The 173,395-nt window shown below is 37.7% G+C and carries 169 protein-coding genes, 1 tRNA gene, 1 rRNA gene and 2 riboswitches (1 of these 173 only partly in view); of the genes, 29 read left to right on the top strand and 142 right to left on the bottom strand.

Going from position 1 to position 173,395, the window contains the following annotated elements; all coding sequences use genetic code 11:
* From BCR25_RS02995 to BCR25_RS02970, 6 genes are all read right to left on the bottom strand, one after another.
* Positions 1–83, bottom strand: a 16S ribosomal RNA gene (locus BCR25_RS02995); the annotation flags it as partial.
* 629 nt (positions 84–712) lie between these two features.
* Positions 713–2,230 carry a HAMP domain-containing sensor histidine kinase gene (locus BCR25_RS02990; protein ID WP_069662101.1) on the bottom strand — a complete coding sequence of 506 codons (1,518 nt, stop codon included), beginning with the start codon at positions 2,228–2,230 and terminating at the stop codon, positions 713–715.
* Positions 2,227–2,913: a response regulator transcription factor gene (locus tag BCR25_RS02985; protein WP_069662100.1), complete on the bottom strand. Its 687-nt coding sequence runs from the start codon at positions 2,911–2,913 to the stop codon at positions 2,227–2,229. The genes BCR25_RS02990 and BCR25_RS02985 overlap by 4 nt, the downstream gene beginning before the upstream one ends.
* A gap of 149 nt (positions 2,914–3,062) precedes the next feature.
* Entirely contained in the window at positions 3,063–4,484 is a 1,422-nt protein-coding gene (gene gndA, locus BCR25_RS02980) for an NADP-dependent phosphogluconate dehydrogenase (protein ID WP_069662099.1), read from the bottom strand.
* Between the two features lie 237 nt (positions 4,485–4,721).
* The gene (rpmF, locus tag BCR25_RS02975) at positions 4,722–4,901 is read right to left on the bottom strand and encodes a 50S ribosomal protein L32 (RefSeq protein ID WP_069634653.1); all 180 of its coding nucleotides are present in this window, start codon (positions 4,899–4,901) and stop codon (positions 4,722–4,724) included.
* A 59-nt stretch (positions 4,902–4,960) separates the two neighbouring features.
* Positions 4,961–5,527 carry a YceD family protein gene (locus BCR25_RS02970; protein ID WP_069662098.1) on the bottom strand — a complete coding sequence of 189 codons (567 nt, stop codon included), beginning with the start codon at positions 5,525–5,527 and terminating at the stop codon, positions 4,961–4,963.
* A gap of 158 nt (positions 5,528–5,685) precedes the next feature.
* Here BCR25_RS02970 and BCR25_RS02965 point away from each other — a divergent pair, with 158 nt between their 5' ends.
* Entirely contained in the window at positions 5,686–6,465 is a 780-nt protein-coding gene (locus tag BCR25_RS02965; protein ID WP_069662097.1) for an ABC transporter ATP-binding protein, read from the top strand.
* A 211-nt stretch (positions 6,466–6,676) separates the two neighbouring features.
* Here the strand turns inward: BCR25_RS02965 and recQ are convergent, their stop codons facing one another.
* The 5 genes from recQ to BCR25_RS02940 form a co-directional block, all read right to left on the bottom strand.
* Positions 6,677–8,449, bottom strand: a complete 1,773-nt coding sequence (gene recQ / locus BCR25_RS02960; protein WP_069662096.1) for a DNA helicase RecQ — start codon at positions 8,447–8,449, stop codon at positions 6,677–6,679.
* A gap of 357 nt (positions 8,450–8,806) precedes the next feature.
* Positions 8,807–10,642 carry a translational GTPase TypA gene (gene typA / locus BCR25_RS02955; protein ID WP_069662095.1) on the bottom strand — a complete coding sequence of 612 codons (1,836 nt, stop codon included), beginning with the start codon at positions 10,640–10,642 and terminating at the stop codon, positions 8,807–8,809.
* 178 nt (positions 10,643–10,820) lie between these two features.
* Positions 10,821–11,597 carry an inositol monophosphatase family protein gene (locus tag BCR25_RS02950; RefSeq protein ID WP_069662094.1) on the bottom strand — a complete coding sequence of 259 codons (777 nt, stop codon included), beginning with the start codon at positions 11,595–11,597 and terminating at the stop codon, positions 10,821–10,823.
* Positions 11,594–11,878, bottom strand: a complete 285-nt coding sequence (locus BCR25_RS02945) for a UPF0223 family protein (RefSeq protein ID WP_069662093.1) — start codon at positions 11,876–11,878, stop codon at positions 11,594–11,596. The genes BCR25_RS02950 and BCR25_RS02945 overlap by 4 nt, the downstream gene beginning before the upstream one ends.
* 42 nt (positions 11,879–11,920) lie before the next feature.
* Entirely contained in the window at positions 11,921–13,171 is a 1,251-nt protein-coding gene (locus BCR25_RS02940) for a voltage-gated chloride channel family protein (protein WP_379975141.1), read from the bottom strand.
* Positions 13,172–13,465: 294 nt separating this feature from the next.
* On the opposite strand from BCR25_RS02940, the gene BCR25_RS02935 reads away from it, so the two are divergent.
* Positions 13,466–14,818, top strand: coding sequence for an MATE family efflux transporter (locus BCR25_RS02935; protein ID WP_069662091.1), 1,353 nt, complete (start codon positions 13,466–13,468; stop codon positions 14,816–14,818).
* Between the two features lie 41 nt (positions 14,819–14,859).
* Here BCR25_RS02935 and BCR25_RS02930 read toward each other — a convergent pair whose 3' ends face one another.
* Positions 14,860–15,366 carry an HD domain-containing protein gene (locus BCR25_RS02930; RefSeq protein ID WP_069662090.1) on the bottom strand — a complete coding sequence of 169 codons (507 nt, stop codon included), beginning with the start codon at positions 15,364–15,366 and terminating at the stop codon, positions 14,860–14,862.
* A 246-nt stretch (positions 15,367–15,612) separates the two neighbouring features.
* Positions 15,613–16,578 carry an aromatic acid exporter family protein gene (locus BCR25_RS02925; RefSeq protein WP_069662089.1) on the bottom strand — a complete coding sequence of 322 codons (966 nt, stop codon included), beginning with the start codon at positions 16,576–16,578 and terminating at the stop codon, positions 15,613–15,615.
* A gap of 118 nt (positions 16,579–16,696) precedes the next feature.
* Between BCR25_RS02925 and BCR25_RS02920 the strand changes: the two genes are divergently transcribed.
* A complete protein-coding gene (locus BCR25_RS02920) occupies positions 16,697–17,296 on the top strand; it encodes an FUSC family protein (RefSeq protein WP_069662088.1) in 600 nt (199 codons plus the stop codon).
* Positions 17,297–17,339: 43 nt separating this feature from the next.
* Here BCR25_RS02920 and floT read toward each other — a convergent pair whose 3' ends face one another.
* The 4 genes from floT to BCR25_RS02900 form a co-directional block, all read right to left on the bottom strand.
* A complete protein-coding gene (gene floT / locus BCR25_RS02915; RefSeq protein ID WP_069662087.1) occupies positions 17,340–18,818 on the bottom strand; it encodes a flotillin lipid rafts scaffold protein FloT in 1,479 nt (492 codons plus the stop codon).
* A gap of 17 nt (positions 18,819–18,835) precedes the next feature.
* Positions 18,836–19,360 carry an NfeD family membrane protein gene (locus BCR25_RS02910; protein ID WP_069662086.1) on the bottom strand — a complete coding sequence of 175 codons (525 nt, stop codon included), beginning with the start codon at positions 19,358–19,360 and terminating at the stop codon, positions 18,836–18,838.
* Positions 19,361–19,665: 305 nt separating this feature from the next.
* Complete coding sequence (locus BCR25_RS02905) at positions 19,666–23,088, bottom strand: FtsX-like permease family protein (RefSeq protein ID WP_069662085.1); 3,423 nt, start codon at positions 23,086–23,088, stop codon at positions 19,666–19,668.
* 9 nt (positions 23,089–23,097) lie between these two features.
* A complete protein-coding gene (locus BCR25_RS02900; protein ID WP_069662084.1) occupies positions 23,098–23,799 on the bottom strand; it encodes an ABC transporter ATP-binding protein in 702 nt (233 codons plus the stop codon).
* A gap of 187 nt (positions 23,800–23,986) precedes the next feature.
* Here BCR25_RS02900 and BCR25_RS02895 point away from each other — a divergent pair, with 187 nt between their 5' ends.
* Entirely contained in the window at positions 23,987–24,655 is a 669-nt protein-coding gene (locus BCR25_RS02895) for a DNA/RNA non-specific endonuclease (protein WP_069662083.1), read from the top strand.
* Between the two features lie 83 nt (positions 24,656–24,738).
* Positions 24,739–25,125 carry a hypothetical protein gene (locus tag BCR25_RS02890; protein WP_069662082.1) on the top strand — a complete coding sequence of 129 codons (387 nt, stop codon included), beginning with the start codon at positions 24,739–24,741 and terminating at the stop codon, positions 25,123–25,125.
* 109 nt (positions 25,126–25,234) lie between these two features.
* Here the strand turns inward: BCR25_RS02890 and BCR25_RS02885 are convergent, their stop codons facing one another.
* The 7 genes from BCR25_RS02885 to BCR25_RS02855 form a co-directional block, all read right to left on the bottom strand.
* Positions 25,235–26,737 (bottom strand): AcpB/EbpR/MafR family transcriptional regulator, encoded by a 1,503-nt coding sequence (locus BCR25_RS02885; RefSeq protein ID WP_069662081.1) that lies wholly within the window; start codon positions 26,735–26,737, stop codon positions 25,235–25,237.
* 507 nt (positions 26,738–27,244) lie between these two features.
* Positions 27,245–28,315, bottom strand: a complete 1,071-nt coding sequence (locus BCR25_RS02880) for a WxLIP family cell surface protein (RefSeq protein WP_069662080.1) — start codon at positions 28,313–28,315, stop codon at positions 27,245–27,247.
* 82 nt (positions 28,316–28,397) lie between these two features.
* A complete protein-coding gene (locus tag BCR25_RS02875; protein ID WP_069662079.1) occupies positions 28,398–29,156 on the bottom strand; it encodes a WxL domain-containing protein in 759 nt (252 codons plus the stop codon).
* Positions 29,157–29,174: 18 nt separating this feature from the next.
* Positions 29,175–30,215 carry a WxL domain-containing protein gene (locus BCR25_RS02870; RefSeq protein WP_169818978.1) on the bottom strand — a complete coding sequence of 347 codons (1,041 nt, stop codon included), beginning with the start codon at positions 30,213–30,215 and terminating at the stop codon, positions 29,175–29,177.
* Between the two features lies 1 nt (position 30,216).
* A complete protein-coding gene (locus tag BCR25_RS02865) occupies positions 30,217–33,753 on the bottom strand; it encodes an isopeptide-forming domain-containing fimbrial protein (protein WP_069662078.1) in 3,537 nt (1,178 codons plus the stop codon).
* 190 nt (positions 33,754–33,943) lie between these two features.
* Positions 33,944–35,095, bottom strand: coding sequence for an N-acetylglucosamine-6-phosphate deacetylase (nagA, locus tag BCR25_RS02860; protein WP_069662077.1), 1,152 nt, complete (start codon positions 35,093–35,095; stop codon positions 33,944–33,946).
* Between the two features lie 104 nt (positions 35,096–35,199).
* Positions 35,200–36,027: a helix-turn-helix domain-containing protein gene (locus BCR25_RS02855; RefSeq protein ID WP_069662076.1), complete on the bottom strand. Its 828-nt coding sequence runs from the start codon at positions 36,025–36,027 to the stop codon at positions 35,200–35,202.
* A 192-nt stretch (positions 36,028–36,219) separates the two neighbouring features.
* On the opposite strand from BCR25_RS02855, the gene BCR25_RS20275 reads away from it, so the two are divergent.
* The gene (locus tag BCR25_RS20275) at positions 36,220–36,396 is read left to right on the top strand and encodes a hypothetical protein (protein ID WP_169818977.1); all 177 of its coding nucleotides are present in this window, start codon (positions 36,220–36,222) and stop codon (positions 36,394–36,396) included.
* Positions 36,397–36,484: 88 nt separating this feature from the next.
* Here the strand turns inward: BCR25_RS20275 and BCR25_RS02850 are convergent, their stop codons facing one another.
* The 22 genes from BCR25_RS02850 to BCR25_RS02745 form a co-directional block, all read right to left on the bottom strand.
* Entirely contained in the window at positions 36,485–37,702 is a 1,218-nt protein-coding gene (locus tag BCR25_RS02850; protein ID WP_069662075.1) for a pyridoxal phosphate-dependent aminotransferase, read from the bottom strand.
* A 236-nt stretch (positions 37,703–37,938) separates the two neighbouring features.
* Positions 37,939–39,594, bottom strand: a complete 1,656-nt coding sequence (locus tag BCR25_RS02845; protein ID WP_069662074.1) for a glycoside hydrolase family 13 protein — start codon at positions 39,592–39,594, stop codon at positions 37,939–37,941.
* A 623-nt stretch (positions 39,595–40,217) separates the two neighbouring features.
* Entirely contained in the window at positions 40,218–40,445 is a 228-nt protein-coding gene (locus BCR25_RS02840) for a hypothetical protein (protein WP_139124503.1), read from the bottom strand.
* A 68-nt stretch (positions 40,446–40,513) separates the two neighbouring features.
* Positions 40,514–40,822, bottom strand: a complete 309-nt coding sequence (locus BCR25_RS02835; protein ID WP_069662072.1) for a hypothetical protein — start codon at positions 40,820–40,822, stop codon at positions 40,514–40,516.
* A 3-nt stretch (positions 40,823–40,825) separates the two neighbouring features.
* Positions 40,826–41,068: a hypothetical protein gene (locus BCR25_RS02830; RefSeq protein ID WP_139124502.1), complete on the bottom strand. Its 243-nt coding sequence runs from the start codon at positions 41,066–41,068 to the stop codon at positions 40,826–40,828.
* Positions 41,069–41,446: 378 nt separating this feature from the next.
* Positions 41,447–41,986, bottom strand: coding sequence for a hypothetical protein (locus BCR25_RS02825; RefSeq protein WP_069662070.1), 540 nt, complete (start codon positions 41,984–41,986; stop codon positions 41,447–41,449).
* A gap of 107 nt (positions 41,987–42,093) precedes the next feature.
* On the bottom strand, positions 42,094–42,633 hold the full coding sequence (locus tag BCR25_RS02820) for a hypothetical protein (protein WP_069662069.1): 540 nt from the start codon (positions 42,631–42,633) through the stop codon (positions 42,094–42,096).
* A 12-nt stretch (positions 42,634–42,645) separates the two neighbouring features.
* A complete protein-coding gene (locus BCR25_RS02815) occupies positions 42,646–43,122 on the bottom strand; it encodes a hypothetical protein (protein WP_069662068.1) in 477 nt (158 codons plus the stop codon).
* A complete protein-coding gene (locus BCR25_RS02810) occupies positions 43,115–43,654 on the bottom strand; it encodes a hypothetical protein (protein ID WP_069662067.1) in 540 nt (179 codons plus the stop codon). Before BCR25_RS02810 ends, BCR25_RS02815 begins: the two co-directional genes overlap by 8 nt.
* Before the next feature lie 107 nt (positions 43,655–43,761).
* Positions 43,762–44,301 (bottom strand): hypothetical protein, encoded by a 540-nt coding sequence (locus BCR25_RS02805; RefSeq protein WP_069662066.1) that lies wholly within the window; start codon positions 44,299–44,301, stop codon positions 43,762–43,764.
* A gap of 107 nt (positions 44,302–44,408) precedes the next feature.
* Entirely contained in the window at positions 44,409–44,948 is a 540-nt protein-coding gene (locus tag BCR25_RS02800; RefSeq protein WP_069662065.1) for a hypothetical protein, read from the bottom strand.
* Positions 44,935–45,618 carry a hypothetical protein gene (locus BCR25_RS02795; RefSeq protein ID WP_169818976.1) on the bottom strand — a complete coding sequence of 228 codons (684 nt, stop codon included), beginning with the start codon at positions 45,616–45,618 and terminating at the stop codon, positions 44,935–44,937. The genes BCR25_RS02800 and BCR25_RS02795 overlap by 14 nt, the downstream gene beginning before the upstream one ends.
* 265 nt (positions 45,619–45,883) lie before the next feature.
* Positions 45,884–46,261 carry a hypothetical protein gene (locus BCR25_RS02790; RefSeq protein ID WP_083242562.1) on the bottom strand — a complete coding sequence of 126 codons (378 nt, stop codon included), beginning with the start codon at positions 46,259–46,261 and terminating at the stop codon, positions 45,884–45,886.
* A 2-nt stretch (positions 46,262–46,263) separates the two neighbouring features.
* Positions 46,264–47,562 carry a T7SS effector LXG polymorphic toxin gene (locus BCR25_RS02785; RefSeq protein ID WP_069662063.1) on the bottom strand — a complete coding sequence of 433 codons (1,299 nt, stop codon included), beginning with the start codon at positions 47,560–47,562 and terminating at the stop codon, positions 46,264–46,266.
* Position 47,563: 1 nt separating this feature from the next.
* Complete coding sequence (locus tag BCR25_RS02780; RefSeq protein WP_069662062.1) at positions 47,564–47,902, bottom strand: DUF3958 family protein; 339 nt, start codon at positions 47,900–47,902, stop codon at positions 47,564–47,566.
* Positions 47,902–48,198 carry a TIGR04197 family type VII secretion effector gene (locus tag BCR25_RS02775; protein ID WP_069662061.1) on the bottom strand — a complete coding sequence of 99 codons (297 nt, stop codon included), beginning with the start codon at positions 48,196–48,198 and terminating at the stop codon, positions 47,902–47,904. Before BCR25_RS02775 ends, BCR25_RS02780 begins: the two co-directional genes overlap by 1 nt.
* Positions 48,199–48,680: 482 nt before the next feature.
* Positions 48,681–48,763, bottom strand: a tRNA-Leu gene (locus BCR25_RS02770).
* A 318-nt stretch (positions 48,764–49,081) separates the two neighbouring features.
* The gene (locus BCR25_RS02765) at positions 49,082–49,807 is read right to left on the bottom strand and encodes a YdcF family protein (RefSeq protein ID WP_069662060.1); all 726 of its coding nucleotides are present in this window, start codon (positions 49,805–49,807) and stop codon (positions 49,082–49,084) included.
* A 184-nt stretch (positions 49,808–49,991) separates the two neighbouring features.
* Positions 49,992–50,444 (bottom strand): SprT family protein, encoded by a 453-nt coding sequence (locus BCR25_RS02760; RefSeq protein WP_069662136.1) that lies wholly within the window; start codon positions 50,442–50,444, stop codon positions 49,992–49,994.
* 32 nt (positions 50,445–50,476) lie between these two features.
* Entirely contained in the window at positions 50,477–52,666 is a 2,190-nt protein-coding gene (locus BCR25_RS02755; protein ID WP_069662059.1) for a Tex family protein, read from the bottom strand.
* A gap of 185 nt (positions 52,667–52,851) precedes the next feature.
* Complete coding sequence (locus tag BCR25_RS02750; RefSeq protein ID WP_069662058.1) at positions 52,852–55,263, bottom strand: glycosyl hydrolase family 18 protein; 2,412 nt, start codon at positions 55,261–55,263, stop codon at positions 52,852–52,854.
* A gap of 151 nt (positions 55,264–55,414) precedes the next feature.
* A complete protein-coding gene (locus tag BCR25_RS02745; RefSeq protein ID WP_069662057.1) occupies positions 55,415–56,149 on the bottom strand; it encodes a metallophosphoesterase in 735 nt (244 codons plus the stop codon).
* Positions 56,150–56,317: 168 nt separating this feature from the next.
* On the opposite strand from BCR25_RS02745, the gene BCR25_RS02740 reads away from it, so the two are divergent.
* Genes BCR25_RS02740 through BCR25_RS02730 form a run of 3 tightly spaced genes read left to right on the top strand, consistent with a single transcriptional unit; the run spans position 56,318 to position 59,121 of the window.
* A complete protein-coding gene (locus BCR25_RS02740; protein WP_069662135.1) occupies positions 56,318–57,178 on the top strand; it encodes an efflux RND transporter periplasmic adaptor subunit in 861 nt (286 codons plus the stop codon).
* 11 nt (positions 57,179–57,189) lie between these two features.
* Entirely contained in the window at positions 57,190–57,882 is a 693-nt protein-coding gene (locus tag BCR25_RS02735) for an ABC transporter ATP-binding protein (protein WP_069662056.1), read from the top strand.
* 15 nt (positions 57,883–57,897) lie between these two features.
* On the top strand, positions 57,898–59,121 hold the full coding sequence (locus BCR25_RS02730) for an ABC transporter permease (RefSeq protein ID WP_069662055.1): 1,224 nt from the start codon (positions 57,898–57,900) through the stop codon (positions 59,119–59,121).
* Between the two features lie 247 nt (positions 59,122–59,368).
* On the opposite strand, the gene BCR25_RS02725 is transcribed toward BCR25_RS02730, so the two are convergent.
* The 24 genes from BCR25_RS02725 to BCR25_RS02610 all read right to left on the bottom strand — a co-directional run bounded on the left by BCR25_RS02725 (position 59,369) and on the right by BCR25_RS02610 (position 79,032).
* A complete protein-coding gene (locus BCR25_RS02725; protein WP_069662054.1) occupies positions 59,369–59,779 on the bottom strand; it encodes an EVE domain-containing protein in 411 nt (136 codons plus the stop codon).
* A 16-nt stretch (positions 59,780–59,795) separates the two neighbouring features.
* The gene (locus BCR25_RS02720) at positions 59,796–60,215 is read right to left on the bottom strand and encodes a pyridoxamine 5'-phosphate oxidase family protein (RefSeq protein WP_069662053.1); all 420 of its coding nucleotides are present in this window, start codon (positions 60,213–60,215) and stop codon (positions 59,796–59,798) included.
* A gap of 99 nt (positions 60,216–60,314) precedes the next feature.
* Positions 60,315–60,872, bottom strand: a complete 558-nt coding sequence (locus BCR25_RS02715) for a cob(I)yrinic acid a,c-diamide adenosyltransferase (protein WP_069662052.1) — start codon at positions 60,870–60,872, stop codon at positions 60,315–60,317.
* Entirely contained in the window at positions 60,869–61,315 is a 447-nt protein-coding gene (locus BCR25_RS02710; RefSeq protein WP_069662051.1) for a EutP/PduV family microcompartment system protein, read from the bottom strand. The genes BCR25_RS02715 and BCR25_RS02710 overlap by 4 nt, the downstream gene beginning before the upstream one ends.
* 33 nt (positions 61,316–61,348) lie before the next feature.
* Positions 61,349–61,732, bottom strand: a complete 384-nt coding sequence (locus BCR25_RS02705; RefSeq protein ID WP_069662050.1) for a DUF4430 domain-containing protein — start codon at positions 61,730–61,732, stop codon at positions 61,349–61,351.
* A 21-nt stretch (positions 61,733–61,753) separates the two neighbouring features.
* Entirely contained in the window at positions 61,754–62,443 is a 690-nt protein-coding gene (locus tag BCR25_RS02700; protein WP_083242561.1) for an ECF transporter S component, read from the bottom strand.
* Positions 62,433–64,109: an ABC transporter ATP-binding protein gene (locus tag BCR25_RS02695; protein WP_069662049.1), complete on the bottom strand. Its 1,677-nt coding sequence runs from the start codon at positions 64,107–64,109 to the stop codon at positions 62,433–62,435. Before BCR25_RS02695 ends, BCR25_RS02700 begins: the two co-directional genes overlap by 11 nt.
* Positions 64,082–64,969 (bottom strand): energy-coupling factor transporter transmembrane component T, encoded by an 888-nt coding sequence (locus BCR25_RS02690; protein WP_069662048.1) that lies wholly within the window; start codon positions 64,967–64,969, stop codon positions 64,082–64,084. The genes BCR25_RS02695 and BCR25_RS02690 overlap by 28 nt, the downstream gene beginning before the upstream one ends.
* Before the next feature lie 427 nt (positions 64,970–65,396).
* Positions 65,397–65,852 carry a cupin domain-containing protein gene (locus BCR25_RS02685; protein ID WP_069662133.1) on the bottom strand — a complete coding sequence of 152 codons (456 nt, stop codon included), beginning with the start codon at positions 65,850–65,852 and terminating at the stop codon, positions 65,397–65,399.
* 9 nt (positions 65,853–65,861) lie between these two features.
* Complete coding sequence (eutH, locus tag BCR25_RS02680) at positions 65,862–66,953, bottom strand: ethanolamine utilization protein EutH (protein ID WP_069662047.1); 1,092 nt, start codon at positions 66,951–66,953, stop codon at positions 65,862–65,864.
* A 21-nt stretch (positions 66,954–66,974) separates the two neighbouring features.
* Entirely contained in the window at positions 66,975–67,238 is a 264-nt protein-coding gene (locus tag BCR25_RS02675; RefSeq protein ID WP_069662046.1) for a EutN/CcmL family microcompartment protein, read from the bottom strand.
* A gap of 9 nt (positions 67,239–67,247) precedes the next feature.
* Positions 67,248–67,868: a hypothetical protein gene (locus BCR25_RS02670; protein WP_069662045.1), complete on the bottom strand. Its 621-nt coding sequence runs from the start codon at positions 67,866–67,868 to the stop codon at positions 67,248–67,250.
* A gap of 9 nt (positions 67,869–67,877) precedes the next feature.
* On the bottom strand, positions 67,878–68,507 hold the full coding sequence (eutD, locus tag BCR25_RS02665; RefSeq protein ID WP_069662044.1) for an ethanolamine utilization phosphate acetyltransferase EutD: 630 nt from the start codon (positions 68,505–68,507) through the stop codon (positions 67,878–67,880).
* 145 nt (positions 68,508–68,652) lie between these two features.
* Positions 68,653–68,931, bottom strand: a complete 279-nt coding sequence (locus BCR25_RS02660; protein ID WP_211272478.1) for a BMC domain-containing protein — start codon at positions 68,929–68,931, stop codon at positions 68,653–68,655.
* Positions 68,932–69,020: 89 nt separating this feature from the next.
* Complete coding sequence (locus tag BCR25_RS02655) at positions 69,021–70,484, bottom strand: acetaldehyde dehydrogenase (acetylating) (RefSeq protein WP_069662042.1); 1,464 nt, start codon at positions 70,482–70,484, stop codon at positions 69,021–69,023.
* Positions 70,485–70,495: 11 nt separating this feature from the next.
* A complete protein-coding gene (locus BCR25_RS02650) occupies positions 70,496–70,915 on the bottom strand; it encodes a BMC domain-containing protein (RefSeq protein WP_069662041.1) in 420 nt (139 codons plus the stop codon).
* A gap of 16 nt (positions 70,916–70,931) precedes the next feature.
* Entirely contained in the window at positions 70,932–71,585 is a 654-nt protein-coding gene (gene eutL / locus BCR25_RS02645; protein WP_069662040.1) for an ethanolamine utilization microcompartment protein EutL, read from the bottom strand.
* 11 nt (positions 71,586–71,596) lie between these two features.
* A complete protein-coding gene (gene eutC, locus BCR25_RS02640) occupies positions 71,597–72,505 on the bottom strand; it encodes an ethanolamine ammonia-lyase subunit EutC (protein ID WP_139124501.1) in 909 nt (302 codons plus the stop codon).
* A gap of 17 nt (positions 72,506–72,522) precedes the next feature.
* Complete coding sequence (locus BCR25_RS02635) at positions 72,523–73,890, bottom strand: ethanolamine ammonia-lyase subunit EutB (protein ID WP_069662039.1); 1,368 nt, start codon at positions 73,888–73,890, stop codon at positions 72,523–72,525.
* 47 nt (positions 73,891–73,937) lie between these two features.
* Entirely contained in the window at positions 73,938–75,365 is a 1,428-nt protein-coding gene (gene eutA / locus BCR25_RS02630) for an ethanolamine ammonia-lyase reactivating factor EutA (protein WP_069662038.1), read from the bottom strand.
* 107 nt (positions 75,366–75,472) lie between these two features.
* Entirely contained in the window at positions 75,473–76,882 is a 1,410-nt protein-coding gene (locus BCR25_RS02625; RefSeq protein WP_069662037.1) for a sensor histidine kinase, read from the bottom strand.
* A 1-nt stretch (position 76,883) separates the two neighbouring features.
* A complete protein-coding gene (locus tag BCR25_RS02620) occupies positions 76,884–77,456 on the bottom strand; it encodes an ANTAR domain-containing response regulator (RefSeq protein WP_069662036.1) in 573 nt (190 codons plus the stop codon).
* A 20-nt stretch (positions 77,457–77,476) separates the two neighbouring features.
* Positions 77,477–77,821, bottom strand: a complete 345-nt coding sequence (locus tag BCR25_RS02615; RefSeq protein WP_069662131.1) for a BMC domain-containing protein — start codon at positions 77,819–77,821, stop codon at positions 77,477–77,479.
* A gap of 77 nt (positions 77,822–77,898) precedes the next feature.
* On the bottom strand, positions 77,899–79,032 hold the full coding sequence (locus BCR25_RS02610) for a 1-propanol dehydrogenase PduQ (RefSeq protein WP_069662035.1): 1,134 nt from the start codon (positions 79,030–79,032) through the stop codon (positions 77,899–77,901).
* Between the two features lie 212 nt (positions 79,033–79,244).
* Positions 79,245–79,391: riboswitch (adenosylcobalamin (AdoCbl) riboswitch) on the bottom strand.
* Positions 79,392–79,510: 119 nt separating this feature from the next.
* Between BCR25_RS02610 and BCR25_RS02605 the strand changes: the two genes are divergently transcribed.
* Positions 79,511–80,446: a helix-turn-helix transcriptional regulator gene (locus tag BCR25_RS02605; protein ID WP_069662034.1), complete on the top strand. Its 936-nt coding sequence runs from the start codon at positions 79,511–79,513 to the stop codon at positions 80,444–80,446.
* A gap of 47 nt (positions 80,447–80,493) precedes the next feature.
* On the opposite strand, the gene dnaJ is transcribed toward BCR25_RS02605, so the two are convergent.
* From dnaJ to BCR25_RS02520, 16 genes are all read right to left on the bottom strand, one after another.
* Positions 80,494–81,654: a molecular chaperone DnaJ gene (gene dnaJ / locus BCR25_RS02600; RefSeq protein WP_069662033.1), complete on the bottom strand. Its 1,161-nt coding sequence runs from the start codon at positions 81,652–81,654 to the stop codon at positions 80,494–80,496.
* A 201-nt stretch (positions 81,655–81,855) separates the two neighbouring features.
* The gene (gene dnaK / locus BCR25_RS02595; RefSeq protein ID WP_069662032.1) at positions 81,856–83,685 is read right to left on the bottom strand and encodes a molecular chaperone DnaK; all 1,830 of its coding nucleotides are present in this window, start codon (positions 83,683–83,685) and stop codon (positions 81,856–81,858) included.
* 67 nt (positions 83,686–83,752) lie between these two features.
* Positions 83,753–84,304, bottom strand: coding sequence for a nucleotide exchange factor GrpE (gene grpE, locus BCR25_RS02590; protein ID WP_069662031.1), 552 nt, complete (start codon positions 84,302–84,304; stop codon positions 83,753–83,755).
* Positions 84,305–84,362: 58 nt separating this feature from the next.
* Positions 84,363–85,406 carry a heat-inducible transcriptional repressor HrcA gene (hrcA, locus tag BCR25_RS02585; protein WP_069662030.1) on the bottom strand — a complete coding sequence of 348 codons (1,044 nt, stop codon included), beginning with the start codon at positions 85,404–85,406 and terminating at the stop codon, positions 84,363–84,365.
* A 256-nt stretch (positions 85,407–85,662) separates the two neighbouring features.
* Positions 85,663–86,832 carry a radical SAM family heme chaperone HemW gene (hemW, locus tag BCR25_RS02580; RefSeq protein ID WP_069662029.1) on the bottom strand — a complete coding sequence of 390 codons (1,170 nt, stop codon included), beginning with the start codon at positions 86,830–86,832 and terminating at the stop codon, positions 85,663–85,665.
* Positions 86,833–86,935: 103 nt separating this feature from the next.
* The gene (locus BCR25_RS02575) at positions 86,936–88,789 is read right to left on the bottom strand and encodes a glycerophosphodiester phosphodiesterase family protein (protein ID WP_069662028.1); all 1,854 of its coding nucleotides are present in this window, start codon (positions 88,787–88,789) and stop codon (positions 86,936–86,938) included.
* A gap of 193 nt (positions 88,790–88,982) precedes the next feature.
* Positions 88,983–89,930, bottom strand: coding sequence for a riboflavin biosynthesis protein RibF (gene ribF, locus BCR25_RS02570; protein ID WP_069662027.1), 948 nt, complete (start codon positions 89,928–89,930; stop codon positions 88,983–88,985).
* A 17-nt stretch (positions 89,931–89,947) separates the two neighbouring features.
* Positions 89,948–90,868 (bottom strand): tRNA pseudouridine(55) synthase TruB, encoded by a 921-nt coding sequence (truB, locus tag BCR25_RS02565; RefSeq protein WP_069662026.1) that lies wholly within the window; start codon positions 90,866–90,868, stop codon positions 89,948–89,950.
* Between the two features lie 279 nt (positions 90,869–91,147).
* Entirely contained in the window at positions 91,148–92,410 is a 1,263-nt protein-coding gene (locus tag BCR25_RS02560; protein ID WP_069662025.1) for a PcsB-like coiled-coil domain-containing protein, read from the bottom strand.
* A gap of 434 nt (positions 92,411–92,844) precedes the next feature.
* Positions 92,845–93,195: a 30S ribosome-binding factor RbfA gene (gene rbfA, locus BCR25_RS02550; RefSeq protein WP_069662023.1), complete on the bottom strand. Its 351-nt coding sequence runs from the start codon at positions 93,193–93,195 to the stop codon at positions 92,845–92,847.
* Between the two features lie 33 nt (positions 93,196–93,228).
* Positions 93,229–95,742, bottom strand: coding sequence for a translation initiation factor IF-2 (gene infB, locus BCR25_RS02545; protein WP_069662022.1), 2,514 nt, complete (start codon positions 95,740–95,742; stop codon positions 93,229–93,231).
* 12 nt (positions 95,743–95,754) lie between these two features.
* Positions 95,755–96,057 carry a YlxQ-related RNA-binding protein gene (locus tag BCR25_RS02540; protein WP_069662021.1) on the bottom strand — a complete coding sequence of 101 codons (303 nt, stop codon included), beginning with the start codon at positions 96,055–96,057 and terminating at the stop codon, positions 95,755–95,757.
* A complete protein-coding gene (gene rnpM / locus BCR25_RS02535; RefSeq protein ID WP_069662020.1) occupies positions 96,050–96,346 on the bottom strand; it encodes an RNase P modulator RnpM in 297 nt (98 codons plus the stop codon). Before rnpM ends, BCR25_RS02540 begins: the two co-directional genes overlap by 8 nt.
* Before the next feature lie 18 nt (positions 96,347–96,364).
* Positions 96,365–97,540 carry a transcription termination factor NusA gene (nusA, locus tag BCR25_RS02530; RefSeq protein WP_069662019.1) on the bottom strand — a complete coding sequence of 392 codons (1,176 nt, stop codon included), beginning with the start codon at positions 97,538–97,540 and terminating at the stop codon, positions 96,365–96,367.
* A gap of 118 nt (positions 97,541–97,658) precedes the next feature.
* Positions 97,659–98,132, bottom strand: coding sequence for a ribosome maturation factor RimP (gene rimP / locus BCR25_RS02525; protein ID WP_069662018.1), 474 nt, complete (start codon positions 98,130–98,132; stop codon positions 97,659–97,661).
* A gap of 290 nt (positions 98,133–98,422) precedes the next feature.
* Entirely contained in the window at positions 98,423–99,253 is an 831-nt protein-coding gene (locus BCR25_RS02520) for a CPBP family intramembrane glutamic endopeptidase (RefSeq protein ID WP_069662017.1), read from the bottom strand.
* Positions 99,254–99,535: 282 nt separating this feature from the next.
* On the opposite strand from BCR25_RS02520, the gene rnhC reads away from it, so the two are divergent.
* Positions 99,536–100,465, top strand: coding sequence for a ribonuclease HIII (rnhC, locus tag BCR25_RS02515; RefSeq protein ID WP_069662016.1), 930 nt, complete (start codon positions 99,536–99,538; stop codon positions 100,463–100,465).
* 52 nt (positions 100,466–100,517) lie between these two features.
* Here rnhC and BCR25_RS02510 read toward each other — a convergent pair whose 3' ends face one another.
* The gene (locus tag BCR25_RS02510) at positions 100,518–102,743 is read right to left on the bottom strand and encodes a glycoside hydrolase family 3 protein (protein ID WP_069662015.1); all 2,226 of its coding nucleotides are present in this window, start codon (positions 102,741–102,743) and stop codon (positions 100,518–100,520) included.
* Between the two features lie 337 nt (positions 102,744–103,080).
* Positions 103,081–103,250, top strand: a riboswitch (M-box (ykoK) riboswitch).
* Between the two features lie 203 nt (positions 103,251–103,453).
* Between BCR25_RS02510 and BCR25_RS02505 the strand changes: the two genes are divergently transcribed.
* Genes BCR25_RS02505 through BCR25_RS02495 form a run of 3 tightly spaced genes read left to right on the top strand, consistent with a single transcriptional unit; the run spans position 103,454 to position 106,724 of the window.
* Entirely contained in the window at positions 103,454–104,380 is a 927-nt protein-coding gene (locus BCR25_RS02505) for an LCP family protein (protein WP_069662014.1), read from the top strand.
* Positions 104,377–105,558, top strand: a complete 1,182-nt coding sequence (locus tag BCR25_RS02500; RefSeq protein WP_069662013.1) for an FtsW/RodA/SpoVE family cell cycle protein — start codon at positions 104,377–104,379, stop codon at positions 105,556–105,558. Before BCR25_RS02505 ends, BCR25_RS02500 begins: the two co-directional genes overlap by 4 nt.
* Positions 105,555–106,724 carry an FtsW/RodA/SpoVE family cell cycle protein gene (locus tag BCR25_RS02495; protein ID WP_069662012.1) on the top strand — a complete coding sequence of 390 codons (1,170 nt, stop codon included), beginning with the start codon at positions 105,555–105,557 and terminating at the stop codon, positions 106,722–106,724. Before BCR25_RS02500 ends, BCR25_RS02495 begins: the two co-directional genes overlap by 4 nt.
* A 467-nt stretch (positions 106,725–107,191) precedes the next feature.
* Here the strand turns inward: BCR25_RS02495 and BCR25_RS02490 are convergent, their stop codons facing one another.
* The 4 genes from BCR25_RS02490 to BCR25_RS02475 form a co-directional block, all read right to left on the bottom strand.
* On the bottom strand, positions 107,192–108,916 hold the full coding sequence (locus BCR25_RS02490; RefSeq protein WP_245792074.1) for a carboxylesterase family protein: 1,725 nt from the start codon (positions 108,914–108,916) through the stop codon (positions 107,192–107,194).
* A gap of 827 nt (positions 108,917–109,743) precedes the next feature.
* A complete protein-coding gene (locus tag BCR25_RS02485; protein ID WP_069662011.1) occupies positions 109,744–110,052 on the bottom strand; it encodes a DUF1292 domain-containing protein in 309 nt (102 codons plus the stop codon).
* Between the two features lie 43 nt (positions 110,053–110,095).
* Positions 110,096–110,524, bottom strand: coding sequence for a Holliday junction resolvase RuvX (gene ruvX / locus BCR25_RS02480; protein ID WP_069662010.1), 429 nt, complete (start codon positions 110,522–110,524; stop codon positions 110,096–110,098).
* Positions 110,521–110,790: an IreB family regulatory phosphoprotein gene (locus BCR25_RS02475; protein ID WP_069662009.1), complete on the bottom strand. Its 270-nt coding sequence runs from the start codon at positions 110,788–110,790 to the stop codon at positions 110,521–110,523. Before BCR25_RS02475 ends, ruvX begins: the two co-directional genes overlap by 4 nt.
* A gap of 286 nt (positions 110,791–111,076) precedes the next feature.
* Here BCR25_RS02475 and BCR25_RS19755 point away from each other — a divergent pair, with 286 nt between their 5' ends.
* Complete coding sequence (locus BCR25_RS19755; protein ID WP_083242559.1) at positions 111,077–111,406, top strand: methyltransferase domain-containing protein; 330 nt, start codon at positions 111,077–111,079, stop codon at positions 111,404–111,406.
* On the top strand, positions 111,406–111,714 hold the full coding sequence (locus tag BCR25_RS19750; protein WP_083242558.1) for a class I SAM-dependent methyltransferase: 309 nt from the start codon (positions 111,406–111,408) through the stop codon (positions 111,712–111,714). Before BCR25_RS19755 ends, BCR25_RS19750 begins: the two co-directional genes overlap by 1 nt.
* 40 nt (positions 111,715–111,754) lie before the next feature.
* Here BCR25_RS19750 and argF read toward each other — a convergent pair whose 3' ends face one another.
* The 6 genes from argF to BCR25_RS02440 form a co-directional block, all read right to left on the bottom strand.
* The gene (argF, locus tag BCR25_RS02465; protein WP_069662008.1) at positions 111,755–112,687 is read right to left on the bottom strand and encodes an ornithine carbamoyltransferase; all 933 of its coding nucleotides are present in this window, start codon (positions 112,685–112,687) and stop codon (positions 111,755–111,757) included.
* A complete protein-coding gene (argD, locus tag BCR25_RS02460; RefSeq protein ID WP_069662007.1) occupies positions 112,680–113,837 on the bottom strand; it encodes an acetylornithine transaminase in 1,158 nt (385 codons plus the stop codon). The genes argF and argD overlap by 8 nt, the downstream gene beginning before the upstream one ends.
* Positions 113,834–114,586, bottom strand: a complete 753-nt coding sequence (gene argB, locus BCR25_RS02455) for an acetylglutamate kinase (RefSeq protein WP_069662006.1) — start codon at positions 114,584–114,586, stop codon at positions 113,834–113,836. The genes argD and argB overlap by 4 nt, the downstream gene beginning before the upstream one ends.
* Positions 114,587–114,632: 46 nt before the next feature.
* Positions 114,633–115,664, bottom strand: a complete 1,032-nt coding sequence (argC, locus tag BCR25_RS02450) for an N-acetyl-gamma-glutamyl-phosphate reductase (protein ID WP_069662005.1) — start codon at positions 115,662–115,664, stop codon at positions 114,633–114,635.
* Positions 115,665–115,902: 238 nt separating this feature from the next.
* A complete protein-coding gene (locus BCR25_RS02445; RefSeq protein WP_069662004.1) occupies positions 115,903–116,292 on the bottom strand; it encodes a GyrI-like domain-containing protein in 390 nt (129 codons plus the stop codon).
* Between the two features lie 82 nt (positions 116,293–116,374).
* Positions 116,375–117,073 (bottom strand): DUF554 domain-containing protein, encoded by a 699-nt coding sequence (locus tag BCR25_RS02440; protein WP_069662003.1) that lies wholly within the window; start codon positions 117,071–117,073, stop codon positions 116,375–116,377.
* Between the two features lie 266 nt (positions 117,074–117,339).
* Between BCR25_RS02440 and BCR25_RS02435 the strand changes: the two genes are divergently transcribed.
* The 3 genes from BCR25_RS02435 (at position 117,340) to BCR25_RS02425 (ending at position 119,182) form a co-directional block, all read left to right on the top strand.
* Positions 117,340–118,092: a threonine/serine exporter family protein gene (locus BCR25_RS02435; protein ID WP_069662002.1), complete on the top strand. Its 753-nt coding sequence runs from the start codon at positions 117,340–117,342 to the stop codon at positions 118,090–118,092.
* 101 nt (positions 118,093–118,193) lie between these two features.
* Positions 118,194–118,682, top strand: a complete 489-nt coding sequence (locus tag BCR25_RS02430; RefSeq protein ID WP_069662001.1) for a threonine/serine exporter family protein — start codon at positions 118,194–118,196, stop codon at positions 118,680–118,682.
* Between the two features lie 71 nt (positions 118,683–118,753).
* Positions 118,754–119,182: a GNAT family N-acetyltransferase gene (locus tag BCR25_RS02425; RefSeq protein WP_069662000.1), complete on the top strand. Its 429-nt coding sequence runs from the start codon at positions 118,754–118,756 to the stop codon at positions 119,180–119,182.
* Between the two features lie 189 nt (positions 119,183–119,371).
* Here the strand turns inward: BCR25_RS02425 and BCR25_RS02420 are convergent, their stop codons facing one another.
* The 7 genes from BCR25_RS02420 to yycF all read right to left on the bottom strand — a co-directional run bounded on the left by BCR25_RS02420 (position 119,372) and on the right by yycF (position 126,965).
* Complete coding sequence (locus tag BCR25_RS02420) at positions 119,372–120,214, bottom strand: TIGR03943 family putative permease subunit (protein ID WP_069661999.1); 843 nt, start codon at positions 120,212–120,214, stop codon at positions 119,372–119,374.
* Positions 120,215–120,258: 44 nt separating this feature from the next.
* Positions 120,259–121,164: a permease gene (locus BCR25_RS02415; protein WP_069661998.1), complete on the bottom strand. Its 906-nt coding sequence runs from the start codon at positions 121,162–121,164 to the stop codon at positions 120,259–120,261.
* A gap of 218 nt (positions 121,165–121,382) precedes the next feature.
* Positions 121,383–122,189: an MBL fold metallo-hydrolase gene (locus BCR25_RS02410; protein ID WP_069661997.1), complete on the bottom strand. Its 807-nt coding sequence runs from the start codon at positions 122,187–122,189 to the stop codon at positions 121,383–121,385.
* A gap of 53 nt (positions 122,190–122,242) precedes the next feature.
* Positions 122,243–123,124, bottom strand: a complete 882-nt coding sequence (locus BCR25_RS02405) for a two-component system regulatory protein YycI (RefSeq protein WP_069661996.1) — start codon at positions 123,122–123,124, stop codon at positions 122,243–122,245.
* Entirely contained in the window at positions 123,124–124,434 is a 1,311-nt protein-coding gene (locus BCR25_RS02400) for a YycH family regulatory protein (RefSeq protein ID WP_069661995.1), read from the bottom strand. The genes BCR25_RS02405 and BCR25_RS02400 overlap by 1 nt, the downstream gene beginning before the upstream one ends.
* Positions 124,431–126,254: a cell wall metabolism sensor histidine kinase WalK gene (gene walK / locus BCR25_RS02395; RefSeq protein ID WP_069661994.1), complete on the bottom strand. Its 1,824-nt coding sequence runs from the start codon at positions 126,252–126,254 to the stop codon at positions 124,431–124,433. The genes BCR25_RS02400 and walK overlap by 4 nt, the downstream gene beginning before the upstream one ends.
* A 6-nt stretch (positions 126,255–126,260) precedes the next feature.
* The gene (yycF, locus tag BCR25_RS02390; RefSeq protein ID WP_069662129.1) at positions 126,261–126,965 is read right to left on the bottom strand and encodes a response regulator YycF; all 705 of its coding nucleotides are present in this window, start codon (positions 126,963–126,965) and stop codon (positions 126,261–126,263) included.
* Positions 126,966–127,156: 191 nt separating this feature from the next.
* On the opposite strand from yycF, the gene BCR25_RS02385 reads away from it, so the two are divergent.
* Positions 127,157–128,116: a S66 family peptidase gene (locus tag BCR25_RS02385; protein ID WP_069661993.1), complete on the top strand. Its 960-nt coding sequence runs from the start codon at positions 127,157–127,159 to the stop codon at positions 128,114–128,116.
* Positions 128,117–128,257: 141 nt separating this feature from the next.
* On the opposite strand, the gene BCR25_RS02380 is transcribed toward BCR25_RS02385, so the two are convergent.
* On the bottom strand, positions 128,258–128,632 hold the full coding sequence (locus tag BCR25_RS02380; protein ID WP_069661992.1) for a MerR family transcriptional regulator: 375 nt from the start codon (positions 128,630–128,632) through the stop codon (positions 128,258–128,260).
* Positions 128,633–128,719: 87 nt separating this feature from the next.
* On the opposite strand from BCR25_RS02380, the gene BCR25_RS02375 reads away from it, so the two are divergent.
* A complete protein-coding gene (locus BCR25_RS02375) occupies positions 128,720–129,487 on the top strand; it encodes an SDR family NAD(P)-dependent oxidoreductase (protein ID WP_069661991.1) in 768 nt (255 codons plus the stop codon).
* A gap of 53 nt (positions 129,488–129,540) precedes the next feature.
* Here the strand turns inward: BCR25_RS02375 and BCR25_RS02370 are convergent, their stop codons facing one another.
* From BCR25_RS02370 to BCR25_RS02335, 8 genes are all read right to left on the bottom strand, one after another.
* Positions 129,541–130,206: an MIP family channel protein gene (locus BCR25_RS02370; RefSeq protein WP_069661990.1), complete on the bottom strand. Its 666-nt coding sequence runs from the start codon at positions 130,204–130,206 to the stop codon at positions 129,541–129,543.
* A gap of 193 nt (positions 130,207–130,399) precedes the next feature.
* Positions 130,400–131,257: a DegV family protein gene (locus BCR25_RS02365; protein WP_069661989.1), complete on the bottom strand. Its 858-nt coding sequence runs from the start codon at positions 131,255–131,257 to the stop codon at positions 130,400–130,402.
* Positions 131,250–131,819 (bottom strand): DUF1836 domain-containing protein, encoded by a 570-nt coding sequence (locus BCR25_RS02360; protein WP_069661988.1) that lies wholly within the window; start codon positions 131,817–131,819, stop codon positions 131,250–131,252. Before BCR25_RS02360 ends, BCR25_RS02365 begins: the two co-directional genes overlap by 8 nt.
* A gap of 302 nt (positions 131,820–132,121) precedes the next feature.
* Positions 132,122–132,751, bottom strand: a complete 630-nt coding sequence (locus BCR25_RS02355) for a MarR family winged helix-turn-helix transcriptional regulator (protein ID WP_069661987.1) — start codon at positions 132,749–132,751, stop codon at positions 132,122–132,124.
* Positions 132,752–132,924: 173 nt separating this feature from the next.
* Complete coding sequence (locus BCR25_RS02350) at positions 132,925–133,572, bottom strand: TIGR01906 family membrane protein (protein ID WP_281247161.1); 648 nt, start codon at positions 133,570–133,572, stop codon at positions 132,925–132,927.
* Between the two features lies 1 nt (position 133,573).
* Complete coding sequence (locus tag BCR25_RS02345) at positions 133,574–134,344, bottom strand: TIGR01457 family HAD-type hydrolase (protein WP_069661985.1); 771 nt, start codon at positions 134,342–134,344, stop codon at positions 133,574–133,576.
* Positions 134,345–134,350: 6 nt separating this feature from the next.
* Entirely contained in the window at positions 134,351–135,004 is a 654-nt protein-coding gene (locus tag BCR25_RS02340) for a YutD family protein (RefSeq protein WP_069661984.1), read from the bottom strand.
* A gap of 34 nt (positions 135,005–135,038) precedes the next feature.
* On the bottom strand, positions 135,039–136,418 hold the full coding sequence (locus BCR25_RS02335) for a bifunctional metallophosphatase/5'-nucleotidase (RefSeq protein WP_069661983.1): 1,380 nt from the start codon (positions 136,416–136,418) through the stop codon (positions 135,039–135,041).
* Between the two features lie 94 nt (positions 136,419–136,512).
* On the opposite strand from BCR25_RS02335, the gene BCR25_RS02330 reads away from it, so the two are divergent.
* Positions 136,513–136,971, top strand: a complete 459-nt coding sequence (locus BCR25_RS02330; RefSeq protein WP_069661982.1) for a methylated-DNA--[protein]-cysteine S-methyltransferase — start codon at positions 136,513–136,515, stop codon at positions 136,969–136,971.
* A 72-nt stretch (positions 136,972–137,043) separates the two neighbouring features.
* Here BCR25_RS02330 and BCR25_RS02325 read toward each other — a convergent pair whose 3' ends face one another.
* From BCR25_RS02325 to BCR25_RS02295, 7 genes are all read right to left on the bottom strand, one after another.
* Positions 137,044–137,469 carry an Asp23/Gls24 family envelope stress response protein gene (locus BCR25_RS02325; RefSeq protein ID WP_069661981.1) on the bottom strand — a complete coding sequence of 142 codons (426 nt, stop codon included), beginning with the start codon at positions 137,467–137,469 and terminating at the stop codon, positions 137,044–137,046.
* 26 nt (positions 137,470–137,495) lie between these two features.
* The gene (locus tag BCR25_RS02320) at positions 137,496–137,729 is read right to left on the bottom strand and encodes a DUF2273 domain-containing protein (protein ID WP_069661980.1); all 234 of its coding nucleotides are present in this window, start codon (positions 137,727–137,729) and stop codon (positions 137,496–137,498) included.
* Positions 137,730–137,741: 12 nt separating this feature from the next.
* On the bottom strand, positions 137,742–138,305 hold the full coding sequence (gene amaP, locus BCR25_RS02315) for an alkaline shock response membrane anchor protein AmaP (RefSeq protein ID WP_069661979.1): 564 nt from the start codon (positions 138,303–138,305) through the stop codon (positions 137,742–137,744).
* 155 nt (positions 138,306–138,460) lie between these two features.
* Positions 138,461–139,642 carry an AI-2E family transporter gene (locus BCR25_RS02310; RefSeq protein ID WP_069661978.1) on the bottom strand — a complete coding sequence of 394 codons (1,182 nt, stop codon included), beginning with the start codon at positions 139,640–139,642 and terminating at the stop codon, positions 138,461–138,463.
* A 132-nt stretch (positions 139,643–139,774) separates the two neighbouring features.
* Entirely contained in the window at positions 139,775–141,463 is a 1,689-nt protein-coding gene (locus tag BCR25_RS02305; protein WP_069661977.1) for a ribonuclease J, read from the bottom strand.
* Between the two features lie 31 nt (positions 141,464–141,494).
* Positions 141,495–142,367 carry a 4-hydroxy-tetrahydrodipicolinate synthase gene (gene dapA, locus BCR25_RS02300; RefSeq protein ID WP_069661976.1) on the bottom strand — a complete coding sequence of 291 codons (873 nt, stop codon included), beginning with the start codon at positions 142,365–142,367 and terminating at the stop codon, positions 141,495–141,497.
* A gap of 131 nt (positions 142,368–142,498) precedes the next feature.
* A complete protein-coding gene (locus BCR25_RS02295; protein ID WP_069661975.1) occupies positions 142,499–143,554 on the bottom strand; it encodes an aspartate-semialdehyde dehydrogenase in 1,056 nt (351 codons plus the stop codon).
* A gap of 257 nt (positions 143,555–143,811) precedes the next feature.
* Between BCR25_RS02295 and BCR25_RS02290 the strand changes: the two genes are divergently transcribed.
* Both BCR25_RS02290 and BCR25_RS02285 read left to right on the top strand, forming a co-directional pair.
* Complete coding sequence (locus BCR25_RS02290) at positions 143,812–145,452, top strand: alpha-keto acid decarboxylase family protein (protein WP_069661974.1); 1,641 nt, start codon at positions 143,812–143,814, stop codon at positions 145,450–145,452.
* Between the two features lie 102 nt (positions 145,453–145,554).
* Positions 145,555–146,013: an S-ribosylhomocysteine lyase gene (locus BCR25_RS02285; RefSeq protein WP_010760946.1), complete on the top strand. Its 459-nt coding sequence runs from the start codon at positions 145,555–145,557 to the stop codon at positions 146,011–146,013.
* A gap of 73 nt (positions 146,014–146,086) precedes the next feature.
* Here the strand turns inward: BCR25_RS02285 and BCR25_RS02280 are convergent, their stop codons facing one another.
* From BCR25_RS02280 to BCR25_RS02240, 9 genes are all read right to left on the bottom strand, one after another.
* Positions 146,087–146,905: a ZIP family metal transporter gene (locus BCR25_RS02280; protein WP_069662128.1), complete on the bottom strand. Its 819-nt coding sequence runs from the start codon at positions 146,903–146,905 to the stop codon at positions 146,087–146,089.
* Positions 146,906–147,089: 184 nt separating this feature from the next.
* The gene (locus tag BCR25_RS02275) at positions 147,090–148,073 is read right to left on the bottom strand and encodes an aldo/keto reductase (RefSeq protein WP_069661973.1); all 984 of its coding nucleotides are present in this window, start codon (positions 148,071–148,073) and stop codon (positions 147,090–147,092) included.
* Between the two features lie 288 nt (positions 148,074–148,361).
* The gene (locus BCR25_RS02270; RefSeq protein ID WP_069661972.1) at positions 148,362–148,616 is read right to left on the bottom strand and encodes a CsbD family protein; all 255 of its coding nucleotides are present in this window, start codon (positions 148,614–148,616) and stop codon (positions 148,362–148,364) included.
* 98 nt (positions 148,617–148,714) lie between these two features.
* Positions 148,715–149,323, bottom strand: a complete 609-nt coding sequence (locus BCR25_RS02265) for an alpha/beta hydrolase (RefSeq protein WP_069661971.1) — start codon at positions 149,321–149,323, stop codon at positions 148,715–148,717.
* 140 nt (positions 149,324–149,463) lie between these two features.
* Positions 149,464–150,294 carry a class I SAM-dependent methyltransferase gene (locus BCR25_RS02260; protein WP_069661970.1) on the bottom strand — a complete coding sequence of 277 codons (831 nt, stop codon included), beginning with the start codon at positions 150,292–150,294 and terminating at the stop codon, positions 149,464–149,466.
* Positions 150,295–150,596: 302 nt separating this feature from the next.
* The gene (scrK, locus tag BCR25_RS02255) at positions 150,597–151,472 is read right to left on the bottom strand and encodes a fructokinase ScrK (protein WP_069661969.1); all 876 of its coding nucleotides are present in this window, start codon (positions 151,470–151,472) and stop codon (positions 150,597–150,599) included.
* Between the two features lie 41 nt (positions 151,473–151,513).
* Positions 151,514–152,560, bottom strand: coding sequence for an aldose epimerase family protein (locus BCR25_RS02250; RefSeq protein ID WP_211272475.1), 1,047 nt, complete (start codon positions 152,558–152,560; stop codon positions 151,514–151,516).
* Between the two features lie 217 nt (positions 152,561–152,777).
* The gene (locus BCR25_RS02245) at positions 152,778–154,202 is read right to left on the bottom strand and encodes a 6-phospho-beta-glucosidase (protein ID WP_069661967.1); all 1,425 of its coding nucleotides are present in this window, start codon (positions 154,200–154,202) and stop codon (positions 152,778–152,780) included.
* A gap of 12 nt (positions 154,203–154,214) precedes the next feature.
* A complete protein-coding gene (locus BCR25_RS02240; RefSeq protein ID WP_069661966.1) occupies positions 154,215–156,074 on the bottom strand; it encodes a beta-glucoside-specific PTS transporter subunit IIABC in 1,860 nt (619 codons plus the stop codon).
* 237 nt (positions 156,075–156,311) lie between these two features.
* On the opposite strand from BCR25_RS02240, the gene BCR25_RS02235 reads away from it, so the two are divergent.
* Positions 156,312–156,905, top strand: coding sequence for a histidine phosphatase family protein (locus BCR25_RS02235; RefSeq protein ID WP_069661965.1), 594 nt, complete (start codon positions 156,312–156,314; stop codon positions 156,903–156,905).
* A 5-nt stretch (positions 156,906–156,910) separates the two neighbouring features.
* The gene (locus BCR25_RS02230; protein WP_069661964.1) at positions 156,911–157,714 is read left to right on the top strand and encodes an MBL fold metallo-hydrolase; all 804 of its coding nucleotides are present in this window, start codon (positions 156,911–156,913) and stop codon (positions 157,712–157,714) included.
* 75 nt (positions 157,715–157,789) lie between these two features.
* Here BCR25_RS02230 and BCR25_RS02225 read toward each other — a convergent pair whose 3' ends face one another.
* The 9 genes from BCR25_RS02225 to BCR25_RS02185 all read right to left on the bottom strand — a co-directional run bounded on the left by BCR25_RS02225 (position 157,790) and on the right by BCR25_RS02185 (position 167,356).
* On the bottom strand, positions 157,790–158,680 hold the full coding sequence (locus tag BCR25_RS02225; RefSeq protein ID WP_069661963.1) for a MurR/RpiR family transcriptional regulator: 891 nt from the start codon (positions 158,678–158,680) through the stop codon (positions 157,790–157,792).
* 117 nt (positions 158,681–158,797) lie between these two features.
* Positions 158,798–159,061 carry a type B 50S ribosomal protein L31 gene (locus BCR25_RS02220; RefSeq protein ID WP_069661962.1) on the bottom strand — a complete coding sequence of 88 codons (264 nt, stop codon included), beginning with the start codon at positions 159,059–159,061 and terminating at the stop codon, positions 158,798–158,800.
* A 98-nt stretch (positions 159,062–159,159) separates the two neighbouring features.
* A complete protein-coding gene (gene rho, locus BCR25_RS02215; protein ID WP_069661961.1) occupies positions 159,160–160,452 on the bottom strand; it encodes a transcription termination factor Rho in 1,293 nt (430 codons plus the stop codon).
* The gene (murA, locus tag BCR25_RS02210) at positions 160,449–161,726 is read right to left on the bottom strand and encodes a UDP-N-acetylglucosamine 1-carboxyvinyltransferase (protein WP_069661960.1); all 1,278 of its coding nucleotides are present in this window, start codon (positions 161,724–161,726) and stop codon (positions 160,449–160,451) included. Before murA ends, rho begins: the two co-directional genes overlap by 4 nt.
* Positions 161,727–161,963: 237 nt before the next feature.
* Positions 161,964–162,830: a class II fructose-bisphosphate aldolase gene (locus BCR25_RS02205; protein WP_069661959.1), complete on the bottom strand. Its 867-nt coding sequence runs from the start codon at positions 162,828–162,830 to the stop codon at positions 161,964–161,966.
* A 215-nt stretch (positions 162,831–163,045) separates the two neighbouring features.
* A complete protein-coding gene (locus BCR25_RS02200) occupies positions 163,046–163,495 on the bottom strand; it encodes a hypothetical protein (RefSeq protein ID WP_069661958.1) in 450 nt (149 codons plus the stop codon).
* Positions 163,489–164,268, bottom strand: a complete 780-nt coding sequence (locus tag BCR25_RS02195; RefSeq protein WP_069661957.1) for a MurR/RpiR family transcriptional regulator — start codon at positions 164,266–164,268, stop codon at positions 163,489–163,491. The genes BCR25_RS02200 and BCR25_RS02195 overlap by 7 nt, the downstream gene beginning before the upstream one ends.
* A 118-nt stretch (positions 164,269–164,386) precedes the next feature.
* Entirely contained in the window at positions 164,387–165,718 is a 1,332-nt protein-coding gene (locus BCR25_RS02190) for a 6-phospho-alpha-glucosidase (protein ID WP_069661956.1), read from the bottom strand.
* A gap of 21 nt (positions 165,719–165,739) precedes the next feature.
* A complete protein-coding gene (locus BCR25_RS02185; RefSeq protein WP_069661955.1) occupies positions 165,740–167,356 on the bottom strand; it encodes an alpha-glucoside-specific PTS transporter subunit IIBC in 1,617 nt (538 codons plus the stop codon).
* Between the two features lie 262 nt (positions 167,357–167,618).
* On the opposite strand from BCR25_RS02185, the gene BCR25_RS02180 reads away from it, so the two are divergent.
* Positions 167,619–168,524, top strand: a complete 906-nt coding sequence (locus BCR25_RS02180; RefSeq protein WP_346218077.1) for an IS3 family transposase — start codon at positions 167,619–167,621, stop codon at positions 168,522–168,524.
* A gap of 117 nt (positions 168,525–168,641) precedes the next feature.
* On the opposite strand, the gene BCR25_RS02175 is transcribed toward BCR25_RS02180, so the two are convergent.
* A complete protein-coding gene (locus tag BCR25_RS02175) occupies positions 168,642–169,232 on the bottom strand; it encodes a hypothetical protein (protein ID WP_069662126.1) in 591 nt (196 codons plus the stop codon).
* Between the two features lie 490 nt (positions 169,233–169,722).
* Here BCR25_RS02175 and BCR25_RS02170 point away from each other — a divergent pair, with 490 nt between their 5' ends.
* Complete coding sequence (locus BCR25_RS02170; protein ID WP_025871009.1) at positions 169,723–170,037, top strand: MerR family transcriptional regulator; 315 nt, start codon at positions 169,723–169,725, stop codon at positions 170,035–170,037.
* Between the two features lie 65 nt (positions 170,038–170,102).
* On the opposite strand, the gene BCR25_RS02165 is transcribed toward BCR25_RS02170, so the two are convergent.
* Positions 170,103–171,032 (bottom strand): YitT family protein, encoded by a 930-nt coding sequence (locus tag BCR25_RS02165; protein WP_069661954.1) that lies wholly within the window; start codon positions 171,030–171,032, stop codon positions 170,103–170,105.
* 258 nt (positions 171,033–171,290) lie between these two features.
* On the opposite strand from BCR25_RS02165, the gene BCR25_RS02160 reads away from it, so the two are divergent.
* Positions 171,291–171,785 carry a YajQ family cyclic di-GMP-binding protein gene (locus tag BCR25_RS02160; protein WP_069661953.1) on the top strand — a complete coding sequence of 165 codons (495 nt, stop codon included), beginning with the start codon at positions 171,291–171,293 and terminating at the stop codon, positions 171,783–171,785.
* Positions 171,786–171,850: 65 nt separating this feature from the next.
* Here BCR25_RS02160 and BCR25_RS02155 read toward each other — a convergent pair whose 3' ends face one another.
* On the bottom strand, positions 171,851–172,816 hold the full coding sequence (locus BCR25_RS02155; RefSeq protein ID WP_069661952.1) for an asparaginase: 966 nt from the start codon (positions 172,814–172,816) through the stop codon (positions 171,851–171,853).
* Positions 172,817–172,946: 130 nt separating this feature from the next.
* On the bottom strand, positions 172,947–173,395 hold the end of the coding sequence (locus tag BCR25_RS02150; RefSeq protein ID WP_069661951.1) for an ATP-dependent DNA helicase. Its footprint extends 1,915 nt past the window's final position; only the last 449 of its 2,364 coding nucleotides appear in the window; the start codon falls outside the window, past its right edge; it ends in the stop codon at positions 172,947–172,949.

Below are 173,395 nucleotides of genomic sequence, written 5' to 3'. Positions count from 1 at the left end.
TCGGTAGAAAAGAAGCGTTCGACTTGCATGTATTAGGCACGCCGCCAGCGTTCGTCCTGAGCCAGGATCAAACTCTCATAATAAAAGTTGAACACGATCTTGCGATCGTTAAGCTCATTTGTTTGCTAGCATATTGCTTCGCTTGTTAAAAATTGTTGTTTGTTTTTACCGTTGTAAAAACAACCTACACATTTGGTTCGTCTTACTTTGTTCAGTTTTCAAAGGTCTACGTTGTTACCTCGCAGCAACTTTTATATTATATCAAATCTTCGATTTGATGTCAACACTTTTTTTAAAAAGTTTCAAAGTTTTTTTCTGCTTAGCGTTGTCGTTTGTTTCAGCGACAACTTCATTAGTTTACCAGATTGATTGTTATTTGTCAACAATTTTCTTCCTGATTTTTCAATGTTTTTGCCGTTTATTCATGCAACAACTTTGTTATTCTATCATGAATGTCTTTCTTTCGTCAAGAATAAAAATAATCTTTTTTTCTCAACTCTTTTTTGTAAAAAACATCAATCAGAACATTTATAAATATAACAATACTTATCGTAAAATGCAACTAGAAAATGGCGATTTTCTCTTCTTTTTTTTCTTAACGAACAAATTTCAACATCTTTAAAACAGTATTCGTATTTCCTGTCACATTCACTTTGATCTCACTTCGATTATTCGTTTAATTTTGAAAAAAAAGAGTAAATGATTTTCTCATCTACTCTTCTACTTCTCTTTTTTCTACAATGGGAATATGGATTCTAAAAATCGTCCCTTGATGAATGACACTTTCTGCATCTATTCTTCCTTTGTAGTTTTCTACTAATTGTTTAGCAATCGACAATCCTAATCCATTTCCACCTTTGTTTCTAGCTCTTGCTTTATCTACTCTATAAAAACGATTAAATATTTTATCTAGCTCATCTTCAGAAATTCCTTCTCCAAAATCTTGAATCGCTATTTCAAATTCATTGAATGTTCTAGAAATAGAAATATGCACTTCTTTACGTGTCGTAGAATATTTTACGGCATTGTCCAAGATAATGATCAGTAATTGTTCAAAATGATTGCGGTACATCCCCAATGTCACTTCTTGCAGCAAATCATCATCTAATGTAATCACAAAATCTGGATATAGGATTTTAAAATTGTTAAACACCTGATATACGACTTGTTTAGCATTTGTTGTATGATTTGGGTATTGAATATCCACTTGCTCGGCACGGGACAAATCAAGCATTTCTTGTACAAGACTTTTCATTCGAGTGATTTCTTGTAGACTTGCCTCTAAGGATTCATCTAATACATCTGGGTCTTCCTTCCCCCAGCGATTCAATAAATTCAAATGCCCTTCAATGATTGCTACAGGAGTCCGTAGTTCATGAGAGACGTCTTCTACAAATTGTTCTTGCTGTTCAATATAGCGGCGCATTCTATCAAGCATTTCGTTAAAAATTTCAGCAAGATCTGCTAATTCATCATTTGAATGAATATCAGGCATATGAACATTTGACTGCGGATTTTTACGAATCGTATCCATTGTATCTCTCAATACCTTCAATGGTTTTAAAAAGTAGGAAGATAAAATAAATCCTAATACACTACTCAAAATCAATGAAATGACTTCTAAAACAATCAGAGTCAATAGTAAATGATTTTTGATTGCATAAAAAGAAGATAGTTCATAAAAAGCTTGTATATACCCAATTTTTTCCCTTGTAATTTTTGAATAGACCGGCTGAATGATTAAGTACCCTGTTTTATCGTTTAAGGTTTTGATTTCAGCTTTTTGTTTGCCTTTTTTTACTAGTTGATAGTTTGATTTCTGTGTTTCAAAGATAAGCGTCCCTTCTAAGTCATGTACGGATAAAAACAAAGAGGGCTGTCCCAATTCTGAAAGCATACTATCCATCTCCATCAAGGAGCCTTCAACCGCTATTCTTTTGTTGTTCAGGTCATTTGTGTCGATGCTTGGTGTCTTTAGCTTTTCATATACTTCTGATACTGTTAGATCATCTTCAGCATTTGCTAGACGATTAGCCACCTCAGCTACTGTTCTTTCAGCATTTTCACGCTCTTTTTGCACAATCAGATTCACAGACGTTTTATATGTAATCACGGCAAAGATTGTAAAAACAACGAATATGAAGAAAGAACTTGCAAAGGCCCACTTAATTGTTAAAGAAGGCCCCTTCAGTTCTTTTCTTTCTGTTTTTCTCTTTTTTAAATTTTTCACGACCGCATCACGTATCCAGTTCCACGCACAGTTTGAATATAGCTTTCTTCGCCTGGAACATCAATTTTATTACGCAAGTAACGAATATATACATCGACTACGTTTGTTTCAACTTCTGTTTCATAGCCCCACACTTTATTTAATAGTACATCACGTGCTAAGACAACATTGACGTTTTCCATCAAAGTCAATAATAATTCATACTCACGTTTTGTTAACTCAATCATTTCAGAGTTACGACGTACAACCCGGTTTTCTTTTTCGATTGTTAGATCACGATAAGTGATTGTCGTTTGTTTCGCTACATTTTTGTCTCCTTCAATATCGATACGACGAAGTAAAGCGCGTAAACGTGCCAACAATTCTTCAATAGCAAAAGGTTTTACTATATAATCATCTGCTCCATGATCTAAACCTGATACTCGATCAATCACTGAATCTCGTGCAGTCATCATGATGATTGGTGTATTTTTCACTTGACGAATGCGGCGGCAAACTTCCAGTCCATTAAGTTCTGGTAACATCAAATCTAACAGGATCGCATCCCAGTCATTATTTAGTGCTGCTTCTAAGCCTGTACGTCCGTTATAATGAACTTCTGTTGTGTAGCCCTCGTGTTTTAATTCAAGCTCTACAAAACGTGCTAAGTTTTTTTCATCTTCAATAATAAGAATATTACTCATTGGTTATTTTTCCTCTCTCTTTAAAAGCTATCTCAAAGCCTATTTATTATACCCACTTTTATCATAAAAAGCTAGCAACAACCTATTTTTCACTTCGCAACAGAGAGAAAACCATGAGAAATTTATTGATCCCATGGTTTTCGAACGTATTATTCTTCGTTATACCAGCTATAGTGGTATGTGCCTTCTTTATCAACACGTTGATACGTATGAGCCCCAAAATAATCTCTTTGTGCTTGAATAATATTTGCAGGCAAGCGTTCTGAGCGATAAGAGTCATAGTATGCAATCGCTGAAGCAAATGTTGGAACTGGTACTCCAGCTTGAACAGCAATCGAAACAACATCACGAACAGATTGCTGATATTTTTTCGTAATATCGATAAAGTAGTCATCTAATAGTAAGTTCTCAATCGTTGGGTTTTTATCATAAGCATCTGTGATTTTTTGTAAAAATTGAGCACGGATGATACAACCTGCACGCCAGATTTTTGCAATGTCACCAAACGGCAAGTCCCAATTATAATCTTCAGAAGCCACTCGTAATTGAGCAAAACCTTGAGCATAGCTCATAATTTTACTGAAGTATAACGCTTCGCGGATTTTTTCGATCAATTCTTTTTTATCTCCTGAATAAGCTGGTTTTTCAGGTTTTGCTAATACTTTGCTAGCTTTCACACGTTCCTCTTTATAAGCAGAGATAAAACGAGCGAAAACAGATTCAGTGATCAATGGCAGAGGAACACCCAAATCTAATGCACTTTGGCTAGTCCATTTACCAGTCCCTTTGTTGCCAGCTGCATCTAAAATGACATCAACGATTGGCTGCCCCGTTCCTTCGTCATCTTTGCGTGTTAGGATATCTGCTGTAATCTCAACTAGGTAGCTATCAAGCTCACCTTGGTTCCAGTCTTTAAAAATCTCAGCCATTTCTTCTACAGAAACGTCAAGAATATTCTTCATTAAATCATAGGATTCAGCAATCAACTGCATGTCCCCGTATTCGATACCATTATGAACCATCTTCACATAGTGACCTGCACCATTTGGACCAATATAGGTCACACATGGTTCTCCGTCTTCCGCTTTAGCAGAAATTTTTTCTAAGATTGGAGCAACTAGTTCATATGCTTCTTTTTGTCCGCCTGGCATGATTGACGGTCCTTTTAATGCTCCTTCTTCTCCACCGGAAACACCTGTTCCAATGAAATTGATGCCAGAGTTAGCTAACTCTTCATTTCTACGAATCGTATCTTTAAAGAAGGTATTCCCACCGTCGATCAAAATATCGCCTTTGTCTAAGTGAGGCAATAATTCTTGAATCGTTGCATCCGTTGCAAAACCAGCTTGGACCATTAACATGATACGACGTGGTTTTTCAATAGAGTCTACAAACTCTTCAATAGTATAGGTTGCTTTAAAGTTCTTGTCAGGGTGTTCTTCAACAACATCCGTTGTTTTTGATCCTGTACGATTAAATAATGCAACTGAATAGCCTCTGCTTTCAATATTCAATGCTAGGTTTTTGCCCATCACGGCCATTCCGACTACGCCAAACTGTTGTTTTGTCATTTTGTATCCTCCCACTGTCTTTGAAAAAAAATTCATTAGAATTTTCTTATAATCTCCATTATTATAACGTAGAATGTTTGATATGAAAACAAAAATAGTTCAAATAACTACATCTTTTATCGTTTTCAAGGAAAACAAGACCTCTATATAAGTTAGTTGCAATTTTTCGGTTCAAAATAAATCCCCTAGGCTCCATGGTTAGCCTAGGGGATTCGTAACATTTTTCAAAAAAATGTTTTATGCTTCTTTAGAGACTACGTCTTTTCCATCGTAATGACCACATGCTGGACATACGTGATGGCTTTTTCTCATTTCACCACAGTTTGAACATGCATTCAAACCTTTGATTGTTAATTTGTAGTGAGTACGGCGTTTGCCCTTTTTAGCTTTTGAAGTTCTTCTAGCTGGTACTGCCATTGGTGTTCCACCTCCTTGTAAAGATGTGTGCATCAAGTGCACGATATATTCCAATCTTACTAGTTATCTTCGTTATCTGTTGTTTCATTAAATAGCTCAGATAATTTGGCAAGACGAGGATCCGTTGTTTGTTGTGCTTCTGTTTCCCTTTGCTGTAAGTATGCTTCTTCAGATAAAACTTCCCAGTCATCACCTTTTGGCATATCACTGTTTGTCTTCTCTTCTTCAGTCAACACTTGAATCGGAATCGCCAAAAGAATGTTATCTTCAACAGATTCATCCAAATCAATCGTTGGGTTGTCCAACAAAATGATTTCTTCATCAGCTAGACGGTCATCCTTACTTTGATATTGTTCTTGAGTCATAAAGACTTCATCAACATCAAGGGTCATCGTAAGCGGAACAGGAGTTAAAGAACGTGAAGAAGGTACTGTTACAATAACATCGATTCGATAGTGAATCAAATACTCATCTTTTCCAACCGTTAGCATTCCAGTTGTTTTCACAGGGCTAACATCCAAAATTAAGTTATCTCGATTCATTAGTGACTCTTTTAAATCCAGTGTCTCTGAAAATTCTAATGGGTTGTCTTTGTATTTGTTTAGTTCTAGTAAAGACCATTTCATATTCATCACCTCATAACGCAACAAAAGCAATTATACAGGGGGATGAAAGCTTTGTCAATGAAATTTTCTTGACAGTGTTTTCTTCTTTCACTATTTTTCAAATGAAGCTGTTCGATTCCTTATTATTAATGGTAAAATAAGGCAAAGGAGGAGTTAGTATGAACGCTTTTGATTTTAAAGATGTCTCTTTTATTCGGGATAAAAAGACTTTGTTAAATAACGTAAATTGGACGGTTTCTTCATCTGAAAATTGGGCTATTCTTGGTTTAAACGGGGCAGGTAAAACACTGCTTTTGCAGTTGATCTGCGGATATCTTTGGCCCTCAGCCGGACGTTTAGAAGTTTTGGGCGAGGTATTTGGACACACCTCGATCCCTGAGCTTCAGCGTAGAATCGGCTGGGTCAGCACAGCTTTACAGTACCGTATGAAGAATTGGGAAACGGCCGAACGCATCGTTTTATCAGGAAAGTTTGCTAGTATCGGGATCTATCAAACCTATACCAACGAAGACTTAGAACAAGCTAAAATGATTCTAATCAATGCTGGCGGCGCTTCGCTGATCGGTAAAAAATATGAAGTACTGTCACAAGGAGAACGACAGCTTGTTTTGATTTCCAGAGCTTTGATGGCCAGTCCGGAATTATTGATCTTAGATGAACCGTGTAATGGCTTGGATTTGTTTGCTAGAGAAAAATTACTGACACAAATTCAGCAAATCGCTACTCAAAAAAATCACCCTACCTTACTCTACGTAACTCATCATACTGAGGAAATTCTTCCTTGTTTTGAACACTTGATGCTGTTAAAAGATGGCGAAATTTTTGCTAAAGGTGCGCGCGATACGCTTTTTAATGAAAAAAACTTTACCGCGTTTTATAGTGAACCCATTCAAATCGTTTCATTGCAGGAAGATCGCTTTGCCGTCTACCCCAAATGATCAAACTTACTGGAATTCACGAAAATCGCCAAGTGTTAAAGTGAATTTACGAACGGATGATAATTGGCATCTACCTGTGTGGTATTGTGCAACATCCGTTCATTACATTCGCTATGTTTTCTTATTTCCGCAGGAGTTGCCTTTTATCTCCATTTATTCTGTTTTTACGAGGTTAAAATATAACCCAAAGAATGAGTCCTAACCTTTAGCTTTACTTCGCCTCTACTTTATTGAAGGCAGCAATCGCTTCAATAAACTGCTCACCGTATTTATCCAACTTATTCTGTCCAACTCCTTTTATTTGCAGCAGCTGAATCGAATTTTTAGGCAATTTTTCGCACATTTCTTTTAGCGTGCTATCGGAAAAAATCAAGTAAGGTGGAACCCCTGCTTCTTGGGCTAAATCCATTCGCAGCGCCCGCAAGGTTTCGAAAAGACCGTCATTTACAGCAACTTTACGGACTCGTTGGTCTTCTTTTCTAAAAACCGTTTGCTTTCCTAAAAGTACTTGTACTCCTGTCGAAGAAACAGACAATAATGGATATTGCCCATCAGATGGAGTCAAATAGCGTTCAGCTGTGAGATAATCAATCAGCTGTGTCACCTCTTTTTGTGTCCGATCTTTCATCAAACCATAGGTTGGTAAACGGTCAAAATGCCATTGATCGATTTTTTGATCTTTAGACCCAGTTAAGACTTTTCCGACCAAGCCTTTACCAAATTTTTCCCCCATGCGTTTAACACAAGACAATACCTTTTGAACATCGACAGTGATATCAACTAGTTCTCTTTCGTCCAAACAATTTGAACAACGTGTACAATCTGCCCCTTGTTCACCAAAATACCGCAAAATGAATTTTTGTAGGCACATTTGAGCATTGGCATATTGAGACATTTCTCTTAATTTCATATATTCCTTTTGTTTGTAATCGATCGTCATCTCGGATTGATCAATAAAATATTGCTGGATTTGTAAATCCTGAGGCGCATAGAGTAAAATCGCGTCACTTGGTAATCCATCCCGACCTGCTCGACCCGCTTCTTGATAATAGGATTCGATGTTCCCAGGTATTTGAGCATGGATCACAAAGCGAACATTACTCTTATTGATCCCCATACCAAATGCATTAGTTGCAACCATAACCTGTAATTGATCAAAGAGAAACGCTTCTTGATTTTGATTACGCTCTTGTTCTTTCATACCACCATGATACATTCCCACAGAAATTTTCTTACTCTTAAGCAGATGATAAATGCGCTCCACTTCTTTTCTAGTACTAGCATAAACGATTCCAGACTGATCTTTATTCATCTTTAAATATTCTAGTAAAAATACATCACGGTTTTGATCCTTGACCACTTGAAACGAGAGATTTTCACGCGCAAATCCTGTTTGAACTTGATTTTCTTTTGGAATATGCAGCTGTTGTAAAATATCTTCTGCTACCTGAGGTGTAGCAGTCGCCGTCAAGGCAATTACTGCTGGTTGTTGTTGAAATTGTTTGATAATTTCAGCTAACCGTAGATAACTAGGACGAAAATCATGTCCCCATTGCGAAATACAATGAGCTTCATCTACTGCTAATAAATCGATCGGTACATGTAATAATAATTGTTGAAAATCAAATGATTCTAAACGTTCTGGTGCTACATACAGCAACTTGACTTTACGATCTACAGCAAGCTGCACCCGTTTATTCATTTCTTGCTGAGAAATCGTACTATTAATAAAGGTGGCAGGAATGCCCATCATATTCAGTGCATCAACTTGATCTTTCATCAATGAAATCAAGGGAGAGATAACTAAAGTCAAATTTTCTAAAATCAGCGCTGGCAATTGATAACAGATTGATTTTCCGCCACCTGTAGGCATAATCCCCAAGACATTTTCTTTTTCTAAAACATGATTGATGATCTCTTCTTGACCTTGACGAAATGCATCATAGCCAAATTTTTCTTTTAATAACGCTTTTGTGTCAATCATGAATTCCGCTCCATTCTTTGTGTCTGGTTGTTATTCTAGCATGCACTATATAGTAATTCAACCAACAATCCATTCGTATCGTGAAACATTTTGCTCCGTGTGAAACAAGATGTGTGACAACTATCTAATCAAAATCCCCATTTTAAAGCATTCTATCATTAAGATACGCAAATTTTATTTGTTTTTATTCTTAGTTATCCACAAAAAGAATATATTTTTTACTTTTTTACCAATCAAGTAATTATTTACCCATTCAATTTTTCATATGTAACCAAAAAAACCGCCTTTAAAAATTAGACTGTAATGCTAACTTTTAGAGACGGTCTTTTATTTATATCCGTTTGACTTATGGCAAATCTATTCCGCTACTTTTTTCTTTTTGCTTGCTTTTTCACGTTCGTTTTTATTTAAGATTTGTTTTCTTAAGCGGATGCTTTCAGGTGTTACTTCACAATATTCATCCTCATTCAAGAATTCTAATGATTCTTCTAATGTCAGTTTTTTCGGTTTTTTAATGACAGACGTTTGATCTTTTGTTGCAGAACGGACGTTAGTCATTTGTTTTGCTTTAGTGATGTTTACTGTCAAGTCATTGTCACGGTTGTTTTCACCGATGATCATACCTTCATACACTTCTGTTGTTGGTTCAACAAAGACTGTTCCACGTTCTTCAATACTCATGATACTGTATGTCGTTGCTTTACCAGTGTCAATAGAAACAAGCGCGCCTTGATGACGTCCGCCGATTGTTCCTTGGATCATTGGTAAGTATTGATCGAATGTGTGGTGCATGATGCCATATCCACGTGTCATTGATAAGAACTCAGTTGTATAACCAATCAAACCACGAGCTGGCGCTAGGAAAATCAAACGAATTTGACCATTTCCTGTATGGATCATGTCTTGCATTTCACCTTTACGTAAGCTTAATGATTCAATCACACTACCCATATATTCTTCAGGTGTATCAATTTGAACACGCTCAAATGGTTCACATTTTACGCCTTCAATTTCGCGTTCGATCACTTCTGGACGTGATACTTGTAACTCATATCCTTCACGACGCATATTTTCAATCAAGATTGACAAATGCAGTTCACCACGACCAGAAACCGTCCAAGCATCTGGAGCAATTGGTTCTACACGTAATGATACGTCTGTTTGCAATTCTGCCATTAAACGTTCTTCAATTTTACGAGCTGTGACAAATTTACCTTCACGGCCAGCAAACGGTGAGTTATTTACTAAGAATGTCATTTGTAACGTTGGCTCATCGATATGCAAGATTGGTAAAGCTTCTTGATTTGCCACGTCAGCAACTGTTTCACCAACGAAAATGTCTTCCATACCAGAAACGGCAATCAAATCACCTGCTTTTGCTTCAGTGATTTCAACACGTTGCAAACCAAAGAAACCAAAGATTTTCGTTACACGGAAATTTTTCACACTGCCGTCTAATTTCATTAAGGCAACTTGGTCTCCAACTTTCATTGTTCCACGGAAAACACGTCCGATACCGATACGTCCAACATAGTCATTATAGTCTAATAATGATACTTGGAATTGTAGAGGCTCATCTGAGTTATCGACTGGTGCTGGTACATGTTCAATGATTTGGTCAAAAATCGGTGCCATTGTCGGCTCTTGATCTTCTGGATTATCTGAGTCACTTGATGTTCCATTTAATGCGGATGCATAAACAACAGGGAAATCCAATTGATCATCGTCTGCGCCTAATTCGATAAATAATTCTAAGACTTCATCAACAACGTGCTCAGGACGTGCTGATGGTTTGTCAATTTTATTTACAACAACGATTGGCGTTACTTTTTGTTCCAATGCTTTCTTCAACACAAAACGTGTTTGAGGCATTGTTCCTTCATAGGCATCAACAACTAAAACAACACCGTCGACCATTTTCATGATACGCTCTACTTCACCACCGAAGTCCGCGTGTCCAGGTGTGTCCAAAATATTAATGCGGGTACCGTTGTAATCAACTGCTGTATTTTTCGCTAAAATCGTGATTCCACGTTCGCTTTCAATCGCATTTGAATCCATTGCACGCTCTTGCAGCTGTGTATGTCCATCCAATGTTTGCGATTGTTTCAATAATTCATCAACCAATGTTGTTTTACCATGGTCAACGTGGGCAATAATTGCCACGTTTCTAATATCATCTCTGTATTTCAATGTGATTGCTCCTTATCCTTTTGCCTTACGTCACTTGTTCATTAAATCCGACTGTTTATTATAGCAAATTTTTTTCATGAAATATAGTCCTAAGCTTTCAAAAGTTATGAAAACTTCATGTTTTTCTTACTTTTTTTTGAAAAACACTGCATTTTTACTAAAAAACGTGCATCTGGACCTATTCATTCATCAAAAAACGTGCTTGAATTTCTTGATATGCTTTTGGTGCTGCAGCTAAAAAGTACTCTCTTCCAGAAAAAGCCAGTGCTGTTCCTTTTATATTAGAGTAGGTAAAATCGAATTCCTCTAGTAGCACCAAACCTGCTGCGTAATCCCACGGACTTAGATTGGAAATATATCCAATATGATTGCCTTTTAGCATCTCAATCAATTCAATCCCCGCACAGCCGCTAACTCTTACGCCCATTGAAGCATGTCCAATCTCTCTAGCAGAATGAATATTCTCACCAAACATATAAGCGTTCATACCAAGTAAGCCTTCTGCCAAACCTAAATCTTTTGGCTTCGTCAGCTGTTGATCTCCCAAAAATACGCCTAAGGATTTCCCGCCCCAGTACAATTCATCTTTCATTACATCATAAATGAAGCCAAGCTTTCCAATGCCCTCTTCAAACACCGCGATCATAATACAAAAATTTTCCTGCTCCATGACAAAATTCATCGTACCATCAATTGGATCGATGATCCACACACGACCAGACAGCGAATCTAGACTATCATAGCCTTTTTCTTCAGCCAAAATCTGATCATCAGGATAATTCTCTTTTATTCTTTTAATAAGCAGACTCTGAGTTTCCTCATCAATGTTCGTGACCAAATCTGTTCTGCCTGATTTTTGCGAAACAGATAATTCACTAGATAAACTGCTTCGAATAAAATCTGCCGCTTCTTTCAGCCATCCTTTAATGTCAATAACTAATTTTTCAGTCGTCATTTTTGACCAGCTCCTATTTTTAGTCTACCAGAACCTTGTTTTTTTGCTTCTTGAACGGTTCGATATAATGAGTAACCGGACACTTTTTGAAATTCATTGCCTAAACGCTTTTCTTCTCCGATACTTTTCACTACCGTTTTAAATGCTTGATACTTCGACAAAAACACTGATATCTCAATACTTGTTTCGTTTGCCTGCTCGACGGCCGTCCACATATTTGTGACGACCACCATCTCATCTGTCGTCCAATCTAAATCTAAAGGGTATTGATAATCCTTCATATTCCCACCTCTTCATTCAAGTATAGCATAGCTGATAATAAATCACTTTTGTTGATGTTCTTTCCAACGAGTCCAAAGCGGTAAAAAGAGAACACCTTTTTCGGTTCCCACTCGTTGAGCAGCATAAATTCCGGTATTTCCAGAGCACATATAGCTAACGAGACAAATCATAAAAAAGAAAACTGCCGCTTCGCTACCGAATAGTTCGATCCCCATAATAAAACAGGCAATCGGTGTATTCGTCGCTCCAGAAAAAACACCTATGAAACCTAGCCCAGCTAAAAATGGAACAGACAGATGAAACACTACAGCTAAACTACTACCTAGCGTTGCACCAATTTCAAATAAAGGCGTTACTTCTCCACCTTGATACCCTGCCCCCAATGATAAGACGGTGAAAAATAGTTTACCTATAGAATCAAACCAATAACTGTCACCATTGAAGGCGTCCTTTAACAAGGGTAAACTCAAACCTAGATAACGTTGTGTCTGTAAAATAAACACAGCAATCACCACAACTATACCACCGATAAAGTTACGCAAAACAACGTTCTGCAAATGCGCTGCATAAAATTTTTTGATCCATACGATCGACCGACTAAAGAGCCAGCCGGCAAAACCAAAACAGATACCTGCCGCAAAGACTTTAACAAACAAAGCAACTGTCCAAGCCGGGATTTGCCCCATGTCATAATGTGTATGGGTGACACCAAAGGATTCTGTAACTAAATTTGCAAAAAAGGCCGCAAAAAAACTTGGAAAAATGGCTTCCGATCGTATCCGGCCGATCATTAAAACTTCCAGCCCAAACAGCGTACCCGCAAGTGGTGTTCCGAAAACGGAACTAAAGCCAGCGCTGATTCCGCTGATAATAACGATTTCCCGTTCCAGCTTTTCTAAATGAAACACACGACCTACAGCATTTGCGACTGTACCGCCCATTTGTACTGCTGTTCCTTCACGACCAACTGAACCGCCAAATAAATGGGTTGTCAGCGTACCAAACAACGTTAAGGGTATCAACCGTAGTGGGATATTCTCCTGTTCTCCATTCGCTTGATCAATCACTAGATTGTTTCCTCTGATCGCATTTCCGCCATATCGTTGATATAAAAAAGCAAAAATAGCGCCACTGACCGGCAACAGAAACAGCAGCCAACTATGTTCTAGCCTAATGGTCGTAACGATTTCTAAACTTTTCAAAAAAAATGCAGATAATGCGCCCATAATACTTCCTATCAAAGCGGATATAATTAACCATTTTACCATGTGGATACTCATTTTTATCGGCATTTTTAACTCACTTTTCACAGCCTCAACTCCTCAATCCTATTTAGCTATTCTTTATCATACTACTGCTTAGCTGCATTTGGGTCAATTATAGCAAAAATTTTTTCAAAAAGAGTCGTTTCATTTAGATTTTATGTTCATTTTTTCCTTATTAAACTACTTGCAAAACCAAGAGATTATGCTACTATGAATAAGAAATTTTTAATAATGCCTATTTTTTGATTTGATCCATTTGGTGTTTCTTTAGAACAGAGTGTTTATCGTTTTGATTTCCTTATAAATGAAAGGGTGTTTTCATTGAAAGAATTGACACATGGCAATCCTGCAAAGCTGATTTTCTTTTTCACGATTCCGTTATTGATCGGCAATATTTTTCAGCAGTTTTATAATATGGCGGATATGATCATTGTCGGGCAAACATTAGGAAAAGATGCATTGGCAGCAGTTGGTTCCACAGGCAGTATTACATTTTTGATTATTGGTTTTGCTCAAGGGTTGACAGCAGGTCTTTCGATCATGACCTCTCAGCGCTTTGGGGCGCAGGATTATCGCGGTGTAAAAAAGAGTTTTGCTACCGGGATCATGATCAGCGGAGTTGTTACGATCGTTTTAACAGGACTTAGTTTGATCTTCGTTCGTCCTATGTTAGTTTTGATGCAGACGCCCAAAGAAATCATTCAAGATGCTCAACTTTTTATTTCAATTATCTTTGCCGGTATTTTTGCAGCAATGGCCTTTAATTTATTATCCAATGTGATACGGGCGCTTGGTGATAGTAGAACACCGCTTTTATTTTTGATCATTGCAAGTATTATCAATGTCGTCTTGGATTTGATTTTGATTATCAATTTTCATATGGGCGTTGCCGGAGCAGGGATTGCGACTGTTACTGCTCAAATCATTTCCAGCCTTTTATGTGTGGTCTATATTCGATGGAAAATTCCTAATCTGCAGTTAAGAAAAAGAGATTTTATAATTGACAAAAAAGACTTTCGCGCTCATTTGAACATTGCTTTGCCAATGGCATTTCAATCTTCGATCATTGCAATCGGTGCAATCATTCTGCAAGCTGCGTTGAACAGTCTAGGTACGGATGTTGTCGCAGCTCAGGCTGCTTCTGGAAAAATTGAACAGTTTGCAACACAGCCTATGATGTCTTTTGGTATTGCAATGGCTACTTTTACCGCTCAAAATTATGGAGCAAAGAAATATAAACGAATTCTTCAAGGCGTTACACAATGCTTGGTGATGAGTATTGGTTTCAGCTTATTAGCAGGAGCAATTGTTGTGCTTTTCGGTCAAAATTTAGTTACTCTGTTTGTCAGTGCTAAAGAAACAGCTGTTCTTGATTTATCTCAAATTTATTTTAATGTAAACGGCAGTATGTACTGGCTTTTAGCTATTTTATTTATTCTACGCTATACCTTACAAGGGCTTGGACAAAGTGTTGTTCCAACCATTGCAGGAATTATGGAGCTGATCATGCGTTCATTTGCAGCAATTTTCTTAACAGCCTCTTTCGGCTTTGTAGGTGCAGCATTTGCTTCTCCACTCGCTTGGGCAGGTTCAGTGGTTGTACTGCTTGCTTCTTATCTGAAAGCTATAAAACGCTTAAAGAATTTAGACCAAACTCAGCAACTAGAACAATAAAAAAAACGGCTAGTTTTCCTAAAGAAAACCAGTCGTTTTTTTTATTGTACAGATTGTTTTTTTCCAAAATATTGACGCCATTTCGATTTCACTGAATTCGTCATCGGCTCCGAAGCCTCTTTGACCGCGCAATATTTGTCGACCATCGTAACAATATAACTTTCTTTGTATTTAGGTGGAGCAATCGTTGCTCCCCACATATGCTTGATGATGATATCACGTTCTAAATCCGAAAGTTCTGTTAATTTCTCAGCATTTTTCACTGCAATTCTAGGATGCATATATGCATGAGAGCCTTCATCGAATTTTGTTGTCCGCCAATCATAATAAAACAAATCATGCAAAAGCCCTGCACGAGCAGTCGCTCTAGCATCACCGTTCCACTTCTTAGCTAACTTATAGCTGTTATATGATACGCTGATAGAGTGATCTAAACGAGTTGAGTGAACATGTTGTGTATAGTTACTTAAACGTTGGACTTCTTCTTTTTCTAATAAATCTTCTACATAAGACATATATTCTTGATCTTCACGCCATTTTTCAGTCATTAATTCGGGTTCCACCTTTTTAATATAATTGAATGAAGTATTTTCCCTACCAAAACACGTTCCCAAAACGAAACGATTTTAAAGACTTGGCTTCTCTATCGCCAGTAAATGTGTCTTTTAACTTGATGAAAGTATAGCACCTTGATTTTAGAAATACTAGGTTTTTAGAAATCCGTAACTAAACTTTAATAATTGCTTTAGAAATGTAACGATTTCCTCATTGGCTGAAAGGCATATATCTAGAAACTATACTGTTTTTTCACTCTGATGTCTGGCAAACTCTGCTTTGATTTCTATAAATGAATGGAAGACTTGTAATAACTGAAAAACCTTCGCTCTATTTTCAAACTCTTCTCTTGTTTTTGGCAATTCTTTTTTGCGATAAACCTCATAGACTTGTGAGATTTTATCTAAAATATCCTGTCCGTCATTCGTTTCAGCAAATGTCTCAGCTGTATATTGTAATAACTTTTGAATGCTTTCAACCTGTTCCGGTTCAACCGTGATTGCTTCTAATATCCGCAGCATATCCTTCAAACTATTACTCTGCATTCGGCGCATTGTGAAATACTCTAAGTAATAATCATCAGAAGATAATAGATGGTTTTCTGCATGGTTTTTTGCCCAGTTTTCACCCGTACGGATAAATGCTTTGAGATCATCACATTTTTCGAATAGATTTCGCTCTTTTCCTGGCTGATTCAAGTATGCAGCCATATTATTCAAGATTTTTCGAAACATGGTCTCGATTACTTCCTGATCTTCTTTCAAGCGTTTTTCTGCATCTGGCATGTAGGAATTCATCAGTAAAGCAAAGCCCACACCGATCGTCATCAATAAAAATTCATTGCCAATGATCGACCACGATAAATCGTTTTCTACTAAATATTGTGTGACTAAAACTGAGCTTACAACGATTCCATCGGATAATTTGAAATACACCGCTGCAGGAATAAATAGAAGTAAAAAGATACCAAATGCTATAGCGTTAAAGCCTAAAATAGAAAAACAAACATACGCAATCGCAGTTGCTAAAGCTAATGACAACAGGCGATAAAGCCCGGTCAGTAATGATGTTTTCTTGGTATTAGTCACGCTCAACACGGAAATAATCCCTGCAGAGGCTGGGTATAATAAGCCTAAACTTTCAGCAACGATCATTGCCAAGGCTGCACTCACAGCAGTTTTGACTGTTCGTAATCCAATTTTCATTCGATTGCTCCTTAATGATTTTAGTTAATCTTTTATATTAATACTAGTAATTTTACCTCTATTTCGGTTATGATGAAATAGTAAAGTGATTAAATGTTGATTATAGGAGAGAACGCTCATGGAAATCGGTCCTTTTCGCTTAGGTATGCGAACATTGAAAACTGCCCTTGCAGTTATGTTGTGTATTATTTTGTTTAAAGTGCTTGATCGCGGCGCACCAATGATCGCAGCTTTAGCAGCGGTATTTTCCTTGCGGCAAGATTTAACAACGAGTTTGACTTTCGGTAAATCTAGAATTCTCGGGAATACCTTAGGCGGCGGTCTAGCTATTGTGTATTTCTTAGTGAAAGATCTTTTTTCCAGTGATTTTCTAGTAGAATTGTTTTTGCTTCCTTTTTTAGTAATTGTGGTGATCGTCCTCTCTGACGGGATGAATAATAATTCTGGAATTATATCTGCAATCGCAACACTGCTCTTGATTTCACTTAGTATTCCTCAAGGTGAATCGTTCTACTTTGCTTTAGATCGAGTGATCGACACGTTTATCGGCACATTTATCGGTATCGGTTTGAATTTTTTCATTAAGCCAAAACCAGTTGAAGAATCTCATGAAATCGAAGAAGACCTTGCTGAATTAGCCAAGAAGGAAGAAGAATTAGAAATACTTAGAAAAAAGGTGCAAGCGCGGGCGGATGCTGAAAAAAATAATAAAGAGTAAAAAAAGCTGTCAAAATCTAATTGATTTTGACAGCTTTTATCGTTTATTTTACGTCATTGGTCTCATCTTCACTGTAAAAGTTCACATTACTGTTTGTGCCCTTTTTTGAAAAGTTTTCGATCAATTCTTTTACGTCTAAGCCAGTTGTTTCTTTTAATGTTTCTTGGGTTCCAGCTAGTAAGTTCGTTGCATAGTTTGTAATACGATTTGCGCCTGCGTTTTCGCCGCCACCGCCTGTATCGACAACAGAGATTTTATCAATATTGCCAAGTGGTTGTGCTGCTTCTTTCATTAATTGCGGCAACATTTCCATAACCATACTTAATACTGCTGCTTCGCCATATTCCTTGAAGGCATCGGCGATTTTTTGTTTTGCTTCGGCTTCAGCAGCACCACGAGCAAGAATAGATTCTGCTTCGGCTTGTCCAGCAAGACGTGTTTGGTTTGCTTCGGCTTCAGCTAAAGATTCCACACGGAAACGCTCTGCTTCTGCTTCGGCAACTTCACGAGCTTTTTGAGCAAGAGCTTCTTGTTCTCTTGCATAACGATCTGCATCCGCTTTTTTCTTCACTTCTGAATCGTATTGTTTCTCACGACGAACGATTTCTTTTTCTTCCAGCTCAATTTGTTTTTGACGTTCGATGACTTTAACTTCCATCTCTTGAGCAATAACTTCTTGTTGTGCTTTGGCTGTTTCCAAATTGTAGGCTTGGTCAGCTTTGGCTTTTGCAATGTCTTGAGCTTCTTTATACGTTGCTAATTTTAATTCTTTTTCTTTTGATGCTTCGGCAATCTCTGTTTGGCGTTGTAATTCTGCTTGTTGAGATTCTTTTTCAGCTTCGGCTTTTTTAATTCTTGTTTCTTTCAATGCTTCTGCTTCGGCGATATCGGCATCACGTTTTACTTGAGCGATTCTTGGTTTCCCTAAAGAATCAAGATAGCCGTTTTTATCGCGGACTTCTTTGATTGTAAATGACACGATGATCAAACCCATTTTGGCTAAATCCACACTTGCGACTTCCTGTACGCTTTGACTAAATTTATCACGGTTTTGGTAGATTTCTTCTACCGTCATTGATCCTAAGATCGAACGAAGGTGACCTTCTAGTACTTCGCGCGCTTCGTTTTCAAGCTCTTCTCGTGTTTTACCTAAAAATTGTTCGGCAGCCGTTGCAATTTCTTCAACAGATGAACCGATCTTGATGATCGAGGTCCCATCACACATTACTGGAACACCTTGTTCCGTGTAGACTTCTGGTGTTGATACGTCTAGTTTACTTGATAATAAACTGATTCGGTTTGAACGTTGGAAGACTGGTAATACAAAAGCACCACCGCCTCGAACGATCTTGATTTTATTGCCTCGCTCATCCGCATGAACATTTTTACTGCCTAAATAACTACCACTGATGATCAGTGCTTCGTCTGGTTTTGCTGTTTGATATTTTGAAACAAACACAATCAGCATCATCAATAAGATGAAAACCACCAAAACGATTGGTCCCAATAATCCTAATCCCATTCTCTTCTACTCCTTTTTTATAATTGTAAACTGCCTTTGTAAGGCACTACATAACAAACACGTTCTTTGACTTCGATAATCAGGACTTGCTCCCCGCGATTGATCGGTTTTTCCTGGGGTGCATATAATGCCGCTGGCCGACTCATCGAACCAGTCACACTTTTCAACTGAATTTCTCCCATTCCACTAACAGGGATAGGGGTAATGACAGTTGCTTGAGTGCCTTCCATGTCTTTTTCTGATATTGAAATGGTTGATTCCGCATTTTTCATCGGCATCAGCACATAAAAATTAAGAAAAAAGACCAAAATTGCTGCAATCGCGCCACTGACGATAAACAAAAAGAGATGTCCCCAGTCAAGAAGCTGTTCGCCTAAATAGCCAAACAATGAAGTGAATGCCAGCCACGGAATGATCAGCATGGGATCGATGGGTCCGTCAAAATCAAATACATCCCCAAAAATCACTAATAAAACAGCAATCCCTGCACATGCAATCAACACATATAGATAAATTGTTTCAATCGGAATTCCTTGAACCATGTTCTCACTCCTTTCCTAAATAGGTCTACGAACCACTGATTTTTCGTACCAGTAATCAACGTTTTCTATTTATGCTCCTTTTCCGATGATAATTATATTTTACCAATACTTTGCTAAAAATAACAGCAAATCTTTGAAAATCATACTAAGGATGTAGCCTCGTCAAAAAAAGAGTACATCACAAACTAAAAATCAGGTTTGTTTTGTACTCTACAATTTAATAAAAGGTGGCCAAAAGTCAGATTCTGCGGCAATTCGTGTAAAAATCGAACCTAATCGACTTTTGACTCAACTAGTCTTTTATTCTATTCGTTTGATTTCAATGCTTCGATCATATCTACTTTCTTTAATTTTATATGCATGAAGACCATAACTAACAGTGTAAAGAATAAAGTAATCAAAGCAGAATACAAGTAACTGATCCAGTGAATCGTTGGTGAAAACATCAGCATATCCACCTCGACGGTTGTCAAGACGTAGCTATGGACTACTTTACCAAAGAGACAACCAATGACGATTCCAATCAGCGTCAAAACAATATTTTCACGATAAACATACATCGTGACTTCATTATCATAAAATCCTAACACCTTGATCGTTGATAATTCTCTGATTCGTTCTGAAATGTTGATGTTCGTCAAATTGTATAAAACGATAAAAGCCAATATTCCAGAAACCGTGATCAATACCCAGACAACGATATTCAAACTATGGATCGTATCGTCTAAAGCATCACTAGAAACAGACAAGAAAGAAACATTCAAGACTTTTTTATGTTCCATTAATGTCTTACCAATAGACGCTTCCGTTTTTTCACCTAATTTTTTATCAAAGAGTAAAAATTCAGTGTTGTAATCTGGCGTCTCACTAAAGATCTTTTCATAGTATTGAGGTGACATATACGCGAAATGCCCTGTATAGTTCTCAACGATTGCAGTGATTTTCACCTTATATTCTTGATTATCACTATTTTTTAAAGCTAGTTCATCACCTATTTTATAATTGAAAAGATTTGCTAATTTTTCATTGATGATCACACCATCATCTGTTAATTGATATTTTTTCCCTGTTTTCCGATCATTGAAAAGAATGAACGGATCGATATCTTTTGGTCTCTCTGGAACATAGATAGAGACATCTTGTTTGGCATTTGTTTTTTTCGTTGTTTTTAATGTCTCCACGTGCAGCGGCATTGTCTCTTTCAACCCAGCTGTTTTTTCGACGGCTTTCTGATAGTCCTCAGATTCTTTTTCGGACGCATCTTCTTTGAACGTCACAACCGCCTGATAATGCCAAATTTTATTAAACTGGACATTGACGATATCCGAAATCGAATCTTTCAATCCAAAGCCAGTGATGATCAACGCCATACAACCTGCAATCCCTAAAACTGTCATCAGCATTCGCTGTTTATATCGGAATAAGTTACGAGCTGTGACCTTTTGAATAAAGCTCAGACGGTTCCAGATCGGTTTGATCCGTTCCAATAAAATTCTTTGACCTGCCTTCGGTGCTTTAGGACGTAATAATGTTGCTGGTGTACTAAAGAGGTCAATACGTAAAACAACCATGGCTGCACCAGCTGTACATAAAACGGCGACTAAAATGCCAATCAAACTATAACTGAAATACCACGGCGTGATGAAATCAGGAATATTATACAGTTGACCATATGCATCAAAAATAATCGTAGGGAATAAGTAATACCCAACAAATAAGCCTAAAATAGCACCACACAAACTTGCAATCGATGCATAGACTAAAAATTTAAAAGCAATTTCACCATTTCGATACCCCAAAGCTTTCATACTACCAATTTCCATACGCTTTTCTTCGACCATGCGTGTCATTGTCGTTAAACTAACCAATGCTGCAATCAGGAAAAAGAAAATTGGAAACACAGTGGATAAAGAAGAGATTCGGTTTGCGTTATCTTTATATTCTGAATAACCAGGATTATCTGCTCGCGTAAAATAATAATAATCTGCTGCCTTTAAGGTATCCAGTTCTTTTCGTTTTTCTTCTAATTCTTTTTTTGCATCATTTAATTTCGGCAGTGTTTCTGATTTCTTCTTCTCAAATTCAGCCACTCCATCATCATAAGCTTTCTGTCCCTCATCTATTTTAGCTTGGGCGGCGTCCAGCTGTACTTGTCCGTCAACTCTCGCCTGCTCTAATTGTGCTTGTCCCGCTGCCAACTGTTCTTTTCCAGCAGCCAGCTGTGCTTGAGCTTGATTCAGTTGAGCTTCTCCTGAAGCAAGTTGCTGTTGTCCATCTGCATATTGGGCAATTGCTTGATTGATCGTTGAAATTGTTTGATCAAGTGTTTGTAATCCTTGTGTCACTTGATTTTGTTGGGCATTTATTTCGGTAGTAGCCCCATTGATCGCATTCATCACGACTGCAATATTATCTCTGACTGGCTGAGCAATCAGCTGATTAACTGCAGCTGAAATTCCTGCTGGAGCGCCTAGTGCAGCTACTGCTCCTTGCAGCTGTGGTGCGGCTTCAGCAATACTGTCGGCTAAAGATTCGTCAGGCACTCGATCTAATAACGCTACTGAAGCTCCTAAACTTTGATAGCCATTTGCTAGTTGATTCAACGAATCAGCTGAAGCAGCTAGTTCGTTTCGTTGCTGCTGCAAACCTGGCAACGTATTTTGTCCTTGACTAACTTGAGATTCTGCTTGTGCTAATTCATTTTTCTTTGCTTCCAGTAAATTGCGTTGCGCAACTAGCTCATTTTCGCCATTTGCGATTTGTGCTTGGCTCGCATTTAATTCGTTTTCTGAAGCACTGATTTGTTGTAAATAGCTTTCTCTAGCGTTAGCCAGTTCTTGTCGGCCGGCTTCCAGTTCTTGCTTACTTGTTTGTAACTGTTTTTCTGCATCTTTTAACGCATTTTCTCCATCAGAGATTTCTTTTTGCGCTTTTTCAAGTGATTCTTTTGAGTCCGCTCGAATTTCTTTTACTCGTTGTTCTGGACGGTCTTTCATCACTTTTTTTACAGACTCAACTTCGCGATCTCGTTGCTGTTCATATGCAGATGAGTAGCTATCTTTCGCCAAGCCTTTAAAAGAAATCAACAATTCTGTATACGTTGATAGGTCCAAATCTTCTTTGGGCACTACAGCAAAGAAATCCAGTGAGCCTTTACCGACAGTCGTATTTCCTCGGCTTGTATTTTCTATATATTCGGGCGAACGAACAAAACCAACGACCTTGAATTGATTCTTTTTCAACGCCTGATCTTTATTATCCTCTTTTGACAGTGTCAGTGTATCCCCTAATTTATAACGACCGTGCAGACTGGCTAATTCATCTAGAACAACTTCTCCACTTTTTTTCGGCATACGACCTTCAACAACCAGATAATCTAATATAGGCTGCTGTTTAGCTAGGTCGTAGCTGACAAATTTAACAGCAACATTTTTCTCGCTGATTACGATGTCTTTCGTATATCTTGGTAAAACTGCCTCAACATTTTTCTCTTCTTCAATCAATTGGATATCTTTATCCACTAAACCTAAAGAAGAAACGATTCGGGCATCAGGCAGCTTTTGTTTTTGATAATAAGTAGAAGCAGTCCGAGTCATATCCGGACCAGTAGCTTTCAGTCCTACGAACACCATGACACCTAGAAAAATAATGCCCATAATTGAGATGAATCGTGTTTTTGACTGCTTTATTTCACGAAAGCTTGTTTTAAGCAACGCCGTCTTTTTCATTACGATCACCTACCATTCTATCTCTGCTACAGGTTTAGGTTCATCATTGATGGTCATACTACGGACTTTGGCATCGTTGATACGAATCACTCGATCAGCCATCGGAGCAATAGCAGAGTTATGCGTGATAATGATCACAGTCGTACCTGTATTGCGAGCTGTTTCTTGTAAAATCGTCAAAATCTGTTTTCCTGTTTCATAGTCAAGCGCGCCAGTCGGCTCATCGCATAATAATAATTTCGGACGTTTCGCGATAGCACGTGCAATCGTTACACGCTGCTGTTCTCCACCAGATAATTGTGCAGGAAAATTATCCAAACGCGCCCCAAGACCAACAGAAGTCAATACCTCTTTAGGATCTAGTGCGTCAGTAACGATTTGTGAAGCAAGCTCCACATTTTCTTTCGTTGTTAAATTAGGCACCAAATTATAAAACTGAAACACAAAACCCACGTCATTACGTCGATAGGTCGTTAGTTGCTTTTCGTTGTATTTTGCGATATCCACTCCATCAATAATGATTTGTCCTTCATCACAAGAATCCATACCGCCTAAAATGTTCAATACTGTAGACTTGCCAGCACCACTAGGTCCTAAAATCACTGCCACTTCTCCTTTTTCTACTGAAAAAGTGATGCCGTCATTTGCCGCAATCGTCGTATCTCCCATATGGTATCGTTTATATTCATTTACTACATCAATATATGCCATGTTATTCCAATCCCCTCTCAAAGAAATTTTATCATAACTAATCGAACAAGTCCTCTGACAGGTCAAAACTCTTTTTGATTTTTTTCTTTTTTTTCGTATAATAGGGAAATGGAATCAAATTGAAATCAACGGAAGAACGTCGTTTTTTCGGTCTTCTTCCATTTTAGATATTCGTTAGGAGAGAAATATGGCAAGAAAAAAACAAAAACCACCGTTTAGTCCTGCAATTATGTTACTGGCAGTTTTAATTATTTTAGTTCTAGGTGTATTCGGTGTCCAAGTTCCCGACAGCATTCAGGAGATTTTTGGTATACAAACACAACAGGAAACAAAACCAAGTACACCAAGCGTTTCAACCTCAACAAATCCAGGTCCAAAAGAATTGGGAGCAGCCACTTTTTCCGCTGCTGAAATGACTGATAGCAAAAAAGGCTGGATCGATTATCATAAATTAGATTCACTAGGACGCGCCACTGGTGCTGATGCGCTATTAAAACCGGCTATGGTCAATACAGGAACTGCTGCAAATAAAGATATTCGTCCCCCAGGATTTATTTCTGGTCTGGATCCTTATAATCATTCAAGAGGACATTTGATTGGGCGGCAGATGGGCGGCTCGGGTGATGATGCTAGAAATCTTACAACGCTGTATCAAACACCGGTCAATACTCCTTATATGACAAAATATGAAAATCAGATCCGTCAAGCGCTTGATAGTGGCGAGACGGTTCGTTATCGAGTGACTCCAATTTATGACGGTACAGAATTATTATGTAAGGAGATCGAATTGGAAGCAAAAGGCTTGAGTAAAAGCACAACCGTTGATTTTCGTGTAACGATTTTGAATGAAAAATAACACTGAAAGAGACTTGAACTTCGCTTCAAACGTCATTAAATACTTAAATATATTCCGTTTTTTTATTAAGGAGGTACGTACTTATGGATTTTCAACAGATCAAAGCGCAACTAACAGAAAAGACACCTCAATCTTTTTTGACTGCTGTTTTAAGAAATGAACAGGATGAAGATAGTCTGTTCGTCTTTAGTGAACAAATAGAAGCACAATTTGAACAAAACCTAGCGTTTTTGGCATCTGCTGAAACGATCTCACCTGCAGATGTTGACGTGTGGAAGCAACAAGATTTTCGTGTAGTCGCACAAACGATCGATGGTGATTACATTGCCGGTACACTGGATCAAACGTTCATTATTCCCACTTCATTATACAAATCTGATATAGAAATTCACCCCTTGTTTCTATCTGATTTTTTCGTGGATTATGCAAATCATTCACTTGAATCAGCTCTGTTGCCTAAAAATAATTAGTAACAATCTGTTCCTTAATTCTTAAGGATTTACCGTCAAAAAAACAAGAAAGTCCTGTTCAACAAATGTTTGCTGAACAGGACTTTCTTGTTTTTCATTAGCGGTTATTTTAATCTTGAAGAATCCGATCGAATACGTATTCAATTTTTCGAATATCTGCTTTCTTCAGTTCTCGATTGATAGCGACTATATTCTTTTCTGTTAAAACGCTTTTAGTTTCTCTTAATGGTACCGTTGTCAATATAACATCCGCTTTTTCTTTCGCGTCAGCTTTATTGGGGCTATCAAGATAAATATTGTATTTTCGTGAAAACATGCCATATACTTGATCGTAAAGCAATTCACTTAGCATATTCGGTAATTCTGTTTCGATCGTAACGTGGATCGTTCGCTCATATTCATTGATTCTTTTTAGGTGACTGAACAGCATACTATAGTGAGTGACTAAAAAGTTTTTTTCTAAAAATAGGCTATAACCTGACTGTTCATATAAAACATCAATAAAATGTTCTAAACGTAATTTTAATTTAGGGTAATATTTTTGAATTCTTCTATAGTAATAATAACCATTGATGTCTGATTTGAATTTTTTAAAATTAAAGCACAACGTATGGATGCAAAAAATAAATTCAGTTGCACTTTCCTTCTCTGCTTCTGTCATCTCAAAAAAGTGTTCTTTAAAATAATCAAAGAAAAGGATTGACGCTTTTGCCGGCTCACTTCCATTATTTTTTTCAACATCGAAGGCTGCTTTCACATTGGGTACCCACGAACAACTCTTCCAAATTTCGTAATGTAAGGAAATTTCTGCTGGCTTCGTACAAAGGCTTCCGTTAAAACTGCTGAATAGCTGGCTAAATTCTTGAAAAAAATCATTATTTATTTTTGCTTTTTCCCAGGCAGGTAACATGCTCATTGTATTTTTCTTTCTAATTCTAATCTTTACAATTGCTATATAATACATCATACGTCGTTTTTCTAAACGAGTGATTTCATTATTGTACTTGTTATTGAGCGTGATCAATTCATTAACTATCTGCTCCACTTCTGATTCATCGATATACTGAAATGGCCAAGAGATACCAGAATAGAGGCGCCAAAAAAAAAGTAGCATAAAATAGCGGATCTGCTGTTCATCCCCTTCAAAAACAACCGTTTCTCTTGCAAGATCAATGTCAAATTGGTTTAAAAATCGTTTTATTTTTTTTAAGCGTCTTCGAATTGTTGCCTCACTGAAAAAATATCTTTCTGCATAGTCTCTGACAGAACCAAAATCATTTAAGCAAATTTTTTCTAGCATCTTTATTAGTGGACTTTTTTGGGTAATAAATGCTAAAAAATGCTTTAAATCGTCGTCAATTGGTACTTTCAACAGAATGCCTTTGCTTTTGCAGATTGAAAAAGTAAACCCGTGATGATTGTATTCCAAAATATCTTCTTGCAGCAATCGAACGACTCTCCGAATTTTTTTAACAGAAACATCAAATTTCATTGCTAGTTCCTCAATGCTCAGATACCGTTCTTCTAAATCCAAAAATAGCGCGATTTTTCTTTCTAAAAGTAAATCTGATGTTAACAATTCAATATAAGTAAAATTAGAATCAGAATACATCAAAAATTTCTCCTTTCAGTAAGGTGCCGATTACTTGTCTTAAGGTTGATTCATTGATGAATATATTTTTCTCGACAGCTTATCATCTATCAACAACGTATCGATTTATATCAAATACAGCACCTTTATTCATATATACCATTTTAAAAAAGGCAAAGATGATCATCTACTTGCAACTATCAAAAAGAATACCTACACTCACTAATCACTAGTATTTAACCAGCATTTACAAATATATTCCACTACTTTATTACATATTTTTTATTTTAAATTTCTATATATAACTAGTATACCATTTTTATATTTCGATTATTTTTTAATTTAATTATAAATATTTCTTTATTTTGAAAAATACGAATAGATTTAGTAGCAAAAAAGGTAACCTTCCCTATAACGGGTAGCGGCTACCTATTTTCTTACAATCGAATACACTTTTTTATTAATGATTTAACTGATTGTTGCAGAAAATCATCTTATTCATTCCTTTTTCATTTTTATTCATTTTTTTTACTTTTTAGTTTTCTTCTTTGGTCTGCGCCGTGCTTTCTTACTCTTTTTGTTCCTCCACATTCGAAAGAGGATAAGCAGCATCAACATGCTTATGACGATCAACAAGAAGATGATCAGCATGAATTTCCAATCAAAAATGTTCTGTTCTTGTAGATCGACATCTTCCCCATTAAACGTATCTGCTTCTGTCTTGGAAATAACAAAATCTTCAGACCATGACCATTGTTTTTGATGTTGGCTAACGGAGATATCAGCGGTATACTCCCCAGCAACCATCCTTTCTCCCGTCATGCTGACTGGAAATTGCAGCAATGAATTAGGCGCCATCCGCATTTTTTCTTTCTCTTCACTAAAAAGTACGTCTTTCTTCCCCTTTTGTCTAATTTGAACATTGATTGATACATCTTCCAAAAACATTTTTTCAACATTAGAAAGTGTCACAAAAATCGTATTCCGAAAATTACTTTGTCCGGCATAGACATTTCTAAACACTATATTCGGCTCTATTTTTTTATCCGTTTCTGTCAATAACATACCAATGATATATGCAAAGCGGTTGCGAATCGCGCCTTGTGTCACCGTTGTGTCATCTTCTCTTGCTTGGAGCTGAATTCCGCCTGCAATAACGCCATCAAATGATTGTTCCGGCATGTCTATATTGATCGACAACTCTTTTGAACTTTTTGCTGGAACCTCAATGGTGTCTACACTTTTGACGATATCTGTAAAATCGATATCAACTGATTCATCTTTCGGTAGTTCATTTGGTCCATAATCGATCACTCCGTTCGAGCTGCTTTTAGCACCATTCAATCGAACATCTATTGCAATCGATTCTTCCCCAGTATTGACCAAATTGATTTTCACCGTCTGTTTTTGATTCGGTTTCATCAGCAAATCGAAATACCCCACATCATTTCGTTGATTTTCTGGTTGGAGTACTTCATAGTAGAAAGCCATTGAGGCAGGTTGTGATTCCTCCGCATATCCATCAACAAACGCAACTAGATGATTTAAGATGATCGGCCCTAAAAATAGCAGCAATAAGAAGGCTTTTTTTACTTTCATTTTCTTATTCTTCCTTTCATACATGTTAGGGCAAATCAGAAGTTATTTTTCTTTTTACCGTATACAAAATAGATTGATTCTTTTAAAATGTATCTGTAATACTCCATGTCATCTCACTGACATATTGTCCTTTCAAGATCGGTAGATTCGCTGGAACATTCAGTTTTACTGAGTCTTTGGAATTATTTCCATACTCCCCAAAAGTAATGTCATAAATTCCGAAGCCTTTTTCTACTGAATTATTTTCATAAACTAGCTGTGGATCACCGGCAGAAGTACCATCAACACCTGGCGTTAATTTAATAGTAGACGCTAACGTTCTATCTTCTAGTGCTGGCATATTGTCTTGATTCGATGAGGTGGTCAGTAATCTCAGATTGGAATAATTTAGCTCTGCTCCTTTTAATATAGATGTGTCTTTTGTGAATTGTTTGGTCATTTGCACATAAATCTTATACTCTCGTGAGTCAGTGGCACGAATATCACGAAACTTCACAAAATTTTCCATTGTTAGTTTGTCATCGTTCCCCGTTTTAGCTGTCGTTTCAAAGTCTTTTGCATAGTACGTTTGTGCCGTTGTTGTGTTTTCTTGTTGCCCAAAATCAATCGGCGTTGCTGCGATAATCATCAGCGGACTGACTTCTGGATTAACATCTGGTTCCTTGATTTCCGGACCTTCCGTTCCTGGCGGTGTGACAATTGGCGGTTTATTTCCTTGCTCGTAAGTTATCACTCCTTCTGTGTCATAAGAATTTTCTTGTGCTTGTGCAGCTAAAGGTAAAACGCCTGCTGAAAACAGTAATGCACATGTACAAGCTTGAATTGATCTACACTTTTTCATCTCTTTTCCCCCTAATATTTATGGCAACTCAGATAAAATCCAAGTTACATCCGTTTGGTATACAGCATTTTGCTTTTTAGTTTTTCCAGGTACATTTAATGTAACTGCTTTATTAAGATAGACATTTTTTTGATAGATCGTATCTATCTCCATTTGTCCACGATCGTCGTATTTAGGGATGAGAGAATTTTTTTGTCCGTTCTCATTCCCGCTGGAAGCACCAAATGAAAGTAGCCATGTCCCCACTCCTTCTCCTGCTGAAGCATGAACTAGTTGATTAAGTTGTCCAGGTACTAATTCAATTTCTGAATCATTGACTCTTGGCGAGTGTTCTAAAATCGTACTATTGATCCATGGTTGTTTTAATGTAATTTTCGCTCCATCTAACATTACTGGATGCTCTTCTTTACTTGAAAATTGGGTTTCTTGTTTCACATACAAGCCCCAGCCCCAATTATGCTCTCGTAAATCAGAAACTTGAATAAAATTTCCTCTAGCAGGTGTCGAGCCATAAAACAGTTGACCTTTTGAATAATAGGTTTCATTTTTATCTGACTGTTCATTTATTCCAAAATCAAGACGAGAAGCGAATTCCATACGTAAATAGCGACCGACTGCTTCGCTTGTTCCCGGATCAACAATTTCAGTCGGGAACTCTGGATCATAAATATAGTTGTCTACTTTTTTATCAAATTCAATGACACTTGATTCAGAGAATCCATTTGCCTCAGTAGAATTCCCAAAGATACAACTGATACTCAACAAAAACAGTAACCAAAAGGATTGGTGTTTTCCTTTTAAAGGATACCTACTTAAAAGAACGAGTAGCAAAAACAGTACCAGCAAGCCTAAATATGAAAGACTGCTTATTCCTTTTTCTCCAGCTTTGGGTAGCGAACCTGACTCTTTCGGCTTAGGCGTTTTCTCTACAAAAGTCACGACGCCCTCTGATTTAATCGCACCGCCGTCTTCTATCGCTTCGTAACTTGGTGCTTTAACAATGATTGCTAGGCAGATCATGGATAAAATAATGAATCCTGTACTGATTTTTTTAGCCATTTTAATCGTCTCCCTGATAAGCATCTGTTAAATGCCAAGTTAAAGTCGCATGATAATCTCCTACTTTTTTTACTTTTCCAGATTTCACCCTTAATACAAATCCATCACCTTCTTCAGACCATTCAGATTCAGTAATATTATATTCAGAAGAATCCGAACTTTTGCCTTTAAAAATCAATTCTGAAACATTGGTGATTGGTGTTTCAACCCCATCTTTTCTAAACCGAATCGCCTCTTCTAAATAATACTTTTTCAAATTTTCTTGCAGCATCATTTCTTCTGCTAAGGCAACCGTTAAGTACCACTCGTTTTTTTGGATTCTTCGATCTCGTACGATTAAGTCACTGGAATAGTCTGGATCATTCACAAAGGTTTCTTTTTCATCTACTTCGAATTTTCCAAAATCCATTTTTTCTGGAAATGAAACAATTTCTAACGGACCATCGATCACACCGTTAGGGTATTTAGCGACATTTGATATGCCAGTATAGATTTCTCTTTCTGCAGTAGGATCTTCTGGTCCCATGACAAACTGTTTTTCTCTAGGTGATTCTCCTTTTGCACTAGCAACGTTTTCAATTATTTGTCCTAATGCCTGTTCGTTTACTACCACTTTAAAGGATAACTCTACTGATTCCTGGCTGCTTAAATCACCTAAGCTTGCTGTAAGTGTATGCGTTTTGGCGTCATAGTCATACTCATCTTTTGTTAATGATTTGTCATTTAATTTTACATCTGCCTTTTCACTATCGAAATTCACATAAGCAGATAATTCATCCGTGAATTGTATATTTTTCCAATTTGTTTCATTTTTTTCAACTTGGTTATTTTTCACCAAGATAGAATAGCGTAATTCATCATCAATATGAACCTGTTGATCTCCGTTAACCGATTCTACTTTTTTTTCAAGATAGGGCTGATCCGGAAGCACGTCCTCCACTTCATATTTTGCTGCAGGTGGGAAATGTGTATCTCTATAATCGAAGCCTTCTTTAGGATTTTTATTTCCAGTTTCGCTATTTGTTGGCGGTGGATAGAGTACCTCTTTTGGAATCAGACCTGCATTATCCTCTAAGTAAATCACAACGACTTCGTCTTGATCTAAATATCGAGGCAAGTCTGCCACAAAAGTCCCGTCATTTTCTACTACACCACTGATCGATGCTTGGATTGTTTCAGATTCATCATAGATTTCTATGAAATATTTTGCGTTTGGCTCATTATCCATTCCCTTGATCTGTTTCATCGCATTTGTAATTTTTCCTGATTCGACTTTTGCTGGCTCTGGCGGCGTAACATCGATCACTTTTTTCTCACTCTCAGATGTCCACGGTCCATGCTTAATTTCAGCTGAAATAGTTTGATTTGTTTGATTTAAACGTCGGTCTGAATTGGTTACTTTTACATCACCGAACTCATCTGTCTCTATGTCTTCAACTGTTTCCCCATATGAATTAACAAAGGTTGCTTGAGCTTGTCCTTTTCCTGCATAAATCGGTGAAGTGATAATTTTTCCTGTTTCATCATCTATTCCGTCAAAACTCGTCCCGATTTTCACCCGCAACCCATAGTCCATATCCGCATCTGTAAATGGAATCCATTCGGCTTCTGGAGCTGCGTTCATTCCAGTGATTCTTCTAATATTATTTGGTCTAAATGAAGCTGCTAGTTCTGAATCTGAAGAAGTAATCTGAGCACTCTCTCGTCCATTGACCTTCAGCTCGTCCACTCGTAAATAATCATAATCTGGTGTTACATCTGGTGAAGTTGTCGTTTTCCATAATGAAATATCAGAATCTATAACTTGAAATTGACAGCCGGCATTATTAGGAATCTCCATTACCCGCGCTTGAATACCAGAAGTATTTCCTAACGCATTTTTGAAATCAAATGCTTTAGGTTCCTTTAAAATAAGCCTGCGATTACTGTTGGTTTTATCGATATCTTTGTATTTTCTGTAAGCATCTGCACCATAATTTCGTCCCCGAAAATCGATCAGTCCATAAATCGTACCATTCCCATCGTTGCCTGCTGTTGATGAATTAGGTGTCACACCTGAAATAAAGAGACTTCCTCCCGGATTTACAATAACTGCTGTATTGTTATTACAATATGAGAGTACAGCATGAGCCTTTCTTGTTACTAAGTTCACAACTGCATTTTTATTGATTACTAAACATGATTCGGGATAATACAAGGCGAAGGCATTCCCATTTATATCTGCAGAAAAGCTTGCTCCTTCATCAACTGTAAATGTTTTAAAGTTGGAATAGACAGCTGGATAATTAACATGGTTATTTGTTTTATCTTTATAATAGACTGTGGCATTTTTTTGAATAGTATGTTCCATGCTTTCTCCGGTATAGCCTTTGCCAGAAGGAGTTTCCATGACGTGCCAAATAATCGAATAATTATAGTACGTAATTTCTCCTCGATATTGTGTATCTTCTTCATAGATCATACTTCCTACATAAAAATTTTCAGCTGATGTAGACACATCAATTGTTCCATAAACTGTAATTTCCGCATAATACCCTCTTGCCACTCTCGCCACACCATAAATACCACTTTTTCCTTTTACGTTAGAAAGATTACCAAATCTAAAATACCAATTTCTGGTTCGGGCTGTATCATAGGCTCCACTACCACCCACAAAGGAGTAGGAGGTTGCACTCTCGATATTTTGATCAATGATAACGTCGTGCAAATGGAAAATAGCTTTGTCTTGAAGAGGTCCTGAGGCATGGAGAGACAAAGAATAGTTCCCTAGATAAAGCAGATGCCCATTTCCGTCGATCTCAATCGACGTTCGTCTATTCGCCAACGAAGTGTTACCGGAAATATCTGCATCTAAAATGATTTTTGTTACCGCAGCATCAGCGTAAGCACTTTTGAATTCATTGTATGTGCGTACGACCTGTACATTTAAAAGAGGATCAAAATTAGCTTTTGCATTTGCTTTATCATTGGCTACTTGTTGCTTTTCTGTTAATTGAGAGCCTTGTTTGTTGTAAAAAATGCCATCTTCAACTGTATTTTCCTGAATAAATTCTGGTTGCATTGTACTAGAAAGGCTAGGTTCTAATACGTTGGTATTACATTCTCTTATGAGAAAAACGTCCTTATCAGGAGCAGATAAAGTTATTCGCGCCTTTTTGCTTGGATCCATCTGTTGAATGTCCCATGATAGAGATAATGGCTCTTCACTTTTTTCTGTGCGTAACATTAGTTCATTGGGAACATCTGTATCAATAAAGTAGGTCGTATCTTTATTACGTTTATGCACAATTTGTAACTGTTCATTCATTTTTTCAATACTAGGAAACTCAAAATTTTCATAATGAATGATTATTTCTTCATCTTCTGGTTGTACGATTGTCAAATTTACTGTTTTTTCATTTGTTATCATTTCATCTAAGATTTCAAGTTGATAATTTTCCTGCTCTTCCTTTCCAAGAATAGCAGAAGCGTTCACCATTGAAAAAATTAGAAAAGAGAATAGCAATAAAATAACAAATGTGCTTTTTTTGACTTTCACTCTGCTCACACCTCCTTTGCCTATAGTTTAACAGTAAAAAGAGCAAGAAATTTTAATTTTTGGGCAACTAATATGACTTTTATTGATTAAATTAGTCATATAGCAATGTTAAAATACGACAAGATTTTAATCATTTTTATGCATAAAAAAACACTACTGCTTTTTGCAGTAGTGCTTTTCTTCTTATATATTATGCTTGACGATATCTTTCGACTCCGTCTAAATAAGTCGCTGCTAATTCCATATCTGGATTTAATACGATAAAATCTGCATCTCTTCCATTTGCGATCATACCGCACTTGTCATCGATTTTACAACTAACCGCTGGGACTAAGGTTGCCATCATGATTGCTTGTTCTGGTGTTGCAATCTCCCAGTCAACAACATTTTTGATCGCTTCTTTCAATTTCAAAATACTACCAGCTAGATTTCCTGATTCCAAACGAGCCGTTCCTTCTTTTACGACAACTGGAAATTCACCCAAATTGTAATTACCATCAGGCATACCGCCGGCCATCATACAATCTGTGATCAAGGCTACATGGTCATGTCCTGCTTTTTCCATCAAAATATCTGCTGCATTCGGATGTACATGGTGTCCATCACAAATCAATTCAGAGAATACATGGTTCAATGACATTAACGCTCCTACCATTCCCGGCTCGCGGTGGTTTAACCCTCTCATACCATTGTAGGCATGAACGAAAACACTTGCGCCAGACTCGACTGCTTCGGTAGCTTGTTCCAGAGTCGCATCGCTATGCCCTAATGCAACGACGACTCCTTCATCTGTTACAGCTTTAACAAATTCTTTGACGCCTTTACGTTCAGGTGCTAATGCGATTTTTTTGATCAGCCCACCTGATGCTTCCTGCCATTCATTGAATGTATTTAAATCAGGATCACCAAAGTAGCTTGGGTTTTGTGCCCCTTTATGTTCTTCTGTGAAGAATGGACCTTCAAAATAAATCCCTTGTACCTTTGCACCTGGAACTTCTTGATAAACCTCTCCGATTGTTTGCGCAACATCTTTCAGACGCTCTTTACTAGATGTTAACGTTGTTGGTAAAAATGATGTGACGCCACAAGACAACAGCCCTTCTGACATGACTTTCAAACCTTCAGCGTCATTGTCCATAACATCATGATTCATATATCCGTGGATATGTGTGTCTACTAATCCCGGAGCAATCCATTTTCCTTCTTCTTTGATCACTTTTGCTTCTGTTTCAGGAAGCTCTTTATAAAAATCTCCGAAAATACCATCAGTGATTTCTAAATAGCCTGGTCCTTTTACATCACTTTTCAAAAAGAACTTTTCAGCAAAGATAAACGTTCTCATCTTCATCCTTCTTTCTTTAATTTTTCTACTTTAAACGTACTCTTAAAACCAGCAGAAGTCAAGAATGGTGTAGACCTTTTCTAAAAAAGTTCACTACACTTCCATTAGATCTTAATCGTCTCAATATGTCGGATCTCTTCCGATAGTGCTTGGTATTCTTTGGCTTTGTCCACAATCCCTTTTGCCAGCATCAGTTGACTCTTTAACTGGAACAATTCACTTAAATAATAGTAACTATTGCGATAGCGGGACCAAACGATGCCTTGATCAATATATATTTGTGCCTCATCTAGACGACCTTGATCTTTTAAAAATTTTGAATAATTATAAAATATTTTCGTCAGTTCAGCATTCACACGCTCATTCGGTAACTTATGAAAATAGTGAATACTCAATTTTAAGTATTTTTCTGCTTCATTTATTTTTCCAATACTGCCATACGTGCTGCCGATACAACTAATGACTTGAATTTCAAAGTCAGACAAATTGTCTTTATTTGACTGATACGTATAGGAAAGTCCCTTTTTAAGATCAAATATCGCTTGTTCATAATTATTGAAAAGATAAAATTTACAACTACCTAGATAATAATAATAGCGTTGCCAATCCGTATCTAGATGAAGACGGTCTTCGATTTTTGTGGCTTCCATATAATCCATGATCTTTTTATATTCTTTATGCCGAAAATAATCTGCAATTTTCTCAAACATCTGCGTGAGCAGTCGGACTTCATCAGATTTAAACTGCATGATTTGGTCGATTGTGACACCCAGACGCTGACAGAGCTGCTGCATCACCACGACATTGGGCAGTTCTTCATTATTTTCTATTCTGCTTAATACGCTTTGTGAGCAAATATCTTCTGATAACATTTTTTGAGTTAATTTTCTATTCTTACGAATTTCTTTAATCACTGCCCCAAAAGAATCCATATCTTCACTCCTATACCGATTTCAATTATCAATAACAAATAAAAAATGCATTATTTGACGAAAAAAAGTAAAATATGCGAATTCGCATTATGTATTTATTGTACTTTATTGCATAATATACTGCAAGAACATTACCTAACACTAGACCAAAACGATTTATCATTTTTACTTTGCAAATAAGGAGTGTTACTCATGGAACAGGAGAAACGGATTAGCTTTAGCTGGGAAAAAAATAGTTATATGGGCTATGTCGAAAAAGAATATGAAAATGCATATCTTGTTGTTGTTTCGGATCCAAGTCCAGACATGGAAGAAAAGTATACAAATCGAATGGTGATTAGTAAAAAGGATTGTCAATCGACAGACTAACTTCACTGCCTGTCACAAACATTAAAAAAAGCAGTTCAAAACGTTTGATCAGTTTTGAGCCGCTTTTTTTATTGCTAAAACAATCCGTTTATTTTTGTTTATAGGTACTTAAGAAGCGCTGCATTTTCTCTGCAGTCAGTTTTAAGTCTTCCATTTTTGGCAGGTACACAATTCTAAAATGATCCGGTTGTGTCCAGTTGAATCCACCACCATGAACCAATAAAATATGGTGCTCATGAAGGAAATCAAGAACAAATTTTTCATCGTCATAGATATCGAACCGCGCTGTATCGATTTTTGGAAAAATATAGAATGCTGCTTTAGGTTTCACTGCAGAAAGACCTGGTATCTCATTGATTGCATTATAGATAAATTCTCTTTGCTCGTACACACGGCCGCCTGGCAACAATAGTTCATCAACACTCTGATAACCACCTAAGGCAGTCTGAATAATTTGCTGTGATAACACATTTGAACATAGACGCATAGACGCTAACATATTCAAACCTTCAATATATCCTTTAACGTGCTTTTTATTGCCGCTCAAGACCATCCAGCCGCATCGGAAACCAGCAACACGATGTGATTTAGATAACCCATTCAGCGTAACCACAAATAAGTCAGGTGCTAATGTCGCAATCGGAATATGAGTCAAGCCATCCATTACAAGGCGATCATAGATTTCATCTGAGAAAATGATCAAATCATTTTGTCTCGCAATTTCCACGATCTGCTCTAAAATTTCCTTTGGATATAATGCTCCTGTCGGATTATTTGGATTGATCAAAACGATTGCTTTTGTATTTGAGGTAACTTTTGACTTGATATCATCAATATCTGGATTCCACTCGGCTTGTTCATCACAAATATAATGAACTGGATTTCCGCCAGCCAATGAAACAGATGCTGTCCACAAAGGATAGTCCGGCATAGGGACCAATACTTCATCCCCGTTATTCAATAAGCCCTGCATACACATCGTGATCAATTCACTAACACCATTTCCAGTGTAAATATCATTGATCGTTACATTAGGAAACCCTTTGACCTGACAGTACTGCTCGATCGCTTTTCGTGCAGAGAAAATTCCCTTGGAATCAGAATAGCCTTCTGAATTACGTACATTGGTGATCATATCACGTACAACTTCGTTCGGCGCATCAAAACCAAAAGGAGCGGGATTACCAGTATTAAGCTTTAAAATGCGGATGCCTTCTTCCTGCATTCTGTCCGCTTCTTCTAAAACCGGACCACGTACATCGTAGCTAACACCATCTAGTTTATTGGACTTCTCGAAATTTCTCATACTGTATCCCTCATTTTCAAAAAATTTATATCTTTAAAGTTACGCCAGTCACACCAAAAAAGCAATCAAAAATTGGAAATTTTCTAAAAAAACTTTTTTTGGCTTGTTCTGATACAAAAAAAGGCTAAAACATAACTCATCGAGTCATACCTTAGCCTTTTAAAATCCAAATAAACAGCGATAAAAATAACTTCTTCGAAGCTAAGCGCTTTTGGTCGAACGCTCTTTTCTTGTGGTCAATTCTTTTTATGCTTATAGACTCTTGCTTCATAAGGTGCAAAAATCGTATGCTGATGAATAGCATGACTGTCTAAATTACAAAGTACCAATTCCCATTCTTCAATTCGAACATTTTCCGGTAAATCAGCTGATGCAAATTCTTTTGATAGATTGATAATGATGACATAGCGTTCTTGCTCTAAGCGACGTCCATATACAAATAGCTGCGGATGCTCTGGTAAATAAAGGGTATAGCTACCATAAATCAACGCGTCATTTTGGTTTCTAAGTTGGATCACTTCTTTATAAAAGTTTAAGATGGAATCTGGATCATGTGTTTCATCTAGCACATTGATTTCCTGTTTATTCGGGTTGATCCTCAACCAAGGTTCTCGTTTTGAGAAACCGGCGAACTCTTCTGCGGTCCACTGCATCGGTGTTCGCGAATTATCTCTTGCAGTTCGTCGAATCACTTCCATCGCCTTTTCTTCATCTAGTCCAGTTTGAAGCATTTCATAATAGAAGTTTTTGGTATCTACCGCATCAATTTCATCAATTGAGCGAAACGGCATGTTAGTCATGCCGATTTCTTGCCCTTGATAAATGAAAGGTGTCCCCTGCAGTAATAAGAAAGTCAGTGCCAACGCTTTAGCTGATGCTTTCCAGAAAACCGTTTCTTCACTACCAAAACTAGAAACAGAGCGTGGAATATCATGATTTTCCATATAAAGTGCATTCCAGCCTCGTCCATCCGCCAGAGCGTTTTGCCATGCAGTCAATGCTTTTTTGAAGTGAACAACATCCAGTCCATCTTGTTCATTTTTATTCCAAAGAGAAATATGATCAAATTCAAATAACATATTAAAATAACCATCTGCCTCTCCAACCCACTGATAGGCTTGATCTGCAGTAACACCATTCGCTTCGCCTACAGTCAAAATATCTCTTTTTCTGAAGATATCCCCCAATTCTTCCAAATGCTTTTCAATTCCCAAGACGTTCTTATAAGGAGCATGAGGATCTTCACCAGATAATGTTTCTAATGGTGCTTTTTTGATATGTGAGATTGCATCTACTCGAAAACCATCGATCCCTTTATCGAGCCACCAGTCAATCATTTTAAATAGATCGCGTTTTACTCGTGGGTTCTCCCAGTTCAAATCTGGTTGTTCTTTCGCAAAAACATGAAGATAGTACTGATTTGTCGTTTTGTCATATTCCCATGCTGATCCGCCAAAAATCGACACCCAATCATTCGGTGGTCCATCAATCGTTCCATCTGCCCAAATATAATAGTCTCTATAGTCATCTTTTCTAGAAGAACGTGACTCTAAAAACCACGCATGCTGATTCGATGTATGATTGATCACTAAATCCATGATAACTTTGATTCCCAAGTCATGCGCTTCAGCTAAAAGTAAATCAAATTCTTCCATTGTTCCAAAGGTTGATAGGATTTTCTGATAATCGCTGATATCATAACCATTGTCAACATTAGGCGATTCATAGATAGGCGTGATCCAAATAAAACCGATACCTAGCTCTTTAAGATAATCCAATTTTGAGCGAATTCCATTCAAATCTCCAATACCATCATTCGCTGAATCCATAAAACTTCTGGGATAAATCTGATACCCAACTGCTTCTTTCCACCAGGTTCTTCTGATTTTCATCCGACTCACCTTCACTTCTCTTGTTTCTCTACATTATATAAGATATTAAAAAAAAGCGTATGAGAAATGCACAAAGCTTTTTAAAACTTTAAATTATTGATTAATATAGAAGACATTTTCTCTATCTTAGAGCATAGAATTCGATTGTTGGTATGAATAGACGCGAACTCTATAGTATCTGTTTCACCTTAAATAGAACCTACTAATAAGACTAGCCCAATAAGTAAGATAAAAAAGAACCCTACTGGATGATGCCTATTAAAAATATTGCCATTTCCTTGTGCTTTTGAAACAAACACCCTTGAATCAGAAAAATACTTACCTGTTTCTTGCTTTGATTTTATAAATGATGGCAAGGAAAAAATGGGATATTCATTGTAAGTTGCCTTATAATGCTTATTTGTATAGCAGTATTCCTTACTATATTTTTTGCGATTAGACGTATAGTAACTATACAAAGTGATGATGACCTTTAAATATCGTTCACCTTTTTTCTTCTATGTATTTTGAACAGAACTTCAAAATAAAAACTCACCAGAGCACTTATCCTGGCGAGTTTTTATGCTAGCGTTTATTAAACTATACTTTCAATGAGTCAAATGAATTTCCTGATGACGTTACGATTATTCAACCAGTTCATATCCTTCTGGAGCAACCTCATCCAGCTGTTTTTTTTCTTCTGGTGATAGTTCCGGCGACTTTTCTAAGCTAGAAGAAATGATTTGTTCAGAAAATTCAACCGTTTCATTCTCTTTATTCATTTCTTGAGCATTATTTTTATTTAGATTGAAAAATAATAATAGTACACAAGCTACTGCTGCTAATACGATTGCCAATCTCAGTTTCCTCAAAATACATCCACCCTTTAATTCACTCGTTTATATAATTTCCAATCAATAGCTTCTAAACGTTTCGATTTTCAAACGGTTCCCGCATAATAATTCATTGCTGATTTACTTGTATTTGAACTGGACCAATTTGTCCACCCGATATCTTGGACATGGGCACGATAGCTAACTGAATATTTAGCACGATTTGTAGCAACTTTGATTGCTTCAACCCTCAAATTTTTACCAGTAGTTCCAGCGGTTTGCCCATTCTTTTTCCAAGTCTGCCAACCACTGTCTTGAACATGAACTTTATATTCAATCGTTTCTCCAAGCATTTTTAATTCAATCGCTTCCAATCGTAAGCCTTTTTTAGTCGTACCAGAAATATATCCTGGCATAGCTCAACTTTGCCATCCACGATTTTGTACATGGGCGCGGGCAAGAAAGGGCGAACCTTGTCTTTGATTATTTAGCGTATTAAATTCTTCATTGGAAACGAGTTCATAGCCCTCTGGCGCACTTGCCAATAAATCCTCATATTCTTCGTTTGTTAATACAGATCCTTGAACCAATACACTTGCATCAGCACTTGTTCCGAATACAAGCAATGTACCTATAAATACTAGCAGACTACCATAAAACAACCTTTTTTTTACCCTCATTCTACTCTCCTTTTCTTTTTATAATGTAATTCTATCACATGATAATATAACATTCAATATTTGTCGTATTATTCTAATAAAAAATCTGATATTTCCATTAATTATGCTCTTATTCCTCTCTTTTCTCTATTACTTAATTTTATCTTCATCTCCTCCTATAAATACGTTCGTGGTATTGTATACTTATTTTTCAAAAAATACTGATAAAGATCGATTATAATTATCTTGTTGTGTTTTACAAAGACTTCTTTATTCTCAATTTTATGTATAAATGCTTCTATGTCATGCTTGATTATATGGAATTAATGAAAACATAAAGAAGAGGTAGAAAGTTTTTACACTTCCTACCTTAAGTCGTTATTACTCAAACAGGTAACTCGCATAATTTACTTCTTCTGGTTCGTAGTTTTCCAATGGAATGTCTAAAGGTACCTTTTTTAATTCTTTTTCATTAACTAATACCAACTTCTGTTTTGTTAGCACTACTATTAATTCCTCGTACTTTTTTTCTAACTTTTCATTTTTAAATTCTGTTAAGTCTGTTAAATCAAGTGATATACCTTCTTTAGATTTTTGATACTGTGCTTTTTCAATTATAAAAAATGGGCTTATTGCTGAGATTTGTAAACTAATAAATTCTATATAACCACGTTCCATTATTTCTCTAGTTGCTCCATCGGAAAAAAACGAATTTTCCAATTTAATATCTTCTATAAAATAATATGAAAAACACCTAGCGTATTCAAAACTTGTCATAGGCTTGAATACAATTCCTTCCATACCATTTAATAAATAAGAGTTCCATTGATTCCCCTTTACATATTTTCTTAATACATAACCATAGTCACCATCTTTTAAACGTCTATTCACAAAATTAATTGCTCTTTCATTTGCGTTCATTAAGTTTCCTCCTTACTTCTTTGAGGATAACGTTTATTGGTTTTCGCTTCACATCTGTTGACGTACGCTCATCTTTAAATTTTTGTTTCATGACCATAAAACTTCCATTATTCAAATAAATAGCTTAAATAATTTACTTCTTCTGGTTCGTAGTTTTCCAATGGAATGTCTAAAGGTACCTTTTTTAATTCTTCCCTATCAACCAACATCAGCTTGTGTTCTGTTAATACTTCTATTAGTTCTGTATATTTTTTTTCTAACTTCTTATTTTTGAATTCTGTTAAATCGACTATATCTAGTGTTATGCCTTCTTTAGGTTTTTGGTATTGTGCTTTTTCAATTATAAAAAATGGGCTTATTGCTGAGATTTGTAAATTTATGAACTCTATATAACCACGTTCCATAACTTCATTCTTTGCTTCTAATGTAAAAAAAGGTCTTGATAACTGGATATCTTCCATAAAATAGTAAGAAAAGCACCGGCTATATTCAAAACTTGTCATAGCTTTGAATATAATTCCCTCCATATTATTTAATAAGTGTTCATCCCATTCATCACTATAAACATATTTTCTTAGGACATATCCATAGTCCCCTTCTTTCAAACGTCTATTTACAAAATTAATCGCTCTTTCATTCGCCTCCATTAATTTTCCTCCTTACTTCTTTGGTATTTTAGGATAGCCATGTATATTACCTTTTCCGTCTATATGAACTACAATTTCAGTTGTGATTCCATCACTACCAACTACTTTATCTGACTCATATTCCTTAACAGTTCCTTCTCTACCTCTTACCCAATCTCCTTTTTCCCAAGCTTCTTGTGTATCCGCTACACCATTTTCTCCATCAATCCATGTTGATTTATCTTCTGTTGACTGCTCATTATTTCTATGTCCTTCTTGATGTTTCCCTTGTTTACCTGCATCTACTGGAGGTGCACCTTCAACCTCACCTGTCACTAATCCTTGTTGTGGTAACAAGTCTTTTGGATTAACCGCTCTTACACGTTTACTTGCTTCCACACTTCTCGCAGAATTGATTGCTTCTACAGCAGATTTACCAATTGTTACGGCACCAATCCCCTGTCTAATTATATCAATCCCTTTACCTACTTTGCATTTGTTATTATTCAAACAGGTAACTCGCGTAATTTACTTCTCCGGGTTCATAATCTTCTAGAGGAATATTTAAAGGGGCTTTCTTTAATTCTTCCCTGTCAGCTAAAATTAATTTTTGTTCTGTTAAAACTTCTATTAATTCTGTATATTTTTTTTCTAACTTCTTATTTTTAAATTCTGTTAAATCAACTATATCTAGCGTTATGCCTTCTTTAGGTTTTTGGTACTGTGCTTTTCTAATAGTGAAAAACGGACTTATTGCTGATATCTTTAGCCCAATATATTCTATATAACCACGTTCCATAACTTCATTCTTCGCTTCTAATGTAAAAAAAGGTTTGGATAATTTAATGTCTTCCATAAACATATAAGAAAAACATCTAGTATAATCAAAACTGCCTGACGGTTTAAACACTATTCCCTCCATATTTTTTAATAAATGTTCATCCCATTCATCGCTGTACACATATTTTCTAAGGACATATCCATAGTCCCCTTCTTTCAAACTTTTATTTACAAAATTAATCGCTTGTTTATTTGCGTTCATTAAGTTTCCTCCTTACTTCTTTGAGGATAACGTTTATTGGTTTTCGCTTCACATCTGTTGACTTACGCTCATCTTTAAATTTTTGTTTCATAACAATAGAACTTCCATTATTCAAATAAATAGCTTAAACAATTTACTTCTTCTGGTTCATAATCTTCTAGTGGAATATCCAAAGGAACTTTTTTTAATTCTTTTTTATTAACTAATACCAACTTCTGTTTTGTTAGCACTACTATTAATTCCTCGTACTTTTTTTCTAACTTTTCATTTTTAAATTCTGTTAAGTCTGTTAAATCAAGTGATATACCTTCTTTAGATTTTTGATACTGTGCTTTTTCAATTATAAAAAATGGGCTTATTGCTGAGATTTGTAAACTAATAAATTCTATATAACCACGTTCCATTATTTCTCTAGTTGCTCCATCGGAAAAAAACGAATTTTCCAATTTAATATCTTCTATAAAATAATATGAAAAACACCTAGCGTATTCAAAACTTGTCATAGGCTTGAATACAATTCCTTCCATATTATTTAATAAATAAGAATTCCATTGATTCCCCTTTACATATTTTCTTAATACATAACCATAGTCTCCATCTTTTAAACTTCTATTCACGAAGTTGATTGCTCTTTCATTTGAGTTCATTAAGTTTCCTCCTTACTTCTTTGAGGATAACGTTTATTGGTTTTCGCTTCACATCTGTTGACGTACGCTCATCTTTAAATTTTTGTTTCCTGATCATAAAACTTCCATTATTCAAACAAATAGCTTAAATAATTTACTTCTTCTGGTTCATAGTTTTCCAAAGGAATGTCTAAAGGTATCTTTTTTAATTCTTCCCTGTCAACTAAAATTAATTTTTGTTCTGTTAAAACTTCTATTAATTCTGTATATTTTTTTTCTAACTTCTTATTTTTAAATTCTGTTAAATCGACTATATCAAAAGTTATACCTTCTTTAGGATTTTGGTACTGTGCTTTTCTAATAGTAAAAAACGGACTTATTGCTGATATCTTTAACCCAATATATTCTATATAACCACGTTCCATTATTTCTTTTGTCGATTTATCTGAAAAAAATGAATTTTTTAATTTAATGTCTTCCATAAACATATATGAAAAACATCTAGTATAATCAAAACCACCTGATGGCTCGAACACAATTCCTTCCATGTTTTTTAATAAGTGTTCATCCCATTCGTCGCTATATACATATTTTCTTAGAACATATCCATAGTCCCCTTCTTTCAAACTTCTATTCACAAAATTAATCGCTCTTTCATTTGAGTTCATTAAGTTTCCTCCTTACTTCTTTAGGTATTTTAGGATAGCCATGTATATTACCTTTTCCGTCTATATGGACTACAATTTCAGTTGTAACTCCATCACTGCCAACAACCCTATCCGATTCATACTCTTTCACAGTACCCTCACGTCCATCAGCCCATCTTCCTTTTTCCCAAGCTTCTTGAGTATCCGCTACACCATTTTCTCCATCAATCCATGTTGATTTATCTTCTGTTGACTGCTCATTATTTCTATGTCCTTCTTGATGTTTCCCTTGTTTACCTGCATCTACTGGAGGTGCACCTTCAACCTCACCTGTTACTAATCCTTGTTGTGCTAACAAGTCTTTGGGATTAACCGCTCTTACACGTTTACTTGCTTCCACACTTCTCGCGGAATTGATTGCTTCTATAGCAGATTTACCAACTGTTACAGCTCCAATCCCTTGTCTAATTATATCAATCCCTTTCCCTATTTTACCAACATTGCCTAATATTCCTCCAATGCCAGGTGCTAGTGGCATTTCGTTTCGCGTTATTTTTACTTTTTCGACTTTGTATTGGTCTTTACCTAGGTAATCTTTGCATTTTTCTAATTGATTATAGAGGTTAGGATGAGCTTTTGGTGAGACAATTTTGCCATTTTTCATCAGATACCATGTTTTTTTGGTTCCCAAAGCACTACAAATGAATGTTTTTGGTTTTTGTCATCATAAATCGTCTACTATAGTTGTTCATAAAAAGAGTATAAAAAAGAGAGAACAATCGCTATAATTGTCTCTCTTAGCTAATAGGTTATGATTCCAAAACCTGCCAAATTGTTTAATTCGTTATATAATTAAGATTTATTTTATTGATTTTTATCAACTCTTTTTCAAAACATATACTGTTAGTATTTACTTCCTAATCATAAAATTACTATTATTCAAACAGAAATCCTCATCAATTCATTTCTTTAATTTCTACTCTCTCCGCTAACACCCATCCATTCAATCCATAAGAAGAATATAATACTTGATAGGTCATGTGTTTTTTTCTTATTTCTTTTTCTAACTCTTCTAATGAATTATATCTCATTGGCCATACATTTTTTTTCCCTTGAATCAATAATTCTTTATTTTCAATAAAAAATTTGTCTAAAGCTCTCTCTTCTAGGTCCAAAATAATACTATAAGGCATTTCATCATAAAATTTGTAACATATAAAGTTATGGAATATAATTTGTTTTTCTTTCTCATCATCAGATATATTCATAACTATATCCTTATTTTCAAAATTCACAAAATAGCTTTTTATTTCATAGTCATGTACCATATTCATTATTACCATTCTCCTTTTTGTCTAGGTATTTTTTTATTCCAATCCCATTTATGTCTATGGGGAAATTCATGCGTTCCATCGTCAGGGTGATTGTAGTCTATATCTTCAATCGGTAAACCATCTGGTCCATAGTATCTTCTTTGTTTTACTGAACCATCATCATTTAATAAGTCCGCGGATGAGTTTGGTTCGCCCTCTTTATCCAGATTTCTTTTCTCCGAGTCAAAGATTTTATGTTTTTTAGCTGGTTCTCCTTTTTCACAACTTTTATCTAATTCAGCTGTCTCATCTATCGTATTGATGGTAGGTACATTGTTTATTTTATCCAACATAGATTGTCCAACTTTAATAGATCCTGCACCTTTTCTAATTATATCAATACCTTTACCTATTTTACCAATATTGCCTAATATTCCTCCAAAACCAGGTGCTAGTGGCATTTCGTTTCGCGTTATTTTTACTTTTTCGACTTTGTATTGGTCTTTACCTAGATAATCTTTACATTTTTCTAATTGATTATAGAGGTTAGGATGAGCTTTTGGTGAGACAATTTTGCCATTTTTCATCAGATACCATGTTTTTTTGGTTCCTAGGTCGCTACAAATGATGGTATAGCCATTTAAACTTGCAATCGTTTGTTTCATTTCTCGCTTTTTCACTTCTTGTTGCATTTTTTCTCGTTGTTGCCAGCGTGCATTAATAGGACTTGCCCATGTCATGTTTAAGCGACCAATATCAAAAGTTCCTGAAGCGGCATTCCATGCTTTACAATTCTTCACCTGTGCTAAACCGTTATTAAATTCTTGCTGGCAAGCTTCGTATTCAACGAAAATACTAGCTGAACGAGCATTATAAGCATGGAATTTCTCCAATTGTTCTCTCTTCTTTGAAATAACATCACAGGCATTCATATATCGACGTTCCAAATCTGGTCGCATCGTTTTTGCAACATGCATTTGTCTTTCTAATTCTCGTTTTAATTGTTCAAACCGTTCAATTTGGCTTTGAATTTGATCTTCATCCGTATCGATACTGCTGACCATTCCTTGGTATTCACTCAACAATCGTTTATGCGCACTCTCAAGAGCCTCACCAGTTAAAATAGCAGACCGACAAAGTGGTGTATAGACTATACTAAAATAACTCTTTGCAGAATCATAAGCTTTACCAGAAAGTGGTGCAGATAAAAATTGTGAAATACTGCTTTGCAAGGAAGAAATGGCTTGACTTGCTTGATTATTCATTCTGGAAGCTTCATTTCCTTGTTGCTGTATTTCTCCTACGTAAAATTTTAACCCCATCCTACTGCTCCTTTTCTTTCACTTGCTCTTTTCTTTGTTCACTGTATAATTCTTCTTCTTTTTCAATCAGCTGTTTTCTAGTATTTCTAAGTTCATTTTCTTGTTCTTCCAATTGCCGCTGTGCTTTTTTTGCTAAGGAGAAACTATCTTCTCCTCTACTTTTGAAATATTGACGTTCTGCTGGAGGGCTTGTTTCCACTATTTCTTCATAAAGTCGTTTTTCTTCTTGTTGTAAAGAGAAAAATTCTTCTTGTTGTTGTTCAACAGATCGAATTTCTTGTTTTATTAAATCTTGTTCATCTTGAATTTGGCAGATTTTTGTTTGATAGTCTAACTCCATTATTTAAGCCAATTTCCTAAAGAATTAGATTGAAATTGTTTAGAAGCTTGTTGGTCAATAGTAGCAAAGTCTTTTGCGACTGAATGAATCGCATCACCTGCTGAAACAATACTTGTAGATAGTTGTTTTAATCCCTTTCCATAATTAACTGTAGAAGTTTTTGCTCTTTCATTTCCAGCAACATTGGTTCTAGATGCTACACTTGTGGAAGCATTGATACTATTTAGCGCACTAGCAGATTTGCTAAATGACGCGGACACACTACCAGCAACAGTTATACTACTTTTAACACTCATTATTTTACTCCTCCTTAGATATATAAATTTAACTTATTATCTTATTTAATATCTAATTATAACAATTTTTCTATTTTAGTGTTCTCTTTTTTTATCATTTATCGCAAATCATTGTTTTATTTAGAATAGACATTTACTATCCTATCCAGAATTGATCTCAACGGGAGTCTCTGAAACTAATAGATTTCATTCTTTATTTTTCACATATTGAAAGATAATAGATTCGATTCTATTTACAATTATAGAATGATTGCACTATCAATGAAAAAGAACCCTTTTGGAGGTTAAGCTATGCTGATGACTGTTTATCTTATGGGGATGAAAAGCAAACAAGATTATTATATGAAAAAGCATTTAACTATTATTTGTTATCTAAAATAAGGTTTTGAACAAAAACTGCATCACTTTGTGCATCAGAACTTTTATGCAGATAAAAAAAAAGAGTGATAAACCTTATTATATCAAGGTTTATCACTGAACTATGCGGCCAAGAAGACTCGAACTTCCACGGGAGTACTCCCACCAGCCCCTCAAGCTGGCGCGTCTGCCATTCCGCCATGACCGCTTTTTATAACATTGTCACATAAATCTATGATAGAATACGCTTCTATATTTGTCAACATTCCTCAAAAATATTGACCGCTGAAATTTGATTTAGCAACAGTCTGGTATGACTTACTTCATAATATGTCATAAAAAACAACCTCCCAAAATTGTATTTTTCACGTACAACTTTGGGAGGCACTTCAGTTTGTTTCGCACTCTAAAACGTAATAAATGGTAGTCAAAAGTCAGATTTTTCGGCAATTTCGCAAAAATCGCTCGAACCTAATCGACAACTGTCTCGACCTTTTCTTAAATCCTCTTTATCCCCTCAACTATTTTAACGATTCGTTTCAAAGGGATAATGTGCACTTAGTTTTTGATAAGCTTCTTCTACTTCTGCTGGAATGTTGACCTCACCAATATAACCAGTTCCTTTTGGTCCATAACCGTTACAGTCGTTTCTTAAGCGTGGGATTTCACCGAGCGCTAATGAGAAGAAATAGTCCTTTGACCATAATCCGTTGAAACGCTCATCTTCAAACGACAATGAGCGATCGATTGTTTTGAGATATGGAATAGCGAGCACTGCATTTGTAAAACAGGTATCAGTGTCTTGCCACTCTTTTTCAAACGTAGCTTTGAGTCTTCTTTGAAGAATCGGATCTTCCAAGAGCAACACTCGTTTTGGCAGGAAACCTGCTGCCTTTACAGCAGCTAAGGAAAAAGAAGCATTTTCCCCAGAATTGGTTGAACGGGTTTCTATCAAAAATTGCTCTTGGTCTACTCCATATTTTTGCTTAAAATAATCCAAGTACATTTCCGTCTCACTTGTTTCTCCCACATCAATGCCCATCGCTTTAAAATTTTTTGCTAAAAACGGTGTTGCGTGTCCGATGCCTCCAACTAACATAACCTTGTCAGCCAGTTTTTGTTCGTACAACTGTAGTAGCTCATCGGCAAGATAAGGTAAACTATTTCCAGCCAAGATAGCAAGATCATAGGTGCCGTTCATCTGTTCTTTTGCAGCTAGATAGTCAATGAGTGTGTTCCAATACTGAATCATCTTCTCTCTCCTTTTTCACATAAGAAGGTGCGTTTAGTGAAAGTCTTTTTCATTAGCGTATTACATCCAAATAACATTACCTGACAAACCACAGCTTAAACAGTCAACACAGCTTTACTAAATATGATCGATCATCTAGCATGTTTTACGTACATCGCTTGCTGACTTCTCTAATGACTTTGGCCTATAATGATGATCGTTCCACTAGCTTTCCATGACATTTTCCGCATACAAAGCGTGCCGTATTGATTCTTCTCTTGCGCAAAATCAATGTTTGGCATTTTTCACATTGGTATTGATGATAGGATTGCGGTTTTTGTTCCACCAAAGGACGAACATAGCGACTTCCACCTGTTTGCTTTAATAATTCTTTGAACTCAGGATCTTTATGCTGATAACCTCTACCTTCTATATGAAGATGGTAATGACACAATTCATGTTTGATGACATTGATCAGTTCCGGCTCTCCATATCGTTCAAAAACAGTCGGATTGAAATCAATATCGTGCGACTCCAAATGATAACGTCCACCTGTTGTCCTTAACCGTTTATTAAAATAGGTTTGATGCTGAAATGGTTTTCCAAAAAATTCTACTGAAATATGTTCAACTAATTCTTGCAGCTGCTTATCTGTCATTGCTTGTATTTCCTGCGAAGAACGACTCAAGATTACTCTTTCCTTTCAACTTGGGGGAGCATCGTTAAACTGATACGCCCTTTCTTTGTGTCAACAGCCTCTACCCAAACAGTCACTACATCGCCTACCGCTACTACGTCTGTTGGATGCTTGACAAATTTTGTGCTAAGTTTAGAAATGTGGACTAAACCGTCTTGCTTCACACCAATATCTACGAAAGCACCAAAGTCGATTACATTACGCACGGTCCCTTGTAATTCCATCCCTGGTTTTAAATCTTCCATAGATAAAACATCTTTTCTTAAGAGCGGCGCTGGCATTTCATCACGCATATCTCTTCCAGGCTGAACTAATGCAGCAATAATATCTTTTAGCGTCTCACTTCCAACAGCTAATTCTGTTTCTAATTGATTTAGCGACAGCCCTTTAATCGCTTGGGCAGATTCTGAGCTTCCTAGATCAGTCAATTTGACCCCGGCTTTTTCCAAGATTCCCTTCGCTACATCATAACTTTCTGGATGGATACCTGTATTGTCTAAAATATTTTTACCATTTGGAATCCGCAAGAATCCAATTGCTTGTTCATATGCTTTTGGTCCTAAACGAGGTACTTTTTTAACTTGATTACGAGCTGTAAAAGCGCCATTTTCATCACGATACGTCACGATATTTTGAGCTGTTGTTTTATTTAAACCTGAAATATGCTGTAATAACTGTGGACTTGCAGTATTCACATTAACACCTACTTGGTTTACTGCTGTTTCAACAACAAAATCAAGTTGTTCAGCTAAGCGTTTTTGAGAAACATCATGTTGATATTGACCAACACCAACTGCTTTAGGATCGATTTTAACTAATTCAGCCAAAGGATCCTGTAAACGTCTCGCAATGCTTACAGCACTTCTTTCTTCTACTTGTAAATCTGGAAATTCAGTTCGAGCCACTTCACTTGCTGAATAAACAGAAGCACCCGCTTCATTAACGATTACGTAAAAAACTTCACGTTTGATCTGTTTTAATTGCTCAGCAACAAATAATTCTGATTCGCGACTGGCTGTACCATTGCCGATCGCCACCATCTCCACTTGATGTTCTTCGATCAATTTGTTGAAGATCGTACCTGCTGCAGCACGTTTTTCACCAGAAGCTGGTTTATGCGGATAAATCACTTGAATCGCTAAAACTTTGCCAGTCGCATCTACAACAGCCATCTTACAGCCAGTACGGTATGCTGGATCGAACCCTAAAACGACTTTTCCTTTTAACGGCGGTTGTAGTAACAGATTACGTAAGTTTTCTCCAAAAATCGAGATAGCCTGTTCATCTGCTTTTTCTGTTAATTCATTGCGAATCTCCCGCTCAATCGCTGGACCAATGAATCGTTTGTAGCTGTCTAAATAGGCGGTTTCTACATATACTGCCGTTGGAGACTGATTATTAGTAATTAATTGACGATTCAAATAGCTATGGATTTTCTCTTCATCAACAAGAAGAGAGACTTTTAAAATGTCTTCTTTTTCTCCACGATTGGTTGCTAAAACTCTATGAGAAACCATTTTACTAACAGGTTCAGAAAAATCATAATACATTTCATAGACTGCTTTTTCATCTTTTTCCTGATCTTTGACTGTACTGATATATTGTCCATGATTGAACGTAAAGTCACGGATCCAAGTACGGAATTTCGGCTCATCACCCACGCGTTCCGCAATAATTTCGTGCGCACCAAGTAACGCTGCTTCTGCAGAATCAACTTCTTTTTCTTCGTTGATATAGTTTTGCGCTTCTGCTGTTACATCAGCTGTAGTTGGAAAACTCAACAACCAGTCAGCTAATGGTTCTAAGCCTTTTTCTTTTGCAATCGTCGCTTTTGTACGACGCTTTTGTTTATATGGACGATAAAGGTCTTCTACTTGCTGCATTTTTGCCGCTTTTTGAATAGCTTTAGCTAATTCTTCCGTAAGCTTGCCTTGCTCTTCAATCAAACGTAGTACTTCTTCTTTTCGTTTTTCTAAATTACCTAAATAAGTATAGCGTTCTTCGATTTCACGAATTTGTACCTCATCTAAACTACCTGTCATCTCTTTTCGGTAGCGGGCAATAAAAGGGACAGTGTTTCCTTCACTTAATAAAGTCAGCACTGTTGTTATTTGTTTTGAACGATAACCAGTCAATTCTTTTTGAAGCAGCTCGACTACCTCTTGGTTATAAGTTTCTGCCATATTTTCATACCTCATTTCATTAACTAACATACCTTTTTATTTTAGCATATTTTATAGTGGAAACCTAGAAAATGAGGGAAAGCACAGGCTCGTCTTTTTTTATCAGATTAGAAAAAACAGTTCTTTTTTCAAGGAAACACCTTCAAAAGAACTGTTTTATTCTAACTATTTGTTTACGAGTGAGACTATTGTCTTACTCGTTTGCTTCTCATTATTACAATACTCAAAACGACGATAAGTAATGTAAAACCGAGCCATATAGCAGCTTTCGTTTGCCCTTCTCCTGTTGAAGGCAGATTTTTACCGGCAGGTTTTATCGTTGTTTTTTGGTAAACATAGATAATTTGATGCTCCCCTTTTTTATACGTACCTTTGGCATCTTTTGGTGTTTCTATGAGAGTATACCCTTCAATTGATAAAGGGGTCGTTTCATAAGCAGCACCTAGCTCTCCTGTCATTTGTTTTGGCTCTGCCAATTGCTTTCCTTCTGTATCTTGATAATGAACAGACACCATACCAATTTCATACGGCAGGATAACGCCTTGTGGCTGATAGACAACCACAAATTCTTGTTTCAGATTGAGAAAAACCCCTTGATAGTCTTTTTGAAGAGGCTGATATCCTGTGATTTCAGGTACGGTATAATTAAAATCTTGTCCAACACTATCGTTGATCTCAACCGTTTTTTCTAATTCGTTCCCTTCTTCATCGACAAAATGAAAAAGAACGCTCCCTTGATTTTCTACAGGAGTTTGTTGCTTATAGATACTTTGAGTCCCATAAACACTCGATACAATCCGCTGTGCCAACGTAATGTCTGTGATAGTTGCTCTATCGGCAAAAGGAGCGTCTGTCGTCAGTACTAATTCAATTTCTTGTCCCGGTTCAATGTCATTGTATCCTAGAGCCTTTAAATCTATTTGATAGCGAAACAGTGCTTGCTCATTTTTCGCTTGCTGCTCGACCGGCTCTAAACTATAGTCGCCGATTTTCAGAGTTTCTTGCCGTGAACTCTCAATAGTCAAGAGACCATTTTTGATCGTCTTGTGATTTTTTTCGATCGCAGCTAAAACCGAATCTGTTTCTATAAGCTGCTCATTATTTTTGAGCTTTAAAATGTAGCCTTCATGCTCGTTGGTTCGAACAGCTAATGTCGCTGAAACAGCTAACTCTTGTGCTGTTAATTCATTTGAAGGTAAAGCAGCCTGACCAAATAATCCTTCAAAGATCGCATTTGTAAGTTGATCTCTAACGGTTCCTGTCGTTGCCGCATCTTGTGACTGCATCCAAGAGATCATCCCGCCAAGATTTTTTTCTTTTACATAATTCGCTTTTTCTTTCAACGAACGCTCATTATCAAAGGTAAAAAAGACTTTGGAGGTTTCCCCGTACAAATACGGTGCTTTAGATTTGTCGTCCCAATACTCTTTTAAATCCGGGTATTTTTGTTTCAACTTATCAAGGTTTCTAAAGGACCAAATACCGCCATTGCGGCCACCGTCACCACTAACTATCGGTAACTCATTTTCGGCTCCTCGGCTTTTGTTGTTATCTCCATCAACAGTTGCAAAATCAGTTGTGCCAAAGAGCCCCGGCTGATTGACTGGATCTGGTCCGTCATTTTCAACATTGCCCCAGCCACGACTATAAAATGCTGCACCAATAACTAATTTTTCGGCAATAGCACCATTGTTTAAATAATAATTCACACTATCATCAATACTAAAAGACCAAGGCTTTCCGTTTCCTTGCGGTGCATCCGGACTAGTATAAAGACCGGAATGATGATTGGTTGCATTTTCCCAAGCGCCGTGGATATCATACGTCATTATGTTGGCAAAATCAACGACATTAAATACCCCTGCAATATCCGTTCCCTGGCTGATCGTGTAAGGTCCTGCCGCTAAGGCTACCGATAATTCATAGTTTTTCCCGGTTTCTTTTGATAATTCATTTAATCCCGCCTTTAATTCTGTCAGAAGTAAAATGAAATTTTCCCGATCTTTTTCAGAAGCATGAGGTGTCCCTTCATCTTTTGCACTGTCGATTAAATCAGGTTCACGTACACTTCCCGGATATTCCCAATCAATATCTAAAAAGTCCATTTCATTATATTGAACAAATTTAATCAAGTTACTTACTAACCTTTTGCGATAGGTATCATTCTGTGCATTCTTCGCAAAATCGCCTGATTTAGTCCATCCACCAACGGAAACACCGATTTTCAAATGGCTATTTCTTGAGCGAAGCTCTTGTAAAGCATTCAACAATCCTGCACTTGCACTACCTTCTACAACAACTTCTTCACCAGCTGGCGTTTTTAAAGCCGCAAATTCATCTGTCCACTGCAACTGCCCTTCTTCATCAAAATCTAAAAAAGCAAAGTTCAAATGCGTCAGCTTTTCTGCTGGAATATCTTTTGGATAAAGTACGCCTTGACTCTCTTCGATCGACCAGTCACCATAATACATGACATTCCTCAACGACTGTTCGGACGCAGTTCCTGTCAATGGCTGACCTAAAATGCATAATAATAAAATAATTCCTACACCTAAACAACCCCACAACCTGTCAAACACTGTTTTCTTTTTCTCCATAACCTTCTCCCTTCAATAATGTTTACGCTTACAAAAAGATGATAACATACTGTTTTTATAATGTATATATTATAATCTTTGTTTTTTGTAAGAAAAACACTTGAAGGAATAAATGCATTTTTCAGCGTATAAGGTACAACAGCTATTTCTCTTAAAAAGTAGGCTGCCACGGGCCTTTCAGATTCTGATATTCAATGTCCTGAACGATGCCATGATCGTTAAAAATAACACCATGAACAGATCCTCCAAAAACAGCCCCGCCGTCAATACCGATTTTGTGATCTGATAGCCACAGATCAGTCGTTTCCATATCGCCGTGAAGCATAGGTGTAATAGTATGTCCAAACACGATTGTTTTGCCTGTGTTGTTTTTGCCTTGATGAAATGCTTCTCTGATCCAAATAAAATTATGCGGACTTGTTTCGTGCCAATCTTTTTTAGTTAAATCCACACCTGCATGCACAAAGAGATAGTTTTTCCATTCAAAATACAAAGGACGTTCTACTAAGAAATCGATCAGTTCTTTATATCGACTCCGAATCATCATAGCCATTTCAGTTGGCGAATATTCTTCTGTTGCCCCTTTGTGCAGCAGACTTTCGATCGTTTCTTTCCCACCATTGCGAACGTAGCTCGTAAACCAATCTTCCGGCTGTGTTAAAAATTGAAGAAAATACTCTTCATGATTTCCTCTAAGGTAGACTGCCTGATACTTTTCAACTAATTTTTTCCCCAGCAAAAAGCTTTCCTTGCTCTTAGGTCCTCGATCATTAAGATCTCCGATCAATACGAGTTGATGCATGGTAGGGTCAAAGTGACTGAGCAGTTTTTCGAACAACGTATATTCACCATGAATATCACTAATAACATAAACAAGTTCCTTCATTGTTGATCCTCCTTATCAGTTGGTTTTATTATAGCTTACAAAAGACCGTTCGTTTTGGCAAATATAGCAGTAATTGACTGAAACAATTCTTAGACTTTTCATGAAAAAAAGAGTACACTTGCATAAATGACACCATGTCATAAAAACAGTAGAAAAGAGCTGAAAACGATGAAGAAAAAACCAATTTTTGCACTCCTTGCAGTAGTTGTCCTAGTAGTGGTGATCTTTATTTTAACACAAGGAAATACTGGAAAATCAAACGCAGTTTCTGTCCGCACAGGAGAAGTCAAAAAAGAAACGATTGTTGAAACACTTTCTACTACTGGTACACTGATTCCAAATCAGTCCCAGTCTTTGATGGGTACAGGAAACGTTGTGGATGTTCCTATATCTGTTGGCGAAAAGGTAGAAAAAGATCAAGTATTAGCCACGTATGATAGTGGCTTACAATTAACAGCACCTTTTGCCGGCACGATCACACAAGTAAATATCAAAGCCAAACAAGCAGATACAAACGCCCAACAAGGCAAGCCGTCTATTCAACTTGATGATCTATCAACCTTAAAAGTTCAACTTGAATTATCAAACTCTGAAGCTTCGGCTGTTTCAGTTGATCAAAAGGTGGAGATTTCAAGTAATAATCATGATTTTACTGGTAAGATTTCAGAGAAAGATCCCGTCGCTCTCAGCACCCAAACCGCAACAGGAACAAATGCAAGTTTAGGCGCTGTGGTTACTTTTGATAACGCACCAGAAAAACTATTTGCCGGCTTTGACGTAGACGTATCAGTCACAACGAATAGTGTTGAAGATGCGCTGGCTTTACCTATCGAGGCATTAACGTACAACGATAAAAATGAACCTCTTGTCTATGTATTAAAAGATGGAAAAGCCAAAGAAACATCCATCAAGATCGGTATCCAGTCAGACAAACTTGTTGAAGTAAAAAGCGGTTTATCAGAAAAAGAAACCGTGATCCTCTCTCCCAATTCAGACATCAAAAATGGCACTGAAGTAACCAAAGAATAGAAGGTGAAACGATGATTGATTTAAAAGATGTAGTAAAAATCTACCGCACAGGCGGTGAAGAACTAATGGCGTTAAAACATGTTTCTCTTCATATAGCTGAAGGTGAGTTTACGTCCATTATGGGTCCTAGCGGTTCCGGAAAATCAACCATGATGAATATTCTCGGTTTACTGGATCGTTTCGATGAAGGTCGGTATTATTTGAACCAACAAGATGTCAGTCACTTGACTAGTAATGAAAGTGCCCGTGTTCGAAATAAAGAAATCGGATTTGTTTTTCAATCATTTAACTTAATGCCGCGGATGTCTTTATTGGATAATGTAGCGTTACCGATGGTTTATTCAGGAATTTCTGCAAAAGAACGAAAAGAACGAGCGCTTACTGCTCTAAGTAAAGTGGGTTTAGCGGATCGCGTCACTCATCGCCCCAACGCAATATCAGGTGGTCAAAAACAACGGGTCGCTATCGCACGAGCTATTGTAAACGAACCTGCTGTTTTAATGGCAGATGAACCCACTGGAAATTTGGATTCAAAAACAACACTAGAAATTATGAAGATTTTTCAAGACTTGAATACGGCGGGAACTACCGTCGTCATGGTTACCCACGAACCTGAGGTAGCGCAGTATACCAAACGGATCGTTTCATTTAAAGATGGGGAAATCATTGATGACCAGCCTGTCGCTGATCGAAAAACACTATAGGAAGGAGATGATTTTATGGGAGTTATCGAAAGTTTCAAAATGGCATTGGATAGTATCTTAGCAAATAAAATGCGGTCGTTTTTAACTATGCTGGGAATTATTATTGGTATAGCAGCAGTAATCGCTATTTTAGCTGTCGGAAATGGCGCAACGAGTCAAATAACAGGAACGTTTAGTGACTTAGGCGCTTCTACAATTTCTGTTTCAACAAGTCGGGATGCCACCGATGCTCAAAAGATTACTAGCCAGGATATCAAAGCGCTCAAAGACGGTATTCCTCAAATCGATCATGTCTCACCAGCCGTCTCCATTCAAGTGGTCGGAGCAGCAGGAGAAAAAACAAAAGCTGCCTTATTGATGGCCGGAACACCTGACTTGCAATATACAAATCAAACGATGGATAAAGAAATCATCTATGGTCGGTATTTTAATCCTACTGAGTATGCTGAAGGCAGTAAGGTAGCGATCATTAGTGCCGATACCGCACGCTATTTCTTCAATGGTCGGGAAAATGTGGTTGGTGAAAAAATAAATTTACGCGGACAAAAAGGCCAACTTAGTACGCGCATCATCGGTGTAACAAAAAGCACGGTCGAAAAGATGGTCGGCTCTTTTGACGAAGAAAATATGATGGGGTATCTCGCTACTCCGTTAACGACTGTAGCGAGTTTAGATCCAGAAGCAACTAAAATCACTAGTTTAACTGTCATTGCAAAATCAAAAGATGATATCGATGCTGTATCTAAGCAGATCGTCAATATTCTATCCATCCGTCACAACACAATTGGTGAAAAAGTCTATACTGCAACGAATTTCTTGCAAGCACTAGATCAAGTCAATAACGTCTTAGGTCTATTCATTAATTTTATTGCCGCTGTTGCTGCGATCGCTTTATTAGTTGGCGGAATCGGTGTTATGAATATCATGCTTGTCTCTGTTACAGAACGTACTAGAGAGATTGGAACAAGAAAAGCGTTAGGTGCGACGGATACTAATATTTTATTCCAATTTTTAACAGAATCTGTGATTTTGTGTTTGATTGGCGGCGTAATTGGTTTGAGTTTAGGCGCGTTATTAGCTGTTTCAGTTGCTAGTGCTTTGGATATCACTGCTCAATTTACAGTAGGTTCAATTATCGCAGTACTTTTATTTTCAAGTGCTATTGGGATTTTCTTTGGCGTTTATCCAGCTAGAAAAGCAGCAAAACTTGATCCAATCGAGGCGTTACGTTATGAATAATAAGCATTGATTTACTTGCGATCAGAACGAAGTCTCGTCTACTTTTCACCTCGCTTATTCGGATTTTAAAAGAGAGCGGGACAAAACTAAAAATCCGTTTTGTTTCGCTCTCTAAACTCGAATAAACGGCGAGAAAAAAGCAGCTACTACGCTACGCTTCGATCACATCAATCTCTAAGTGTCAAAGACACTAAAAATTGGAAGACTTGGTTCTCAGACCTAAGCACTTCTGTTCCTTCCTCCTTTTTCATTTCTCTTTTATCATCTTAAACGAAATAAAATCAAATAATTCTTTTGGAATTTGAAAATGGCCAAAGCGTAAGCGTGAACGATACTCCTGCCACAAAGGATAATCAGCAACAGCTTTTAAAGGAACAGCCTCTACCTGATCCACATAGGCGACATCTTTCCTAAAGGGGATAAAATCCGGTCCCATCTCAAAAGGGTAGGCTTCTCCAGCTAAAATTTGTCCTATTGCCACAAATTGCTGACAAGGTTCTTTAGACTGCAAGCTTTTTTTAGGTGCATAGTAAATCAGCCAGTCTCCTTCTCTCATTTTATTCAAAGGGGCACCTTTACCATGGCAGAGTTGACAAAATCCACCTGATTTACCGATTTTCACATGATCTTCAGAAGCAACACCAATCCAATAATTCATATCAATTCTCCCTTTCCTATAATCGAATAATTTCTTTACTGCCCATGCCCAAGATGACGACAGCTTCTGTAAAATGAACTTCATATAGTTCCAGCATTTCACCAGCTTGCTCGATATTTTCAGCATAGCTAGGAATTTTTTTGATCCATTGATCTGCTTTATCGAAAACGGACAGTTCACTTCTTTTCACCTGCGCACAGTGGACTCGAACATGAGCCGAATCTCCTAGTGGAATTGTGGTAAAAGCTACGTTTGAGTTGGATTCAAATTCAGCTATTTTTTCGTTCCCTTTAAATGTTGAGAAAAAGAGACATTTCTGCTGTTCGTCGTAAAAAAAACTAACGATTCGAACATTGGGGATTTCCTTCACACTTGTAGCCAAAGCAATTTCTGTTTGTTCATTCATTATTTTTTTGAATGCTTCTAATGTATTCATTTCATCTTCACTCCTTTATTATTCAGTACCATGACTGATATATTTATCCTAACAAATAAACCCTGACAACAGATTGTCAGGGTTTGAAATCTTTTCTCGCTATTCATGAAAAATGTGTGCATTTCTCCGATAACTCACATCGGCACGTCCTTCACGAAAATTAATAAATCGGGCAATTGCATAAAAATAGTCAGACAAACGATTTAGAAAAATCAACGCATTTATATTGATTTCTTCTGTTTCCTGCACTCGTACCACACCACGTTCTGCCCGACGTGCAATTGTTCTAGCCATATGCAATAAACTAGCTACTGGACAGCCTCCAGGTAAGATGAACTCAGTAAGTGCTGGTGGTACTTCTGCATACTTATCAATTTTTTTCTCTAACCACTCTGTAGAGAGTTGGTCAGTTCGGTAGCCTTTTGCACTTGTCGGTGTTGCTAAATCAGTGCCACAATCAAATAAAATCTGTTGAATTTCTTCCAATTCTTTTTTTATTTCGCGATAGGTCTGCATTTGACTAATGATATACCCAATCATTGAATTCAGCTCATCGATCGTCCCATAAGCCTCTACTCGATCAGAGGCTTTACTTCTTTGTTCACCGCCAATAATACTCGTCTTTCCTTTATCACCCGTTTTTGTGTAAAGCTTCATTTCACTATCCTCCGATCTGTTTCCAAATAAGCCAACAGCTCAGCAATACCTAAATTTTCAACAGCGGAAATCTTGAAAATCTTTTTAGCCCCTGCTAGCTCAAGCTGCTTTTCTGTTCGTTTAAGATCATCTTCTGTAGCTAAATCGATTTTAGTAATAACTCCGATACACGGCTTGGCAAACGCCGCCGCAAAAAGTGGTGAGAAGGTTTGTTTTCTTTCAGTTGCACTAGCCATCAACACAATTAGCTCCGCTTCTACTGAGGTTGTCAATAAGGCGCTGTAATAATTACGATGCTGAATAAATTCTCCAGGCGTATCAATGATCTGGTCGTGAAATTCGACTGCTTGCGTCTTATTATAGGTTAGCTCTTCTCCTTTAAGCTTTTGTGAAAGAGTCGTTTTCCCACAGCCAACTGAACCAATAAAAATCGCTTTTTTCATCTGATCTCCTCCCAAGCGGTTTGATTCAGTCGCCTACAGCTTGTTCAAACTCCAAGTAACTGTTTCACCATTTTTAGGGAAATATTCTACTGCACCTACATCCGGCTGTTTCCCATCAATATCGTACAACCAATATTTGCTTGCCTTGGCATCTTGTTTATGACCATCGATACCAACTAAAAAATCTTTGTCCATATCTACTTTGAAGTTTTTCTCCATCACCGTTTGCAGTGATTCATTTTTTTGAACCTCAACTTCCTTTTTATCAAATTCTTTGTCGTCTTCCTTTAAGATGATTGTAATTTTTGCACGTGCTTCTTTCGTTGCTTCTGTTTCCTTTTTATCTGTTGGTTTACTGCACGCACTTAAAGCAAAAATTCCTACTAAAATAAGTACTGCTCTCATTAATTTTTTCATGTTTAAATTCCACCTTTATCTTTATGATTTTATTTCGTATTTGATTAAAATACGTTGAAGTTTTTTTTGAACGATCCGAAACAATACACACGAAAAAAATGCATTGGAAAAACAATAGGAAAGTGTATGAGGCAACGCTGTAACAAAAAGTGCAGCATACCTCTGCCAAGAAAAGAAGCGATCGATGGAATAAACTGTCCATACATCCATGAAAAAGGAAAAAAAGAAGCCAGCAAAAATCCCATACAAAATCAAAAACCAATAACTTTTTCCCAAGACTTTACAAATCCACGGTAATCCAGCTAAACAGCCGATCAAGCCCCATGACAGCATTTGAAACGGTGTCCACGGTCCTTGACCAAACAGCATATTTGATGTGATCGCAGACAATGAACCAACTAGAAAACCGACTTCCGGCCCTAAACAAATTCCTGAAATAATAATGATCGCAGTCATTGGTGTAACGGCTGGAATCATATAAAATAAAAACCGACCTGAAACTGCAACAGCGATCAAAACCGCAATCAGCACCAATTCCTTGATATTCATCTGCTTCTTTTCATAGCGATAATAAATCGGCAAACACGCCAGCAAGACAAGCAATAATGAGATAATCTGATATTGCTTTGATCGAAATGCAGCAAAACTTACCAGCAAAAAAATGATTATAATTAGCCCTCTTAAACTATTCCGTTTAAAATCAGAAGTCATTTTTCGTTACACCTTCTTCTGCCTGACAAGCTGTTATGACCTGTTCCGTTGTGACCTTTTCTGTAACGACATCTCTTGATATTCGGCTGGCTGCCGTCGTATAGAAAGCATGCTTACTAAAAAATTCTTTTGGGTTTGCCGTTGTCAACAAATTATGCTGGAAAAACAAACCACAGCGATCAGATAGTTCTGCAGCAAAATCCAGATCATGCGTGACGACTAAAATGGTTTTGCCTTTGCCAGCCAACTCTTTTAACAGCTGTATCAACTGCTTTTTGGCATAATTGTCAATTCCTTTTGTCGGTTCATCAAGCAATAACACACTTGGATCAGCTAGCAATACTTTACCCAAAGCTGCACGTTGACACTCCCCACCACTTAGATCAAAAGGATGTTGTTTCAACTTATCGGTCATATCCAGCAACGCGGCTATTGACACTATTTTTTCTAATTGTTGCTTTTCATCAAGACCTTGGCCTTGAAGATAATTTTGGTAATCTTCTAAAACAGAATCCTTCACAAACACCATTTCTGGACTCTGTGGCAGATAGCCAATTTTGTGCTGAGATTTTTTGATTGCTTGCTGAAATAGCGTCAGTTTCCCCCGATAGCAATGATGAATACTTGCAATGACTTTTAACAATGTGGTCTTTCCTGTTCCATTCGCTCCAACTAATGAAAAAATCTCGCCCTCATTCAAAGTCATATCTACACCAGCCAAAATATCTGAGCCGTTTTTCTCGTAGCGAAACCAACAATTTTTCAATTCAAGACTGGTCTTTTGCGTTTTTGATAGTTCTTTTTTTTCTAATGTAGGTTGGCTGCTCTTTGAAAAATGCCGAGCTAAAAACCGTTTCCCTTCAATCACCGTAAGAGGTACTTGATCTTTCAATGCCAGAGCATGATAGATCTGCAAAGCGCTTGGTAAGCTGAGAAGAAATCGATCGATCCCTTGTGTTTTCGTTGTGATTGCTGCTGAAACGGCCCGCGGTTCTTCTGCAAAAATCAACTGTCCTTGATCCAAAAGAACAACTTTATCCGCTAATGCAAACACACTCTCCAACCCATGTTCAGCTAATAAAATCGTCAAGCCCATTTCCCGATTTAAACGTACTAAAACATCTACAAAATTTTGCGCAGCAATCGGATCAAGCTGGGTCGTCGGTTCATCTAAAATCAGCATATCTGGCTGCATAACCAAGACAGAAGCTAGGTTCAGCAGTTGCTTTTGACCGCCCGATAAATCAGCAGTTCGAGTGTCCATCAATTCCTGAATCCCTAAAAAATTAGCCATTTCTGCAATTCTGCCTTTAATTTCAAAAGAAGAAAGACCTAAATTTTCTAAACCAAACGCCAGCTCATGCCAAACTGTATCTGTGATAATTTGATTTTCCGGATTTTGCATCACATAACCGATTTTGCTACTAGAAAAGTGTTCAGAAACCAACGTAAGATTTTTCTGATCCAAGTAAATATCCCCTGTTTTTATTCCAGCAGGACTTAACTGTGGCTTCAGCATTTTCAACAAGGTCGTTTTTCCACTGCCAGAAGCACCACAAATCAATACAAAATCGCCCTTAGTAATCGACAGTGAAATATCATCAAGGCATTTCTGCTCGCTTCCAGCATATTGAAAGCTTAAATTTTTGATTTCAAGATAGTCCACGTCATCGCCTCCCAAAGTCGTTTAATTGTTGGTAAAAATGCTAAAAACACAATCATCAGATAACTGGCACTAGATTGTCTAAATTTTTCAAGCAAATCCTCTGTATATGGATAGTAATCAAATTGGAAATCGCCAGCCATAGCGAAGTAAATAAACAGAAATCCACTTCCTAATATTAGCAGAAACGCTGCAGTATCTTTTTTTTGCCAAGTATAATGAATTCGACTGCCTCTTTTTCCAATGCCGTATCCTCTAGCCTTCATCGAATCGGCGCTATCCATCGCGTTTTCCAACATCCAAGAAAACAAGTTTCCAAATAAATCCAGTCCATATGTCACTCGTTCTTTCAACGTACGCATCTGTGTTCGATGAATTGTTTTTTGCACTTGATTTAGCTCTTGGTAATACTGCTGAAGCATTGGTATAAAGCGAAATACCATAGTCAAAATCAACGCCAGTTTAGGAAAGCGGCGGCCGAACAAATAAAAGAATTGTTCAGAATTTACTTTAGATTGAAAATTTTGAAACAGATAAATCATACCAGCAATCATCAAGCCCATAAAAAAGCCATAAATCAATGCTTCTTGCGTAAATGGACGATTCAAAAAGAAAAATAAGACCGTCGCTCCTCTATGCACAAACAGTGGATTCGTGAGAGTTATAATCAGAAGAAAAAGCAAAGGATAGATTATTGAATGCTTTTTGTCTCTATTCAATCCCACCAGCTGATACGTAAAACTTCCTAAAAAACAGCTGATGATGATCAAAGGATTGGTCGTACTCATGAGAATCAACAGCATCAATATATAATAGGCAGTGATCACCAAAGGATGTCTCTGTTCAAAAAACTCTTTATTCATCGGCTCGATCCTTTCCTCCGTACTCCTTTTGCTATCGATCCAAAAGAGCAATAAAAAAACAGCCCTCACTTTTATCAAAGCGTGCTGTTTGAATTGACGACTATAACGGATTGTTATTCTGTCAGATAAGCAAACAACGTCTCCATAAAAGAGGTCGATCCAAACATATCCTCAGCTCGCTTCTGAAAAGCAAAAGCTGCTTGAATACCGATATATTTTCAGATTACTATTTGCTATATCTTCATTGACATAATCATTCATAGCTTTAAGCAACTCCATTGTCACTTACTCATTCATTATATAAATTAATGTCTTTAAAGTCAATATACAGGCTATTTCTCTGTCTATTCCTTTTCCAGATGAACAAAAAAAACAGTTCAAAAAATCAGTGTTACGCTAACTTTCCGAACCATTTTTATTCTCCTGATTATTGTTTTTGCCAGTCAGCTGGATAAGTCACATAAACAAAACGAGCTCTTCCTGTTACAGAAAACTGAATTGCACTTCCTTTGGGAATCAACAAGATCTCACCCGGACCAGCTGAAATCGTTCTTCCATCAATAATAACACTCAATCTACCTTCAATGATATAATCAATTTCATCATATTCTAAAAGCCAATCGAATGTCGTATCTTCCATCACCATCAAACCGCATCCTAAACGTGGACTTTCCGTTAAAGTCACTAAATCCTTACAATAGACCTTATGTTGAGGATTGCCAGTATCCAAACGATCTTCTTCTGCTACGTCTAATTGAGGCAATTTGATAGATAAAATCCCACTTGGATCAATGGTTTTTGACAGATCGTTTCCCTTAAATAATTGTTCTGTCAAAACTTCGCGTACAAGATTGCGTATCATTTCTTCATCTAAATGATTCATAACATTCACCTACTTCGCTTCTTTTTTCAACATGCGATTAGCCATAAATACAGCCACTAGGACTGCTGTAATCCCGCCGACTAATTTTCCTACGATCATTGGGAAAATCATTTCCTTAGCAACTCCTGCTGTAAATCCTAAATGATCTCCCATCACAAATGCTGCCGAAACTGCAAAAGCCACATTGATGATTTTTCCTCTAGGATCCATGTCTTTCATCATTTGAAACATCGGAATACTATTCGCAAGTGTTGCAACCATCCCAGCAGCGGCTACCTCATTCATCCCTAAAAGCTTGCCTAACTTCATCAATGGTTTATTGAACAGTTTAGTAATCACAAATACAAGACAAAATGCACCAGCTAACGTTAGCGCAATACCACCAACAACTTCGATTCCTTCACTAACAGGAGCAATTCCTTCAATTACTGTTATTCCTACTAATAATTGTAGTGCTCCTAAAACTAAACCTGCAATCGCTACGATCACCACAAATTTACCAAAAATCGTAAATCCTTTGATCATTCCATCTGGTTTAAGCCACAAACCGATCATAATTAACACTGCCACAAGCAAAATCGGCACAAGGTTTTTCAAGATCATCATAACAGGAAACCCTGCAATTAAGCCGCCAACAAAACAACCGATCGGTATAGTGATGACACCTGACAACACTCCTGTAGCAAGATATTGTTGATCTTCTTTTTCAATGATTCCTAATGCGACTGGAATCGTGAAAACAATCGTTGGACCCATCATCGCACCAAGAATAGCTCCAGCAAATAAACCCGCTTGAGGATCTTGTGCAAGTTGCATCGCTAATGGAAAACCGCCCATATCATTGGCAAGTAATGTTGTAGCAAACATGGCTGGATCTGCACCTAGTGCAGTATATAAAGGCACAACCACTGGTTTTAAAATAGTTGCTAAAACTGGAGCCAAGGTGATGATCCCTACCATTGATAAGGCCAAAGACCCCATTGCCATGATGCCTTCTTCAAACTGTTCTCCCAAACCAAACTTGTTCCCTAGACATTTATCGAGCGCTCCAAGAACCATGAAAAAAGCGATAATATACATAATGATTTCATTTATACTCATACACTTCACATCCTTTACTTTTTATTCATTCAACTCAACTGAATCAATAATTCCCACAATAACAGCATCTACCGGAATTGTTGGATCATCCAGTGACATTCTTGCAGCACTGCCAGTTGAGACCAGCACAAGATCATCCAGACCAGCGCCAGTAGTATCGGCTGCCACAAGCGTCTGCTGTGAATTGCCGTATTCCGACAATTCCACTACTAAAAATTTTAACCCATTCAGCTTTTCAGCTTTTCTTGTTGCCCATAAGCTACCTTTAACTCGTCCGATGAACATACGGCTTCCTCATTTCTCATTAATCAAATTAATGTTGATTTTTTTCTCTCGAATATATTCTTTCGCCTGATCAGTCAATCGTACTTGCTCGGAAAGAAGCAATGTCGTTTCAGGTTGGATATTTTTGGTTATCAGCTCTTTAGCAGTCAGATATGTTCTATTCTGTTTATTTTCATAAGGAGAGACGTTTTTTTCAGCAGAAAATTTCTGGTTGCTTTCTTTCAGTGAAACAAAATTCCCACCATAGCGATAAAGCTCCGATTCAAATGCTAAAATTTTTTGTTTCAACGCATATTTCCCAGTGGAAAATAGCGGTAGATAGGTTCTACCTTCTTTTATGATCATAAATTCTTGTCCATTTTTAATGGCCTGAACAATCGCTTTTTCCATGTCATTTTGTGGATTAAAGTGACAAGTATTCACTAAGTTTTCAAAAGAAAATTCTGTAATGATGATCAACTTTTCATTTTTCTTCTTAGATATTAAACGCAATTTAGCCAGCTCACCAGGCGTGAGCCAATCTTGATTTGCGCCAAAAACCGTAGATTGTTGCTGCTCGATTTCTGATAAACGTTCAATCACTTTTTTGGTGATTCGTTCAACGAGGGCATTAAATTCGCTTGTCTTCATTTTAGATCCCTACTTTACAATGTATCCTCTGATTCCCTTTTTAAATGAACAGGCATTCGCTTCGTCATAGTCAATGTGCATCGCTGTTGCAAACTTATCGCTAACCCGAATCACAACATCATCAAAAATCAGCGAGCGCTGGTCGCTCTCGATCCTAACTTTCACGATTTCTCCATGAGAAACGTTCATCTTTTCTGCATCTTTTGTTGCTACATGGACATGTCGTTTCGCAATGATCAAGCCTTGCTCCAGACAAACTGTCTTGTTGCCATTAATCAGCATGATCCCCGGCGTATCTTTGATATCTCCACTTTCTCTAACTGGTACCTTAAGCCCCAGTGTAAGTGCATCAGTGCCAGAAATCTCAACTTGTGAAGCAGAACGGGGCGGTCCCAACACAACAACATTATGCAAAGCACCTTTTGGTCCTAAAATCGTCAGACGTTCTTTCGATGCATATTGCCCTGGCTGAGACAAGTATTGATTAATCGTCAGCTGATAATCCTTTCCAAAAAGACTATCGATATGCTCTTGGGATAAATGGATATGCCGTCCACTAGCTTCTACTAAAAAGCTGCGCTCTTGATGGATTTTTGCTACTACTTGATCGACTAAATTGTCTATTATTTGCTCATTCATTCGTTCACCTCATTTTGGATTGCCTATTTCTACCTAAGACAGAATTTGAAAGGAAAACACACTGCTTTATTATGATTAAAAGAGACCGATCTTATTAATCTGGATAATTTTTGTGCATTTTCCCTTCATTTTCCTCTTAAGAGATTTATTTTACAGGAGGTAAAATGGCATCAACTTCTGTATGTGGACGTGGAATTACATGAACAGACAATAAATCTCCAACACGTTCTGCAGCTGCAGCACCAGCGTCAACGGCAGCTTTCACAGCACCAACATCACCACGAACCATGACTGTGACTAAACCGCCGCCTACTTGTTCTTTACCAATCAATGTTACATTTGCAGCTTTGACCATCGCATCAGCTGCTTCGATAGCTCCAACTAGTCCTTTTGTTTCGATCATTCCTAATGCATTTGCGTTCATAATATGTTTCCTCCTAAAATTTTAGTTTTTTTCTTAATCCATTGTTTGGTATTAAGTAAGATAAATCTATATACATAATATTAAAAATATTAGTGTAACTTCGCTAAAATACGTTCTACTAGCACTTCGACTAACTGTTCTTCATTGATTTTAGAATCGGCTATTGAAACTTGCGGTGATTCGTCTCTTAAATCGTCAAGTTCACGCACGCCATAAGCAATTCTACGAACATTGAATAAGTTTTCAGGACTGATATTATCAGAGGTAGAGCTTCCACCAACAGCACCGCAACCTAAGGTTAGTGCTGGTGCCATATTAGTCGTTGCACCGATTCCGCCCAATGCTCCTGGTGTATTGACCAATACTCTGGAGACTGGCTTCTTCAATCCAAACGCACGAATAATCGCATCATCTTCAGAATGAATCATCATCGTATGCCCTGCTCCTTCATGATGAAGGATCTCCATTGATAATTCACAGGCTTCTTCCCAGTTTTCTACCGTGTAAAAAGCAAGGATCGGTGCTAGTTTTTCTCTCGAATAAGGCACCTTATGACCAACCTTCGTTTCTTCGGCAATCAACACTCTGGCATCCTTTGGAATAGAAAGACCTGTTAATTCAGCAATCGCTTGAACCGATTTTCCAACGATCTGCGGGTTCATCGTTCCATTCGGCCGCATGATGTATTGTTCTAACTGAAGCGATTCAGCGGATGATAAGAAGTACGCACCTTGTTTTTTCAGTTCAGCAATGACTATTGCTTTGTTACTGGTTTCCACAATGATCGATTGTTCAGATGCACAAATGGTTCCATTGTCGAATGTCTTGGAGTCCATGATCCGTTTAACTGCGAGTGGAACATTGGCACTTTTTTCGATATAGGCTGGTCCATTGCCCGGTCCTACTCCGATAGCAGGTGTTCCAGAAGAATAAGCCGCTTTGACCATTGCAGAACCGCCAGTTGCAAGAATCAATGACGTATCTTGATGCTTCATCAATTCAGCGGTTCCCTGCATCGTTGGTTTTACCATACAGCCGATGGTGCCTTTCGGACAACCAGCATTTTCAGCTGCTTTAGAAATGATAGCAACTGTTTCTAGGATTGAATTCAATGCGTTAGGATGTGGAGAAAAGACAATCGCATTCCCAGCTTTGATTGCAATCAGCGCTTTGTAAATCACTGTGGAAGTTGGGTTAGTCGAAGGAATCAGCCCTGCTATAACGCCAACTGGAACAGCGACATCTATGACTTTTTTCTCCTTATCTTCGTTTAAAATCCCAACTGTTTTCATTTCTTTGATAGAGTCCCAAACAAATTTTGAGGCAAAACTATTTTTGACAACTTTGTCCTGCCACAGACCAAAGCCAGTTTCTTGATTGGCCATCTTAGCTAGCTTTTCACGAGCCTCATACGCTGATACTGCAATGGCTTCACAAATTCGATCAATTTGCTCTTGGGACATTTCAGCTAATGTTTTTTGTGCTGACTTTGCTGCTGTCAGCAGATTTCTCACTTCTTGAATGGACGCTAAATCTTTATCAAGTGCTGTCATGTGTCAGCCTCCTATTTCTTCTCTTTTTTTGCATTCTTTTTAGCGGCTGATGGTTTGTTCTTTTCATCAGTCATTTTGACTTCTGGTTCAGTAGTTGATTCTGGTTGCTTTTCTGTTCCTTCAACACGTGATTTTTCTTTCTCTTTTTTTACTGCTATTTTTTTTAGCAACAACTCTTGTACCGCTGAATCTAGACGTGGAATTACGTGACTGGAACGAAGACAGCCAAGCTGCTCAGCGACTACTCGTCCTGCATCAACAGCAGCAGTGATCGCCGCAACATCTCCGATCAACTCCACAGTTGTGATCCCGCCTTTGATCTTTTCAGATTTCAGTAGCTGAACATTTGCCGCTTTTAACGCTGCATCTGCCGCACTGACGGCTCCTAGATAGCCTGTTACTTCGATCATTCCTAATGCTTCTAATATCATTGATTTTCACATCCTTTTAGTAGGCTGTCGGGTTTTCAGCAACTCTTGCTACTGCTTCTGCAAAGGCATCACAAGCTGCTTTACAAGCTGACTGACTGCCAGTTAATAAACCACCGCCAAAATTAGTTTCTGAAGGTGGACCATAAAATGCCGAAACTTCAACATCGGCCGCTTTCAACGCTGCATCTAGTCCATACATCGCTTCCAAAGGTGGTGCAATCAAGTATGCTAATGCTGATCCTTCTGGAATATTCGCTTCTTTTGACAAGTGTGTTCCTGTCCGAGATACACAATGGGCAAAATAAGGAATGGAATTATCATCATTCGCACTATAAAAGCTGGAGCCTTGTTCTATTTCTTGAACGGCAACTGCTAGCCCGCTTTTCACTTCTGCTGGACTTGGTCCAGCTAAAATGCCGATTACTTCTCCAGCCAATTTCGTCGTGGCATTATCTGCGCCTCCATAAAAGCTTTTAGCATAAACCACATCGACTGCCGCAGCTTTTGTTGCTTCATCTAGCGCAACATACGTGACATCATCACACGTAGAAGTAATCAAACCTAAGCTACGGTGATCAGGTCCTAAACCAAGTGCTTCAGCCATTGAAGGGGCAACATTTGAAATCACTTTAACACTTAGCACAGTTGCACCTAAACGTTCATTCTTCATTAAAGTTCCTCCTATTCCACTTCTTTCAGATCAATGCCTGATTTCTTATATTCCAGCATTTTATGGATCAACTCGGCAATATACGCCCCCGCTTCAACAGCTGGTGTGCCGCCTTTATGAATATTTGAAATCACCGTTCTTCTAGCTTCCGGCATTCCTACGGTAGGTTTATACGCAATATAAGCACTCATTGATTCTGCAGTAACTAATCCTGGACGTTCTCCGATCAAATAGCAAACAACTTCTGCTCCTGTCAACTCAGCAATTTGGTCCATCGCCGGAACTCTGGCATGCTTGATAAAGACTACAGACTCACTATCAAAATCTAACCCAAACATGTTTAGCCCTTGCTTGATTGAAGGTAATATTTCCTTGATATTGGCTTCGATAGCCGCAGAGCTTAATCCATCTCCTACGATAATTTGCACTTTTTGATTTGGCTTCACACCTGCTTTGATTTTTTCTGTATTTTCCTCATCAAACTGGCGACCTAAATCCGGACGTGTGACATATTCATCTTTATCCTGACATTTCGTCGCAACTTCAATAAAATTCATTTCTTTGATGATCTCTTCAGATACATATGAAAACACTGCATCTTGTGCTGCTGCGTGATCTGCACGAAAACGTAACATTGATTGCGTTTTATACCGCGGACCACTACGCCACAATCCTAAACGAGCTGGTGTTTTAGCTTTCATTTTTAGATAGCCTTCACGGTCAACTGGATCAGGAATAAGAAATTGCTTACGAATGTCGACCTCTGTGATATCATCAATCATGCCAGTTTCTACTTGAGACGGATTTATAGTGCTTACTGTGCTATGCTGATTTTCTTTTGATTCAATTGAAGACTTAGGTTCAGTCATTTCTTCTAAAATAGAAACGATCAGTGATTTTATTTCATTATTATCCACCATGTGTTTCATTCACTCCTTTATTTTTTTAAGAATACAGAAGCATCACCAGCCAAATCAGTCAGTTGACCATTTGCCATGAAGCCCATTTTTTCCATCCACTCTTCAAATTCTTTGATTGGACGTTTATTTAGCATTGAACGAATCGTCGCTGTTTCATGGTAACCCGTTGTTTGATAATTCAACATGACATCATCACCATGAGGAATTCCCATGACAAAATTCACGCCAGCTGTACCTAATAGAGTCAATAGATTCTCTGCATCATTTTGATCAGCTTTCATATGATTGGTATAGCAAACATCGCAGCCCATAGAAATGCCAGACAGTTTACCCATGAAATGATCTTCTAAACCGGCGCGTATCACTTGTTTTGAATCATATAAATATTCTGGTCCGATAAAACCAACAACCGTATTGACCATAAAGGGGTCAAATCGTTTCGCAAAACCATAACATCTTGCTTCCATCGTTACTTGGTCCACACCATAATGCGCCTCAGAAGAAAGTTCTGAACCTTGGCCTGTTTCAAAGTACATCACATTAGGACCAGCAACCTGACCTTGTTGTAATGCTAGGTGTTTTGCTTCAGCGATATCATTTGCATTAAAGCCAAAAGCTGTATTCCCTTTTTCTGACCCTGCAATCGATTGAAAGACTAATCCTGTAGGTGCACCTTGCCGCATAGCTTCCATCTGTGTTTTTACATGTGCTAAGACACAGGTTTGTGTTGGAATCTCCCATTCACTTCTGAACTCTTCAAACTTGTTCAAAATCCGCTTAACACTCTCTGTTGAATCATCAACAGGATTCAACCCAATAACCGCATCACCAATACCATAAGACAATCCTTCCATCACGCTTGCCATAATACCGTCAACATCATCTGTCGGATGATTTGGCTGAAGGCGAACAGAAAAGCGACCTGTTTCACCGATCGTTGTATTCGCAGTTTTGATGATTTTTATTTTTTGTGCTGCGTAAATCAAATCCAAATTAGACATTAATTTGGCAACTGCTGCCACCATTTCAGATGTTAACCCTCTAGCAACTTGTTTGATTTCATAATCCGTTGTTTTAAAGTCCAAAAGCCATTCCCGCAACTCTTCAACGGTCCAATGCTTGATGCGGTCATACGCACGCTGATTGACATCATCAATGATTATTCTTGTAACTTCATCTTCTTCATACGGCACAGCAGGATGATTAAATAAATCCTCCATCGTTAATTGAGCAAGTACAACTTTCGCTGCAACCCGCTGTTCTGAAGATTCCGCTGCCACACCAGCCAGACGATCTCCTGATTTCTCTTCATTGGCTTTTGCCATCACATCCATGACCGATTCAAACTGATAGACTTTACCAAATAATTTTGTTTTTAAGATCATAAAAATAGTGCCTCCTTTATAGCATTTATAATTAGAAACCTTGTGCTCTACTCAAACACGAGTGTTTTAACTACCACAGGTAAAATACTGCCATTGACTACTGGCATTCCGATATCGATATAATCGCCATTTTCTACTTGCACGCCATCAAGACAAACAAAAGGATACTCTTTTGGCAGAAAACGAAACAACGCTTGTCCTAAAGACTTGGCATTATCTTCTTCTAAAATCACGATCAACGGAAATTTTTGTCTGATTTGTTTTTCAAAACCTGCTATGACCGCCTGAGCGGTGCTCGTAATTTCCTGAAAGGTTGGATTTTTTTTCCCAAGCAATCCTAGTGCCACCGCCTGTTGCTCATTATCTACTGAAAACCATTCTAGTTTTTCTTGAATAATAGACGCAAATTTTTCCGATGTCATTTGTTCGTCGTCTTGCGTTACTTTTAGGACAGGAAGATTTTTGATTGGCAACACGTGACGATCATAAGTGATCGTACTGCCGCTAACCTTTGTCGTATGTGAACCAGCGCCAACAACTGTTGCTCGAATCGTTTCTTGCGAAGGAATCACCTTTTTATCCTGAAACAACCGAGAAGAAGCTAAAGCTTTTCCAAGCATGACCCCGATATCTCCGTATTGGAATAACTCATTCTGATCATTTTTTAAACAGTCAGCCACGCCTCCTGAAAACGATACACATTCGATCGCCTCATTAAGCTTCAACCCTTTATTGGTAATCAGTAATGAAGAATATGGATTTGGTTCGCCAATCCCTACACTATTTTCTAAAACGGACACAAGAACATTGATGATTGGTGCCACTGTTTCAGCTGTAGCGATGGCTCCTTCTTCAAGTGTCCATTGTTCTTTGTAAATAATTTCTTTCAGTTTGGGCGCAATATACTGAATCTTTCTTGTCTGAGGATCGACTCGAATCAAACGTCCGCCAATATCAAAACAGGCTGTATCCATTAGTTCATCATCTTTGAACAAAACAAGATTTGTCGTACCACCGCCAATATCTAGATTGACGACAGAGGTATGATGGTTTTTAGAGTACGTTTGGGCTCCGGCACCTTTCCCTGCAATAATACTCTCAAGATCTGGTCCCGCAGTCGCGACAACAAAATCTCCAGCATAACCGCTCATCGCTTGTAAAACGGAATGGGCATTGTCTTTTCGTGCCGTTTCTCCTGTAATAATGACTGCACCGATTTGGATATCCGTTTTAGAAATACCTGATTTTTTATATTGTTCATCTAAAAAAAGTTTGATGGCATCTACGTCGATCGTTTTATGCTCTTTTAGTGGTGTAAAAATAATATCACTACGAAAAATCACTTCTTTACTTGTGATTTCTACTCGTGGAATCGTAAAGGCCGATGCCATATTGTTCATTATTAATTTTGAGATGACCATTTGTGTCGTTGAAGTGCCTAAATCAATGCCTATACTTAACATCGATTCTGTCATTGAGGTGTTCACCATCCTTTCTAAGAAAAAAGACGCTTAAAAAAACTCTATGAGTTTCTTTAAGCGTCTTTGCTTTTTTTGACAAACAACCTTGTTTGCCTTTTCTATTATTTTTTAAAGTAAAATGAGGTCTTGGTTCCTCTATCACTCGATTGAACAGTCAATTTGCCACTTAATTTTTCTCGTACATAACTTGTCACGATTTGCAGCCCCAGGTTATTCTGTTTGATATCATCTTTAGGATAGCCGATGCCATTGTCCTCAATAGAAATATAGACATACCCGTTTTTCTCCGAAACCATGACTAATATATTCCCTTGGTCACGTTCCTTAAAGGCATGATCATAACAATTTTGCACAAGCTCGTTCACTACAAGCGCTATTGTCACGACGACATCACTACTTAATATAAGCTGTTCGTCGATGTTCGTGTCGATCGTGATGTGATAAAGATTTTCGTAGCAGCGATGCATGTTCTCTACAACAGAATCTAAAACAGATTTCAACGAAATATCATCTTCTAGTTGTTTAGAAAGCAATTCATGAGTCCGAGCAATCGCCATAATGCGATAAACACTTTCCGTAAGAACTTTTTTCGCCTCATCCGTCGAACAACGTCTAGCCTGAATACTTAAAATTGAAACAACGCTTTGCAGATTATTTTTGACTCGATGATGAATCTCTTTGATTACTACTGCTTTATCACTGATTTCTGCTTCTTTTCTTCTGACTTCTGTGACGTCATGAATAATCACGATCACGGTTCCTTCTACTTCATCAAAGATATATTTCATTTCAAAATACAGATCACCGAATTTGATTTCTTTTTCCATCGAACTTGCTCCGTCACTACGAGAACGCAGATAATTCAATTGTTCAAAGGTCGACATATCCAAGGATAAATTATCATAATGCATGCCCAATATGTCATCTAAATAACCAAAACCATGATAATAGGATTCAGCGGCTCGATTCATCTGCACGAGATAACCGTTTGAGTTGAATATCAAAATGCCTTCATCGATATTGTCCGTTACAAATTCTTTTGAGGTAATCGAAATGGGTGCATTTTGCTCGATTTCAGTATTATTTTGAGCAACAAGAAAGTCTTTCATTTTTTCATCGACAGAGTCTTCAACAATCACTACCCCAATGTTCTTTTTTCGATTGCGAATAGGGTATACACGTTGACGAACCATCACATTTTCTTGTGAACGAGCTAAAAGTCCTACTGTATTCAATGATGTTTCAAAAGTGCGATACACAGCAGCCTCGTTTTTACGTTCAGCTTTTTGACCGACGATATCTTTGGAATAAAGAGAAGCTTTTGAAAGTGGCGGCCTCTGGAATACTACAATCGCATCTCCAGTCATTCCATTCATCACATCAATAAATACATCATTATCTGGATATAAATGTCTGGATAAAATCTGTTCTGCTTGAATAATCAGCTCTTCGATGTCTTCATTTGAAAGGACCGTATACTGCTTACACAAGGATCTAATTCTTTCTACCATATCAATCATCTGCAATCACAAACATCTCGGCAATTTCAGCAATCGGACAGCGCTTGTTCATGCTTAAATCTCTTAATAACTGATACGCTTGATCTTCTGAAAGGTTTTGTTCGGCCATGATGATTCCTTTGGCTTTTTCAATCAATTTTCGGTCAGATAACTTTTTCGTCAATTTCTCAAGCGAGACTTCATACTCTCTCGTTTTTGTCCCTGTTGCGATTGCTACTTCAACCATCGGCGTCAATGATTTTTCCATGATCGGTTTGACTAGATAGCCGCTGATGCCATACTTTTTGGCTTTTTCGATATTTTCTTTATCACTGTATGCAGTCAAAAGAATAACTGCTTTCGCATATTTTTCCGCTAAAATTTTCTTGCTTGCTTTTAAGCCATCCAAAAGCGGCATACTGATATCCATGATCACTAAGTCGGGATGCTGTTGTTTACAAAGTTCGATGGCTTCGATCCCGTCAGCTGCTTCTCCTACAACGTCGTAGTTTTCAGCTTCCAACATTCCCCGGATATCCATTCTTGTAATAGGTTCATCGTCTACAATGACAATTCTTCCGTTCATAATGGTTCATCCTTTTCGTTTTATGTTTTTGTTATATGTGTTTCATTAAAGCCTAAAATATTTCCTAAGCCTGTTAAGACTTCACCTAGAGCTGATTCTACTGAGGCGATATCCCCGGTGATCACAACTGAACCGCTAAAACGATCGATAAAGCCAATGGTGATATCACCAGCTTTGGTAGCAATATCAACAGCAATGATCGCTGCTTCACTAGGTGTGATCGTCAAGATCCCGATGGCATTTGTTTGTACATCTACTAACCCTAATTTTTCATAGATTTCAGGGTTAGGATTGGCAATGATATGCGCTAGTGTGATTTGTTTGCCGGGTACGTATTCTTGAATCATTCGTTGTTTCTCAGACAAGATCTTCACCTCTATTTCTTTGTTTACTAACATTATCATGGTTCTTCATTATGAACAAGTTCACTTTTTACGTCCAATTATTTAATATTTTCTAAGATATTTAGGACATCGTTCTTTGTAGGAACTCTTGGATTTGTCATCGTACAGCCATCTTTCAATGCATTTTCAGCAATCTCATCTTTAGAATTGTTAAAATTCTTTTCATCAATTCCTGCTTGTTTAAATGTCTTTGGCATCCCTAATTGTTTTTTCAACCGTTCAATTGCTCGAACCAGCTGTTTTACGCCGACTCTTCCTGTCGTCTTTTCAAAGCCTAACAACATAGCAAGATACGCGTATTTATTCGCTGTTCGTTCGTCATATTCTTTAGAAACCGTTCCGCAGCCAGCATTAAATTGAATGACTTCTTCCAATAGTAACGTATTTAATCGCCCATGAGCAAGATGTAATTTAGCTCCTGCAGCATGTGCAATCCCATGATTAAGCCCCAATGAAGTTAAATTAAACGCCATTCCAGCCATACAAGAAGCATAATGCATTTGCTCACGAGCATGAAGATCTTCGCCATTTTCGTAGCACCTAACTAAATTTTCAAAAACTAAAACGACAACTTTCTCACATAATGCGTCTGAAAAGACAGTCGCTTTTGTTGATACATACGATTCCAAAGCATGTGTCAAAACATCCATACCCGTGTCAGCGGTGATATGTCTAGGTGCACTGATAACTAACTCAGAAGCAAGATACGCTTCATCTGGCTGAATATCTGTGGTAACTAAGGGGTATTTTACTCCTTTATCTTGATTAGTGATTACTGAAAAGTTCGTTACTTCAGAACCTGTACCACTCGTAGTTGGGATCACAATAAAATTCAACTCCGAAATTTTCTCAAGCTTTTCACCAAAAAATTTCATTGCTTTCGCTGCATCGATTGGTGATCCGCCTCCAACTGCAAGTAACATTGTAGGGTTAAATGCTGCCATAGATTCAATTCCGCTGATCACATTTTCTATTGGCGGATCAGGCACCACATTGCTGAATAGTTTCAGCTGGTTACTTGTGTTGAAGTGTTTGGTAATCTGTTCAATTTTATTGGATTGCACCATGAAAGGGTCTGTCACAATAAAAATGCGCTGATCATTATATCGACTCAATAAATCCAAAACCTGCTTACCAACATGAAGGCTGGTGGGAAAAGTAATTGTTTCCAATGCTATTCTCCTTTCTAAAAAAAGCCGCAAAAAAGACAATCGTTCATTATCTTTTTCGCGGCTTCGTTGCTCGCTAAAACACGTCATCGTGTTTTTTATATTCAATTTGTTATTTTTGAACACAAAAAATAGGCTCTAACCGTTGTACTTCATCGTACATGTCTCACATTTTTGTGTATGCTTTTACAGAAATCTCTTAAAAAGCAACATTCATGTGCCCTATTGTTTTGCCTCGAAACAATAGTACGGGAGCATCAAAATAGAAAGACCTGACTCATAGCATAGCTGCTCATTACAGTGGCGGGACCGTATTGGAATCTAACCAAACTTCCATCTAAATTAATACTTATTCAATTTCTACACCTGTATAATAGCACAATCAAAAAAAAGAAACAAGTTTTTTTCCAGTAATTTTTTTACCAAAGACACTAGTTCTTCGTTATAATAAAACTACCTCAATTAGAAAGTAGTGACCTAAATGAAAACAGAACGTTTACTTGGAATCATCATGATTCTCTTAGATAGAAAACAAATTAGTGCATCAAAACTAGCAGAAATTTTTGAAGTCTCCGTCCGCACCATTTACCGTGATATTACTTCTTTAAGCGAAGCTGGCGTTCCTGTTACCGCTTTTCCCGGAGTTAATGGTGGTATTCAAATCCTAGACAATTACAAAATCGACAAGCACTTTTTTACTTCCAGTGACATCACGTCTTTATTGGTTGCTTTAGAAAGTTTGTCCACTAATGTTTCTCCACTTCAATCCAATCAAACTGTTGAGAAGATCAAGACATTAGTCCCTGCCCACCTTTCTGAAGAAATCAAACTTAAGACGCATCAAATCGCAATCGACCTGACACCGTGGACCAGCAATCAAACACTCCAGCCTTTTCTGGAAATAATCAAATCGGCAATGGATCAGCAAAAATTACTTCGCTTTGACTATGCCGACAATCAAGGAAAAAAGACTACTCGAACGGTTGAACCTTATCGCCTTGTATTAAAAGAAATCAGCTGGTATTTACAAGCTTATTGTTTGGAAAGAAATGATTTTCGCACATTTAAACTTTCAAGAATCAATGATTTAGATGCACTGGGAGAACATTTTGCACCACGTCCGTTTCAACCAGCACCTTTAGGAAAAGAGCCTTTTTATGGAAAAAAATGGACTACGATCACCTTAAAAGTCACACATAAGATAAAAGATCAGTTAACCGATAAATTTGGACAACTGAACTTTTTTGAGAGCCAAGAAGTCGGTAAAGAGATCGTTGAATTTCCTTTTATGGAAGATGATTTTGGGTATCATTTATTGATGGGCTTTGGAAATCAATGTGAGTGTATCGATCCGCCGCATGTGCGAAAAGAATTAAAGAATCGATTTGAAGAACTTCTTGCTATCTATCAAACCTAAAAAGACTTCTCAGCTTATACAAGTTGTATAAACTGAGAAGTCTTTCATTATTTTTTCTTTTTACCGCCAAAAGCATCCTTCATCTTATCAAAGAAACCTTCTTCTTGTTGTTCACTGACGGTTTGACCGCCAGCTTTGGCAAATGAGCGTAAGGCTTCTCTTTGCTCGTCATTTAAGTTTTTCGGCGTGATAATCTTCACTTTTACGTGTTGATCGCCATTAGCACCGCCACGTAAGCGTGGTGCACCTTTACCTCTTAAGCGGAAATTTGTTTCAGTTTGAGTTCCTGCCGGGATTTTTAATTTTACATCTCCGTGCACAGTTGGAACTTTTACTTCATCACCAAGTGCGGCTTGTACGAAACTCAATGGTAAATCATAATAGATTTCTGAACCTTCACGATCAAAAATGTTGCTTTCTTCAACACTGAACACAACATATAAATCACCGTAAGGTCCGCCATTCATTCCAGCTTCTCCTTGATTTGCTAAACGCATTTGTTGCCCGTCTTCTACACCAGCTGGTACGTTGACTTTGACTTTGTGCGCTTTTTTCTCATGACCTGTGCCGTGACACGTTGGACATGGGTCTTTGATTTCTTTTCCTGTTCCGCGGCAGACATCACAGGTTTGACGACTCATCACACGACCTAGTGGCGTTTGACGTTCAACATTGATCGATCCAGAGCCATGACACTTGTGACACGTTTCAGGCTGTGTTCCTGGTTTAGCGCCATTACCGCCACAGGTACTACAATTATCTTCACGATTGTATTTGATTTCTTTGTCCACACCAAAAATCGCTTCTTCAAACTTAAGCGTCACTGTATATTGCAGATCTGCTCCTTGTCTTGGTGCAGTAGGATCAACACTACGTGATCCACCGCCAAAGAAAGAATCAAAAATATCTTCGAAACCGCCAAAACCGCTGCTGCTGAATCCGCCTCCGCCAAAGCCGCCGAAACCACCGCCTCCGCCGTAGTTTGGATCAGTTCCAGCGTGACCATATTGATCATAAGCCGCTTTTTTCTGCGGATCGCTCAATACTTCATAGGCTTCAGAAACTTCCTTGAATTTCTCTTCTGCATCTGCCTCTTTATTGATATCTGGGTGATATTGCTTTGAAAGCTTACGATATGCTTTTTTTATTTCATCATCTGAAGCACCTTTAGATAAGCCCAGCACTTCATAATAATCTCTTTTAGCCATTAGTTCCCCTCCAACTATTATTCATCTATAAAAGGATCGACATCCGTTTGATTCTATAAAAACATCGTTGTAATCATACCACATATTAGGGAAAAGAAAAATAGCTTCCCTTCATTTGTCCTGTCTTTTCCCTCTATAAATAAAGATAGGCAAAGACCAAAGCGATGACTTTGGTCTTTGCCAGCTTGTTACGATCAATGATTATTTATCGTCGCCTTCTACTTCTTCAAAGTCAGCATCTACAACATCATCTGCTCCACCTTGTGCAGCTTCTGGGTTTTCTTGCGCTTGTTGTTGCGCTGCTTGTTCATAAAGTTTTACTGTTAAGTTTTGTACGATTTCATTCAATGAATCACGTTTTGCTTTCATTTGTTCGATATCGTTCGCTTCAACAGCAGCTTTTAACTCATCACGAGCATCTTCTGCCTTTTTCACTTCATCAGCATCTACTTTGCCTTCTAATTCTTTCAATGTTTTATCAACAGTGAATAACAAAGCATCAACGTCGTTACGTAAGTCTACTTCTTCTTTACGTGCTTTATCTGCTTCAGCATTTGATTCAGCATCTTTCACCATACGTTCGATTTCATCATCTGATAAACCTGATGAAGATTTGATTGTGATTGTTTGCTCTTTTTGTGTTCCTAAATCTTTCGCACGTACGTTTACAATACCATTTTTATCGATATCAAAACTTACTTCGATTTGAGGCACACCACGAGGAGCGGCTGGAATATCTGTTAATTGGAAACGACCTAATGTTTTGTTATCAGCTGACATTGGGCGTTCACCTTGTAATACGTGAATATCTACAGCTGGTTGGTTGTCAGCAGCAGTTGAGAATACTTGTGATTTACTTGTTGGGATCGTTGTATTACGATCGATCAATTTAGTAAATACGCCACCCATTGTTTCAATACCTAATGATAATGGAGTTACGTCTAATAATACAACGTCTTTTACATCACCAGTAATAACGCCACCTTGGATCGCAGCACCCATCGCTACTACTTCATCCGGGTTCACTGATTTGTTTGGTTCTTTGTTTGTTTCTTTACGCACAGCTTCTACAACCGCTGGAATACGTGTAGAACCACCAACTAAGATCACTTCATCAATTTCAGAAGGATTCAATCCAGCATCTTTCAATGCTTGACGTACTGGAGTTTTTGTACGTTCTACTAAATCGCTAGTTAATTCATCAAATTTTGCACGAGTTAAGTTCATTTCTAAGTGTAATGGACCAGCATCTCCTGCTGTGATAAACGGTAAGCTGATTTGTGTTGAAGTTACACCAGATAAATCTTTTTTCGCTTTTTCAGCTGCATCTTTCAAACGTTGAACCGCCATTTTATCTTGAGATAAATCAATCCCGTTTTCTTTTTTGAATTCTGCTACCATGTGATCGATGATTTTATTATCAAAGTCATCTCCACCTAATTCGTTATCGCCGGCAGTTGATAATACGTCGAACACGCCATCACCTAATTCAAGGATCGATACGTCAAATGTACCACCACCAAGGTCAAATACTAAAACTTTTTCGTCTTTATCTGTTTTATCTAACCCATAAGCTAAAGCTGCTGCTGTTGGTTCGTTGACGATACGTTCTACTTCTAAACCAGCGATTTTACCAGCATCTTTTGTTGCTTGACGTTGCGCATCGTTAAAGTAAGCAGGGACAGTAATAACGGCTTTATCAACTTTTTCGCCTAAATATTCTTCTGCAAAGCCTTTTAGGTATTGTAGAATCATTGCTGAGATTTCTTGTGGTGTATATGATTTTCCATCAGCTTCTACTTTGAATCCTGCTTCACCCATATGACGTTTGATTGATGAAATGGTGTGTGGGTTTGTTACTGCTTGACGTTTAGCAACTTCACCAACTTGGATTTCTCCGTTTTTAAATGAGACAACGGAAGGAGTTGTACGATTTCCTTCTGGATTAGCAATGATTTTTGCTTCTCCACCTTCTAATACTGCAACTGCAGAGTTTGTTGTTCCTAAGTCAATACCAATAATTTTACTCATGATTAATGATCTCCTATCTTCTTTTTGATTTATTCAATTTATATCATGCAAGTGTTTTGGTTTGCTGTTATTGTGCAACAACGACCATACTTGCTCGTAAAACACGATCATGAAGCTTGTAGCCTTTTTGCAGGACTTCAACGATTGTATCTGCTGGTGTTTCATCAGTAGCAGGAATCGTTTGAACAGCTTGATGTAAGTTGGGATCAAACGCTTCTCCCATTGCTGGGATTTCTTCAATACCTTCTTCTTTCAATGCTGCTTGAACACTTTCAAGAACCATTGAAATACCTTTTTTTAGGCTAGCTCCTTGTTCATCATCAACTTCAATAGCCATCGCACGTTCCAAATTATCGATCGAAGGTAATAATTTTTTTCCTAGATCTTGTGAACGATAGCGAACGAGCAATTCACGCTCATTTTTAAAACGATTGCTCATATTGGCAATTTCAGCTCGCGCTCTTAAGAACTTATCTTCCATTTCTGATCGTTCTTCTTGTGCGATTTCAAGTTCTGATTTTTCTATGTTCGTTTCAGCAGTTTCAGAAACAACCGATTCATCGACTTGTTCCGACTGCTCTTCTTGTATTTCTTCATTTGTTTCTTCTTTTTTACTCACGCTGGCAACTTCCCTTCTCATTTCCGTAGAATCAAAATTTTATATTTTTACTTTTTGCTTACTCGTCTAAAAAACGATAGTAAGCGCCAAGTTTGGACGCTAATTCATGACGAAACACATCAACTAAGCCGAACATTCTCGAATAAGGCATGCTGGTAGGCCCCAGTAAAGCAATGGTTCCCTTACCATGTCCAGTAACTTCATAGGTTGCAGTGATCATACTCATATTTTCAAGTAAGTCGTTCCCGATTTCTGAACCAATTCTGATCGCGATCTTGGTATCGTTTTGTTCATCTGTTGTTAACAAATGAGTGATCGCATCTGTATTCTGCATAAATGAATAAACAGACTTCAACTGATCTAAATCGTTTTGTACACCAAAATTCAAAAGATTCATACGACCGCTGACAAATACTTTTTCCTCGAATGCATGCCCTAGCATTGCATCGAAGAGATTCATCATGCCGTCTGGTGTTTGAAAATAGCGGTGCAAGATCATCGGAATCTCTGTCCGCAAACGATGGTAAACGGTCAAAAGCGGCTGTCCCACTAATTTATCATTGATGATTTGCGTCATCTTTTCTAAATCTTGACTGGAAACAGTAGCAGGAACTGCAAAGACTTGACTTTCGACATTTCCTTTATCCGTAACGATAATTGCAATGATTTGCCGCTCATTTAAAGGAACGATTCGAAAACCTGTCAGTCGCCGTTCTTTCATCTCAGGCCCTAATGAAAAGGCTGTGTAGCTAGTCAATTCAGAAAGTATTTCTGCTGACTGCTCGATAATATCATTGATTTCGTGAAACTCTTTGCCAAAGGAATGGCGAATCGTTTCTAGTTCATCATGCTGGATCTCTGTCGGGCTCAATAAATGATCCACATAGTAGCGATAACCATCCATTGAAGGAATGCGACCAGAAGAAGAATGCGTCTTAAGCAGCAACCCAAGCTCTTCTAAAGCTTTCATATCGTTACGAATGGTTGCAGAACTTGACTGGATCCCTTCTGCCATTAGCTTCTTCGATCCAACAGGCATGCCTGTGTTTGTGTATTCCTGGATGATAAGTCGCAAAATATTCTTTTGTCTCTCCGTTATCATAGTTACCACCCTTCATTAGCACTCATGTTATCCAAGTGCTAATACAAGTATTAATATAGCAAGTTCTTCCTAAAATGTCAAGGGAAAAACACACTTTTTTAGCACTCGATCGACAAGAGTGCTAATCCCGATTTTTTATACTGTATTTTAGCCCTGTTATGCATTTTCTCCACTTTTATCGTTTTTATAATAGTAGAAAAAAGAACCTTTGGGATCGTTTCATCCCAAAAGTTCTCGTTTTTTTAGTGTAATTGTCTTACTTTTCATCGAGTAAAAAGGCTTCAAAAACATCGTTTCCCACAAAAAGCCCTTGTTCAGTTAGCTGAAGATAGTGTCCGTTATCTAACAATAGTCCACGTTCAATCAGCTGAGGAATCACTTGTTCGTAAACTTGCTCTATAGCAACACCAAACTTTTCTTTGAACTGTTGTTTAGACACTCCATCTTTTTTACGCAGACCTAAAAACAGTTGTTCTTCCATCTGATTATTCATTGTTAAAATCTCGGTTTCAACTGTTGGTAACTCTCCATTCCTCAATGGCTTTAAATAGTGCTGGATCGGTCCGTGATTTCTATAGCGTGTATGCCCTAAATAACCACTGGCTCCTGCACCAAATCCATAATAATGTTCATTGTTCCAGTAAACTAAGTTATGCTGGCTCTCCTGCCCTTTTAAAGCAAAATTGCTGACTTCATATTGATGTCGACCGCCTTTTTCCATCGCAGTGATCGTCTCTTCAAACATCTGCGCCTCGACTTCCTGATCCGGTAGTTGCAACCGCCCTTGACGTACCCAGTTCATAAACATCGTTTTATTTTCTAGAATCAATGAATACAGTGAATAATGTGGAAGGTCAAGCTCAATCGCTCGTGCCAATGTATCTCGAAAGCCCTCCAGTGTTTGGCCCGGCAGTGCATAGATCAAATCAATACTCACATTTGAAAAGTTTTCCTTTTCTAAAAATTTCATTGTTTGATAAACATCCTCAGCTGTATGCTTACGACCAATTTTTTTAAGTAATTGATCATCAAATGTTTGAACGCCCATTGATAAACGATTCACACCATATTCCTTCATTACATGCAGCTTTTCTTGTGTAAGATCACCAGGGTTTGCTTCTACTGTAAATTCATTTTTGGGGTCAAAGGGCAGTATCTTTCTTACCCCTTCCAACAACACGGCAAGTTGATCTGCCGATAAAGATGTTGGTGTCCCTCCACCAATATAGATGGTTTCCATCTCTTTACTGGGAAATCGTTCCTTTGTTAACTGCATTTCTTTCAGCAAGGCTTGAATATACTCATCTACTGGCTGTCCTTCTAAGAAAACTTTATTAAAATCGCAATAATAACAGATGTGTTCGCAAAACGGGATGTGGATATACGCTGAGATTTTGTTTGTACTGTCTATTTTATTTTCTATCATTTTTATCCATTCCTTTAAAATCAAAATCTGTATCGCTTTACTGGTCGACTATTCTTCAAAAATTATCCTACTATAGTTTTACATAGAATTAGGCAGTGTTTTATCAATCGTAATCTGTTGTTAGATTATTGATCCCCAAGGCTTCCATTTTTCTGAATTCACTTTGAGGAACGCCCCACAGATTAACAGATAGACCTTTATTCTGTGCTAAAGCGATCAAATCTGCTCGGTTTGATACACTTTCATATTTAATATCCAAACCAGAATTCCCGCCCAAACGACTCACTTGATCGATCATGCGTTCATCTAGTGTATTTGCCAGTAATTGTACTTGTACTTCTGGAAGTCTTTTTTTTATTTCGACTAGATGATTGTAGTCAAAAGAAATAACGACAGCTGTGTTGGCCATTCCATAATAATTAATCAAGTTGACGAGATTGTCATAATCAGCTCCGTCGACTTTTGAAGCTTTGATCTCTATAAATGGAATACTTTGTTTTGTACTCATGATTCCTAGAAAGTCTTCTAAAGTAGGTATGACTAATTGCTCTGAAGAATAACTCTCTTTATTTGCCCCTTGATCGATTCGCAGCGCATTGATTTGAGCAAGCGTCAAGTCACTGACTTTCCCTTTACCATTAGTCATTCGATCGACTGTTTGATCATGCATGACCACCCATTTTTTATCTTTTGTTAAACGAATATCTGTTTCAAGGCCCCAACTATTCGATTGTTGAAAGGCTGGAAGTGAATTTTCCGGTGCCACTTTATGATTTCCCCGATGAGCCACATAGCGAATATCATCCATCATCTCACTGACCTCAACATTGTCTGCTGCAATATATCCTTCTGTCGTTCTATAGATCTTCTTATCGCTATTAAAAACAATGCCTCGAACATACGCCATACTGTTGACAGAAAGTTGCTTAACTGTTTTTGACAGTTGTCTATTTTGATAAAGAGCTGTTTCTTGCATAAGTCGAATACGAACTGGACGTCGCATATTGATTTCTATCGTACCTGGATCACTTTCTGCTTTTAAACCATTTTTTCCAATAAATTCATTTTTTACATGATACACACCATTTATAAAATCAAAATCCTCATAGTCAACATGAACAGTGTAGGAATGATCTTCTTGCCGTTTAGCGTCATAACTTTTTTTGTCGCTCTGATCTTCTTTTGACCAGACCGTTGTCACTAACTTTTCTTTATCTGCTTTACTTGATACCCACATATTGACATCAAATTGCCCTTTGCTGACCTCAGCGCCATCTATTTCAGCACTCATACTTGGTTGATCGACCGTAAAACCGCCAAAATAAACAGTTTCTGTCGTATCATTTTCCCGCGTCAGCTGGATACTCACTTGATAATCGCCTACTTCTTGATGATTTTTAATCAACACTTCTGCTTCCCATGTATTGGTTTCTGGTCGGTACATTCCTTGATAACTATGTAGATCGTCAGCACCATTTGCTTCGCCAAAAACCGTAAAATCCACCTTTTTTAAATGATTGACGCTTGCTAAATCAGCAATAAGTCGATAAGTGGTTTGCTTATCATCTTGATTGATCAAGCGAAAAGTTGGTCGTTGAGCCGGATATCGAAGGTTACTATTTTTAGCTAATCTGTCGCTCATTGAATCAGCAAAAGTGTGATTGACGCGACTTCCGTCTGGCAACACACGATCTTCTTGTGAACGTTCAGCAGGAATGATCTCAAACGGAGACGGCGAAAGCTGATACCCTTCATAAGATGGATTGGAATGATCCTGGTAATCCAAATTTATGTAAAACCAAATCAAAAAAGAAGCTCCGCCCAAAATGATCGCTACAAGCACCAGGATCATAGTGACTTTGTTTTTTTTATTATTTGTTGGTTGTTCCTTTTTTGTTTGCTTTTGTTTCGTTTGTCCGTTTGTAGGTTGTTTCTTTTTGCTTTTATTGTTTGACATAAACATCTCCTTCCACCATTTCATTCTGTCTATTCAAAGTATAGCTCTCTATGACAGTTCGGTCTATAAAATCTTAGTCTTTTATAAAAATGTTATGCTATTTGTCTTTTTTTTAAGCCTTGATTCAAAGAAAACCATCTAAACAGCTCTAAATGGTATGCTGCTTAGATAGTTTTTTAGAAAAAACAGTGACTCAATGATCATTGTCAAAAAAATAGTCTGCAGTATCTTGTTCATCTTGTTTTAACTGTGTAATCAAACTTTCTGCACCATCAAACTTAACCTGATCTCTTAGATAATGATTCCAGCGCACAGTCACTTGTTCACCATAAACATCCTGATGGAAATCTAAAATATAGACTTCTACTGTTAATTCTCGACCATCACCAAATGTGTCATTGTGTCCGATCGAGCCCATCCCGATATACCATTGTTGACCGATTTTGATTTTTACTGCATACACACCGATTCTCGGCAATCGAACCGTACTTTTTACTTTGATATTTGCTGTGGGGAAACCTAGTAGACGACCTCTGGCATCACCATGCACAACCGTTCCATCCGTTTCATAGACATAGCCCAATAAAGCAGAAACGTCTTCCATTCGACCTTGATCCATCAATGAACGGATGCGTGTTGAACTAATTTTTGCCCCAGCCAATTCTTCTTTACTAACGGTAATTACTTTAAATCGCTCTTTAGCATAGCCTGGTAAATGAGCAACATCAGCAATATCTTTTGGTCCATAGGTATAATCAAATCCAGAAACCGCTGCTTTCGCATGAAGTCCTACAATATATTGATCAACAAAATCTTGCGGAGCCAAATGGGCAAATGCCGAAGTGAACTCTATTACGTATAAATAATCGACACCAAGACTTTCCATCAAACGTTCTTTTTGTTCTAAGCTGCTTAAATATTTCATATTCTCTGGTAAAACCTTTTGAAACACGATCGAAGGATGTTGATTAAATGTCATTACTGCTAGCTTCAAGTTGTGTTCTTCTGCATACTTCTTACCTGTTTCAATTACTTTTTGGTGTCCGCGATGAACACCGTCAAAAAAACCTAAAACCATCACCACATCGTCTGCTGGAATTTGTGTTGCCTGATAGGGATGTCGGATTGGAATAATGTGCATATTAAAACTTCTTTCTATTAATTATTTCGTAAGACTTTACTAGGCTTTAAAACATTCTCTTTGGTCGGATGAGCCATATATAAACTGACAACCTGATCATGATAAAATAACGCTACTAAATCATCCGGCATTTGGTTCAAATCAAGTTCCACAGGTGTCAAACGGACTCCGTTTTTCACTTTTTGATAAAGAGCATCTGACAGATCGATCCGCTGAAATTGCTGAATAGCCGTCTCGATCGGTAATAGTATTTCCTCGATCATTTCTTGTTCCATTTTTTGTGCAACTTGTTCTAAAGTCAGGCACTGATCAGCAGTCAATCCACCGCTAGCTGTCCGAGTCAGATCAGACATATGAGCAGGCATTCCTAAAATAGCCCCTGTATCGACCGAGAGCGTTCGGACATATGTTCCTTTGCCGCAAACTACCTTGAAACGCCAGCTTTGTGTGCCTTCTTCCTTATCAAAAGTCGGCTCGTTTGTCCGTTCAAATGAATAAATTTGCGCTGTTCTTTTCGGACGTTCTACCTCTTCACCATTTCTGGCATATTCATACAAACGTTTACCGTTGACTTTTACTGCTGAAAACATCGGCGGGATTTGCGTAATTTCGCCAGTCATCTGCTGCATCGCTGCATCTATTTCTTCATTTGAAAACGGCGTCTCTAGTTTCTGCTTTTCAACAATATCTCCGCTGACATCTTCTGTGGTCGTTGAAAAGCCTAGAGTGATTTCTCCTTCATAGGTTTTCCCAGAATCGACCATATATTCAATGACTTTGGTTCCTTTGCCAATGCATATCGGCAATACACCTGAAACATCAGGGTCCAAGGTTCCGCCATGTCCAATTTTCTTTGTATGTAAAATTTTCCTTAATTTAAAAACACAATCATGACTTGTCATTCCGCGTTCTTTCCATAAAGGCAAAATACCATCCATCTATTTAGACCTCCATCACTACATTTACTAACTTGACCATTATAACATAGAAGGCAATGAAAATTCATTCTTTCAAAATCAACTGAACATTTGAATGCTTTTGGCCTATTCACTAGCACTCATTCATTTCAATACACTAAAAAATTGGCTGGACGAAAGCTGTTTTAGTACTAGCTTTCGTCCGCCAATTCCTTTTTCATTTCCTCTAAATTGCCTGAGCATACAACATAGCCCAGACAATGTAGAGTGATTTCTTTTCTATTTACTATTTTTAAAGTTTTATGCTGAATGACCTACGATAACATCTCCTGCATATCCAAATCCAACACGTGTCATACTTGGATTCATTTCCCAATCTCGATGTCCTGTTCCAGATGGAGAAACCATGTTCGTTTCATTATACCAAGCCATGATCACAGAGTTACCTGGCGCAAACATAAAGGCAATCACTTCGTCTCCACGATTCCAATGGTCAGAAGGAATTTGATAATCCTGCATCATCGCAGCTCGACCACTAGCAGCTGCCGCCAATCCTGCATCCCAGCTGACAGGATTTAAGCCATTAGCTGTCCGTAATGCATTCAATGCTTGGAACGTTGCATCAGCAGAAGTTGATGGTGGTGTTGGTGTTGGATCTGTTGGTGTTTCTGATGAACCAGTACCTGTGTTCCCTGGATCTGTTGAAGCATTGCCGCTATTGGGCTGTTCAGAACTGCTGGATTCTGACTCCTTAGGCACATCTGAAGCAGCCGGTGCTGTTGCTGTCTCAGTTGTTGTTTCTGTTGGAGTCGTATTTTTTTCTTCCGTGCTAGAAGAGGCAACTTTCTTTTCTTCTTTTTGTTTTGCTTCTTTTGCCAGTTGATCTTTCAAGGTTTGTTGTTGTTGTTTCAATAACTCATTCTTAGAGCTTTCAGCGCCTGCTGTTTCTGAATCAACTTCTGCTTTCAGTACATTTAAATCTGCCTGCTTAGCAACAAGTGATTCTTTTTCTGTTTCTAACTGTTTTGTTGCTTCTTCCACAGCCGCTAAGTTTGTTTGAACTTCAGCTTTTTTCGTTTCAACAAGTTTTTTATCTTCTTTTTGTTGTTTCACTAAATTGTTATTCGCTGATAAAATCGAAGAAATCGCTTGAACACGACCTACTGCATCCGAAATTGATTCTGAGTTCAAAATCATATCAAGGATCTGTGTTCCTTGACCATTTACTTGAACATTTCTACCTTGATTTTGGATTGCTTCTGTACGCTTATTGATTCGCACGTCTAAAGCAGCAATATCTTTTTTTAGTTGTTTGGATTCTTGAGTCAATGTTGTTTTTTGTCTATTCAACTCAATTCCTTTATCGTAGATCGATGCTATTTCTTCCTCTAGCGTTGTAATTTGCGCACTTACTCCTTGTTGCTTTTCTTTCAATGCGGAAATTTCTTTATCTTGTTGTTCTATTTTTTTATCAGTTGTCTCAGCCATTGCCTGAATCGGTGTCAATGTACCAGTAACTGTTAATAAACTAACGATCAATAATGATAGACTTTTTTTCTTCACTACTACCCCTCCAAGTTCTCAACTATATCGTATGTTATCAAATAATAACATACTTCTGCTTTTCTTGATCGATAAAAATGTTACAGTTACTTTCAATCTGATTACAATGAAATATGTTTGTCATAAAATAGTTGATCACTTTAAAATGACACTTAGGAACATTTATAAAAAAACAGACAATCGTTGCTTCTTGCAAACTAAAAAAATGACTGGAATATAACTCCATGAGTTACACTCCAGTCATCTAGAATCCGAATAAACAGTGGAAGCAGAAGCAAACACTTCTATCTCAATTCTACTTAAAAATCAAATAAGCGCTAATAGGAAAAGTTCTTTTTTATCATTATAAAATGCAGCTCAGTAGCTATTGGTCAATAACTACTGGCTGCATATTTTCGTCCTCTTCTCATTCAAAAGAGTGTTTTTGTGTTTGATTATTCGCCTTGATTCAATTTGCGAATCAATTCATCGATATGATTTCCGTATTGAACAGATTCGTCTCTTTCAAAAATCAGTTCAGGCGTTTTATAAAGTGTTAAACGCTGACCTAATTCTTTACGAATCAATCCTTTTGCTTTATCTAATCCTTGTTGCGCTTTTTGTTGGTCAGAAGCTAAATCAGATAACAAGCTATAATAAATCGTTGCTTGCTGCAAATCACCGGTTACACGAACATCTGTGATCGTAATATCCTGCACACGAGGATCTCTTACGCGTTTTCTCAAGATATCATTGACTTCTCGCATGATTTCTTGACCTACTCGACGGTCACGATAGTTTGCCATACTGTTTCTCCTTCTTTCTTAGTGCATTTATGTCTATTTTTTTACTTCTTCCATAATGAAGCCTTCGATTACATCGTCTACTTTAAGATCGTTGAAGTTTTCGATCATCGCACCACACTCAAAGCCAAGTTTAACTTCTTTTGCATCATCTTTGAATCGTTTCAAACTAGAAAGTTTGCCTTCGAAGATCACGATGCCGTCACGAATGACACGAACACCACTATCACGACGGATAAAGCCTTCGGTTACGTAACAACCGGCAATCGTTCCAACTTTAGAAACTTTATACAATTCACGGACAGCCATTTGACCAGTGATTTTTTCTTCAAACTCTGGATCAAGCATTCCTTTCATTGCCGTTTCGATTTCTTCGATTGCTTTGTAGATGATACGGTGTAAACGAATATCTACTTCTTCTTGCTCTGATTGTTGTTTTGCTTGCGGTGTTGGGCGAACATTAAAACCAATGATAATTGCGTTACTTGCAGCTGCAAGGGTCACATCACTTTCATTGATTGCACCAACTGCTGAATGGACGATCTTAACTCGAACACCTTCAACATCGATTTTTTGCAAGCTTGCGGCTAACGCTTCGGCAGTTCCTTGTACATCTGCTTTAATGATTACATTGACATCTTTCAATTCGCCTTCTTTTAGGCTTTCGAATAAGTTGTCTAATGTTACTCGATTATTTGCTGAACGTTGTTCAAGTACGGCACGTTTGCCACGTTCTTCTCCGGCTTGACGAGCTGTTTTCTCATCTTCAAAAACAACAAAACGATCGCCAGCTTGAGGCACATCATTCAATCCAGTGATTTCAACAGGTGTTGCTGGTCCTACTGCTTTGTCACGTCGACCAATATCATTTGTCATGACACGAACACGTCCAAACGTATTCCCGACAACGATTGGATCACCGACTTTCAAGGTTCCTTGTTGAACAAGTAACGTAGAAACAGGCCCTTTCCCTTTATCCAAACGTGCTTCAATAACCGTACCGATTGCGCGTTGGCTTGGATCAGCTTTCAAGTCTTCCACTTCAGCGATCAATAGAATATTTTCTAGTAATTCGTCGATGTTTTGATTGAATTTGGCAGAAATGTTAACAAAGATCGTATCTCCGCCCCATTCTTCCGGAATCAAGCCATGCTCACTTAGTTCTTGTTTGACATGGTCAGGATTTGCCCCTGGTTTATCGACTTTGTTGACAGCAACAATAATTGGCACTTCTGCGGCTTTTGCATGATTGATCGCTTCAATCGTTTGCGGCATAACACCATCATCAGCTGCAACAACTAGAATCGTGATATCTGTGATACCAGCTCCACGAGCACGCATACTTGTAAAAGCCGCATGTCCTGGTGTATCTAAGAATGTAATTGGTTTACCATCAATATCGATTTGATAAGCACCGATATGTTGTGTGATACCGCCTGCTTCTCCAGAAGTCACTCGAGAATTACGCAATGTATCAAGTAAGGTTGTTTTCCCGTGATCGACGTGTCCCATGATCGTTACAACGGGTGGACGAGTCACAAGATTTTCTTCAACCAATGCTTCTGGTTCAAAGAACTTATCGATGTCTGCTACATCGACCTGAACTTTTTCTTGTGGTTCCATACCGTAATCAACGGCTAAAAGCTCGATTGTTTCTTTATCTAATGATTGGTTTTGATTGACCATAACCCCCATCATAAAGAGTTTTTTGATGATTTCAGCTGGTTCACGGTGAATTTTCTTCGCGATATCAGCTACGTTCATTCCTTCTGTGTATTCTAAGACATCAGGTAATTCACGGAATTTACGTGCTGGTACTGCTGGTTTTGTTGATTCTTGGTATTTGCCTTTTTTACCTTTTTTGTTAAATCTGTTGCGGTTTTGATTGTTGTAGCCATTGCGGTTACGGTTTTGTCCGCCACCACCAAAGCTATTGTTGCGGTTAGCATTATTATTAGTGTTGTTACGATTTTGGTTTCCTTGGTTGTTGCTTTGTCCTTGGTTTGGACGATTTTGATTGGTACTTTGCGTATTGCTAGATGCATTACGTTGTTGATTATTGTTACGGTTTTGGTTATTTTGCTGTCCTGATTGTGCTGGACGATTTTGATTATTTTGTTGTCCTGATTGTGCCGGACGATTTTGATTATTCTGTTGTCCTGATTGTGCTGGACGGTTTTGATTATTTTGCTGCGGACGATTTTGAGTCATATTTTGGCTGCTTCCTTGTGTATTTCGATTTTGGTTATTACGATTTTGTTGCCCTTGGTTCTGTTGTTGGTTTGGTCTATTGCCATTTTGGTTAGCTGGTTTTGGATTTGCTGGTTTTGCTTGACCGTTTTGTGTCGGCTGTGGTTTTGCTGCTGGTTTTTGTTGCGGCTGCGCTGGTTTGTTTCCTCCGAAAGCTTGACGAAGTTTTGATTCATCATCAGAAGAAATTGCACCCATGTGATTTTTCACATCCATACCTAAGGCATGTGCTTTTTCTACAACATCTTTGCTTGATTGATTGATTTCTTTTGCTAATTCATAAATTCTCTTTTTCCCCATGCAATCACCTTCCTAACCTTTGATTAATTCCTTGAACTTAGTCGCAAAGCCTTGATCGTTGATTCCGATAATCATACGCGTTCTACCGATCGCATGGCTAATCTCTGCTTGAGTAAACGACTCGTCTACAGGAACATTATAGTAAGAACATTTGTCCTTGATTTTTTTTCTTGTATTTCCACTGGCATCTGCTGCAACAAAAACGAACTTCGCTTTATTACTACGGATATCTGTTAATGTCAACTCTTCTCCAGTGACTAATTTTCCAGCTCTCATAGCCAAACCTAATAGGTTTAAAACTTTTTCTCTATTCATTTCCAAACAACTCTTTACGGGCCTTTTGGTGTTCCACATAGTCCAACAATTCTTGATAAAATTCATCTGTCAACGTTGTTTCCAACACTCGATCTAAAATGTGTTTATCCCAAGCGTCTTGGACTTCCTTAGGTTCCAGAGCGACATAGGCGCCGCGTCCTGGCATTTTTCCAGTAGGATCGATCGAAACCGTTCCTTCTTTGGATCGCGTGATTCGAACTAATTCTTTTTTAGGTTTCATCTCACCAGAGACAACAGATTTGCGCATCGGGATTTTTCTTTTTTTCATTTTATTCCCTCCAAATCGTTACACTTGTTCTTCGTCTTCTGTAGACTCTTCAAATTCAATCGTTTCGTACTCATCAGAAGTTAAATCAGAGGCTACGATCGCATCATCATGAACTTCTTCTGCACGTTCTTCTTGATTTTCTTGTTGTGCGTAAAATTCTTCCATTTCAGATTCTGGTTTGATATCGATCTTAAAGCCTGTCAATTTTGCTGCTAAACGAGCATTTTGACCTCTTTTACCGATAGCAAGAGACAACTGATAATCTGGTACGACAACTGTACAAGCTTTGTTGTTCGTTGGATCAAAAATAACATCCACTACCTGCGCTGGGTTCAATGCATTGCTGATAAAGACTGCTGGATCTTCATCCCATTCAACGATATCCATATTTTCGCCTTTTAATTCATTAACGATCGCTTGGACACGTTGACCTTTTGGTCCGACACAGGTTCCGACAGGATCGATATTTGGATCTGTTGATCGAACAGATACTTTGGAACGATCGCCAGCTTCACGAGCAATACTTACGATCTCTACGATTCCATCATACACCTCTGGAATTTCTTGTTCAAATAATCGTTTCAATAAATCTGGATGGCTGCGGCTAACGAAAACCTGCGGGCCTTTTGATGTATTTTCAACACGTGAAACGTAGACTTTGATTCTGTCGTGAGGTTGGTAAAATTCATTTGGCATTTGATCTTGTTTTGACAATACTGCTTCGATTTTACCTAAGTTCACATAAATATAACGACGGTCTTGTCTTTCAACGATCCCTTGCATAATGTCGTTTTCATATGCACTAAACTCGTTATAAATAATGTTTCTTTCTGCTTCTCTAACACGCTGTAAAATCACTTGTTTCGCTGTTTGCGCCGCGATTCTACCGAAGTCTTTCGGTGTGACTTCAAAGCGGATTTTGTCACCTAATTCGTAAGCTTTATTCACTTCCATCGCTTCTTTTAGTGACACTTCTAATTGTGAATCCATTACTTCTTCTGTTACTTCTTTTACTGCATAGACATGGATGTTGCCTTTTTTATTGTCGAAATCTACTTCAACGTTTTGGGCTTGTCCATAATGTCTTTTATATGCGGAAACTAATGCTGCTTCCAGTGCATCAATCACAATATCCTTAGAAATACCTTTTTCAGCTTCTAATGCATCCAATGCATTCAACATTTCTTTGCTCATTTTGTTGTCATTTCCTCCTGTTGTTTAAAATGAAAGATGAACGGAATGATTCTTCTTTAAAAGAACTCTTTCCGTGATAAGCGAAAACAAAATCGTTTTGCTTTACGAATGTATTGTTTTAAAACTGGATTGCTAAACGAGCTTTGGCAATGTTTTTCCGTTCAAATGTATATTCTTTGACTCTTGTTTTAATTTTGACTGTCAAGATCAATTGGTCTTTATCGACTGATTTTAGTGTACCTTCAAATTGTTTTTCTCCATCAACGGATTGATATAGAGATACATGGATATATTCACCAACGGCTTGTTCATAGTCGCTTTCTTTTTTCAACGGACGTTCGGCTCCCGGAGAGGATACTTCTAGAAAGTATGCTTGAGGAATTGGATCAGGATCCATAGCATCAAGCTTTTCATCTAGTTGTTCACTAACAAGTGCACAATCTAAGATATCAATACCGCCTTCTTTATCGATAAAGACACGGAGAAACCAGTCTCTTCCTTCCTTGACAAATTCTACTTCTACAAGTTCAAAATTTTGTTTTTCTAAGATTGGTGTGACTAACTCGGTAACAGTTTCCACAACACTACTCAAAATTTTCGCCTCCTTCGAGATTTATGTAACGTACTAGTCAAAAAAACGTAAAATTTGGTTAACATTAGAAAAAACGCCAGTAATTAACCAATAAAGTCAGGATAAATCAACGTGTTATCCTATTTTCTAATTAAGTTACTCCATTAAAAAGAGTGAGCAGAAATCCGCTCACTCCAACTAGTATCATTACTTATACTATATTCTACCACAGTTCTTCCTAAAACTCAAACACAGACAAATCAGCCTGCGGATGAAACCACGCATCGCTCAATGTCACTCTCTAGGCATAGTTAAGCGATTCGTACTGGCTTTTTCTTGAAATAAAGCAAAATGATTAAAGTCATGCTAATACCAGCGCTGCAAATCGCTGAAATTTGATCAGCTGTTAGTCCAAGCGGCGGATGGTTTAAGCTTGTTTTTAAGAATACACCATTCATTTCGATCCCAAGAAACATGGCAGTAATGTTATTTGCTGCATGAAATGCACTTACAAAAACCAAGCTTTTTGTCTGCCTAAAAATTAACATAAAAAGAATGCCGGCAATAAATAAATCAATTATTCTAAATACTTCTAAATTCCTCCATAAGTCCATATGCATAGCTACAAACAACCCTGCTGGAACGATAAACGCAACCTTGCTTCCTAAGAAGGAGAAAGCTGCTGGAAGTAATCCCCTAAAGATACATTCTTCAACCACAGCCATACCAAAGAATGTCGAAACACCTGATAAAATAGAAAACCAACCAATATTAAAGCCATAGAATTGTATGTCAGCACCTAGCAGCCACAATATTCCAAATAAAGCCACCATCATCAAAGCCCCCATAAGAAAACCTAATCCTATTTTTCTTATGCTATCTCTTTCACCAAAGTCAAAAGTCTCAATTGACGATAAGAAATGTTTTTGATAGTAACGCTTTGTCAATACTATCATTATTGGTGCTCCTATGATTCCCATCAGCATATTTGTTACATCGGCTACTGTGTCATTCATACCACTACGTCCAAAAAACACAAATGCTATTCCCAAAGGAATACACAACGAAATTGCCATAGCTAGCAAAGCATAAATCATCGTTATAATAATTCTCCAACCTCTTTTTAGTTCTTCTTTTTTCATTTTACCTCTCCCTTTTTAATATTTTATATAAGAACAAAAAATGTTCATATACCGAAAATTACCAACAATACCATTTCATCTAAAACAACTGATGTTATCACAACCTAAATTCGAGTATATCATTTTCAAATATGAAATCCCAGATATTTTTAAGTTCATTTATTAATAAAATAGGAGGGTAGCAGCTACCAAGCTTCTCTTTTTTTCTATCCAAAGAACCACACTTCCTTTTTTCTTTCTTTTGTTTTACTATAGATTAGACTATCTGAAAGGAGTACCATCATGTCTCAAACGCAAGTAATTAAAGTAACAAAAAATACCATGCAAAAAATGAAGTCTTTCTACGAAAAAAATTGTTTAAATAAGAATGTTCCTTATTCTGAATTTATTGCAAAGGTTGGTAACACAACAATCACAGCCTATACTTCAGGAAAAGTTGTTTTCCAAGGTCCAGCTGCAGAAAAGACGGCAGCAAAATGGGGCACTCCAACGTCAACTAAAGGAAAAACCGCAACAAAAAGCAAAAATGCACCCACCTTACCTGAAAATTTCAGTCAGCTATCCGTTTTAGGGAGTGACGAAGTAGGCAACGGTAGTTATTTTGGTCCTGTTACTGTTTGCGCAGCGTATGTTGACAAAACAATGGTAGCTAAATTAAAAGCACTCGGTGTCAGAGACTCTAAAGAACTCACTGATCCTCAAATCGTACAGCTTTCAAGTGTCATTAAAGAGTTGATCCCATTTAAATTGTTGATCGTTGAACCAGAAAAATACAATCAAATCCAGCCAAAGTACAATGCGGTTCATATGAAAGTTGCCTTGCATAATCAAGCAATTCACTTGCTATTGAACGAAATCGCACCAACGAAACCTAAAGCTATTTTGATCGACCAGTTCACACCAGAAGCCAATTACAAAAAATATGTCCGAAATGAACAAAATCAAGTCAGCGAAAAACTCTATTTCATAACAAAAGGAGAGCAATATCACGTTGCTGTAGCTGCTGCTTCTATTATTAGTCGGGCGGCATTTTTAGAAGAGTTAGAAAAAGAATCAACGGAGCTAGGTTTCAACGTTCCTTCTGGTGCAGGAAGTACCTCGGATAAAGTTGCTGCTAAGGTGTTAAAAAAAGGCGGCATGGAACTTTTAAGTAAATACGTCAAACTTCATTTTGCAAATACAGAAAAAGCCAAAAAGCTTGCTGAGAAATAAGGAATAAAAAATCTGAAACAACACTTAATCAGTGTGTTGCTTCAGATTTTTTTCATTCGTCCATATAGACACTTCTACTATCTTTGATCGGTCCTTCAAAATTCATTCCAAAGCCAAAATCGTAAATATGCCCTGCTTCATCTTTGTAACAGACCATATCTAACGGAATATCTTCCCGCTGTTTTTCAACCGTTTCCATATCAGCCGGCATTTGAAATGGCAATAACCCTGATGGTGTATAGTCTCCACTTAGTACACTTAAAACCGCTTGGGTTTGTACGCCAAAATCAGCGATGATCGCATCTACAAATGGCTCAAACTCTTTGACAATCGTCGGATTTTTCATCGTTAGACTGACAATGATCGGCAAATCAGGATATTGTTTTTTTAATTGTTGAAGGAGTTCAATATCTTGATTGTTACTCGCTTGATTTTCCTTTCCTAAGTAGGATCGATTCTTTCCGGCAAGGCTCTTTGCTCGTGCCGCTTCGGCTGTGTACGCTTGATACTGTAAACTTATCGGCAGATAACCATTTCCCTTTTCCTCATTAGCATAGCCAACAGTTTTAGGTGAATCTAAAAAGACCCACACTACATCTGCTTGTTCAGGCGAAGCAACCACTTGGAAGTATTTCTTAACAAGTTCGTGGTTCACTGGATTTTTTTCATGCGCAGGTTGTTGATTGCCAAACCAATCTTTTGAAGCACCAACTTGCTGTTTGGGAATATACAGCTTCGTTCCTTTTGCTAATGGCAATAGCTGTCTCTTATTTTTCAGTAAGACTAACGATTTTTGCTGAGCCTTGTAGCCTGCTTCCATAAAGTCAGGATGACCAACGATAGCTTCTGATTTTTCCGGTATAAGATATGGATTTTCAAATAAACCAGTTTGGAACATATTTTTCAATAATCTTCTTGCTGACTCTTTAAACCTTGCTTCCATTTTCTGTTTCCCATATTTTTCAGCGCCTATTTCAAAAGCAGCTAAAACAGGGGCAATCTCATTATTTCCGCCAAACTGATCAACGCCTGCCTGTAATGCTTTAAAATGACGCTCTTCTACCGTCAATGATTCTACACCCCAGCTTTTTCCACCAATGAATTGATCGATCTCGACTGGATCAGCTGTAATCGACCAATCTGTACACACAACACCGTCATAGCTGTATTTTTCACGTAACAGGTCATTAACAATAAATTTACTAAACCCATTGCCCACATTTTCCTTATACTTTTGATCTTGGTCATATGAAATTGTGTAATAAGGCATAACAGCTGCAGCTTTTTTCGTTCCCTCCTGCAAATCAAAAGCACCAGAGATGAATGGTTTCAAGTGTTCTTGAAAATTATTTCCCGGATAAACAGCATATTTACCATATCCATAATGTCCGTCTCGTCCAGCTTCACCACTACCACCGCCTGGCCAATGTTTGACCATGGCATTAACACTTTCACCGCCCCAACCATCTTTTGTTCCCTTTGTTGTTTGGAATCCATCACAATACGCTTTAGCAAGTGCTGTCACCAATTTTACTCCTTCACCAAAGGTTCCTGAAAAACGCATCCAACGTGGTTCCGTGGCTAGGTCGATTTGTGGTGACAATGCAGTCGTGATCCCTAAAGCCCGATATTCTTGACTGGCTATTTCACCAAATTGTTTGACTAGCTCCGGGTCAAAAGCAGCGGCTAAACCTAATTGCTCCGGCCACATAGATATTTCACCGCCTGCGCCTGCATTAAATTCTGTGTCCGCACTCGTGCTATGCCGAGGATCTGAACTAATATTTACTGGAATCCCCAAGTCTAAACTTTCTGCCATTGCCTGCAAATTATTTACCCATTGAGCCGCTATTTTTGGTGATTCCACTTTTGTTAAAAGCACATGTCGAATATGATCCGTTGTTAAAAATTCTTTTTGCTGGTCAGTCAATTCTGAGATTGAACCAGTATAATCGTTCAAAGCCTTTCCATCATAGGTTCCAGAAAACATTTGAACAAAATGATTGGCACTCCTTGAAACAGTTTGATGTCGACTATATAACATCAAGCCGGCGATTTGTTCAATACTTAGTTTTGAAACCAAATCTTCGATCCGTTCATTAATAGGTAGTCGCCAGTCTTCATAGGGATCTAAGCGACCATTTTGGTTTAAATCTTTAAAGGCAAATCCATCTTTTTCAATCAATGATACACCGGAAGCAACAGCATATCCTAAAGTTGCACCGTTGTCATTCTCAATGGAAATCCAGTTTTCATGCTGCGTTGTTTTATAGCTCATGTATTTTCCTCCTTTTTAAAACTTACGTAAGCGCATTCTTCACACTCTCTATCTTACAATGTTTTCAAAATAGATGCGATATAATTTTTACGATTTATTTGTATGAAAGGAGCCAAATTGTTATTTTTTAGTTAAGAAAACTTAAAGAAATCCATGCTAAATTTTTAAGAAATCCTCCAAATGATTATCAGGCACACAGCGCTTTAAACAACGACCTTATCAGCTCCACTAAAAAGAGCAACTATCTTATATACTCGTTTGCGCTTTCATAATTATAAAAAAATTAATAGTTTAACAATTGACTTCTTTTGCTGGATTGATTATATTGAGGGCGATCTGAATAACTTGTTAGGTGAGGCTCCTATGAAAACACAGGCTACTGCTCAGAAATGTCGAAAGACAGGTATGGGTAGGACAGGAATTGTCGAATTAAGGCTTTTCACAAAGTAGCTAAAAGCAATGCTTTTTACGTTTCATAGTGCTAAAACTCAACGATGAGAATGATAAAAAGTTTTATTTTTGCTGGAATCAATCCCCTTCGCTGAGTCTTTTAAGCGGAGGTTTTTTGTTTTACATCAACGATAGATTCAGGAGGTGAAAGGGAACACAGGAAACAATTCCAGCAATAAGACGATTATCCCGACATCTAGGTCGATTTCCAACCGCAATTTATTTGATGATCAACTAAAATGATTCGCGAGGAATAAAAAATGAATAGAAATAAACGAACGTTGATTTTTATCAGCTTAGTCATGATTTTGATTGTTACTGCTTTTGGCTGCTATATAGTAATTGGCTTTCACCATGGTAAAAAAGCTGCGCACAGTCAGATCAATCAACAAAAAAATGTTGATTTTTCCGCTGATGTACAAACAAATATGAAAGAGATTACTATTCTTTTGATTGGCGACGATGGACGAGAAGAGGATGAAGACGGCGGACGGGCGGATACCTTGATGGTCGCTCATTATAACAGTGAGACCAAACAACCCAAATTGATTTCCATCATGAGAGATTCCTACGTCCAAATTCCTGAGCATGGATTAGAAAAAATCAATGCCGCTTATGCGTTTGGTGGTGCTGAACTAACAAAAAAAGTCTTAAACGCTACTTTTGGTCTGCCAATCAACTATTACATTTCAGTTGATTTCAATCATTTTATCCGTTTGATCGATGAGCTCTACCCAAAAGGTGTCAAGATTCAAGCTGAAAAAGATCTAAATTTAGATAATGTCGATATAAAAAAAGGGGCGCAAACGATGGACGGCAATACGCTGCTTCAATATGCCCGATTTCGAATGGATGAGGAAGGTGATTTCGGACGCGTGAGAAGACAGCAGCAAGTAATGAATGCTTTGGCCAAACAAGCAAAGCATGCTGTCCCATTTTTACAGCTACCTCAAATTGCTGGTGAAGCTGTTGGTTATTTAGATACCAATATTCCTCCCGATGTTTTAATCGATTTAGCTAAGGACTTTTTAAGCGGTAAAGTTAAACCACTTGAAACGTTATCTGTTCCAGTTGAAGGGAGCTGGATGTTCAATGACTATACTGAAGCGGGCAGTGTACTCGAAATCGATGAAACTCAAAATAAGCAGGCAATCAATGATTTTTTAACTGACGAGGCAGAAAAATGAGTTGCACAAAAAAACAGTCCAAATTGATGTATGTAGATTTTTATCTCCTACTCCCTTATTTTATTTTATGCATTATTGGAATCTTAATGGTCTATAGTTCTAGTTCTTATCAATTACTGGATAGTGAATTAGGAACTGCCAGTAAAGCAATTAAACAAACCTATTATTTTGTTTTCAGCTTTACTTGCCTTTGTTTTGTTTATCGCATCAACTTGAATGTTCTGCGTAAACCGTTCGTCATCTACTTATTACTTGGACTGACTTTTCTTTCGATCATTATGTTGCCGTTCATTGGAACAAGTGTCGGTGGTGCGAAACGCTGGATCAATTTAGGCGTTCTGTTGTTCCAGCCTTCAGAATTAGTTCCCTTTGTCTTAGTACTGTATTTAGCAGCAGCCCTGTCAAAAACAGAGCATTTACACCCTTTTTCATTTCGAGAATATAAGCGTCCTATCTTCGTTTCTCTGTTTTTCATAGTGTTCGTTGCTTTGCAGCCGAATATTGCTGGTGCTTCAATGATTTTCATCCTTGTTTTGGTTTTATTTTTAGCCAGTGGTTTATCTCCCTGGTTTATGTCCATGGCACTCGTAGGATTTGTTGTAGTAAAAAAAACTGGAACCTTTCTTTTATTATCTTTACCAACAGACTGGCTGCCTCAAAAATTTGGTTATCTTGTTACTCGTTTTGAAGTTATGCAAAATCCGTTTATTGACCCAACCGGCAAAGGATTCCAAACCTCCAATGCTTATTATGCCATGCATAACGGCGGTTTTTGGGGGCTTGGCTTAGGCAATAGCATTCAAAAAAAAGGCTTCCTGCCTGCGCCGGATACCGATTTCATTTTTGCAATCTGCATCGAGGAGCTTGGGTTGATTTTTTCTTTGGGGATTTTGTTCTTAGTTTTTTTCATGGTTGGTCGCTTGTTTCTATTAGGCATTCGAACGAAACAGCTCTATTATTCTTATCTGTACATCGGTTGCGGTATGCTACTATGCCTGCAGGTCTCTGTCAATGTTGGTAGTTTGCTGGGCTACATTCCAATGACTGGACTAACCTTTCCTTTTATTAGCTATGGTGGCTCTAGTTTATTGATTTTAAGTCTTGTGTTGGGAACGGCTTTGAATGCCCGTGCAACTGAACAAAGAGAAATTTATCCGAATCAAGGAGGAGGCCAATGAAGCGAATCACTCAAAACAAACAAGAACTAATCAACTATGCGTTGTTGCTGCCGGTTTTTCTTTTGATTCTGGTCAGTTTCATTGCGCAGTACGGCGCATTTCAAGCAGATCCAGCCATCGAATCTGCTGTACCTTTATTGAAAAAACAGATTTTATGGACGTTATTGGGGGTTATTGCTATGTTCTTGACAATGCTGATCCCAATTAAATTGTTGTGGAAAGCAACACCGTATCTTTATTGTGGCTCACTTGTATTAATGAGTCTGTTGATCCCCTTTCACGATCCGATTATGGCTGCTGCCACAGGAACCAAACGTTGGATTCGCCTCGGTCCTTTGGCTTTTCAACCTTCTGAATTTACTAAATTAGGCTTTATTCTTATGCTGGCTTATATCGTTACTAAAAGAAACAAAGATCGTTCAGATTCTTCCTTGATCAAAAAAGACTTATTTCTTTTAGGAAAATTATTGTTGGTAAGTCTACCTATTTTTGGGTTGATGTTTTATCAGAAAGATTTTGGAACAAGCTTAGTTTTTCTGTCTATTCTACTTGGTATTATGCTGGTCTCCGATTGTTCGTGGAAAATGTTGACACTTATTTTTGGCTCGTTGAGCATAGCTGGTGTCAGCACGATTTTACTTGTATTAACGGAACAAGGACAAAAAATTCTAGCTTATCTTCATTTTCAGCCTTATCAATTTAACCGAATCCATGCGTGGTTGGATCCTTTTGCTTATGCTGATTCTATTGCTTTTCAGCAGGCACGAGGCTTGACCGCCATCGGATCAGGTGAACTAATCGGAAAAGGTTTGACGAATTTACAAGTATATGTTCCTGTTCGTGAATCAGATATGATTTTTACTGTTATTGGCGAAGCTTATGGATTCATTGGCAGTTGTGTATTGATTTTACTTTTTTTCTATCTTATTTATCAAATGTTGATTTGTACACTGGCAGCAAAACGTGAATTTTATGCCTATATCACAACTGGAGTGATCATGTATTTTCTGTTTCATATTCTAGAAAATATTGGCTCAAATATTGGCTTACTTCCTTTAACAGGAATTCCTTTGCCTTTCATCAGTCAAGGCGGAACTGCCTATCTTGTTAATTTTATCGCAATCGGATTGATTCTTTCGATGTTTCGACAAAAAGAAGACTCTTGATTATTTCTTATCTTCACTCTTTAAATCATTTTGTTTCCATAGGTAAATTGCTTATCCGTCAAAAGTAAAAAACTAGAACAAACACCCATGAAGGCGATCGCCCTCATGGGTGTTTGTTCTACTCTATTGTTCCTCTCAAGCGAAAGAGGCTGGGATAGAAACGTTTAACCCCGAGAAATAAGCTGGAATTCACGAAAATTGCCAAGCATCACAGTGAGTTTACGAACTGATGATAATTGGTACCTACCTGGTGCTCTTCAAATTTTTGTGACCAAGTAGGTACTGTGCAACAATGTCTATCTGCGACGAGTCTTTGACGAGAAAGCATCAACTCGTTCCTCGTTGTGTTGTACAGCAATTTCAGCTTATTTCCGAAGGGGTTGTTTCTGCTTCCACCGTTTATTCGGATGTCAAGTGACTAGATTGTCACTCATAGAGTTATGTCCCAGATACTTTCGCCTACTTTACTATTCTTTATCAAATTCAGAAAGTTGATCATATTTTTTGTCTAAACCTTTACTAAACCAACGACCGTTCATGACTTTATTTATTAATTCTTTCTTTTGCTCATCTGTAATTGTCGTATCTTTATCGATATCTTCCAATACTTTTTCGTAGTCATATTCTTTGCTGCCCATTTCCGCTGACGCTTTTTGTTTGTCCGCATTTACAAATAAGAGATTGTCTGAAGCATCCTCTTTCCATTCATCCCATTGCGGTAGATCTGTCCCATTTGGATCACCATTTTTTATAAATTCATATACGTAATCCTGGAACATCTTACTTAACTCTTTTGCCCCGTCACTTTCATAGGCATCACCAACTAAACCAGCATAGTTTTTGCTTTGTGTATCAAGCAATGGTACGAAAACACCGTGAAATGCGCCTAATTTTGCCATATCTTCGCCAACTACAGCTTGATCTTGACCAAATTCAATTTCCATTCCGTAAATAGGTGACTGGTAATTTTTATTCATTTTTTCTGCAGAGTCTTCTACATTAAATAAACTATATAACTGACCACCATATTTGTTGATAAACGCATACTGATTTGCAATTTCTGGATCACTATCGATTTTTCCATCTTCAATATATTTTGCAAAATACGGATCAAAGCGACCAAATAAAGAAAATTCCTGCTCACCAGTCAACATCATAAGCGGCACAGAATTATATGAAGTCGTGTCAAATCCTTCTTCTGGAATAACATAACCATCGTTAAACAAATGAGGGAAGACGTTCATTCGAATGCCTGCATTGCTCATTAAACTAACCAAACGATCTCCATCTAGTGCATAAAGATAGTCTTTCACTTCACTATCAGAGCTTAATAACCATTTTTTTGCTTCAGCCTCGTCTTTTTTCACACCATCTTCAACAACTAAAGGAGCAATAGCTTCTGCGTAAACATCTTGGCTTTTCTTCTCATCTGCGATCGTCATACCGCCACTAAAGGAAATTGCTTTGTTAAATTTCCCTTCAAAAATTGGAGAGATCAGCATCGCCATCACATCGCGTCCGCCTGCAGAAAAACCACTCATTGTGACATTATCTTTATCGCCGCCAAAGTTTTCGATGTTTTCTTTAACCCAATCTAACGATTTACTTAAATCAAGTAAAGCATAGTTTCCTGAATTTTCTTCCTCAGAGCCATCTTTCAACGCTGGCAACGGATTGAACCCCAATGGTCCCAAGCGATAATTCACTGAAACGACAATCGCATCATGATCGGCTACAAATGATGCCCCTGAAATTTCTGCTGCAGTTCCTGTCTGATTATTTCCTCCATGAACATAGACAAGTACTGGTAAATCTTTTTTGTCATTATTCGGACGATAAATATCCAAATTCAGTCCATCTTCAGAGCCAGTCACACCATCAGCTCCTGCTTGCAATGCCACACTTCCTGCTTTTGTTGCATCGCGTTCATCTTCCCATGGTTCGGGATCAGTTGGTGCTTTCCAACGAGCTTCTTTTGCAGTATCTCCTCCATAAGGAATCCCCAGCCAAATCAGCGCATCTTTTTCTTCAGATCCTTTTACTTTCCCAAAAGCCGTTTCCCGCACAACAGAGACCGCCTCTTTTTCTCCTTCTTTGTCATTTTTACTTTGATTCGCTTGATTACAACCTCCCAGTGTAACCATCGCCAATAATAATAAACCCCAACTTACTTTTCTTTTTTGTATTTTCAAAATCCTTCCTCCTTCTATCTTCTTAGCTCCAATCGCAACTGCCCACATAATCTCCTTTCTATATTTATTAAATAAAAAAACCTAAACCACGCCACAAATGTGAGTGATTTAGGTTATGCCCCGTGGGTTACATTCCTGTTTTTATTTTAGCACAATAAAGTAAACGATTTCAATATCATTTTTTCATTTAATTTGCATTTTAAAAATATCTATATTGTATTTTTAAAATAAAATGAACGTGTACTAGAATAAGACAAATGCGGCCAGTTCATAAAAATAAAAAAGCTGGGTATAACTTGAAGATTTATTTTTCAACTCCAATGATACATGCATTTCAGTTCATTTTCGACATAGAATTCTGCATACAAAAAAAGACCCACTCTTTGGGGAAGAGTGGGAAAGGAGTTAAAAATGAAAAAGTGTTTTGTTAGGGTTGTTTGTTGGTATGCTTATATAATAGCGATATTTTGTGATTATTTTATGAAGAATCATTTTCTTTTTGATGATTAATTTTTGAGGTTTTAGTTAGTTATGTAATTTATTAGGATTCTTCATTTCTCTTAATTCAAATTATATTTCTCCATTTCTTATAAATATCTTAATGATAATTATAACTTAGCATAAAACTGTTTTTTCAATTGTTTAATAGACAACAAAAAAACCGTTTTTAACGACCTGTTTCAAATTGATTGATTCAGCTGAGCTTCTCCACTAGAAATTTTTTGGGTCATCAATATTCAACGGAGTTTGACCATTTATAGCCATTTAGCGCAAGAAACAAAAAAACTGAACCCCCATGTATCAAGGGTTCAGCTATCTTTTAAATGCTATTCTTCTTCTTCCGCCATGAATGTGTTGAAGACTTCTTCAATCATATCCCATTCTGCGTCTGTTTCGATTTGTTGCAATTCGCCTTCTGTTCCTTCGCTGTTTTCGATGTAAGCATAAGCTTGTAATTCTACATCTTCTTCTTCTGGAACACCAGCTGGATAAAGAAGTACATAGTTTTTACCAAATTCTTCTTGTCCGTCAACTGTTAGTAAAATTTCGTATAATGTTTCATTTCCTTGTTCATCAACTAAAGTGATATGTTCATGTCCTTCGTGATCATGATCATGGTTGTGTTCTTCTGCCATTTGTCTTTCTCCTTTTTGCTTCACTTATGTCAACATAAGCGGCTTAGATTTTATTGCCAGCGCTGTCTAAATAATTTTGTAAAATCATGACTGCGGCTACTTTATCGATAACTTTTTTCCTCTTAGCTCTTGAGGTATTCGCTTGCTCGATCAGCATACGTTCTGCCTGAACTGTCGTCAGACGCTCATCTTGATAGCTAACAGGTAATTGAAATAACTCTTTGATTTTTTCCCCATAAGCCATCGATGCTTCTGCTCTAGGTCCAATCGAATTATTCATGTTTTTTGGCAGTCCAACAACAAAACGAGTCACTTCGTATTCCTTAACTAATTCTGCTAACCGTTCAAAGCCAAATTCTTCCTGTTCTTCATTGATCCGAATGATCTCTACACCTTGGGCCGTCCAGCCTAATAAGTCACTGACAGCAACTCCGACTGTTTTAGAGCCGACATCAAGTCCCATCACTCTCATCGAAGCGTAATACCATGGTTAGATAAGTAAAATTTAACCAGCTCTTCCATGATTTCATCCCGTTCGTGACGACGAATCAAATTTCGAGCGTCTTGGTAACGAGGAATGTAGGCCGGGTCTCCAGAAAGCAAATAGCCCACAATCTGATTGATCGGATTATATCCTTTCTCTTCTAAAGCCTTGTATACAGTTGCCAAAGTCTCACTTACTTCCTTCTTGCGACTGTCATCAAAATCAAAACGTACAGTTTCATCTGTAAAACCCATTTATCTACACCTCACTTTTCTTCTATTCATACAGTTTCATTCTACTAAAAACTAAGCAAAACTACAAACAAAACTTGATATTTTCCCTTATAAATTAAAGATTTCCTTTAATTTATTGATAAAGCAATGATTATTGGTCTTCTATTCTTACAAAATCATCTTTTTTTGTTCACACTCTTTTTGATTTTCTACTATGATTCTCTTATACTGAAAAGAACGCTCGAAATCATCACAGGTATAAAAAGAGCATATTTGGTGATTTTTGAATAAATAAAAAGGAGATTTTATGTATATCTTTTGGGGAATTCTACTGACAATCTTGATAGTACTTTTTGGTAGTTTATTAAAGCAATCGAAACAGCCAACTGGCTTACTTGGTTTATGGATGATGCGTCTATGGAATCGTGTGTATCTTCCGATGGTAAGGTGGGCATTATCTTTTATTACAATCAGCAACTCAATGAACATCTTAGATAGCGGTGTTGGAAATGGTGAATCCACTATCTACATTCAGCAGTTGCTCCAGCCCTCATCTATAACTGGAATCGATAGTTCAAGAGATGCCATTACAGAGGCTAAAAAAAATCACTGGGACAGCCTATTTCTTTCGAAGTGATGGATATTCATCATTTAACATTTGATGACAATACCTTTGATCTTGTTACGGCATTTCAAACTCATTTTCATTGGGACGATTTGACATTGGCACTAAAAGAAATCCGGCGTGTCCTAAAACCAAATGCAACGTTTCTGCTTGCCTGTGAAACGTCAAAGCTCAACTACTTTTTACCTGAATTTAAGCAGAGTAAACAATTTGAAATGAAGATGAAGGTATTGGGTTTTACAATGAGAACACACCAAAAAAATCGCCAATGGACACTTTATATGTTTCAAAAAGAGCATCTGACTCAAAAAAACAAGTAAAAATCAGCCGAGTTTTACAGACTGATTTTTACTTGTTTTTTTATTCTTTCATCAGTTTTAGCATCAATGCTTTTTGTGCATGTAGACGATTTTCTGCTTCCTGATAGATGGCAGAATGCCCCCCGTCGATAATATCCGCTGATACTTCTTCTCCTCTGTGAGCTGGCAGGCAATGTAAAAATGTGTAATCTTGTTTTGCTTGAACAGCTAAGCGATTGTTGACCTGAAAGGCTTTAAATACCTCTGCTCTTTCTGCTTGTTCAGCTTCATCTCCCATACTTGCCCAGACATCTGTAATTAAAACATCGGCCTCTTTCACGGCTTGCATCGGATCATTAGAAATTTCAATCTTGCTGCCGCTTGCTTCAGCATTTTTTTGTGCAATTTCGATAAATTCTTGCTTAGGTTCATATCCTTTAGGTGCTGCAATTGAAATATCCATTCCTACAAGGCTGCCGCCAATCAAAAAGGAATGAGCCATGTTGTTGCCGTCACCGATATAAGCCAATTTGATTCCTTCTAATTTTCCTTTTATCTCATAAATCGTTTGAAAATCAGCTAAAATTTGACAAGGATGGTGATGATCTGTCAGACCATTGATCACAGGAATCGTCGCTTCTTTCGCCAGTTCAGCAACCATTTGATCAGAAAACGTACGGATCATGATCGCATCGACATAGCCCGACATTACTTTAGCCGTATCTTTGATTGGTTCGCCACGCCCCATTTGAGTACTTTTAGAATCTAAAACAATCGCTTGCCCGCCTAGCTGGATGATCCCAGCTTCAAATGAAACCCGCGTTCGAGTACTATTTTTTTCGAAAATCATGGCTAAAATTTTTCCAGCTAACGCACCTTTATAATCTTCCGGCTTTTTTTTGACTGCAACCGCAAGCTCAATAATCGCTAAAAACTCTGATTTTGTTAATTCGGTTAGATCTAAAATACTTTTTCCATACATGGTATTAATCATTTATCTGCTCCTTACATAAGACTTTTTCTAGTTGTTCTACTGCTTGGGTGATTTCCTCTTCAGTAATGATCAAAGGAGGCAGCAGTCTAAGCACCGTTTGTCCTGCTTTTAGTGTTATCAATCCTTCTATTTTCAGCTGATCCATTGCCCAAATCAATGTTTCTTGATCGATCAGCTCAATTCCCAACATTAACCCCTTGCCTCGAACTTCCTTGACTAATGAACTTTTTTCAGCTAATTGGTGCAGCTCTTTACTTAGTCGATCGCCTTTTTTTTGAACGTCCAGTAAAAAGTTTGGTGTGTTGATTCTGTCCACTACCTTACTTGCGACCTGCATTGCCAGATTATTTCCACCAAATGTTGATCCATGACTACCAGGTCCAAAAGCTTCTGCCAACGCACTTTTTCCTAGCATCGCTCCGACTGGAAAGCCATTGCCTAATCCTTTTGCCAATGTAAAAATATCTGGCTCGATCTGATACTGCTCATATGCATAAAACGTTCCTGTTCGGCCAATACCTGTTTGAATTTCATCGATGATCAGCAAAGCACCATTCTCATGGCAAAGCTGTTCTATTTTTTTGACCCACTGCTGATCTGCCGGAATCACACCGCCTTCTCCCTGCACTAATTCCAGTAGAACTGCTGCTGTCTGCTGGTCGATCTGTTGTACTAAAGAAGAATCGTCATTAAACGGAAGATAGTCAAAATCTGGAACTAAAGGGTGAAAGCCCTCTTGAATACTCGTTTGTCCTGTCGCACTCATCGCACCATACGTTCTACCGTGAAAGGAATTTGTAAAGCTAAGGATCTTACTACGCCCCGTCGCTTTTCTGGCTAATTTTATCGCCGCTTCATTTGCTTCCGCTCCACTGTTACAAAAATAGGCAACATAATCTTTTCCTTTTGCAAGCTGTTCGGCTGTTTTTTCTTGTAACTGACTTTCGTACAAATTTGGTGCATGCCATAATTGAGCCGCTTGCTCCGCTAATACTTGATTCAATTCAGAATCATTATACCCTAAATTCATCACACCGATTCCGCTGGTAAAATCAAGATAGTTTTGCCCTTTTTGATCGGTCAATGTACTTTTCTCACCTTTAACCCATTGAATATCTTTACGTTGATAATTTGGAAATAAATAACTCATGCATAGACCCCCGTTTCATGAATCGTTGTCCCAGTATTTTGTAGCTGATTGGTAATGTGGACTTCTTTCACACCGCCTTGAATTGCTGAAACGGCACTTTCGATCTTAGGCAGCATGCCGCCTTTTATGATGTTCTTTTTTTTCAGCTCATTGATTTCGTTAATGGCTAGTTCCTTCAACCATTGATCTTCTTTTTTTACGCCTGGAACATCGGTCAACAAATAAAGTTTTTCTGCTTGAAGTTCTTCCGCAACTTTACAGGCAACCTGATCTGCATTGATATTGAGCCAGTCTCCAGTTTGAGTCAAGCCTAACGGCGCAATGATCGGAATATGATTTCTTTCTACTAAGTGCTCCAGCAGCTCTGTATCAACTTGCTCTACTTCACCGACTGCCCCAAATATTTCTTTATTCAAAAAGCTGCCGGTGATGATTTGACCACAAGAAGCATTCAAGCCCACCACTGAAAAACCTTCTTGTTGAAAATACGTTGTGATCATAGGTTGAACCTGCCCGATCAAGACCATTTGTGTGATTTTTAGGGTTTCTTCCGTTGTGATTCTTAAGCCATCTTGGATTTTAACAGGCACATTTAATCGCTGCATCATCTCTGAAATATAATGTCCGCCTCCATGAACGATCACAACTTTTTTTCCTGCCTTTTGCCACTGTTCTATTTGTGAGAAAAATGATTTCGTCAAGTTATCACTTGCTACTCCACCCATTTTTATAACAATAACCTTCTTCATAACTGTCGCTCCCTTTAACTTTCTATACTTCGAATAGTGTTTCATACTATGGATAAATCGGTAAATTTTCCAAGCCGCAGCGTTGATCAAATCCTGCAAATATATTCAGATTTTGAACTGCCTGTCCAGCAGCTCCTTTGCCCAAATTGTCAATAACCGTGACGATCGTGATGATCTTCGTCTGATCATTATAAGCCAATCCGATGTCACAATAATTAGAGCCGATCACTTGCTTCAAAACTGGATACGTTCCTACTTCTTGAATACGGATAAATGAATCCTGCTCAAATTCCTCTCGGTATATCTGAATCAATTTCTCGTCAGAAATCGGGGCAAGTGCTTTGACATACGCTGTTAAAAAAATCCCTCTGGTGACTGGAATCAACGATGTTGAAAATTGGATAGCCTCTACTTCAGACGACCATTTCTTTAATTGCTGCATTATTTCTGGTATATGTTGATGACTGTTCATCTTATATAGCGACATATTGTCGTGACTATCCGGAAAATGAGTGCTTTGTGACAATCCTTTACCTGCACCGGAAATACCTGATTTAGCATCGATCACTACTGAATCAAGAGCAATCAGCTTTTTCTTTAATAGCGGTGCAAGAGATAACTCAGCGGCCGTTGCATAACAACCGGGATTTGCTATCCATTTTGATGTTGGCACTTCTCTATATTCGGCTAAACCATAATCAAATTGATGAATCATTTCCAATGGAGCAGAAGTCGATTTATACCAGGTTTCATAAGCGCCTTTGTCTTTCAAACGGAAATCTCCAGATAAATCGATTACTGGAAAGCCTGCCTCAATGAAGGGAATAGCCAGTTCTTTTGAGATGCCTGAAGGCACTGCCAACAAAACTAATTCACTTATTGCCATAATCTTTTCGGTGTCGATCTTTTCTAATGGCAAAGAAATCAGCTGTTTTACGTGAGGATATACAGCATCAAATGATTTTTTATTCATCGAGTGGCTGTGGATCGATACTACTTCTACAAACGGGTGATGTTTAAGATAACGCAATACCTCTAACCCACTATACCCGGTGACACCAATAACAGAAACCTTCAAACTAATCACTTCTTTTCCTTTTATTTATTCTCTTATTGTTGTTTTTCATAAGTATACGTTTTACATCCACACAAGTCAATGGTTTTTTATTAATTTATTCAATAAAAATAAATAAATATACATAAAATCCATATGGATATTCATTCACAACACAAAAAAACTGATTGAACAATCACTCTACGAGTCATCATTCAATCAGTCAATTCCAAAAGAAAAACGATTATTTCAACTATACATTTTAGATAGAAAGGAAAATCGTAACAGTCCCATCTTTTTGGTAATGCTCTATGTCGGTTCGATAGGTTCGTCTTTTTTCTAAAGCTTCATCTTGCCAAATCTTCTGCCAAGCTTTTCCAACGCCTTCTGGTGTTCCTTCCGCCACTGGAATGGCTACATATTCTCCAGCGAGAATTTTTACTTCATCCTGCAAATCTGCCTGTTCACTGCCGATAAGTAAATCATAATCACCTTTGAAGTTTGTCTCATAATTCGAGTAAACGGCATATAGGTCACCAGCTATATTCATCGCCGGTACTTCACTCCACAGAGCAATAATTTCTTCTATTCGCTGATTATTGGTTCGAATTCTTTTTCCTTTGATCGTTTTTTCTGTCAATTGAGTTGTCATTTTCTTCACTCCTTCACTAATATAAAGGAACTATATCATGTAAATAATGACAGCATATTGTCATCATTTATGTGTTTTTTCATTATTTATAAAAAAGCACGGTAACGATACCGATCAAGATAAAAATACCCGGGAGAAAATTAGAGACGCGAATTTTTGTCATCCCCATAATATTTAGACCAATCCCTAAAATCATCAAGCCGCCGATCGCACTGATTTCCTCCATCAATAAATTCAACAAATCGCTGGGGATATAACGCATCAAAACACTTGCAAGTAACGCTATGATTCCTTCATAGAGAAAAACAGGAACTGCTGAAAATAAAACACCAACGCCAAGCGTAGCGGTCAACATGATCGACATAAAGCCATCCATCACAGCTTTTGTCAAAAGCGTTTGATGATTCGCTGACACACCGCTTTCAATGGCACCGATAATTCCCATCGAGCCAATCAGAAAAATCAATGAAGCCGTTACAAAACCTTCAGCAAAATTACTACCTGGCTTAGCATAACGTTTCTCCAGCACTAAACCAAAATTATTCATCTTATCCTCAATTCCAAGAGCCTCTCCCAGCATAGCTCCTAAGCATAGACTAATGAGAATAATGATAAAAGAAGACGTTTTAAACGCCATTTGAATGCCTAAAACTAATACACCTAAGCCGATTCCTTTTGTTACTGTGTCTTTCATCTGCTCTGAAATATTACGCAGTACAGACCCTAAAAGACTCCCGAAGATAATTGCGGCTCCGTTAACTAATGAACCAAATAAAATCATTTTCCCCACTCCAACCATTTCATATTTTTGTGCTTACTCAAGCTTAAACTAATTATTTTTTTATTATACGATAAAGAAATAAAAAACGATATTTAATTTTCTTGTCTTCTTTGTAAACTAAAAAAACAACCCTATCAAATCTGTCACTATTTGATAATGTTGCCGCTAAAGAATTAAACGTTTTTCATGTTCATGCTATTTTTTCCATGAATAATCAACTATACTTATTTTAACGAATCAGAAACAAGTAAAAGTGAGGAACATTCATGACAACAATTGATATAGAAAAAGTGCTAGAAACTTGTCTTTTAGCAGGAAAAATCATGTTAGAAAGTGACGCTGAAATGTATCGAGTTGAAGATACTATGAGCAGGATTGCTTTAGCTTCGGGTGATTATCGGCTTGTTAGCTATGTAACCCAGACAGGACTGTTTGTTGGACTTGACGGGACCTCAACCATTCGGATGGTACAGATTTTGAATCGCTCCATCAATTTGGAAAAGGTCTCCAACATCAATCAACTATCTAGGGAGTATGTAACAGGTCAGTATACCTTAGATGAACTCTTGGAAAAGCTAAAGTTGCTGGAGCAGGAACGAAAATTCTTTCCTCTATGGTTGCGTTTTATCAGTGCTGCCGTTGTCAGCGGTACAATCATGATTTTATTTGGCGGTGTCTGGACAGATCTATTTCTGACCTGTTTGATCGGTGGCTTGGGCTACATCCTTTACTACTCGAGTTTAAAAATTTTGCGGATCAAGTTTTTATCAGAATTTCTCGCAGCTTTTATGATTGGTTGTGCGGCTCTTTTAAGTAGTCAGCTCGGGCTTGGGACAAATCAGGATATGATCATTATCGGCTGTGTGATGCCATTGGTACCAGGTGTTCAGATGACGAATGCATTACGCGATTTATTAGCTGGACATTATCTTTCAGGGGTTTCAAGAGGAACCGAAGCGATGATGACCGCTTCGATGATCGGCTTTGCTATTGCCTTTGTTTTTCAATTATTTTATTAGGCAGAGAAGCATTATTGCAGCTTCTCTTCTATTTTCCATTGTACAAATCAATTCGAACAAAATCGCTACGATATTCTGTGTTTAAATAAAGGAGTCTTTGTATGTTCAATTTATTGGTTCAATTTTCTTTTAGTTTTTTAGCTTCCAGTGCCTATGCCATTATTACAAACGTTCCTCGACGCTCGCTAATCGCTTGCGGGTTGTCTGGTGCCTCTGGCTGGATGCTCTACTGGATTGCCCTTCAGTTTGGTGCTAACGTGGCTTTAGGCTCATTGTTAGGTGCCTTAAGTGTCGCTTCGGTCAGTTTCATCTGTTCGCGTGTGCTGAAACTGCCAGTGACGATATTCAATATTCCCGGTATGGTTCCTCTTGTACCTGGCGGTCTAGCGTATCAAGCAGTCCGTAATTTAGTGATCGGCAATTATCAAATCGCTATTGATTCTGCTGTACAGGCGGTCATGATTGCTGGAGCAATCGCTTTAGGTCTTGTCTTGTCAGAAGTCTTTAACCATAATATTCGTAACTTTAGAGAAAAAAGAGAAATCGTGGGTTTGATTCGAAAAAAAGAAGAAAACGGAAAACAGCCTTAAGAGGTATGGAGGTGTCTAAATGAGTGTTTGAATGATTCTTTTTAAATTAAAAAAAAGAAAGGATCTTAAAAATGATTAAAAAAATAGAACGACCTACAACAAAAGAGTTAGAAACGATACTGACTATTTGGTTATCAGCCAACATCGAGGCCCATCCTTTTATTCCCAAAAGTTATTGGCTGGATAATTTTGAATTTGTCAAAGCCCACTTACCCCAAGCAGCTCTCTATGTCTCGATCGAAGCGAATGAGATCGTTGGCTTTTTAGGAATGACAAATAATTATATCGCTGGTATTTTTATTTTAAGTGCCTACCGTAATCAAAAGATCGGTCAAGCCTTATTGAATGAAGTAAAACAGACACATGATCATCTTAGACTTTCGGTATACAAAAAGAACCAAGCAGCAGTAGCCTTTTATCTTAAACAAGATTTTCAGCTTATCAATGAGCAAGTAGATGCAACTGGCGAAGTGGAATATGAGCTTATCTGGAAAAGATAAGCTAGAAAAAACAATAAGAAACTGAGGAGGATAGAACAGAAGCAATCCCAAGAAATAAGAAGGGATTGCTTCTGTTTCCACCGTTTATCTGGATTTCATGTGAGTAAGAAATGAATCAAATAGTTACGCCCAGCCTCTCAAAATCCAAATAAACGTTTTTTCCAACTTCAGTTTCTTTGCTTTTTTAATCTAAAAGGAGCGATAAACGTACTGATTTTTTGGTTCCTGTATTTCTTTTACCTTGTTCACTTCAACCACTGGAATCTCTCGTTTGAAGGGGGTATAATACTCAGAGTGGATCGTTCCAGTCAATGTCACCCATTGATTGTTTTTAAATGAATGTTCACTAGGCATGTGAGTCAACAACCCAAAAACACCCGAATCAGCTACACAATGAATAATACCGAAACGAAAAACAAAGATATTTTCCTGCTCATTTTGACTAGAATTAAAAATGAACCCTTCATAAGTGATTGTCTTCCCAATAAACTCGCTTGGATAATTGTAAATCAATTCCATCAGCTCTAAATAATTTTCTTCAGTCACTTGCACTTGATCATTTTTTACATATTTAGATAATGCTTGTTTCATTTGAACATCATAGTCTGCTTTATCAAAATAAATACTTGTATCCGGCTTTAAATATTGTGTTTCAACGTCTGGATCTCCCACCGACTCCTTACTCAATGGAAAATTAAAACCTTTAGCCTCCACGATCGATGTATCTAAGCTGACTGTTGGGAATAAAAAACCTACAATCAACGGTAATGCTAAAAGTATGTAGGCGACTCCTCGCTGATAGGGCTTATCCAACCCATGATCATGTCCGTCATGTTCATGGCTCTCTGCTGCTTTTTTTCCATCTTCTTTATTCCAAAGGATCAACTGAACCAACGCCAGTACGAGCGAAAGAACCATCGACAAAATAGCTAAATAGCGATAATGAACGTTTATATATTGATTCAATCTGCCAGATACTTGTAAATACATCATCAATGTACTATAGCCGACTAAAATTAAAAATCGAATCATTCTCTTTTCCCTCCTTAAATTAAATGCGGAATAGGCTCGCTTTGTTAAATGGCTAAAGCATATAAACTAACAATAACGGTCACGATGCCGACAAATTTCACTATAAAGCCTGTTTTAAAGTAACGTTTCATCATCAATAAATTTTTGATATCCACCATCGGACCAAAAACTAAAAAGCCAACTACAGGACCATTGCCGAATAAGCTTAATAGCGATGAACCGATAAACGCATCTGCTTCTGAACATAAGGAAAGCGTAGCTGCTAAAACAAGCATCACTAAAATCGCTAAAAATTTTGTATGCCCTAGCTGTAAGATAGCGCCCGTTGGCAAATACGTTTGCATTGCTGCGGCTAAAAGTGAACCGAAAATCAAGTAACGGCCTGTATCAAAAAACTCATCGATTCCATGGGTCAGAACGGACCAGCTTTTAGTGAACAGACTCACTTTTCCATGAGAGTGCTCAGTGTCAGCATCTACACATGAAGAAACTGCTAATTCCTTCTGCAAAATCGGTTCTTTATTTATATACGCTAGCCAGATACCTACAATCATAGCTACCAACATACTGCCTAAAACCCGCCAAACAACAAATTTCATGGCATTTCCAAAAGCAATATATGTTGAAAAAAGTACGATTGGATTAATAATCGGAGCTGTTATCATAAACGCAAAAGCAGTATAAGTAGGCACGTCTTTTTTGACAAATTGATGCACGATCGGTACGATACCGCACTCGCAAGATGGAAAAAAGAAGCCTAAGAAACTGCCCACAAGGATCGATAAGAATTTGTTTTTTGGTAATATTTTTTTCACTCGTTCAGGTGTCAAAAAAACATGTAACGCACCTGAAATAACACATCCTAGCATCACAAAAGGTAACGCTTCGATAACGATCGATAAGAAAATCGTCCCCATTTGTAATACGGAATGCGGTAAAAATTCAAACATATAATTCCTCCTACTACAACAAAATGAACCCATTCATTCATCCAATTCATCATTTTATCTATCCAAAATATAGTTAACTATACTGCAGCTTATCCAAAAAAACAAGTCCGCAAAGATAACTTAAATCATCTCTAATCTTTTATACGAAAAAAACAAAAAAAGTTTGGAACTAAAACGAGTAACGTTTCATTCCAAACTCTTAAAAATGTTTTGTTTATTCAAATTGCAAATAGTGCAGATGCTGAGTCTGGATCAGTGTCATAAACATTAAAATCAAAATTAACACCCAAGCCTTTTTCAGTTAAAATCGATTCCATCGCCATTCTTGCATGTTCTTTTGTATTATTTTCTTTACTCAAATGACCTAGATAAATCCGCTTTGTATGATCGCCAATCACTTCAGCCATTGTTAAAGCACCGTCATCATTAGATAAATGTCCTTTATCTCCTAAAATACGTTGCTTCAAGCTCCAAGGATAAGGACCCATTCGTAAGATTTCCAACTCATGATTGCTTTCAATCAAATAGGCATCTGCATCTTTGATCGTACCACGTACATGATCACTGCAATAGCCAGTATCAGTCAACATCACAAAAGAACGATTTTCTTTATAAAAACGATAAAATTGAGGTGCAGCCGCATCATGGGAAACACCAAAACTTTCGATATCCATATCACCAAAGGTCAATACCTTCCCCATATCAAAAATATGCTTTTGCTCGACTGCCACATTACCGATCATCGGGTCCATCGCTGCCCAGGTTTTCTCATTGGCATACACATCTAGTTTATATTTTCTTGCTAGAACACCAACTCCATGAATATGGTCTCTATGCTCATGGGTCACAAGGATCGCATCCAAGTCCTCAGGTTTACGGTCAACTTCTGCTAGTAATGAAGTAATTTTCTTTCCGCTTAATCCAGCGTCCACAAGCAGTTTTTTGTTCTCTGTTTCGATAAAAAGGGAATTGCCTGTACTACCGCTGGCAAGAATGCTGATGTTAAAAGCTTTTTCTTGACTCATTTTTTTCTTCGCTTCCCTTCTATAGTCTACAGCTACTTATTATACAACCAACACTACTGATTTTCCACCTTTGGAACTGTATTATTTGTGATGATCGTATTGCTCATGGCATTGACCTGCTCGATTTGCAAATTACTTTCTCCCGCTTTGATGCCGACAAACCAGACTGGAACATATACATTTTTCTCACGAATTTTATAAATTCTCGTATAAGCAAGTTCCATAAAGGAAATTTTTGAATTACTTGGTATCTTATTATTGATATACAAGGTTTCAATCGCATCTCGATCAGAAAAAAGATCCGTTTTATCACGTAGCTCTTCAATTGCTTGAATATGCGTTTGAGTATACTTGTTGATTTTATGGATGCCGTCAGACTCACCTGTATTTTCTAATTTCAAAGAAATCTGAGCTGTATCATCTTTAAATGGGATTCCCTTGTAGGACTGTGAGACTAAAAGCTCTGGGAAATCAACATCTAACGTAGAAAAATGAGGCATATAGCGATATTCGGTACCAAACAAAACGTTGTCTGGATCCTTTAAAAAAGCTTCTAACGATTTTTCAACATTTTTATCATCGATATAATAATTGGTTTGCGTATAGTTCATTTGAGGATAGACAGTAATCGAGTTGTCGATTAATTCAACGCCGTTTTTGAAAAAGTTCCGCTCTCTTGTTTCCCGTTCATTTTGAATGGCGTCATAAAAGTTGGTCTGCTCGCCACTCAAATAATAACCTTCTTTTTTCTCGCCGGTTAGTGTTCCCTTATAACTAATATTATCTTTTTCCAGCCGTTTTTCGATGCTGTCTTTTTGATCAGAAAACGAAACACTGTTCTCCTCTTTTAATCCTTCTTGATAAATACCAAAAAGAAATATATTGAGTCCTAAAAAAGCAACGAAAAAAATCCATTCGATTCGTTTAAAGTCCATTACTCCACCTCCACATTCGCTAATTGTTCCAATAGCTCGGGTACGGTAGACCATTGTCCATCGTAACGAATATACCATTCAGGAGTCAAATCAACAACCTGAGTAACTTCTTCGATTTTATGCCATGTATAACCGATCACCATTGAATCGATTTTTTCCGTATCGACTCCGTTTAACGTCAATTGTTCCAATAAGCTTTCAGTACTTTGTAGTTGTACCTCTTCTTCTGACGGAATCGGCACCTGGATTGTATCTACACTTGTTTCGATCACTACACTGGTTTTCTCTGCTTTATCATTGCCAACTGTAATTCGGACCTGTCCTTTGTCATTTTCACTAAAAACAGGAAATCCCTCTACGAATGTGCGATAATTGATCTCTGATTTTGTACGGTCGAAATAACGCAGATTTCCCATGTTTGTTCCTAATTTTTTGATATAAGCAAAACTATCGGAATAAATATTATCTTCCGTTCCTCTTGCATCAATATCTCCATTGAAATGAATTGTTCCAAGATTTTCATCTACAATCAATCGTTCATTTTGACTTTCATAGGATAAGTCTTGGCTATCTTCATTTGTTTGAATGTCATCCGTATTTGTGAAAAATGCATTACGGAATCTATTTACAGGTTGCGAAGCTAAAATATAACTATATTTTTTCATTTTTAAATCATCCGACAAATAATAGTGCTTTTCTGCCATCGATTGCTGTTCTGAAATCGGATTGTATTCAACACCGACTTTGTTCATCAGATTCAATACTTTTTCATTATCAAATGAAATCGAGGTTTCATAGATATCGTTGTTTTTAAAATCTAAAAAGCGTAGTTTATTTTGTTTTAAATTAACTTGTATGCAGGTAAAATAAATTTCATCTTTATTCGAAATTTCATCTAGATTGATGTCCAAATCATACACCGAAATGTATTCATTTAATAAAAACGGTCCTTCATACAGTAATTCAAACCCTTGATCCATCGTTAAGTAGTGTTCAAATTGACTTGCTTCTCCCTTAACGACTTGTGTCAGTTTGCCAAAGGTCCCTTGGCGGATTTCATTTTGGATATTCGTAATCAAATTCTCACTGTTGTTCATTTCAGAGAGACCATTTTGCATACGAATCAAGCGCAATGGTAAAAAGACATCTGTGTCCAGTCGTTCGTTGACAACAGCCGTTGCAAGCTGAGCATCAGTTTTGATCGGTTGTTCTTTTTTGGAGGAGCTGAGCCAAATGCTAACTGAAAAATATAAACTAAGCAGAACCAAAAAAACAAGTCCGATTCGGATAATTTTTTCTGTTATTTTCATTCCCACCAGTCCTCCTCATAAGGTTCATAAGGTAAGGATATATAAAAAGTTGACCCCTGACCTTCCTGACTCTCTACCCAAATTGCACCATTATGCGCTTTGATTACCTCTCTTGAAATGGCTAAACCTAATCCTGTCCCGCCTTGCGCTCTTGCACGTGCTTTATCTACACGATAAAAACGATCAAACACTTTATTAAGGTCCTTTTTAGGAATTCCCAAGCCCTGATCCGTTACGCTAAACACAACGTTATTATGTGTTTCGAGTAAGCGACAAGTAATCGCACCGCCATCCGGAGAGTATTTAATGGCGTTATTTAAAATATTATCCAGCACTTGAATAATTTTATCAGTATCTAATTCTACCCACAAATCACGTTTCGTAAATTCGCGCTGAATTGAATAATTTTTATCCGTTGACTCCACCATCATATCAAAACGATCCAAAACAAAGTTGATCAGCTCATTAAAATTAACGTACTCTAGCTGCAGCTCATTATTTCCCGAATCCATTCGAGAAAGGTTGAGCAGATCGTTGATCATCCGAATCATACGGTCCGTTTCTTCCAATGTAACGTTTAAAAAGTTCGGCGCAATTTCCGGATTTTCCCAAGCCCCTTCACTAAGAGCTTCAATATAGCTGCGCATACTAGTAAGCGGTGTTCGAAGTTCATGAGAAACATTTGAAACAAATTCACGGCGTTCTCGTTCGTTTTTCTCTTGTTCAGTAACATCATGAAGCACACAAACAAGCCCTGTGATAAAGCCTGATTCACGACGGATCATTGCAAAGTCAACGCGAATGATCATTTGATCTTCTGGTGAGGTCGATAGATCGATCAGGATCTCTTCAGGTTCTTCCAGCAATTTTCGTAATGTATAGTCTGTTTCAATATCGAGTAATTCTAATAACGAGGAGCCGATCACATCTTCATCCTTCACATTTAGCAGCGAAAGAGCCATTTCATTGATAGTGATCACTTTCCCTCTTCGATCAGTCGCAATAACGCCATCTGTCATGTGCGCAAGTACGCTGTCTAGACGATTTCGTTCTGCTTCCATTGTTTCTTGTGCTTCTTCGATCCGTTCGGATAATTGATTGAAGGTTTCTGCCAGCTGTCCTAACTCATCTTTTCCATAAACTTGAACCTTACCTGTATAATCTCCTTTTGCGATCCGCAGTGCTTGTTCTCTCATTTCACCGATTGGTTGTGTGATCGAACGCGCAATCAACAGCGTCACAATGATCGAAATTGCCCCTGCAATAAGCGAGGCTGTAAAGAAAATTCGAGCTGTTCCTGTAATTTCCTGGTACTTACCTTCTATATTACTTTTAACATAAAGAACCCCGATGACTGTGTCGCCAGTCGGGGATTGAATAGGCATGACATTAATGTAAACACGTTTATCCTGATCCATTGCAGCATATTTTTTGGCACTGAAATCATTTAAATCACGATAATCATTTTTTTTGCCCACGATACCTTGGCGATTTAGATCACTGGTTGCACGGACAATCCCTTTGTCATCCACTATGCGAGCCTCGATCGTTTCTGAACCGGCAAAGTCATTGAGTGTTTTCTTTAGACTGGCATCGATTTCCGTCCGGTCTTGATTTTTTTCAACAAGCTTAGTGCCGATCGTACTCGCCAGCTGCGTTGTTTGAGAGTCGACATTTTGTTTATAGTCATTGATCGTCGTTGATTCTAGTTCTCGAATAAAGTAACCACCAATGATCTGAATCGCAATCAGTAACAGTAAAATGAAGGACAATGCGATTTTAAAGTTTACCGATTGAAAAAAGTGAACTTTTTTCTTCATAGATCACTACTCCTGTTCAGGGTTGCGTAAATAATAACCAACACCACGACGTGTTACTAAATACGTAGGGTGGCTTGGGCTGTCTTCGATTTTTTCTCTTAAACGGCGCACCGTTACGTCGACTGTTCGGACATCACCAAAATAATCATAGCCCCAAACGGTTTGCAGTAAATGTTCTCTCGTCATCACTTGACCAATATGTTTGGCTAAGTAATAAAGAAGTTCAAATTCGCGATGGGTCAATTCGATCTTAGCCCCTCTTTTTGAAACCATATAGGCATCAGGATGAATCGTCAAATCACCGATCATCAATTCTGATTGTGTCGTTGTTTCAGTTTCTTTTGCACTGGTCGCACCACGGCGTAGATTTGCCTTGACTCTGGCTACCAGCTCACGATTTGAAAATGGTTTTGTCACGTAATCATCGGCACCTAACTCTAAGCCTAAAACTTTATCGATCTCAGAATCTTTCGCAGTGACCATAATGATCGGCATGTCGTATGTTTTGCGAACTTCTCTGGCAACTTCCAGTCCATCCATTTTCGGCAGCATCAAGTCAAGAATAATCAAATCCGGTTCTACTTCTTTGACTTTTTCTACGGCTTCTTCTCCATCATAGGCTGTAAATACTTCATAGCCTTCTTTTGTAAGATTATACTTTACAATATCTGAAATTGGTTTTTCATCATCTACAACTAATATTTTCTTCATAGTAAGAGGCACCTCTTTTTCTTTTTTCTTTTCACTAATCTCTTCCATTTTCTCTTATTATACCTTATTTTGTCCACTGTTTCACCTCTTGTCGCTATCAGTGTCTTTTTTCTGATCAAGATATTGCCAAAAGAAACGATTAGTGACTATACTATAATAAGAAACAAGTTTGATTAAAGGAAGCGATGAAGATGAAACCACCACGATTGCAAAAAGGAGACGAAATTCGTGTTGTTGCACCGTCCAGTAGTTTTTTACGTTTGACCGATTTCGGCATTCAAGCGGCAGAAAGACGACTAACTAGTCTGGGGTTTAACGTCACCTATGCGGAACACACGATTGAAGAAGATCTTCTTGGTTCTTCGTCTATCATGAGCCGAGTGAAAGATTTACATGAAGCCTTTTTGGACGTAAATGTCAAAGGGATATTAACAGCGATCGGCGGCTTCAACAGCAATGAGCTACTACCCTATTTAGATTTTGATTTAATTAAAAGACACCCAAAAATTCTTTGCGGATACAGTGATATTACAGCTTTGTGCAATGCGATCACAACTAAAACCGGGCTTTTGACTTATATCGGGCCGCATTTTTCCAGTTTTCAAATGGATAAGTTGCAAGCGTATCAGACCGAACATTTTCAAGCAGCAACGATGAAAGAACAAGCCTTCGAGGTTTTTGCTTCTGAGGCTTGGAGTCAAGATGAGTGGTATCTTCCTGATCCTAAACGAGACCTACACGAAAATGAATGGAAAGTGTATAGTCAGTCTTCGCCTGTTACTGGGATCTGTTATGGCGGCAATCTAGGGACGTTCCAATTACTTTTCGGCACTCGTTTTCTCCCCGATTTGAAACAAACTATTTTGTTTGTAGAAAATGCAGAAGAAGATGATTATCACGATTTTGCTCGTGGCTTAGCCTCTTTGCTCCAAGTAGTCCATCATCCCAAAGCACTCTTGATCGGTCGTTTTCCAAAAGAAACCGAAATGACCGAAGAGCGCCTGTTGGCTATCTTAAATAAATACCCAGTATTGCGGGAGATCCCTGTGATCTACGATATGAATTTTGGTCATACTCAACCAATTTTTACAATTCCTATTGGCGATAAAGCGACAGTTGATTCAATGAAAAAGACAATTACTTTTTTCTAAATAGAATAAAGACCTCAATGAGGTTGGTAAAAAAAGGAACTCCTTCGGTTCATTTCCGAAAGAGTTTTTTTAGTAACGCTTATTTAAAGGGGAGCAGGCTAAAGGATCACTCAAAGAATTGTCTCTCAGACATATTAAAGTCTATTTTGACTGCATTTTTTCCATTTCATCATACAAAGACAGTTTATCATCCAATAGTTCTAAATGACTTTTAACTTTTTCATAATCCGCTACGACTTTTTTGCGATGCTGCAGTAACAACTCTTTTCGTTCTGTAATCGTTGAATCGCCAATTTTTCTTAATTGCGTGTAGGTTTTGATTGCCTGTAAAGAAATGCCAGTTTTTTTTAGTTTAATCACAAAAGTTGCCCATTCAATATCCGCTTCATCATAAATTCGATAGTTATGTTCATTTCTAGAAGGTTCAATCAATCCTTCCTTTTCATAGTAACGCAGCGTATGCTCACTAATGCCGATTGCTTTGGCAAATTCACTGATTGTATAAATAAGCCCCACATCCTTTCAACTTTTTCTTGCTTTAGAGTCGTCTCTAAGCCCTATACTCCAATTGTACCATCAAAAAAGTTTTAGGGGGAAAACAATATGAACTACACTACTATTACAGGCGCAAGCTCTGGTATTGGCTTTGAAGCTGCTAAGGCATTTGCAGCTTTAGGAAAGAATCTAATTTTGATTGCTCGTAGAAAAGAACGGCTTGATCAGCTAAAAGCAGAAATTTTAACTGATCATCCTACCTTGAAAATCATTGTCAAGGTCGTAGACTTAGCGCAAGAAGCTGCTGTATTCAATTTATACAACGAGCTTAAACCTTATACGATCGAAACCTGGATCAACAATGCCGGCTTCGGCTATTATCATTCTGTCTCTGATCAGGACTTGGATAAAGTCACTCAGATGCTTGATGTCAATATCAAAGCGTTGACGATCCTTTCTTCTCTTTATGTAACAGACTACGAAAATAGTAAACATGCTCAACTCATCAATATTTCATCTGCTGGCGGCTATAAAAATGTTCCCAATGCAGCGACTTATTGTGCATCAAAATTTTATGTAAGTGCCTTTACTGAAGCAATTTCTTTAGAATTAAAAAGTAAAGGTGCTGCACTTCAAGCCAAAGTTTTAGCACCTGCAGCAACTGAAACTGAATTCGCTCAAATTGCCAACGGCTCACAAAGTTACGACTATTCTAAAGCATTTACAACCTACCATACCACAAAAGAAGTGGTCCAATTTCTGCTAGAATTATATCACAGTCAGGAAGTCGTAGGCTTGGTCGATCGTGATACATTTGAATTCCAGTTATCCGGTCCTGTATTTTCACACTATCAATCCGGAATAAAAAATCTATAATGACCGACAAAAAAATCTGCCTGACGAATAACACATTCGACAAGCAGATTTTTTTAAGCTTCTGTATCAAGCAAATATTTGCTAACTAAAGCAGCAAGAACGCCGCCGATTAGTGGAGCAACGATAAATACCCAAAGTTGAGATAATGCGTCACCGCCAACAAAAATCGCAGGGGCTAAACTTCTAGCTGGATTGACAGATGTTCCTGTTAAAGGAATACCAACTAAATGAATCATAGTTAGTGTTAAACCGATAACTAGACCGGCAAGTTTTGCATTGCCTTTTTTGGCACTTGTGACAGTCATGATCACCAAAACAAAAATGAATGTTAAAATAATTTCTACTGTTAAGGCTCCGACTGCGCTTAAATCACCAAATCCATTTTGACTTAAGTTTGTTGTTTCGTATCCTGCCGCATTCAAAATCGATAATAACGTAAATGAAGCGATCAATGCACCAACGATTTGTCCTACGATATAGTAAACCAACTCCATAGCTGAAATTCGTTTATTGACCCACATCCCTAGGGATACAGCTGGATTTAAATGAGCACCAGAAACAGTTCCGATACTGTAAGCTGCCGCAATGATTGTTAGTCCAAACGCTAATGCGATTCCTGTGGTACCAATTCCATCCATACCATTTCCTAAAACGGCAGTTGCGGTACCAAAAAAGACTAAAATGAATGTTCCAAGACATTCTGCAATTGCTTTTTTCATGATTTTCCTCCTCTATTCTTATTCGTTATTACATTATCATAAAACATGAAAATTTTCATGATAATTTCAACTAAATTCAAAAAAATATTTATGAGTAATCATACATCTAGTTGATAAATATAATCATAAAAGGAAAATAAAAAAAATACCAACGTTAAGCATCACTTAAAATGCTCTTGTTGGTATTTTTTATTTAGTCTAATAATTGGATGCCGATACCTAAAAGACCAGGTCCTGTGTGAACAACTAATGCTGGGCTGATCGTTCCAAAATAGATTTTTTCAGCCTGTGGAAACTGTTCTTTTAATTTTGCATAAAATGCTTCTGCTTCTTCTACTGCTTGTCCTTGTGCAACAGCCAACACGAATTTTTTATGCTCACCGACAAATGCTTTGACTAATTCAAATGTCTTTTCCAAGCTTTTTTTTCTGCCACGCGCTTTAGCAACAGTATGATAAACGCCTTCGCCGTTACAAGAAATGATTGGATTCAATTTTAGCGCATTTCCCAAAATCGATGCCACTAAACCGATTCTTCCGCCCTTTTGTAAATACTCTAAGGTAGCTACATTAAAGAAGACTTTGGCCTTTGCCACATTTTTAGAAAGGATCGTCAACATGTCTTCCCAAGAAGTACCAGCTTCGATCAGTTTTGCGGCTTCAATCGCCTGTAGACCACTGCCGATTCCAATATTTTTCGTATCTAAGACGAAGGTCTCCAAGCCAGCGAAGTCTTCGCCAATCAGACGTACAACATTATATGTACCACTTAGACCGCTGGAAATCGTCACAGCTAAAACTTTCTCATAGCCATCTGCTTTGATCTTTTCAAAAATGTTCGTAATCGTTTCTCCATCTGGTAATGATGTGCTGGGAATCTCTATTGGCAAGCGTTCATAAACCTCTTCCGGTGTAATATCAACTTTATCTGTATAAATTCGATCTTTATAAATAATCTGCAACGGGATCATGTACATTCCATATTGTTCGATCAACTCCTGAGGCACATCTGTCCCGGAATCGACTAATAGAGCGATTTTTTCTTTATTCATAAGTTTGCTCTCCATTTTCTTCTAAGTATTTTTGTTCTAATTCAATGACTTTTTCAGTAAATAACTTTGTTGCAAAAGAGAGAGTTGCTCCTTTTACAGCTAAATAGTTTACCGAAATCGGCTGATCAAATGCGGCAATCGGTTGTTTTCCTGCTGCTTGTGAAATAACAACAGCCAAAGCAGCTTCTTGCTCCTCACAGAAAAGGTCATATGCTTCTCGAATACCTACAGCTGCTCCTTGATACAAAATACCCTGTTTGATCTCAGGTATCGTCAATACTTGCTTCAACAACGTGATAGCGATTAAAAAAGCTAAGTGCTTTTGATTGTAGCGTTTTTTCTTCGGTGCTGGAATCAAGCCTAATTTTACATAATTATTTACCATCGAAGACGTCAGTAATGTATGCTTTTCCTTCAAAATAATGGGTGACAAGTAGCGTTCAACCAACGTGATCACTTGATCCATATACAGATCTATTTCCGGCAATTCATGCCATCTTGGTAAATGAACTCCTTCTAATTCCTCTCCCCATGATTGCAAAGAAGTTTCCATCTCATCCATACAATCCCTCCTTCTATTTACAAAAATAGTTTAACATCATTTCAAGAAATATTCAATCTAGTTTTAAAAACTAGATAAATTAAAAAAAGGAAACTGGAACATAATTCTACGAATTATACTCCAGCTACTTCTATAATGAATAACCAGTGAAAGTAAAAACAACGCTTCCTGCTATGAAACACAGCGACAGTGGAACTACCATCAAATAATCCAGTTCTCCTTTATTTCAGTTGCATGCTTTCTATGCAAAATGAAGAACTTCTGTCTCTTCAATAAACGCCTCTGTCTAACGCCACCATTTGTTAAAAATCAGCAAAGTCATCTTCTTCCGCATTGTTTTTAAACGGATTAAAGCCAAATTTTTCTCTTTTTGGAAAACCGTTTGGATTAAATGCTTCGTGAGGATCGAAACGATTGCTATCTGTTGGATCTACTCTGCCAAAGCCACCCAGACCATGCCCTGGCCCCCGACGCATATGAGGACCGCCAAATCCTCGTTCATCTTCTGGGATTTCTGCCTCGATTGCCTCAAGCAATTTGTCCATTATTGTTCTAAACGACGTTTGCTCCTCTTCCGTCAAAACAGAAAAAATTGTTTCTTCTTCGTTCTGACTGTTATCTGCGGCAGCCATACCGGCTTCTGTTAATCGAATGACCATTACTCGACGATCACTTTCCAATGGTTCACGACTAATGTAGCCTTTTTTCTCTAATTTTCCCAACAATTCACCTAATGATTGAGGACGCATATCTAATAAATACGATAGTTCTTTTTGAGTTGTTTCTGGTTTCAATTTTAATAGATTCAAAACACGCCCTTGTCCTCTATGAGGATTGCCAAAAGGTCCGTGCTCTCTCCGACGTTTCATAAAATACCGTTGCATCATCGCTTGTAGTCTTAGAAACACTTCCATCAATGTTTGTTCTTCCATGATTGATTCCTCCATAAAAATAGGCTATATATCAGGTACCTGAATTATATTATAAAGGTACCTTTCGTTTTTGTCAATCATTAAAATCTGCTTTTATTCCATTGTATAAACAGCTACCTGTACAAAAAAATACCGGAAAGAGCAGAAACTCTCTACTTCCGATATTTTTATCGCTATATTCGTTTAAGCTCTCGCTTGCCAGCAAGGATTCCGACCAAGAAAAATAGTTCCAATAAAATAAAAAATAGAATAAAACTATGCATGAAAAATTCTTCTGGTAAAACATTGATGATCGGGTCAGTCGCAGGATCAAACAGCCAATCGTCATTATTAAAAAAGACCCCATGAAATGCGACAAAAAATTGATCAAATCCGACTGCCATCAAAATGCCAAAAAATACAGGAATGATCATGCCCCACTGAAAAGGACGAATCAACCGCCACAAACGTTTACCCTTGATTAAACGACGGATAAATAAAATACTTGGTATCGCCGTCACGATCAAAACGCCATAACATAGTAAAAAGAGACGTTTCACTTCATAAAAATGAAAGGCGCCACTCTCAGACACCGGAAAATCAGACATTTGCAGGGTATGATGAAACGGGTTGTTTAGATACGACATCAGTTGTCCAAAATTCTTCAATAAGGTCGGCTGATCGATAGCTACCACATCTAAAAGATTCAACGCCTGAATATCCCACACATAGAGCGGTCTAAAATTGATCGTCAGTGCAATGCTCAATGATAAAATAGTCAGGATCAGACAAAAGATACCTAATCGTTCTCGCCAAAGCCAACTAGTTTCTTTCTTCATCATATTAAAACGTCCATTCATCTAGTGAATCTAAGATATAGGTAGGTTTTGCTGGTAAGTCAGGAACCGCCTCTTTAGGGGTAAAGCCCGATAATACCAGTAAACTATCGATTCCATTTTGCAGACCAGATTGAATATCCGTTTCATAATTATCTCCTACCATGATGACTTGCTCTTTTTCCAATCCCATTACATGAAGTGCTTCATTCATGATAATACTATTCGGTTTACCGATCATGATTGGTTCAGTCTGTGTAGCAGTAGCTACTAAAGAGATAAACGAGCCTGCTCCTGGCAGCAAGCCGCGTTCTGTAGGAATACTTTTATCTGGATTCGTTCCAATAAATACAGCGCCATTTCGAATACAAAGAGCAGCTGTCGCAAATTTTTCGTAGGTGATTTCTGTATCTAATCCTACAACCACATAATCTGGTGTTTTCTCATCCCAAACAAAGCCTTGCGATAAAATCAAATCGACAAGTCCTGACTCTCCGATTACATAAACGCGGTTGCCTCTTCCTTGCTCCTTCATGTAATCGATCGTTGCAAGGCTAGCCGTGTAGACCGTTTCAACGGGCACATGAATATCAAATTCTTGTGCTAATCGATCGATTACAGCTTTTGGTGTCTTTGTCGTGTTATTGGTCACAAAAAGAAACGGCAGGTCTAACTCTTGTAGTTTCTCTACAAATCTCTTTCCTGCCGGAATCACTTCTTTACCTAGATAAATCGTGCCATCTAAATCGATTAAGTAGCCTTTATAATGCTTTTCCACAAATCGTTACTCCTCACGTTGACGAATCGTAAAAGAACGTCCTTTATTTGCATTGTTTTCTTGTTTGCCAATAATCTGTTTCTTTTGTTCGTTTTCTTTACGGTTTTTGATTACTGGTTTGGGTTTATTTGATACAGGAACGCGTTTTTCTTCTGTATGCGCCTGACTGCGGGTATTTGTTTTTTTATTGGTTTTCTTCCTGCGTGTCTGTTGTTTCTCACGTTTTCCGCCGATGCGTTCGATTACAAAATAGGCACAACCAAAATTACAATACTCATATAAATAATCTTCTAATGCATCAATCCGCTGCTCTGGTGCTGCTTTGCGATTGGTTTCATTGAAGAAGCCTTTTAAGCGTAGTTGATCATAGCCCCAATCCCCAACAATATAATCGTATTTTGACAGGACATCACTAAAACGTTCACCTAATCGCTCAGCATCAAAGGCTTCACGATGGTTTTTGACTAGCTGGTATTGACGCTCACCGATGTTCAAATGAACCTCATCAATGATCGTAACGACTTCGCCTTTTTTCTTTTCTTTTACTGGCTCTTCTTTTATTTCTTCGAGAACTGCTGTGAGTTCGTCTGTTAATGTTGCTTCTTCTTTATTTTTAGTAGGTTTTGCTGATTTGTATGGTTTTTTTGTTTTTTCTGTCATATTTTCACCACCTGTTTTTTATTATACCTTGTTTTTACTGGATTGGGTAGTGGGCGTGTAAGTAGTCTCCCAAAATGGTTCGCATGAATTCGGAAAAAATGAATTCGATCGTGCCCGCTAGTTCGATCGTTGGGAAAAATGGAATAAACATAAAATGATCAACTGTTGTAAACGTATATTGTTTGTTTGGATCGACTGGTTGATCGTGCCAAAAAGCCTGCTGCGTTTGTTTATCATAAGAAAAACCATCATAGTAAAGTTCACCAAAAACCTTGCCGCGAAATCCCATTCCTGTAATTGGAAATTTACGCAGGTAGTGACGATTTTTTTCCATTTCTTGAAGCATACGAGTGAAATCAGCGCCTGACAGAGTGACTCGAATCAAATGCATAGGATGAGGTAGGCTTTCATGAAGTTGATTTTGATTTACGATCCCTTTGGGAATGTCCGTTAGGAACAAACCATTATTTAGCACAGCAGCCTCTGTCTCCCCTTTTTCTTTTAAGGCTTTTAACGCTACGGTCATCAGCGAATGTTCTGTATTTAAAGCAGCAGATAAATCATAGGGAATTTCTGCTAGCTGCTCTGCTTGTAAGAGCTGATGGCCTAAAGCAAGGTAATCAGCGATTTCGCTTTGATCTCCGACTTCTTCTGGTAAATCTGCTGTCGGTAGCGCTCTAGCCGTACTTTGCACGATATGGTTCTTATCAACAGTTAAATGGACTTCTCCGATATAATAGCCGAATTTTCCAGCCGCTGAGAGCTGGGTTTTATTGATTTTTTCACCGGACCTGAACAAGTGATGTGTATGAGAACCTAACAGCACATCGATTTCTGGAAATTCATTAGCGATGCGAATATCTTCATCGATCCCTAAATGACTCATCAGTACTAAAATGTCACAGGCGGGTCGAACTTGTGCAACCAAAGTCGGCAAGACTTCCTTCGCGGATTGGATCGTCCACCCATTTGGTTCATAGGTCAAAGGAAATGGTGCAGTTAATGCAATTAAACCAATTTTTGTTTGTTCTTTTGTTTCGATGATTTTATAAGGTTCGGCCCATTCAGGCATCTGTCCAGTATTTTTATCAAGTAAGTTGGCTAACAATACATCAAAATTCCGATGATCATAGAGATGATTTAATTGCTCTTTAGAGTTGCCAACACCCTCATTATTTCCGATCGTTGCCGCATCATAATGGATCGTATTCATTAATGCTATATTTGCTTGACCATTCGTAGCTTCTGTTAAAGGATGCCAGCGATCAACAAAATCGCCAAGATCGAGCGTGAGAACGGTTTTGCCAGCGTGACTATATTTTTCTTTTTGACTGGTTAGGTAACGCCTGATTTTAGGCCAATTTTCCAAATGTGAATGCAGATCATTCGTGTGAAGGATGACGATTTCTTCCATCATAGTACCTCCCATAATAAATATATAAAAATATAGTACCATACTTCGGGATGAAGTATAATAAAGTAACTACGAAAAGTACAGGAGGAATACGATGAAACTACAAGCGCCTTTCGGTCCAATTTGGCTCGACGCAAACGAATATGGGCTTACAAAAATTTCCTTTGAAGAACTTGACGAACATCAATGCAATTCATTTACCAAACAAGCAGCTGATGAATTAACAGACTATTTTTTAGGAAAACGGACTACTTTTACTGTCCCCTTATCGATCCAAACAGGAACAGTATTTCAACGAAACGTATGGCAAGCACTCACTCAAATTCCCTATGGAACATTTTGCACTTACTTAGACATCGCTAACGCAGTGGGTTCACCAAAAGCCTCACGGGCAATTGGTCAAGCCAATAGTAAAAATCCGATTCCGATTATTATTCCTTGCCATCGAGTCATCGGTAAGAATGGCCAATTAACAGGCTATTTAGGCAGTGCTGAACAGGATGGTTTACTTATCAAAAAAAGCCTTTTAGACATAGAACAAATTACTCTATAATAAAAAGAAGCGTGTGAGATGAATACAATACGTCTCTCATACGCTTCTTTTTTACTTTCAAATGAACTAGCTTTAATTTCCGCCGTTATTACTGTCTGACGCGTCTTTTCCACGATACTTCTCTAAATATTGTTCTTTCGTCATGACATCGCCAACATTCATGTTGAATTCTACAAGATCTAATCCAGTCATATAGCGGATCGCTTCTTTGGCTTTTTCAACCGTTACATCAAAAACCGCTGAAATATCTACATCGTATTTACAAATAACTGAAACATCGACTGCCACTTGTTTTGTTCCAACTTCTACATCGATCCCTTTAGTTAAATCTTCATTATCTCTGAAACGATCAGCAAAATCCGTGAAAAGATTTCCGCTTAAACCTAAAATCCCTTCAATATCAGAAATGACCACACCTACGATTTTCTTAATAACGACATCATCAAATGTCAATTTGGCTTTTAATTCACCTGATTTTACTTGTACTTCTTCTGCCATCTCTCTTCACTCCTTAAAATTTTTGTTTAAATTCCTATCATTGAGCGTACAGCATCGATCAAGGAATAAATATCTAAGTCTTCATCACGCATCTTTCCAATAATATAGCCTATTGCTCCAAATATCAGTAAAACCAATGTTTTGCCAAATCCAATCAAAATAAGCAATACCGCTAGTAGGAAAAATACGGCCGTCCAAATAATTCTAAAGCGATAGGGTTCAAGTTGTTTGACCCATCGTTCTTTTTGATGTTGATCCATTGATTTCCCCTCCTAAACCACGCGCGAATGTTTTTTCCCAAACGCTGCAGATTCTGTTGGCTCCTTTTCTTTTAGTGAAACAACAACCTTACTATCGATCGACTCTAAGGCATTAGCTAAAGCCTCTTCAACTCGTTGTTTGATTTCATCAGCCATTGGAGCAAAGCGCGTTTTGCTGCGAACTTCTATTTTCAATTTAACTAGTACTTTTTCTTTTCCTTTGATTTTAACGGTCAATTTTGTTTTGTCTGGATGGATTGTGGAATTATACGCATTTTCTGCAATTTGGGCAACCGTACTTTTTGGGATTTCGATTTTATTTTGTCCTTCTTTTACAACTAAACGGTTGCGACGACCTGAAACAGACAAAACAATCACTAATGTGATAAGTAATAGACCACCTAAAATTAGCAAGATCCATTCAAAAAATGAAAATAGCCATAAATGACTGATCAGAAATTTGCTGACCGCTAAAGATAGCCATGGTATTTGGAACACTTGGCTGAATAATCCCAGCGTTCCGATAAATAGTAGAAGTGTAATCAGTGCTAGTATGACTTTTACAAAGCGTTTCATGAACATCCCTCCTCAACGAAATATATTTTTATCGTTAGTTAAATTGTAACGCCTAAAAAAAAGGAATACAAAAGATACGAATCCAATTTGACCAAACAAAAGAAAAAAGCTGATTCTTCTATCCTCTTTACGAGTTTATCGAATCAGCTTTATTTTTATTCGTCCAAATATTCTTCTTTAGAGAACTCAGTATCTTCGTATTCTCCACTATCGCCATAATACTGATTATAGCGCTGTTTGAATTTACGGAATATATAAGTGACTAATACTTTAGCGATGGCATAAATAGGAATACCAAATATCAAACCAAACATGCCCAACAAATCACCCATAACTAATAAAACAATCACAATGGTCAGTGGGTGAACGACCAGCCGTTTGCCCATAACCTGTGGAGCAATCAGATGTCCATTCAACATTTGAACGATCATCCAAACAATACTCATTTTAATAAACATACCAAACGAAACCATTAAGGCAACGATTGCTGCTGGAATAAAGGCAATCACAGGACCAATATATGGAATCACTGCCGTAACACCAACAATGATCGATAAAGTTCCCGAATAAGGAACCTTGATCAGCCAAAAACCAATAAATGTCAGTATGCCGATCGCAATCGATACAAGAATTTGTCCTTTCAAATAAGCGCCCACCTGGCTGCTCATCGTAGCACCGATTTCTTTTGCATCCTTTCTAAAACGCGGCGGTATAATACTCAATACAAAAGAAAAAAACTTTTGATCATCTTTCAATAAAAAGAAGGTGATAATCGGTGCGGTTACCATTACAAGCGCGAATCCAGTCAATGTAGAAAACACCGTCGAAGCTCCTTCAACTGCTTTTGAAAAATAGCTGCCAATTTTGTCAGATACATTGTCAAACCAGTTTTGGATACTTGCCAGTGCATTTGCCATAGGCTTTTCAAACGCTGAATTGTGGAAAAAATCCGTTACCATTTTATTAAGATCGTCCATATATTGAGGAAAACTTTTCACTAAGCCATCCACTTGTTTTTGAATGATCGGCACTACCAAAATGATGCCCACAACGAGCAATGTGATCAATACCACAAAAATAGCCGAAACACCGTATACTCGCTTGATCTTATGTTTTTCTAACCAATTTACAACAGGATTGAATAAATAATATAAAATTAATGCTAAAATCGTTGGACCGATTATTGTTTTAAATACGACGCCAATTGGGCCGAAGATAAATCCAACTTGATGAAAAATAAAAATAACCGCTCCTAATAATAGTAAAGCGACTAGCGTAAATAAAAGATTTTTTCCCCCAAGAAATTTGATCCAACGTGTTTCTTGTTTCTTTTCCAAATTTATCCCTCCTAACATCACTTTTATTGTATCGAAAAATAATAATTCTGTAAAAAAAGTCGATCAGCTTTTCTAAGATGATAAACAAAAATCACTCAGCCATTTTTGCAGCGACTGAGTGATTTATACCTGTTAATTTGATGCCTTACGCCCTTTTCGCTGCGTTGCTTCCATGATCACTGGTAAGATCACTGGACGGCGTTTGGTTTGCTCAAACAAGTAACGGCTTAATTGCTCACGAATATCTTGTTTTAGCTTGCTCCATTCAAAGTCGCTACTTTCAAGATGCTTTTCAACGATTTCTGTTACGATGTTGCTGCTTTCTTTCATCAAATCTTTACTTGTTTTAACATAAACAAAGCCTCTTGATGTAATTTTAGCAGGCGAAACAATCCGTTTTTCACGGCGATTGATCGTTACAACAGCTACAAAAATGCCATCTTCAGATAAAATTCTACGGTCACGGAGGACAATATTTCCAATATCTCCAACACCGATTCCGTCGATCATAATATTTTCAGCCGTCGTGCTGCCAGAGACCGTCATTTTATTCTTCGAATATTCAAGGATATCTCCTCGACCAGTAATGAAAATATTTTTATATGGAATACCTAATTCATGAGCCAAATCAGCATGCGCTGCTAATTGACGATATTCTCCTTGAACTGGAATAAAGTATTTTGGCTTGATCAAGTTCAACATCAACTGTAGATCTGTTGGACTAGCATGTCCTGATACACGCATATTATCTGAAATTTGTTTGACAACACCACCTGCACGGTAAACAATGTCTTCTGTTTTAGCCACAGCTGTTTCCATTGCTGTTGTTGGTGTAGTGGTAATGTAAACTAGATCGCCTTCTTGAATCTTAATGGTACGATGAGTTTTATTTGCCATCTTTTGCAATGATTTGATTGGTTCTCCCATTGCTCCTGTTTCCAAAATGATCAACTGATCTGCTTGATATTTTTTCATATCTTTGACACTGATGATCAAGTCTTCACTTGGTAATTTCAACTTATCCAGCTTGATTGCTGTGTTGATGATCCGTTGAAAATCTTGTCCTGTCAATACAATTTTACGATCAGAACGGTACGCTGCATCTAAAATTTGTTGCACACGTTGTAAATTACTGGCAACGCAAGCTACAATGATACGGCCTTCCCAATAACGGATCGTATCGAAGACTTCATCCGCAATTTGCAGTTCAGAAACAACTTGTGAAGGGTTTTCTGCATTAGAAGAATCACTCAATAAAGCTAAAACTCCTTCATTGCCAATCTCAGCTAAACGGCCAAAATCAGTTTGGTACATTGGAATAGCACTTTGATCAAATTTAAAATCACCTGTATAGACAATATTGCCTGCTTTGGTTTTCAAATTGATCCCGATCGATTCTGGAATCGTATGTGTTGTTCGGAAAAAACTGATCGTTGCATGAGCAAAATCAATTTCAGTATGAGCGTCCACTACATGGAAATCATCAAAATCTTTTGACCCAGCATGATCTCCAACATTTAATTTTGCTAACTCGATCGTTAGCTCTGTACCGAATACCGGTACATGAACTTTGGCTAATAGATATGGTAATGCTCCAATCGCATCGGCATGACCATGTGTTAAGAAAACACCAGCAACACGATCAATATTTTCCTCCAAATACGTAAAGTCTGGAATAACCACATCAATTCCCAGTAGTTCATTTTCTGGATATTTTAATCCGCAATCCAGCACAAAAATTTCATCTTCCACTTCTGCGATATACATATTTTTACCATTTTCACGAACGCCGCCTAAGGGAACGATTTTTATTGCACTCACTAGTTTCACCTCTCTATATTCTCACACAAGATCAAAGATCAAGTATGCTTAAAATTTTCGCCTTTTCTTCAGAAGTACATGATACAAGAGGTAAACGTAAATCACCGACAGCTATGCCTAAATGATTCAAAACAGCTTTGACTGGAGCAGGAGATGGCACTGAAAACAGAGCATTCATTTTAGGCAATAACTGCCGTTGAATCGCTGCTGCTTTTTTTATTTCTCCTTGATCCAATGCTTGATACATGTTGTACATTTCAGTACCAAAAACATGACTAGCTACTGAAATGACCCCTTGTCCGCCTATCGCTTTATTTGAAAAAGCTAAGGAATCTTCTCCAGTATACACTAAAAAGTCTTTTGGTGCTTTCTCAACCAACTCTGTTAACGCATCTAAGCCAAAACATTCTTTGATCGCAACGATATTTTTTAGTTCTGCTAAACGCAAACTTGTTGCTACATCAAGGCTGGCGACTGTTCTTCCCGGAACATTGTATAAAATGATCGGTAGATCGCTAGCTTCGGCAATTGCTTTGAAATGTTGATATAAGCCCTCTTGATTTGGTTTATTATAATAAGGAACGACTGCCAAACCAGCATCAATTCCTCTAATTGCTGAAATCTCTTTAACAAATTCTACAGAATCTCGTGTGTCATTGGTTCCCACACCACAGATAATCGGTACTCGACCATCGACTAAACGAATCACTTCATTGAATAATTCAATTTCTTCATCGTGAGTCAAAGTCGGTGATTCTCCAGTCGTCCCTGCTAAAATAATTCCTTCTGTATGATTATCAAGCAGATGATTAACCAATTGAGGCAATCTAGAAAAATCGATTGCACCATTTTCGTCAAAAGGTGTGACCATAGCTGTGATGATCGTTGCATTTTCTAAATTCATACTTACTTCCTCCTAATTTAAAAGTGGAACAGGCTCGTCAAGCTCTAACTGAAAAATCGATTGAGACGCTTTTTGTCTCACTCTATTTTTATCTTTTTTCCGAAGAGCTAGCCTGTGCAGCTGAGTTATCCTTAAACCTTCACCAAATCCATCGCATGTAGTGTTTCGGCAATCTGAACTGAGTTCCAAGCGGCTCCCTTTAATAAGTTGTCCGATACGACCCACATATGGAATCCTTTTTCGATATCAATATCTTTACGAATCCGTCCAACAAATGTTTCCTTTCGGTCAATACTCATCAATGCTTGTGGATAGACTTGTTGACTCGGATCATCTTGTAAAACTGCACCTGGTGCCGTTTCGATTAGCTTTTTGATCTTAGCAACATCCGCACCATCTTCTTTAACTTCAATATATACTGATTCAGAATGTCCAGATAGAACTGGAATACGCACACAAGTCGCAACAACTTTGATGCCGTCATCTTCCATGATCTTTTTGGTTTCGTTGATCATTTTCCATTCTTCGTAAGTGTAATCATCGTCAGAGAATACATCGATTTGAGGCAATGCATTGAAAGCGATCGGATAATGCTTTTTATCTCCGCCACATGGCAAAATATTGGCTGCCAACTTTTCAGCAGGTGTGCCATTAATATATTCTGTTGCTTGTGTTTTTAGCTCTTCCATTGCATGGATACCCGCTCCGCTGACTGCTTGATAAGTGGAGACGATCAAGCGATCTAGTCCATAGGCCTTGCGAATCGGTTCAAGCGCCACCATCAGTTGGATCGTTGAGCAGTTTGGATTTGCTATAATTCCTTTATGACGTTTCAATGCGTCTGGATTGACCTCTGGAACTACCAAAGGAACATCTGGGTCCATTCTAAAATGACTCGTATTATCAACGACGACAGCACCACGCTTTACTGCCTCCGGAGCAAACTGTTTAGATATGCTGCCACCCGCACTGAACAAGGCAATATCGATTCCTTCAAATGATTCGGGGACTAATTCTTCGATTACGAGTGTTTGTCCCTTAAATGTTCGTTCTTTTCCCGCAGAACGCTTAGATGCTAAAAGTTTGACTTGATTCAATGGCAACGTAGACTCCGCTAACATTTCGATCATTTTTGTACCAACAGCGCCTGTCGCTCCTACCACGGCAACATTATACTTTTCTTTCATACTTATTAATCTCCTCTCATCTTCCTGAAGAAAGTTGCTTTTTCCATTTTACCATAGTATTGTCTATTACTACATAGGAAGTAAAGTGATTTTGGTTTATTTTATCAAAAAAGTTCTCCCTGTAACAGATGTATAAATTCAAATAGTCATTTAATCATTTTGTTATCATTCGAGCAGGATGATCGACTAAATCTCTCAAGCGTCCTATACTTTTTTTGCAGCTTATCCTGCGGTTAAATGTTAAGGAGGATGTTTTGATGTATACTGTGGCAGATTATTTACTTGATCGATTAAAGGAGTTAGGGATCGATGATATTTTTGGTGTCCCTGGCGACTATAATTTAAAATTTTTAGACCAAATCACTGCTAGAAAAGACTTAAAATGGATTGGAAATGCAAATGAATTAAACGCTGCTTACATGGCAGACGGCTATGCCCGAACGAATGGTCTTTCAGCCTTTGTTACTACCTTTGGTGTTGGAGAATTAAGTGCCATCAATGGCTTAGCGGGCAGCTACGCTGAAAATGTTCCAGTCATAGAAATCGTTGGCTCTCCAACTACAAAAGTTCAAGAAGCAAAAAAACTAGTTCACCATACCTTAGGTGATGGCGATTTTATGCACTTTGAAAAAATGCATGATGAAATAACAGCCGCTGTCGCTCATTTAACAATAGAAAATGCGTTAACAGAAATCGATCGGGTTTTACAGGTTGCTCTCACTCAAAAAAGACCTGTTTACCTTAATTTACCGATTGATGTAGCAGAAAGTGAAGCGACAAAGCCGGTTCACGCTCTAATTAAAGCGTCTAGAGAAGAAGATTTTTCAGATCTTTTAAAAACAATCTCAGAGCATTTACAGCGTTCTGTATCACCGATAGTCATTGCTGGACATGAGCTATTGAGCTGGCAACTTGAACAACCATTGGCAGCATTCATTCAAAAATTTAATTTGCCGATCACAAGTCTTCCTTTGGGCAAAAGCGCTTTTAACGAAGAAGATCCTCACTATCTGGGAACATACTCTGGCTCGACAACTGCTGAACCCTTAAAAAATCGCGTTGATTCAGCTGATTTTATTTTACTTTTAGGTGCAAAACTGACAGATTCCGCTACCTCAGGATTCAGCTTTGGTTTTTCAGAACAACAGATGATCTCTATTGGTTGCGATGAAGTTTCTCTCTTTGGGACAAAGGAAAAGGGAATACAATTGGACCAATTTCTTCCTACTTTAATGAATTTGTCCTATGAAGGATATAGTGGCGAGCTGCTTCCTATGATCCATGCAGCCAGAGAAGAGGAAATCAATGATACATTGACACAGAAAACCTTATGGTCGTCAATCGAATCCTTTTTAATCCCTGGAGATATCGTGGCCGCTGAACAAGGAACTTCCTTTTTTGGTATGACAAATGTTGCATTAAAAAAGGATATGTTCTTTATTGGACAACCTTTATGGGGATCAATCGGCTACACTTTTCCCGCTGTTATAGGCAGTCAGCTTGCCAAACCTGCCAATCGACATATTTTATTTATCGGTGACGGTTCGCTACAACTCACTGTTCAAGAATTAGGAACAGCTATTAGAGAAAAAATAACGCCGATCATTTTTGTGCTGAACAACAACGGCTACACTGTCGAACGTGAAATCCACGGGGAGCAAGAGCCTTATAATGATATTCCTATGTGGGATTATCAACATCTACCTTTTGTATTTGGTGGAACGAATGATTCTGTTGCGACCTATAAAGTAAGAACAGTCAATGATTTAAATGAAGCCCTGATTGCAGCCCGTAAAGAGACAGAGAAACTACAATGGATCGAAGTTATCTTGGATCAAAAGGATGCACCCGAATTGTTAAAAAAACTAGCCAAAATTTTCGCCAAACAAAATTCTTAGTATTCGTTCCTGTATTCGTTTCAAAATATGAATCTATTGACTTTTAGCTTTGTTTTGTTATAGTTAATAGCGACATTTACTGAATTTGAAGGAGTGAATACGATGGCACGTGTTGAAAGTTTTGAATTAGATCATAATACTGTTAAAGCCCCTTATGTACGCTTAGCAGGAACAGAAAAAAATGGTGAAGCTTTAATCGAAAAATACGATCTACGTTTCTTACAACCAAATGAAGATGAATTACCTACGGCTGCGGTTCATACATTAGAACATTTATTAGCCGTAAACTTACGCGATCATTTAGAAGGAATCATTGATATTTCACCAATGGGCTGCCGTACTGGCTTTTACATGATCATGTGGAATGAACATTCACCAAAAGAAATTCGTGATGCTTTGGTGAAAGTATTGAACTTTATTGTTGAAACAGATTTTGTTCCAGCTGTATCTGCAAAGGAATGCGGAAATTACAAAGATCATTCTTTATTCTCCGCACAAGAATACGCAAAAATCGTTTTAGAAAAAGGAATCAGTTTAGATCCGTTTGAACGGATCCTATAATAAAAACATACTAAGATTTAGAGACCTTATACGCTTTTAGCGTAGCTTCCTCTAATCTTAGTATGTTTCTTTTTTACCCTAGAGCCACATCTAAAATCATCATGATAATAAAACCAAGCATTACACCGAATACAGCAAAATGTCGTTTACTAGTCACTGTTTGCTGTGCCTCTGGTATCAATTCTTCTACGACTACATAAATCATAGCTCCTGCTGCAAAGGCTAACGCATAGGGTAACAACAGAGTTACCTTCGTCACCAAAATCGCGCCAATCATCCCTGCAATAGGTTCGACGATCCCCGAAGCTTGCCCATAAAGAAAGGCTTTTTTCCGACTTAAATTTTCTTGTCGTAACGGAATCGACACGGCAGCCCCTTCTGGAAAATTCTGAATGCCAATTCCTAAGGCAACTGAAATTGCAGCTAAAACTGCTTTTGTTGGATCATCTGCCGAATTAGCCGCTCCAAAGGCAACGCCGACAGCCAATCCTTCTGGAATATTGTGTAGTGTGATCGAGAAAACTAATAATATCGTTCGCTTTAAATGACTCGGTAAACCTTCTTTTTCATGATTCGGCCCAAAATGCATATGAGGCAACGTCTTATCAGCAATGTATAAAAATAGCCCGCCTAAACCAAAGCCAAAGCTCACTACTAACCACGCAATACTCCCATTTTCTTCTGCTTGTTTGATTGCCGGATCAAGTAATGACCAAAAACTTGCTGCAATCATCACACCAGAAGCAAACCCTAACATCATATTCAAAATATCTTTTTTGATTTCTTTGAAAAAGAAAACCAACGCTGCGCCCAAAGCAGTCATAAAATAAGTAAATCCTGTACCCACTAACGCTTGCTGCCACGCTTCTAAAGACAATAGCCAATCAACGATTGCAAACACCTCATTTTCCCAAAATACATTTCTCCCCTTAACTTTATCATATCTATGATTTTATGACCATGACTAATATTAAAATGCTTTCATTTTGGGAAAAATTGGATAAGCAGCCTTCTTACTCTCATGATGAGATAGTTGTTATTACTTAGATACAGTTAGCACTGACTGCTATTGACTATTAACGACCCGTTCTTTTTTTCTCCGATTCTGGATAGCGGTCGCCGACGATTTGGATTTGTTTCAAGGCTTGATCGATTATTTTTCTTTCAGAATCAGAAAAAATAATCTCATTAGCTTCAATATTTTCTTTTAAACGGCTTTTTCTAGTTGTTCCAGGAATCGGTACGATCCACGGCTTTTGATCAAGAATCCATGCAATAGCGATTTGAGCTGTCGTTGCTTGCTTCTCATCAGCAATTTTTTTCATAAAATCAAGTAAAACCTGATTTGCTTCCATTGCTTCTTTGGTAAATCTTGGAAGTTGGCCACGGTTATCATTTTCAGTAAAATGTGCCTGTTTATCTAATGTTCCTGTGAGGTACCCTCTACCAAGTGGACTGTATGCAACTAGCCCGATTTTTAATTCTTCCAAAACAGAAAAAATTTCTTTTTCGACCTCCCGCCACCAAATAGAATACTCACTCTCAACAGCAGCTAACGGCTCTACACTATGCGCCCGACGGATAGTTTCAGCACTAGCTTCTGACAAACCCCAATGTAAAATTTTCCCCTCTTTTTTAAGTTTTTGAATTGTTTCAGCTACGTCTTCAATAGGAATAGTCGAATCAATTCGATGGATGTAATATAAATCAATATAATCTGTTTTTAACCGCTTCAACGAACCCTCTACAGCTGCCTTGATTACTTCTGGGCTACTATCCGGCTCATTATTCAACCCATCAATTCGAAAACCACCTTTTGTAGCGATTTGAATTTCATTTCTTTTACCGACTAACGCCTCTCCAACTAATTCCTCATTCGTATATGGACCATAAACTTCAGCAGTATCAAACATCGTGATCCCTAAATCAACAGCTTCATGAACAAGTTGAATCATTTCATTTCTGTCTTTAACAGGTCCTCGGTGATAATTCAAGCCCATACACCCAAATCCTAATTCTGATGTGATTAGTCCATTTTTACCAAGTTGTCTTTTTTTCATAACGTTCTTCGTCCTTTCTTTTCATTCATCTCTTGCCTCAGTCTTCAACATAAAAAATTTTACCGTTCTTATAAAACCTTACACCTTATACTTAACTCTAAGTCAAGTCTTCTTAAAAAAACAAAGCATAGCTATTTCACTCACGTATTAAGTTTTCTTCCCAATATAAATAAAAAGACTAAGACATAACTGGAATCGTTATGTCTTAGCCTTTTAAAGCTGAATAGAGAATGGGACTTATCGCCTCATTAGTGTTTATCCCATTCTCATTTTAGCAGCTTATTTTATTTATTTATCATCATGTTTATGGAATTTTTCTTTGATATCTTCAAAACCTTCTTTGATCTTGTCGCCAAGACTTTCAGCGCCTTCTTTGATATCATCACCGGCATCACGAGCTTTACTTTTTGCATCTGCAAATGTTGATTGCGCTTTGCCTTCTAATTCTTTTCCTTTGTCATCGGTTACTTTACCTTGAGCTTCTTTAGCTGTTCCTTCAACTTTGTCTTTTGCATCATTTATGCGTCCATTTAAATCTGCCATGTGAAAATCCCTCCTAGTTAATTTATACTACATAACTAGCATAGCACCATTATTTAACTGCTACAACTATTTAGCTTCTCCTTTTAGCATTGGTCGAGTTATTTATTGTCCAATGTAGAGAGCCATTTTTTCGCATGCTCAACTTCTTCCATCGTTACTTGATGACCTGAATTTTTTTTTTGGACCGTGACATCAAATGTATGTTTTTCTAATTGGAAAATCAACTGATCTGACGCCTCTTTTGATACAATTGGATCATTTTCACTGGTCGATAGCCAAATAGTTCCTTCATTCACTTGTGCTAGATTCGTGTCCACGCCAAGCGACATTGGGTGAAATAAAATGGCTCGTTTAATTGATGCTTCTCGTTCCATCATCATATGAGCGCCAATATTTGCCCCATTTGAATAACCCACGATGATCCAACTCTCTAAAGGAATCCCCTTCGTTTCACTAATAGCAGTAATTTCTGCTAAAAGATGATCCGTTTCTTTTTCTAAACTTTCCAAATCAAATTGATTTAGTCCATTTCGTTTAAAATAGCGATTCATGCCATCTTCTTGAATCGTTCCCCGAAGAGAGAGAATTGTCGCATTCGCGTCTAAAAAGCGTGCAATTTCAATCAACGAGTGTTCATCACCGCCTGTGCCATGAAGCAATAGAAGGTTCTTTCCTTCCTTGGTACCATGTTCAAAGATATAATGCATATTCTCCACCTGCTTTTATGTTTAATAAAAAGATACGCCAAAAACGCTTACTATTAGTAAGTGTTTTTATGATAACATTGTTCGTTTCAAATGTCACTAAAGATGCTAACGATTAGCTAAATCATTACTCCTTTTGTCGACTATTTTTCAACGATCAATGCAAGTGTTTCACTTCTTTTATCATATGGCGTTCCTTTTACATCACTAAACAGCTTATAATTCTTAAAACCATTCTCTAAAAATTCCTGAGCCAAGCTTTCGACTGTAAAATAGGTCATCCATAAATGATAGGTCTTTAGATCTTGTTCGGTAATAATTGTTACTTGTTCTAGTGTGATATGCTTAGGATATTTTATATTTTTGTTTAAACATAGATACAGCTCTTTAGCCCAAAAACCATTTCTCTCTGAATATTCCCAGACCTGCTGTTCTTGAAAACAATCATATTTTTCTATAGAAAATACATCCAATAAAAACGTTCCATTTGGTTTCAAATGATCATAGATTTTCTTCACAAGTTTTTTTCTTTCCTCTTTCGACAAAACACCATAGTCACAATAGATCATCGTGATAAGATCGAATTTCGTTGGTAGATCCATATTTAAATAGTTTTGATTCAAATAAGTGATGTCCATTTTTTTGTTCTCTGCATTTCTTTTTGCATAATCTATAGAGCGTTTTGAACTATCGATTCCTGTCACTTGGTACCCTGCTTCTGTAAAAAGTTCTGTATAGATTCCAGGTCCACAGCCAATATCCAGTAGCGCTTCATTTTCAACTGGTGGTAGAATAGTCTTTATCCATTGCACAGATTGGTTAATAAAACTCATATTTCTACTGGCTCCATCAAAATCAGGTGTAAGATGATTTCTCAGCATTTGTTTTGAAATATACTCATCCTCCCAAAAAAGAGCTTCTGTTTTTTCATATACTTTCGGTTTGTTCAACATAGCATAACGATTTTTTAGCATATATTATTCTCCCTTTCAATTATTGATAATTAAAATAAAAAAAGCCGTAGATTTTACTCTACAGCTTTTTACACAAAATGAGCCTTTATGAGTAAAGTAAAACCAATTAGTAAGCAAAACAAATAGAACTGCCAAAACAGTCTGTTTGTTTTTTAGAATTGATTTTATTTACTCTGTTCCAGTCATATCCACATCACTGACTATCTAATGTCTGATATGCCGAATGCTCATCACCTATCTCTTTAATTATCATTTTTACTATATCATTTCCCATGTTATTCGTCAAAACTGTTTAGATGTCTTTATTGTGCTTCATATGCTTCTTTGGCCAAAGCCAAACACCCAATCGTTCCTGGATCATCTTCTAATTTTGGCGTTACAATATAGTCTTTCAACGGCGGTGTTTTTACATACCCATTTACTAATTTTTCAAACTCATCATGAACTTTTTCCATCATGTGCCGTTGCTTCATGACGCCACCACCAAAAATAATCACATCTGGCGCCAACATCAACGTCGTATTGTACGCTGCCTGTGCAATATAATAAGCTTCGATTTCCCAGATTGGATCATCACTACTTAGTTCTTGACCTTTTGTTCCCGTTCGTTTTTCAATTGCTGGACCTGCGGCAATCCCTTCTAAGCAATCTCCATGAAACGGACACCAGCCTTCAAACTGATCTTCAGGATGTCGTCTAACAATCATATGACCCATTTCAGGATGACTAAATCCTTCAATAAATTTGCCCTTTTGAATGGCACCCGCACCCACTCCTGTACCAATTGTATAATAGACACAGCTCGATAGACCTTTCGCACTTCCTGCCACATATTCGCCATAAGCCGCTGCATTTACATCTGTTGTCCATGCAATCGGTAGTGGAAAATGTTTTTTCATTTCTCCTACAAAATCGTAATCCTGCCATGCCAATTTTGGTGTGGAAGTAATATGCCCATAAGTCGGCGATTCAGGATGAATATCGATGGGTCCAAAAGAACCAATACCGATTGCTTTTAACTCATACTGCTTGAAAAAATCGATCACTAATGCCATCGTTTCTTCTGGAGTTGTTGTCGGAAAGCTCACTCTTTTTTTGATTTCAAGCGCCTCTGTCCCAACAGCACATACAAATTTCGTTCCACCCGCTTCGATACTACCTAAAAGTTTTTCTGTCATGTTCATTGCTCCCTACTGTTTTTATTTAAATAAAATGGCTCTTATTCTTGATTGATTTTGAAAATCGTCCGACTTTTGAAAGGTGTATCAGGATATAAAATAATATCACCGAATCCTTCAAACTCGATCGCACCTGGACTCACTTGCGTTTCTAATGTGATTCCGCCATGATTCGCCAACTGTTCTCCTCGAACAACCGGTCCATCTTCGCCAAATTGTGCAGTAAAAATCACGACAGCTGGACGATCTGTATACATTTCTATAGAAAGATCGTCATTTGGCGCAGTTATGACTGCTTGTGGGCGATCGAACCCTGTATGATTTAAAATAAATGGATGATCCAACCCATTGACTAAGACATTTTGCTCGTATGTTGTTTCTAAAACTTGATTTAAAGCAGCTGAATGAGTAAAGTCAAACGGTGTCCCCTCAACCTTTCTTAGTTCACCTGTCGCAGTCGTATCATCAGCAACAACAGCAAATCGATCTGCATCAACAACTAATTTATGGTCAGCAATCGATTTTGTTACATCACCTGTTAAGTTAAAATAAACATGATTGGTTGGATTATATAATGTCGGTAAATCAGTTGTCGCTTGATAATCGATCAACCATTCATTTTCATTTGTTAACGTGTAGGTTATATCAGCTTTCAACGTTCCAGGAAAACCGTTTTCTCCATCTTCACTTACATAAGAAAAGATGATTGAAACTTGCTCATCTGTTTTTACTATCTCGCTTTGCCAGATTTTCGTTTCAAAACTTTCCGCTCCTCCGTGTAACACGTGGCCATTTTTAGGATCGACTGGAAGCTGATAATTTTGATCATCGATCGCAAACGAGCCATGTTTGATTCTGCCAGCTACTCGACCAATACTTGCACCAAAATAGATATCTTTGTCATAATATTCCTTCGCAGAATCAAAGCCTAAAACGATGTTTCTTTTTTCACCATTGACCGGAACGATCAAATCAACGATTCTTGCACCTAAATCGGTTACATTCATCGTCACGCCATGATCATTCGTAAGCGAATACAAAATACTCTTCTCACCAAATTCTTTTTGAGTAACGTTCAATATCTCCATTCCTCTCCGTTAATCTTAATTGATCAATTGAATGAACTAAGACTATTTTATCATTTTTTATCTTAAAATTTCACTTTTATGTATATTTGTCTGATTTTCCTATAAATTCGGCAAAATGCACATCCCTTTAATCAAAATATGTTCATAAAAAAGACCTCACTCACATTAGAGAAAGGTCTTATAACTCTATTATCCAGCAGCTCCAACTGACAGAATCCTACAAACTATCACCATTTGATGCGATCACTTTTTTATACCAGTCAAATGATTTTTTCTTTGATCGTTTCAAGGTTCCTTTTCCTTCATCATCACGATCCACATAAATAAATCCATAGCGCTTACTCATTTGTCCTGTACTAGCTGCAACTAAATCAATACAGCCCCAAGTCGTATAGCCGAGCAATTCTACCCCATCGATTTCTACAGCATCCTTAAATGATTGTATGTGCTTTTTCAAATAATCAATACGATAGTCGTCTTCAACATAACCGTTCTTGTCTGGAGAATCCACTGCACCTAAGCCATTTTCTACAATAAATAAAGGCTTTTGATAGCGATCATACAGCTGATTTAATGAATTTCTTAGTCCCAGCGGATCAATTTGCCAGCCCCATTCTGTTGAAGGTAGATAGTCATTTTTGATCGAGGGGAATAGATTTCCAGTAGCTTGCGCATAATCTTCTGGATTTGCACTAACAGTCCGCGAACAATAATAAGAAAAAGTTACGAAATCTACTGGTGAAGCAGCAAGAATGTCTTTATCACCACTCTCCATTTGAATCGTCAAACCTTCACGTTCGAACTTTTTCAGTGCATAGTTCGGGTATTTCCCACGCGCTTGCACATCAATAAAGAAATAGCCTTCTCGATCGCGATTAATAGCTTCTTGATAATCTTCTGGACGACATGTATATGGATAATGACTTCCTCCAGCCAGCATACAGCCAACTTTATTTTCATGATCAACTTCATGTGCAATTTTAGTTGCCAATGCACTAGCAACTAATTGATGATGAGCTGCTTGATACTTGATTTCTTGTTTATTGTCGCCTTCTTTAAAAACGATCCCTCCGCCAACAAAAGGTTGATGCAGTAAAATGTTAATTTCATTGATCGTTAGCCAGTATTTTACGAGTCCTTTGTAACGCTTGATCACTGTTTCTGCATAATGAGCATAAAAATCAACTAAACGCCGATTTCTCCATCCACCGTATTCTTTGATTAGGTGAACAGGGACATCAAAGTGAGCTATCGTCACTAATGGTTCAATAGTATGCTTTCTCAATTCCTTAAAAATAGTTTCGTAAAACAGCAAACCCGCTTCATTTGGTTCTTCTTCATCGCCATTAGGAAAGATGCGCGACCACGAGAGTGACATACGGTATACTTTAAATCCCATTTCTGCAAATAATTGAATATCTTCCATGTAGTGTTGATACATATCGATAGCCACTTTTGCCGGATAATAGTAGCCTTCTTTCCATTCCAGCATTTCCAACTCACCAGCAGCTACTTTCTTTCTGTCTGGACCAGTCGGTAAAAGATCTACATTCGATAATCCTCGTCCTCCTTCAAGTACGCCTCCTTCCGCTTGATTGGCAGCTGTTGCGCCGCCCCATAAAAAATTTTTATCTAAAGTCATTTCCAATCGCTCCTATACATTAATAGCTAATACATCTTCATTTTTATCAATACTTCCTTGCTTGACAATTTTGATTGAAGCATATTGAGGGGTATTCGTTACGATCACCGGAACTTGTGTTGAATAACCAGCTTCTTTAATGTGCTCAATATCAAACGTTAATAGTAATTGCCCTTTGCTAACTTTTTCTTCTGCTTCAACTAATGCCTCAAAATACTGACCCTTTAATTCAACAGTATTCAATCCAACATGGATCAATAATTCAACTCCTGTATCAGATAGTAAACCAATCGCATGTTTCGTAGGGAAAACCGCTACAACGTTTCCATCAAAGGGCGCAAATACGACTCCTTCACTTGGTTCAACCGCAAATCCTTTACCGAAGGCTTCTGACGCGAAAGCTTCATCCTGAACTTGACTTAATGGAATGATTTCTCCTGGAATAGGACTTGATAAACGTGTATCTGAGAGCATCACTTGCTTGATTTCCGGAATCTCTTCAATCCCATCTTCTTTTTCAAATTTGAAGCTCAAGAGATACGTTAATATCGCTGTTACAACTGCTGAAATAATCAACGCCACAATAATATTCCAGAAAAATTTCATGGTATCATCACCAATATACAGTAACACCGCCGGTAATCCAGAAGAACCTGTTGCAAAGCGGTGTGTATTGGTCAAACCTGCGTAAAGTCCGCCAGAAGCGCCACCGATCATCGCCGCAACTAAAGGATATTTTTTAGGTAAATTTACGCCATATAAGGCTGGTTCAGTAATTCCCATATAGGCTGTGATCGAGCCAGAAAAAGCAACTTGTTTCATTTTTTTATTTTTTGTACGAAAAGCAACCACAGCAGAAGCTGTTGCTTGAGCGATATTAGAAACTAAAGCTCCAGGTCCAAAGATACTGTCATAACCAAGCTCAGCCATCTGCATAACACCTAGAGGTGCAATGCCATTATGCAATCCGAACATCACCATTACTGGCAGTAAACCACCAATAAGAACAGCCGGCACCCAGCTGGCATTTACACTCAAATACGTAAAGAAAGTAGCCAGATAGCCTCCTAAAACACTTCCGATCGGTCCTAATAAGGAAAAAGCTAACGTTCCCATGATAAGGAAAGTAAGCATTGGGACAAAGACTAACTCTACTGCTTTAGGAATCACTTTTCCTAAGAATTTTTCGACATAGGATTGAACAAAAATAATAATCAAAATAGGAATCACAGAGCCTGTGTAATTAGCCAATGTAAAAGGAATAAATCCAAAAAATTCAACTGGATCTCCAGCACTTACTAACGCTCCCCAGTTTGGATGCATCATCATTGCAGCGACAGAAGCCGCAAGAATCGGATTGCACTTAAGTTTTTGCGCTACAGTGAAGGCTAAAATCATCGGTAAGAAGAAAAATACTCCATCAGCAAATAGATTCAACATGTAATAGGTCTGTGATTCTGGTGTTATCACCTTAAATACCATTAAAAGTGCTAAAACAGCTTTAACCATCCCAGCACCTGATAACGCTGGAATGACAGGTTGAAAGGTTCCAGCAACAAAATCAATAACTGTCGCAACTGGCCCTTTTTTCTCTGCCTGATGATTGTCACCAAAAGTGTTCACATCGATATTCTTTTCAATTTCATCGAAAACATCTTTTACATGAGTCCCTATCACTATTTGATGGACGCCAGCATTATTGATATATTTTGTGACTCCTTCTAAATTTTCCAAACTATCTTTGTTCAGTTTGGATTCATCAACCAACTTAAACCTTAATCGTGTTTGACAATGATACGCGTCCGTAATATTGTCTTTGCCCCCTAATTGCTCAACAATATCTTTTGCTAACTGTGCATATTTTTTACTCATACCACTCACTCCTTGAATTAATTAAAAGAAGTTTATGTTGTCACCGGTAAGACATAATATTTCTCTTAAAGGCAATTTACCATTTATAGATAGCGTTTCCAACAGTTTCTCTAAAACTCGAAATAGATTTCGCATTTTCTCCAAAATAGGCTTTTCTTATGAAATTTGTTTCACTTTCCTCAGTAGGGGTTGACTTAACGTCTAATCTAAATGATATACTTTATAGAAAAGGAGACTATGATGACACACTATCTTTATCTAATGCGCCACGGGCAAACCTTGTTCAACCAACTAAATAAAGTTCAGGGTGCATGTGATTCACCGCTAACAGAATTAGGTATTTATCAGGCAAATGCAGCGAAACAGTATTTTGAAAGAGCAAAAATATCCTTTGATCGTGCTTATTCTTCAACGCAAGAACGTGCTTGTGATACTTTGGAACTTGTTACCTCTTTGCCCTATCAACGTTTAAAGGGGCTAAAAGAAATGAATTTTGGTTATTATGAAGCCCAGCCTACCTTTTTACAGCCCAAAGGACCTGAAACTTACGAGACGTTTTATGTTTCCTATGGTGGAGAAAGTGCTGAATCCGTTAGAGTTCGGATGTCCCAAACGCTGCTCAATATCATGTCTCAAAAAAATCATAAAAATGTTTTAGCTGTCTCTCATAACGGTGCTTGTTTTAGCTTTCTATCTCAGATTTGGAAAGAATCATATGGCATACAACCTATTCATCTACCCAATTGCGGTATCATCAAATTAAGCTTCAATGGAAAAGAGTTTGAGTTTTTAGAGATCATTGACCCCACTGAAATATTTGAAAAGGAGTAGATAAAATGACAACAGGAAAACAGGCAATTCCTCCACAAACCGTATTTTTTCATCAAGATGCCTTTCAACAAAATGACACAACGGTTCTTCGCTGGCTAGGCAACTCTGGTCTTTTAATAAATAGCCGAGGAACGTGTGTTTTAGTCGACCCAGTTTTAGAAGGCTTCGACATGCCGTTACTGATCGACATGCCACTTGATCCAGCAGATATCTCTCATTTAGATGCTATTTTAATCACCCATTCTGACAATGATCACTACAGTTTACCAACGATAGAAAAATTAGTTTCAGTGACAACTTCCTTTCACGGACCAAACTATGTTGCTGATCTGATAAAAAAAGAGTTCAATGTTGATGCAATAGGTCATGACATTTATGATACGTTTTTCGTTAACGATTTAAACGTCTCCTTAACTAAAGCCGATCATTTGTGGCAAAATGAGACAACTAAATTTGATCGCATTTTTAAAACAGAAGATTATTGTGGCTTTTGGATTGATACACCAGACGGTTCATTATGGATTCCAGGTGATTCTCGTTTGTTAGCAGAACAATTAGAAATGCCTGAACCAGATGCTATCCTTTTTGATTTTTCTGATAATGAATGGCATATTGGCTTTGAGAATGCTGTCAAATTAGCGAACACATACCCTAAGGCTGATCTCATTCTTTCTCACTGGGGAACCGTTGATGCTCCTCATATGAATGTTTTCAATGGTGATCCAGATGATTTAACGGATAAAATTCTCAATCCTGAACGAATTCAATTATTGGCAGCTGGTGAGCCATTTGAGCTAAAGAACCATTGAACCTAAGCTTTTTAAATAAACTAAAACCGAATGAGCTTGTCCCTTATTGATTCAGGGAAACTCATTCGGTTCTTTTTAATTCTCTTCAGAAATATCTTTGAAGGTGGTCTCTCGTTCACTTTCTAAGGAACGAGCATTATCAAGTTTGACCTTCATGTTTTTATCATAATTCAAAGAAAATATTTTCGCATATAAAATATTTAAAATAAACTGAATCGATTCTTCGGTAGAAAAGTTAGCTATTTTAGAATATAGTTTTTCTCTACTTGAAATATTCAACACAATCGTTGAATAATCACGCAGATAATTTTGTCCGCCACTTGTAATACTGATGATAGGCACTTGATTTTTTAAAAGCAGTTTCACATTTTTCATCGGATAAGAATCCGAATTATTGCCCGAATACGAGATGATTAGTGCGCAGTCTTTCTGGGTTAGAGTATTTGAAATCAGACCTGATTCATCTGCATCAGCAAAAAAGGCTTTTTTATTGATCGCATTCAAGTTTCGTTTCAACAGCTCACCAAAATAGGAATTTGGACTTCTTCCATAAATGACAATCGTTTCAGCTTGATCCAAAATCAATGCGGCTCTATTTATATCAGAAACAGACATCAATGTAGAGGTTTCTTTAATAGTTTGAATTCTCACATTCGCAATATTTTCAATGATTTCTAGAGTGTCAGCCGAATGATCAAACGGAATATTGATATCCACATCAAGATGACTATCATCAAACTGAGCCACTTCGTGTGTAAAAGCATACATAAATTCTTTCCAACCAGAATAATCGAAATACTTAGCAAAACGGACTAATGTGGATTTAGAGGTATGAGTCATTTTAGCAATGTCTTCCATCGAATAATCTGACAGATTTTCTCTATTTTCCAAAAGAAATTCACCAATCGTTCGTCTGGTATCAAATTGTTTAAAAACAGTTTCTTCAATTCTTTGAAAGAGATACATTTCTTTTCACACTCCTTAGTTGATCGCTCAATTTAACATTGTCTATTCTAAAAAAAATAAAAAACGAGGTTCCTCTTATGAGGAACCTCGCTAAGCATTGGATCACCCAAGCTTTTATTACTCTGCAGCGTTTGCGTCTTTGAGACCGTATTTTTTGTTGAAACGGTCCACACGTCCGTCTGCTTGTGTGAATTTTTGACGTCCAGTGTAAAATGGATGTGAGTCAGATGTTACTTCGACACGGATTACTGGGTAAGTATTTCCGTCTTCCCATTCAACTGTTTCTTCAGAGTGCTTAGTAGAACCTGATAAGAATTTAAAACCAGTTGTTGAGTCCATAAATACGACTGGGTGATATTCTGGATGGATATCTTGTTTCATAGTCTTTTCGCTCCTTTGCCCTGATCCATTTGCTGCATCAGAGTTATTTTGTCGGTATACAACAGTACTATAATAGCATGATTCGTTTATCGATGCAATTATCTTTTTAGATTTCTTTTGGTTTGTTTTCCGAAGGATACATCATGAAATTCTTCAAAGAATTTTTGATTGCTTTTTGTCTTGCGTAAAAATTTAACGAATTGTTCCGTATATTCTAAGGAATCACCTGTCATATGATTCCGCAGCTTCCAGGTTTCTTCCAATTGTTCAGAAGACATTAGTAGATCTTCTTTACGTGTACCAGATTTTTTGATATCGATTGCCGGGAAGATACGACGTTCAGCTAAATCACGCGACAAATGTAATTCCATATTACCAGTTCCTTTGAACTCTTCATAAATCACATCATCCATTCGGCTACCTGTATCCACTAAAGCTGTTGCTAAAATTGTTAGGCTTCCACCTTCTTCAATATTTCTCGCTGCACCGAAGAAGCGTTTTGGTTTATAAAATGAAGAAGGATCGATCCCGCCGCTTAGTGTTCGTCCACTTGGTGGTACAACTAAATTATAGGCACGGGCCAAACGAGTGATACTATCCATCAAAATCACTACATCACGCTTATCTTCCACTAAACGCATAGCACGTTCAAGCACTAATTCTGATACTCGGGTATGATTTTGTGGTTGTTGGTCGAATGTTGACGATACAACATCCCCTTTGACACTGCGTTCTAAATCGGTCACTTCTTCCGGACGTTCATCGATTAAAAGTAAGATCAGTTCCACATCAGGGTAGTTTTCAGTAATGCCATTAGCGATTTCTTTTAAGACACTGGTTTTCCCAGCTTTGGGTGGTGCTACGATCAGTCCACGCTGACCGAAGCCGACAGGAGCGAAAATATCGATCATCCGTGTGGAGAGTCTGCCTGGGGTTGTTTCTAATTGAATTTGTTTTTCAGGGTAAAGCGGTGTTAACGCTGGAAAGTGTGGGCGTTCTTTGGCCTCTTCTGGATCTTTTCCATTCACACTTTCAACATGCATCAACCCGTAATAACGTTCTGATTCTTTTGGAGGACGTGCTTTTCCAGCAACTTTGTCACCATTACGTAAACCAAAGCGGCGAATTTGAGAAGAAGAGATATAAATATCTTCCGCACTAGGTCCATAGTTGATCGGACGTAAAAATCCATACCCGTCTTGAGAAACGATATCTAAAACACCTTCCATGAAGAAAAAGCCTTGTTTCTCAGCCTGTGCTCGAATCACAGCCAATGATAATTCTTTTTTGTTCATTTGGCTGTAATAAGGAATTTTAAATTCTTTGGCATACGCATAGATATCTTTTAATGTACTATTTTCAAGTTCGGCCATCGTTAAATAGTCGCTCATTTAGTCACCTCGGTTTCTTCTGTTTCGATCATTTGAATATCTGCACCTAAAGCTGTTAGTTTTTCAATGATATGATCATACCCTCTTAAAATGTATTCTACATTATAGATTGTTGTTGTTCCTTCTGCCATCAATCCGGCAGTCACTAAACAGGCACCTGCTCGCAAGTCTGAAGCAACAACCTCAGCTCCATGTAATTTAGCAGGACCATTGATTACGATCATATTGCCTTCGATCGATGCATCTGCACCCATTCTAACCAACTCAGGAATATGTTTGGTTCGTTGTGTATAAATACTGTCGATGACTTCGCCGGTTCCTTTTGCTTTTAGCATCAAGGGCGTGATCGGCTGTTGTAAGTCCGTCGCAAATCCTGGATAAGGATAGGTTTTGATCGTCGTCATTTTCAAATCATGAGAAGGATGGACTTCGATTTTATCTTCTTCGATTGTCATATTGACGCCCATTTCCTGTAGTTTTGCAATAAAGCTTTCTAAATGCTCATAAATCACATTGCGAACCGTGACGCCTTCTCCCATTGCTGCTGCTAAAGCCAAATAAGTGCCTGCCTCGATTCGATCTGGAATAATCGAATGACGACAACCGTGCAGCTTTTCAACACCTTCAATGCGGATGATATCAGTCCCAGCTCCACGGATATTCGCGCCCATGTTATTCAATAACGTCGCCACATCAATGATCTCTGGTTCACGCGCAGCATTTTCAATGATTGTTTTGCCTTTAGCTTTAACTGCCGCCAGCATTACATTGATCGTTGCACCGATCGATACCATATCCATGAAAATTCTTGTTCCATGAAGTCCGTCTTCTGTTCTTAGATACATTGCACCATGCTCATTAGTCACGGTCGCGCCTAAAGCTTCAAACCCTTTGATGTGAAGATCGATGGGACGTGGACCTAAATAGCAGCCTCCTGGAAGACCAACGACTCCTTCTCCAAATTTGCCTAGCAAAGAACCCATAAAATAGTATGAAGCACGAAGACTGTTGATTTTTCCTTTTGGCATTGGTACAGAAACGATCTCAGTTGGATCGATTACCAATGTATTGTTTTCAAATGTTGTTTTAGCTCCCATGATTTCTAAAATTTCAATCAAAGAATGGACATCCTGAATATCGGGTACTCCATCCAAAGTTACTGGTGAATCGGCTAAAATAGCTGCCGGGATCAATGCCACTGCACTGTTTTTTGCCCCACTGATACAAACTTCTCCTGTTAATGGACGATTTCCATTGATTACAATTTTTTTCATTTATTATTCTCACCTATCTATGTAAAACAAATAGTTTTATTTTTTATAATATACCCAAACTATTCTAACACATCAGCAGACAATAAAAAAGCCAACACCTATTCCCTTTCTATGTTTTCTCACTGAATTAATTGTTTTAATAAATAAAAGAAATGAATCTAGTACATTTAGAATATTATAAAAAAAAGCTGAAATCGCTATGATCAGCAATTTCAGCTAAATTTTTAAAGAATTTAATTATGCTTTGTTAGCAGAACCGAACCATTCGATACGTTGTTCTACTAATTCAGTCACAGCTTTTGTTCCTGGAGCTAATAATTTACGAGGGTCAAAGCCTTTACCTTCAAGGTCTTTGCCTTCTTCGATGTATTTACGTGTTGCAGCTGCAAATACTTCTTGACACTCAGTATTTACGTTGATTTTAGATACACCCATAGAGATCGCTTTTTGAACTTGCTCTAAAGGAATACCTGATCCACCGTGTAATACTAATGGAATATCACCAACAGCGTCAGCGATTTCTTGTAAGTGGTCAAATGCTAGTCCAGTCCAGTTTTCTGGGTATGAACCATGAATGTTACCAATTCCGCAAGCTAGGTAATCAATACCAGTTGCTACCATTTGTACACATTCTTGAACGTCAGCTAATTCGCCAGAACCGATGATTCCGTCTTCTTCTCCGCCGATTGAACCAACTTCACATTCTACAGAAACGCCTTTAGCGTGTGCTTTAGCAACAACATCTTTCGCTTTTTCGATGTTTTCTTCGAATGGTAAGTGAGAGCCATCAAACATAACTGAAGTGTAGCCGATTTCGATACATTCTAATGCATCTTCATATTCACCATGATCTAAGTGAAGAGCAACTGGTACAGTAATGCCCATTGAGTCGATCAAATCTTTTACTAAATCGTAACATACTTGGTATCCGCCCATGTATTTAGCAGCACCCATAGAAGTTTGGATCAATACTGGCGCTTTTTTAGCTTCAGCAGCTTCAAGAATCGCTTTTGTCCATTCTAGGTTGTTTGTGTTGAATCCTCCAACACCGTAGCCGCTTTTACGAGCTGCTTTAAGAAATTCTGTTCCTGATACTAATGGCATAATAAAATTCCTCCTAAGTTTTAAAAAAACTTTATTTGTTAAGGCATCTCCTTAACTAACAGTTACATTTTAGCAGACTTTTTAGTACTTTTCTACTAAAATTACCTTTTTCAGAAAATTTTTGTCCAGACTTTCACAAAAGGCTCGACACTTCTCTTTATTTGTCACAAAAAAGGGTGAGTAACTGATAGAATCAGCTCTCACTCTTTTAAACATTATAATGATAAACGAATCCAAGTCACTAGAATCGTCAACAGTCCAACCATCACCATCAGCATATAGCTCAACCATCGGACTTGTTTTGATAAAGTTGAATTCTCTTTGCTATCTGATAAACTACGGTAAAAAAATAGACATAGAAGAAATCCTGGGATATTCACCGTGAATAATTGCTGAATCATACTAAATTTTAAATAAACACCTAAAAGAGAATGACGACAACCACTTGAATCCCCAAGAATAGATAATCCATACAGTTGAAATAGCAATAATAAAACCACGATCGTCGTTAACGTTATTGCAGGAATAGTTAAAAAAATGGAGCTCACTGACACTGTTTTGACTGCTGCAAAACTCAAAAGATAGACACCAAATAAAAGTGGCACGAGCAGCCAATACACAAAAAGTAATCGCTTCATTTTATCTGTACGAAAAAATGTCACCATTCGTTTCCCTCCTCAAATTCTTTATTCAAGTACGTAACGTATTTTCTAAAAATCAGGTCTACTAACACACTTAATCCGACAAGCGATTGGGCAATATATTCTTTTTTGCAGACAGTAAACGGTGTAGAATAATAAAAATAAGAATATTGCGCATGTTCTGCAAAAAAATTATGCGAGAATGCTGTAATAGCGACTACTGGAATTTTCCGAGCATTTAACGACAAAATATTTTCTTTGATTGCATCTGTCTCACCGCTTAAAGAGACAAATAAAACAATATCGTCTTTGGTGATCATAGACATACTGATATCCAGCTCTGTCTTAACCGGAATGACGATCGAACGTTTATCACAAAGCATCAGCATTTTTGAAAATTCTTCAACTACTTTTCGTTGAGAATAACCTGTAGCATAACAATAAATCGTATTCGCCTTTTCCAGTGCTTCACTCAGCGCAGTAAAATCTGTCTGTTTAGCTAATTTAACTGTATTTTCAATATCTTTCATTTGCAAATCAAGTAAATCGGCTTCTTGAGTTGCTGTATTATTTTGTTTTGCTTGACGCATAAAGTATTTAAATTCAGAATAGCCAGAAAATCCTAGCTTTTTAGTCAGTCGTAAAATAGATGATTTAGAGCTATGGACTTTTTCTCCTAACTCCACAATGCTCATACGTAAAATAGCTTGTTCATTTTCTAGAATATAGCCTAAAATTGACCAGTCCATTTCGCTTAAGTCTTTTTGATGCTTTTGCATCAATGTTTCTAAATTCATATTCGCTCCCTCTTCCCCTTAGATTTCTTCCCTTAGTATAAAGGATGCAGAACACTAAGGGAATTTCCAAGGAAAATGCATTAGAAACACAGCCGTTTATCGTTACTTAAGAAAAAGCTTATGTCAATTTAGGCCAAAATTCTTTGTTCACATCGATTAAATCATCTAGGATATCCTGTGCAACACGAGGATTAGGAACAATTCTAGATAAGGTCAATGCCTGCCATAATTTTTGATAAGAACCTTCGATCCATGCTTCCACTACTAATTTTTCAACAGCTACCTGTTGTTCCATCAAGCCTTTTTGGAAGCGAGGAATCTTCCCTTGAACGATTGGCTCTGGACCATTACTCCCAACAATACAAGGAACCTCAACCATAGCTGTCTCATCAAAATTAACAACTGCTCCTTGATTTTCTACGATCAATAACATTCTTTCATGGGTGTTATAGGCGATTGCTCTAGCTAAATCAACAATGTAAGAAGCATGTTCATCAACTTCTAAGGTTGTTCCTTTTGCTGTTTTTGCCTTCGTGATACGGTTACATTCGCCAAAGACGTGTTTCTCTCTGCCTGCCATGACTTCATTTGCTCGTGTATATTCTGGATTTGACTGAGCAACTTCATCTTGAGGATAAAAATAATATTTCAAATACGTATTCGGCAAGGTATCAGGATCCACTGCAAAAACTTCTTTAGCCTTGGCAAATGTATGCATCCAACTAGCATCTGTATGCTGTGATTCCTCAATTTCTTCTTTTAAAGAATAACCAAACTCTTTCACATGTGCCTTGATCTTAGGCATCAAATCATTTCCAGCTTTATCTCGGATATCCGTCCACCAGCCAAAATGATTCAGTCCATAGTAACGCACGACCATTTCTTTTCTTGAACTTAAGCCAACAGAGGCCGCCATGCGCTCCTCGATTCCCACAGGCATATCACAAATATTGATAATTTTAGTTGTAGGACGTAGCTTTCTGGTTGCTTCAGCCACAATTGCCGCTGGATTAGAGTAGTTTAGCATCCATGCATCCGGCGAATATTTTTCCATATAATCGATCAATTCTAAAACACCGCCGATCGAACGCATTCCGTAAGCAATTCCTCCTGGTCCACAGGTTTCTTGTCCAATAACTCCATACTTCAAAGGAATTTTTTCATCTTTTTCGCGCATCGCATACAAACCAACACGAATATGAGCCATTACAAAATCAACATCCGCAAACGCTTCGGCAGGATCTGTCGTTGCTAAAAACGTAATATCTGGTGCTTGTTCTTTAATAATGATTTCGCAGGCGTCTGCGATTTGCTTTTGCCGATCAAAATTATTATCATAAAAATTGATTTGTCTGATTGGAAACTTCTCCAAATTTGCTAGTAACATTAATACAATCCCAGGTGTAAATGTGCTTCCTCCGCCTGCAATCACAATTGAAAATTTTTTCATCGCTTATTCATCTCCTATTTTCTATTCTTCTAGTTTGTTTTCAGTGTTTAATGCTAATAAGTTCTCAAACTGTTCCCGCACTTGTGGAACATCTAATCCCACAATCACCTGAAAAGCCGTTCCATTACGTACAACACCATGTGCTCCGCCTTCTTTAAAGGCACTATCTGGTGAAACAATCCCTTCATCTTTTACGGTAATTCTTAAACGAGTGGCACAATTATTTACTTTATCGATATTGTCACTGCCACCAAATGCTTCTAAATAGACTGCTGCCTGTTCGGTATACTGATTTGCACCAGCAATGGCAACGTCACCCAATGCTCCTGATTTCTTCGCTTCTTTATATTCTTTTTTGCTGTATAGTTTGACTTCTTTTTCCTCCGCTTCTCGTCCTGGAGTTGCAAAATTAAATTTCAAAATCAGCGCTCTGAATACGACAAAATAAATCAATGTAAATGACAATCCAATGAACAACTGAGTGAAGATCATTCCTTTATGATTGGCAAACAGCGGAATCCAGTTTTTAGCTAATAAATCAATAAATCCGCCGCCCATGTCTCCGACGACCCCAAAGAAATACATCGTTGCCGCCATCGTTGCTGCAAGAACAGCATGTAATACAAACAGTGGTGGTGCTACAAACAAGAAGGTAAATTCTAAAGGCTCAGTGATTCCCGCTAAAACAGCAGTTAAGGTGACCGGTATCAAAATAGCCAAGACCTTTTTACGTTTCTCTGGTTTAGCTGTAAAGTAAAATGCCGCTGCGATTCCTGGTGAAGCGAAAATTTTAGAATTCCCATGCAATGCAAATCCGCCTTGCGGGAAGAGCTGTTTGATCGATGTCGTCGTCTGCGCATATTCGTTCAAGTGAGCCATCCAATATTTGGTAATTCCATTTTCCACGACTGCCGGACCAAAAACAAAAGGTGTATAGATAAAATGATGCAACCCTGTTGGAATCAAAATACGCTCTAAAAAGGTATACAGCCAAACGCCAAACGTTCCTGCAGAAGCCAAAAATGTCTGCATCGAGCCGATACCCATTTGAATCTTAGGCCAAATCAAACAAATCAAAAAGGCAATTGGTAGCATCGTAAAAAATCCTAAAATGGCGATCAATGAAGATCCTTGAAAAATTCCTAAAAAGTCTGGTAACTTCGTATCAAAATAACGGTTATGCAGCCAAACAACGATAGCTGAAATGAAAATTGCACCGATAATTCCTGTATCTAAGGTCTTGATTCCAGCGATCATTTTCATGCCACTGTCTCCACCGACCTCTTGAGCAAAATCGACTCCAAAGAATGAACCAAAATACTCCAGCATACTGCTAATAAAATAATTACACGTTAGATAAATGACAAAAGCTTCCATCGCTGCCCGAGCATTTGCCTTTTTCGCTAAACCGATCGGTAACCCAATCACAAATAATAATTCCATTTGATTAAAAACTGTCCAGGCACCATTCTCTAAAACTGACCAAATGCCATACCAAACAGTCCCTTCGTTGGCAATACTTCCAACGATCATCGGATTTTTAAAGATAATCGCAAGCGCTACCATAATTCCAGAAAAAGAAAATAGTAACACTGGGGTAAACATCGCCCCTCCAAACCGCTGCACCTTCTCCATCACTAGTGAAACACCCTCCTTCAAGTTATTTGCTTTACACGCTAGTTATACCATTTGCTGAATACGCTAACAATCCTTTGAAGATCTTCTGGGAAGTCAGTTTCCAACAAGAGAAAAAGTGTCCAGCTCTGGGAAATTTACCAAGAGTTTCTGCAACAAAAACAAACTAAAATTAGAGGGTAAATTCTGTACCGCCCCCCAAAAGTTAGACCTAAAAATCTAACTTTGGGAGGTTTTTTTGTAAAGAACTGAGGAAGCTGCGAAAATAGGAAGCTCAACGACGACGAGTGAATCAATCGCGCGAATCATCGCAAGCCTCCGAGGACAGTTCAAATTAGTTGAGCTTCTTGAAGCATTGAATTTGTCTAAGTCAACCTTTATGTATTGGCAAAAACGGTTTGACCGAAAAAATCCAAATCAGGAAATCGAAACAGAGATGCTTCATATTCGTCAAAAGCATAAAGATTATGGCTGTTTACGAATGACGAACGAACTAAGGAACCGTGGATTCCACGTGAATAAAAAGAAAGTTCAACGCTTGATTCGAAAGCTAGGGATTGAAATTCGCTCTTATACACGTAAATCTCGTCGCTATAGTTCGTATCATGGAAAAGTTGGAACGATTACCAAGAACCGAATCCACCGTCGCTTTTACACAAGTGTCTATCATCAAAAAATAACGACAGATACAACAGAGTTAAAGTATTTTGACCATGATCCCAAAGGGATCATTCGTCAAAGAAAGTTGTACTTAGATCCTTTTATGGATATGTATAATAGTGAAATTCTTTCTTATCGTATCTCAGAAAAACCCAATGCACTGGCAATAATGGAAGGATTAGAAGAAGCAATCAGACTGATGAATGATTGTCCTTATCGTCGCACCTTTCACTCAGATCAAGGTTGGGCGTATCAAATGAAAGCTTATAGCCTTAACCTGAAGAAACAGAACATTTTTCAAAGTATGTCTCGAAAAGGTAATTGTTTAGATAACTCAATCATGGAGAACTTCTTTAGTCTTTTAAAACAAGAAATTTATCATGGAAAAACCTATTCTAGTTTTGAAGAACTAAAAACGGCAATCGATAACTATATTTATTATTACAACAATGAACGAATGAAAAAGAAACTGAACTGGAAAAGTCCTGTACAGTTTCGAAAAACAGCCTAATAATTAATTAAAAAACGGAGTAGATTTCTCTACTCCGAAAAAAGTCAAACTTTTTGGGGTCACTACATTCATCTGTCAATGACTTTACCCTCTAACTTAGTATGCTTTTAGTCTATTTTACAATTTTTCTTTTATATATGAGTCATGTAACCATTTTTCAGTTACTCTGCCTGCTTCCCAGACAATGCCTCTTTCAAAAGTAATCACTTCGCCATTACTTCCAACAATCAGCCAACTATAATCACTTGTAGATGGACGGTAACATTTATACTTCATTCCTGAAACAGTTACTTCATGACCTTCCAAAATAATTGTTTCATCATGTTGGTCAATCCATAAATTCTCCAGTGTTTCAAAATATCCTGGGTCAAATTGATCAAAAAATTGTTTAGCGATTCTTTTTGTTTCTTCTTTACTCAATAATTTTTGATCATCAGACAGGGTATATTTTTGATCCATGTGAGTAAATCCAAGAATGAGCTTTGTCTCTTTTTCAATAGTAACCGAAAAATGTTCTCCGAATAAATCATTGTTTATTTTCTCAGGTACATATCGAACCAGCAGAATCCCTTTCCCGTTTTGCTCCAGATCATTTGTTACACTTTTTAAATCAAATTCATCTGGAATAGATAATTTTTCTTCAATAATTGTCAAGTAGTCTTGATACTCATCTCTTAACGCTTGATTTCCATTTACTTCAGCCGTCATTTTTTTATCTCCTTCCATAGATAACTTTTTATTGGTCGATTGAACGTCATTTTTTGAATCACTCACCGTCTTGATTTGCATGAGTTGAAAACTATAAAGAACAAGACAAACCAAAAGCCCAATAAACACTTTCACTTTCCAACCTTTAAAATACCTAATAAAACCAACTCCTCTTCATTAGAATCCCTTCATTAACGAACTATTTTTTCACAAGCATTGTGATTGATTTTGGTAAACACGATGAACTAACCAAGATACCATCCACATACACAGAGAATGAGAATGAACTTGAGCATGTACAAATGTTAAGCTACGTAAAATGCTAGCCGTTTGAATAAAGGCATTGAGATCTCTACTAAAAATTGGATATTTTCTCCTTTTCTATTCTCCTTTTTTGTAGATAATCTACAATAATTGTACAATACATACATTTATTGTCAATATGTTTTTTTTATTGTATACTGAATCAAACAATCAGTAGGAGGTCATTATGGATTTCATTGACATAGATTTATTAAGAAAAATGTCTGTAACAATTGGTGAAGCCTCTAATATCACAGGAATTTCCGTAAGAAAACTACGATATTGGGAGAGTAAAAATATCATACGTAGTGTAGATGAAGGTCTTAATAAAACGCGCAAATTTGACTACTATGAAATTAAAAAAATTATTTTAATTAAAGAACTATTGGATGAAGGGTATACCTTGGATAAGTCAGCTGAAAAAGTTGAGCTTAGAATGAAGAATCTTCAAGATATATTTAAAAAATTAGAAGTTTCAAGAAACGATAGTGACTTAACTTAGCTATTTCTAGATAACAAAAAAACAAACACTTACCAAGAGGAAGTTGTTTGTTTTTTTTATATTAATTATTTTTTCTTATGCTTTTTCATCTCTGGAAAACTTCCTGTACTCTTAAAGATCCGCTGTTCATCCTCATTCGCAAAGCGTCCTAAAACGGAATGCGTCGGAACAATATTCATAAAGGCATTTTCATCTACACCATACACGATTTGCTCCAGATCATAAAGCTCATATCTTGTAATAACCATCATGATCATTCGCCCTTCTACACCAGAATAACCACCAACAGATGGCAACAGTGTCATTCCACGAACCATCTCTTTAGAAATGGCTTGAGCGACAACCTCAGGATTTACAGTGACGATCATCGCTGTAATTTTTTGATGGCTTGTATGAATCGTATCAATGACTTGGGTTAAACAATAGATGGAGATGATCGTATACAATGCACTTTCCCAATCAAATACAAAACCAGCAACTGCCACGATGATTCCATTCAACATAAACATATAATTACCAACTGTTTTGCCTGTTGTTTTAGATAACACCAGTGAAATAACATCCATTCCGCCAGTAGTGAACCCCATTTTTAGAGACAGTCCTGCACCAATACCGATTAGCACACCGCCAACAATCGCATTCATCAACGGATTTTCCGTGACCACAACCACCGGTAAAAACATGGTTACGATGGAAATCCAAGCTACATTTATAAAACTGAAAATCGTTGATTCTTTTCCTAATTTAACAAAGCCTAAAACAAAAATCGGAATATTCAGTAATAAAATAAATACTCCTGTATCGATCGTAAGCGAAAAATGCGTATGAAGCAGCGTTGCAATGATTTGGGCAACTCCGTTCATTCCAGCTGAGAAGACCTTTGCAGGAATTAGAAAAAAATTCAATCCAACAGCTGCTAAAATCCCTGTAATAAAAATAACGGCAATTTTTTTCAGCAACTCACTTTGCTTATAAGAAATAACCAGCTTGCTCACCTTAATTCCTCCCCTATAAAAACACATGAACCTTCCAGTCCATGCGTCTAGATCTTCAAGTCGAATCCCACGAATTAGAATAACAGGTTGCTCGAAAAAAGAAAAGAAAAAAAGCGGAAAATGAGGATTCTTTTATTCTCTTTAAGCAATGATCAAAGTCCTTTTCTTACTTAGGCAGAGACAAAAAAGCTAGGACTTGTTTCTTCTCCATTTAATGGTACTATAAAAGAAGAGAAATCAAGGAAAGGTGGTTGTCAAATGGCAGCAAAAGAAGCAAGTTTTGATGTAACCTCTGAAATGAACATGGAAGAAGTAAAAAATTCGATCCAAATTGCACTCAAGGAAATCAAGAATCGATTTGATTTTAAAGGATCGATCGCCGATATAAAATTAGAAAACGGCAAATTAGTGCTTGTCGCTGAAGATGACTATAAGGTGGAGCAAGTCAAAGATGTCTTATTCAGCAAATTAGTCAAACGCGGCGTTCCTATCAAAAATATTCATTTTTCTGACGGTGAAAAAGCTCTCGGTGGAAATGTCCGTCAATACGGCGATCTGATCAGCGGCATCGATCGAGACAATGCTAAAAAAATCAATGTTGCAATCAAAAATTCAGGGATCAAAGTCAAATCACAAATCCAAGAAGACAAGATTCGAGTTACCGGCAAAAGCCGTGATGATTTACAAAAAGTGATCACATTGCTTAGAAACCTTGACTTACCAGTAGAATTGCAATTTACTAATTATCGTTGATCAAGCAAAAAAAGTGAGACAAACACCCAAAGCGGCTACTGCCATGTGTGTTTGCCTCACTTTTTCTATTCACTTAAAAATTCTTCCAGCTCTTCCGAATTCTTTCCACTGTTCAATCCAACGATCAATCGTATGCGTGCTTTCGGTCCATTTAGTCCTCTAGAGAAAATGAGTCCCATTTTTTTCAAGTTCACGCCGCCGCCTTCATAATCATAAATATCTTCAGCAATGCCATTCGAACAACGTGAGACCAAAACGATCGGGATTTTTCGCTGCAAAAGTCGTTCTAATGCCGGCAATGTTTCAGGCGGCAGGTTTCCAGCTCCTAAAGCTTCGATCACAAGTCCATCTGTTTGCTCATTATCCACCAAATCAAATAATTGACTGTCCATCCCTGCATAAGCTTTGATCACATAAACATTTCCTTCCACTGATTGAATATCGCAAATTTCCTGAGGGCGGACCTCACTTGCAAAGAAGGTTCGTTCTTTCGCAATCATACCGATAGGACCAAATGTTGGTGTCCGAAAGGTCGCAACATTTGTTGTATGAGTTTTTGTCACATAACGAGCCGTATGAATCTCATCATTCATCACCACTAAAACACCTTTTCCATAGGAATCATCTGAACAAGCTGTAAAGACTGCACTGATAAAATTATAAAGACCATCCGTTCCGATCTCATTACTTGAACGCATCGCACCTGTTAACACTACTGGAATTTTCGTTTCCAGCGTGATATCCAAGAAATAAGCTGTTTCTTCTAATGTATCTGTTCCATGTGTGATTACGACACCATCAATTTTTTCAGTATGTGCTTGTTGGATTCGTTCTTTTAATTCCAGCATACGTGCCAATGTCATATGAGGAGAAGGAATATTAAAAATCGATTCTACAATTAAGTTGACCTTGCCGTCTACTAACGCTTCTTGATCAAGTAAGGGATTCATCGTATTAGGTGCTACATTTCCGTCTGCTTCTTTTGACATGGAAATCGTACCGCCTGTATGTAAAACAAGAATAGTTTTCATTGCTCTGCTCCTTTTTCATTTTGTCACTTATTCGTTCTCAAAAAAAGAGCCGACAACTCGTTGTCTTCTCTTTATTTTCTAATTAGATTTGCTTTTTCAGTATAACAGTTAATGATCCTTTTTTCTATCTTTACTGATCATTCGCCAGCCAAAATTTTTGTTGTAATATTTTCGATTGCTCTGCCGAATACGCTGTTTGTGATTGATTCCAATGTGGTGGGAAAAATTGTTGCACTCTACTAGATGAAAAGCGCTGATCCAGTAATAAAACGATCCCTTTATCTTCCACGTCTCTAATAACGCGTCCTGCTGCTTGTAAGACTTTATTCATCCCTGGAATTTGATAGGCAAATTGAAAACCTTGGTTCCTTTCTAAATCATAATAACGTTTAATCAGCTCTTGTTCATGATTAATTTGAGGCAGACCGACACCAACGATTGCCGTTCCGATCAAACGAGTTCCTTTTAGATCGATTCCCTCTGAAAAAATACCGCCCAGCACACAAAATCCTAGTAAGGTTTCTTCAGGTTCAGACACAAAATCAGCTAAAAAAGCTTCTCTTTCTGCCTCGTTCATCA

This window comes from Enterococcus termitis, assembly GCF_001730305.1.
Classification (GTDB): Bacteria; Bacillota; Bacilli; order Lactobacillales; family Enterococcaceae; genus Enterococcus_L; species Enterococcus_L termitis.
The sequence above is the reverse complement of the archived record's forward strand: the minus strand, read 5'-3'. Positions and strand labels throughout refer to the sequence as shown.

What these genes read in the sequence shown, in the direction of transcription:
- ribF (WP_069662027.1), bottom strand. Translation starts at nt 89,930, where the DNA reads ATGCACATTATTCCAATCCGACATCCCTATCAGGCAACACAAATTCCA.
- truB (WP_069662026.1), bottom strand. Translation starts at nt 90,868, where the DNA reads ATGGATGGTATTTTGCCTTTATGGAAAGAACGCGGAATGACAAGTCAT.
- BCR25_RS02625 (WP_069662037.1), bottom strand. Translation starts at nt 76,882, where the DNA reads ATGGTAGAAAGAATTAGATCCTTGTGTAAGCAGTATACGGTCCTTTCA.
- ruvX (WP_069662010.1), bottom strand. Translation starts at nt 110,524, where the DNA reads ATGAGAGTGATGGGACTTGATGTCGGCTCTAAAACAGTCGGAGTTGCT.
- BCR25_RS02835 (WP_069662072.1), bottom strand. Translation starts at nt 40,822, where the DNA reads ATGCCAGGATATATTTCTGGTACGACTAAAAAAGGCTTACGATTGGAA.
- BCR25_RS02330 (WP_069661982.1), top strand. Translation starts at nt 136,513, where the DNA reads ATGAAACTACAAGCGCCTTTCGGTCCAATTTGGCTCGACGCAAACGAA.
- BCR25_RS02780 (WP_069662062.1), bottom strand. Translation starts at nt 47,902, where the DNA reads ATGGAGTTAGACTATCAAACAAAAATCTGCCAAATTCAAGATGAACAA.
- eutD (WP_069662044.1), bottom strand. Translation starts at nt 68,507, where the DNA reads ATGAATGAGCAAATAATAGACAATTTAGTCGATCAAGTAGTAGCAAAA.
- BCR25_RS02730 (WP_069662055.1), top strand. Translation starts at nt 57,898, where the DNA reads ATGGGAGTTATCGAAAGTTTCAAAATGGCATTGGATAGTATCTTAGCA.
- floT (WP_069662087.1), bottom strand. Translation starts at nt 18,818, where the DNA reads ATGGGATTAGGATTATTGGGACCAATCGTTTTGGTGGTTTTCATCTTA.
- rnpM (WP_069662020.1), bottom strand. Translation starts at nt 96,346, where the DNA reads ATGAAAAAAAGAAAAATCCCGATGCGCAAATCTGTTGTCTCTGGTGAG.
- BCR25_RS02360 (WP_069661988.1), bottom strand. Translation starts at nt 131,819, where the DNA reads ATGGATGAGATGGAAACTTCTTTGCAATCATGGGGAGAGGAATTAGAA.
- BCR25_RS02175 (WP_069662126.1), bottom strand. Translation starts at nt 169,232, where the DNA reads ATGACGGCTGAAGTAAATGGAAATCAAGCGTTAAGAGATGAGTATCAA.
- BCR25_RS02675 (WP_069662046.1), bottom strand. Translation starts at nt 67,238, where the DNA reads ATGTTCATCGGACGAGTTAAAGGTAGCTTATGGGCAACAAGAAAAGCT.
- BCR25_RS02575 (WP_069662028.1), bottom strand. Translation starts at nt 88,789, where the DNA reads ATGTCAAACAATAAAAGCAAAAAGAAACAACCTACAAACGGACAAACG.
- BCR25_RS02785 (WP_069662063.1), bottom strand. Translation starts at nt 47,562, where the DNA reads ATGGGGTTAAAATTTTACGTAGGAGAAATACAGCAACAAGGAAATGAA.
- argB (WP_069662006.1), bottom strand. Translation starts at nt 114,586, where the DNA reads ATGAAGAAGGTTATTGTTATAAAAATGGGTGGAGTAGCAAGTGATAAC.
- BCR25_RS02820 (WP_069662069.1), bottom strand. Translation starts at nt 42,633, where the DNA reads ATGGAGGCGAATGAAAGAGCGATTAATTTTGTAAATAGACGTTTGAAA.
- BCR25_RS02655 (WP_069662042.1), bottom strand. Translation starts at nt 70,484, where the DNA reads ATGACAGCACTTGATAAAGATTTAGCGTCCATTCAAGAAGTGAGAAAT.
- gndA (WP_069662099.1), bottom strand. Translation starts at nt 4,484, where the DNA reads ATGACAAAACAACAGTTTGGCGTAGTCGGAATGGCCGTGATGGGCAAA.
- BCR25_RS02740 (WP_069662135.1), top strand. Translation starts at nt 56,318, where the DNA reads ATGAAGAAAAAACCAATTTTTGCACTCCTTGCAGTAGTTGTCCTAGTA.
- BCR25_RS02845 (WP_069662074.1), bottom strand. Translation starts at nt 39,594, where the DNA reads ATGAAAATCAGAAGAACCTGGTGGAAAGAAGCAGTTGGGTATCAGATT.
- BCR25_RS02295 (WP_069661975.1), bottom strand. Translation starts at nt 143,554, where the DNA reads ATGAAAGAAAAGTATAATGTTGCCGTGGTAGGAGCGACAGGCGCTGTT.
- BCR25_RS02430 (WP_069662001.1), top strand. Translation starts at nt 118,194, where the DNA reads ATGTTCAATTTATTGGTTCAATTTTCTTTTAGTTTTTTAGCTTCCAGT.
- BCR25_RS02910 (WP_069662086.1), bottom strand. Translation starts at nt 19,360, where the DNA reads ATGGTTCAAGGAATTCCGATTGAAACAATTTATCTATATGTGTTGATT.
- BCR25_RS02775 (WP_069662061.1), bottom strand. Translation starts at nt 48,198, where the DNA reads ATGAGTGTTAAAAGTAGTATAACTGTTGCTGGTAGTGTGTCCGCGTCA.
- BCR25_RS02765 (WP_069662060.1), bottom strand. Translation starts at nt 49,807, where the DNA reads ATGATTCAGTATTGGAACACACTCATTGACTATCTAGCTGCAAAAGAA.
- BCR25_RS02895 (WP_069662083.1), top strand. Translation starts at nt 23,987, where the DNA reads ATGGCAAGAAAAAAACAAAAACCACCGTTTAGTCCTGCAATTATGTTA.
- BCR25_RS02205 (WP_069661959.1), bottom strand. Translation starts at nt 162,830, where the DNA reads ATGCCATTAGTATCAGGAACAGAATTTCTTAAAGCAGCTCGTAAAAGC.
- BCR25_RS02160 (WP_069661953.1), top strand. Translation starts at nt 171,291, where the DNA reads ATGGCAGCAAAAGAAGCAAGTTTTGATGTAACCTCTGAAATGAACATG.
- BCR25_RS02250 (WP_211272475.1), bottom strand. Translation starts at nt 152,560, where the DNA reads ATGGAGATATTGAACGTTACTCAAAAAGAATTTGGTGAGAAGAGTATT.
- BCR25_RS02870 (WP_169818978.1), bottom strand. Translation starts at nt 30,215, where the DNA reads ATGGCTAAAAAAATCAGTACAGGATTCATTATTTTATCCATGATCTGC.
- BCR25_RS02755 (WP_069662059.1), bottom strand. Translation starts at nt 52,666, where the DNA reads ATGGCAGAAACTTATAACCAAGAGGTAGTCGAGCTGCTTCAAAAAGAA.
- BCR25_RS02670 (WP_069662045.1), bottom strand. Translation starts at nt 67,868, where the DNA reads ATGAAGACAAGCGAATTTAATGCCCTCGTTGAACGAATCACCAAAAAA.
- BCR25_RS02875 (WP_069662079.1), bottom strand. Translation starts at nt 29,156, where the DNA reads ATGAAAAAGTGTAGATCAATTCAAGCTTGTACATGTGCATTACTGTTT.
- BCR25_RS02660 (WP_211272478.1), bottom strand. Translation starts at nt 68,931, where the DNA reads ATGAACGCAAATGCATTAGGAATGATCGAAACAAAAGGACTAGTTGGA.
- BCR25_RS02690 (WP_069662048.1), bottom strand. Translation starts at nt 64,969, where the DNA reads ATGAATAAAGAGTTTTTTGAACAGAGACATCCTTTGGTGATCACTGCC.
- BCR25_RS02715 (WP_069662052.1), bottom strand. Translation starts at nt 60,872, where the DNA reads ATGAAGCTTTACACAAAAACGGGTGATAAAGGAAAGACGAGTATTATT.
- hrcA (WP_069662030.1), bottom strand. Translation starts at nt 85,406, where the DNA reads ATGATAACGGAGAGACAAAAGAATATTTTGCGACTTATCATCCAGGAA.
- BCR25_RS02265 (WP_069661971.1), bottom strand. Translation starts at nt 149,323, where the DNA reads ATGCATTATATCTTTGAACATGGTACCAAGGAAGGAAAGAACCTTCTA.
- BCR25_RS02325 (WP_069661981.1), bottom strand. Translation starts at nt 137,469, where the DNA reads ATGGCAGAAGAAGTACAAGTAAAATCAGGTGAATTAAAAGCCAAATTG.
- rbfA (WP_069662023.1), bottom strand. Translation starts at nt 93,195, where the DNA reads ATGGCAAACTATCGTGACCGTCGAGTAGGTCAAGAAATCATGCGAGAA.
- BCR25_RS02920 (WP_069662088.1), top strand. Translation starts at nt 16,697, where the DNA reads ATGGAAATCGGTCCTTTTCGCTTAGGTATGCGAACATTGAAAACTGCC.
- amaP (WP_069661979.1), bottom strand. Translation starts at nt 138,305, where the DNA reads ATGAAACGCTTTGTAAAAGTCATACTAGCACTGATTACACTTCTACTA.
- BCR25_RS20275 (WP_169818977.1), top strand. Translation starts at nt 36,220, where the DNA reads ATGGAACAGGAGAAACGGATTAGCTTTAGCTGGGAAAAAAATAGTTAT.
- BCR25_RS02880 (WP_069662080.1), bottom strand. Translation starts at nt 28,315, where the DNA reads ATGAAAGTAAAAAAAGCCTTCTTATTGCTGCTATTTTTAGGGCCGATC.
- nagA (WP_069662077.1), bottom strand. Translation starts at nt 35,095, where the DNA reads ATGAGAACGTTTATCTTTGCTGAAAAGTTCTTTTTGAAAAGTGATGTA.
- BCR25_RS02365 (WP_069661989.1), bottom strand. Translation starts at nt 131,257, where the DNA reads ATGAATAAAGAAAAAATCGCTCTATTAGTCGATTCCGGGACAGATGTG.
- BCR25_RS02435 (WP_069662002.1), top strand. Translation starts at nt 117,340, where the DNA reads ATGACAACAATTGATATAGAAAAAGTGCTAGAAACTTGTCTTTTAGCA.
- BCR25_RS02950 (WP_069662094.1), bottom strand. Translation starts at nt 11,597, where the DNA reads ATGACGACTGAAAAATTAGTTATTGACATTAAAGGATGGCTGAAAGAA.
- BCR25_RS02270 (WP_069661972.1), bottom strand. Translation starts at nt 148,616, where the DNA reads ATGGCAGATTTAAATGGACGCATAAATGATGCAAAAGACAAAGTTGAA.
- rpmF (WP_069634653.1), bottom strand. Translation starts at nt 4,901, where the DNA reads ATGGCAGTACCAGCTAGAAGAACTTCAAAAGCTAAAAAGGGCAAACGC.
- BCR25_RS02350 (WP_281247161.1), bottom strand. Translation starts at nt 133,572, where the DNA reads ATGATGAAGAAAGAAACTAGTTGGCTTTGGCGAGAACGATTAGGTATC.
- BCR25_RS02650 (WP_069662041.1), bottom strand. Translation starts at nt 70,915, where the DNA reads ATGATATTAGAAGCATTAGGAATGATCGAAGTAACAGGCTATCTAGGA.
- infB (WP_069662022.1), bottom strand. Translation starts at nt 95,742, where the DNA reads ATGGGGAAAAAGAGAATTTATGAATTAGCAAAAGAAATCAATCAATCA.
- rnhC (WP_069662016.1), top strand. Translation starts at nt 99,536, where the DNA reads ATGTCTCAAACGCAAGTAATTAAAGTAACAAAAAATACCATGCAAAAA.
- BCR25_RS02230 (WP_069661964.1), top strand. Translation starts at nt 156,911, where the DNA reads ATGACAACAGGAAAACAGGCAATTCCTCCACAAACCGTATTTTTTCAT.
- BCR25_RS02425 (WP_069662000.1), top strand. Translation starts at nt 118,754, where the DNA reads ATGATTAAAAAAATAGAACGACCTACAACAAAAGAGTTAGAAACGATA.
- BCR25_RS02410 (WP_069661997.1), bottom strand. Translation starts at nt 122,189, where the DNA reads ATGAGTCAAGAAAAAGCTTTTAACATCAGCATTCTTGCCAGCGGTAGT.
- BCR25_RS02190 (WP_069661956.1), bottom strand. Translation starts at nt 165,718, where the DNA reads ATGAAAAAATTTTCAATTGTGATTGCAGGCGGAGGAAGCACATTTACA.
- BCR25_RS02195 (WP_069661957.1), bottom strand. Translation starts at nt 164,268, where the DNA reads ATGAATTTAGAAACATTGATGCAAAAGCATCAAAAAGACTTAAGCGAA.
- BCR25_RS02985 (WP_069662100.1), bottom strand. Translation starts at nt 2,913, where the DNA reads ATGAGTAATATTCTTATTATTGAAGATGAAAAAAACTTAGCACGTTTT.
- BCR25_RS02260 (WP_069661970.1), bottom strand. Translation starts at nt 150,294, where the DNA reads ATGCTAAAAAATCGTTATGCTATGTTGAACAAACCGAAAGTATATGAA.
- BCR25_RS02405 (WP_069661996.1), bottom strand. Translation starts at nt 123,124, where the DNA reads ATGGACTTTAAACGAATCGAATGGATTTTTTTCGTTGCTTTTTTAGGA.
- BCR25_RS02495 (WP_069662012.1), top strand. Translation starts at nt 105,555, where the DNA reads ATGAAGCGAATCACTCAAAACAAACAAGAACTAATCAACTATGCGTTG.
- BCR25_RS02620 (WP_069662036.1), bottom strand. Translation starts at nt 77,456, where the DNA reads ATGAACGGAAGAATTGTCATTGTAGACGATGAACCTATTACAAGAATG.
- BCR25_RS02285 (WP_010760946.1), top strand. Translation starts at nt 145,555, where the DNA reads ATGGCACGTGTTGAAAGTTTTGAATTAGATCATAATACTGTTAAAGCC.
- eutL (WP_069662040.1), bottom strand. Translation starts at nt 71,585, where the DNA reads ATGAAGAATGAACGTTTAGGTGCAACTGTGCTAAGTGTTAAAGTGATT.
- BCR25_RS02735 (WP_069662056.1), top strand. Translation starts at nt 57,190, where the DNA reads ATGATTGATTTAAAAGATGTAGTAAAAATCTACCGCACAGGCGGTGAA.
- BCR25_RS02275 (WP_069661973.1), bottom strand. Translation starts at nt 148,073, where the DNA reads ATGAAAAAAAGACAACTTGGTAAAAATGGACTAATCACATCAGAATTA.
- BCR25_RS02225 (WP_069661963.1), bottom strand. Translation starts at nt 158,680, where the DNA reads ATGTATCTCTTTCAAAGAATTGAAGAAACTGTTTTTAAACAATTTGAT.
- BCR25_RS02355 (WP_069661987.1), bottom strand. Translation starts at nt 132,751, where the DNA reads ATGGAAGAACAAACATTGATGGAAGTGTTTCTAAGACTACAAGCGATG.
- argD (WP_069662007.1), bottom strand. Translation starts at nt 113,837, where the DNA reads ATGAGTTATTTATTTCCAAATTATCAACGTAAAGATATTCAATGGGTT.
- dapA (WP_069661976.1), bottom strand. Translation starts at nt 142,367, where the DNA reads ATGAATTTAGAAAATGCAACGATCATCACAGCTATGGTCACACCTTTT.
- eutC (WP_139124501.1), bottom strand. Translation starts at nt 72,505, where the DNA reads ATGGTGGATAATAATGAAATAAAATCACTGATCGTTTCTATTTTAGAA.
- BCR25_RS02155 (WP_069661952.1), bottom strand. Translation starts at nt 172,816, where the DNA reads ATGAAAACTATTCTTGTTTTACATACAGGCGGTACGATTTCCATGTCA.
- BCR25_RS02905 (WP_069662085.1), bottom strand. Translation starts at nt 23,088, where the DNA reads ATGAAAAAGACGGCGTTGCTTAAAACAAGCTTTCGTGAAATAAAGCAG.
- BCR25_RS02420 (WP_069661999.1), bottom strand. Translation starts at nt 120,214, where the DNA reads ATGATTCGATTTTTAATTTTAGTCGGCTATAGTACATTGATGATGTAT.
- BCR25_RS02790 (WP_083242562.1), bottom strand. Translation starts at nt 46,261, where the DNA reads ATGAATATGGTACATGACTATGAAATAAAAAGCTATTTTGTGAATTTT.
- BCR25_RS02750 (WP_069662058.1), bottom strand. Translation starts at nt 55,263, where the DNA reads ATGGAGAAAAAGAAAACAGTGTTTGACAGGTTGTGGGGTTGTTTAGGT.
- BCR25_RS02235 (WP_069661965.1), top strand. Translation starts at nt 156,312, where the DNA reads ATGATGACACACTATCTTTATCTAATGCGCCACGGGCAAACCTTGTTC.
- BCR25_RS02415 (WP_069661998.1), bottom strand. Translation starts at nt 121,164, where the DNA reads ATGTTTGAATTTTTACCGCATTCCGTATTACAAATGGGGACGATTTTC.
- BCR25_RS02945 (WP_069662093.1), bottom strand. Translation starts at nt 11,878, where the DNA reads ATGAAGGATTATCAATACCCTTTAGATTTAGATTGGACGACAGATGAG.
- BCR25_RS02290 (WP_069661974.1), top strand. Translation starts at nt 143,812, where the DNA reads ATGTATACTGTGGCAGATTATTTACTTGATCGATTAAAGGAGTTAGGG.
- BCR25_RS02475 (WP_069662009.1), bottom strand. Translation starts at nt 110,790, where the DNA reads ATGGGTTTTACAGATGAAACTGTACGTTTTGATTTTGATGACAGTCGC.
- BCR25_RS02720 (WP_069662053.1), bottom strand. Translation starts at nt 60,215, where the DNA reads ATGAATACATTAGAAGCATTCAAAAAAATAATGAATGAACAAACAGAA.
- BCR25_RS02320 (WP_069661980.1), bottom strand. Translation starts at nt 137,729, where the DNA reads ATGGATCAACATCAAAAAGAACGATGGGTCAAACAACTTGAACCCTAT.
- BCR25_RS02540 (WP_069662021.1), bottom strand. Translation starts at nt 96,057, where the DNA reads ATGAATAGAGAAAAAGTTTTAAACCTATTAGGTTTGGCTATGAGAGCT.
- BCR25_RS02890 (WP_069662082.1), top strand. Translation starts at nt 24,739, where the DNA reads ATGGATTTTCAACAGATCAAAGCGCAACTAACAGAAAAGACACCTCAA.
- rho (WP_069661961.1), bottom strand. Translation starts at nt 160,452, where the DNA reads ATGAGCGACTATTTAACGATGGCCGAACTTGAAAATAGTACATTAAAA.
- BCR25_RS02940 (WP_379975141.1), bottom strand. Translation starts at nt 13,171, where the DNA reads ATGCCGATAAAAATGAGTATCCACATGGTAAAATGGTTAATTATATCC.
- BCR25_RS02855 (WP_069662076.1), bottom strand. Translation starts at nt 36,027, where the DNA reads ATGGATTCTTTTGGGGCAGTGATTAAAGAAATTCGTAAGAATAGAAAA.
- BCR25_RS02930 (WP_069662090.1), bottom strand. Translation starts at nt 15,366, where the DNA reads ATGACTGAAAAATGGCGTGAAGATCAAGAATATATGTCTTATGTAGAA.
- BCR25_RS02605 (WP_069662034.1), top strand. Translation starts at nt 79,511, where the DNA reads ATGAAAACAGAACGTTTACTTGGAATCATCATGATTCTCTTAGATAGA.
- BCR25_RS02340 (WP_069661984.1), bottom strand. Translation starts at nt 135,004, where the DNA reads ATGACAGAAAAAACAAAAAAACCATACAAATCAGCAAAACCTACTAAA.
- BCR25_RS02885 (WP_069662081.1), bottom strand. Translation starts at nt 26,737, where the DNA reads ATGTATTCTGATTCTAATTTTACTTATATTGAATTGTTAACATCAGAT.
- dnaK (WP_069662032.1), bottom strand. Translation starts at nt 83,685, where the DNA reads ATGAGTAAAATTATTGGTATTGACTTAGGAACAACAAACTCTGCAGTT.
- eutH (WP_069662047.1), bottom strand. Translation starts at nt 66,953, where the DNA reads ATGAGTATAAATGAAATCATTATGTATATTATCGCTTTTTTCATGGTT.
- BCR25_RS19750 (WP_083242558.1), top strand. Translation starts at nt 111,406, where the DNA reads ATGGATATTCATCATTTAACATTTGATGACAATACCTTTGATCTTGTT.
- BCR25_RS02500 (WP_069662013.1), top strand. Translation starts at nt 104,377, where the DNA reads ATGAGTTGCACAAAAAAACAGTCCAAATTGATGTATGTAGATTTTTAT.
- BCR25_RS02170 (WP_025871009.1), top strand. Translation starts at nt 169,723, where the DNA reads ATGGATTTCATTGACATAGATTTATTAAGAAAAATGTCTGTAACAATT.
- BCR25_RS02520 (WP_069662017.1), bottom strand. Translation starts at nt 99,253, where the DNA reads ATGAAAAAAGAAGAACTAAAAAGAGGTTGGAGAATTATTATAACGATG.
- BCR25_RS02385 (WP_069661993.1), top strand. Translation starts at nt 127,157, where the DNA reads ATGAAACCACCACGATTGCAAAAAGGAGACGAAATTCGTGTTGTTGCA.
- BCR25_RS02685 (WP_069662133.1), bottom strand. Translation starts at nt 65,852, where the DNA reads ATGAATCATTTAGATGAAGAAATGATACGCAATCTTGTACGCGAAGTT.
- scrK (WP_069661969.1), bottom strand. Translation starts at nt 151,472, where the DNA reads ATGACAGAAAAACTTTTAGGTAGTATCGAAGCGGGTGGAACGAAATTT.
- BCR25_RS02445 (WP_069662004.1), bottom strand. Translation starts at nt 116,292, where the DNA reads ATGACAACTCAATTGACAGAAAAAACGATCAAAGGAAAAAGAATTCGA.
- BCR25_RS02240 (WP_069661966.1), bottom strand. Translation starts at nt 156,074, where the DNA reads ATGAGTAAAAAATATGCACAGTTAGCAAAAGATATTGTTGAGCAATTA.
- BCR25_RS02825 (WP_069662070.1), bottom strand. Translation starts at nt 41,986, where the DNA reads ATGAACGCAAATGAAAGAGCAATTAATTTTGTGAATAGACGTTTAAAA.
- BCR25_RS02485 (WP_069662011.1), bottom strand. Translation starts at nt 110,052, where the DNA reads ATGGCAGAAGAACACAACCATGATCATGATCACGAAGGACATGAACAT.
- BCR25_RS02725 (WP_069662054.1), bottom strand. Translation starts at nt 59,779, where the DNA reads ATGAATTATTGGATTGGTGTTGCTTCTGAAGATCATGTGAAAATCGGT.
- BCR25_RS02505 (WP_069662014.1), top strand. Translation starts at nt 103,454, where the DNA reads ATGAATAGAAATAAACGAACGTTGATTTTTATCAGCTTAGTCATGATT.
- BCR25_RS02710 (WP_069662051.1), bottom strand. Translation starts at nt 61,315, where the DNA reads ATGAAAAAAGCGATTTTTATTGGTTCAGTTGGCTGTGGGAAAACGACT.
- BCR25_RS02245 (WP_069661967.1), bottom strand. Translation starts at nt 154,202, where the DNA reads ATGACTTTAGATAAAAATTTTTTATGGGGCGGCGCAACAGCTGCCAAT.
- murA (WP_069661960.1), bottom strand. Translation starts at nt 161,726, where the DNA reads ATGAAAAAAATTGTAATCAATGGAAATCGTCCATTAACAGGAGAAGTT.
- BCR25_RS02335 (WP_069661983.1), bottom strand. Translation starts at nt 136,418, where the DNA reads ATGGAAGAAATCGTCATCCTTCACACGAATGATCTGCATTCACATTTG.
- dnaJ (WP_069662033.1), bottom strand. Translation starts at nt 81,654, where the DNA reads ATGGCTAAAAGAGATTATTATGAAGTGCTGGGCTTATCTAAAGGTGCT.
- BCR25_RS02510 (WP_069662015.1), bottom strand. Translation starts at nt 102,743, where the DNA reads ATGAGCTATAAAACAACGCAGCATGAAAACTGGATTTCCATTGAGAAT.
- BCR25_RS02440 (WP_069662003.1), bottom strand. Translation starts at nt 117,073, where the DNA reads ATGATTTTATTTGGTTCATTAGTTAACGGAGCCGCAATTATCTTCGGG.
- yycF (WP_069662129.1), bottom strand. Translation starts at nt 126,965, where the DNA reads ATGAAGAAAATATTAGTTGTAGATGATGAAAAACCAATTTCAGATATT.
- recQ (WP_069662096.1), bottom strand. Translation starts at nt 8,449, where the DNA reads ATGATTGACACAAAAGCGTTATTAAAAGAAAAATTTGGCTATGATGCA.
- BCR25_RS02370 (WP_069661990.1), bottom strand. Translation starts at nt 130,206, where the DNA reads ATGAAAAAAGCAATTGCAGAATGTCTTGGAACATTCATTTTAGTCTTT.
- BCR25_RS02965 (WP_069662097.1), top strand. Translation starts at nt 5,686, where the DNA reads ATGAACGCTTTTGATTTTAAAGATGTCTCTTTTATTCGGGATAAAAAG.
- BCR25_RS19755 (WP_083242559.1), top strand. Translation starts at nt 111,077, where the DNA reads ATGTATATCTTTTGGGGAATTCTACTGACAATCTTGATAGTACTTTTT.
- BCR25_RS02925 (WP_069662089.1), bottom strand. Translation starts at nt 16,578, where the DNA reads ATGAAAATTGGATTACGAACAGTCAAAACTGCTGTGAGTGCAGCCTTG.
- BCR25_RS02745 (WP_069662057.1), bottom strand. Translation starts at nt 56,149, where the DNA reads ATGAAGGAACTTGTTTATGTTATTAGTGATATTCATGGTGAATATACG.
- BCR25_RS02200 (WP_069661958.1), bottom strand. Translation starts at nt 163,495, where the DNA reads ATGGTGACATTTTTTCGTACAGATAAAATGAAGCGATTACTTTTTGTG.
- BCR25_RS02635 (WP_069662039.1), bottom strand. Translation starts at nt 73,890, where the DNA reads ATGATCTTAAAAACAAAATTATTTGGTAAAGTCTATCAGTTTGAATCG.
- BCR25_RS02970 (WP_069662098.1), bottom strand. Translation starts at nt 5,527, where the DNA reads ATGAAATGGTCTTTACTAGAACTAAACAAATACAAAGACAACCCATTA.
- BCR25_RS02810 (WP_069662067.1), bottom strand. Translation starts at nt 43,654, where the DNA reads ATGAACGCAAATAAACAAGCGATTAATTTTGTAAATAAAAGTTTGAAA.
- walK (WP_069661994.1), bottom strand. Translation starts at nt 126,254, where the DNA reads ATGAAGAAAAAAGTTCACTTTTTTCAATCGGTAAACTTTAAAATCGCA.
- BCR25_RS02400 (WP_069661995.1), bottom strand. Translation starts at nt 124,434, where the DNA reads ATGAAAATAACAGAAAAAATTATCCGAATCGGACTTGTTTTTTTGGTT.
- argF (WP_069662008.1), bottom strand. Translation starts at nt 112,687, where the DNA reads ATGATTAATACCATGTATGGAAAAAGTATTTTAGATCTAACCGAATTA.
- BCR25_RS02375 (WP_069661991.1), top strand. Translation starts at nt 128,720, where the DNA reads ATGAACTACACTACTATTACAGGCGCAAGCTCTGGTATTGGCTTTGAA.
- BCR25_RS02760 (WP_069662136.1), bottom strand. Translation starts at nt 50,444, where the DNA reads ATGACAGATAAGCAGCTGCAAGAATTAGTTGAACATATTTCAGTAGAA.
- BCR25_RS02705 (WP_069662050.1), bottom strand. Translation starts at nt 61,732, where the DNA reads ATGAAAAAATTAATGAGAGCAGTACTTATTTTAGTAGGAATTTTTGCT.
- BCR25_RS02700 (WP_083242561.1), bottom strand. Translation starts at nt 62,443, where the DNA reads ATGACTTCTGATTTTAAACGGAATAGTTTAAGAGGGCTAATTATAATC.
- BCR25_RS02220 (WP_069661962.1), bottom strand. Translation starts at nt 159,061, where the DNA reads ATGAAACAAGATATCCATCCAGAATATCACCCAGTCGTATTTATGGAC.
- eutA (WP_069662038.1), bottom strand. Translation starts at nt 75,365, where the DNA reads ATGACAGAATCGATGTTAAGTATAGGCATTGATTTAGGCACTTCAACG.
- BCR25_RS02805 (WP_069662066.1), bottom strand. Translation starts at nt 44,301, where the DNA reads ATGAACTCAAATGAAAGAGCAATCAACTTCGTGAATAGAAGTTTAAAA.
- nusA (WP_069662019.1), bottom strand. Translation starts at nt 97,540, where the DNA reads ATGAGCAAAGAAATGTTGAATGCATTGGATGCATTAGAAGCTGAAAAA.
- BCR25_RS02900 (WP_069662084.1), bottom strand. Translation starts at nt 23,799, where the DNA reads ATGGCATATATTGATGTAGTAAATGAATATAAACGATACCATATGGGA.
- hemW (WP_069662029.1), bottom strand. Translation starts at nt 86,832, where the DNA reads ATGATAGAAAATAAAATAGACAGTACAAACAAAATCTCAGCGTATATC.
- BCR25_RS02850 (WP_069662075.1), bottom strand. Translation starts at nt 37,702, where the DNA reads ATGAGAAATTTCGAGAAGTCCAATAAACTAGATGGTGTTAGCTACGAT.
- BCR25_RS02800 (WP_069662065.1), bottom strand. Translation starts at nt 44,948, where the DNA reads ATGAACTCAAATGAAAGAGCGATTAATTTTGTGAATAGAAGTTTGAAA.